Genomic DNA, 230,686 nt, shown 5'->3' on the forward strand with positions numbered 1-230,686 from the left:
ACGCTGACGCTCGGCCCGCAACACGCCTTCACGCTCATCCCAATCCAGTTGATCGACGCAGCGCACCTGTTCGGCCAGCACTGAATCGAACAGCGCCGGATCGAAATCCGCCGCCAGATAAATGCGTTCTTCACGCTGGCCCTGACGACTGCCGAGATCGGCGATCACCAGCCACGGTTGCTTCATCAAACTGTCGGCTTCGGCGAACAGCGCAGCACGACCGTTGGCCAAACGATATTCCGCGCCACCGGCACGACGCTGCTGGGCAACGCGGTCGGGATAGGCCAACGCCAGTAGTGCGCCGAGCCAGCGCGGATGATCCGGATCGCCGACCGGCTCCGACGCCTTGCCCCGCAGATAACCGCGATACTGCCGCGCCAGTTGCCGGGCTCGTTGAACGCCACCTTGAGCACCGCGTGCGGCCCGTTCTTCGCCGGACAACAGCACCAATCGACTGTGCAGATCCGCTCCGGCGCCACGCAAAATATCTCGCTCGCCGAGCAAGGCCGCGACATCGCAGGCCATGTCGGCCAAGCCGAGCGCCTGACCGCGCAACAGCAAATGCGCGATGCGCGGATGGGCCGGCAGTTCGGCCATGGCCTGACCGTGGCGGCTCAACGCTTCGCCGTCCAATGCGCCCAAGCGCTCAAGCAAGTCCTGAGCCTGCGCATAAGCGGCCGCTGGCGGCACGTCGAGCCACACCAATTGCCCCGGCGTCACACCCCAGCGACCGAGCTGCAACGCTAATCCGGCAAGATCCGCCGAGAGAATTTCCGCGCTGGCGTAGGCCGCCAGTTGCTCGTGCTGATCTTGCGACCACAACCGATAACACACACCCGGTTCCAACCGCCCGGCCCGGCCCGCACGCTGAGTGGCGCTGGCTTTGGAAATACGTTGGGTGTCGAGGCGGGCCATGCCGCTGCCCGGATCAAAACGCGGCACCCGCGCCAGCCCGGCATCGATGACCACGCGCACGCCGTCGATGGTCAGGCTGGTCTCGGCGATGTTGGTCGCCAGCACCACTTTGCGTTTGCCGGAGGGGGCCGGATCGATCGCGGCGCGTTGGGCGGCGAGGTCCAGTTCACCGTGCAACGGGCAGAGTAGAACTTGCGTGTTCTCGCCCAGCGCATCAGCCAACTGTTGATGCACGCGACGGATTTCCGCCTGCCCCGGCAGGAACACCAATACGCTGCCGGTTTCATCGTTCAAGGCTTCGAGGATGGTCTGCACCAACCGTGGCTCGATGAATTCACCGGGCTGGAATGGCCGGCCCCAGCGCATCGCCACCGGGTACATGCGGCCTTCGCTGCGCAGGATCGGCGCGTCATCGAGCAACCCGGCCAAGCGCTCGCCTTCCAGCGTTGCCGACATCAACAGGATTTTCAGCGGTTGATCGTCACGAAACAGCTCGCGGCCATTCAGGCTCAGGGCCAACGCCAGATCGGCGTCGAGACTGCGTTCGTGGAATTCGTCGAAAATCAGCAAACCCACGCCTTCGAGCGCCGGATCGTCCTGCAAGCGTCGAGTCAGAATCCCTTCGGTGACCACTTCAATGCGGGTGTTGGGGCCGACTTTGCTGTCGAGACGAATGCGATAACCGACGGTTTCACCGACCTTCTCGCCCAGCTCACTGGCCAGACGCTCCGCTGCCGCGCGAGCGGCCAACCGCCGCGGTTCAAGCATCAGAATGGTCTGCCCGGCCAACCAGGGCTCGTTGAGCAAGGCCAGTGGCACGCGGGTGGTTTTACCGGCGCCGGGCGGTGCTTCGAGCACGGCTTCATGGCGTGTAGCCAAGGCTTCACGCAGGGCGGGTAAAACTTCATCAATCGGCAAAGAAATCATGCTGGCTCCCAAACAGAGGCGCGAGTATAACGGCGAACTGCCTGGCGTTCGTCGTGGTCCTAATTCATATCGACGACGCTTCGTTTTCCAGATGACCCAGGAGATTTCATATGCGTGTTCCCTTTCGCTTGATTGGCGGTGTATTGGTCGCGACGTTGCTGACCCAGGTGACCGCTTGCGGATCGATTTTCTACCCTGACCGTCGCGGTCAGATTGACGGCAAGATCGACCCGGCCATCGCCGCGCTGGATGCCGTGGGCTTGCTGTTCTACATCATCCCCGGCCTGATCGCGTTTGCCGTGGACTTCGCCACCGGCGCGATTTACTTCGAGCCCGGCAAGACCGCCCAGGTGGCCCCGGAAAAACTCAAGGAAGCCATCGGCACCGACGGCAAGGTCGATAACCACAAGCTGCAGACTATTCTCGAAACAGAACTGGGCCGCAGCTTCCCGCTGGATGACCCGCGCCTGATCCAGCACAAGGGCAGCGCCCAGCAACTGGCCATGTTCGGCCTGCAACCCGCCGCGTAACCCGTGCATAAGAAGGAACGACAGCACCTATGATCTCCAGCTCCGAACACGCCCGCCTGCTGCGGCTGGCGACCCGTGCCTCGATGGCGGTGGCATGCACGCTGATCGTCGCCAAAGCCATTGCCTGGTGGTTGAGCGGTTCAGTGAGCATGCTCGCCGGGTTGACCGACTCGACCCTCGACGGCGTCACCTCGCTGCTCAACCTGCTCGCGGTGCATTACGCCTTGCGCCCGGCCGACGATGATCATCGGTACGGACACGGCAAGGCCGAGTCGCTGGCGGGCATGGCTCAGGCGTTATTCATTGGTGGCAGTGCGGTGCTGATTGCCTTGCAGGCGATTGATCGACTGAAACACCCGGAACCGGTGGGGGCGCCGTGGATCAGTATTGGGGTGATTGTGTTTTCCCTGGTCCTGACCCTGGCCCTGCTGAAGTTGCAACATCGGGTCGTCAAGGCGACCGGCTCCAACGCGGTGCGCGCCGACTCCCTGCATTACCGCTCGGACATGCTGCTCAACGGCAGCATCCTGGTGGCGCTGGTGCTCGCCGGGTTTGGCTGGCATCAGGTCGACCCTTGGTTCGGATTGGGGATCGCTGCCTACATTCTATGGAGCGCGATTCAGATCGCCCGGGAAAGTTTTACGGTGCTGATGGATGAAGAACTGCCGTCGGACGTCAGCCAGCACATGCTCGAACTGGCCTGCAGCGTACCGGGAGTCTTGGGGGCGCACGACCTGCGTACGCGGGTTTCCGGCAACCAGTGGTTCGTGCAGTTGCACCTGGAATTGCCGGGGGATTTGACCCTGTCAGTCGCTCACGGCATCAGCGACCAAGCCGCCGATGCGATTCACGCGGCTTATCCGCGAGCCGAAGTGCTGGTGCACGCCGACCCGCAAGAAGTGGTGCTGGCAGGCAGGACTCAGAAAGAAACCTGATAACCGCGACTGCTCAGGCAGTTGCCCTGGGCCTGTCGGTAGGCTTGCACCACCGACGGGTCCGGCTGGTAGGTGGCCGTTCGCGGATCAAAGCCGCTCTGCTGCACCGCGTATTGATAGCACTCGTAACCGTCCTGGTTGACCTGCTCTGGCGACTGACCGTTGGCCGGATACGCCACCACGTCAAAACTATTGCTGACCGGTTGCGGCTGCGGTTGCACGGGCGGCTCGACCACAACGTAATCCTGAGTGCTTTCCTGATAGGCGTAATAGGAACCGGCCGCCAGGAACAACAGCGCACCGCCGATCCACACTTCGCGCGCGTAATCGGGCAAGTAGCTGACGCGAATCCCGCGTGGCGGCTGCACCACCACATAACGCGGGCCGAGCGGACGATACCAGTAGCCGCCGGAGTAGAAGTAATCCTGACCGCGATAAGGCACGCGGTAATCACGGTCGGGGAAACGATCGATCACATGACCGGGACGGTACTGCGGGCCTGCGCCCCAGCCATTACCGTGCCCGTCCGGGCGACCGGCCCAGCGATGGTCATCGGGACGCGGACCGTTGTTCTGCCAATGCTGGTTGTTATCGTTGCGCCGCGGCACGTCCTGGTAGTAACCACGCTGTGGCTGCTGGGTCTGGCGCACGGTGTCGGGCCGGCCCTGAATCGGCAGGTCATTGGCCGGTAGCTGCGGCGGTGGCGGCGGTGATCGAACCGGACTGTTGTAGTCGTGCGGCGCACGCGGCTGGTTCTGCTGCGGGTTGTTCTGCGGGCGCGGCTGATTATTGCCGCCATGCCCCTGATTATTGCCCTGATGCCCGTCCGAGCCGCCTTGCCCGCCATCGGGGCCACGGTTTTGCGGCTCATCGGCCAGCGATTGCGCAGTGACACTTATACACAGCAAACCAACACCGGCCAAACGCCAGATGCGCGACTTCATGCTTTTCCTCACTGCGGGTTAGGGCCTGTACGTAAGACTGGGAAAGCACAGGCCGGTTCTGCAACAGGTTATCAGTCGCGCAACTTATTTATTGAGGGACACTTTCTAAAGGCATGAAAAATCGCGGGCAAAAGAAAAGGGAGACCCGTCGGCCTCCCTTTAGAGAACTTCGTCCGTGCTCGACGCTTATGACGTCGGCTCACCTCACGCCGTCTTCTGGACAGTGTGTAGCTCGGGGGCCGGCTCATCCCCAGTGGGGGTGGCGACCGCAGCTGGCCTGATTGGGCGAGCCGCTGTGGACTGTTTGTCCGAGCAGTGATTCTGGTGATAAGAATAGGCTCGCGACGCCGGCAGAGGATTGCGAAGATTGCTCAAATAAACATCACTTGCGCAATTTTTAACCCTGGATAGATAATCCACCGCAATAGTTATGACAAAGGCCTGATTGATGAGCAAACTCGACCGATACGACCTGAGCATTTTGGCGGAATTGCAGCGTGACGCGCGCATCTCCAACCAGGAGCTGGCCGAACGCATCGGCCTGTCCCCCTCGCCATGCTCGCGGCGGGTCAAGCAGCTGGAGGACGACGGCTACATCTCCCGCCAGGTGGCCCTGCTGGACCGCAAGATGCTCGGTTTGAGCCTGACGGCTTACGTGTTGATCGGTATGGACCGGCATACGCCAGAGCGGTTCGAAAACTTCGAAGCGGCGATTCGTACGTTGCCGCAGGTGCTGGAGTGCAGTTTGGTGACGGGGATGGATGCGGACTATCAGCTCAAGGTGGTGGTGCCGGATATGGATCACTATCAGAAATTGCTGCTGGGGCATCTGACCCGGATTGAAGGGGTGACGAGTGTGCGGTCGAGTTTTGTGCTTAATCAGGTGCTCAATAGCACGGAGTTGCCGCTGACTCATCTGCGTGGCTGAGACCTGCTTCTGTAGGAGCTGTCGAGTGAAACGAGGCTGCGATCTTTTGACTTTGATTTTTAAGAACAAGATCAAAAGATCGCAGCCTCGTTTCACTCGACAGCTCCTACACGCTCCTACAAGTGCGAGCCGGGCGACGAATGACTGCGGCACACCGACGCAGGTCAACCCACTGCCATTCTTCCTTGCCGTATACTCGCCCCGCCCTTTTAGCCTCGCCCGCGCTGGAGATGTTCGATGGATCCTGCAGTATTCGAAGAGTGGATGATGACCGGTCTGGTCAGCATTCTGATCATTTTCATGGGTTTCATCGTCTGGGATCTGGCGAAAAAATCCAAGGCCGGGCGCTTTGGCTCGTTCATCCTGTTCTTCGTACTCGGCCTGGGCGTGGCCGCGTTCGTGATCAAAAGCGTGGTCATCGGCCTGATCGAATCCGGCACGTTATAAACGCGCCGGCACTTCCTTCCACTGGCCCTGATCGAGCCCTTCGATCGACCAATCGCCTATTTTGACCCGAACCAGGCGCAACGTCGGCAAGCCGACCGCCGCGGTCATGCGCCGTACCTGACGGTTACGCCCTTCGCGAATCACCAATTCCAGCCAGCTCGTCGGCACGCTTTTGCGAAAGCGTACGGGCGGGTTGCGTGGCCACAACTGCGGCTCATCCAGTTGCCGCGCCTCGGCCGGCAAGGTCATGCCATCGTTCAGCTCCACGCCATCGCGTAAACGCTGCAATTGCTCTGCGCTCGGCTCGCCTTCCACCTGCACCCAATACGTCTTCGCCAGTTTGTGTTTCGGGTCGGCAATCCGCGCCTGAAGCTGGCCATCGTTGGTCAGCAGCAGCAAACCTTCACTGTCGCGGTCCAGTCGTCCTGCCGGGTAAATCCCGGGAATCTCGATGTAATCCTTGAGCGTCGCCCGCCCTTCTCCGTCGCTGAATTGCGTCAGCACATCGAACGGCTTGTTGAACAGAATCAGCTTCGGCTCGGCCGGCGGCGCTTTGGCGACACGGCGCGGGGCTGAGGACGATGGCGCAGGCTTCACGCCAGGGCGGCGGGAAACGGGACGTTGAGGACGAGACATGGGAAAAGGAACATCTAACGGTCAGGGCTGCTAATGCTAGTGCCCTGACCGCTAAATGACCATCTCGCAATCAGCGGAACGGCGGCTCGTCGAAGCTGCGCAGTTTGCGCGAGTGCAGCGAGTTGAGTTCGGTGCGCAACAGATCCACCGCCTCGATACCGATCTTCAAATGCTGGCTGACCGCACGCTCATAGAAGGCGTTGGCCGAACCCGGCAGTTTGATTTCGCTGTGCAACGGTTTGTCCGAGACACAGAGCAACGTGCCGTACGGGACCCGCAAGCGATAACCTTGCGCCGCGATGGTGCCGCTCTCCATGTCCACCGCTACAGCGCGAGACAGGTTGATCAGCGGACGCTCCTGAGCCCAGCGCAACTCCCAGTTACGGTCGTCGTAGGTCAGTACGGTGCCGGTGCGCAGGCGTTTTTTCAATTCGTCGCCCTTCTCACCGGTGATATTGGCCGCTGCTTGCTGCAACGCCATCTGCACTTCGGCCAGGGCCGGAATCGGAATGTTTGGCGGCACCACCCGGTCGAGAATCCCGTCGCGGCGCATGTAAGCGTGCGCCAGCACGTAATCGCCAATGGTCTGCGACTGACGCAAGCCGCCACAGTGGCCGATCATCAGCCAGCAATGCGGACGCAGCACCGCCAGGTGGTCGGTGATGTTCTTGGCGTTGGACGGGCCGACGCCGATGTTGACCAGGGTCACGCCATGGCCGTCGCTGGCGATCAGGTGATAGGCCGGCATCTGATAGCGGTGCCAAACCACACCGGCGGCAATCGCCGAGGCTTCGCCGTGGTCCATGCTCTTTTCGATGATCACGTTGCCCGGCAAGACCATGCGCACGAAACGCGGATCGCTGCGCAACTGTTCCAGGCCATGGACGATGAACTGGTCAACGTAGCGGTGGTAGTTGGTCAGCAGAATCCATGGCTGCACATGACGCCAGTCGCTGCCGGTGTAATGCACCAGACGGCGCAGGGAGAAATCCACCCGCGCGGCGTCGAACAACGCCAGCGGCAACGGATCGGTGTTTTCCCAGTCATACAAACCATCGGCGATCCCGTCGGTGGCAGCGGACAGGTCGGTACTCGGGAACACCCGCGCCAGCGTGGCAGCGGTGACGCCGGAACCGGCCAGCTCATCGCCCTGCTCGACCACGTACGGATAAGGAATATTTTGCTGGCTGATACCGACTTCCACCGTGACGGTGAAGTCGTGCATCAACGGCACCAGCTGTTCCAGCAAGTATTTACGGAAGGCCGCCGGATGAGTGACGGTGACGCTGTAGGTCCCTGGCAACTGAACCTTGGCGTAGGCGCGAGTAGTCTGTGGGACTTCGCCCTGGCAGAGGTAGGTCAGACGCAGTTCAGGATAACGAAACATCGCACGCTGTTCGGCGTCCGGTTCGACTCGATCCTTGAGGTAACGCTTGAGCGCCTGGTTCAGCGCGGTGGTTGCACGATTGTGCAAGAGCGCAAGCCGGTCCACGGCTTGCTCGGCGGTTTGAACGACAATAAAAGCTTCGGTCACGATCAGCATCCTGTGTTCTGACTTGCAGGCCTTCATCTTGCCTGCATCGTCGCTTCACGGGAACAGCGGAGTGTTGGCTACACACTAATGGCAATGCACAGAGGTCATTGTGGGAGCGAGCTTGCTCGCGATAGCGGTACATCAGTCAATATCAATGTTGAATGTTATTCCGTCATCGCGAGCAAGCTCGCTCCCACAGGGTTCAGTGTCGACTGAAAGTCAGAAGCCCTGTGGTGTCGACCGGGCGACAATCGCTTCCACATCCAGTCCACGTGGCAACGCGCCATACACCCGACCGGCCGAACCGAGGCGGCTGGCGATGAAAGCATCACTGACGGCGGCGTTGCCAGCTTCCAGTAACAGCTTGGCCTGAAGGCCCAAGGCAATGTCTTCGGTCAACTGCCGCGCACGATATTGAATGTCGCTGGTGTCCTTGAACGCTGTCTGCAACTGAGTGATGTGTGCGGCCAGGCGTTTGTCGCCATGACCATCGCCCAATTCGCTGAACAGGACGTCGAGCACGCCAGGCTCCTTGGACAACGCTCGCAGCACGTCGAGGCATTGCACGTTGCCGGAGCCTTCCCACGTTGAGTTGACCGGTGCCTCACGGTACAACCGCGGCAGGATGCTGTCTTCGACATAACCGGCACCGCCCATGCATTCGGCGGCTTCGTTGATCATTGCGGGCGCGCGTTTGCAGATCCAGTACTTGCCCACCGCCGTAACGAGCCGAGCGAATTTGGCTTCATGGTCGTCATCCAGATGATCCAGTGCCTGGCCCATGCGCAGGCTCAAGGCCAGGGCGGCTTCGCTTTCCAGGGCCAGGTCGGCCAGTACGTTCTGCATCAAGGGTTGTTCGCTGAGCAATTTGCCACCGACCTTGCGGTGAGCGCAGTGATGGCTGGCCTGGGTCAGGGCCTGGCGCATCAGCGAACTGGAGCCGACCATGCAATCGAAGCGGGTCATGGCGACCATTTCGATGATGGTCGGAACGCCCCGTCCCTCCTCGCCGACCATCCACGCCAGCGCACCACGGAACTCCACTTCGCTGGACGCGTTGGAGCAATTGCCGAGTTTGTTCTTCAGGCGCTGTATGTAGAACTGATTGCGCGTGTCGTCCGGGCGATGGCGCGGCAGCAGGAAACAGGTCAACCCCTTGTCCGTCTGGGCCAGGGTCAGGAAGGCATCGCACATCGGTGCCGAACAGAACCACTTGTGACCCACCAGTTCATACGCCTGGCCCGGTCCACTGGCGCCGACCGGAAAAGCCTTGGTGGTGTTGGCCCGCACGTCGGTGCCGCCCTGTTTCTCGGTCATCGCCATGCCAATGGTGACCCCGGCCTTGTGGGCCATGCCGACGTTGCGCGGGTCGTATTCGGTAGAGAGGATTTTCGGCAGCCATTGCTCCGCCAGATCCGCTTGCAGGCGCATCGCCGGGACGCTGGCGAAGGTCATGGTCAACGGGCAACCACTACCGGCTTCGGCCTGGCTGTGCAGGTAGGTCATGGAGGCGCGGGCGACGTGGGCGCCGGACTGCGGATGCGCCCAGGGCAATGAGGTCAGACCGTGCTCGACCGCCGTGCGCATCAACTCGTGATAGGCCGGGTGAAACTCCACCAGGTCGATGCGATGGCCGTAACGGTCATGGCTGCTGAAAACCGGCTTGTTCTGATTGGCCAGGAACCCCGCTTCCATCAGCGGCCCGCCGGCCAGTGCGCCGTAAGCGTCGATCCGCGACTCGGCCCACCCGGCCCCGAAACGCCGCGACCACTCCTGCAACGGCAGGTCGATGCGATACAGGTTGGCGCCGTCCAGCGACGGTGGCTGGTTGGTGACTTCGTGGGTTTCGGCGAACTGATGCAGGTTCATGACGGGGCTCCTTTGGTCAGCCAAGGGACTTCAGTTAAGCACCGCCCCTTGACCGAACAAAGTGTCATATCTGCCTAACTGTCGGCGCTTTCGCCTTGCCTTGGACACAGCACCCGACGATAGAGCGCTGCCTGCAGGTCCTCGAATTTCACCGGTTTGCTCAGGTAATCGATCAAGGCACCGGTCGGGCAGCGTTCCCGATCAATGCTCAAGGCAATCACGAATACCGGCAGTTCGGTGCAGCCCGGCAACGCACGGATCTGGCAACAGAGCGACGCGCCATCCTGCGGTGGAAGCTGGCAGTCGAGCAATACCGCATCGAAGGTTTCGCGCTGCAAGTGATCGAGCGCGGCAGCCCCGTTGTCGACGGTGCGCACCCGGAACCCAAGCTTGAGCAACATGCCGCGCATCACCAACTGATTGATGCTGTTGTCATCAACCAGCAGAACGGTGCAGTCCTGAGGCAGCCGCAGGCGAGGAAATTCGCGGGTCATCAAGGGCACTGACGGCCGCTCCACCACGGGCAGTTCGAACTCGACGTCGAGCTGAAAGCGGCTGCCACGACCAGGCTCGGAGCGGTGGGTCAGTTTTCCACCGAGCAGTTCGACCAGCTGCCGACAGATCGCCAGGCCAACGCCCAGACCGCCGTATTCTCGGGTCATCGAGCCGTCGAGTTGGAAGAAACGCTGATACAGTGTCGCCTCCCCCAGATCGGTGAAGCCGATGCCGGTGTCGATCACCGCAAAGGACAGCGCCAGTCGGTCGGGCGCCACGGTTTTACCCGTCACCCGTAGCGCCAGTCCGCCGACCCGAGTGAACTTGATCGCGTTATCCAGCAGGCATTCCAGGCATTGCGCCAACTTGGCGCTGTCGCCGTGCAAGCGATCCGGCAGGCCCGGCGTGACCTCGACTTTGAAGTCCAGCGACTTGCTCAACGCGTTGCCCTCGAACTGCAGGCGCAAAGCCTCGACCACGCCGCGCAAACTGAAAACGGCCGGATAGGTCTTGAGCTTGCCGGCCTGCAACTCGGTCAGGGTGAGGATGCCGTTGACCATGCGCATCATGTCTCGCGCGGAACCGGCGGCCGTTTGCTGATACTGCTCCAGCTCAGGGTCCATCTCGACGGTCTGCATCAGTTCCAGCGAACCGATCACGCCATTCATGGGTGTGCGCAGTTCGTGGGTCAGGGTGGCGAGGAATTCGTCCTTGAGCTTGTTACTGCGAGCCAGTTGCTGGTTCAGCACTTCAAGCGTTTGACCGGCATCGAACAAGGTCTGCGCCTGTTGCTCGCGCATGGCGTTAATGCGATCGGCCAGCGCCAGGGACAGCAGCGCCACTTCAATCGCCGAGCCGATCTGGCTGGAATACATGGTCAGGAACACGTTTGGCAGGTAACCCAGCACCATCAGGGTGTTGACGATGCCGCCGAGTAAAAACGCCGACCAGGCAATAATGAAATAACGCGCCACTCGCAGGCCACGCAGCCAGGCGAAAATCCCTGCGGCAAAAATCACTACGGTGAAAGTCAGTGCCAGCGCCGTCGCCAGGCGCAGGGCCAGGGCGTAACTGGTCATCAACGACAACCCGACAACCACCGCGCTAAACGCAATCAACGCCAACAGCAAGCGGTCGAGCCAACGACTGTGGGTCGCCGTCTGCAAGAAGCTGCGCGCGAACTGGCTGCCGAACAGGCCCGCACAACCGATGAAAAACGGCGTCGCGGCGTTGGCCCACCAGGGATTGTTCGGCCAGAAATACTCCACGGCCGCGCCGTTCACTGACAACTGATACAAGCCGAACGAGGCGATATAGAAGATGTAATAGAGGTAGCTGGTATCGCGCACGCTGAGATAGATGAACAGGTTGTACACCAGCATCCCCAGCAATACGCCGTAAATCAGCCCCAGCACATAGAGTCGGACCGGTTGCTCTTCCAGGTAGGCAGTGCTCGACCATAGGGTGACCGGCGCCTGGATCGACCCTTCACTCTGCAGGCGCAGGTACAGGGGTTGCGCTTGATCAGGGGTGAAGTTCAGATCGAACAGGTAATTGTTCTGGCGGATCTCGCGACTGTCGAACGGCAAGGCATCACCGGTCTGGCGTGCCAGTTGATAGCCACCGGCCGCATCGGGCAAGTACAGATCAAGGTGATCGAGGGGCGGATAGGCCAGTTCCAGCAACCAGGTGCGTTGCACCGCGGGGTTGCTCGGGCGGTAATGCAGGTCGATTTTCAGCCAGAACACTGAACGCGAGTAACCGGCGTTGAGGGTGGCTTTGTCGTGGGGTTTGAAGTTTCCGGCCGCGGCTTGTGCACGGACATCGGCGATGGTCGCCTGACCGCCCGCGTCTTCGAACACTTGCAGTGTTCGGCCCAGGGGAAGGCTTTGAGTGAATTCGTCGAATTCGACCGCACTCGCCATGAGGGGCAAGCACAACAGCAACATCAGCAAATAGCGCATTTAAGCCCCAGCGTGGCCTGTCCGGTTATCTCAGGAAGCCCCTCATTCCTTTTGAGTAGACGTAAAACCGGTATTACCTGTTATTGGTTTGGATCCACTCTAGCATAGCCGTTGGTGGCCATTGAACACCATTGAAATTTTTCCTACAAAGGCTCTAGCACGGGCGTTCCAGCTCAACGCATTGGGCTAGAGCTGTTTGTCCAGTCAGGTTGTAGCAATGCCGAACTTCTGTGGCGAGGGAGCTTGCTCCCTCGCCACAATGTATCGGCAAACCTGGCAGCCACTGCACCCGAAAAAAGATGTTTGGTGGTAAGCTCGCGCACCATGAATATCTACAGCTCTCGCCCCGTTGTCCTCTGTCTCTCCGGCCACGACCCAAGTGGTGGCGCCGGCTTGCAGGCAGATATCGAAGCCCTGCTCGCTCAGGGTTGTCATGCGGCCCCGGCCGTCACAGCCCTGACCGTGCAAGACACGGTCAACGTCACTGACTTTCGCGTTCTCGACCGCGAGTGGGTGTTGGCCCAGGCCAATGCCGTGCTCAACGACTCCGAAGTCGCGGCCGTGAAACTGGGCATGCTCGGTTCCCTGGAAATGGTCGACACCGTGGTCGAACTGTTGTCGGAGCACCCGCATTTGCCGGTGGTCTGCGACCCGGTGCTGCGCGCCGGTGGCGGCGGACGACTGGGCAAGGACGAAGTCGGCTACGCCATGCGCGAACGCCTGCTGCCCCTGTCGATCATCGCCACCCCTAACCTTCCCGAAGCCCGCATCCTCGCCGAACTGCCTGAAGGCACCGCGGACGAGTGCGCTGAAAAACTCCTGCCATTCGTCAAACACCTGCTGATCACCGGCGGCCATGGCGATGAACACGAAATCCACAATCGTCTGTACAGCCGCGACGGTCACCGCGAAACCTTCACCTGCCAGCGCTTGCCCGGCAGTTATCACGGCTCCGGTTGCACGCTGGCCAGCGCCCTCGCCGGTCGTCTGGCCCTCGGCGAAAATCTCGCCAGTGCCGTGCAGACCGCGCTTAACTACACGTGGCGCACCCTGCGTGATGCGGAGCAGTTGGGCAAAGGCCAGTTCGTGCCGCGCCGCCTGCCGCTGGATTTCTGTTCGTAACTGTCCATGCGTAAAGCAAAAAGGATTGCCCGATGAAGCTACGTGGCCTGTACGCCATTACCGATAGCCAGCTGCTGGCCGGTAAATTTCTTTCGTACGTGGAGGCGGCGCTGGAAGGCGGCGTCACCCTGCTGCAATACCGCGACAAGAGCAGCGACGAGGCCCGCCGTCTGCGCGAGGCCGAAGCCTTGCGCGATCTGTGTGAACGCTACAAGACCCAGCTGATCATCAACGACGATGCCGAACTCGCTGCACGCCTGAACGTCGGCGTGCACCTGGGCCAGACCGATGGCCCACTGATGCCGGTTCGGGCACTGCTCGGTCGCCAGGCGATCATCGGTTCGACCTGCCACGCGCAACTCGAACTCGCCGAGCAAGCAGCGAAGGAAGGCGCCAGTTACGTTGCTTTCGGTCGTTTCTTCAACTCCAACACCAAACCCGGTGCACCGACTTGCAGCCTCGAATTGCTCGACCAGGCCCGCAGTAAACTGCACCTGCCGATCTGCGCGATTGGCGGCATCACCCTGGAAAACGCTGCGCCACTGGTGGCCCACGGGGTCGATCTGCTGGCAGTGGTCCATGGCCTGTTTGGCGCCGAGAGCACGGCTGAAGTGACACGCCGCGCCCGCGCATTTAACGAACTGCTACGTAATTAAATAGCTAAATCTGATTTGAGAGCCCCATCATGTCTCGTTCCGAAACCCTGTTTGCCAATGCCCAGAAACACATTCCCGGTGGCGTGAACTCGCCTGTTCGCGCATTCAAAAGCGTGGGTGGCACGCCGTTGTTCTTCAAACACGCCGAAGGCGCCTACGTCACCGACGAAGACAACAAGCGTTATGTGGATTACGTCGGTTCCTGGGGGCCGATGATTCTCGGCCACAGCCACCCGGACGTGCTGGACGCCGTGCGCAAACAGCTTGAGCACGGATTGTCCTACGGCGCGCCGACCGAGATGGAAACCCAGATGGCTGATCTGGTCTGCTCGATCGTGCCGTCGATGGAAATGGTGCGCATGGTCAGCTCCGGCACCGAAGCCACCATGAGTGCTATCCGTCTGGCCCGTGGTTTCACCGGCCGCGACAGCATCATCAAGTTCGAAGGCTGCTACCACGGTCACTCCGACAGTTTGCTGGTCAAGGCCGGCTCCGGCGCCCTGACCCAAGGCGTGCCGAGCTCGGCCGGTGTGCCGGCGGCCTTCGCCAAGCACACCCTGACCCTGCCGTTCAACGACATCGACGCCGTAGAAACCCTGCTCGCCGAAGTCGGCCAGGAGGTGGCGTGCATCATCGTCGAGCCAGTGGCCGGCAACATGAACTGCGTACCGCCGGCGCCAGGTTTCCTCGAAGGCCTGCGCACCCTGTGCGACAAGCATGGCGTGGTACTGATTTTCGATGAAGTGATGACCGGTTTCCGTGTCGCCCTTGGCGGTGCACAAGCCCACTACGGCGTGACGCCAGACTTGACCACCTTCGGCAAAATCATCGGTGGCGGCATGCCGGTTGGCTGCTTCGGCGGCAAGCGCGAAATCATGTCGCACATCGCGCCACTGGGCCCGGTCTATCAGGCGGGCACCTTGTCGGGTAACCCGTTGGCCATGGCTGCCGGCCTGACGACCCTGCGCCTGATCAGCCGCCCGGGCTTCCACGCCGAGTTGACTGACTACACCAGTCGCCTGCTCGATGGCCTGCAACAACGTGCGGATGCCGCGGGCATTCCGTTCGTGACCACACAGGCCGGCGGCATGTTCGGTCTGTACTTCAGCGGCGCCGACGACATCGTGACCTTCGATGACGTGATGGCCAGCGACGCCGCCCTGTTCGGGCGCTTCTTCCACCTGATGCTCGAAGGCAGCGTGTACCTGGCGCCGAGCGCCTTCGAAGCCGGCTTCACCTCGATCGCCCACGGCGAAACCGAGCTGAAACTGACACTGGATGCCGCCGAGCGCGCATTTGCTGCATTAAAATAACGCTGTGCCGCTGACGTTGGCCGTTGCCGGCGTCAGCTTTCACCTGCATTCCCGCCCTTATTCCTACGCTTCTGCTCAAAATCCCCAGCAAAGTGGGCGATATATTCCCCGCGCAGCAGAAAAACGAGTAAAGACTTTGTAAGGTTGGCCCTGCTTATTTCATAATGCGCGCTTATTGGATCCCTCGATGGGTCCGCGCGCCCTTCAGAGGTAAGTCGATTCCCATGAACCGCACCGGCCGCGCCCTTGCATTGGGCTGCCTGTTGCTCCTTCAGCCCCTGCTCGCGCTCGCACAAGCAGGCGGCAACTCGTTGTTAATCCCAGCGATGGGTCGTTGCACCCTCAATACTCAGCCGCAAGACCTGGCACAGGCTCTCGCCGCCTGCCAGAAAGCGTCGGATGAAGGGGATGCGCAAGCGCAATATGAGTTGGGTGAGTTCTACTACGACGGCAAAAATACGCCGCGCGACCTCAAAAAAGCCCTGAGCTACTTCGAAAAGGCCTCGTTGCAAGGCCATGCTCAGGCGCAATTCAAACTCGGCACCATGTTCTTCCACGGCGAAGGCGTACCGGCCAATAACGTTCAGGCGTATATCGTGCTGAAAATGGCTGCGGTCAATGGCGCTGAAGAAGCATTGGACACCGCCGACGAAGTGGCCGAGAAAATGCCCCGCGAAGAACTGGAAGTAGCTACCCAGGTACTGGGGCAAATCTTCCGCAAATACCTGATGGAATTGCAAAGCGCCGATGGGCGTACGCCTTTTTCGCCCCTTCCCTGACTGTGGCGAGGGGATTTATCCCCGTTCGGCTGCGCAGCAGTCGTAAAGTCAGCGAATGCGATCCAATTGAGCGAATGGGATGCCTGAATGCAGGGCTGCTTCGCAGCCGAACGGGGATAAATCCCCTCGCCACAATAAATCCCCTGACCACAATGACTCTCTAGCCACAGAAGAGAGCCCTGTCAGCTTCAAGATTGCTATTTACTTCTCAGGCATCGGCATCGGAAACGGCATGACATTGCCGACCGCGCCGCGGGCTTCGCTGATTTTCGGCGTACCGAGGCGCTCGACTTCGTCGATCCGCACGATCGAATGCATCGGCACAAAGCTGCGCACAACGCCTTCGAACTGAGCCTTGAGCTTCTCTTCGCTCGGATCGACGACCACTTGCGTGCGCTCGCCAAAGACGAACTCTTCCACTTCCAGGAAGCCCCACAGATCACTTTGATAGATCTGCTTGGCATACATTTCGTACACCTGGCCCTGGTTGAGGAAAATCACCTTGTAGATTGGAGCTTCACGTTTGGTCATGGTGGGCGAGCAACACATCGGGGATAAAAATGAGGGCGCGAACTATAGCATAGCCGCCGGACGCACAGCGGTAGGAACCTTGGGACATGTTCCCTATAATGCGCGGTTCTTTGAATCACGTGATGACTCTGTCCATGGCCAAGAAGCTTTACATCGAAACCCACGGTTGCCAGATGAACGAGTACGACAGCTCGCGCATGGTGGATCTGCTGGGCGAACATCAGGCCCTGGAAGTCACCGCTCGCGCTGAAGATGCCGACGTGATCCTGCTCAATACCTGCTCGATCCGAGAACGCGCCCAGGACCGGGTGTATTCCCAGCTCGGCCGCTGGCGCGAACTGAAACTGGCCAACCCGGACATGGTCATCGCCGTTGGCGGTTGCGTAGCCAGCCAGGAAGGCGCTGCAATTCGCGACCGCGCCCCTTACGTGGACGTGGTCTTCGGTCCGCAGACCCTGCACCGCCTGCCGGAAATGATCGACGCCGCCCGCGCTACCAAGCTGCCGCAAGTCGACGTCTCGTTTCCGGAAATCGAAAAGTTCGACCACTTGCCCGAGCCGCGCATCGATGGCCCAAGCGCCTACGTGTCGGTCATGGAAGGCTGCAGCAAGTACTGCACGTTCTGCGTGGTGCCTTACACCCGCGGTGAAGAAGTCAGCCGACCTTTCGATGACGTGATCGCCGAGATCATCCACCTGGCCGAAAACGGCGTGCGCGAAGTGACCCTGCTGGGGCAGAACGTCAATGGCTATCGCGGGACCACTCATGACGGTCGTTTGGCTGACCTGGCCGAACTGATCCGCGTCGTCGCCGCCGTCGATGGCATCGACCGCATCCGCTACACCACCTCACACCCGTTGGAGTTCTCCGACAGCCTGATCCAGGCCCACGCCGACGTACCGGAACTGGTCAAACACCTGCATTTGCCGGTGCAATCGGGCTCGGACCGAATCCTGGCGGCAATGAAGCGCAACCACACCGCGTTGGAATACAAATCCAAACTGCGCAAGCTGCGTGCTGCCGTGCCGGGGATTTGCATCAGCTCGGACTTCATCGTTGGCTTCCCGGGCGAGACCGAAAAAGACTTCGAACAGACCATGAAGCTGATCGAAGACGTCGGTTTCGACTTCTCCTACTCGTTCGTCTATAGCCAGCGCCCAGGCACTCCAGCTGCCGATCTGGCCGACGAAACGCCGGAAGCGCTGAAAAAAGAACGCCTGAACGCCCTGCAACATCGCCTGAACCAGCAAGGCTTCGAGATCAGCCGACAAATGGTCGGTTCGATCCAGCGGATCCTGGTGACCGATTATTCGAAAAAGGACCCCGGCGAACTGCAAGGCCGGACCGAGAATAACCGCATCGTTAATTTCCGCTGCGACAATCCGACGTTGATTGGGCAGTTCGCCGACGTGCACATCGACGCCGCACAACCGCACTCGCTGCGGGGCTCGTTGATCCAATAACACCGCATACCCCTGTGGGTGCGGGCTTTTGTGGCGAGGGGATTTATCCCCGTTGGACTGCGCAGCAGTCCCATTTTTGGGGGCCGCTTCGCAGCCCAACGGGGATAAATCCCCTCGCCACAGTTCAGAAGCAAAATTTCCGCACCCGATTTAAGACCTTTCGCACCCAGGCCACTGGCGTTATCCTTGATTTCATCTTAATTGCCCCAGGGCGGCTAAATACGACCTTGAACGCACCCATAGAACTACATCGTTTTATCCTCGAGCCCTTTGAGGCCCGTCGCTTCGCCAATCTGTGCGGGATGTTCGACGAGCATCTGCGCTTGATCGAGCAACGCCTGACCATCGAGATCCGCAACCGCGGAAACCAGTTCGAGCTGATCGGCGACCCCAAACACACCACCTCCGCGGAAAACCTCCTGCGCCGCCTGTACCGGGAAACCAAGGGTACCGAGCTGTCGCCGGACGTGGTTCACCTGTTCCTGCAGGAATCGGCCGTCGAAGAGATGGACAACATCTCCCCCTCCGAACCCTCCGTCGCCCTGCGCACCAAAAAAGGCATGATTCGCCCTCGCGGCTTGAATCAGTTGCGCTATGTGAAGGAAATCCTCGGTAACGATATCAACTTCGGCATCGGCCCGGCCGGTACCGGCAAGACCTATCTGGCCGTTGCCTGCGCGGTAGACGCGCTGGAACGCGAGCAGATTCGCCGCATCCTGCTGGTGCGTCCGGCGGTTGAAGCGGGCGAAAAGCTCGGCTTCCTGCCTGGCGACCTGTCGCAGAAGATCGACCCGTACCTGCGCCCGCTCTACGACGCACTCTACGAAATGCTCGGCTTCGAACACGTCGCCAAGCTGATCGAGCGTCAGGTGATCGAAGTTGCACCGCTGGCCTACATGCGCGGTCGCACCTTGAACAACAGTTTCATCATCCTCGACGAAAGCCAGAACACCACCGTCGAACAGATGAAGATGTTCCTGACCCGTATCGGCTTCGGCTCCACGGCGGTCATCACCGGTGACATCACCCAGGTCGACCTGCCGAAAGGCACCAAGTCCGGGCTGCACCATGTGATTGAAGTGCTCAAAGACGTACCGGGTATCAGCTTCACCCATTTCGAGTCCAAGGACGTTGTGCGCCATCCACTGGTGCAACGCATCGTCGAAGCCTACGAGCGCTTCGAGAATCGCGTGACCGATGAAGCCCCAAAGGATAGCCGCCGCGATGCTTGAGCTTGATCTGCAACTGGCTACCGACGCGCCTGCCCCAAGCGAAGCCGAGTTCCGCCAATGGTGCGAACTGGCCCTGCGCCAGCGCACCGCCGACTCCGAAATGACCATCCGTTTGGTCGATGAAGAGGAAGGTCGCGAGCTGAACCACACCTGGCGGCAAAAGGATTACGCCACTAACGTCTTGTCGTTTCCTGCCGATGTGCCCGACGAGTTTCTGGATATCCCGCTGCTGGGCGATCTGGTGATCTGTGTGGCGGTGGTCGAGCGCGAAGCTGCCGAACAAGGCAAGGAGCTCAAGGCCCATTGGGCTCATCTGGTCATTCACGGCTGCTTGCATCTGCTGGGTTACGACCACATAGATGACGAGGAAGCCGAAGAAATGGAAGCACTGGAACGAACGTTGCTTGCAGAGTTGGGCTATCCCGACCCGTATGCGGACGACGAAACAGTCACATCCCCTATCGTTACAACAAAGGATTCAGAGTAATCGCTATGAGCGAAGATCGATCGAGCAACGGGCAAAAGTCATGGCTGGGTAAGCTCACCCAGGCTTTTGCCCACGAGCCGAAGAACCGCCAGGAGCTGCTGGAGCTGCTGCGCGACGCACACCAAAACAAGTTGTTGGACAGCGAAGCGCTGGCCATCGTCGAAGGCGCCATCCAGGTTGCTGACCTGCAAGTACGGGACATCATGGTCCCGCGCTCGCAGATGATCAGCATCAAGGCGACCCAGACACCCCGCGAGTTCCTGCCTGCCGTGGTCGACTCGGCCCACTCCCGTTACCCGGTGATCGGCGAAAGCCACGATGACGTGATGGGTGTATTGCTGGCCAAGGACTTGCTGCCGCTGATCCTCAAGGAGAACGGCGACAGCTTCAACATCAAGGACCTGCTGCGCCCGGCCACTTTCGTGCCTGAGTCCAAGCGTCTGAATGTGCTGCTGCGCGAGTTCCGCGCCAACCACAACCACATGGCCATCGTCATTGACGAATACGGCGGTGTGGCGGGCCTGGTGACCATCGAAGACGTGCTGGAACAGATCGTCGGCGACATCGAAGACGAGCATGACGTCGAAGAAGACAGCTACATCAAGCCGCTGCCCAGCGGTGACTTCCTGATCAAGGCCCTGACGCCGATCGAGAACTTCAACGAGTTCTTCGACAGCCAATTCTCCGATGACGAATTCGACACTGTCGGCGGCCTGGTGATGAGCGCGTTCGGGCACCTGCCAAAACGCAACGAAATCACTGAAATCGGCCCTTATCGCTTCCGCATTTTGAACGCTGACAGCCGTCGGATTCATCTGCTGCGCTTAACACCTATTGCCCGTTAAGGATTGACATGCTCCGCGTAACCCGCCCCGGCTGGCCCGGTAACCTGCTGGCCGTGGCGGCCGGTGCACTCACCACCCTGGCCCTGGCGCCGTTCGATATCTGGCCGTTGGCGTTGCTGGCGGTTGGTTTCTTCTATGCCGGCTTACGCGAGCTGAACCCACGTCAGGCCCTGGGCCGTGGCTGGTGTTTCGGTTTCGGCATGTTTGGCGCCGGCACCAGTTGGATCTACTACAGCATTCACCACTTCGGCGGCGCGTCGGTGCTGCTGGCCGGTTTCCTGATGCTGATCTTCACGGCGGCGATTGCCTGGTTCTTCGCCCTGCCCGCCTGGATCTGGGCGCGCTGGCTGCGGCGTAACGAAGCGCCGCTGGCTGATGCCCTGGCGTTTGCGGCATTGTGGGTCGGCCAGGAAGCCTTTCGCGGATGGTTCCTGACCGGTTTCCCCTGGCTTTATTCCGGCTACAGTCAGCTCGACGGCCCGTTGGCCGGGCTCGCGCCACTCGGTGGGATGTGGCTGATTTCCTTCACTCTGGCCCTGACGGCCGCGCTGATCTACAACGCGTTGCGTCTGGTGCGCACTGGCCGCAAAGCCTTTATCGCCGCTGGTGTGTTGCTGCTGGCCGGCCCTTGGGTGGTCGGCATGGCGCTCAAGGAACACGCCTGGACAACCCCGGCGGGCGCTCCGCTGAGTGTCGCGGCGATTCAGGGCAACATCGAACAGAGCATGAAGTGGGACCCGGCGCAGCTCAACGCGCAGTTGGCGCTGTACCGCGACATGAGCTTCAGCTCGAAACCGGTCGACTTGCTGATCTGGCCGGAAACAGCCATCCCGGTGCTCAAGGAGTCCGCCGAGGGCTACCTGAACATGATGGGAAGCTTTGCAGCAGAGCGTAAGTCTGCGCTGATTACCGGTGTACCGATCCGCGAGGAAGTCCATCACGAAAGGCGTTTCTACAATGGCATCACCGTCGCGGGTGAAGGGGATGGCACTTACCTCAAACAGAAGCTGGTGCCGTTTGGCGAATACGTTCCGTTGCAGGACGTGCTGCGCGGGCTGATCGCTTTCTTCGACCTGCCGATGTCGGACTTTGCCCGCGGTCCCGCCGATCAGGCGATGCTGCAAGCCAAGGGCTATCAGATTGCGCCGTTCATCTGCTACGAAGTGGTTTACCCGGAATTCGCCGCCAGCCTCGCGGCGCGAAGCGATCTGCTGCTGACCATCAGCAACGACACCTGGTTCGGCACGTCCATCGGCCCGCTGCAACATTTACAAATGGCGCAGATGCGCGCGCTGGAGGCTGGTCGCTGGATGATCCGCGCCACCAACAACGGCGTGACCGGTTTGATCAACCCGTTCGGTCAGATCACCGTGCAGATCCCTCAGTTTGAACGTGGCATTTTGTACGGTGAAGTGGTGCCCATGCACAACCTGACGCCTTATCTGGAATGGCGTTCGTGGCCGCTGATCATTGTTTGCGTGCTGTTGTTTGGCTGGGCGCTGGTGGCTAGCCGGATGGCCAAGACTGTTTAGGTATTGCGGCGCCAGTAAAAGATCGCAGCCTCGTTTCACTCGACAGCTCCTACACAGCTCCTACAGAGTACGCAATCCCCTGTAGGAGCTGTCGAGTGAAACGAGGCTGCGATCTTTTGATTTTAACGGTAGAACAACGAATACCCGACCTGCCCCACCGCCTCATTCATCAACTGCCCGCTCTGCCAGATCGACTTGAATTCCGGCATCCAGCCACCCAGTGGCCGGGCGTTGTCCACGCCTAAAAACCCCACCGGCGCTGGCACCACTTCAAAACCTGCCTTTTTGAAACTCCAGACCGCTCGCGGCATGTGCCAGGCCTGAGTCACGACGACCACGCGTTTGATCCCTTGCGGCAACAACACCTCGGCGCTGAACTGCGCGTTCTCCCGGGTCGTGCGGCTGCGCCCTTCCTGCCAACGCACGGCCACGCCGAAATCATCGCGCAACGAGTCCGCCATCAACTTCGCTTCGGTCGGCGGGGTGCCGTAATGCAGGCCTCCACTGGTCAGAATCGGCAAACCAGAAGCCTTGGCCAGGCGCGCCGCATAGCGCTCGCGCTCCAGGCCCACGCCCGTTGGCTGGTCAGCGCCCCATGCCAGATCGCCCCGCTCACGCCCCGAACCGAGTACCACGATCGCATCGGCGCGCTGACCCAGCGTTGCCCATTCATCGCGAGCCAGCGGCGCTTCACGCTCCAGCGCCTTGGCGCCCCACTGCACCACCACCGGCAGACTCATCAGCCAGAAGCCGCCCACGCCCAGCGCAAAGCACAACCCGGCAAGGCGCGGCCTTGAGCGACGCAACCACCAGGCAAGCACCAACAGCAGCAAAAGAATGCCGGGCGGCAACAGGAGTTGTTTAACGAAATATCGAAAAGGCATCGAGCATCTCCAAAAAGATGCCCGAAGCCTAAGTGGGTTGACGCAATGCGACAACAAATACGGAAGGACTATGCTTCACAAATACATCAGACATTACTTCCAGTGTCCTTACTTGAATTGCAAAGACCGGACCTTTACCGCGTCCTTGCCGGGAACCTTGTCCTTGAGCCAGATGATCTTGGCCGAACGTGGTGCGTCGAGTTGCTTCACTGCTTCTGACAAGCATCCGTGTGTCTCACGTTCACTGCGATCGAGATACGCCTTGACCAGTGCAAACTCTGCGGGGCTCAAGCCACGCAATTCCAGTTCCAGCGGACGCTCATCGCGTAACCGGCCAGCGGTTTTTGCCGCGTCCAGGGCCATTCCCAGACGATCGATCAGTCTTTCGTACAGCTCCGGTTTTGTAACTTTTTGCCGTGACTCAACCATCCCTCACCTCATTGAAGATAAGACTCACTCCCCATTTAGAGCTTAGCTTCCATGAACAAACCGGCTGAATGCTGCGACCAACGGCCCTCGCAGCGGTTTTTGGGCGACCCGCAGCAGTAATCAGGGTTTCCCTCGGTAGAGCGCGGTCATGTATGCTACGGCGCTTCCTGTAACTCCACTTCCAGCTCGTCTGGGCACCGAAACGCCGATTTGGCGTGTTCACCGTCCAGCGTTGCATTGAAGAGGATTAGGCCACCCCTATTCAGTTCAAAAGTAGCCATGCACGAACAATATCAGCCCCGTGAAATCGAAGCCGCCGCCCAGTCGTTCTGGGACGAGCAAAAGTCCTTTGAAGTCAGTGAACAGCCAGGCAAGGAGACTTTCTACTGCCTGTCGATGTTCCCTTACCCCAGCGGCAAGCTACACATGGGGCACGTGCGCAACTACACCATCGGCGACGTGATCTCCCGCTACCAGCGCATGCAAGGCAAGAACGTCCTGCAACCCATGGGTTGGGACGCCTTCGGCATGCCGGCGGAAAACGCCGCGATGAAGAACAACGTAGCGCCCGCCAAGTGGACCTACGAAAACATCGCCTACATGAAAACCCAGCTGCGCAGCCTGGGCCTCGCGGTGGACTGGTCCCGCGAAGTCACCACCTGCAAGCCTGATTACTACCGCTGGGAACAATGGCTGTTCACTCGCCTGTTCGAAAAAGGCGTGATCTACAAAAAAAGCGGCACCGTGAACTGGGACCCGGTCGATCAGACCGTTCTGGCCAACGAACAGGTGATTGACGGTCGCGGCTGGCGTTCCGGCGCGCTGATCGAAAAGCGCGAAATTCCGATGTACTACTTCAAGATCACCGCCTACGCGGATGAGTTGCTGTCGAGCCTCGACGATCTGCCGGGCTGGCCTGAACAGGTCAAGACCATGCAGCGCAACTGGATCGGCAAGTCCCGCGGCATGGAAGTGCAGTTCCCGTACAACGTCGATTCCATCGGCGAAAGCGGTGTACTGAAAGTCTTCACCACCCGTCCGGACACCCTGATGGGCGCGACTTACGTTGCCGTAGCCGCCGAGCACCACTTGGCCGCCCTGGCCGCGCAGAACAACCCCGAGCTGCAAGCGTTCATCGCTGAATGCAAGGGCGGCAGCGTCGCTGAAGCCGACGTCGCCACCCAAGAGAAAAAAGGCCTGCCGACCTCGCTGTTCGTCGAGCACCCACTGACCGGTGAGAAACTCCCGGTGTGGGTCGCCAACTACGTGCTGATGCACTACGGCGACGGCGCGGTGATGGCGGTTCCGGCGCACGACGAGCGTGATTTCGAGTTCGCCACCAAGTACAGCCTGCCAATCAAATCGGTAGTGCGCACCAGCTCCGGCGACACCAACCCGTCCCCGTGGCAAGACGCCTACGGCGAGCACGGCACGCTGATCAATTCCGGCGAGTTCGACGGCCTCGACTTCGAAGGCGCCTTCGATGCCATAGAAGTCGCGCTGATCAAGAAAGAACTCGGTGCCTCGCGCACCCAGTTCCGCCTGCGCGACTGGGGCATCAGCCGCCAGCGCTACTGGGGCTGCCCGATCCCGATCATCCACTGCAACACCTGCGGTGATGTGCCGGTCCCGGAAGATCAGTTGCCAGTCATATTGCCTGAAGACGTCGTGCCGGACGGCGCTGGTTCGCCATTGGCGCGCATGCCTGAGTTCTACGAGTGCAGCTGCCCGAAATGCGGCGCACCGGCCAAGCGTGAAACCGACACCATGGACACCTTCGTCGAGTCGTCGTGGTACTACGCCCGTTACGCCTCCCCGCACTATGAAGGCGGTCTGGTGGAAAAAGCGGCGGCCGACCATTGGTTGCCGGTTGATCAGTACATCGGCGGTATCGAACACGCCATTCTCCACCTGCTCTACGCGCGCTTCTTCCACAAGCTGATGCGCGACGAAGGCCTGGTGAGTTCCAATGAGCCGTTCAAGAACCTGCTGACCCAGGGCATGGTGATCGCCGAGACTTACTATCGTCGCGAAGCCAACGGTGCCTATACGTGGTTCAACCCGGCAGACGTCGAACTCGAACGCGACAGCAAGGCCAAGGTAATCAGCGCCAAGCTGATCGCGGACGGCCTGCCGGTGGAAATCGGCGGCACCGAGAAAATGGCCAAGTCAAAGAACAACGGCGTCGACCCACAGTCGATGATTGACCAGTTCGGCGCAGACACCTGCCGCCTGTTCATGATGTTCGCCTCGCCACCCGACATGAGCGCGGAATGGTCCGACTCCGGAGTGGAAGGTTCGCACCGCTTCCTCAAGCGCGTCTGGCGCCTGGCTCAAGCCCAAGTCACTCAGGGCCTGCCGGGGAAACTGGACGTCGCCAGCCTGAATGACGAGCAGAAAGCCATTCGCCGTTCGATCCATCAGGCCATCAAGCAGGCCAGCCACGACGTCGGCCAGAACCACAAATTCAACACCGCCATCGCCCAGGTGATGACGCTGATGAACGTGCTGGAAAAAGCCCCGCAAGGCACCGGGCAGGATCGCGCACTGATTCACGAAGGTCTGGAAACCGTAACGCTGCTGCTGGCGCCGATCACCCCGCACATCAGCCACGAGCTGTGGCATCGCCTGGGTCACGCCGATCCGGTGATCGACGCCGCTTGGCCGGTGCTGGACGAAAGCGCGTTGGTGCAGGACAGCCTGCAACTGGTCATCCAGGTCAACGGCAAGCTGCGCGGCCACATCGAAATGCCCGCCAGCGCCAGCCGCGAAGAAGTCGAAGCCGCCGCACGGGCCAACGAGAACGTGCTGCGCTTTGTTGACGGTCTGACCATTCGTAAAGTGATCGTAGTGCCCGGGAAACTGGTCAATATCGTCGCCAGCTAATTGGATCAGGCGCCAGGTCATGCCTGGCGCCGAGTAAAACCTTTCGGGCCGCAAGATCGGCCCACATGGTTTCAAGGGGAGCAACAAGATGATCAAACGCAATTTGCTGGTGATGGGCCTTGCGGTCCTGTTGAGCGCCTGCGGTTTCCAGCTGCGCGGCACCGGCACCACCGAACTGGCGATCAAGGAACTCGACCTGAGCGCCCGCAACGCCTACGGCGAAACCGTGATGCAATTGCGTCAGGTGCTGGAAAGCAGCGGCGTCAAGGTCTACAGCGGCGCACCTTACAAGCTGGTGCTGACCGATGAGCAGGAAAACCAGCGCATCCTCAGCTACGCAGGTGCCGGTCGCACCGGCGAGTATCAGGTGACTACGGTGCTGAACTACGATATCCGTGGTGGGCGCGACCTGTCGCTGCTGAGCGACAAGCTCGAAGTGCAGAAGGTCTTCATGCACGACGGCAACAACCTGGTGGGTTCCGACCAGGAAGCCTCAACGGCCCGAGCAGAAACCCGTCGCGAGCTGGTACAACGCATGATGCTGCGCCTGCAACAGCTCACTCCGGCCCAGCTGGATCAACTGCAACAGACCGCCGAAGCCAGAGCCAAGGCTGAAGCCGATGCACTGGAAGCGGCGCAGAAGGCTGAAGCGCAGACTCCGCGTCAGTCGCCAATCGAACTGCCGCAGCAGTAAGACTTACGGGGCGCCCAGGCGCCCCGTTCGCCCTCTCTTATGAAACTCGCCCCCGCCCAACTCGCCAAACACCTGCAAGGTGCCCTCGCGCCGGTCTACATCATCAGTGGCGATGACCCACTGCTGTGCCAGGAAGCCGCCGACGCCATTCGTGCCGCCGCCCGCCAACAGGGATTCGACGAGCGCCAGGTCTTCGCCGCCGACGCCAGCTTCGACTGGGGAACGTTGCTGCAAGCCGGCGCGAGCATGTCGCTGTTCGCCGAAAAACGCCTGCTGGAACTGCGTCTGCCGTCCGGCAAACCCGGTGACAAAGGCGCGGCCGCGTTCATCGAGTATTGCTCGCGACCGGCCGAAGACACGCTGTTGCTGATCAGCCTGCCGAAACTTGATGGCAGTGCGCAGAAAACCAAGTGGGGCAAGGCGCTGGTCGAAGGTCAGCAGACTCAGTTCGTGCAGATCTGGCCGATAGAGGCCAACCAGTTGCCGAGCTGGATCCGTCAACGGTTGTCCCAGGCCGGGCTTTCCGCCAGCCAGGACGCCGTCGAACTGATCGCCGCACGGGTCGAAGGCAACCTGCTCGCGGCTGCCCAGGAAATCGAAAAGCTCAAACTGATGGCCGAAGGTGGTCAGATCACCGTCGAAACCGTGCAAGCGGCGGTGGCCGACAGTGCGCGCTTCGATGTCTTTGGCCTGACCGATGCGATTCTCAATGGTGAAGCAGCTCATGCCCTGCGCATGCTCGAAGGGCTGCGCGGTGAAGGCGTCGAACCGCCGGTGATTCTCTGGGCGCTGGCCCGGGAGCTGCGTCTGTTGGCCAACCTGTCGCTGCAATATAGCCAGGGCGTGCCACTGGACAAAGCCTTCAGCTCTGCCCGACCACCGGTCTGGGACAAACGCAAACCCCTGATGAGCAAAGCCTTGCAACGCTACTCGGCGCAACGCTGGGCGCAGCTATTGCTGGAAGCTCAGCGCATCGACGCACAGATCAAAGGCCAGGCGGCCGGTTCGCCGTGGATGAGCTTGAGTCGGTTGTCGTTGTTGATGGCCGGGCAGAGATTGTCGTTGCCCGCTGAATAAGATCAGAAGATCGCAGCCTCGTTGCACTCGACAGCTCCTACAGGGGGACGCATTCCAATGTAGGAGCTGTCGAGTGAAACGAGGCTGCGATCTTTTGATCTTGCTTCCTACAAATCAAATCTGAATTTCCCCTCTAGACAGCCCCCCAACTTCGGCAGATTATTTCCCCCGCAAAACCCACCTGTCCGAGAGACTCATCATGAGCAAAAAGCCATCTAAAAATGGCCCCAACAAGGCCAAATCCATCATCGCCCAGCCTCTGTTCCGCAGCCGTCAGGAACCAGCCGGCAAGGGCAAAGGCAGCTACCGCCGCGAAGCCTTCCAGTCTAATAGCTGGGAGGCTTCTTACTTTCTGGCGGCCTGAAAGGCAAGCGCTCGCTCAACATGTTAAGGTCTGCACCTGATTCGTACTCCCTGGACCCGTGCATGCCCCTTTGTATTTCCCGTCGTTGGCCCCTGCGCCAACTGATCGCTGCCTCCAGCCTCATTTTGCTTGTTGCCTGCGCGGAAAAACCGACCGCAGCCGACGCCAAGCCGCTTCAGACCCTTCCCGTCGCGACAGCTCCTGCGGTCATTCCGCCCGTGGTTCCGACCGGTGAAAACCTCGACATCCAGCCCACCCAGACCTTCGCCGAATGGCAGGCGGGTTTCCGCAAGGACGCTCTGGCCGCTGGGATCCGTGCCGACCTGTTCGACCGCGCCTTCGCCAATGTCAGCCTCGACACCAGCGTGATCCGCGCCGACCGCAGCCAGCCGGAATTCTCCCGCCCGGTGTGGGAATACCTCGACGGCGCCCTTTCGCCGTTGCGGGTACGCAAAGGCGAGGCGCTGGTCAGCCAATATGCCGACATCCTGCAAAGCATCGAGCAGCGCTATGGCGTCGATCGTCAGGCACTGGTCTCGGTGTGGGGCATGGAAAGTAACTTCGGGCAGTTTCAGGGCAACAAGTCGGTGATTAATTCCCTGGCGACCCTGGCGTATGAAGGTCGGCGTCCCGGGTTTGCCCACGCGCAACTGATCGCCGCCCTGCAGATCCTGCAACAGGGTGATATCGAGCCTGAGAAAATGCTCGGTTCCTGGGCTGGCGCCATGGGCCAGACCCAATTCATCCCAACCACCTACAACACCCACGCTGTGGACTTCGATGGCGATGGTCGCCGCGACATCTGGGGCAGCCCGGCCGACGCGCTGGCCTCGACGGCGCACTACCTGCAGAGCTCGGGCTGGCAGAAAGGCCAGCCGTGGGGCTTTGAAGTGCAGCTACCGGGCAGTTTCAACTACGTCCTGGCCGATGGCACGATTCGCAAAAGCGTCGCCGAGTGGCTGCAACTGGGCGTCACCCTGCCCAATGGCGGCCAGGTTCCGGCAGGCTCCGAACACCTGTCAGCCGCCCTGCTGCTGCCGGCCGGTTACCGTGGCCCGGCGTTCCTGGTCCTCGACAACTTCCGCGCGATCCTCAAGTACAACAACTCGTCGTCCTACGCATTGGCCGTGAGCCTGTTGTCCGAGCGTTTCAACGGCGCCGGCCTGATCAACGGCACATGGCCGAAAGATGATTTGCCGCTGAGCCGTACCGAGCGGATCGAACTGCAAAGCCTGCTGAGCGCGCAGAACTATGACGCAGGCAACGCCGACGGCATTATCGGCGCCAACACCCGCAAGGCGATCCGCAGCGCCCAGCAGTCGTTTGGCTGGCCGGCGGATGGGTATCCGACGCACAAGTTGCTGGAAGGCCTGCGCAGCCGCTAAAAGCAAAAGATCGCAGTCTTCGGCAGCTCCTACAGGTGTTCACATTCCACTGTAGGAGCTGCCGAAGGCTGCGATCTTTTTTGCATCACCTGGTTACCTGATTACAACATCCTGCTCCAACACCAACTCCTTGTTCCCCGCATCCAGCCTCACCAGCGCGCCCATCGGCAACGTCAGGTTCGGATCGCAATGCCCGCTGCGCCACCCTGCCAACACCGGTATCCGCAAAGGTGCAAAGGTCTGCTTGAGCAAGCGCTCCAACGCAACCGTATCAACCCCCGCCACATCCCCCACCAAAACCCCGCGCAGCTTGTGCAGCGTGCCGGCAAGACGCAGATGGGTCAGCAGCCGGTCGATGCGATACAGCAGCTCGTTAATGTCCTCGATGAACAGGATGACGCCCTCGGCATCCAACTCATACGGCGTGCCCATGGTCGCAGCGATCAGCGACAGATTGCCCCCCAGCAAGCGCCCGTGAGCGATACCAGGCTCGATTGTGGTCAACGGGTAGGCCACCGGGTGCGTCAACACGCTACCGGCCTTCACCTGCCCTCTGAGCATGTTGAAGAATGAAGACTCGGTAGGTTTTTGCTTGTCACCCAGCATGTCGGCGTTGAGCATCGGGCCATGAAAGGTCACGAAGCCCGCATAACGGCTGATCGCCAAGTGCAGCGCAGTGATGTCGCTGTAGCCGATGAACGGCTTGGCATTGTTGCGCAGCAGTTCAAAGTCGATGCGATCGAGCAACCGCGGCGTACCGTAACCCCCCCGCAAGCAAATGATGGCGTCGACCTCACTGTCGGCGAACGCGGCGTGCAGGTCATTGAGGCGTACATCATCACTGCCGGCCAGGTAATCGTCTTTCTCGTACACACCGGGGAAAACCCGCAGTGAGTATCCGCGAGCGCGCATCCAGGCGATCGCTTTATCGGTGTCCAGCGCTGCGGGGCCGGCGGGCGCGATGACGCCAATCATCCCTTCCGACGGCAAGGCCGGAACGGGTGAGTGAGGAAACAGCGTGTGAGTCGGTCGTACGGTCATCCATGAATCTCCCTGCGCAAAAAAGCTTCAGCACACAGTAGTCAGGAACGGGGGCAAACAGAAGAGGATCAGTCGCCCCGCAGGTTGCAGGAAAAGACTGTAGTGGCCGTAGACACGGCCAACAAAAACGCCCGCAAGGCTGAAAAGCCTTGCGGGCGCTTTGTTACAAGGACGACATCAATTCAGCTTTAACCAGTTTCGCCTGCTCGTCGGCGTGGTACGAAGAACGTACCAGCGGGCCGGAAGCGACGTTCTTGAAGCCCATTTTGTAACCTTCCTCGGCGAACCAGGCGAAGGTATCCGGGTGCACAAAACGCTCCACCGGCAAGTGGCTGCGGGACGGTTGCAGGTACTGGCCCAGGGTCAGCATGTCGATGTCGTGTTCGCGCATGCGCTTCATGACTTCGATCACTTCTTCGTCGGTCTCGCCCAGACCCAGCATCAGGCCGGACTTGGTCGGAATGTGCGGCATCATCTGCTTGAAGCGTTGCAGCAGGGTCAGCGACCACTGGTAATCCGAACCCGGACGCGCGGCCTTGTACAGGCGCGGCACGGTTTCCAGGTTGTGGTTGAACACATCAGGCGGCTCGGCAGCGGTGATTTCCAGCGCAACGTCCATACGGCCACGGTAGTCCGGAACCAGGGTTTCGAGCTGCACATTCGGCGACAGTTTGCGAATCTCGCGGATGCAGTCGGCAAAGTGCTGGGCACCGCCGTCACGCAGGTCATCGCGGTCAACCGAGGTGATCACCACGTACTTGAGTTTCAGGTCGGCGATGGCGATGGCCAGGCTTTCCGGCTCGTTGACGTCCAGTGGCTTCGGACGACCGTGGCCAACGTCGCAGAACGGGCAGCGACGGGTGCAGATGTCGCCCATGATCATGAAGGTCGCGGTGCCGCCGGAGAAGCATTCGCCCAGGTTCGGGCAGGACGCCTCTTCGCAGACACTGTGCAGCTTGTGTTTGCGCAGCAGGGCCTTGATGCGGTCGACTTCCGGGGAAACCGGGATACGCACACGAATCCAATCAGGTTTCTTCGGCAGTTCGGTGGTCGGAATGATCTTCACCGGGATACGTGCAACCTTCTCGGCGCCGCGCAGCTTGACGCCGGCTTCAACCTTGGCACGCGGGGCCGGACGCTCGGTGACATCCAGCGTCGGGATCATGGTTTGCACTGCATCAGTAGTCATATCAGTCGATTCCGCCCGTTAGGGTCGTCTGCTCAGCATAGTCGAGGTGTTTGACGAGCTGCGCGCGCAGCCGGGCACTTACCTCGGCAAATTCAATCGATCCTGCGTGATCGCTCAGCTGGGTCATCGCCAGCCCGGCGTAGCCGCAGGGATTAATCCGTCGAAACGGTTCCAGGTTCATGTCCACGTTCAGGGCCAGGCCATGAAAGGAGCAACCGTGGCGGATCCGCAGACCCAGAGAAGCGATTTTCGCCCCATTGACGTAGACACCCGGAGCATCCGGCTTGGCCACGGCAGTGACGCCGTAGCTGGCCAGCAACTCGATCAGGCATTGTTCCATGCGGCTGACCAGGTCACGCACGCCGAAACCCAGCTTGCGTACGTCGAGCAACAGGTAGGCCACCAACTGGCCGGGACCGTGATAAGTCACTTGACCACCGCGATCAACCTTTACTACCGGAATATCTCCCGGGAGCAACACGTGCTCGGCCTTGCCGGCCTGCCCCTGAGTAAACACCGGTGGGTGCTCGACCAGCCAGATCTCGTCCGCGGCATCGCTGCCGCGTTCGTTGGTGAAGCGTTGCATGGCATGCCAGACCGGCTCGTAAGCCATCTGGCCGAGCTCGCGAAAGCCCAGCGTGCCAGACATCACAGCACCATGTGCACGAAACCGGTAGCCCGCAACTCGCTGTTGATGTCGTACAGCTGTTCTTGACCGGTGGCGATGATGTGCAGCTGGATGGTCGTGTACTTGCCGTTGGTGCTCTGGCGCTCGGCCAGGGTCTTGTGGTCAACGGTCGCGTGTTTCTCAAGGATCGCGATGATCTTGTCCTTGAAGCCCACGCCGGTATCGCCGATCACCTTGATAGGGTAATCCGCGCAGGGGAATTCGATTTTTGGCGCCTTTACTTCGTTGTCTGTCATGGCGTAACGGCCTCGTAAGCCGTGGCAACGGACATGGCCCCGTTCCGGATTGGAACAGGGCCATGCAAGTCCACACTAATTCAGTTGAACAAGCCGTAGAAGAATAGACGGATGCTATCCCACATGCGGCGGAAGATACCACCCTCGTCGACCGCGTCCAGAGCGATCAGGTCAGCGCTATGCACGACTTTGTCGTCCAGCTTCACTTCGACTTTACCGATTACGTCGCCCTTGGCGATTGGCGCAATCAGTTGCGGGTTCATGGTCATGCTGGCGGCGAGCTTTTTCAGCTGGCCTTTTGGCAGGGTCATGGTCAGGTCTTGGGCCAGGCCGGCCTTGACTTGATTGGTGGTGCCTTTCCAGACAGGAGCCTGAGCCAGCTCGGCGCCTTTCTGATAGAACGTCTGGGTTTCGAAGAAGCGGAAACCGTAGGTCAACAGCTTCTGGGTTTCGGAGGCGCGAGCCACTTCACTGTTGGTGCCGAACACCACAGCGATCAGGCGCATGCCATCACGTACTGCCGAAGACACCATGCAGTAGCCGGCTTCGTCGGTGTGGCCGGTTTTCAGGCCGTCGACCGTCTTGTCGCGCCACAGCAGCAGGTTACGGTTAGGTTGCTTGATGCCGTTCCAGAAAAACTCTTTCTGCGAGTAGATCGCGTAGTGAGCCGGGTCTTCGTGGATGATCGCGCGAGCCAGCACCGCCATGTCGTGAGCCGACGAGTAGTGCTCCGGGTTCGGCAGACCGGTCGGGTTCATGAAGTGGCTGTTGGTCATGCCCAGATCGGCCACGGTTTTGTTCATCATGTCAGCGAAGGCGTCTTCGCTGCCGGCGATGTGCTCGGAGAGCGCAACGCTGGCGTCGTTACCCGACTGAATGATGATGCCGTGCAGCAGGTCGCTGACAGTGACTTGCGAGCCGACCTTGATGAACATCCGCGAACCGCCGGTACGCCAGGCGTTTTCGCTGACGGTCACCGGGTCGTTTTCGCCGATCTGGCCACGACGGATTTCCAGGGTCGCGATGTACGCGGTCATCAGCTTGGTCAGGCTGGCCGGAGGCAGACGCTGGTCACCGTTGTTCTCCACCAGCACGTTGCCGCTGCTGGCATCCATGAGTACATAGGCTTTGGCGGCCAGTTGCGGTGGCGACGGCATCATCTCGACCGCGAAAGCGGCAGGCGAGAGGAGCAGCGGGACTAGCAGGCACAGGCGTTTGGCAAAGGTGGTGATGTTCATCCGTCTCTCGAAATCGCTAATGGAAACTGCCCTAAGGGGCAAAACTAATCAGACAGCTTTCTAACGAGCTGTCGCGTGTTCAGTTGTTCACTCAGAACCCTTGCCGGGCTTTTGTTCTTCAACGAGCCAACAACCAGGTCCACCCCCCAAACCGCAAGCGAACCTTCAATCAAGTACTACGTATTACTCGGCAGTGACCAGGCTCGGCGAACCGAGATTGGCCAGGCGCACACTGTTCTGCACTTGCTGGATTTCACCCGGCGAGCCGATCGGCCCCAGGCGCACCCGATGCAGCGTCTGTTGATTGCGCACGATCGAACTGATGAACACCGGAGCGCTCACCATCCCGCTGAGCTTCGATCTCAGGAGTTCTGCAGCGTCCGGGTTGGCGAACGCGCCCACCTGCAGATACTGGCCAGAGGCTGGTACAGAAGCGTTTTTTTTTGCATCGATCGGCACGGGCACGACAGCCGCGGCGTGCTGCTGCGGCGGTGGCGTCCATTGTTCGACGGTGCCGGCCGACGCCGTAATCGTCGGGGCGCTATTTTGCGCGACTTGCGGCTCGTTAAGCATCAAAGGCGCCGGACGGCCCTTGGCTGCCCACCATTGCTGCGGGTCGATGCCTTCGACCTTGACCCGCGCGGTGCCGGTTTCGGCATAGCCGAGTTTCTTGGCCGCTGCGTAGGACAAGTCGATGATTCGGTCCGAGTAGAACGGCCCGCGGTCGTTGACCCGCAGGACGACGCTCTTGTTGTTGTCCAGGTTAGTCACCCGAACGTAACTCGGCAGTGGCAAGGTCTTGTGAGCAGCACTCATGCCGTACAGGTCGTAAACCTCGCCATTGGCGGTGTTCTGACCGTGGAACTTGGTGCCATACCAGGACGCAGTGCCCGAGGCCACGTAGGTCTTGGATTCCTGCAACGGGAAATAAGTCTTGCCCAGCACGGTGTATGGGTTGGCTTTATAAGGACCTGTATGCAGGGTCGGCGTGGCATCCGGGATGCGCGATACATCGACGTCCCACCACGGCGCGCCATCTTTGTGCGCACGGTTGATGTCCAGGCCTGGCGCTGCGCGCACGGCGGTGGAAGACTTTTGGGTTGGCGCGCGGCTGGTCGAACAACTGGCGACCAGCACCGCCAACGCGGCGAATGCCATCAGCTTCAGGGGTTTATTCATAGGCAATGCCCGCATTACTTGACGCCCCGTGCTTGGACCAGCTGTTCAGACAGTTGATGTACGGCCATGGCGTACATCACGCTGCGGTTATAACGCGTGATCGCGTAAAAATTCGTCAGGCCCATCCAGTATTCGGGGCCATTGTCACCTTCCAGGCGGAAAGCCGTGACCGGCATATCATCGCGCAGCGCATCATGACTTGACCACCCCAGCGCCCGCAACTCCCCGACGGTTTTAGTCGGTTCGATGCCCGTGGTCAAACCTTCGTCCACCTGATCGCCACGCACATCGGCGCGGCTGACCACCGGTTCGCCGGCTACCCAGCCGTGACGCTTGAAATAACTGGCGACGCTGCCAATGGCATCGTCCGGATTGGTCCAGATATTAATGTGGCCGTCACCGTCAAAGTCCACCGCATAGGCACGAAAGCTGCTCGGCATGAACTGCGGCAAACCCATGGCGCCAGCGTAAGAGCCTTTGAGAGTCAGCGGATCGACCTGCTCTTCCCGGGCCAGCAACAGGAACTCACGCAATTCTTTGCGGAAAAATTCGGCACGGGGAGGATAGTCGAAACCCAGGGTCGACAAGGCGTCGATTACCCGAAAATTGCCGGTATTACGTCCGAAAAAGGTCTCAACGCCGATGATCGAAACAATAACCTGCGCCGGCACGCCGTATTCCTGCTCGGCACGGGTCAGTACAGCCTCGTGCTGACGCCAGAAGTCCACACCACGGGCGATGCGCGCGTCGGTGATGAACATCGGGCGATACTCGTTCCACTGCTTGACCCGCTCGGCCGGTTTCGAGATCGCGTCCAGAATCGACTGCTTGCGCTCGGCTTCGCGGAACACGCCCATCAGCTGTTCACCGGCAAAACCGTAGTCGCGGGTCATTTCACCGACGAATTCGGCCACCTGCGGTGAGCCTTCGTAATCGCCGGCCAACGCTTCCTGCGCTGTGCCAAGGATGCTTACCAGGCCGACCCATGGCGCGTATCGAGTCGCCCAGCCACGCATTACTTGCATTGAAATCTTCACCTTATTCAAACCTGAGCGATCCACTTACGATGGGTATGGATCGACATCAAAACCCCAAACGCTGACAGCAGCGTCACCAGCGAAGTTCCTCCGTAGCTAATGAACGGCAACGGCACCCCCACAACCGGCAACAGGCCACTGACCATACCGATGTTGACGAAAACGTAAACAAAAAACGTCATGGTCAGGCTGCCCGCGAGCAATTTGCCGAACAATGTCTGGGCCTGGGCGGTAATCACCAGTCCGCGACCGATCAACAGCAGGTAAATCAGCAGCAGTGCGCAGATACCCACCAGGCCGAATTCTTCGCCCATGACCGCAATAATGAAGTCGGTGTGGCTTTCCGGCAGGAAGTCCAGGTGCGACTGGGTGCCGAGCAACCAGCCCTTGCCGAACACACCGCCGGAACCGATGGCGGCTTTCGATTGAATGATGTTCCAGCCAGTGCCCAGCGGATCGCTCTCGGGATCGAGGAAGGTCAGGATTCGCTGCTTCTGGTAGTCGTGCATGATGAAGTACCACATGCCGACCGCCACCGGCACAGCCGCGGCAATCACGCTGAGAATCCAGCGCCAGCGCAGGCCGCCCATGAACAGAACGAACGCGCCACCGGCGAGGATCAGCAGCGAAGTGCCGAGGTCGGGCTGACGCACAATCAGAATAAACGGCAAGCCGATCAGAAACAGACTGACGCCCACATGCTTGAGCTGCGGCGGCAAGGTGCGCTTGGACAAGTACCAGGCGATGGTCGCCGGCATCAGAATCTTCATGAATTCCGAGGGCTGGAAGCGGATCACCCCGGGAATGTTGATCCAGCGCGTGGCGCCCATGGCGTTGTGGCCCATGACGTCCACCACTACCAGCAACAGCACGCCGAGCACATAACCGACCGGCACCCAACGGGCCATGAAACGCGGCTCGAATTGGGCGATGACGATCATCGACACCAGGCCGATGCCGAACGAGGTGGCTTGCTTGGCCAGCAGATCCCAGCTCTTGCCGCTGGCCGAATACAGCACGAACAGGCTGCCGGCGGCGAGGGTCAGCAGCAGGATCAGCAACGGGCCGTCGATGTGCATGCGTTGCAACAGCGTCGCGCGGCGACGCATCACATCCTCACTGGAGAGGATGCGATCGAAATTACTCTTCACGGGCCGTAGCCTCCGCACTGATAGGGCTGGCGTATTCGGCCTTCAACCGACCGTCCTGGTCCAGAAGCCAGGCGTCCATGATTTGACGCACCACGGGCGCTGCGACGCCAGAACCGGACTCGCCGTTCTCAACCATCACCGACACCACGATTTGCGGGTTGTCGGCGGGTGCGAAGCCGACGAACAAGGCGTGGTCGCGATGGCGTTCCTGAACCTTGGAGCGGTCGTACTTCTCACCCTGCTTGATCGCGACCACCTGAGCCGTACCACTTTTGCCCGCGATGCGGTATTGCGCACCGATCGCCGCTTTGCGCGCCGTACCCCGGGCACCGTGCATCACCTGTTGCATGCCGTGGTTGACCTTGGTCCAGTCGGACGGGTCACGCAGGATGATGTCCGGCATCGGGTTTTCATCCTTCGGCCGCTCACCTTCGACGGTCTTGGCCAGGTGCGGACGGTTCCAGACACCCTTGTTCGCGACCAGCGCCGTGGCCTGGGCCAGTTGCAATGGCGTTGATTGCATGTAGCCCTGACCGATCCCGAGAATCAGTGTTTCGCCGGGGAACCAGGCCTGACGCCGGGTTGCACGCTTCCACTCACGTGTAGGCATCAGCCCCGGCGACTCTTCGAACATGTCCAGCGAGACCTTCTGACCGATGCCGAACTTGCTCATGTACGCCGACAAGCGATCGATTCCCAGTTTGTGGGCCAGGTCGTAGAAGTAGGTGTCGTTGGACCGCATGATCGCCGTGTCCAGATCGACGTAGCCGTCACCGGTACGGTTCCAGTTACGGTATTTGTGATCGTAGTTGGGCAACTGGTAATAGCCGGGGTCATACACCCGACTCGACGCGGTCACAACGCCAGAATCCAGGCCGGCAATTGCCACGGCCGGTTTAATGGTCGAGCCCGGCGGGTACAGACCGCGCAGCACGCGGTTGAACAGTGGCCGGTCAATGGAATCGCGCAGCTCGGAATAGGCCTTGAAACTGATGCCGGTGACGAACAGGTTCGGGTCAAAACTCGGCTGACTGACCATCGCCAGGACTTCGCCGGTTTTCGGGTCCAGCGCCACCACTGCGCCACGGCGACCGCCGAGTGCAGCTTCAGCGGCCTCCTGCAATTTGATGTCCAGGCTCAGGACGATGTCCTTGCCGGAAATCGGTTCGGTACGTTTGAGTACCCGCAGCACGCGGCCACGGGCGTTGGTCTCGACTTCTTCGTAACCGACCTGACCGTGCAATTCCGGCTCGTAGAAGCGCTCGATGCCGGTTTTGCCAATTTGATGGGTGCCGCTGTAACTCACCGGGTCCAGAGACTTGAGCTCTTTCTCGTTGATCCGCCCCATGTAACCCACCGAGTGCGCAAAGTGCGCGCCCTGCGGGTAATGACGCACCAACTGCGCGACCACTTCCACACCCGGCAGACGGAACTGGTTCACCGCGATGCGGGCGATCTGCTCTTCGGTCAGCTCGAACAGGATCGGCACCGGCTCGAACGGCCGACGCCCCTGACGCATGCGTTTCTCGAAGATCACCCGATCCTCGGGCGTCAGTTCCAGCACTTCGACGATCACGTCGAGCACTTGCTGCCATTCGCCGGAGCGCTCACGGGTCATGCTCAAGCTGAAGCTGGGCCGGTTATCCGCCACCACCACGCCATTGCGATCGAAGATCAAGCCCCGAGTCGGCGGAATCGGCTGCACATGGACGCGGTTGTTTTCCGACAGGGTCGAGTGGTACTCGTACTGGATCACCTGAAGGAAATACAGCCGCGCGATCAGCACACCGATCAACGTCACGACCGCAATTGCCCCGAACACGACGCGGCCACGCACCAGACGGGCGTCTTTTTCGTGGTCCTTGATGCGGATCGGCTGGGGCATGAGGGCAGAACTACTTGTGGTAAGGGTGGCCGGACAGGACTGTCCAGGCACGATACAGCTGTTCGCCGATCAGGATTCGCACCAGCGGGTGCGGCAACGTCAACGGCGAGAGCGACCAGCGCTGATCGGCCCGGGCACAGACTTCCGGCGCCAGCCCTTCGGGGCCGCCGACCATGAAATTCACCGTGCGCGAGTCCAGCCGCCAGCGATCGAGCTCGACTGCCAGCTGCTCGGTGCTCCAGGGCTTGCCGTGGACTTCGAGGGTCACAACACGCTCGTTCGGCCCGACCTTGGCCAGCATGGCTTCGCCTTCCTGACGGATGAAGCGCGCCACGTCGGCGTTCTTGCCACGGGTATTGAGCGGTATTTCCACCAGTTCCAGCGCCAGCTCGGACGGAAGACGCTTGGCATATTCATGCCAGCCTTCTTCCACCCACTTGGGCATGCGTGAACCGACGGCGATCAGTCGCAGTCGCACAGCGGTCCCTTATTGCTGGTCTTTGTTGAGCTTGACGAAGTGCTCATGGGTGTTTTCCGGGCTGTGGTGAGCCGCGTTCAGAGCACGGCTCTGTTCTGCACCGGACCACAGACGCTCAAGGTCGTAAAACTGACGAGCCGAAGCGGTCATCATGTGCACGATGACATCATCCATATCCAGCAGGACCCAGTCGCTGTCGCCCTTGCCTTCTTCACCCAGCGGCTTGACGCCCAGGGCTTTGACCGCCTCGCGGACCTTATCCAGCATCGCGCCGATCTGGCGGTTGGAGGTACCGGTAGCGATGATCATGAAGTCAGTGATGCTCTGCTTTTCACGAACGTCGATCACCTGAATGTCCTGGCCCTTGACGTCTTCCAGGGCCGCTACGGCAACCTTGACCAGCTCTTCGCCGCGCAGCTCAGGGCCGGTTGGGACCTCTACTGGCAGCGGGGCGCTCTTGAACGTGCCTTTGCGCTTTACTTTAGTTACGTCTTTGTTCGTCATATAAAACTCGTTTTGCTCGTATGTTCGGGCGCTTCGTTACACGTGATCACGTGCCTTGAAGCGCGCCTTTTTTTCAGTTCGACGCACGGTAGAGACCGTGCGCATCGATGTAGGCCAGGACCGCGTCGGGCACCAGGAAACGTACCGACTTACCGCTGGCCAGCAGTTGACGGATCTGGGTGGCGGATACCGCGAGCGGCGTCTGCCAGACGAATGCAATCTGTCCGCTCGGCCCTTTAAGGGCCAGCGGGTCGCTCACCGAGCGTGCCGCCAACAGATTGCGCAAGGCATCCGGCGGTTCGCTGTCGGCATCCGGGCGTTGCAGCACCAGGATGTGGCAATGCTGGAGCAACTCTTCCCAGCGGTGCCAAGTGGGCAGGCCGCAAAATGCGTCCCAGCCCAAAAGTAGAAAAACCTGGTCTTCAGCGGCCAGTTCGGCGCGCATCAGTTCCAGGGTGTCAATGGTGTAGGACGGTTTGTCCCGCTGCAATTCGCGGGCGTCCACCACCAGCGGCGCCACACCGGCCACCGCGCACTCGACCATCGCCAGACGGTCTTTCGCCGATACCTGCGGCGTACCGCGATGAGGCGGTCTGGCACTGGGTGTCAGACGCAGCTCATCGAGCGCCAGCGATTCGGCGACTTCCAGCGCACTGCGCAAATGGCCGATGTGCACCGGATCGAAGGTCCCGCCCAGCATGCCGATGCGTCGAGGCGCAGGCTCGCTGGCGGTTACCGGGGCTGACAGGTCGAGGTCGCCCAAGTCAGTCCGACGCCTGGCCGCGCAACTGGCCATCACCGACCACGATGTACTTCTCGCAGGTCAGACCTTCGAGACCCACCGGGCCGCGGGCGTGCAGCTTATCAGTAGAAATGCCAATCTCGGCACCCAATCCGTATTCGAAGCCATCGGCGAAGCACGTCGGGGTGTTGATCATTACCGACGACGAATCGACTTCCGCGACGAAACGCCGGGTGTCAGCAAGGTTTTCGCTGACGATCGAATCGGTGTGATGGGAGCCGTATTTATTAATGTGTTCGATGGCCTGGTCCAGCCCGTCGACCACGCGGATCGAAAGAATCGGCGCCAGGTACTCGGTGTTCCAGTCTTCTTCAGTGGCCGCCACCGCATCGATGATCGCCCGGGTGCGTTCGCAGCCGCGCAGCTCGACGCCTTTTTCGCGGAACTGTGCAGCCATCGATGGCAAGAAATCCTTGGCGACCGATTGGTCCACCAGCAGGGTTTCCATGGCACCGCAGATACCATAGCGGTAAGTCTTGGCGTTGAACGCGATGCGCTGGGCTTTCGGCAGGTCGGCATGAGCACTGACGTAAACGTGACAGATACCGTCCAGGTGCTTGATGACTGGTACACGGGCGTCACGGCTAACGCGTTCGATCAGGCCACGGCCACCACGGGGCACGATGACGTCGACGTATTCTGGCATGGTGATCAGCGCACCCACCGCGGCACGATCGGTGGTTTCAACGACTTGCACCACTGCAGCCGGCAGATAGGCTTCGGCCAGACCGCGCTGGATGCAGGCGGCAATGGCACGATTGGAATGAATCGCCTCGGAACCGCCACGCAGGATGGTCGCGTTGCCGGACTTCAGGCACAGGCTGGCGGCATCGATGGTCACGTTTGGCCGGGATTCATAGATGATCCCGATCACGCCCAACGGCACGCGCATCTTGCCGACCTGAATGCCCGACGGGCGAAAGCTCATGTCGCGGATCGCGCCAACCGGGTCCGGTAGAGCCGCCACCTGACGCAAACCGACGATCATGCCGTCGATGCGTTCCGGGGTCAGCGCCAGACGCTCAAGCAATGCCGGTTCAAGACCATTGGCACGGCCAGCGACCAAATCCAGTTCATTGGCAGCCGTCAGCTCGGCGCGTGCGGCGTCCAACGCATTGGCAGCAGCCTGCAAGGCGCGGTTTTTCTGCGCGGTGCTGGCACGGCCGATGACGCGAGAAGCTTCGCGGGCAGCGCGACCCAGGCGGGTCATGTAGTCAAGAACGGACTCAGTCATTGTCTGCTGTGGTCTTGGCAAAGAGGAAAGCGGCAGATTATAGCTGTCGCGTCCCGGGACTAACAGCGGTGACGGGCGGATGGTCGAAATGGAGGGCAATTTGCCGACGTTCAGCCGTGATTAAGCTGCAAATTGTTATCATCGCGACTCAATCAGCCCTGATAAACGCCGTTCATCATGACCAACCTGACTGTTCGCACGTCCGCGACGAGCCTGCCCAAGGGGCTCGCGGATGCATTTTTCGACAGAGACGCCCAAACGCTGGCCCGGGATTTACTCGGCAAAGTCATTCGTCACCGGGTCGGCGACCTGTGGCTCAGCGCCCGGATTATCGAGACTGAAGCCTATTACTTCGAAGAAAAAGGCAGCCACGCCTCCCTCGGCTACACAGAAAAACGTAAGGCTTTGTTTCTGGATGGCGGCCACATCTATATGTACTACGCCCGGGGCGGCGATTCCCTGAACTTCAGCGCCCAGGGTCCGGGCAATGCAGTGTTGATCAAATCCGCCTATCCGTGGGTCGATGACTTGAGCGGGCCGGCGAGCCTGGCGCAGATGCTGTTGAACAATCCCGACGCCCAGGGTCGCCCTCGCCCCTCGCAAAAGCTTTGCGCCGGACAAACTTTGCTCTGCAAGGCGCTGGGCCTGAAGGTGCCGGTCTGGGACGCCAAGCGCTTCGACCATGAAGTGCTGCTGGTGGAAGATGTCGGCCCCGCGCCTGTTCACATCATACAAACCACGCGTTTGGGCATTCCCCACGGCCGCGATGAGCATTTGATGTACCGTTTCGTCGATGCGACTTACGCGCCGTATTGCACGCGCAACCCGCTGCGACGGGGGCAGATCGAAGGTCGCGATTATTTTTTGCTGTGAACACAGTTCCCTGTAGGAGCTGCCGCAGGCTGCGATCTTTTGCCCTTAAAGGATCAAGATCAAAAGATCGCAGCCTGCGGCAGCTCCTACGCCGGGGGTCAACTAATAAGAGGGAGTTGTTTTTATGGGCCCATGGCTCGATAGCGTGACCGGTTGGTTGACGGTCAACCCGCAATGGCTGGCTGCGGCGGTGTTCATAGTGGCCTGTGTGGAATGCCTGGCGATTGCCGGGCTGATCGTGCCCGGCACGGTGCTTCTGTTTGCCGTGGCGGTACTGGCCGGCAGCGGTGCGCTGTCGCTGGGCGAAACGCTGTTGCTGGGGTTCCTCGGCGGCGTGCTGGGCGACATCATTTCGTACTTCCTCGGGCGACATTTCCATCAGAACATCCGGCGCCTGCCAGGGTTGCGCCATCATCCGGAATGGATCGCCGGGGCCGAGGCGTATTTCCAGCGTTACGGCATCGCCAGCCTGTTAGTCGGGCGTTTTATCGGCCCGCTTCGGCCGATGTTGCCGATGGTCGCCGGGATGTTCGACATGCCCTTCCCGCGCTTCGCCGCCGTCAGTCTGCTGGCTGCCGCTGGTTGGAGCGTCGCGTATTTGCTGCCCGGCTGGGCCACTGGAGCGGCGATTCGCCTGCCGTTGCCAGAGGGCTTCTGGCCCGAGGCCGGCATCGTCGCTGGCAGCATCGTCGTCATGGTGGGCTTGAGCGCCACCAGCAGTCTGCGCCGTCATCGCAAAGCGACGGTGCTGATTACCGGAATGAGCTTCCTGATTTTGGCCGGACTGTTTATCGGCTATCCGCACCTGACCGCCCTCGATCAGGGCGTGATGACCCTGGTGCAGGAGCACCGCAGCCCACTGCTCGATGAAGTGGCGGTGACGTTCACGCTGATTGGCGAGTTTCGTAACATGCTGTTGCTCAGCGCCCTGCTGACGGGTTTGCTGCTGCTCACCCGGCAATGGCGCCAGGCGATTTTCGCCGGTAGCACCCTGCTGTGCACCGCGCTGGGCAACACTGTGACCAAACACTTTTTCGCCCGCGTACGCCCGGAAGTGTTGAGCGATCCGCTGACCAGCTACAGCATGCCCAGCGGCCATGCCTCGGGCTCTTTTGCGCTGTTTCTGACGCTGGCCGTGCTGGCCGGCCGCGGACAACCACCGCGGATGCGCCTGACCTGGCTGCTATTGGGTTGCTTGCCCGCGCTGGCGATTGCCCTGTCGCGGGTGTACTTGGGCGCGCACTGGCCAACGGATGTGCTGGCCGGCGCGATGCTGGCAGCGTGCGTGTGTGCCGCGAGTTTGTGGCTGAATCAGCGCCCGGCGCCGCTAAACGCCATGCCACCGAAGGTCTGGTGGCTGGTGCTTCCGGCGATGGTAGCGCTGTTCGGTTTTTTTGCGTTGCGGCACTTACCGCATGCGATGTTGCGGTATGCCTACTAAAGATCAAAAGATCGCAGCCTGCGGCAGCTCCTACATAGGTAAGGCGTACACCTGTAGGAGCTGCCGCAGGCTGCGATCTTTTAGCGGGTGTCAGGCAAACAACTCACCCTGCAACTCATCCAGCAGCGCCTGAATCGCATCCAGTCGCTGCTGCGGATCATCGAGTTGCAGCAGGTCGATCTTGTCCACTTCGGCAAACGGCAACAGATACGCCAACTGATTGGCCAACGACTGTTGCCCGGTCGCTTCGGTGCCCATGTTCAACGCTTCGACCATCGGGTGTTCGGCCAGGGCTTTGAGCAGTGCAACCAGGTCGGCGTCCTCGTCCTGCAGCGGTTGCTCAGGTTCGTCCTCCAGCCACTCGACCTCGGCGACGGTCAGCTGATCGCGCTGAATCTCGGTGCGCAACACGTGGAAACGCCGTCCGCCCTGCACCCGAATGCCCAGCAAGCCATTGTCCTGCTGTTTGAAATCGGTAATCAGCGCCTCGCATCCGACCAGCGCGTAGCCCGCCGGGGCGATGCCGACTTCTTCGCCGTCGAGGATGCACACCACGCCGAAGCCGCCGCCCTGTTTCATGCAGCGACTGATCATGTCCAGGTAGCGCGCCTCGAATATCTGCAAATCGAGGATGCAGCCAGGAAACAACACCGTATTCAGCGGAAAAAGCGGCAAGCTCATAGACATTTCCTTACACCACCATCGACACCGCCAACGGCAGGAAAACTGCCGTGGCCACGCCCATCAGACTCATCGCCAGCGCCGCGAAGGCGCCGCATTCTTCATTTTCCTGCATCGCCACCGCAGTGCCTACCGCGTGTGCCGTCATGCCCAGTGCCATACCGCGCGCCTCAGGGCTGTGCACACCCAGCCTGGTCAAAAGACTCGGCCCGAAGATCGCCCCGATCACCCCAGTAATCAACACGAACACCGCCGCCAGCGCCGCAACGCCACCGATCTGCTCTGCCACCAGCATGGCAATCGGCGACGTCACCGACTTCGGCGCCATGGTCATCAGGATCATGTGTTCGGCACCAAACGACCAGCCCAGCAATACGCCCATGCCGGTGGCGACGACGCCACCTATCACCAGCGTAGTAAATATCGGCCAGAACAACTGCCGAATGCGTCGCAGATTGAGGTACAGCGGCACAGCCAGCGCAACGGTCGCAGGCCCGAGCAGGATGCTGAGGATCTCGGTGCTCTTACGGTACTCGGCATAGGTCAGGCCGCAACCCACCAATACGCCAATCACCAGCAGCATCGAGACCAGCACCGGCTGCAGAAAGATCCAGCGGGTTTTCTCGAACGCCGCCAGCACCAGCTGATAAGCCCCCAGCGTAATACCGATGCCGAACAACGGATGATGAATCACCGACGTCCAGGCGCCGTGCCAGTCGAAGATCATTGGCTGTCCTCACGATGAGCGTGACGCTTGACCATGCGCTGCATCAGCACGCCAGCGAAGGCCAGGGACAGCAACAGTGACAACACCAGCGCGCCGACGATGGCCCAGAAATCTGCGGCAATGTCTTTGGCGTAAACCATCACACCCACGGCGGGCGGCACCAGCAACAACGGCAGGTAACGCAGCAGACTGCTGGCCGCGAGGTTCAGCGGTTCGCCGACCTGGCCGCGGCTGATCAGGAACACCAGCAGCAACAGCAGGCCGACAATCGGCCCCGGCAGCACCGGTAAAAACAAGTGGTTGATGGCTGTGCCCAGCAATTGGAACAGCACCAGCCAGGTCAGGCCACGTAACAACATTCGTCATCTCCCGCCAATATCATCCCGCACAAGCGGGCCGAGCATTATAAGCACGCCAACGCTATAGACCGGCATTCGCCAAAATCATGTTCAGTTGACCGGAGCCATTTGCCATGTTGATCTAAAGTGGTAATCCGGGAGGTCAAATCCCCCCACCTCAAAACTATAAAACCGATGAACCCAAGGAGAGTCTCAATGCCCTATGTTCCAGTTGCAGAGCTCAAAGATTATGTCGGCAAGGAACTCGGACGTTCCGAATGGCTCACCATCGATCAGGAGCGCATCAACCTGTTCGCCGAAGCCACAGGGGACTATCAGTTCATCCACGTCGACCCGGTCAAAGCCGCGCAAACGCCATTTGGCAGCACCATTGCACACGGTTTCCTGTCGCTGTCGCTGATCCCCAAGCTGATGGAAGACATCCTGATCCTCCCTGAAGGGGCGAAGATGGTGGTCAACTACGGCCTGGATACCGTGCGTTTCATCCAGCCAGTGAAGGTCAATTCCAGGGTACGACTCAAGGTCGACATGAACGAAGTCATCGAGAAGAAACCCGGCCAATGGCTGCTCAAGGCCACCGCCACGCTTGAGATCGAAGGCTCGGACAAACCGGCCTACATCGCCGAGCCACTGTCCCTCTGCTTCGTGTAACCCATCCCGGATGCGAAGCAGCTCACGCTGTTTCGCGCCCTCTTCTGTTTCCTGGCTATATAAGGTCAAACAGCTGCGGCATACTCGGTCGCCTAATTGCCCGGATCCCGCTATGCGCCCACTTGCACTCCTCGCTCTGACCCTATTGCTCACCGCTTGCGGCGACGGCGAATCGCTGTTGCCCCCCGACGCCCGGTTGCCGGACGGCGGACGCTATCGCGGTGAACTGGTCAACGGATTGCTGCAAGGCCAGGGCCGTATCGATTACCCGAACGGCAGCTGGTACGCCGGCGATTTCGACAAGGGCCAATGGCATGGCCAGGGCGAATGGCACGGCAATAACGGCGAAGTCTATCGCGGGGGATTCAATCTAGGGCTGTTCGACGGCAAGGGCTCACTGACCACCAGCGGCAGCAGCTTCACCGGCAGTTTCAAAGCCGGTCGACGGGACGGCGAAGGCACCCTCAAAGAAAACGGTATGACCTACCGCGGTGAATTCAAGGCCGATCAATATTCAGGGCTCGGTCGTCTCGAACTCGAAGACGGCAGCTCGTATCAGGGCCAGTTCGCCCACGGCAAACCCAACGGCGAAGGCCAACGGGGCGACGCCAGCGGCAATCAGTTCACCGGGCATTTCGTCGACGGTCAGCTCGAAGGCAACGGGACGTTCAACAGCGCCGATGGCGATATCTATATCGGGGGCTTCAAGAACAACCAACTGCACGGCAAGGGCCGCTACGAGAACGCCGACGGTGATGTCTGGCTCGGTCAATTCAAGGAAGGATCGCTGAACGGCAAGGGCGAGTTGATCGGCGCCGACGGCAGCCATTACATCGGCCAGTTCAGCGACTGGCGCTTCACCGGCCAAGGTCGATTGAACCTGTCAGACGGCAGCTTCTACATTGGTCAATTCGACGGTGACAGTTACTCGGGGCACGGCACCCTGGTGCTGACTGACGGCACGGTGCAAAGCGGTACGTGGATCAATGGCCAGCGTGTTCGCGATGCCGATGGCAAGCTGCTGCCCGACAGCCTGGAACTCGGTTTGCTGGCACAGGGTCGTTTGCTCGACGATGCACTGTCCAACGTGCCGGCTTCAACCCCGGCGGTCGAGTTGTACACCCTGACACTCGGCGGTGACGGCAAGCAAAGCGTGTTCCTGCGCGAATCCGATTACGTCAGCAACATGCTCAGCAGCCGCTTTGGTGCGTTTGGCCAGATCCGCCTGGTGAACCATCGCGACCACCTCGTCGACCGGCCGATGGCCACCCGGGAAAACCTGCGCCGCGCCGCCGCCACCCTGGCCGAACGCAGTGGCCCGGAAGACTTGATTTTCATCTACATGACCAGCCACGGCACCAGCGAACACGAACTGGTGCTCGACCAGCCGCGCATGGAACTGTCCGATCTGCCGGCCGACGAACTCGCCGCGGTTCTCTCACCGCTGAAAAACCGCGACAAGATCATCGTGATTTCGTCCTGCTACTCCGGTGGCTTCATTCCGGCTCTCAAGGATGAACGCACCCTGATCATGACCGCCTCGCGCGCTGACCGCGTGTCCTTCGGCTGCTCGGAAGAAGCCAACTTCACCTACTTCGGCGATGCGCTGTTCGCCCAGGCACTGAACCAGACCGACGACCTGGAGCAAGCCTTCAAACTGGCCAGGGCTACCGTCGCCGAACGTGAACTGGCGGACAGCTTCGAAGCCTCTGAACCGCAGATCTGGGCGCCGAAAACCGTTCTCTCTCACTGGCAGCTGTTACGCAAACAGCAGGCACGAAAAGCACTACAAAGTGTCTCTATCAGCAGCAAGGATGCAAAGAGCAACTAAGCTGAATAGTATCAAGGGGGAAACACTATGTACTTGACGCCTCAGCACGTACTGCTTGCCGGAGCTACCGGTTTGACCGGTGAACATCTTCTTGACCGTCTGCTCAATGAGCCAACGATTTCACGGGTATTGGCACCCTCACGCCGGCCACTGGCCGAGCATCCCCATCTGGAAAACCCGGTCGGCGACCCTGCGGTGTTTCTGCCGCAATTGAATGGTCGCGTCGACATCGCCTACTGCTGCCTGGGCACCACAATCAAGCAAGCCGGCTCGGAAAAGGCGTTTCGCGCGGTGGACCTGGACATGGTGGTGGCGTTCGCCAAACGTGCACGGGAGATGGGCGCACGGCACCTGATCGTGATCAGTGCCCTGGGGGCCGATCGCAGGTCTTCTGTTTTCTACAACCGGGTCAAAGGCGAGATGGAATATGCATTGCGCGCACAGGACTGGCCGCAACTGACCATTTGCCGCCCTTCGCTGCTGCTGGGCGATCGCCTTGAGCCGCGTCCGGCCGAGCAATTCGCTGGGCCGTTGTCCCGTTTGATCCCCGGCAAATACCGCGGCATCGAAGCCTGCCAACTGGCCCGCGCCATGTGGCGACTGGCGCTGGAAGAGCAGGATGGGGTGCGGATTGTGGAGTCGGATGAGTTGCGCAAGTTAGGCAAGTAAAATCAAAAGATCGCAGCCTTCGGCAGCTCCTACAGGAGTACACATTCCACTGTAGGAGCTGCCGAAGGCTGCGATCTTTTGCTTTTTACAATCCGCCCGTCGCCTGAAAACTGACCCCGATCACCGTGAGCACCGACAGCGGCAACAGCAGCGTGTCAAGCAACGCACTGGCCGGCAGGTCGACGCCGGGGTAGCTCGGCGCTTCGGCGCCGAAGCGGTCCATGGCGCAGCAGCCGCCGTTCATGGCATACAAATCCAGACGTGTCCCCGAATACACCACTGGCGCCCCTGGCTTGGCGGCATCAAGCGTTCGCGCCGTGGCGCAGCCAGCCAATTGCAGCGCCAGCACTACCGCCAGCAGCTTATTCATCGCTGGTCAGATGGTGTTCGCCCCAACGCGGCAGCATGTCCTGGGGAATGTTCAGCAGATTGAGAATTCGCGCCACGACGAAATCGATCAAGTCGTCGATGGTTTGCGGCTGATGATAGAAACCGGGCGACGCCGGCAAAATCGTCACGCCCATGTTCGACAACTTGAGCATGTTCTCCAGATGAATGCTCGAATACGGCGCCTCACGCGGCACCAGAATCAGCTGACGGCGCTCCTTCAAGGTGACGTCGGCGGCACGTTCGATCAGGTTGTTGCAGGCTCCCATCGCGATGGCCGACAAGGTCCCGGTGGAACACGGCACCACCACCATCGCCGCTGGCGCGCCGGAGCCCGAGGCCACCGGCGACATCCAGTCTTCCTTGCCATACACCCGAATCTGTCCGGCGGCAGCGCCGGTGTATTCGGTAAGGAAGGCCTGCATCATCTGGGGTTTCGGTGGTAACGAAACGTCAGTCTCGGTGGCCATCACCAGTTGCGCAGCCTTGGAGATCATGAAGTGCACCTCGCGGTCTTCACGAATCAGGCAGTCAAGCAGGCGCAAACCATATTGGGCGCCCGAAGCACCGGTCATCGCCAGCGTGATGCGTTCCGGGCCGTTGTTCATTGCAGCGCCTCGGCGAGTTTGCCGTGCAGGCCGCCGAAGCCGCCGTTGCTCATGATCACCACGTGAGTGCCGGGCTGGGCCTGGCTCTTCACGCGATCGATGATGCCTTCCAGCGAATCGCTGACGATCGACGGCACCGTGCACAACGCAGCAGTAGCCCCCAGATCCCAACCGAGGTTGGCCGGCGCATACCAGATCACCTGATCGGCATCGACCACGCTTTCCGGCAAGCCGTCGCGGTGAGCACCGAGTTTCATGGAGTTGGAGCGCGGCTCGATGATCGCAATCAACGGTGCATCGCCGATGCGCTTGCGAAGGCCGTCGAGGGTCGTCGCAATAGCCGTCGGATGGTGAGCGAAGTCGTCATAGATGGTAATGCCACGGACCTCCGCGACTTTCTCCATCCGGCGCTTGACGCTTTTGAATGCGCTCAGAGCAGCGATGCCCATGGACGGCACAACACCGACGTGGCGCGCCGCAGCCAACGTGGCCAGCGCGTTGGCGACGTTGTGTTGGCCGGTCATGTCCCACTCGACCACGCCTTGGGCAACACCTTCGAACATCACTTCAAATTTAGAGCCGTCTTCGCTGAGCAGTTTGACCTGCCACTGACCGCCGGCACCGGTGGTTTGCACTGGGGTCCAGCAGCCCATCTCGATCACACGTTGCAACGCAGGCTCGGTGGTCGGATGAATCACCAGGCCTTCGCTCGGAATGGTCCGCACCAAATGGTGGAATTGCCGCTCGATGGCCGGCAGATCGGGGAAGATGTCGGCGTGATCGTATTCAAGGTTGTTCAGGATCGCCGTACGTGGGCGGTAGTGAACGAACTTGGAGCGCTTGTCGAAGAACGCGCTGTCGTACTCGTCGGCTTCGATCACGAAGAACGGTGTGTCACCCAAGCGAGCGGACACCGAGAAGTTTTGCGGCACGCCGCCGATCAGGAAACCTGGGCTCATGCCCGCGTGTTCCAGCACCCAGGCGAGCATGCTGCTGGTGGTGGTTTTGCCGTGGGTACCGGCGACGGCCAGCACCCAGCGACCTTGCAGCACGTGATCCGCCAGCCATTGCGGGCCGGAAACGTAGGGCAGGCCTTTGTTCAGCACGTATTCGACAGCCGGGTTGCCGCGGGACATGGCATTGCCGATCACGACCAGATCCGGTGCCGGATCGAGCTGCGCCGGGTCGTAGCCTTGGGTCAACTCAATGCCCTGAGCCTCAAGCTGAGTGCTCATCGGCGGATAGACGTTGGCATCGGAGCCCGTCACGTGATGGCCCAGCTCTTTGGCCAGAACCGCCATCGAACCCATGAAAGTGCCGCAGATACCAAGAATATGAATGTGCATTAGTCGACCTCGTAAAACATGGCCGCAGGTTAGCTTAGGGTGGGAAAATTCGCACTCTTTAGGTGATGGGGTGGTTTGGGGGTGATATCAGGGATGTGGGTCTGACTCTGAATCCACCCCTCACCCCAGCCCTCTCCCCAAGGGGAGAAGGGGAAAGGGGCCCGATCGTTGTTGTTTTCAAATCCTGAGTTCGACTTGTTATTTCAGGTCGATGTACCTCCAAGAACACCTCGGACAGTCCCCTCTCCCTCTGGGAGAGGGTTAGGGTGAGGGCGGATCTTACTGACTACCGCTCAATCCCGTGTTTACGCAGTTTTCTATAGAGGGTATTGCGACTAACACCCAGCTGTTCAGCGGTGTGAGTCATATGCCAACGCGTCTGTTCAAGCGCATTCAGCAACGCCAGCCGCTCGGCATCATCCAGCGGATGCTCGGAAGGTTCCTCAACCGCCAAGACAACCGCTGGCCTGGCCTGTCGAATCATCGCCGGCAAATCTTCCAGCCCGATACGCCCTTCCTCACACAACGCCGCTAACGTGCGCAGCACATTGCGCAACTGCCGCACGTTCCCCGGCCAGGCGAAGGCCAGCAACGCCTGGCGTGCCGGACCGTCGATCAATACGGTTTCCCCGCCCGCCTCTTCGGCCAGTAAAAAGTCGAGCAACTGAGACTTATCACTGCGATCACGCAGCGCCGGCAGTGCAACTTCCAGCCCGTTGAGCCGGTAATACAAATCCTCGCGGAAGCTGCCATCCTGCACCCGTTCCAGCAAATTACGGTGAGTGGCGCTGATGATCCGCACATTGACCGATTCCGGCTCGCCGCCGATCGGCACCACCTGACGATCTTCCAGCACCCTTAATAGCCGGGTCTGCAAAGCCAGGGGCATGTCGCCGATTTCATCGAGGAACAAGGTCCCGCCATCGGCCTGCTGCAACTTGCCGCGCATGCCTTCCTTACGCGCACCGGTAAAGCTGCCACCGCGATAGCCAAACAGTTCGCTCTCGATCAGGCTTTCGGGGATGGCTGCGCAGTTGAGGGCGACGAAGGCTTTTTCTGCTCGCTGGCTGGCCTGATGAACGGCTTTGGCAAACGCTTCTTTGCCGGATCCGGTTTCGCCGTTGATCAGTAGCGGTACGTCCCGCTCGAACACGCGCAAGGATTTGCGGAAGTCTTCCTGCAACCCCGTGTCGCCCAGACAAATGCCCGATAAGCGCGAAGGTTCGGCGATCACTGCACTTTGCACCACCGGCACCGGAATGCTGCGTGGCTGCCCGCGCAACACCGCAAACAGACTCCGCCCGTCGCGCGTGCGCAACGGCCAACTGGCGCTGGCATTGACGCTGGCGCGGCCGAGCAACTCATCCAGCGAGCAATCGAAAAACGCCTCCACCGGTTTGCCCAGCAACCCACCGCGAATATGCCCCAGCAGGTTCAGCGCACTCTGGTTGACCGCGCTGATCCGCCCTTCCCCGTCAAACGCCAGCAATCCTTCGCTGAACAGCCCGACGGATTCGGCCTGAAGGTGAAAACGCAGCAACCACTGATTGTCGAAATAGCGCAGGAAATAGCAGCTCTCGATCATCTTCGCCGAAAGATTGACCAGGGCCATGGTGTGGAATTGGCTCTGACGCGAGACCTCGTGACGCGCCGAGGACACGTCGAGCACCGCCAGCAGTTCGCCATGCGGGTCGAACACCGGGCTCGCCGAGCAGGTCAGGCCGGTGTGACGGCCGCGAAAATGCTCGTCCTGATGGATGGTCAGTGACTGACGCTCCACCAGACAGGTGCCTATACCGTTGGTGCCTTCGCAGGCTTCACTCCAGTCAGCACCGAGCCAGAGGCCGGCGCGCTCGAAAATCTTCCGCTCGGCAGGCGCGGTGACGCAATTGAGGATCACGCCGCGGGCGTCGGTCAGCAGGACCGCGTGGCCGGCGCCGGAGAGTTGCTGATGAAGGCTGGTCATTTCGCTGCCGGCGATGTGCAGCACCTGCTGCAAGCGCTCGCGGCTTTCCAGGACGCGGCCATGTTCCAGCACCGTCGGCGCCATGGTCAGGGCCGGGTCGAGGTGATAATCCTCAAGACAGCGCAGCCAGGAACGGGCTATCGACGGATCGCTACCGGGGCCGTGCAGGTGGGATTTTCCCTGAGTGACGGTCAGGACCTGCTGGGCATGGCGACTCAAATGGTTGTCGTGCATTTCTTATTGTTCTCCCCGAAAGGTGTACACGGCCCTGTAGGAGCTGCCGAAGGCTGCGATCTTTTGACTTTGATGGTTCGAGATCAAAAGATCGCAGCCTTCGGCAGCTCCTACGGTCCATCACAGGCACCGAGCATCCTCCAGCCATCCATGCTTTGCAATGCTGGCAAGACCGCCCGGTCACAGGTTGTGCCGAAGACGGTACAAAGTGTCACGACGACCGTACCGAAAGCGTCACAGGCAGCGTCCGTCGGTCCGACAAAAACTGCGTAAGGCCTTGATTTGCCTGACCTGCAAGGCGGTGGCCCGGCCTTTGCTCTACGCTTATAACAAGCGCACATGCGCATCTCTTATAAGTACAAAAGCCAAGGAGAAAACATCATGCGTTACGCTCACCCCGGTACTGAAGGCGCTATCGTTTCGTTCAAGAGCAAATACGGTAACTACATCGGCGGCGAGTTCGTCGCGCCTGTTAAAGGTCAGTACTTCACCAATACCTCGCCAGTGAATGGCCAACCCATTGCCGAATTCCCACGCTCCACGGCCGAAGACATCGACAAAGCCCTGGACGCTGCCCACGCAGCCGCCGATGCCTGGGGCGCCACGTCCGTCCAGGCTCGCTCGCTGGTGCTGCTGAAAATCGCCGACCGCATCGAACAGAACCTCGAAGTCCTGGCAATCACCGAATCCTGGGACAACGGCAAAGCCGTGCGTGAAACCCTCAACGCCGACATCCCGCTGGCGGCGGACCATTTCCGTTACTTCGCCGGTTGCATCCGCGCCCAGGAAGGCAGCGCTGCCGAGATCGACGGCAACACCGTGGCCTATCACATCCATGAACCGCTGGGCGTGGTCGGGCAGATCATTCCGTGGAACTTCCCGATCCTGATGGCCGCGTGGAAACTCGCCCCGGCCCTGGCCGCCGGTAACTGCGTGGTGCTCAAGCCTGCCGAGCAAACGCCACTGGGCATTACCGTGCTGATGGAGCTGATCGGCGACCTGCTGCCGCCGGGCGTGCTGAACGTCGTGCAAGGCTTCGGCAAAGAAGCCGGCGAAGCGCTGGCCACCAGCAAACGCATTGCCAAGATCGCCTTCACCGGCTCGACCCCGGTCGGCTCGCACATCATGAAATGCGCCGCCGAAAACATCATTCCGTCCACCGTGGAGCTGGGTGGCAAGTCGCCGAACATCTTCTTCGCCGACATCATGCAAGCCGAAGAAACCTTCATCGAAAAAGCCGCCGAAGGCCTGGTGCTGGCGTTCTTCAACCAGGGCGAAGTCTGCACCTGCCCTTCCCGCGCCTTGGTGCAAGAGTCGATCTACGACGACTTCATGAAAGTCGTGATGAAAAAAGTCCTGTCGATCAAACGTGGCGACCCGCTGGACACCGACACCATGGTCGGCGCCCAGGCGTCCGAGCAGCAATTCGACAAAATCCTTTCGTACCTGGAAATCGCCAAGGGCGAAGGCGCCGAGTTGCTGACCGGAGGCAAGATCGAAAAACTCGAGGGCAATCTGGCGACCGGGTATTACATCCAGCCGACCCTGCTCAAGGGCACCAACAAAATGCGTGTGTTCCAGGAAGAAATCTTTGGCCCGGTGGTGAGCATCACCACCTTCAAGGACGAAGCCGAAGCCCTGGCCATCGCCAACGACACCGAGTTCGGCCTGGGTGCCGGCCTCTGGACCCGCGACATCAACCGCGCCTATCGCATGGGCCGCGCCATCAAGGCCGGTCGCGTTTGGACCAACTGCTACCACCTGTACCCGGCGCATGCCGCGTTCGGCGGTTACAAAAAATCCGGCGTCGGTCGTGAAACCCACAAGATGATGCTCGATCACTATCAGCAAACCAAAAACCTGCTGGTGAGCTACGACATCAACCCGTTGGGCTTCTTCTAAAAACAGGGGGCGATACAGGTAATCCTGTGTCGCCCTTCAGATGGCCATCGCGAGCAGGCTCGCTCCCACATTTGCACCGCGCTCCCCCTGTGGGAGCGAGCCTGCTCGCGAAGGCGCCCTCAATGACACACAGACATCGACTTGCCGCTCTGGCACGGGCTTTGCGTGCCCGCTTTACACGAAAATGTCGTACACGAAAGTCCAACAAATCAAAAAATAAAAAAGACAGCGAGGACTTATGACTTCTACTACACAGCTCAAACCCACACTCGGCACCCTGCATTTATGGGGCATTGCCGTCGGTCTGGTGATTTCCGGCGAGTATTTCGGCTGGAGTTACGGCTGGGGCACCGCAGGGACCCTGGGTTTCCTCGTCACCGCACTGATGGTGGCGACGATGTACACCTGTTTCATCTTCAGCTTCACCGAATTGACTACCGCGATTCCCCACGCCGGCGGGCCGTTTGCCTACAGCCGGCGAGCCTTTGGTGAGAAAGGCGGACTGATCGCCGGCATCGCCACCCTGATTGAGTTCGTCTTTGCGCCCCCGGCGATTGCCATGGCCATTGGCGCCTACCTCAACGTGCAATACCCGGAACTAGACCCCAAGATCGCCGCCGTTGGCGCCTATTTCGTGTTCATGGGCTTGAATATCCTCGGCGTCAGCATCGCCGCCACCTTCGAACTGGTGGTCACCGTGCTGGCAGTCGCCGAGTTGCTGGTGTTCATGGGCGTCGTTGCGCCGGGCTTCAGCTTCAGTAATTTCGCGCTTAACGGCTGGTCGGGCGCCAACGAGTTCACCATGGGCTCGATTCCCGGCATCTTTGCGGCGATCCCCTTCGCGATCTGGTTTTTCCTTGCGATTGAAGGCGCGGCGATGGCGGCTGAAGAAGCCAAGGACCCGAAACGCACAATTCCCAGGGCTTATGTCAGTGGCATTCTGACCCTGGTGTTCCTGGCCATCGGCGTGATGGTGATGGCGGGCGGCGTTGGCGACTGGCGTCAACTGTCGAACATCAACGATCCGTTGCCTCAGGCAATGAAAGCCGTGGTCGGCAACAATTCGACCTGGATGCACATGCTGGTGTGGATCGGCCTGTTCGGTCTGGTGGCGAGTTTCCACGGCATCATTCTTGGCTACTCGCGGCAGTTCTTTGCGCTGGCCCGGGCCGGTTACCTGCCTCGCGGCCTGGCCAAGCTCTCGCGCTTCCAGACTCCGCACCGGGCGATCCTGGCCGGCGGCGTGATCGGCATCGCGGCGATCTACAGCGACGGCCTGGTCAACCTGCAAGGCATGACCCTGACGGCAGCAATGATCACCATGTCGGTATTCGGCGCCATCGTGATGTACATCATCAGTATGCTGAGCCTGTTCAAACTGCGTAAAACCGAGCCCAACCTTGAACGCACCTTCCGCGCGCCGGGTTATCCGATCGTGCCGGGAATTGCGCTGTTTCTGGCAGTGGTGTGCCTGGTGGCGATGGCCTGGTTCAACACTCTGATCGGGTGTGTGTTCCTCGGGTTTATGGCTGTCGGTTACTTGTATTTCCAATTGACCGCCAAGCAGCGCTTCGATGCGCCGGCGGATGCGATGCTCGAAGGCGTCTGAGTTGCACCGGCGCCGGGCTGATTCCCGGCGCCTGCCATATTGAAGTGCACACCGAACCCCTGTAGGAGCTGCCGAAGGCTGCGATCTTTTTATCTTGCCTATTAAAGATCAAAAGATCGCAGCCTTCGGCAGCTCCTACACAGGTTCGGTGGTGTGTTTGAGTTATCTACAGAATCAGGAGGACCCCGTCCCATGGCTGCATTTGCCCATTCAGTCGGCGCCCAGACCTATCGCTTCGAGAGTCTCAAGGACGTCATGGCCAAGGCCAGTCCGGCGCGTTCCGGGGACTTTCTGGCCGGCGTCGCCGCCCTCAACGATGGCGAGCGTGTGGCCGCGCAGATGACCCTCGCCAACATCCCGCTCAGCCACTTCCTGCAAGAAGTACTCATTCCTTACGAGACCGATGAAGTCACCCGACTGATCATCGACACTCACGACAAACAAGCATTCGCCGCCGTCAGCCACCTCACCGTCGGCGGCTTTCGCGACTGGCTACTCAGCGATGCCGCTGACGAACAGAGCCTGCGCGCCCTCGCGCCAGGCCTGACCCCGGAAATGGCCGCCGCCGTGTCGAAGATCATGCGCGTGCAGGATCTGGTGCTGGTAGCGCAGAAAATCCGCGTGGTCACCCAGTTCCGCGGCACGATGGGCCTGCGCGGTCGGCTATCCACCCGCCTGCAACCCAACCACCCCACCGACGAACCGGCCGGTATCGCCGCGAGCATTCTCGACGGCCTGCTGTACGGTAACGGCGACGCGATGATCGGCATCAACCCGGCCACCGACAGCATCGCCTCAATCTGCGCCATGCTGGAAATGCTCGACGCGATCATCCAGCGCTATGAGATTCCGACCCAGGCCTGCGTGCTGACTCATGTCACCACGTCCATCGAGGCCATAAATCGCGGTGTTCCGCTGGACCTGGTGTTTCAGTCGATCGCCGGCACCGAAGCGGCGAACGCCAGTTTTGGTATCAACCTGAACGTGTTGCAGGAAGGTTACGACGCCGGATTGAGCCTGAATCGCGGCACGTTGGGGCAGAATCTGATGTATTTCGAAACCGGCCAAGGCAGCGCCCTGTCAGCCAACGCCCACCACGGCATCGATCAACAGACCTGCGAAACCCGCGCCTACGCCGTTGCGCGACATTTCAAACCGTTCCTGGTGAACACCGTTGTAGGATTCATCGGCCCGGAATACCTCTACAACGGTAAACAGATCATTCGCGCCGGCCTCGAAGACCACTTCTGCGGCAAGCTCCTGGGCGTGCCCATGGGTTGTGACATCTGTTACACCAACCACGCCGAAGCCGACCAGGACGATATGGACACCCTGCTGACCCTGTTGGGCGTGGCCGGGATCAACTTCATCATGGGCATCCCCGGCTCCGACGACATCATGCTCAACTACCAGACCACTTCGTTCCACGACGCGCTTTACGCCCGTCAGACGCTGGGCCTGAAACCTGCGCCGGAATTCGAACAATGGCTGGCGAGAATGGGCATTTTCACCCAGGCAGACGGCAAGATTCACTTCGGCGACAGCCTGCCGCCGGCTTTCCGCCAAGCGATGGGGCAACTGGGATGAGTGTTGAAATGGACAAACCACCTGCTGATCCAGAGAACCCGTTGCTGGAACTGCGCCGCCTGACACCGGCGCGGATCGCCTTGGGTAGAACCGGCACCAGCATGCCGACCAGCGCGCAGCTGGATTTCCAGTACGCCCACGCTCAGGCACGGGATGCGGTGCACTTGCCGTTCGACCATGCGGGGCTCAGCTCACAACTGGCTGAGCGCGGGCGGGCCAGTTTGCTGCTACACAGCGCCGCTACGGACCGGAACAGTTATTTGCAACGCCCCGATTTGGGGCGAAAGCTGAGTGATGAGTCGGCTCAGACACTGCGCGATTACGCATTGGCCAATCCCGGCGGTGTCGATCTGGCAATTGTCGTTGCCGATGGGTTGTCGGCGCTGGCTGTTCATCGCCATACCCTGCCGTTTCTGGCGCGGATGGAAGATCAGATTGTGAGTGACGGCTGGTCCGTCTCACCGGTCATTCTGGTGGAACAGGGTCGGGTCGCCGTAGCCGACGAGATCGGCGAACTGCTGGGTGCGAAAATGGTGGTAATCCTGATCGGCGAGCGCCCTGGCCTCAGTTCCCCGGACAGCCTGGGGCTGTATTTCACCTACAATCCAAAGGTCGGGCTGACGGATGCCTATCGCAACTGCATCTCCAACGTCCGACTCGAAGGCCTGAGTTACGGCATGGCGGCACACCGTTTGCTGTATTTGATGCGCGAAGCCTGCCGACGGCAGTTGTCAGGGGTCAATCTGAAGGACGAAGCCCAGGTTCTGACACTGGAGTCGGACGCAGGAGCGGACATGAAAGGTAATTTCCTACTGAGTCTGCCGGATGCCTGAACCGTTTCCGCATTGCATTTCTGATTCAGTTTCAGGCAGGATCGAAACACGGCTGCCCGAGTGAGAACCGTTCGCCGTCACAGTACGTGAAGACAGCCACTTGAAGACGAGACCTACCATGCGGATTATTCAAGCGACCCTCGAACACCTGGACCTGTTGACCCCGTTGTTCGTCAAATATCGCGAGTTTTATGGCTCCCTGGCTTATCCGGACTCGTCCCGGGCGTTCCTTGAAAAGCGCCTGCGTCGCAAGGAGTCGGTGATCTACCTGGCCCTGGCCGATGACGACAGCAACAAACTGATGGGTTTCTGTCAGTTGTATCCGAGCTTTTCGTCCCTTTCGCTGAAGCGCGTGTGGATCCTCAACGACATCTACGTCGCCGAAGAGGCCCGCCGCCAGCTGGTGGCCGACAACCTCATCCGCACCGCAAAGAAAATGGCCAAGGAAACCAACGCTGTACGCATGCGCGTTTCCACCAGCAGCAACAACGAAGTCGCGCAGAAAACCTACGAATCCATCGGATTCAAGGAAGACACCGAGTTCAAGAACTACGTGTTGCCGATCAGCGACGAGCTCTGATCCGCATCAATACCTGTGGGAGCGGGCTTGCTCGCGAAGGCGGACTGTCAGTCGACATCAATGGTGAATGTCCGTCCGCCTTCGCGAGCAAGCCCGCTCCCACAGTGGTCCACACCAACCGTTGATCCTGTCGACATCCCCCGCTACAAACTCCACGCGCTTTTCACCTCTCAGCCCGTATAATGCCGACCTTTCCGGCTTGTAAGAAAAACTACACCCGTCTGTAGCCTTTCGCGAAGTCATCCGCACAGGCCTGCCGAGTCGGGCCGTCACCTCAGGTGCTCTCCATGGATTTCAACCCGCTCGACCTTATCCTGCATCTCGATGTTTACCTCGATTTGCTGGTAAACAACTACGGGCCATGGATTTACGCCATTCTGTTCCTGGTGATCTTCTGCGAAACCGGTCTGGTGGTGATGCCGTTCCTGCCGGGCGATTCCCTGCTGTTCATCGCGGGTGCCGTTGCGGCCGGTGGCGGCATGGACCCGGTGCTGCTGGGCGGACTGCTGATGCTGGCGGCGATCCTTGGCGACAGCACCAACTATGTGATCGGACGAACGGCGGGTGAGCGTTTGTTCAGCAACCCGAACTCGAAAATCTTCCGCCGCGACTACCTGCAGCAAACCCACGACTTCTACGACAAACACGGCGGCAAAACCGTAACCCTGGCGCGCTTCCTGCCAATCATCCGCACCTTTGCACCGTTCGTCGCCGGCGTGGCGAAAATGCCGTATCCGCGGTTCTTTGCTTTCAGCATCCTCGGCACCATCCTGTGGGTGGGTGGCCTGGTGACCCTCGGTTACTTCTTCGGCAACGTACCGTTCATCAAGCAAAACCTGTCGCTGCTGGTCGTGGGCATCATCCTGCTGTCGTTGGTACCGATGATCATCGGCATCATCCGCAGCCGCTTCGGCAACGCCGCGTCCAAAACCCAATCGCGCTGATTCACCATGTGGTCCCTTAGCGCCTGGCGTCGCCGGCGCATCCTGGCCAAGCATCCGATTGCCGACGACATGTGGCAGCGGGTGCGTCATCACTTGAGTTTTCTCGATGGCATCAGCGCCGCCGAAGACCAGTGGCTGCGCGAAGCCAGCGTGCTGTTCCTCCAGGACAAACACCTGACCGCCCTGCCCGGCGTCGAACTCCTCCAGGAGCAACGCCTGCTGCTTGCCGCCCAGGCGCAATTGCCGCTGCTGCACCTGGGCGATCTGAACTGGTATCAGGGTTTCCACGAGATCGTCCTCTATCCCGACGACTTTCTCAGCCCCCAACGCCATCGCGACGCCAGCGGCGTCGAGCACGAATGGGACGGCGAACACAGCGGCGAAGCCTGGCAGCAAGGCCCGATCATCCTCGCGTGGCCCGGCGTGATGGCCAGTGGTGGCTGGGAAGGCTACAACCTTGTGATCCATGAACTCGCGCATAAACTCGACATGCTCAACGGCGACGCCAACGGCCTGCCGCCGCTGCACGCCGACATGCGGGTCAGCGACTGGGCCAAGGTCATGCAAGAGGCCTACGACGACCTTGATCGGCAACTGGACCGCAATCCCGACGCTGACACCGCCATCGACCCGTACGCTGCGGAAAACCCCGCCGAGTTCTTCGCGGTCACCAGCGAATACTTCTTCAGTGCCCCGGATTTACTGCACGAGGCGTATCCTCAGGTCTATGAGCAACTGAAGCTGTTTTATCGTCAGGACCCTCTGGCCCGGCTGCGGCAACTTCTGGCCGAAGACCCGGTCTATCAGGCACGCGACTAAGGTCTCTACGACCCTTGGATCGTGGCATCGGCGGCGGAATATGCCTATAATCGCCGCCACTTTTTGGTCAATCCGGCCAAGTGTTTTTGGTCAACTAACGGGGGCACCGCCCAATGAGCTACAGCAAGATTCCGGCTGGCAAAGACCTGCCGAACGACATCTACGTCGCGATCGAGATTCCGGCCAACCACGCCCCGATCAAATACGAAATCGACAAAGACAGCGATTGCCTGTTCGTTGACCGTTTCATGGCCACCCCGATGTTCTACCCGGCCAACTACGGTTTCATCCCGAACACCCTGGCTGACGACGGTGACCCCCTCGACGTGCTGGTCGTGACCCCTTACCCGGTTACTCCAGGTTCGGTCATCCGCGCCCGTCCGGTCGGCATCCTGCACATGACCGACGACGGCGGCGGCGATGCCAAAGTCATCGCAGTCCCACACGACAAGCTGTCCCAGCTGTACGTCGACGTGAAGGAATACACCGATCTGCCACCGCTGCTGCTGGAACAGATCAAGCACTTCTTCGAGAACTACAAAGATCTCGAAAAAGGCAAATGGGTGAAGATCGAAGGTTGGGGCGACGCAGAAGCCGCTCGCACAGAGATCATGAAGTCGGTTGCTGCCTATAAAGGCTGATAGCCGGCTCTCACGAGCGGCTATAACGAAGAACCCCGGTTGATCCGGGGTTTTTTGTGGGCGTTTGAATATCATGTTCAACAGCACATTTAACTGGCGGGCAAACCGGTTTTTTCTTGTTTAATTTTTACAAAAGACGTCTTACATCAGGACTTAAATTTCACGCCAGATTTGAACGTTTTGTTGAATCAAAGCCTTATGCCGCACGGCTAGACTCGTGTTTATGAAAAAGAACAAATCCTGCGGCCCACGATTCAGAGTGCTCCTGAAAGAGCTACAAATCACGACAACGAGATTTGCCGAATTCCTGGGTATTTCCGACCCTCAAACTGTCCATAACTGGTATACCCGCGGAGTTCCTGACTACCGCATGGAAGATGTCGCCAGAAGACTGTCCGTGAACACTGAATGGCTGAAAACCGGCGAAGGACCGCAAGACGCCAGGGAATTGCATCTGATCGACGCCTCCGGCAACACCTTCGACGCCCAGTCAATCCGGGGCACCTATCGGGTCATCGACCCCGTCGATATCGAACTACCCTTTTACAAAGAAGCGGCCACTGCCCCCGGCTCCGACAAAACCCATGTCATCAAAGACCCCAGCGAATCAATCCGCCTGCCGCGCAGCGATCTTGACTCCCTGGAAATCAACCACGCCGATGCCATCTGCGCCCGCATGGTTGGCAACAGCATGGCCGAAAAAATTGAAGATAGCTCCATCGTCGCCATCGACCGCGGACTCACGCAAATTGTCGACGGAGAGATTTACGCAATCGAGCACGACGGCATGTTGCGCATCAAATACCTGAGCCGGGTACCAGGCAACGCGATTCGCATGCGCAGCCACAACAGCTCCGAATACCCGGATGAAGTCTTCAGACCTCCGCAAATCGAAGAACAAAACATAAGGGTTCTGGGATGGGTGTTCTGGTGGTCGACCCTGAACAAACGCAGGCCACCCATACCTTTTCTGTAAACACATAACGGTGTAGCAGCTGGCGAAGCTGTGGCGAGGGGATTTATCCCCGTTCGGCGGCGAAGCCGTCGTAATTCATTGGACGCGGTGTGGCTGGAAAAACAGGGGCCGCTTCGCAGCCCGACGGGGCGGTGCGACGCTTCGCTAAATCCCCTCGCCACAGCTTCGCCAGCGGCTACAAGTCCCGGGATAGCTCTAGGTCGCACACCACGCTGGGAATTCCCCCAAAAAATCAGTATGCTGCGCCCCACATTTGCGCATCGACCCGCCCCGCGGCTCAGATCGCACCGACAAGGCAGATGATTTTCTCGCCAAGTCCCACAGCCGGACGCAAGATCCGGGTGTACGTTTTGAAGGCTGGCGCGGTTTACCAAAAATGAACCAAGCCAGTCCCCGAGAAGCCGGCCACAAGCCGGCTTTTTAATTGTCCAAAATAATCCTATCCCATCCAAGAATCTTCCTGATAGCTTAGCTATTCCGGGGGTTTCAGGCATTCCCCTGTCCGATGGTGTTCAACGCCATTTGACCTCATCCGACGATGAAGTGGGGGGACAGATGGGGGGACAAAAGGACAGTAAGGGGAAATCAATGAGTAAACTGAATCCGAAACAAGTCGAGAACCTGACCGAGCCTGGCACTTACGAAGATGGTGATGGCCTCCGTTTGGTCGTCAAACCTACCGGACGTAAATCCTGGCTACTTCGCTTTCAATTGGGGGGGCGTCGTAGGGAGATGGGATTGGGCTCATTCCCTGAAGTCAGCCTCAAGAAAGCCAGACAAGCAGCCAGCGCCAAACGCAGTCAATTGAACGATGGCATTGATCCCCTGGCAGCCAGAGACGTAGAGCGTGCAGCTCAACGGGAAGCCCAGCGTGCAAGTGAAGCCAAGCAATTAAAATTCGAGACGCTCGCAACGCAATACCGTGATGCTCACGGCGCGGCGTGGTCGGAAAAGTGGCGTAAAGGGTGGCTGCGGAAACTGGAGCTGTATGCGTTTGATCACATAGGCAAGCTGTCAGCCGAAGACATTGGCACTCCCGAGGTGCTGAAGGTGCTGCAACCCATTTGGGCCACCAAGACCAGAACCGCTGACGAGGTGCGCGGGCAAATAGAACAAGTCCTGGACGCAGCCAAGGCACGCAACCTGCGACAAGGTGAGAACCCTGCTCGCTGGCGCGGGCACTTAGACAATCTGTTGAGCCGCTCTGAAAAGAGGAAAGCTCGGAAGCGTGAGCACTTTGAAGCTTTGCGCTGGCAGGAAGTGCCTGAGCTGATGATGAAGCTCAGGGCGAACTCCACACCTCCATCATGGGCCGCTCAACTGCTGATCATGACCAGCGCACGCGCCCACATGGTCAGGTTCGCTCGTTGGGATGAGTTTGATCTAGAAGCTAGGACTTGGTCGCTGCCAGATGATCGAATGAAGATGCGAGTAGCTTTCGTAATTCCGCTTGCCGAAGAAGTCGTAAAGCTGGTGAAGAGCATTCCACAAGATGAGGGAAGCGCCTTTCTGTTTCCAGGCCAGGGCAAGACGGGGGTCATGCACGCCAACGCAGTACGAACGCTCCTGCACGGCATGGAGTACGAACATGTAACACGGCACGGCTTTCGATCCTCGTTTCGTGACTGGGCCGGTGAGTGTACTCACTACCCACGGGAGGTTTGCGAGATGGCTCTGGCGCATGACGAACGCGACCAGACTGAAGGAGCGTACTCTCGCTCGGACTTTCTCGATAAACGTCGCTTGCTAATGAACGACTGGGCATCCTTTCTCACTTCAAAAAACGGATAAACAAATGAAAAAGATAATATTTGGAAACGAAGCCGAAGTTGATTCCGATTTTGAAGAAAACACAGGATTCATGTACAACTCAATAAAAAGCCTCTCCACCAGAGGCCTATCAGACGCAATTAATACAAACCTAGCAATACTCAGCATGAAGATAGGGCACACAGACATTACCCAAACACTAGAAGCGCTAGAGACTGAAATCAGAGCCGACCTAGACAAAGAGTATACATCTCCAGACAAGCTGGAAAAACTATGGCGCGGACAATTCTTCCGCAAAGAAAGCCCTTACAACTATCTATTCCATTGCTCTATATTTTTAACTATAACAGCAAAAATCATGCTAGAAGAAGGAGAAACTGAAACAGGATGGTCTTTTATTGCCGCCGCCTTTAAGTACACAGGCAGTTTCGAAGCCGAAGAACTTATTGAGTTTAGAATAGAAAAATCTAAAAGCCGATCTATTACTGCTTCAAAGGGAGGAAAGGCAAGTGCAGCGAGATACGAAGCCACTAAAGAGAAAGCCAAAGTACTGCTAATAGAAAAAATGAAAACAAACACACCTCAAAACGCACATCAGGCAGCAAAGCTGATCCAAGATGACTTAAGCAAGCTTGAAGGGGTCACTTTAACCGAAACCCACATCACTAGAACATTAAGAGATTGGATTGCAACCGATGAGCTTTTCGAAGAGTTTGGATTGGACTCACCATGCGATTAAAGCACAAAGCCAAGTCGAGCAATCGACTTGGCTTTGTGCTTTAGATATGCGCTCTCATTCTAGGTCTACCATTTTTTCTAGATGCTCCCTGAGGTATCACACCTTTACCTAACGACCGCCCACCACCTGGAAGAACCATACGCAAATAATAATCCGGCTTAGTTAAGTATGACGCAGCCAACAGCAAATTATCGCGTTTTTCCTTGTCATGATACTCAACTGTCCCTATGCCACAAAGCTTGTAGTCACTCTTGTTTTTATTACAATTAAAGTAAACCCCTTCTCCGCCAGTCACCTCGCCCACCCAGATCTCGCCGATCATTTTCCCCCAACTTATATCCTCTTGTACCTGAGCCCCATCAAAAAATAAAAGCAAGTGATAGTGATACGTTTTTTCTAGGCCGTACTCCAGCTTCCAGACAAACCCCACCAGTTTTTTACCGGACTTTTTACGAATGCGCTTGAAAAGCTCCACCCTATCTTTAAATACGCGTTCGTATTCAACTCTTTGTCCAGATTCAGCGTCGTTAAGCGCTTTACGATACCCGACATCGAGCCGCACAACCATCAACCTAGAATAGATCCGAAACATCTCATCAATGTACTGTTTCACTCCAAATAGATTTTTATCAGCAGAGCGCCTGAAATTCCGTAGCTTATTTTTGAATTCGCAACCTTGCCCCATTCGCCTAAACTCCTCTATACCAAACTGTAAAGTTGCCAATGCCACAGAAAAATTATCAACTTGTTCGTCTGACAAACTGACCGCGAGCCTATCTAGATCTAAACGGTAAACAATATCCACATACAGAGATATGTAAGGGTTGAATTCGTAATACGCATAATTATCGAATATCAGACCCAAGTCCCCTTGCAGCAAGTCAATAAACTCCTGTCCAAGCGCCGTTGCGCGAAGAACAGAGCGCTTAAATCGCCCTACTTGAACGACGCTGAATAGCTTCGCCTTAGTTGAAAACAGCTTTTTCAGCATAGACTCAACTCGGCGAATGTAATCTGCAACATCCCACTCATCAGCTACAACACAGTTATTTAATTCTCCGGTCTCCTCATCCCATCCCTTGCGCCTCATACACCACGCAAGCAATGCAGTTTCGTTCTTGACAGACACACTCCTCCTCCAGTCAGACTGACACCTGACAACCTTGAAAAAGATCACTATTTGGATTTAATACAAGTCAATGGCTAGTTAATTATAAACATACCAAAAGCGTCTCAAGCTCGCCCCCCAGCAATAACTAACTTATTTCGACAATCCACCCTACTTTACAGAGGTTCTTGAATAGTTTCCTCAGTGATAGTTAGTGACAAAATCAATCGAGCCAGGTCGGCACTCATGATTTTAAATCTGACATGACGAACTCTCAGCAACTCGGACGGTTCTCAATCCAATCATTGAGCGATGCTTCAATCCAACCAACCGCACAGAGCCCAATTCTTACAGGCTTTGGGAACGTTGCGTCATAACGAGGCGAATGCTCGTTCATTCGGTCGTAAATCGTCGAACGTGAAAGGCCTAACCGCTCACGAACCTGCTTCATTCTGAGAATTTTTGGAGCCGTTTGATCGCTTACGGGCATTGTGCTATCCCCCCTCTGCGTGTGCGTTTTCATTGGCCTCGAATGTACACGTCAAACAAACAGCGATGTGGTCGTTCTCTCGCCGGTAAAAAAATACACAGCGTCACAGCCATGCGTTCAACAGCTGACGGCAAGTCACTGCACCCAACAGAACGTTAGCTCCCGCTGACTCAGAAAGTTAGTTCGCACCCCCGTTCTTTATGGCCGTTGACCACTGCGCGTCCACAGCTGCAACGATCATCAAAACGACCGAGAGCCTGCTCAACTGAGCGTACTCATCCCAAAATTATTCGGCGATACATTACGGAATGGCATCTCGGAACTACCGCAACCACAACCGTAGACCTTTAACGCCGGAGCACCACCATGCCAATCAATTGCCCTTCATGTGGATCTCTCACTGCAACGCCTAAAGCGCTGGCGAAGACCGTTTTCTCGTTAGCAGGAGCATTTGCGGGCGCCGCCCTTTATGCCGCATCCAGAAGAAATGGCATCTCAATCGGGAAGCCGAAAGGCAGATCAATCACCGGGATCGCTGACGCAGTCTTTCGCATAGCGACGAGCAGCGCGACTGGTTGCATCACTGGAGCAAGGCTAGGTGATGAGATCGATCTACAGGTACTAGGCAACTACAAGTGCGGTGGTTGTGGCACCTCTTTCAGCTGTCCGCAAGGTTAATCCCCCGCCCATACCCTTATCCGCAATGGTAAAAAAAACCTCATCCAAGCCTCTCAGCAGAGCAATGGCTTTATTTGCGTAACCTTCAAAAAGGAACCACCAATGGCTCACCTGATCGAACAAATGGCCTACGTCGGCACCGCTCCTTGGCATGGCCTGGGCTCTGCGCTTTCACCGAAACAACCTTTGGAAATATGGCAGCGCGAAGCCGGCATGGACTGGCAGATTCAGGAAAGCCCGGTCCACTTCAAAGCCGATGCTATCGGCCACCTGGGCAGCATTCACTCTTTCCCAGAGCAAAAGGTACTGTACCGTTCCGATACCAAAGCCGCCCTATCGGTGGTCTCTAACCGTTATCAGGTAGTACAGCCTCGCGAGGTGCTGGAGTTTTACCGAGATCTGACAGAGGTATCTGGTTACGAGCTGGAAACCGCTGGCGTGCTGAAGGGCGGTAAGAAGTTCTGGGCGTTGGCGCGTACCGGGCAATCGGCTGAGCTTAAAGACAAAGACCTGGTTAACGGCTACCTGCTGCTGGCCACCTCCTGCGACGGCACGTTGGCCACCACGGCGACACCGACCACAGTGAGAGTGGTGTGCAACAACACCCTTTCCATCTCCCTGAACGGTGCTACTCACGCCATCAAGGTTCCACACAGCACGCGCTTTGATCCGCAAGCGGTGAAGAAACAGCTAGGTATCGCCGTCTCGCAATGGGAAGAATTCATGTATCGGATGCGCGAACTCGCCGAGCGTAAGGTTCAATGGCCCGAGGCCATGAGCTTCTTTATGAGTGTGATGTGCGATACCCAAGTCGATGACCCAGTCCCTGACGTAATACGCAACAAGCGAGCGCTAGAGAGGATTCAAAACCTATACGAAGGCAAAGGTCGAGGATCTGAATTGGAGTCCGCTCGCGGCACCGCATGGGGCCTGTTAAACGCCGTGACTGAGTATGTGGATCACGAGCGCCGAGCCAGGAGTTCAGAGTATCGGGTTGACTCCGCTTGGTTCGGGCAGGGAGCGCAGATCAAACAGCGCGCACTCAACTCAGCTCTACGATTGGTAGCCTAACGTCGATCTCGACCATTACGCATGGGCGGTCGTCGCTCATGCATCTCTCAGCCTGAAGGAAAACGCGATGAATTTCATACGCTTTATCGGTCTGCTTTTTATGTTTTTCGGCATTTTGGCCAGCTGCCTGTTAGCGGTGGTACTGGCGATCCTCATGGCACGTTCCTGGCCAATCCTGATTGCAGTGCTGCTAGCTGGTTTGTTATTCGAGCTAATCACTACAGAAGCCGGGATCGAATTATCTGCAAGTACCCAATCCTGATCTTAAACAAGCTACTTCTGCTTCATGTACGCAACCAACTGCTCAACCATGCTCATGATAAGCAACCGTTCAGCGTGGTCGAGATCACTGATCAAATCAGCCATGCGACTGGCCTGATCCGTAGAGCGGGTACTGGTTTCTGTCAGCAACTCCGCTGTCTCGCAGTCAAAAATCGCGGCGAGCTGCATCAGTCGCGCAATGCCAGGCATGACGATACCGCGTTCCGTACGCGACACAACGTCGAAGCTCACCCCCAATTTTTCCGCGACCTCATTTTGAGTTAAGCCGCAGCGTTTGCGTTGCTTGGCAATGGCCCGTCCCACGACCACTGCCAGTTGTCTTTCTTCAGTGCCCGACATACCGCCCTCCAATTGGAGCGGAATGGTTGGGCATTGCCCACTGGACAGGAATAGCGTCACATGTCGATACTCGACATAATACGCCTACATCCAGCTATTTATGCCGAAACAAGGAGCTCACCGTGCATGACAGCCCAGCCTCGCAGAAGAAAACCGTGTTCCACAGCCCCCACGCTGCACCACCGAACAGCATATCGCCGGCCCTACCAGTCCGAACACTGCCCTAAAGCGTAGTTTTTGGGCGCTATGCAAACCCAACCCCCAATCAGAAAACCGAGCATTAAGATGAACATTAAAACCTCACTAATTAACGCAATGCTAATAGTCGTTTTACAGGCAGGTATAGCTATCACAGCCGCTGCGGATGTGGACGTTCGTGTATGCGATAAGACACCGACCCCCGCCCCGATATTATCGATCAAACATATCAACTGCTCTCTTCCAAACTCAGTCTACCAATCGGTGAACCGGCCTTACGTGGATCAAAATGGAAATCGCTTCATTAAAGCTGTTCCCGGATTTCGACTTACCAGTTGCGATAGCGCAGGAACATGCGCACATCAAGGCGAGTTTATGGGAAATGCACCCGCTGGACTCTACGGCGTTACTACTGGATGGTACTTGGGCACGGATACGTCAGGCGGTGTAGTGGCTTACAAAGAGGGTACCGGTCCAGGCTACGGAGGAAAGCGTTACGAACCACAGGCAGCGGAAAAACCATCATCAAGCCGGGTAGACGTAAGCAAACTTGACGTTGTGTGCATGACTACAGCGGTTTTTAACTGTTCGATCAATGGGCAAGACATCGAAGATCAGGATTTACCTAAATATCTTCCGCTGGTGGATAAAAAGGATGTAAAGAAAAAAGGTGGAAATTGCGACTCAGTCCCACTTTGCTACGACAAAAACATGATGCTTCTAGGTATAAACAAAGAGCTATTTTAAATAGCACCATCTTTCAATGGAGGATATATGGATATTGGAGTTTACTCAGCAGGTAGTATTTCGAACGAGGAAATTTCCTCAATGATCTCTGATAAGCGATCTTTTAAAATAAAAGAAATCGAACCTGAGTTTTTTGGTGATACGGTAGAAACCATTGAAAAGCTAATTGAATGCCAAGGACTGACGTGCAGGATATATACAGCAGGTCGTATAACAGCCCTAGGAATTAGCGCGCTCAGCATTGTTGGAGGGTTAGCTGCCGGCCTTACGATAGCAACCCACAATATCGTTACTTACAATCCAGATTACGAAATAGCTAAGCTATACCCGAAAAAAACACTAGCTATAACTTATAAAAAGCAAGCTCCTCGATAGACTCACTCTCCTAATAGCATTCGCAAACATCGAGCGCGAATGCTATTAGTACATAGAGAATTAACAACGTTAACAAAAACCAAAATAATGAGTCACCATTTAGCAACGCATCAGAACTAACTGCAATAAATCACTCCCCAGCAAACCCTTCCCAAATGCTTATTCCTGCTTGACTCACACCCAACTCTTGCAAATAACGGCCAATCATCCGATAAACATTAGAATAGAGCACTGCACTGGACTCATCTGAAAAGCCGATGCATGTTTTAATAAAGTCAGCCCATGTGGTATACACAATCAACTTACACCCCATGTCCCGCGAGCGAATGGTCTCAACCCTAAAATCAGCTTGAGTCTGACGAGGAGAAATAGCCAAATAAATCACTGTCCCAACACCAAACTTTAACGCTTTTTCTACAGAGGACAAAACTTCCGCTGTCCCTACAGGCTTGTCCTTAACTTCCACAGCAACAGACAACCGCCTATCATCCCCCTCAGCGTAATAAATTCCAATATCAAGAGGGAAATTTCTATCAGGATCATTAATGTGACCGACTTCTAGATCACTAGTCGATGAATTAGAGGCTAAAAGTCCTGCCGCAACCGCTTGGGCGCAGCGTCCATCTTCACTATCAACAGTGATTAACGCTCGAATCGCCGACTCGAGCGTAGGTAGCACAAGATAATCACCCGCAGTCTCGCCAGCAAAAAAGGTTGTAATAAAATCCCTTTTCCTCGCGATAATGAAACCACGTAGAGCCAAACGAGCTTGAGCTGTCGTGGTGTAACTTTCTAACTCGCGAAGACAATCATTCAGATAATTAAACCCAGCAGCATTCCTGACATTTTCAATTTCATCTATGCGCGCTTTACCAATAAATGGCGTATTATTCAGTGGATTAGGACCGTTAGCGCCCAAATCAATACCTAATAGTGCTCGATGTTTAGCCCAAACATTATCCGCCAAGGATCTCGCAGAATAAGAATTTTCACCACCATCGCGGTCTAGCAAACAATAAACATCCACTGCGGGCTCAATAGCCTTTGCTAGTAGAGCGGTACCAATTGCAGCGATGAATGTTGCGCTCTTCCTCGGAGGGCACAGTTCAGAAAGATGATTTATTTTGCCTAACCACTCTTCAGAAAACACATCCAAAGGAGCGCTGGAAGAATTTTCAACCTCTAAATAGAGAACTTCTTTTGCAATACGATGATCGATTCTAATAGTCATGTCAGTTGGCCGTAGGATCGGTCGTTTGCTTAAACTCAAGCAAGTCTCCAACACTGCACATCAGACAAGAGCAGAGAGCGTCAATTGTCGAAAGCGTTGCATTGTAATCTGGCCGCGAACCCAGAGCCTCCAGTGTGGCTTTGGACAGCCCAGAACGCTCAGCAAGCTGCTGGTAGGTAATTTTTTGGCCTGTTCTCTCTGCATAGGCTGACATCACAGCTCTCAATTTGACCTCAATCACTTGTACCACCAATACAATTATGTTAGATTTTCTCTGCGGAGCACTGTACGATGCTCCCCCTAGGCCCAAAATCCTTCAAGGTAAGGCAATACCCTCCCATGCTCAAGACAATTAGCCTCTACACCGGGGCCGGCGGCTTAGATCTAGGTCTTGAAGCTGCCGGCTTCGAAACATCCGTTGCGATAGAATTTGATAAATGGGCATGCACAACCCTTCGCCATAACCGGCCGCAATGGAATGTCGTACATGACGATATTCACCTTGTGAGTAGTGACCAAATACGATCCACAGGTGGCTTTCTAAAATCTGACGCTGATTTATTAATCGGCGGCCCGCCGTGTCAACCATTTTCAAAAGCTGCATATTGGTCTAAAGGTGATACAAAGCGTCTGGATGATCCTCGGGCAGATACCCTTACAGCATACCTTCGGGTTTTGAGAGACTTAAAGCCCAAAGCCTTCCTTATGGAGAATGTCTTCGGCATTACTTACAAAGGCAAAGATGAAGCAATTTCTCTGTTAAAAAACATAATTAAGAATATCAATTCTGAGGAAGGAACCAACTACAACTTTAATCTCGGCGTGATAAACGCAGCGGATTTCGGTGTACCACAAGTTCGTGAGCGGGTGTTCATTATAGGCTCCCGGGACGGGCAACCATTTAATTTCCCTGCACCTACACATAGAGATCCTGAGGCGCAGGACCTAGACTTATTCCCCAGAGAAGTATGGCGTACCGCCTGGGATGCAATAGGCGACCTTGAGCATCTATCTCACCCTGATCTAGCCGCGACCGGAAAATGGGGCGATCTGCTGTGTAGTGTACCGGAAGGGAAGAACTATCTTCACCACACAAACAGAGGAGAAGGATTGCCGTTATTTGGATGGAGAACACGTTACTGGAGCTTCCTGTTGAAGTTAGCTAAAGACAAGCCGTCATGGACAATCCAAGCTCAACCCGGTAGCGCTATAGGCCCTTTTCACTGGAAGAATAGGCGTCTTTCATCTCGAGAGATGTGTAGGCTACAGACGTTCCCTGATGATTACGAAATTCTAGGAGGACGAACTGAGGTTCAGCGCCAAATAGGTAACGCCGTGCCAAGCTTAATTGGAGAAATTCTTGGACGTGAAATTCGACGGCAGTTTTTCAAGCAACCTATTGTCACAGCACCAAAACTACTTCAATGCGTAAATAAAAAGCCTTACTCAGCGTACCCTATCGGCCCGGTGGACCAGAAATACTTGGATCTCATAGGAGAGTATCAAGATCATCCGGGAACAGGCAAAGGCCCCATGTCATTACTTGCATCAAGCAACTGACACATGAAAACTATAAAAATTAAGCATATATCTTCTCTGCGTTACTGGCACCACTAGTTGATAATGCAGCTAAGAAAACACGTAACAGTTAAACCTTCTAAAAATGTAATGGAGCGATGGCTGTTTCTATCGCACGTGGAACAAGCTATAAAGAAAAAGGGCCTTAAAAAGGCCCTTTTTTGTTCAACATAATTAAGCACCCGCCCCTGGATCAATCACTTTATTCGGAATGCGCTCTGCCATAGAGCGAAAAACCAAGGGTGCGGTGACTCCAACATTCAGAGCTAGTAAAGGAGTTAACGTAGTATTGGACTCTATATAGACGTAGGCTAAGAAACCACCTATCAAAGGCAAAACCAAGAAAGGAACCCAATACACAAACTCTTTTAAATTTGGGCGTTGAGTCACTGGCAACTTGTGAATTTCGGCCAGCTCTAATGATTTAACCGCTAGCGCCCCTACAAAAGCACAAACAACGGGAAAAGATACAAAATCCATTTAGTCCGCCCTATTACGTAGTGCCGACCCTAAGCGAGACAAAGTGCTTGAGTTTTTTCTACGTTTTTCCCTAGTAGAATACAGCGCTTCCCCTGCCGGACTAAACGAAGATGACTGCACAATCTCCGATGCATTTTTTTCTATAATACTTAGCACCTTTGATGCATCTAATCCAGTAGCTGTACTTAGCCCCTTTATAGTCCGCCACTCATAATGACTATCGTTAAGAGCGCCGATGACTTTTTCTTCTTCTCTATTCATTTTTCGACCTCAAAATCAGACGCCAAGCGCAATCGGGATTTCAATTTTAGGCTGAATCGCTACTAGACTACTAAGATACTTCGCTTGAACCTTTTCGTACAAATCAGGAATACGGTTTGACTTGACGGTAACAACCAAGGCGTAGGACAACTTTCCTGCGCGTACAGGAGTTACGCTATTTCCTGGTTCTCTCGCAATATAGTGAATATCAAAAACTGGATCAACAAGAGAGCTACCCCTCTTTTTCACCGTATTACTACGAACAGTATCCCACTTATGCGCATCAGTTCTCAGTTCCTGCTCATTACTTTTTTCGTGACGGCCAAAAAAAGAAGCCGTATCGGGATAAAGCTTATCTTTCTTAAACTTATTTTTGTTCGGTCTGAATTTAACATCCAAACCGGCCCTGGTATACTCGCCAGGCATATGTGGATCTGTAGAGCAACTATAACAAAAAGTAGCCTTTATAGTAAAATCTCCTGCAAGGACCTCGTCTGGCATTGGTATAGGCGCCCTCAAAACTTTACCGGGCTCTAACTTGCCAGTATAAAGGACTTTAATTTCTCCATCCTCACAAGTAACAATGCTTCGGATATCTGGATTAACAATTCCCCAGCCTACTTCCTCACGGGCATGACCATTGTCATCTGCGGAATGAATTAATAGTGCCCTGATAGCAGGCGTGGTCAGAGCATTTCCAAAATAAGCTCTAAGCCCAGCAGCAATACGCATGACAGCCGGAGTGGCGAAACTAGTGCCACGATCTTCAGCAATCACTGGACCGGGGAACAAAAACTTAAACTTATTACTATCAACGCCGCCAAAAGCCAACATGTCGGGCTTTATCAAGCCAGGGCTTCTTCCTGGTCCAATCGAACTATAAGGTGCTCTACACCACCCATCATGAAATCCATCGCTGGCCCCAATGGCTAGGGCATTAACTGAGTCACTCGGCACCTGAATTCTAGATTCCGGCCACCCCCTGTCACCGTCATTCCCAACAGCCACAGCTGCCAAGATATCGCCTTCTCCTAAGTGATCATCAAGCATTGAAGTCCATGCAGTAACCTCATCATCACCGGCGACTTGATATGGACCAATGCTAAAAGAAACTAACGGATAGTTAGTTTGAGAGAGCACATTATCTACATACAGCATTACGTCATAAAGACTATCATCCGCAATTAAGTCACCCAACACCCTGTAATGATCAACTTCAGCATACGGCCGTTCCAATGCTCCGGGCTGAACGTTACCAAACAAAAGCGCGGACGTAACTGCTTGACCATGATCTTGCAGCTCAGGGATTGCGTCGCCAATATTAAAACTTGAAGATGGCTCTATATTCTTTGCCCAGCGACCAAAGGGATGATCATCCGGCAAGCCCCCATCAAAAATAGCAACTTTAAAACTTTCATCCAGAGCCTTTTCGACCGGAATTGTAATTCTAGCCACACCACTTGACCGTACCAACTTAGGCTGACTAATTGTTCTTAGCTTAGGCATTTTCCTTATAGCGCGCACAAAGGAAAATTTAGCCAACTCTTTTACGGACTCTTCATCACCTTTCGCTGCTAAAAATAATAATCCGCGAGTTTGGTAAGAACGAGACATATCTAGTGAAATGTGACTTTTTTCAGCAAATTTTACAAAGTCAGATTCCCAGTCGAGATCGACGGCACTATCAAAATGGACTACAACTTCTAAATTATTTTCTTCCTTGTCAAATTCGCCTAGAAGCCTATCCTCTGCCCTAAAAACCTCTAAACGTTCTACCTTCACTATTTCTTTTGAAAGTTTTGAACCTTCCTCTATACCAGAAAGACTTTTCCTAAGCTTGGAAAAAGACTTGAACTCTCCCGCAACGTACAAAGTTGTCGATGCGACGCCCTCTTCCTTATCGCTACCACGTCCTGCATCAGGTTTGCTCTTCTGAGGCTTGCTACCAACAAGGCGAAGCGAAAAGGCGTTTAAAAGGTATTCAGGAAATCCAGACCTAGCAACATATTTAGGATGAAGAGTAAGTGCTGCGACAGCGTTACCATCCGCCAAGGCATCTTTAGGTATCTCTTTAAAATCCTTTTCCAATGTTTCGAGCATTGAATCCAAGCGTTCAACTTGCTCAGAGAGGCTATAGGGAGGCAATGAATTATCGAATCCCCCTTTATACGGAACGTGATCAGCTAACTTTTCTCCGCGCCCAAATAGAAACCGCTCTTTACCTTCCATGTTAAGCTCCCGCAGTCATTGCTGCTCGTAATGTATCACGTGAAACGCCAGTTATCTTACTTGCCGTCCTCTGCGATGCTTTCCCTTTAGTCACTAGAAGCAACGCTAAACTTTTTCTTCTAGCACGATCTTCCGCTGGACATTGGCGCTCTAGAAGGAAGCGCAAATACTCTAACCCGCCACTTTCCCCTTCGAGAACGAGCGCTTTACGTAAGTTATTTATCTCACGTTGAAAATCACTAAACGACGTCCCGTCCATCAAGGAAGCAATAAAATATATCCAAGCTTTTGGAACATCACCACTGGAACTCAGCCCCAAGCCAACTCTCACCAAGTCGTCTATCCCAGGACGTTTAAACTCAATCACTTGGTCAAAACGCCTCTGCACCGCAGGATCTAACAAGTGATAGTGATTCGTGGCGGCTATCAATAGATTACTACCTTGCCATTGATCTAACTCTTGTAGCATCACAGTAACCAACCGTTTGACTTCACCTATGTCAGATGAGTCATCTCTCTTTTTTGCGATAGCATCCATTTCATCCAAAAGCAAAACACAGGGTCTACTTCTGGCGTAAGAGAGAGCTTTCCTTAAATTATTACCTGTTCTACCAAGATAGCTGCTAACGACTGTAGCCAAATCCAATGTCAGCAACGGGACCTTGAGTTTCTGAGCTAAATATTTCGCACATACTGTTTTACCAACTCCAGGAGGACCTGTGAATAGTATTTTGCTAGTTGGACTTATTCCAGCATCCAACAACCTCTTCGCATTTTTACTCTCAGACAAGACAAGATTCAAAGGTCCTTTAATCTCATCTGAACTAACAAAACCATTTGGTAGTTTTATTGGATCCTCGACCGATAGCAATTCGCTGTTTGACTCCGAATCGGTCGGAACAGGCGAAGATATTCCAGCATCCTTAACTCTTCGGATGCTAGATGCGCTGCCCTCATCGAACTTCTGTGAAAAGACCTCTTTATGTATCAGGTCTGCAAGAGGATCCCCAGACTCCCTCAAAGCTCGAATAAGTCGGAGGGTCTGTATGCGAACCTTCTCACCGTCGCCGACCGCTCCAACCTTCGTGATCTGGACTAATTTCTCTATAAGCGCTCTAGAATCGTCCATTGCACACGTAACCTATTGATTTTTAATAAATTTAAAGTGGACTAGGCGCATTATCCCACTTGACGTAGAAAGCGGCAAGGTATAAGCAGAAAGCAGCCGACGAAAGGCTGTATAAAAAAACAGTATCAGAAAATTCCGTGGCAATTGCCTCGATTCAGTCTGCATAACCATGTAGGCACAATCCGCCTGCCTCGGACGATCACCATGAATGGGGACATGCTTGCCGCCCAAAACAGATACCCATTTCAGTCACAGTGGATGGCTGACATGCAGGGGCATGTGATGACAGTTGGCTAAGACAGGCTAGGCTGGGACTGAACCACAACGAACTAGGAAGTCACCACAATGACTGAGTCAATCGATGGATTGCTCGATGCGGGCCCGCTAGAAAACTCTAAATTCCCCTCTGATTTTTCTGGGCAACCGCTATTTATCCGGGGAGATGATTGGCATAACAACGCAATGCTGGGTTGGACCCACTTTCCCTTGGACCTATACGCAGCGGGTTACAAAGACGCGGCTGATGGACTGCTGTTTGCTCTAGCAGAGCGGAAAGTCAGCCTAGACAGCGTCATCTATCCGTTGGTTTTTTTGTATCGGCAAGGCATTGAGCTTGAACTCAAATTGATGGTTCCCCTAGCCCGTCGGCTAGCAGAAAAACCAGAAAAACTCGATCACAGCCATGGCTTGATGCCACTCTGGGGTGAGCTACGGGAACTCCTTGAAAAACTCGATCCACGCAAAGATGACAAAGAACTGCCGGCGATGGAGAGCTTCATCCAGCAGCTGGATGAAATCGATCCGGCCTCTTATGCTTTCCGCTATCCGACGACAAAAAAGGGAGCGGCGTCGCTACCGGATCTGCAATACGTGAACGTGCGCCACCTCAGCGAGATCATGAATAGCGTTTTCAAAATGTTGTCGGGAATTCACTCATTGCTGGGGGAAATGGAACAACATGACAATTACTGAGCGAGTAAGCAGTTCGCTCATTGCTTACCAGGGTGCCCCCCAGGCTAATCCTACGATAGGTTAATGATTGTGAAATCTCTAATGGACTCGGCATCCGAACAGGAGCCAAAGACTCACGAACATTAAAAATGGGGGGACAAATGGGGGGTCAGCTGTAAATCCACTAATAGAACCCAGCAAAATAAGGCAAAAACCAAAAAATGAAGCCGCCCACAAGCCGGCTTTTTAATTCAATATCCAACTGAAATATAAGACATTTTTTATCGCCTGTCCGATCAGCCCATACCTCAGCCCATACGCGCATTGAAGCAACAGATTTTGTAGCAAAGACGCTTGCTGATATCTGAAGCAAAGCTGCTTGCCGCAAAAGGGCAGTCGAGAGGAGATAGGAGTGCGGCTCGATAGTCTGTAGCGCCTTTCGGTTGCGAAGAGTTACTCGGCACCGAGAAGCTAGGAGAGGTGTCGCTGCGCAGAGATTAGCTAGCTTCTACTTCAATCCCTTTGTAGCTGAAGCTGCAATCCCAGCGACCTTGAGGCGACACCGCGAAGCAATCTGAACCGAGCTTAAGTTCGAGATTTTTGAATATATGCCAATCTTTTTTATTTGAAGATTTTGGTGTCCCGTAAAGAACACCGTAGGTAAATACCACTTGCGACAGATGTACCCGACACCTATAAAGCGGATCCACGGTGTACTGTCGCTTAACTCCTAAGTTAAGCGACATTTCCGTGTTGATTTAATATCATTGAATTAACCCGATTTTACCGGAGTGATGAGATTACTTCACAAAATCCCCGACTAGGCTTGTCGTGACAAGGATCTGAACGGAGTCCCTGTCAATCCGATACGCACCACGCTCGAACATGCGCCAGTAAAATGAGTTGAACCATGTCCACAACCAGTAAATGATAACAGTGCTTCGTCAACCCCATCAGAACCCACGGTTTACCGAAGAGCTCCTTGCTTTCCAAGTCAAACCATTTCTGGGAGGTATAACGCTGCGCAGGAAACTCTGGTTTGATTATGAGAGAACCTGTGCATAAAGGATGGAGTCATAATAGTAAAAGTAATGGTGACGCAAACGCAGTTGGTATTCAGGCTCCATGTCCAACACCAAATCTACAATATCAAGCAAGTCATCGGCGAAGTGATACCCCGTGACAGCCAAACGCGGCTTGTGGCTCTGAATCAGTTTGCGTGCACCTCGCAATACGCTGGTCTCGTGCCCTTCAACATCCATTTTGATAAAGGTTGCATAATCGACCACTTCATCGAGCGGTAACGCTTGAATATGAGTGTTACCGTCTGAATCCAATCGGCTACCCATCGTGCCTGTTTGGGAGAAACGCATGGTGGAGCGTGCATCGGATAGTGCGATATTGTGCGCTTGGAAGTTTGGCAGCTTCGCGGAATAATTTTTTTCGAGGGCAGCATAATTTTCAATATCAGGCTCGAAGGCGTGGATGGCGGCATACTGCCAGCGCGTGGCAGAAATGAACTTGCGGACTGTCGTTCCGACATGAGCTCCAATGTCACACAACACTTCCTGCTCACCTAGTTTAAAGGTGTCGGTGCTGCCGCCAGGGTAGGACGCGAAGTACTCGTCTTCAGGACTGCACAATACGGGCAATAAGGCATTGCGATCAAAGTTCAATCTCAACGTCAACATGGCCAGTAAGGTCTTGATACTGAGCGGGTCTGCCAAACGTCGCGCCAGTTTACGATAGTCATCGGCTCGGGCAATAGTTTGAGCGCGCATAGTGCTGGCGGTTTGGTAAACTACCGGCACCTCGAACACGTCCATAACCGGAATCATATCCAGTTCCGCCATCTGTGCACGCGCTGAAACCTGAGAGAAGTAACCATGTACAAACGGCGCACTCGACATATTGACAGAAACAGCCGCATTCTGACCGTATGCTTGGGAAACGAACGCGTCTGAGCTCAGCACGGGCCATTCTTGCCAGTGATCGCCCTGCGCTGCGTAGTGATCATCGACAAGAAAAACCCGCTTACCCTGCTCGGTCAGACGGCGAGCCAGGATCGGCGCGTAGATCACGCCCATAATAGAGCTAGGGGCAAGCAGATAAACATGGTCGGCAGACGCCAGCAGCGTTTGCGCACGCGAGGGAGGTGCAGAAGCCAGCAAAGCGCTGAAGTCATGTTCGAATTGAAGAAGGGTAGAGTCGAGATTCATATTATTTATTTACACCCAAGAGAAAGTTTGCATCAGATTCGGTCGGCCAATTGTTCCACACGTCTGCATCCCCACAATAAAAAGTCTTTCTACAGAAATATTTACTTCCTGTCGCCTAAAATGAACGACGCGCTAATACTGGATTTTCCAGGATATCAGCCAGTTTTTTCTTGAATTGCTGCCGGATGGTATCGCCCAGCTTTTGCCATTCCTTCAGCGCACGCTGATCAAACTCAAGGCTATAGGTCATTCAGCGTTACCTTAACGCGCGGAGGTGGCTTTCCAGTTGTAAATGGACACTCTGGCTGCCTCATCTGTGATCGCGATGTGTCGACGTAACACCTCGACGTTAACTTCCATACTTTCATCCGTGGAGCACAGGGACTCGATCGCGCCGGTTAAGCTGCCAAAGGCAATTGGTTGCAAAGCAAATAGGCTCTGCCGACGATGCCAGTGCTGCTGCTGAGCGAAAAAACGCGCCAGCGAGCCATAGAAGTATTTTGGGTAGGTCGCCCCATGCCGCATGTTTAGCTCTGCCTGGATCACCGATGGGTCGACGGGTTTGCTGTGGTGCAGCAATACCGCGTTGATGGCCTGGCGCATGGCATCCAGATCGACGTTTTCGTAGCCAAGCTCCGGTGTGGTGTAGAGCATTCGGTCAATTTGCACGAGCTGGTTGGTGAGGGTCAATTCGTTGATGTAAAGCTTAGCGTGACGCAGGCTGCGGCTTTTCAACAGTTGCGCCAGCTCGTTCGTGGTCATGGGCGCCCGCCCGCGCTGCAGCGCTTGCAGAATCACACTTTTCTGCGAGTACAACTCGAACTCAGGGTTTAGGCTGATCGAGTCAGTTTGCGATTTGCCGTTGAAGTAGATGCCATGAGCTTCGCCATGCATCTTTACCATGCAATCGGGCAGCAAGCTGCTGCCCGATTTAATAGTCGCAGCACTGCTACGACGATTCGCCCTCACGGATAACTAAACCCCTTAACCAACGTCAACTCCCCCACCGCCCGCATCGGCACCAGGAACGTCTCCATCTTCTCGTTCGGCGTCCCCTCCTCTGTAATCACCGTCACCTGCGCCGTCGTCAGCGGCTGAACCGCCTCCTCCTGCCCCTCATCATCACTGCGATACCCGCCCCCAAAGTAGTTCACATAGATGAGGTATTGGCCTTTGATCGGCGCCGGCATAGCAAAGATTTCCGGCCCATATCCTGTCGTCACGTCAACATCGAGCGCAGCACCATTGGGAACAACGCGATCGCCGTACCAGATGTGGGCGCCGTCGGGGGTGATGAGGTGCAAGTCGAGATCGGTGCCGTCGCTGTCCCAGGCCAGCAGCACCCGCAATTTCGCCGGCGTTGCCCCGCCGCTGGCGTTCAGGAACTGCGTGCGATGCCGTTGCTGGCCATCGGGGCTGCGGACTTCGACGCTGTTGCTGCCGTTGGGGAATGAGAACGGGCGATCAAAGCGCCCGGCTGGGTCGATTTTCAGTGGCATGCTGACGCCGTTGACGATCAATCTGCCGGGTTCGTTGCTCTTGGGTGTGGCGTTGATCTGACCGGTGATGCGTGCAGTGTTGGCCTGCCCCACCGGGGTGTTCACCGAGGAGGCCGGGTAGTTGACGATCTGGCGAAAGTTTTCGCCTTCGCCTTCAGGCGCGCCAGTGCGCCAGCCGCCAACGGGTGTGTCGAGTTTGGCGGCGCTTTCGGCGGCGAACGTCGTCGGCCATACGCAAAAGGAGCAGAGGAACAGGAAGACCTGTGGATAACGGAGTTTCATGGCCTATTCCAGCAAGAGGTGGCGGGCGAGCCCTTCGATGTAGGTTTCATCCTGGCCGTTAGGGTGTGCTTCGAAGGCCAGGTGCAGGTATTCGTGGGTCAGGTCGAGGCGGTCTTGCAGCGACAACACGCCGCGCACGTAGATGCGCTGGCGTTCGCGGTCGACATAGGGGCGGCCGAAGGCCAGGCGGCAGACGGCGAAGGTGCTGACTTCGTTGTAGCCAACCTCGTTTTCCAACCGCGGACGCCAGCCGCGGCGTTGGTTCAGCAGCCAGTCTTGCGCGGCGGGGAGCGCTTCGCAGGAAGCGACTGGATTGTCCCAGCGGCTGAGGCTCGCGCGGGGGTAGGCGTGGAGCAGGATGGCGTCGTAGCGTTGGCCGGCGTTGGCTTGTTCGACGGCTTGCTGCCAGGAGAGCTTGTCCGGGCCGGGCTGGTCGGAGTGGTAGGTGACGGTGCTGCCGGCGAGGACCAGGTCGCTGGTCCAGGCGGCGATGTGGCGTGATTCGGCGGTGGCTGGACGTGGGGCGACGCGTTGCCGGCTGCTGCTGTCGTCGATGCTCAGGCAGTCGCCGTTGCGGGTGGCGTTTTGCAGCAGATACGTGCGGATGGCGATGGCCAAAGCTTTGGCGGCTTCGGCGGGTTCGGGTCTGGCTTCGCGTTGCAGGACGCGGGCGACGTATTCTTCGCGGTCCAGACGGGCGATCAGTGTGTCTTTCAGCAAAAACAGTTCGCCGTCGCTGTGGATATCGAGTTGGTTGCCGTTGGTGAATTCGACGCGGTAATCGCCCAGCAAGGGCCCGGACTCAACAACACGATCCCCCGCCAGAACGCGCCCGATGGGATAGCGTGAAAACAGCCCCACCTCGACACACCGTCCCGCATCCAAAGGCCAATCCACCGGCAACACCGAAGCCAACGCCCCACCGTAGTGACGCAAGACCATTTGACTGGTCCCACGCCCACCCGCCCAAACCGGCGTGCCATCCACTGTCCACCCGGCAAAACCACCCTGACGCGACGAAGGGTCCTTATCCCCCAACCAGCTCCAGGTTTTCACCCGCAACCGGCCACCGAGTTCGCCCACGACATTGCCGTCAGCCGCATTCAACACCACATCCAGCAACACCCGCCGCGCTTGATCCTGCGCCGGCATCACGGCCAGCATTCGCAGCAACTCAGTCACTGAAACTCGCGTGGAAGGCTGCAACGAAGCCACATCCAGCAACCACTCCGGTGCCTGCCGCGCCTGCCAATACGTGCGCCAGTCAGCGCCAGCAATGCCCAACCGCTGCGGCGCAAAGTACAACCCGCACGACTTCACCAAGGCCTGATCGCGCTCAATCTTGCCGCCCGCCGTGCAGCAGTAAACTTCGTCTTTCGATTGACCGCGACATTCGTAAGCCGGCTCATGGGCATTGGTATCCAACAGCCAGCCGTACACAAACAACTTCCACACACTGCCCAACGGCGTCTGCACATCAGCAGGCAACGGCTCGCGCGCGATCACCTGAGTCCGGCTCAAGGACAGTAACTCACCTTTAAAAGCCAGCCGCAGCGGCTCCTCCTGCGCTGTCGCCAGCGCAGGGATCAAGCACAGCAGCCACCAGACCAGAGGTCGGGTCATGTCAGTTGACCGTGACCTGGCCGAGGGCCGGTTTTTGCTCTTGCGCCTGATGTTGTGGCGCATAGACCTGAGTGAAACGCACCGGAGGCAGGTTGAACTGGCCCTTCTGCGAGAAGCGCACCAAATGACGCAGACGCAATTCACCACTCAAGGCATCAACCGGAATCGCGTAAGCCATTTGCCCCGGCTCGAAACGCGCTTTCTCCAACGCGGACGGTTCGGTGCCAGTCTTGCCCATGAGCTTGATGCCCCACGTGGTGCGCTCGACATCGGCGCCCGGAGGTAGCGGCACTTCGAGCATGCCGTAGCGCAGCGGTTTGGCGGCTTTGCTGGTGATGATCACTTCGTCCAGATACAGGCTGTCGCTGGACAACGGCTTGGTACCGACCGCCTCCAGTTTGAAAGTGAAGGCTTCGTCGCCCGGCACCAGACGCGACAGGCGACGGGTGATGGTCACGGCCATCGGATCAACCAGCGGTTGTTTGGTCTGGAAGCTCAAAGCCGCTCGCAACGGACGCTCTTGCGCACCGGTCAGCGACAGCACCGCAGGCACTGGCGCAGCACCCTGCCACGTCCAATAAGTCTCACCGGTATCACCATATTTTTTCTTCCAGCCTTCACCCGGAGCCAGTAAGAGGGTGGGCGATGCCTGCTCGATGCTGCGTTGCAACCAGGTCAGCGCCAGCGCACGTTCCAGGGTCGATTGCTGTGGCAGCAGACGTTGCAACAACGCTTGCGCGTGAGCCTGATCGAAGGCTTGCAACGACAGGTTCAAGGCTTCGGCAAACGGCTGCGAACTGACTGCCAATCGTTGTTGCGCGTCTGGCAATTGACGATTGAATGCGTCCGGCAGAGTCACCTTCGATTGCTTCGCCAAAGAGGCCGTCAACACACGCGCCGCCGCCAGACCCAACGCCGAATCCGGATCGCTCATGACGATGCTGTCTTCGCCATCGTCCATCAGGTTCGCCGCATTGCCCTCACCCGCTTTCGACAGATCATCCATCAAACCGCTGAGCAAGGTGTTCACCGGCAATTGCATCTGCTTGGCGAACGACAGAATCAGCGCTCTCTGCAACAGCGGCGTGTTTTTGGCCTGCTTCGAATAGACCTCCAGCACCCGCTGCCAATGCTCCGGCGGCAGGCTCAGTTCCAAGGCTTTGCTGGCGTGCCAGTCGGCGTAATACGCGTAAGCCGTGAGGAATGCATCCGGCTCGCCGTCCATGCCCCACCAGGTGAAGCTCGCCGAAGGCCCGGCCATTTGCACCAGCCGCAAACGGCTGTTTTGCATGATCAGGCGCAAGCGATCGCGGATTTGCGGATTCGACGACAAGGTCGGATACGCGATGCTCAGCGGCAGCAAACGACTGGCCGTTTGTTCGACGCCGCCGTACGGATAACCCAACAGATCGTCGAGTGCCGAGCGGAACAGCGCTTGCGGACTGTCATCCAGACGCAGGCGAATATCCGTCGCGTCCGCTGGCAAGGTCAGCGGCGTATCACCGCTGGCCACGTCCAGGCTTTGACTTTGGGTCACTTGCCAGCCTTCGCCGGTCGCGGTCAGTCGCACAGCCAAGGCATCAGCCGTTTTACCGTCCTGCACCAGCTCAGCCGTCCACTCGCCACTGGCCAACGCGAACGCTGGCAGCGCGATGTAGTTGATGCCGTTATTCAGCGTCACGGGGACGCGTTGTTCGGTACCGCCGAAATGAATCACCAACTCAGCCTTGACCGGTTTCTCGGCCTGGCTGAAAGCGAACACGCCGAGATCCGGTTTGTCGCCTGTGCGGAATTTGGTCGGGCCGCTCCACTTCAGGTACAGCGGCTTTTCCGAGCGCACGAATTGCTTTTTCTGCCCGACCTGACCGTCATCGGCGATGGCCCGGGCGGTGATGCGCCAGCGGGTCAGAGAGTCCGGCATCTTGAAGGTGAAACGGGTTTTGCCGTTGGCGTCGGTGATCAATTCCGGTTGCCATGCGGCGGTGTCGATATCTTCACGACGCGGCCGCTCCAGCACTTTCACTCCCCGCTCGCTGCGATTGGCTTTGCCCGGCGCGCCTGGGCTGCCCGGCAATGCCACGTCGTAGCTGATGAACGACAGACTGGCGCTGGTGCGCACGTTGTTGCGGCGCGGGTGGTAGAAAAACTGGTCGATGGTCGGCGCGACTTCCGGTTGCAGCGCATAGACCATTTCGTCGACCACGCTGACCGTCAGGTGCGCTGGAATTGGCTTGCCCGCGAACTGCGTGGTCAGGTCCACCGACACGGTATCGCCCGGCTGATACGCCTCTTTGTCCGTGGCAATCGCCACGTCGATCTGCGGCGCAACCACCTTGATGCCGGCGTTCTGGAAGCTGTACTGACCGCCCTTGGTGTAAAGCACCGAGAAGGTCAGGTTCGGCGCGAAATTATCCTTCACCGCAATCCGCGCGCGGTATTGGGTCTCGCTGAGTTTTTCCATCTTCAGCCAGTCGCCGCCCTTGGACAGCAGCGCTGTGGCCTCGACCTTGTCGCGCTCGAGCGACAGCAGTGCATCGATGATCGGCTCAGGGAACGTAATCAATGCGAGGGCTTCGTCACCGGCCTTGTATTCGGTTTTATCGAGGACGATTTCCACGGTGCCCGGCACGGCTTTGACACCGTCGCCAGTGACCGAATGACCGCTGGCACCCACCACGCGGCCATGGTCATCCTTCAACGTCAGGTTGTAAGTACCCGGACGGTCGAAGGCCAAGGTGAAGCCTTTGTCTTTCGCGGCGAGTTTGCCTTCGCCGGTGCTCTGGTCTTCCAGACGCACCCAGCTGTAGCTGCTCGGCGTGACCGCTTTGCTTTGTTCGCTGCCGCCTTCGTTCAAGTAGCTGAACGCAACCTTGTCGCCCACCGCGCTAAAACGCTGAGGCGCGCGCAGGCTGAAACTCGCCGCGCCGCGGTCGATGAGGATTTCCTTGGTGGTCTTGACCCGATACGCCGCGCCATCGCTGGCGAATACGGTGAGCATGTAGCGACTCGGCTTCTCGGCAGCCGGCAGATCCAGCGTCGCGTTGCCCTTAGAGTCGGTGGTCAGTTCGGTGCTGGTCAGTTCCACCGGGAATTGCCCGAGGTATTGCAGTTCGTTGTCGACCATCGACAGCTGTTGGGCGCGCAGGCTCAGGCTCAACTTGGCGTTGGCCACCGGTTTACCGTCCGGGTACAGCAGCACGAGGCTGCCCTTTACGGGTTCGCCGGTGCGGTAATCCTGCTTGGCCAGGTTCAGGGAAATCTCGAAGTGCGGCTTGATGTATTCGGCGACACGGAAGGCGCTGCTGTAGGCCTGATCCTTGTAGCTGAAACGCAGCTCATAACCGCCCGCGACCGCGTTGTCCGGCAACTGGAAACGGCCTTGAGTGCCCGCCTTGGAATCGAGTTTCAGCGCCAGCGATTGCAGCGCCGTGCCGGTGGCATCGAGCACGGTCACGTTGACGTCGGCTGCAGTCGGCAGCACAGAGTCGCGGGCGTTCTTGAACTCGCGACCGACGATCTTCAGCGACACCCAATCCCCCGGCCGATACAGCGGCCGGTCGGTGAAGGCATAGAGTTTGGTGTCGTAGATTTCGCTGTCGTAATAGAAGTTCTCGGAGACAAACACCCCGCCCTCTTCGTCCTCGCCGATCACGAACGAACGCTCCGGGCTGACGTGCTTCAGACGCAGCAAACCATCGGCATCGGTGGCGCCGCTGCTCATCACGCCGAGGCCATCGGTCCACAGCACATTCACCTTCGGCACCGAACTGCCTTCGTGTTTGCGCGCGGCCCACACCAGCAATTCATCACCGGCAATCTTGCTCACGGCGACGGTGTTGGAGACGAAGACCATGGTGGTCGCGCGGTACTTGCCGATCAGCGCTTCCACCAGGTACAGACCCGGTTTCAGATTGCCCAACGGGATGTACACGTTACCCGGTGCAACGCTGACGAACTCACTGGAAGATCCGGCCAGGTTCACGCCTTCAGGCGGCTGGATCGGTTTGGCTTGCCACAGCGGATAGCGGAATTGGCTGACCACCGGCAGACCCGGAATCAGCGCGAATTGCGGCTGAGCATCGTAGGGCGTTGGCGCGGCGATGGCGGCGCCCATCTTCAGTTCCGGCACTTCCTCGGTGACTTGCTTACGCGATTCGTAGGAGAACGCTCGCTGCATCACGCGACGGGATTTGCGGTACCAGTTGTCCCACAGGTACGCGAGGGTGTTCGACAGTCCTTCACCCTTGAATTGGCCATCGCTGACCACGCGGTGCAGGTTCTTCTGGCGCTTGAGGAAATCCAGCGGCTTGTCGATGCGGTACACGCGAATGTCGGCGCCGCCGTAAGGCTCCATGCGGAACCGACGATAATCGCGACCTGGCGCTTCGAGGCGAACCATCGCCTGTTCGTCGCTGGCAAAACTGCTGTCGGCCAGCAGGAAAAAGCTTTCACCGGCAACCGGCGTGTAGCCACTCGGCTCGACGGTGTCTTCGGCGTTGACCGCCGAAAAAGGCAGCACCAGGACCAACAGCAGAGGCAGAAAACGCAACATGCGGGCACCGATCATTGGGAGAGAAAATTCAGTCGATAGACGCCGATGAAGTTGGGGTTGGCTGCGTCGGGTATCCATCGGGTGTCCTTCCATGTCATGAGTTGCTGCAGGCTTGCGGAGCGCATGCCGTTGTCAGTCGGGGTGGTGGTGCCGGTGTGATAGGCGATGTAGCGGCCCATCCAGATCATCAGGTGCTGGTCGTCGCCCTGATCGAAAAACATCAAGTCGCCGGGCCGGGCCTGCGACACGTCGCGGCCCACCAGATGACTGTTGAACTGAATCAGTTTGATCGCGTTGACGTACGGCCCGACCTTGCCGCCGCCCTGCTGCCATTGCTGGGCCAGGCCGCGTTGCGCCTCGCTCAGTTGCAGCTCTGGCGGCAGGTAGCGGTTGGACAGGCCATTGCTGCGCAGCCATTTGTCGTCGTGGACTTTCAGCGCTTCGTTGGCGGCGAAACGGACCAGGCCCGCGCAGTCCTGCTGATACCAGCGCGGGCTCGGGCCTTGGGTCAGTTGTTCCTGGGCGATGCGCACGAACCAGGCGCGAAACACCTGGGATTGCTGCGGATCCAGCGGTGCGGCTTCAATGGCAAATGCGCGACTGCCCAGCAACATCGCCAGCAGGCCGAGGCCTCGGATAAGTGCGGTCACAGCGCTTTCCATTCCAGCGGCAGCCACTGCCAGTGGCCGTCGGGCTCGCTGCCTTCCGGCAAGGTCAGGGCGTATTTGCCGTAGCCGCCGAGCTTGCGCAGTTTCGGGATCAGGTAAGTCTGCGCGGCGTTGTAGAACACCGGCTCCATGTCCTGCGGCAGGCTGTCGAGGGTTTCCTGTCGCATCAATTGCGCCATGGAATCCGGGCCGAAGTAGACCGGCATCAGCAGGTCTTTCGGCACCACGTCGGCCATCGGCGGGAAGCGTTTGTCGAGGGTGCCGAGGGCTTTGTCCACGAGCTTGTCGTCGAGGGAAAACAGCAGCGTCGATCCGTGGCGCGCCAGACTGACTTTCATGAACGCCTTGCCGGTGATCGCGTCCGGTTGCTCGGCATCTTTGGCCTTGTAAGGGCCGAAGTTGGAGCTGACCTGACGCTGCCATTGGTGGGTTTGGCCTTCCTGTTTTTCTACGACCGGGAACGCGTGTTCTTCGACGTTGCCTTCGTAGGCACCGACCATTGATCCGAATAGATTGCCCAGGTCGCCGTCGAGTTTGGCGCTGTCGTCATCGTTCAGGCTGGCCACCAGCAACGGCGTGTACAACCGCGAATCGGCGTACCAGCACAGGCCAGCGGCACCGGCCATGTGTTCGGTCAGGGCCTGGGCCACCGACTCTTCGGCACCGAGTTTCACTAGTAGTGGTTTTTGTTGTTCGGCGGCGAGCGGCAAGGCGACACAGGCACTGGCGCCCATCGGCATGGCTTGCCAGATCGGTTTGAAATCGAAGTCGGGTTGGTCGTCCAGTTCGTCCATGGCCAAGAAGCTGTGCCAACCCTTGTCGTCCATGTCGAAACGCAGCCCGGCGAAGTTCGGGATGAAACGCTGATACCCCATGGCCAGGACGCTGGAATTCACCGAGAGGCGTTGTTTCACCTCGGGGGCACGCGGTGACAGGCCGAAAGCTTCGGGGAACAGTTTGTCGCCGTTAAGCAACGCGGCGATGGATTTGGTTGAGACGCTGCCCGGTTCTTCCGAAGGGCCACTTTCCGCGTCATAGAGTTTGGCCGGATTGGACAGCACCACCAGTTTGTCGCCATGGGAGGCGAACACCATTGCCTTGCTGGCGTTGTAGGTCAGTTGATAAAGCGCCACATCGTCGGCGCCGACTTTCACTGTGCCGACTGTGGTGAGCTGTGAATCATCCAACGCCACTTTCGCCAGCGGCTCCAGCACCTTGGCCAGACCACCGCGATCCATCACCAACAAAAAGTCTTTCAGGCGGCCATCCGCCCCACGCCACAGCGCCACATCCGCCGGTTGATCGAAGAGCTGTTCAATCAGGCTGTCCTGCAACTTCAGGTCATGTTCGTAAATGATCCGCCGCAGACTGCCGATCAAACCGAGACGATCCGCATGCGCTTCGTAATAGAAGACGAAATCTTCAGTCAGGGTTTCCTTGAGGAACGGCACCGCCAGCAAATCCTTGGGCAACTGGCTCAAGGAGTGGGTTTCGAGCAGACCGTCCGGCCGGCTCATGCCCAGTTTGTCGCTGGCCAATTCCGCCGGCGGCGCCTTGGGTTTGTGCATAAACCAGCCCAAACCGCCCGCCACGCCGGCCACCAGGCACAGCCCGACCAGCAGCGCCGGCCAGCGGCGAGGAGTTTTGGCTGCTGGCGTTTCGGCGGCCGGAGAAACAGTGTTATCGCTCATGTTCACAAAACCCGATGTCATCCGTGGAGCGGGATGCTTAATAGTTGAAAGTCTTGACCAGCAGCAGGTCACCGATGGCCCGCAGGGGCACGATGAAGGTCTCGCGTTTTTCGTCGACGGTGTTTTCGTTGAGCACCAGGTTGATCTGCGAGGTGATCACCTCATTCTGGTTGCTGGTCTCATCGAAGTTATAGCCGCCACTGCCGAAGTTGCCCCAATAGTTCACGTAAACCAGATAGGTGCCATGCATCGGTGCGGTCATGGTGAACATTTCCGGGCCGGGGCCATCGACGCCGTCCGGGTCCAGACCACCGCCGTTGCTCATCGCCGGGCGAGCCCAGAACGCATGCTGGCCGTCGGGGGTAATGATGTGCAGATCGAGTTCGGCTTTCGGGTCATCCCAACCCAGCACCACGCGAATCCGCGCCGGGGTACGCAGGTTGTTGGCTTCATAGAATTGAACGCGCTTGAGCGACTGGCCTTCGGCGCTGCGCACTTCGACGCTGTTGGAGCCGGCTCCGAACGCATACGGCCGGGCGAAACGCCCCTGATCGTCGGTGTACAGATTAAGAGGATTACCGTTGACGGCCAGGGTGTGCGGCCCTCGCTGAGTGCCGATGGCCTTGAGTTGGCCCTGGATCATGGTGCGATTGCGCTGCACACCGCGATCGATCGGTGGCGTGGGATAGGCGACTTGAGGATTTTCACTGCGGTCCAGCAGGCCGGAATAACGCCAGCCACCCACGGGTTCCGACACCTCGGCCGAAGGCTCGGCCAACGCCGCGGTCGCGCAGATGAGCCCCGTCAGCAATAGAAGAAATGAACGCATGTGACGCCTCCTGCCATGCATAACGAAACCTTGCGCCCGATCCTCGGCGCGTTACAGATCCAAAAACTGCGTTTCGTCAGAAAGACCCATGACTATCGGGTCGTAGAAGGCGCGAAGATTAGCCATTCGGCGGTTTTTTAACAATCGGATACCTCTATTTTTGCGGTGGGATTCACGCTGGCAGGTGGACGGTGAGCCGAATAGGCGTCATATTCGGCTCACCATATGAGCCGAATAACATTTCTATTCGGCTCACCCACTCCAAGAGCACCGAGTTCATGGCACCTCACTGGATCTGGCAGCAGCCCGATTGGCCGAATTTCAACTGGCAAGCAGAGCGGTTGGGGCCGTTTTTGCGCGAGTGTGTCCAAGCACAAGGGCGATTGATGGGCATGGCCAGCTCAGTGGGCAGTTCGCTGAGCGCTCAGAGCGAACTGGATGCGCTGCTGCAGAACATCGTGACCTCCTCCGCCATTGAGGGTGAGCAGTTGAATGCTGGCTCGGTTCGCTCTTCGTTGGCGCGGCGGCTGGGCCTGGAGCTGGTCGATGGCAATAATGTCAGCCAGCGCAGTGAAGGGTTGGCGCAATTGATGCTCGACGCCACTCAGCATTTCGCTGAACCGCTGACGCTGGAGCGATTACTCGATTGGCACGAATGGCTTTTTCCCGAGCAAGAGACCGATCTCGCCAGCCGGTCGATCCGTGTCGGCGCGTTACGTGGCGATGATCCGATGCAAGTGGTGTCCGGCCGGCTCGACAGACCAACCGTTCACTTCGAAGCCCCGCCTCGCCAGGGCCTTGAGCGACAGCTCGACACCTTCCTCACCTGGTTTACCGCCAGCCGAAATCAGGCGGGACTCGATCCATTGCTGCGGGCCGGCATCGCGCACTTCTGGTTTGTCACATTGCACCCTTTCGACGATGGCAACGGTCGCCTGACGCGAACGATCACCGATCTGGCATTGGCTCAGGGTGAAGACCAAGCCATCCGCTTCTATGCCATGTCCGCGAGCATTCTCGAGGATCGGTCCGGCTATTATCGAGTGCTCGAAACCTGCCAGAAAGCCACACTGGATATCACCGAGTGGCTGGAATGGTTTCTGCAGACCCTGCTGCGCAGCTTGCAACAAGCCATGGCGCGGATCGAAAGCGTGCTGGGCAAGGCGCGTTTCTGGCAGGCGCACCGGGAATCAGAGATTTCAACCGAGCAAACCAAGGTGCTGAACCGCTTGCTCGATGGTGGGGAACGAGGTTTCTCGGAGGGCATCAGTGCGGCGCAGTATCAGGCCGTGGCGAAGGTATCCAAAGCTACCGCAACCCGTCATTTAGCCGAGTTGTTGGAGAAAGGTTTCCTCATACGTCTGCCCGGTGGCGGGCGCAGTACTCGATACCAGATCAACTACTCCGATGTCTCACCACTTTAATTGAACCAAACCGCGATCTGTAGCAGCTGGCGAAGCCTGCGTCCGACTGCGCAGCAGTCGTAAAACCAGAACTCGCGGTACATCAGGCATACCGTGCACGCAGGATTGACGACTGCTGCGCAGCCGGACGCAGGCTTCGCCAGCTGCTACACAAAGTGTGTTGCGGCTGAAGCCAGTGGCCGAAACGCGGCCCTCATTTGCCCATAACCCCCATGTCTGCTAGTGTCGCGCCGGTTTAACGTCAACCGGAAATAGCCGCCATGGCCCGCAAAAAAGCTGCACTGGATTTCGAACAATCTCTCGCTGACCTGCAAACGCTGGTGGAGCGCCTGGAGAACGGCGAATTGTCGCTGGAAGACTCGCTGACGGCTTTCGAACAGGGCATCGGTCTGACCCGCGATTGCCAGGCGGCGCTGGCCCAGGCCGAGCAAAAGGTTCAGGTGCTGCTCGAGCGTGATGGCGAGCTGGCCGAGGAACCCTTCGACGCGGATCAGCCAGAATGATTGCAGCGTATTCGGCGACCAGCCAGGCCCGCGTCAATGCTGCACTGGAAACCCTGTTCAACGCGCCGAGCCCTGAGCTCGCGCGTCTGTACGAAGCCATGCGCTACAGCGTGATGAATGGCGGCAAACGGGTCCGCCCGCTGCTGGCCTACGCCGCGTGCGAAGCGCTGGGCGGCAAGGCTGAGCACGCCAACGGCGCAGCGTGCGCGGTGGAGCTGATTCACGCTTATTCCCTGGTGCATGACGATTTGCCGGCCATGGACGACGACGATTTGCGTCGCGGCCAGCCGACCACTCACAAAAAATTTGATGAAGCCTGCGCGATTCTGGCCGGTGACGGCTTGCAGAGCCTGGCCTTCAGCGCCCTGCTTGATCCGCGTCTGAGCACCTCGGACGCTGAAATCCGCCTGCAAATGGTCAGCGCTCTCGCATTGGCCGCGGGCCCGGCAGGCATGGTCGGCGGTCAAGCCATCGACCTCGGCTCGGTCGGTCTGAAACTCGATCAAAAAGCCCTCGAATACATGCACCGACACAAGACCGGCGCGCTGATCGAGGCCAGCGTCAAACTCGGTGCCCTGGCCAGTGGTCGCGCCGAAAAGGACGAACTCAAGTCCTTGCAGACTTATGCACAGGCCATCGGCCTGGCGTTCCAGGTGCAGGACGACATTCTCGACGTCGAAAGCGATACCGAAACCCTCGGCAAACGCCAGGGCGCCGACATCGCGCGCGACAAGCCGACCTATCCGGCCCTGCTCGGCCTCGACGCCGCAAAGGCCTACGCCCTGGAACTGCGCGATCAAGCCCTGCATGCGCTGCGACCGTTTGACGCGGCAGCCGAGCCATTGCGCGATCTGGCCCGTTATATCGTCGATCGGCGCAGCTGACGGCGTATCCGCCAAAAAATACCAACGCGTGGGCAGGGGGCGATGCATCAGGTAAACTGCCGCATCTTTTATACCTATAACGATTCGCCTGATGCCCACGACGTTTCATGAGATTCCCCGCAAGCGCCCGACCACGCCCCTGCTCGACCGTGCCAACACGCCGGACGGCCTGCGCCGGTTAGGCGAAGCCGAGCTGGAAACCCTGGCCGATGAGTTGCGCCTGGAATTGCTCTACACGGTCGGTCAGACCGGCGGGCATTTCGGTGCCGGCCTGGGCGTCATCGAGCTGACCATCGCGCTGCATTACGTGTTCGACACCCCGGACGACCGGCTGGTGTGGGACGTGGGTCATCAGGCCTATCCGCACAAAATACTCACCGGCCGTCGCGAGCGCATGGGCACCCTGCGCCAGAAGGACGGCGTCGCAGCCTTCCCGCGTCGTTCCGAGAGCGAGTACGACACCTTTGGCGTCGGCCACTCCAGCACGTCGATCAGCGCAGCGCTGGGCATGGCCATTGCCGCCCGCCTGCAGAACAGTGATCGCAAGGCGATCGCCGTGATCGGCGATGGCGCACTGACCGCCGGCATGGCCTTCGAGGCGCTGAACCATGCGCCGGAAGTGAACGCCAACATGCTGGTGATCCTCAACGACAACGACATGTCGATCTCGCGCAACGTTGGCGGGCTGTCGAACTATCTGGCGAAAATCCTTTCCAGCCGCACTTACGCGAGCATGCGCGAAGGCAGCAAAAAGGTCCTGTCGCGCCTGCCCGGCGCCTGGGAAATCGCCCGCCGCACCGAAGAATACGCAAAAGGCATGCTGGTCCCCGGCACGCTGTTTGAAGAGCTGGGCTGGAATTACATCGGCCCGATCGATGGCCACGACCTGCCTACCCTGATCGCCACCCTGCGCAACATGCGCGATCTGAAAGGCCCGCAGTTCCTGCACGTCGTCACCAAGAAAGGCAAAGGCTTCGCCCCGGCAGAAGTCGACCCGATCGGCTACCACGCGATTACCAAACTCGAACCGCTGAACGCTCCGGCCGCCGCGCCGAAGAAAGCCGGCGGGCCGAAGTATTCCGGCGTATTTGGTGAATGGCTATGCGACATGGCCGCGTCTGATCCGCGTTTGGTGGGCATTACCCCGGCGATGAAGGAAGGCTCCGATCTGGTGGCCTTCAGCGAGCGTTTCCCGCTGCGCTATTTCGATGTGGCGATTGCCGAGCAACACGCTGTGACCCTCGCTGCCGGCATGGCCTGCGAAGGCGCGAAACCGGTGGTGGCGATTTATTCGACGTTCCTGCAACGCGGTTACGACCAACTGATTCATGACGTCGCGGTGCAAAACCTCGACGTCCTGTTCGCCATCGACCGCGCAGGTCTGGTCGGCGAAGACGGCCCGACTCATGCGGGCAGCTTCGACCTGTCGTTCCTGCGCTGCATCCCCGGCATGCTGGTGATGACCCCGAGCGACGAGAACGAACTGCGCAAAATGCTCACCACTGGCCACCTGTTCAACGGGCCGGCGGCGGTGCGTTATCCGCGCGGCTCTGGCCCGAACGCGACGATCGAGAAAGACCTCGAACCGATCGAAATCGGCAAGGGTGTGGTTCGTCGTCAGGGCAGCAAAGTCGCTCTGCTGGTGTTCGGCGTGCAACTGGCCGAGGCGCTGAAAGTCGCCGAGACGCTGGATGCAACCGTGGTCGACATGCGTTTCGTCAAACCGCTTGATGAAGCACTGGTTCGCGATATCGCCAGCAGCCACGAGCTGCTGGTGACCATCGAAGAGAACGCGATCATGGGCGGTGCCGGTGGCGCGGTCAGCGAGTTTCTTGCTCGCGAAAACATCCTCAAGTCGATGCTGCATCTGGGCCTGCCGGACAGTTACGTCGAGCACGCCAAGCCTGCGCAAATGCTGGCCGAATGCGGGCTGGATGAGGCCGGGATCGAAGCGTCGGTGCGTGAGCGCTTGCAACTGCTCAACATCTAAAGACACATACAAAACCCTGTGGGAGCGAGCTTGCTCGCGATAGCGGTCTGACAGTCGACATATTCGTTGACTGACACACCGTCATCGCGAGCAAGCTCGCTCCCACATTGGTTTTCATGCCTTTCAAAACTGTACTCGCTCCAAAGCCAATGGACTTCCGATGAAACTCTCCCCCCTCGCCCTGACGCTGACCCTGCTGCCGGCCGGCCAACTGCTGGCCGACACCTTCGAACGCGATCAAGCCCTGAAGCTTCCCGACGTGCTGATCAGCGCCAATCGTCAGGTCGAAGCGCGCAATGACAGCAGCGCCGCCAACACCGTGTTCACCCGCGAAGATATTGATCGCCTGCAACCGAGCAGCGTCACTGACTTGCTGCGTCGTGTGCCGGGTGTGCAGGTCGGGCAAACCGGCGGGCGCGGGAGTCTGCCGGGGATTTACATTCGCGGTACCAAGTCGGCCCAAAGCCTGGTGCTGGTCGACGGCCAGCGCATCGGCAACTCCACCTCCGGCGACAGCAACCTGCAACACATCAACATTGAACAGGTCGAGCGCGTGGAAGTGCTGCGCGGTTCCCGCTCGGTGATTTATGGCAGCGATGCGATTGGCGGGGTGATCCAGATCTTTACTCGTCGCGGCGGCGAGCAAGGCCTGCAACCGCGAATGCACGTGGGCTTTGGCAGCAATCAGACCTGGGAACGCAGCCTCGGGCTGTCCGGCGGCGACGAGCAGACCCGATTCAATCTCGGCGCCAGCCTCGATGAAACCGCCGGAATCAATCGCACCCGCGAGTCGTACCCCAGCGATGGCGATCATGACGAATACCGCAACAAATCGATGAGCTTGAGCCTGAGTCACGCCCTCACCGATGACCTCGAAATCGGCGCCAACCTGCTGGATAACCGTGGAAAAAGTGAGTTCGATAATCCATTCGGTCGCTTCGACATGGACACGTTCGAGTCAGTTCAGCAACAGCCCTACAGCGACTTCGCGGTGAGCAGCGTCAGCAGTTACGTCGATGCGCGTATCAGTGACCTGTGGAAAACCCGCGTCGAGTTCGGCCACAGTGAAAACCGCGAGAAGACGCTCGACAAGCTCAGTGACGAACGCAGTGTTTTCAACACGTATCGCGACTCGGTGAACTGGCAGAACGACCTGACCCTCGACGAGCGCAACAGCCTGATCCTCGGCGGCGACTGGTACGAGGACCGGATCAACAGCAGCACGCCATTCGACGAGGACAGCCGCTGGAACCATGCGGCGTTCATTCAGCATCACTACCAGGCGGATAGCTTCTCCACCGAGCTGGGTCTGCGCCGGGATCAGAACCAGCAGTTCGGCGGCCAGAACAGCTGGAGTGGCACTTTCACCCTGCCGCTGAATCCGGACAACGATGTGCTGCTGACCTACAGCGAAGGCTTCCGCGCGCCGACGTTCAATGATCTGTATTACCCCGACTTCAGTAATCCGGATCTGAAACCCGAGACGTCGAAAAGCTATGAGCTGCAATGGCGCAGTCAACTGACAGACACCGCTCGCCTGGAAGCTTCTCTGTACCGTACGGACCTGGAAGACGCGATTATTTTCGGTAGCAACTCACGGCCGCAGAACGTCGCCTCGGCACGTATCAATGGTTTCGAAGCGGCTTTGAAACAGGAACTGTTCGGCTGGCAGAGCAACCTCGGTGTGGCGATCATCGACCCGCGGGATCGCGACAGCGGTCACACCCTGGCTCGTCGCGCGCGGCGGACCTTGAGCCTGGATCTGGATCGGCAGTTCGACCGGCTAGGGCTCGGCGCCAGTTGGCAGGCCGTGAGCAGTAGCTACGACGATGAGAACAATCAGCAGCCGTTGGGCGGGTATGCGCTGCTGGGGTTGCGCAGCAGCTGGGAGTTGAACCGTGAGATCAAGCTTGAGCTTAAGGTCGACAACCTGCTGGACAAGGGTTATAGCCGGGCGCTGTACAGCCATGATGGCAGCCAGTATGGGTATCGTGAGGAAGGTCGGGCGTGGATGTTTGGGGTGACCTGGACACCGGAGCTCTAAAGAGCCACGCGGTCATTTGTGGCGAGGGGATTTATCCCCGTCGGGCTGCGAAGCGGCCCCCAACGCCTGCACGCGCGGCGTATCAGGTACAACCCATGCAATGTTTACGACTGCTTCGCAGCCGAACGGGGATAAATCCCCTCGCCACAGGTCAGCGGTCGGGCGCGATCAATTGACAGAGTTTGGCAGTCGCTTCGATCATCTGCCCACTCGGCCGCTCCAGCCCTTTATCCGTTACCAACAGCAACCGTCCCTGCGCCACCGCAGCCACCTGCGGCCATGCTTTCCACGCATCGAGCTGCGCCTGATCACTGGCCAGAATTACGTCTGGATTACGCTGCAATACCGCCTCAATACTGACCTGCGGCGCCGGCAGGGTCAGGTCGGCAAACACATTGCGCGCCCCGCACACTTCAAGCGCATCACTGATGATCTGCCCGCCACCAACGGTGTACAGCGGCCGATCCCAGACCTGATAAAACACCCGCAATGGCACATCCCGACGATAACGCTGGCGCAGCGAATCCAGTTGCTGACGCAACTTTTCAGCCAATGAAACGCCACGCTCCGAACGGCCGAGCTGTGAGGCAATCGCCTCGATCTGTGAAGTGAGTTGTTCAAGGTTGTGAGGTTCGGCAATGTAGGTGGGAATGCTCAACCGCTTGAGCTGTTCACGCTGGGCCGGGCCAACGCTGCCGGGCCAGAGCAACAACAGATCAGGTTTGAGACTGAGCAGCTGTTCCATGTCCAGCTGGCCATAGCGGCCAACCGAAGGAAGGTTTTTGAGCTCGGCAGGACGCTCACCGGCATCCAGCACACCCACCAGCAGGTCGGCTGAACCCAGCTCAACAACGATTTCAGAGAGCGATGGCGCGAGGCTGACAACGCGTTCGACCGCAGCCGCCGGACCATTGACGGCCAGCAGCAAAACCGCCAGCCAGATGAGCCGCATCAGCCGAGTTGACGCGGAATACGGTAGAGGTAAAACAACACCAGGGTCGACAGCGCCAGCAGCATCAACGGCACGGCTTCGAGGCCGACGAATACCGCCAGCGCGCCGATCCAGGCTGGCAGGCCGGCAGCCAGGAATGCCGTGCGACGCTTGGCAGCCAGGGCGATCCAGGCAGCAGGTTCTTCAGGGGTGTCGAGGGCTTTTTGAGTGGCGATCAGCGCGTGCTTATAGCCGCCAAAGAATTTCAGGCTGACAAACATCGACGCCACACCGGCGATGAACAACGGCATCGCCAGCACCGGCAGGATCGCCTCGCTCTGGCCAAAAACGCCGTTGATCACGAACAGCGGTACCAAGGCCAGCGCCAGGTATTGCCACCAGTTGACGGACAGTCGCCGCCGAACCTGACCGCGGGTCACGCCCGGTCTGCCTCACCCTGATGCTCGTTGCCCATCATGTGGTCGAGCTTGCTGGCCTTGGTGGCCAGGTAGAGTTTGTTGTGCGGATTGTGGCCGGTGTGCAGCGGCACGCGCTCGGCGACCACGATGCCCATGTCGGTCAAGGCTTTGACCTTGCGTGGGTTATTGGTCATCAGACGCAGGGATTTCACGCCCAGGTGCTCCAGCATCGGCAGGCACATGGCGTAGTCACGTTGGTCGGCGGCAAAGCCCAGACGCTCGTTGGCTTCAACGGTATCGGCGCCGCCATCCTGCAATTCATAGGCGCGGATCTTGTTCAGCAGGCCAATGCCTCGGCCCTCTTGACGCAAGTACAGCAACACGCCACGGCCTTCACGGGCGATGGCCTGCAAGGCGGCCTCGAGTTGCGAGCCGCAGTCGCAACGCTGGCTGAACAAGGCATCGCCAGTCAGGCATTCGGAGTGCAACCGGCCGAGTACCGGGGCACCGTCGGCGAACTCACCCAGGCTCAGCACAACGTGCTCGCGCCCGTTTTCTTCATCGAGAAAGCCGTGCATGGTGAATTGCGCAAAAGGCGTTGGCAGCTTGGAAGCGGCGACAAAAACGACAGGCACCGGTGTGCTCCTGATCAATAAGTACTGGAGATTCGCAGAGGCGGCATTGTAACAGCACGTTCCGACAGACGCTTAGGCTGAATTATGGGGCATAACAATCAAAAAGTTAGATCTCAGGTCCCCTGCGATCAATGTAGGAGCTGCCGAAGGCTGCGATCTTTTGATTTTGATGTGCGGTGCCTTTGAAGGCACAAAGATCAAAAGATCGCAGCCTTCGGCAGCTCCTACATTGACCGTGTTCAGTTTGAGTCGAATGGATAGGGTTGTTTCCAGCGTTCGAAGATCGGTTTCAGCTGGCCGTTTTTCACCAGTTGCTCCATGCGCTGATCAAACAGCGCCATCAGTATCCGGGCCTTAGGGGTCTTGGCAAAGCACAGATACAGCGGCAATTCCGCGATGTGGGTGCGACGGAACTGCGACGGATCCTTGGCCCACTTGAGGACATAGTCGACCTCGGTCAGCGCGTCGATGTAAAAGTCGGCGCGGTTGCGGGTCAACATCGACAAAATCCCGGTACGCCGCATGACTTCGTTATAGCGGCGCACGTTGGGCAGGTAATCCTGGTAGTCGTAGCCGCGGACCCAGGCCAGTCGATAGTTGCCCAGGGTTTCCGGGGTCGGTGCGGGGTTGCTGGCCAGGCCCAAGGCATAGATGTGATCGGTATCGAAATTCCAGCGCGGATAGAGCAGATCGCTGGACTCATCAAAATAGGAGCCGACACAGGCATCCACTTCGCCGCGCTGGGCCAGGCCCATGGAGCGGACGTAGGGTTCGCTGCGGATGTCCAGTTTGACACCTGCCGGTTCGAAGACTTCCCGCAACACGTCCCAGCCCAGACCGTGGCCATCGGCGGCGGTGTAGTCTTCCCAGTCTTCGCTGGCCAGATGAATCACCGACGGCGTTGTGCCCCCGTCACTCGCCTGGGCGAGCGAGCAAAACATCGCGAAAACCATCACAGCCAACCAGCGTCGAGCCATCCCTAGTCCCCTGTTTTGCCCGTCAGGCAAAAATCCATACCAGCCCCTGCATCGCCAACCACGCAAATACCCCGGCCAATACATCATCGAGCATGATCCCGACGCCGCCATGCACATGCCGGTCGATCCAGTGAATCGGCCACGGCTTGAGGATGTCGAAGAAGCGGAACATCAAAAAACCCGCCAGCAACCAGTACCAACCTTCCGGCACCAGCCACAAGGTGATCCACATCCCAACCATTTCGTCCCAGACGATGCCTTCGTGGTCGTGCACCCGCAAATCGTCGGCTACTTTGCCGCACAGCCAGAAGCCGAACAGCATGGTGATGCCGAGCATCAGCCAGTAGCCCCAATCGGGCAGCATCTGCCACAACGGGATAAAGGGTAGCGCAACTAACGAACCCCAGGTGCCCGGTGCTTTTGGCAAGGTGCCCGAACCGAAGCCGAACGCCAGGAAGTGCCACGGATTGCGCCAGACCGACGGCGGTACGAATTCCGCCGGGACCTGTTTGGGATGATCTGTCACGGTGTCTCCCGAAAATGTTGATAACCCCGGGTTTGCGGGGTGATGTCTTGACCGTCGGCGTTTAGCAGCATCACGCCCTGCCCCGTCACAACACGGCCGACCACATGGATCGGCCAGCCATCGGCCACCAATTTCGGCAAGTCGACGGACGGTAAGGTAAAGGCCAGCACGTAATCATCACCGCCGCTCAGGGCCGCGACTTCTGCACCCGATTGACCGAGGAAGGCCACTAAAGCTTTCGACAATGGCAACGTGTCCCGTTCAACCTGAATGCCGACCTTTGACGCGAGGGCAATATGCCCGCAGTCCGCGAGCAGGCCGTCGGAGATGTCCAGCGCCGAGGTGGCTTTACCACGCAGCGCCTGGCCCAACGCAAGTTGCGGCTGCGGCGACCAGTAATGTGCCAGCAGCGGATCGGCGATAGTGGCTTCAGCCGTCCGCTGACCGAGCACCAGCGGCAATGCCCCCGCCGCGTTGCCAAGCTCACCGCCAACGCACAGCAAATCGCCTGGCTGCGCACCGCTGCGGGTCAACGCCAAACCTGTCGGCACACGACCGAACACGGTCATGGTCAGGCTTAATGGCCCACGGGTGGTATCGCCGCCCACCAGCGCCACGCCACAGCTTTGCGCCATGAGGTTCAAACCACGGGCGTAGGCGTCCAGCCAATCGGCGGTCACCGTCGGCAAGGTCAGGGCAAGGGTAAAGGCAATGGGGGTGGCGCCCATGGCAGCCAGGTCGCTGACGGCCACGGCCAGCGAGCGCTGACCGAGCAGAAACGGGTCGCAAGGATCTGCGAAATGCACGCCGGCAACCAGCGTGTCGGTGGAAATGGCCAACTGCTCCCCGGGGGGAACAGCCAGCAAGGCGCAGTCATCGCCGATCCCGAGGGCAACGCCTTCGCCGCCCTGCGCACAAGGCGCGGCGGCGAAGAAATTGCGGATCAGCTCAAACTCGCCCATGGCAGCCATTCAAGCGCGAATCAGCGCTTGAACGCCTTCACTTCAGCTTCACGCAGACGCGGGGCCAGCTTGTCGAGTACACCGTTGACGAACTTGTGGCCGTCGGTGGAACCGAAGACTTTCGCCAGCTCGATACCTTCGTTGATCACAACGCGGTACGGCACGTCGACGCGCTTGAGCAGTTCCCAGGTCGACAGGCGCAGAACGGCCAGTTCAACCGGGTCCAGCTCTTCGATGGTGATGTCCAGGCACGGCGTCAGTGCAGCGTCGATCTCAGGCTTGTGAGCCGGAACGCCGTGCAGGATGTCGTGGAAGTAAGCGGCATCGACATCGCTGAAATCGTTATCGACCCGAAACTGCGCTTCGATCTCGTTCAAAGATTGCTTGGCCATGTGCCATTGGTACAGCGCCTGAGTCGCGAGCTGACGGGCTTCGCGACGCTTGACGCTTTTCGATGGCTTGCCGGCATCCGCAGGCTTTGGATCGCGCGGGTTGAAACGATCGCTTTCGTCGCTAATCACTTGGCCTCCAACTGCGCCAGCAGGCTGACCATTTCCAGAGCGGACAGGGCAGCTTCAGCACCTTTGTTACCGGCCTTGGTGCCGGAACGTTCGATGGCTTGCTCGATGGAATCAACGGTCAGCACGCCAAATGCGACTGGAACGCCGAACTCCATGGACACCTGGGACAGGCCCTTGGTGCATTCGCCCGCCACGTATTCGAAGTGCGGAGTACCGCCACGAATGACCGCGCCCAGGGCGATGATTGCCGCGTACTCGCCCTTCTGAGCGACTTTCTGCGCAACCAGCGGGATTTCGAAGGCGCCAGGTGCGCGGATGATGGTGATGTCGCTTTCGCTCACGCCGTGGCGAACCAGGGCATCAACTGCACCGCTGACCAGACTTTCAACGACGAAGCTGTTGAAACGGCCTACTACCAAAGCGTAGCGGCCTTTAGGGGCGATGAAGGTACCTTCGATGGTCTTCAGGGTCATTCGTTAGATCTCTTAAAGAGCCGGGACGCGTTTTCTACGCGTCCCTCAGTGATGTGTTAACCGCGAATCAAGGACTGGAAACAACCGGTCATTATTCGGAGGGCACGTATTCTACAACTTCCAGATCGAAACCGGATATCGCATTAAATTTCATCGGAGCACTCATCAGGCGCATTTTGCGCACGCCCAGGTCCCGAAGGATCTGCGAACCGGCACCCACGATGCTGTAGGTGGTCGGTTTTTTCGCCGGAACGTGCTCCGCGGTTTCACGGATATGCGCCAGCAACACGTCGCCATCGAGCGGGTGACCGAGCAACAGCACCACACCACTTCCAGCCTCGGCAACCGCGGCCATCGCCGCGCGCAGGCTCCAGCGGCCCGGTTGCTTGACCATCAACAGGTCGCGCAGCGGGTCCATGTTGTGCACCCGAACCAGGGTCGGCTCTTCAGCGCACACGGTGCCCAGAGTGAGGGCCATGTGCACGTCGCCTTCCACGGAATCACGATAGGTCACCAGGTTGAATTGGCCCAGTTCGCTGTCCAGCGGCTGCTCGGCAATCCGCTGAACGGTACGTTCGTGGATCATCCGGTAGTGAATCAGGTCGGCGATGGTGCCGATCTTGATGTTGTGTTCGGCAGCAAACGCTTCCAGTTCCGCGCGGCGGGACATGGTGCCGTCGTCGTTCATCACTTCGCAGATCACGCCGCTCGGCTCGAAACCGGCCATACGCGCCAGGTCGCATGCCGCTTCGGTGTGGCCGGCGCGAGCGAGGGTGCCGCCAGCCTGGGCCATCAGCGGGAAGATGTGGCCGGGGCTGACGATGTCTTCAGCCTTGGCGTCTTTTGCGGCAGCGGCCTGCACGGTGCGCGCACGGTCGGCGGCAGAAATGCCGGTGGTCACGCCGGTGGCTGCTTCGATGGACACGGTGAACTTGGTGCCGAAGCCGGAACCGTTGCGCGGCGCCATCAAGGGCAGCTTCAGCAGTTCGCAGCGCTCGCGGCTCATCGGCATGCAGATCAGGCCACGGGCGTGCTTGGCCATGAAGTTGATGTGTTCAGGCTGGCAGCACTCGGCGGCCATGATCAGGTCGCCTTCGTTCTCGCGGTCTTCGTCATCCATGAGGATGACCATCTTGCCTTGGCGGATGTCTTCAACCAGTTCTTCGATGCTATTGAGCGCCACAAGGCACCCCCTTGAGTCAGGATTTGAGGTAGCCGTTGGCGGCCAGAAAGCTTTCGGTGATGTTACTGGACGTTGGCTCTGCGGCTTTATCGCCTAACAGCAGGCGCTCCAGATAACGGGCAAGCAAGTCAACTTCGAGGTTCACCCGGCGACCTGGCTGATAAGACGCCATGATGGTTTCGCTCAAGGTGTGCGGAATGATCGTCAGCAAGAACTCGGCGCCATCGACTGCGTTCACGGTCAGGCTGGTGCCGTCGACGGTGATCGAGCCTTTATGGGCGATGTACTTGGCCAGTTCTTTCGGTGCACGGATGCGGAATTCCACCGCGCGAGCATTCTCGGTACGGGCAACCACTTCACCCACGCCATCGACATGGCCGCTGACCAGATGCCCGCCGAGGCGAGTGGTCGGGGTCAGGGCTTTTTCCAGGTTCACCGGGCTGCCGCTTTTCAGATCATTCATGGCGGTGCAGTCGAGGGTTTCGCGACTGACGTCCGCCGCAAAGCCGTTGCCTGGTAACTCAACCGCAGTCAGGCACACGCCGTTGACCGCGATGCTGTCACCCAGTTTGACGTCGCTCAGATCGAGCTTGCCGGTTTCTACGTGTACCCGCACATCTCCGCCTTTTGGGGTCAATGCACGAATACTGCCGATGGATTCGATGATGCCGGTAAACATGGAGTCCTCCTCGAGAACAGGGCCGTCGCGTGGCGCAGGCCCGGAATTATACGCTCGCCGCTGGCGAAGGAATGGCGATGACTCGCCAGTCATCGCCAACCGCGCGAATTTCGGTGATTTTGAGTTCAGGCGCATCCTTCATTTGCGCGAGCGGCCAATCCAGCAACGGGCGCGCAGACGAACCTAAAAACTTGCCTGCGATGAAAATCTGGAATTCGTCGACCAGCCCTTGTTGAGCGAAAGCCCCGGCCAGGCGCGGACCCGCTTCGACCAACACTTCGTTGACCCCGCGATTGGCCAGTTCGACCAGCAGTTTGCGCAGGTCGACCAAGCCATCCTCGCCCGCCACGATCAGGCATTCCGGACCGTTGGCGTATTGCTCTTCGATCGCCATGCACGTGGCGACCAGCGCCGGGCCAGCCTTGAAGAACGGTGCATCCAGCGGCACTCGCAGACGACCGTCGATCAGCACGCGAAGCGGCGGACGGCTCATGGCCAAAGCGGTTTGCTCGGCGTCCAGCCCCAGCTCGTCAGCGCGTACGGTCAAACGGGCGTTGTCTGCCAGCACCGTGTCGGCGCCGGTCAGCACTACGCTGGCCTGAGCACGCAGTCGTTGTACCGCCGAACGCGCCGCAGGACCGGTGATCCATTGGCTTTCGCCGCTTTCCATCGCCGTGCGACCGTCAAGGCTCATGGCCAACTTGACCCGCACGAACGGCAAGCCGTGTTCCATGCGCTTTAGGAAACCTTCGTTGAGCTTGCGCGCTTCGCCTTCCAACACACCGCTTTCGGTAGCAATACCGGCCTGGGCCAGGCGCTGCATGCCACGACCGGCAACCGACGGATTCGGGTCTTGCATCGCCGCGACGACCCGAGCCACACCCGCATGTACCAGCGCATCCGCACAAGGCGGCGTACGCCCGTGGTGGCTGCAAGGTTCGAGGGTCACGTAAGCGGTGGCGCCTCGAGCCTTATCGCCGGCGGCGCGCAGGGCGTGGACTTCGGCGTGGGGTTCGCCGGTGCGCACGTGCCAGCCTTCACCGACAATTTGCCCGTCCCGCACGATCACGCAGCCAACCCGCGGGTTGGGGTGCGTCGTGTAATGACCTTTGCGCGCCAGTTCCAGGGCACGGGCCATGTAATGGGCGTCGAGGCTGGCTTGTTCGGAAGAGGTGGTCATTCTTTAACCGGCTCTCTGGCCAGGCGATCGATCTCTTCGCGGAACTCGTTGAGGTCCTGAAAGCGCCGATACACGGAGGCGAAACGAATGTAGGCGACTTCGTCGAGCTTTTGCAGCTCGGCCATCACCAGTTCACCGACGACAAGGGATTTTACCTCTCGCTCACCGGTGGCGCGCAGTTTGTGTTTGATGTGCACCAACGACGACTCCAGGCGTTCGACACTCACCGGGCGCTTCTCCAGCGCACGCTGCATGCCGGCGCGGAGTTTTTCTTCGTCGAACGGCTGGCGGCTGCCGTCGGTTTTGATCAGGCGCGGCAACACCAGTTCGGCCGTCTCGAACGTCGTGAAACGCTCGCCGCAGGCCAGGCATTCACGCCGGCGGCGTACCTGTTCGCCCTCGGCGACCAGACGCGAGTCGATGACCTTGGTGTCGTTGGCACCGCAGAAGGGACAGTGCATGGTGGCAGGCAACAAAAAAAGGGAGGGCCATGGTAGCGCATCCCCGTGGCAAGACAAGCCATAGGGTTTGCGGTATACAGACGGGCTATAGAGCTAGATCCATGGATTTCACCTTGCTGGAGCCGAAAATGTCCCTAAGACCGCTCGTTTTGCTCAGTCTTTTCAGCCTGCTGGTGGCCTGCAGCAGCGATGCGCCCAAGCCCCAGCCGCCGACGCCAGGGCCAGCCCCACAGGCGGCGCAGAAAAAAGCCAAAGAGTCCGCCAACCTGGGCCCGCTCCCCGCGTATCAGCGTGAATTGAGCGGCACCCTACAAGGCGTGCCGGCGGGTGCCGAAGTCGAACTGGCGCTGCTGGTGATCGACGACAAGGACCGCCCGCAGCAATTGCTCGCCAGTTCCAGCCTGATCGGCACCAATCAGGCTCTGCCGTTTCACCTGCGTTTCAACCCGGAATCCTTCCCGGTCGGTGCCCGCGTTGAACTGCGGGGCCGCGCCAGCCAGTCCGGTCAGCTGATTTTGCATCTGCCGTCGCAAGTCATTAGCCAGCCAACGACGCAAGTGCTGGGTCAGCTGCAATTCGTCAAAGCGCCATGATTGCACCGCTCGACCTGCAACAGGCGCTGGGTGAATTGCTCGGTGACGCACAACTGGTTGCCTGTGAATTGCCGGACACCGATCTGAAGCTTTGGCTGATCGACGGCGACAACATGGACCGCGCGTTCAGCCCGGAAGAAACCCGGCGGATTCTCCATGAGCCGCCTTATTGGAGTTTTTGCTGGGCCAGTGGGCTGGCGGTCGCCCGTTATCTCGCCGAATTCCCTGAGTGGGTCAAAGGCAAGCGGGTGCTGGATTTCGGTGCTGGTTCCGGGGTGGCGGGGATCGCGGCAGTGAAGGCCGGAGCGCTGGAAGTGGTGGCCTGCGACCTCGACCCGCTGGCGATTGCGGCGTGCCGGGCGAATGCCGAACTCAATGACGTACACCTCAACTACTCGACGGATTTTTTCGCCGAAGCGGATCGGTTTGATCTGATTCTGGTGGCCGACGTGCTGTACGACCGGGCGAATCTGCCGTTGCTCGATGAATTCCTGAGTCGCGGCCAGCAAGCGTTGGTAGCGGATTCCCGAGTGAGGGATTTCAGGCACCCGCTCTATCAGCGCATCGAGATGCTGGAAGCGATGACCCTGCCCGATCTGGCCGAACCCGAAGAGTTTCGGCATGTGAGCCTCTACCACGCGCGTCGCGTTTGAAGCCGCTAAAAGATCGTCCGAACGCGGCCCGAACCTTCGGCAGCTCCCACAGGATTGGGTTCGCACTCGGTCAATGTAGGAGCTGCCGAAGGCTGCGATCTTTTGCGCCAGCCCTTATAGTGAGCAGATTCACGCTTCCAAGAGATCCCCCATGAGTCAGGAAACGCCGTACATCTTCGACGCCACGACTGCCGATTTCGAGCAGTCGGTGATCGAGAACTCTTTCCACAAACCGGTGCTGGTGGATTTCTGGGCCGAATGGTGTGCGCCGTGCAAGGCCTTGATGCCGATGCTGCAAACCATCGCGGAGAGCTATCAGGGCGAGTTGCTGCTGGCCAAGGTCAACTGCGACGTCGAGCCGGACATCGTTTCGCGCTTCGGCATTCGCAGCCTGCCGACGGTGGTGCTGTTCAAGGACGGTCAGCCGGTGGATGGTTTCGCCGGTGCACAGCCTGAATCTGCGGTACGCGCAATGCTCGAACCTCACGTGCAAATGCCGCCGCCGGCGGCTGCCGACCCGTTCGAACAGGCTCAGGCCCTGTTTGATGACAACCGCTTCGCCGACGCCGAAGCCACACTGAAAGTGCTGCTGGGCGAAAACAACACCAATGCCAAGGCGCTGATTCTCTACGCCCGCTGCCTCACCGAACGTGGCGAGCTGGGTGAAGCGCAAACCGTGCTCGACGCAGTCAAGAGCGATGAGCACAAGGCAGCCCTCGCCGGCGCCAAGGCGCAGATCCAGTTCCTCGGTCAGGCCAAGGACCTGCCGGATGCGGCAGAGCTGAAAGCGCGCCTGGCAAAGAATCCGCAGGACGATGAAGCGGTTTATCAGCTGGCGATCCAGCAACTGGCCCGTCAGCAGTACGATGCGGCGCTGGATGCGTTGCTCAAGCTGTTCGTGCGCAATCGCAGCTACAACGAAGGCCTGCCGCACAAGACCTTGCTGCAGGTGTTCGAACTGCTGGGCAACGATCACCCGCTGGTGACCACGTACCGCCGCAAGTTGTTTGCTGCGTTGTATTAACCCGTAGGAGCTGCGGCGCGCTGCGATCTTTTGATCTTGCTTTTGGGTCGCTGAATGGCCGGAAGATCAAAAGATCGCAGCCTGCGGCAGCTCCTACGCTGGCTCTTGCCAGCTGTAGAGCGGCGTATCCCCGCCGCTCGTCACCTTCACATCAGAGCAGTGGCGCAAACGCACCAGCAACCGCTTGCCCGACGCCGCGCTGCCGGTCAGTCCTTCCAACTGATCCAGCAAATCCGGTCCGCTCAATTGCCCGGCCTTGCGCAGCAAATCCTTGGCGATCTGCCACAGCGCATCATCCTGATTGATCGGTTTTGCCGGTGCAGCACTGGCCTCCGGTTTCACCACCTGTAACTGCGCACCGAGCCGCGCCCAGTCGCCGTCATCCATCTCCAACGTCAAATCCACCGGCCAGTCGCCGATGCTTCCGCGTATACGCAACATAAGTCTGCTCCTGCACATTTCTGACTTGCATGCTCCCATGGGACTTGTGCAACGCCAAGCAGGCGGTCAAACTCTCGGCACTTACGTTATAAGATTACATAACAAACTCTTCATTTTACTTTTCGGAGACCCGCCATGCGCCGTCTGCTTCTCGCTCTGCCGTTTGCCCTGTTGCCGCTGGCCGTCGCCCACGCTGGCGATGAACATGATCATGAGCACGGCAGCCTCGGCACCCACGAGCATGGTGTCGGTCGCCTGAACGCAGCATTGGATGGTCAAACCCTGGAGCTGGAACTGGAAAGCCCGGCGATGAACCTGGTGGGTTTCGAACACGCCGCTGCCACCGACGCCGACAAGGCCAAAGTCGCCGCCGTTCGTGCGCTGCTTGAGAAACCGCTGGTGCTGTTCAAGCTGCCGAAAGCCGCTGGTTGCGTGGTCGCGACTCAGGAACTGGAAAGTCCGTTGTTCGGCGACAAGCCCGATGCCGACGAAGAGGCCAAGGGCGAACATCACCACGACCACAGCGAAATCCACGCCCATTACCAATTCAGCTGCTCGGCACCGGGTGCGCTGAAAGACCTGGACCTGGCGAACATCTTCAACACCTTCCCGGCGACCCAGAAGATTCAGGTACAACTGATCAGCCCGAGCGGGCAGCAAGGGGTTGAAGTGACGGCCAAGGCTGCCGCCCTGAAATTCTAAATTCACCCCGATCCCCTGTAGGAGCTGTCGAGTGCAACGAGGCTGCGATCTTTTGATCTTGATCTTTAAAGTCAAAAGATCGCAGCCTCGTTGCACTCGACAGCTCCTACAGGTCATCAGCACTCATGAAACCGGTTAAATGACCCAAGCACTCATCGAACTGTCCGACCTGGGCTTCAGCTGGCCCGGTCATCCGTTGCTGCTGGACATCCCGGCGTTTCGCCTTATGCCTGGCGAAACCCTGTTCCTCAAAGGCCCCAGCGGCAGCGGCAAGACCACCCTGCTCGGCCTGCTCGGCGGTGTGCAGAAGCCTGATCGCGGCAGCATCCGATTGCTGGGCCAGGAGCTGACCGAACTCTCGGCCGGTGCCCGCGACCGCTTCCGGGTCGATCACACCGGCTACATCTTCCAGCAGTTCAACTTGCTGCCGTTTCTCTCGGTGCGCGAGAACGTTGAGTTGCCCTGCCACTTCTCCAAACTGCGCGCTGAACGGGCGACCCAGCGTCAAGGCAGCGTCGATCAGGCGGCGGCCACCCTCCTCGCCCACCTGGGTCTGAAGGATGAAAGCATCCTCAGTCGCCGCGCCGATTCGCTGTCCATCGGCCAACAGCAACGGGTGGCCGCTGCGCGCGCGTTGATCGGTCAGCCTGAGTTGGTGATCGCCGACGAACCGACCTCGGCCCTGGATTACGACGCCCGCGAGAACTTCATTCGCTTGCTGTTCGCCGAATGCCGCGAAGCCGGGTCGAGCCTGCTGTTCGTCAGCCATGACCAGAGCCTGGCACCGCTGTTCGATCGCCATCTGTCGCTGGCCGATCTCAATCGCGCCGCCACCCCGTCCGAGGTCTGAGATGTATTTGTTTCGTCTAGCCATGGCCAGCCTGGCTAACCGCCGCTTCACCGCGATCCTCACCGCGTTCGCCATTGCCCTGTCGGTCTGCCTGCTGCTCGCGGTGGAACGGGTGCGCACCGAAGCCAAGGCCAGTTTCGCCAGCACCATCAGCGGTACCGACCTGATCGTCGGCGCCCGTTCCGGCTCGGTAAACCTGTTGCTGTACTCGGTGTTCCGCATCGGCAACGCCACCAACAACATCCGCTGGGACAGCTTCGAGCACTTCGCCAACAACCCGAAAGTGAAGTGGGCAATCCCTATGTCCCTGGGCGATTCCCATCGCGGTTACCGGGTGATGGGCACCACCGAGGCGTACTTCGAGCATTACCAGTACGGTCATCAGCAACACCTGGAACTGGCCGACGGCCGCGCCTTCGCCACCGACCCGTTCGAAGTGGTACTCGGTGCCGAAGTGGCGGATGCGCTGCATTACAAACTCGGTGACAAACTGGTGCTGGCCCACGGCGTGGCAGTGATCAGCCTGGTCAAGCACGACGACAAACCGTTCACCGTGGTCGGCATTCTCAAACGCACCGGCACCCCGGTGGACCGCACGTTGCACATCAGCCTTGGCGGCATGGAAGCGATTCACATCGACTGGCACAACGGCGTGCCGGCGCGCGGCAACGGTCGGATCAGTGCCGATCAGGCACGCAACATGGACCTGACACCGCAAGCGATCACCGCGTTCATGCTCGGCCTCAACAGCAAGATTTCGACCTTCGCGCTGCAGCGTGAGATCAACGAATTCCGGGGTGAACCGATGCTGGCGATCCTGCCGGGCGTGGCGCTGCAAGAGCTGTGGAGTTTGATGAGCACGGCGGAAAAAGCCTTGTTCGTGGTCTCACTGTTCGTGGTGCTGACCGGGCTGATCGGCATGCTCACGGCAATCCTCACCAGCCTCAACGAACGCCGTCGGGAGATGGCGATTCTGCGTTCGGTGGGTGCCCGACCGTGGCACATCGCGACCTTGCTGGTGCTGGAGGCGTTTGCCTTGGCACTGTCGGGCGTGATTGCCGGGGTATGTCTTTTGTATGTGGGCATCGCCTTGGCTCAAGGTTATGTGCAAGCCAATTACGGCTTGTACCTGCCGCTGGCCTGGCCGAGCGAATATGAATGGACGCTGCTCGGTGGCATCCTGATCGCCGCGTTGCTGATGGGCAGCGTGCCGGCCTGGCGCGCGTATCGCCAATCCCTGGCCGATGGCCTGTCGATCCGTTTATGAGGACGTTGAACATGCCCCGCGCTGTGCTTGCGCTGTTGATGCTGGTCGCCTTGCCCCTGTGGGCGGCCGAGCCGAAAGACCTGACCTGGTCGGAAATGATCCCACCGGACGCCGCACCGGAAGTGCCGAACATGACGCCGCTGCACGACCTTTCGCAGATGGGCAACGCGTTGGCCGCCGAATCGGCGCCCGCGGCCAAGCAAGACATGCCCAATGCACCGGTGGTGGAAAGCCTCGACGGTCAGAACATTCGGTTGCCGGGCTACATCGTGCCGCTGGAAGTGAGTGAAGAAGGTCGCACCACGGAGTTTCTGCTGGTGCCTTATTTCGGCGCCTGCATCCACGTGCCGCCACCGCCGTCGAATCAGATCGTGCACGTCAAAAGCGAGGTGGGTGTGAAGCTCGACGAGTTGTATCAGCCGTACTGGATCGAGGGTGCGTTGCAGGTCAAGGCATCCAGCAGTGAATTGGCCGATGCGGGGTATCAGATGGAGGCGGACAAGATTTATGTGTATGAATTGCCGGAGTGAATCCGGTCATTTTTCTTACCGTTGATATCGCCAAGATCGCAGCCTTCGGCAGCTTCTACAGGATCGGGTTTGCACGCGGTCAATGTAGGAGCTGCCGAAGGCTGCGATCTTTTGGGGCCATCACTGTTTCATTGAGCTGAGTCAAAAGACCGTATCAGACGGCTCCGTACCATTGGACATCGAATATTTTTAACGTCCTTTGGAGCCCTCCATGCACAAGTCCTTGCTCAGCGCTTCGCTGTTTGCCCTCGTGCTCGCAGCACCGTTAGCCTATGCCCACGACGCCGGCGATATCATCGTTCGTGCCGGTGCAATCACCGTCAACCCGAAAGCCGATAGCTCCAGCGTCAAGGTTGATCAAGGTCCGCTGAAGGGTGCCGATCTGGGTGGCAAGGCCACCATGAGCAGCGACACACAATTGGGTTTGAACTTCGCTTACATGCTCAACAGCCACTGGGGGATCGAGCTGCTGGCGGCCTCGCCGTTCGAGCATGACGTGAAGATCAAAGGCACCGCCCTGGGCGCAGCCAACGGCAAACTCGGTACGCTGAAACACCTGCCACCGACGCTGAGCATTGTGTACTACCCACTGGACTCGAAGTCCGCGTTCCAGCCGTATGTCGGCGCGGGTATCAACTACACCTGGATCTACGACGAGCACGTCGGCAGCGAAGCCAGCGCCAACGGCTTCAGCAATTTCAAGGCGGATAACTCCTGGGGCATGGCGTTCCAGGTCGGCGCCGACTACATGCTGACCGACAACATCATGATCAACGCCCAGGTGCGCTACATCGACATCGACACCACCGCGACGGTGCAAAATAACGCAGTGGCGCAGGGCACTCGCGCCAAGGTCGATGTGGACGTAGACCCGTTCATCTACATGGTTGGCCTGGGTTACAAGTTCTAAACCCAGCACACAAAAAAAGGCGCCTCGAAAGGCGCCTTTTTCATGCCCGCGGAAACCTCAGCGCCCCAACAACCGCGCCAGGCCGACACGCATCGGTGTCTGCTCCGGGTAGGTAAAGCGCTCCAGCAAACGCTGATTGTTCGCTCGCGAGTGGCGGATGTCACCGGAGCGCGCCGGGCCATAGCTCACCGGCGGCAATTGACCGACCACCGCTTCAAGGGCTTCAAGCATTTGCTTGAGGGTCGTGGCCTGGTTCCAGCCGACGTTGACCGCGCCGACTTCGACCTGCGGTTTCTCGATGGCTTGCACCAGCAAGTCGACCAGGTCTTCGACGTAGACGAAATCGCGAGTCTGCTCACCATCGCCGAACACCGTGATCGGCAGGCCCTTCTGCGCGCGCTCGCTGAAAATGCTGATCACCCCGGAGTACGGCGAGGACGGATCCTGGCGCGGGCCGAAGATGTTGAAGAAGCGGAAAATCACCGGCTCCAGACCATGCTGGCGACGGTAAAAATCGAAGTAATGCTCGCTCGCCAATTTGTCCGAAGCGTAGGGCGTCAACGGCGCCTTGGGCGTGTCTTCGTCGATCGACTCGCCTTCGCCATTGTTGCCGTAGACCGCTGCGCTGGACGCGTACAGCACGCGCTTGACGCCGGTCTGGCGCATGGCTTCGCAGACATTCAGCGAGCCAATGAAATTGCTCTGGTGGGTCTTCACGGGATCATCCACCGACGCCTGCACCGACGCCACTGCGGCCAGGTGCGCCACTGCGCTGCATCCGACCATCGCCCGCGCGACCAGCGCGGCATCGGCGACATCGCCCACGATCAGTTCGACGCCGGGGTTGTCCAGCGGCAAGTTGCTGCGTTTGCCGGTGGAGAGGTCATCGAGAATGCGCACCGAATGGCCCTTGGCGAGTAAGGCATCGGTGAGGTGCGAGCCGATGAAACCGGCGCCGCCGGTGATTAAAACAGGGCCGTCAGCCATGGCGATAAAACCTATCCAGTAAGCCCGGGAGTGCCGCACGCCAGGCGCGGGGCTTGATCCCGAAAGTGTGCAGAATTTTCTTGCAGGCCAGCACCGCGTGTTGCGGCTCTTCGGCGGCGTCGGGCCGGGCGGCGTGAGCCTGGGCGGTCGGCGCTTCGATGGCCAGCGGATGCAGCGCGCGTGCTTCGGTGAGGATCGCCTGCCCAAGCGCCAGCGGCGTGGTCGCCTCATGCCCGGCGTAATGGTAGGTGCCCCACAGCGGCGCCGAGCAATCGAGTTGCTTGAGGACCGAGATGATCACCCGGGCAGCGTCATCCACCGGCGTCGGATTGCCCCGGCGGTCATCGGCCATCAGCAATTCTTCAGGCAGTTCGGCGCGGCCGAGGAAACGCCCGAGGGTGCCGTCGGGGCTGTCATCCAGCAGCCAGCCGAATCGTAGCAACACGTGTTGCGGGCAGGTGGCGCGGACGCTTTGCTCGATCCGCCACAATGCCTGACCGCGCAGGCCCAAGGGCACCGGTTCGTCTTTTTCGCTGTAGGCCGTCGCCCGGGAGCCATCGAACACGCGATAGCTCGACGGTTGCAGCAGCACGATGTTGTGATGCTGGCACAGTTCGGCGAGGCGCTCGATCGCCCGCTCCTGCCCGGCCAGACGCTGTTCACTGACCGTCTCTGCCTGAAACCAGTCGAAATAATAGGCGAGGTTGATCAACGCGTCCGGACGGGTGTCGTCGAGCAGTTGCGTCAGGGTCGCGGCGTCCCAGCCGTCTTGCGGTGGGCGGGGGGCGAGGAAGCCGATGTCTTCCTCCGCACCGAGGCGAATCAGCGCCTGCCCAAGGGCATTTCCGCCGCCCAGTAACATAAGGCGCATTCGCATAGAGTCAGCAGGCCCAGTCTGATTGAAACAATGGCTTTATCGACACCGCTCGCGGGCGATGCCGTCGATAGTTGCCGGAATCGTTGCATTTTGCGGGTTTAGTGCGCAACCGTCATCCGTAAAGTGTAGATCTCAGGGATTTGTGGTGCTGCTACTGGCCTCTTCGCGAGCAGGCTCGCTCCCACATTAGATCCAGGGCGCACACAAATCCCCTGTGGGAGCGAGCCTGCTCGCGAAGGGGCCATAAGGATCGACGCAGATCCCGAGCGGTACTTGCAACTTCCCCGACTCGCCCGCATAAATCAGGACATGAATCTGCCAATCCCGACGGACAGCGCCCTGGCAGGCTTCCACCCCGCCGTCAGCGCCTGGTTCAGCAGCACCTTCCCGACGGTCACCGCCGCCCAGGCCCGGGCGTGGCCGTTGATCCGCCAGCACCGTTCGACCCTGGTCGCCGCACCCACAGGCTCCGGCAAGACCCTCACCGCGTTCCTCGCGGTTATCGACGATCTGGTCCACCGCGCAATGGCCAACGGCGGCCATCTGCCGGATGAAACCCTGGTGGTCTACGTTTCGCCGCTAAAGGCCCTGTCCAACGACATCCAGATCAACCTGCAAGACCCGCTGGCCGGCATCACCGAGCAGTTACGCGCGATGGGCCTGCCGCAATTGCAGATCAACACCGCCGTGCGCACCGGCGATACACCGCAAAAAGACCGCTCGGCGATGCGCAAGACCGCGCCGCATATCCTGGTCACCACCCCGGAATCCCTTTACGTGCTGCTCGGCTCCGACTCCGGTCGGCAAATGCTCAGTACCACCCGCACGGTGATCGTCGACGAAATTCACGCGATCGCCGCCAGCAAGCGCGGCAGTCACCTGGCCCTGAGCCTCGAGCGACTGCAAGCGCTGTGTCCGCAACCGCTGATGCGGATTGGCCTGTCTGCCACGCAAAAACCCATCGAAGCCGTCTCGCAGTTTCTGGTTGGCCGTGATCGCGAGTGCGAAATCATCGACATCGGCCACGCCCGCCCACGGGATCTGGACATCGAAGTGCCGCCCGTGCCGTTGTCGGCGGTGATGGCCAACGACATCTGGGAACTGGTCTACGACCGCCTCGCCGCCCTCGCCCGCGAACACCGCACCACGCTGATTTTCGTCAACACCCGACGCCTCGCCGAACGCCTGAGCCGGCACTTGAGCGAACGCCTCGGCAAGGATGCAGTGGCCGCCCACCACGGCAGCCTGGCCAAGGAGTTTCGTCTCGACGCCGAACAGCGCCTCAAGCGCGGCGAGCTGCAAGTATTGATTGCCACGGCGTCCCTGGAACTGGGGATCGATATCGGCGATGTCGACCTGGTCTGCCAGATTGCCTCGCCGCGTTCGATCGCCGGTTTTCTGCAACGGGTCGGCCGCTCCGGGCACCAGGTCGGCGGCACGCCCAAGGGCCGTTTGTTCGCCACCACCCGCGACGACCTGATCGAATGCGCCGCCCTGCTCGACTGCGTGCGGCGTGGCGAACTCGACACCTTGCTGATCCCCAAGGCACCGCTGGACGTGCTGGCCCAGCAGATCATCGCTGAGGTCAGTTGCCAGGAATGGCAGGAGCAGGCGCTGCTGGAGATGTTCCGCAACGCCTCGCCCTACAGCGAGCTCGACGAAAAACATTATCAAGCGCTGCTGCAGATGCTCGCCGAAGGCTACAACAGTCGCCTGGGCATCCGCAGCGCTTACCTGCACCGCGACGCCGTGACCCGCACCCTGCGCGGTCGCCGGGGCGCCAAGCTGACGGCCGTGACCAGCGGCGGGACGATCCCGGACAACGCCGACTACAGCGTTTTACTCGAACCCCAAGGGCTGAACATCGGCAGCGTCAACGAAGACTTTGCGGTGGAAAGCATCGCCGGGGATGTCTTCCAATTGGGCAACACCTCCTACCGGATTCTGCGGGTCGAAACCGGCAAGGTCCGGGTCGAAGACGCTCAGGGCCAACCGCCGACCATTCCCTTCTGGCTCGGCGAAGCGCCGGGGCGCAGCGCTGAACTGTCATTCGCCGTGGCCCGCCTGCAAGCGCAACTCGATGAGCTGCTCGGCGCCACCCCCGGTCACTTGCAGCCTGCGATCGACTGGCTGACCGACACCCTCGGTCTGAACCTGGCCAGCGCCGAACAATTGGTCGATTACCTGGCCCGTGCTCGCCTGACATTGGGCGCCCTGCCGTCACAAGACACGCTGCTGATGGAGCGGTTTTTCGACGAGTCCGGCGGCACGCAATTGATCATTCACACGCCGTTCGGTAGCCGCATCAACCGTGCCTGGGGCTTGGCCCTGCGCAAGCGCTTCTGCCGCACCTTCAACTTCGAATTGCAGGCCGCCGCCAGCGAAGACGCCATCGTTCTGTCGCTGTCCACCAGCCACAGTTTTGAACTCGAAGATGTCTGGCGCTATTTGCACAGCAACAGCGCCGAGCACACCCTGATTCAAGCCGTGCTCGATGCGCCGCTGTTCGGTGTGCGCTGGCGCTGGAATGCCGGGGTCGCTCTGGCGCTGCCGCGCTACAGTGGCGGACGCAAAGTCCCGCCGCAGATCCAGCGGATGAAAAGCGAAGACCTGATCGCCAGCGTGTTTCCCGACCAGATGGCCTGCGTGGAAAACCTCGCCGGTGAACGGGAAATCCCTGACCATCCACTGGTGGAACAAACCCTCGACGACTGCCTGCACGAGGCCATGGACAGCGAAGGCTGGCTGGCGTTGTTGCGGCGCATGGAGCGCGGCGACATCCGTCTGATCAGCCGCGATTTACCAGCGCCCTCGCCGCTGGCAGCGGAAATTCTCAGTGCCCGGCCCTACACCTTTCTCGACGATGCGCCGCTGGAAGAGCGCCGCACTCAAGCGGTACTCAACCGCCGCTGGAGCGATCCGCAGTCCACCGACGACCTCGGTGCGCTGGATGCAGACGCGATTCAAGCTGTGCGCGAGGAAGCCTGGCCAACGCCGACTGGTGTCGATGAAATGCATGAAGCGTTAATGAGCCTCGCGTGCATCTCCGACGCCGAGGCCCTGGCTAATCCAGACTGGCTCGAATGGCTGACCGCTCTGGCCGACAGCGGTCGCGCCAGCCGCTTGCAAGTCAATGCCGGGCAAGCGCTGTGGTTGGCACTGGAGCGGCTGACTTGCCTGAACGCGATTTATCCACAAGCTATTTTGCAGCCACCGTTGGAGGCGTTGCCCGGGTTCGATGACGTCTGGGCGCCGGACGAAGCGGTGCTGGAAGTGATTCGTGCGCGGCTCAGCGCGTTCGGTCCGTTGCCGCTGAGCTCGATTGCCGAACCGCTCGGACTACCGGCAACTCAAGTCACCCAGGCGTTGGCGCAACTGGAACGCGAAGGCTATGTGCTGCGCGGTCAATTCACGCCCGGCACGGCGGAGGAAGAATGGTGCGAGCGGCACCTGCTGGCGCGAATTCACCGCTACACCGTCAAGCGTCTGCGCCGGGAAATCGAGCCCGTGGCGTTGCAGGATTTCATGCGCTTCCTGTTCGACTGGCAGCACCTGTCCGCCGCAACCCAGGGTCAGGGCAGCGCAGTGTTGCCCGCGATTGTCGGTCAGTTTGAAGGCTACCCCGCCGCTGCTTCAGCCTGGGACAGCGATATTTTGCCGGCGCGGATCAAAGGCTATTCAGCGAGTTGGCTGGATGACCTTTGTCGCAGCGGCAAACTGGTGTGGACACGGCTGACCGCGCGCAACAAGAGCGCCAGCACGGCGCTGCGCAGCACACCGATTCTGCTATTGCCACGCAGTCAGGTCGGGTTGTGGAGCGGGTTGACCGAGCAGACGCCGGCCAGCGAACTGTCGCCCAAGACACAAAAAGTTTATGAAGCGCTTAGCCAACACGGCGCGCTGTTTTTCGATGAGCTGACTCACGAAGCCCACCTGCTGCGCTCGGAACTGGAAATCGCCTTGCAGGAACTCGTAGGCGCCGGGCTGGTGAACGCCGACAGCTTCGCCGGTCTGCGAGCACTGATTACGCCGGCCAGCAAACGCCAGAATCGCAGCAGCCGACGCGGGCGCGGAGCGTTTGTCGGCGGGATGGACGATGCCGGGCGCTGGGCCTTGCTGCGACGCGGCGCGCCTGCGCCGGTTGTAGATAACAAACGTCCGGCACCGACGCCGAGCGACACCCTTGAACATATCGCCATGACCTTGCTCCGGCGCTACGGCGTGGTGTTCTGGCGCTTGCTGGAACGTGAAGCGGATTGGTTGCCGAGCTGGCGGGAATTGCTGCGCACGTTCCATCGGCTGGAAGCTCGGGGCGAGATTCGCGGCGGGCGGTTTGTCAGTGGCTTGGCCGGTGAACAGTTTGCGTTGCCAGAGGCGATACCGTTGCTGCGCGAGGTGCGGCGTCGGCCGCATGACGGGAGTTTGATTGCCGTGTGCGGAGTTGATCCGCTGAACCTCGCCGGGACGCTTTTACCCGGCGCGAAGGTGCCGGCGTTAGCGAGTAATCGGCTGGTGTATCGCGATGGATTGCCCGCCGCTGCCGAGATTGCTGGCAAGCAGATTTTCTGGTTGGAGTTGGATCAGCAGGACAGTACTGAGGTCCGTAGCAAATTGATCCAACACCGATAACCAAACACCACAACCCTGTGGCGAGGGAGCAAGCTCCCTCGCCACAGGTATCCGCATGTTTACTGGGTTCTCGGCTGATCCGGCAGGAACACCGATGAATGCTCCGATGCAAGCCCATCGCTTTGCAGCGGCTCAACAGCCTGTCTGGGCATCAAGACCTGCTGTGGATAAGTCTGCGCGAAATGCACCCGCGGGCTGTTGTCCACAAGCTTTTTCAAACGCTGGTTGAACGCACGACTCACTGCGTATTGCCCACCCGACACGGTGCGGAACTGTGCCGTCAGCACCACGCCGTTAAGGTCCATCTTGTCGACACCAAACACATCCAGCGGCCCTTGCAGGTTGTACTTGAGGAACGCATCGTCGCGGATGGAATCCCCGGCCTCGCGGATCAACTCGATAGCCTTGTCGACATCGGTGTCGTAAGTGAATTGCACCGAAAAGAACGCATAGGCGAATTGCCGCGATTGATTGGTCACGGCCTTGATCTGACCGAACGGCACCGAGTGCACAAACCCCTTGCCGTCGCGCAGACGCAAGGTGCGGATGGTCAGGCCTTCGACAGTGCCGGCGTGGCCAGAGTCGAGCACCACCCAATCGCCAATCGACAACGTGTCTTCGATGATGATGAACAACCCGGTGATCACGTCCTGCACCAATTGTTGGGAACCGAAACCGATGGCCAGCCCCACAACACCGGCACCGGCCAAAAACGGTGCAACGTTGATCCCCAGGTTAGCCATGGTGGTGATGGCGCAGATCACCACCAGGATAATTTTGATCGCGTTGCGCAGCAGCGGCAGGATGGTTTTGGTTCGGGTACTGGGTTGGCGCGCCGAACGTTTGTTGACGGGTGGTTTCAGGGCTTCCTGAATCGCCGTGTCCAACACCACCCAGCCCATCCAGGTCACCAGGAAAATCAAACCGATACGACTCAGCGAATCGCTGATCGCCCGGCCGACCGAATTGCTCACCGCAAACTCAAACAGCGACACGCCCCAGATGCGCCCCAGGACATCGATGAACACAATCGCCAGGGCGATCCGCAGCAACGCATGGGAAAGGCTGAGAAATCGCTCTTTGTAGGCACTGCTGCGGCGCGCGGACAACTCACTGCGCGACTTGAACAGGTGATGAAGCGACGTGCTGAGAAACACCGTCGCAATCAATAACACCGTGGTAAACAGCGCACAGCGCAGTACTTTCTGGTTGTCATCGCCAATGCCGATCAGGTTGATCACCGACACCAGCACCATCAACAGAATCGGCCAGTACCAGAGCCCGGAAAAGATTCGCAGCATTTCACGCAAGGCCGGCTGGCTGAGGCGCTGGGCCAACGGCAAAATGCGGATCAGATGGGCGACCGGACGGCGCATCTTGATCACCAAAAAGCCAAAGATAATCGAGGCCGCCACCCCAGTGAACACCGCGACACTGCTGGTGAGATTGCCGCCGAGCAGGCGGGCGATCTGCGGACTGGTCAAGCCGTCGCTCAGGGCCACGAGGAAGCCCATCAAAAAGAGCGGGCGTGGGCTGTACTGACGAATAATCTGCACCGCTCGGCGCTTGTGGCCGGCGTTGAACAGCACTACCAGCGACAACAGCAACGACGCGGCGAAAATGCCGCTGCTGGTGGCATAGGCGAAACACAATGCCAGCGCCCGGCCGGCGGACACTTGCAAGAAGTGGCTGACATACAGCGTCAGCGGCAGGCTGATCAGCGCCGGAACCGTGTAGGGCAACACATAACCCAGTAAGGCCTGACCGCGCTCGCGAGTGAGCAGCAGGCGGTTCTGGCACAGACGTTTGGTGAGTAGCCCTCCCAGCAGCCAGAGCAGTGCAAAGACGCCCATCCACACACCGGACAACAGCAGGAAATCCCCCGCCACGCTCCAGCTCGAACGGGCCGAAGGACGATTGACCAGTTGATCCACCTCAACCGCCGCCCGGTCTGCACGCAGACGCCAGGCGTCCAGCAGGTCCTCGTTGAGATCGAGTTTTCCCTGGACTTGATCAATGCTCGAACTGATGGCACCCAGCAAACCACCCTGTACCAGCGGTTCGGGGTGGGCCAGTGGTGTCGCGGCGGTGGCCGGCGCCGGCACACCCGGTAGTGTGGCAGCCTCCAGCTCGTTGCTGCCCAGAATCAGCAATGCCCCCAGTAGTATCGCGGTCTTGAACTTGAACAAACACGGCGCTCCTGCAAAAGGGTCTGTAAGGAACTGATCGGGGAATTGTAGGCAAGTTCGGTTATTGGGTGAAATCAAGGGCCACCCCTCACCCCAGCCCTCCCGAAACGTCGGACCGCCCCAGAGGGGAGAGGGAGCCTACCGAGGTGTTCCTGGAGCTACGTCGACCTGAAATATCGAGTCGAACTCAGGTTTTGAAAACAACACAAATCTGCTCCCTTTCCCCCTTGGGGGAGAGGGCTGGGGTGAGGGGGTAGCTTTTGATCTTTGCGCACAACGCAAATTTCAAATGCCCATCCCTGTATTTTTCCGCATACCCCAAACCCGGACACTGCGCTCCATCAATCAATCCACCGGAGTTGCAGCCATGCCCATTGCCTTGCTCGCGCTGACCCTCAGCGCCTTCGCCATCGGGACGACCGAGTTCGTCATCGTTGGCCTGTTACCCACCATCGGCGCCGACCTCGGCGTCAGCCTGCCGTCCGCCGGCCTGCTGGTCAGCCTTTACGCATTGGGCGTTGCCATTGGCGCACCGGTGCTGACCGCCCTCACCGGCAAAGTCCCGCGCAAAATGCTGCTGTTGTCGCTGATGGTGCTGTTCACCCTCGGCAACCTGCTGGCCTGGAAAGCGCCGAGCTACGAATCGCTGATCATCGCGCGGATCGTCACTGGCCTGGCCCATGGGGTGTTTTTCTCGATTGGCTCGACCATCGCCACCAGCCTCGTGCCGAAGGAAAAAGCCGCCAGCGCGATCGCCATCATGTTCACCGGTCTGACCGTGGCACTGGTTACCGGCGTGCCGCTGGGGACCTTTATCGGTCAGCATTTCGGCTGGCGTGAAACCTTTCTCGCGGTGTCTGCACTGGGTGTGATCGCGTTCATCGGCAGTCTGCTTTACGTGCCGAAAAACATTGCCCACAGCAAACCGGCTTCACTGTTGCAGCAATTGCAGGTGCTCAAGCAACCCCGTCTGCTGCTGGTGTACGCCATGACCGCGGTCGGTTACGGCGGCTCGTTCATCGCGTTCACCTTCCTGGCACCGATTCTTCAGGACATTTCCGGCTTCAGCGCCAGCACCGTCAGCCTGGTGTTGCTGGTCTATGGCATCTCGGTGGCCGTCGGTAACATCTGGGGCGGCAAACTGGCGGACAAACGCGGCCCGATCAGCGCCCTGAAAATCATCTTTGCCCTGCTCGCCGCAGTGTTGTTCGTACTGACCTTTACCGCCGGCAACCCATGGCTGGCCCTGGCCACCGTGCTGGTCTGGGGTGCGGTTGCGTTCGGCAACGTGCCGGGCCTGCAGGTTTACGTGGTGCGTCAGGCCGAACATCACACGCCGCATGCGGTGGATGTGGCATCCGGTCTGAACATTGCCGCGTTCAACCTCGGCATCGCCGGTGGCGCATGGGGTGGTGGCTTGATCGTTGCTCACATGGGCTTGATCCACACCGCTTGGATTGGCGGTCTGGTGGTGTTGGTCGCGTTGGCACTGACCGCGTGGAGCGGTCGTCTTGATCGACTGGGTCCGGTGTATGCCGAACCTGCTGAAGGCTCGACCCGCATCGTCGCCGGGCATTGATAGATCAAAAGAGATAGATCAAAAGATCGCAGCCTTCGGCAGCTCCTACGGGTGTTCGCGTGCCCCTGTAGGAGCTGCCGCAGGCTGCGATATTTGCTTTAACCGTCCGTAGTCCCGTCGAAACTTTCTCGCCCGCCCCGCAGTCATCAAAAGACAGGGCAGTCCGAGAACCATTAGACGGGAGGCGACATGGCGGCGATCCACATCGGTATTTCAGGCTGGCGCTACACGCCCTGGCGGGGGGATTTCTACCCGAAGGGGCTGACCCACAAGCGCGAATTGCAATTCGCCTCACGGGCGGTCAACAGCATCGAAATCAATGGATCGTTTTACGCCCTGCAACGGCCCGAACGTTATGCCCAGTGGTACGCCGAAACCCCGAGGGGCTTCGTTTTCAGCGTCAAAGCCCCGCGTTTCATCACCCACATCAGGCGACTGCGGGACGTCCATAAACCCTTGGCGAATTTCTTTGCGTCCGGGGTGCTGGAACTCAAAGAAAAACTCGGCCCGATCCTCTGGCAATTCCCGCCCAACTTCAAATTCGATGCCGAGTTGTTCGAGACCTTTCTGGAGCAGTTGCCGCACAACACCGAAGAGGCCGCCGCCCTCGCCCGCCAGCATGATGCGCACGTGAACGGTCACGCCAGCATGAAGGCCTACGGAAAAAAGCCTTTGCGCCATGCCGTAGAAATCAGAAACGAGAGCTTCGTCGACCCCGCCTTCATCCGCCTGCTCAAACGCTATAACGCGGCCCTCGTCATCGCCGACACCGCCGGTAAATGGCCGTACCGGGAAGACCTCACCAGCGACTTCGTTTACCTGCGCCTGCACGGTGCCGAAGAACTTTATGCCAGCGGTTACACCCCCGAGGCGCTGAAACGCTGGGGCGACCGGATCGAGGCTTGGCACCACGGCCAGCAACCGCCCGACCCACAGCTGATCGCACCCCGGCAAAAGCCCAAGGCGCGCAAGTCCCGTGAGGTGTTTTGCTACTTCGACAACGACATCAAAGTCCGCGCGCCCTTCGATGCCCGCCGCTTGCTGGAGCGCTTTCATCTGGATAAAGACCTCGCCACCCGTCCCGGTGAACTGGCCGCCGAAGGAGTGCTGTCATGAGCATTTCCGAACCGGTCGGCACCACCGACGAACAGCAACCCATCATCACCTCCGTGCGCCGCTTTACCGTGCTGACGGTCAACACGCACAAGGGGTTCACCGCACTCAACCGGCGCTTCATCCTGCCGGAATTGCGCGAAGCGGTGCGCAGCGTGTCCGCCGACGTGGTGTTTTTGCAGGAAGTCCACGGCACCCACGAGCATCACCCCCAGCGCTACAGCAATTGGCCGGCGATGCCGCAATACGAATTCCTCGCCGACACCCTGTGGCCGCAGTTTGCCTATGGGCGCAATGCGGTCTATCCGGCGGGCGATCATGGCAATGCACTGCTGTCGAAATTCCAGATCATTCGCCACGACAACCTCGACGTCTCCATCAGCGGTCACGAGAACCGCGGCATCTTGCATTGCGTGCTGCGCCTGCCCGGTGACGGCCAGGAAGTGCATGCCATTTGTGTGCATCTGGGCCTTCGCGAAACCCACCGGACTGAACAGCTCAAGTTGCTGGCCCAGCGTCTCGAAGAACTGCCCAGCGATGCCCCGGTGATCGTTGCCGGAGACTTCAACGACTGGCGCCAGCGTGCCGACGCGCTGCTCAAACCCTGTGGTTTACGGGAAGTTTTCGCCGAGTTCCACGGCAAACCGGCGCGCAGTTTTCCAGCGCGCTTGCCGGCGTTGCGCCTTGACCGCATCTACGTGCGCAACCTCAAGGCCAGTCAGCCGCAAGTGCTGGCCGCACGGCCCTGGTCACACCTTTCCGACCATGCACCGCTATCGGTGGAGATCGAGCTATGAGCAGCTCATCGATGGATAAAACCCAAGTGGAGCACTTATCCACCACCCCGCCGGCCCGTGAGCCGGGAGTGGTCGACGTCCAATATGGCTGGCAAGGCAACAACCGCGTAGAGCTGCTGGAAAACGGCGAAGCGTATTTTCCTCGGGTGTTCGAAGCCATGCGTCAGGCGACGACTGAAATCCTGCTGGAAACCTTCATTGTGTTTGAGGACAAGGTCGGTGATGAGCTGCAGGAAGTACTGATCGCCGCCGCTCAACGCGGCGTGCGGATCACCGCCAGTCTCGATGGCTTTGGCTGCGGCGAACTGAGCACGGGATACCTCACCGCCCTGAGTGAGGCCGGCGTGCGCATCCAGATTTTCGACCCTGCGCCCAAACATCTGGGCATACGCACCAACTGGTTCCGCCGCCTGCACCGCAAGATCGTGGTGGTCGATGGCACGATTGCGTTCATCGGCGGCATCAACTTTTCGGCCGACCATCTGGCTGACTTCGGCCCTGAGGCCAAGCAGGATTATTCCGTTGAAGTGCAAGGCCCGGCGGTGGCCGACATTCATCACTTCGCCCTGCTCCAAAGCGGTCGCCCGGCTCGCGCCAAATACTGGTGGCAACGCCGCAGGCAACGGCGCTCGGAACTGGCGTTCAGCGATCACGACGGCCAGGTTCGCCTGGTGTACCGCGACAACGGCGAGCATCCGACTGACATCGAAGAGGTTTACCGACAGGTGCTGCGCAGTGCCCAGCGCCGGGTGGTGATCGCCAATGCCTATTTTTTTCCGGGCTATCGCCTGCTGCGCGAGATCCGCAACGCGGCGCGCCGTGGCGTCGATGTACGACTGATCCTGCAAGGTCAGCCCGATATGCTGGCGGCCAAACTCGCCGCGCGCATGACCTATGACTACCTGCTCAAATCCGGCGTGCAGATTTACGAATATTGCGACCGTCCGCTGCACGGCAAAGTCGCGCTGGTGGATGAGGATTGGAGCACGGTCGGTTCGAGCAACCTCGACCCGTTGAGCCTGTCCTTGAACCTGGAAGCCAATGTGTTGATCCGCGATCGCGCCTTCAACCGCAACCTGTTCGAGCGCCTCGAAGACCTGAGTAACAACCATTGCAAGGCGATGTCCACCGACAAAGCCCCGCGCGGACGGATCTGGCACATGACCGTCGGCTTTCTGGTGTTCCACTTTCTGCGGCACTTCCCGGCCTGGGCCGGTTGGCTGCCGGCGCATAAACCGCGCCTGAAACCTTTTTCCCATTCCGCCGGGAGTGACACCTGATGAGCCACTCTGATACACAACCGGCGACCCACGCCGACAACCCGACCAAATCCCGCTGGAGCCGCTGGAAACGGCCGCTGACAATGCTGTTTTTCCTGGCGTTGATCGTACTGTTCACGATGCTTGCCCAGCGCATTGAATGGGATGAAGTGTTCGACAACCTCGCAGATTTCAAGGTGCGCACGCTGATCATCGCGTCCGGTCTGACCTTGGTGAGTTTTCTGGTCTACGCCTGCTTCGACCTGATCGGCCGTACCTACATTCGCCAGGACCTGACGTGGAAGCAGATCTTGCCGGTGGGGATTATCAGCTATGCCTTCAACCTCAACCTGAGTGCCTGGGTCGGCGGTATTGCCATGCGTTATCGGCTGTATTCGCGACTCGGGGTGAGCAAGGGCAACATCGCGAAAATTCTCGGGTTGAGCCTCGCGACCAACTGGTTCGGGTACATGGTGATTGCCGGTGCAGTGTTCAGCAGCGGACTGGTGCGAATGCCGCCAGGCTGGAAGTTGAGCACCGGTGCCTTGCAAGGTGTGGGCGTGTTGTTGCTACTGGTGAGCGCGGGGTACCTGGCAGCGTGTCAGTTTTCCAAGCGGCGGGAGTGGGCGATACGCGGGGTGGAAATCGACCTGCCGTCCCTGCGCATGGCGGTGCTGCAACTGGCCCTCGGGGCGCTGAACTGGTCGCTGATGGCGGCGGTGATTTTCACCTTGCTGCCGAGCAAGCTGGATTACCCGCTGGTGCTTGGGGTGTTGTTGATCAGCGCGATTGCCGGGGTCATTACGCACATCCCGGCAGGGCTCGGCGTGCTTGAAGCGGTGTTCGTGGCGCTGCTGCAACATGAAGCGTCCCGAGGCAGCCTGGTGGCCGGATTGCTGGCCTATCGGGCGATCTATTTCATCCTGCCGCTACTGATTACCCTGGTGATGTACCTGATCGTGGAAGCCAAAGCCAAGTCGTTGCGGATCGAGAAGAAACCCAAGTGATCTGGTGTTTGTGAAGACATCATCGCGAGCAAGCTCGCTCCCACATAGTCCTGCGAACACAGGTCGAGTGTGGGAGCGAGCTTGCTCGCGATTGATCTAAAGAACACCGCAAATTCAGCTGGATTGAATAATGCTCAACCGCTCGCCCACCACCATCTCGGTGATCCAGCCCACCAGGATCGAGGTGTACGCCTGTTGCGAAACAGGTTCGCTCAAGGCGTGATCGGCGCCGTCGATAATCCGGTGGGTCAGCGAATGCGTCTGTTGACAGGCCGCGCGGTAACTCATGATGGTTGCGTGGGGCACATGGTCGTCGGTCTCGGACTCCACCAGCAGCACATCCCCGGTGAATTGCGAACAGGCATGCAGCGCACGATTGCTGTCGGCGCGCACTAACGTGCTGCGGTAATCACGTAAATCGAGCTTGTCCAGGTCACGTTTGGGCGTGTGCCATTGATCATCGCGATACAGCGCTGGCACCCGCAGCGCCAGCCAGCGCACCGGACGCAATGACGTCAGGATCGAAGCCAGGTAACCGCCATAACTGGTGCCGACCACGGCAATCGCCGATGTATCGAGCGCCGGGTGCGCGAGCAGGCGGTCATACGCCGCCAGCAGGTCGCGCAGGTTGTCTTCGCGCGTGACTCGATTCAGCGCAATTCCGGCCCCGCCGGTATGTCCGCGCAAGTCGAACGTCAGGCACACGCAACCCAGACCGGCGATGCCTTTCGCCCGCTCCAGGTCCCGCTCCTGACTGCCACCCCAACCGTGCACAAAGAGCACGCCGGGCACTTTCGATTTGGGACTGAGAAAGGTCCCAATCATCTGTTCTTCGTCGATGTCGATTTGAATGGTTTCGCTTCTAGCCGTCATAGGATTTAACCGTTACGTACTTGAGAAGAAAGTCACTGTTTTGCGCCGGCCCGCGATACACCTCGATGGCGTCCGCCGGCAGCGGCTGGTCGATGTAAGTCTCGACCGAAGACACGCGAATCGCACGCATCCCGGGGTCGTTGACGAAGCTTTGCAAGGCGGCAACTTCGGCGCTGCTGGCACCGCCCATCCGCCAGGACTGCTCGAGCACACCGCTGCGCTGCTTGCCATTACTGTCGACACCTTGGGCGATGTCGTAGTTGCGCCGCGAGGCGTAGAAACCGGGATAAGCCTCATCCGCAGCACGGTCAAACACTTGCGCCTGCCGGATCGCCAGCTGAATATCGTCCGGCAGTTCCAGCGCGAGCAGATCGTCGTAGTGACCCCGCACAACCAGCAGGTTGGACCCACCATAAACCTGCTCGCCCTGACCGTCTTCGGTCAAGTATTGATCACCGCAATAACTCAGCACCTGGTCGCCGATAAAGCTCTGACCGACGCTGTGGGTGATCACTTGGTCCAGGTCCTGCTCCAGCACCACGCCTTCAGTGAATAGCGCTTTGGCATCGGGTCTCGCGAGGATGGCATCGAACTGGTCGAGGCTTTTGATCACTTCCTGACCGCGTCCGGCGCAGGCATGAATAGGCTTGATGCGGATCGGGCCGGTGTAGAGCAGATGTTCCGCCGCTGGGCGCGCATCCTCCACGGAAAACACGCTGAGGCCGTCGAGCACCACGCTGCGCACCCGTTCGGAAAACAACGGTGACCAGCCTTCCGGAGCGTGAGCATTTTTGTTGCGTAACCCGTGGCTTATGGCTTTGGTGCAGATGAAATCATGCTCGACATAACCGCCCCACAAATCCTCCGGTCCCTTGACGCCCAATTGCCGGGCGGCAGCGACGCCAACAAGCGTCTGGGTCGGCAACAGATAAAGGTCTCGACCGGTGTGCAGTGCCGGGTCGTAACTGCCGCCGTACTTAAGCCCCAGGATCTGCGCCAGCCAACGGGCCAGCGCACGATTGGTTTCCACTTCGTGCAACGGTGCCTCGGGGCGCACGGAGTGGGCGACCACCACTTTCTTGCGGCTTGCTGGGGTCATGCGTCCCCCTTCAATCTGCGCTTGATGAATGTAGTAGAAGGGGTGCAGAGATCAGGCCAAGGGGGGCTGAAAGGAAACGGTTTTCAAATCAGCCAGTTGCGAAAAACGTGATGGCACCCTGCCTGTTTGATTCTGCACGACAAGGGTTTCAACTCTGGCATTTTGCACGACTGACGCTCATCCCTGACTCGCTCCCACCCCAAACCGTGTCCGGTAATCACTTGGCGCCAACCCGGTAATCTTCTTGAACGTCGCCCGGAAGGCACTCGGATCCTGATAACCCACCGTCCAGGCAATGTGATCGATGGTGCCGTTGGTGAACTCGAGCATCTCCCGGGCCTTGCCGACCCGCAGGTGCTGGCAGTACTCGGTGGGTTTGAGTCCGGTTGCCGCGCGAAATCGACGCAGGAACGTGCGCTCTTCCAGCCCTGCCCGCTCGGCCATCGTCGCCAGCGACACATCGGTCGCTCCGGTGCTCTGCAGCCAATGCTGGACTTTGAGAATCGAAGCATCTCCATGGCTAAGAATGGGCGAAAAATTGCTGCCGCATTCACTCGCGCTGTCGCTATGTTCCACCACCAGAAACCGCGCGGTACTGGTGGCGATGCTTGGCCCCAGCAGGCGGTTGACCAGACGCAAACCCAGTTCGGACCAGGCCATCAGCCCGGCGGTCGTAATCAGGTCGCCGTCGTCAACGATGGGGGTGTCGGCCTTGAGCTTGATCGCCGGGTAACGCTCGGCGAAGGCTTTGGCCGAGGTCCAGTGGGTGGTGGCGCTGCGACCGTCGAGCAGGCCACTTTCTGCCAACAGAATCGACCCCACACAAACCCCGCCGAGTGTCGCGCCATTCGCATGTTGCTGACGCAACCAGCGAATCAGCCCCTGCGGTGCCTGACCTTCGGAAAAACCGGCGATCGACGGCGGGATCAACACCGCTACCAACGCGCTGTCCGGAGCGGGATGGCTGTCGTAGACCCGCTCGGGCGTCTGTTCGCCATCAACCTGCCAATGGCTGACCCGCAGCAACGGTAACTGCGCCGCCTGATGCTCGGCGGCAATCCGGTTCGCCACCCCGAACAAGTCCGTCAACCCATGCACCGCCGCCATCTGCGCGCCGGGATAGATCAGCACACCCAGCTCGGCGATTGGCCTTTCTGCGTCCATTGTCAGTTTTCCCCCTTCTATTGTCGGTGCAGCCAATCCTCGGACGGCCTGCCGGACCCGATACTTCATTCCACACCAACAAGCACTTCGAGGAAACAGTCATGGCCAAGCAAGCACTCATCGTAGTCGATATCCAAAACGACTACTTCCCCCAAGGCAAGTGGCCGCTGGTCGGCGCCGATGCCGCGGCGGACAATGCCGTTCGTCTGCTCAAAGCCTTCCGCGATGCGGGTGATTCGGTGGTGCACATCCGCCACGAGTTCACTTCCGACGCCGCGCCATTTTTCACCCCGGGTTCCGAAGGCGCGAAGCTGCACCCTAAGGTCCTCAACCGCGCCGACGAACCGGTCGTGCTCAAACACTTCGTCAACTCGTTCCGCGAAACCGAACTACAGTCAATCCTCGACGAGCAAGGCATCAAGGAACTGGTCGTCGTCGGCAGCATGAGCCACATGTGTGTCGACGGCATCACCCGCGCCGCCGCCGATCTTGGCTACACCGTCACGGTGATTCATGACGCCTGTGCTACCCGTGATCTGGAGTTCAACGGCGTCACCGTTCCGGCAGCCCACGTGCACGCAGCCTTTATGTCGGCCCTGGGCTTCGCCTATGCAAGCGTAGTGTCCACTGACGAGCTCCTGGCGGCGCATCACTGATCAACGCTTCTGCGTCAGGTGCTGCAATCCGACGTTCCCGAAACAAAGAAGGCCAGTCGCGTGCGCACGTGACTGGCCTTTTTTCTGAGACTTACGGCCGAAAAGCCGGATAATGGCGACCAAATCGTCTAGCCCGTTATTCTGGTAATCCCCCATGGAAATCAAGGTCAACTTTCTCGACAACCTTCGACTTGAAGCCAAGTTCGATGACTTCACGGTGGTGGCCGATCAACCTATCCGATACAAGGGCGATGGCTCGGCACCGGGTCCGTTCGACTACTTCCTGGCTTCGTCGGCGTTGTGTGCAGCGTATTTTGTGAAGTTATACTGCAGCACGCGCAACATCCCCACGGAAAACATCCGCCTGTCGCAGAACAATATTGTTGACCCGGAAAACCGTTACAACCAGATTTTCAAGATCCAGGTCGAGTTGCCGGCGGACATCTCCGACAAGGACCGCCAGGGCATCCTGCGCTCCATCGACCGTTGCACTGTGAAAAAAGTGGTGCAAGCCGGGCCTGAGTTTGTGATCGAAGAGGTGGACAACCTCGACGCCGATGCCCAGGCGTTGCTGATGCCTGCTTCCAGTTCAGAGGCGAGCACTTACATTGCCGGCAAGGATCTGCCGCTGGAGCAAACCATCGCCAATATGTCGGCCATCCTGGCGGACCTGGGCATGAAGATTGAGATCGCCTCGTGGCGCAATATCGTGCCCAATGTGTGGTCGCTGCATATCCGCGATGCGCACTCGCCGATGTGCTTTACCAACGGCAAAGGGGCTACCAAGGAAGGCGCGCTGGCGTCGGCGTTGGGCGAGTTTATCGAGCGGCTCAACTGCAACTTCTTCTACAACGACCAGTTCTGGGGCGAAGACATCGCCAACGCTGCGTTTGTGCACTACCCGGACGAACGCTGGTTCAAGCCTGGCCGTAAAGATGAGCTGCCGGCCGAAATTCTCGACGAGTACTGCCTGAAGATTTACAACCGCGACGGCGAGCTGCGCGGCTCCCATCTGATCGATACCAACTCGGGCAATGAAGAACGCGGCATCTGCTCGCTGCCGTACGTGCGCCAGTCAGACGGCGAGGTGGTGTATTTCCCGTCGAACCTGATCGAAAACCTGTTCCTGAGCAACGGCATGAGTGCCGGTAACACGCTGGCCGAAGCCCAGGTGCAATGCCTGTCGGAGATCTTCGAGCGCGCGGTAAAACGCGAAATCATCGAAGGCGAATTTGCCCTGCCGGATGTGCCGGCCGATGTGCTGGCGAAGTACCCCGGGATACTGGCCGGTATTCAGGCACTGGAAGAGCAAGGGTTCCCGGTGTTGGTGAAAGATGCGTCTCTGGGCGGTGAATTCCCGGTGATGTGCGTCACGTTGATGAACCCGCGTACCGGCGGTGTGTTCGCCTCGTTCGGCGCGCACCCAAGCCTGGAAGTGGCGCTGGAACGCAGCCTGACCGAATTGCTGCAGGGCCGCAGTTTCGAAGGCCTCAACGATTTGCCCCAGCCGACGTTTGAAGGTCATGCGGTGACCGAGCCGAATAACTTCGTCGAGCACTTTATCGACTCCAGCGGCGTTGTGTCGTGGCGCTTCTTCAGTGCCAAATCGGATTACGAATTCGTGGAGTGGGACTTCTCCGGCCAGGGTGAAAACTCGAATACCGACGAAGCCGCGACCTTGTTCGGCATTCTCGAAGGCATGGGCAAAGAAGTGTATATGGCGGTGTATGAGCACATTGGTGCAACGGCGTGCCGCATCCTGGTGCCGGACTATTCGGAAATCTATCCGGTAGACGATCTGATCTGGGATAACACCAACAAAGCACTGTTCTTCCGCGCCGATATCCTGAATCTGCATCGCCTGGACGAAGACGAACTGCGAGCGTTGGTTGAGCGTCTGGTGGAAAGTGAGCTGGATGACTACACCGACATCACTTCCTTGATAGGCATCGAATTTGACGACAATACGGCCTGGGGTCAGCTGACGATCCTGGAGTTGAAACTGCTGATCTATCTCGCCTTGCAGCAATTTGAAGAGGCGAAAGAGGCGGTGGAGATGTTCCTGCAGTACAACGACAACACCGTTGAGCGTGGCTTGTTCTACCAAGCCGTCAACGCGGTGCTGGAGATGAAGCTGGACGAAGACCTGGAGCTGGAAGACTACGAGGCCAACTTCCGCCGGATGTTTGGCAACGAGCGGATGGATGCAGTGATCGGCTCGGTGGACGGCAGTGTGCGCTTCCATGGTTTGACGCCGACCAGCATCAAACTGGAGGGGCTCGACCGGCACCTGCGATTGATCGACAGCTACAAAAAACTGCACATGGCGCGGGCCAACGTGACGACGTTATCCAGTTAATAGCGCCAACAAAAAAGCGAAGCCAGATGGCTTCGCTTTTTTTGTTACTGACTGGATAGCTGCTTTTTAGAACGGGATATCGTCATCAAAGCTGTCGAAATCCGGAGCCGGTTGCGGAGCAGCCTGCTGTGGAGCCGGAGCCTGACGCGACTGTTGCGGTGCTGCCGACTGCTGCGGACGCGGAGCCTGTTGGCGTGGGGCCGGAGCGGACTGCTGGTAGTTATTGCCCCCGCCTTGTTGGTCGCCCTGCTGTGGACGGCCGCCCAGCAGTTGCATGGTGCCTTGCATGTCGACCACGATTTCAGTGGTGTAACGCTTGATACCGTCTTTTTCCCACTCGCGGGTCTGCAGCTTGCCTTCGATGTAAACCTGCGAACCTTTACGCAGGTACTCGCCGGCGATTTCGGCGACTTTGCCGAACATCGACACACGGTGCCATTCGGTCTTCTCGACCTTCTGACCGGTTTGCTTGTCGGTCCACTGTTCGCTGGTCGCCAGACTCAGGTTGGTCACGGCGTTACCGTTAGGCAAGTAGCGAACTTCGGGATCCTGGCCGCAAGTGCCGACCAATATGACTTTGTTAACCCCACGGGCCATAACGTTCTCCTAGGCTACGCACGCTGCCCCGGCCGGGTTGTTCACCAGGCGCTCAAGGGTGGTGCGATCCAATAGTTCTGTGTCCAATTTGATGTAAATCGCCGCTTCATCTTCGACGATCACTGCATCTGTTACCCCTACGACGGCCTTCAGGCGCTCGACCAGACCCGCTTCGCGGATCGCCTCGGGCGACAACGGCAAGCGCAGGCTCGTCACGTAGGGTGGTTCGCGCATGGTAACAGCAAAGGCCAGCCAGAGGGCAGCCAGACCGGCGCATCCAAGGAACACAACCGACAGACCGCCATGCTGGAACAACCAGCCGCCGAGGATGCCGCCCAGTGCCGAACCGAGGAACTGGCTGGTGGAATAAACCCCCATCGCCGTGCCCTTGCCACCTGCCGGTGAAACCTTGCTGATCAGCGATGGCAATGAAGCTTCCAGCAAGTTGAACGCGGTAAAGAACACCACCGTCCCGATCACCAGAGCCCGCAAGCTGTCGCCGAACTGCCAGAAGAATAGCTCAGTGAGCATCAGCGTCGCGACGGCGCCGAGTAAAACTCGTTTCATTTTGCGTTTCTTCTCGCCGTAGATAATGAACGGGATCATGGCGAAGAAGGAAATCAGCAGCGCTGTGAGGTAGACCCACCAGTGCTGTTCTTTGGGCAGCCCGGCTTTTTCGACCAGCGCCAAAGGCAACGCGACGAAGCTCGACATCAACATCGCGTGCAACACAAAAATGCCCAGGTCCAGACGCAACAGGTCCGGGTGCTTGAGCGTCGGTATCAGCGCCTGGCGCGCCACGCCGGACTCACGGTGCTGCAACGGCCCGGTCGAGCGCGGCACCATGAACATGACGATCACGATGCCGAACAACGCCATGCCGCCCGTGGCGAGGAACAACCCGGACAGACCGAAGGCACGGGTGAGCAACGGTCCTACAACCATGGCGACAGCGAACGACAGACCGATCGTCATGCCGATCATGGCCATGGCTTTGGTCCGATGCTGTTCGCGGGTCAGGTCTGACAGCAACGCCATCACCGCCGCGGAAATCGCCCCGGCGCCTTGCAGGATTCGTCCGGCGATCACGCCCCAGATCGAGTCGGCATTAGCCGCCAGCACACTACCGAGGGCGAAGACGATCAGCCCCAGGTAAATCACCGGACGACGGCCGATACGGTCGGAAATGAAGCCGAAAGGAATTTGGAAGATCGCCTGGGTCAGGCCGTAAGCGCCAATCGCCAGCCCGATGAGGGCCGGGGTCGCTCCTGCCAGATCCATCCCATAGGTCGCCAGTACCGGCAACACCATGAACATGCCAAGCATACGGAAGGCGAACACCAGGGCCAGACCGCTTGCCGCGCGTGTCTCGCTGCCACTCATGCGTTCGCTGTGGGGATCGTGCATGGAAAAACCTCATGTGAACCGGCGGCGATTCTACCAGTCCCATCGATTGACGGGGTATATCGCGACGCTTTGACGCGCTCTGCTGACAGACTCTTCATGTAAGACACCCATCCGCTCGTTTGATAGTGTGCATCCATCCAGTATTTGGCCGTATACTCCTACGTTTTCGACGCCCGCCAAGCGAGGCCACTTTGGACAAGATCCTGATTCGTGGGGCCCGAACCCACAACCTGAAGAACATCGACCTGACCCTGCCACGGGACAAACTGATCGTCATCACCGGCCTGTCCGGATCCGGCAAATCGTCCCTGGCGTTTGACACGCTGTATGCCGAAGGCCAACGCCGCTACGTCGAATCGCTGTCAGCCTATGCCCGGCAGTTCCTGTCGATGATGGAAAAGCCTGACGTCGACACCATCGAAGGATTGTCGCCAGCCATTTCCATCGAACAGAAGTCGACCTCGCACAACCCGCGCTCGACGGTCGGCACCATCACCGAAATCTACGATTACCTGCGCCTGCTTTACGCTCGCGTGGGTATTCCGCGTTGCCCGGATCACGACATTCCGCTGGAAGCGCAGACCGTCAGCCAAATGGTCGACCTGGTTCTCGCCCAACCGGAGGGCAGCAAACTGATGCTGCTGGCCCCGGTGATCCGCGAGCGTAAAGGCGAACACCTTTCGGTCTTCGAAGAGCTGCGCGCCCAGGGCTTTGTGCGGGCTCGGGTCAACGGCCGGCTCTGTGAGCTGGACGAATTGCCGAAGCTGGATAAGCAGAAGAAGCACTCGATAGATGTGGTGGTCGACCGCTTCAAGGTGCGCGCCGACCTGCAACAGCGTCTGGCCGAGTCGTTCGAGACCGCGCTGAAGCTGGCAGACGGCATCGCCCTGGTCGCGCCGATGGACGACGAGCCCGGCGAAGAGATCATCTTCTCCGCGCGCTTCGCCTGCCCGATCTGCGGCCATGCCATCAGCGAGCTGGAACCCAAGCTGTTCTCCTTCAACAACCCGGCCGGTGCTTGTCCGACGTGTGATGGCCTGGGTGTTAAGCAGTTCTTCGACATCAAGCGATTGGTCAATGGCGAACTGACGCTCGCGGAAGGCGCGATTCGTGGCTGGGACCGGCGCAACGTCTATTACTTCCAGATGCTTGGTTCGTTAGCGTCCCACTACAAGTTCAGCCTGGAAGTGCCGTTCAACGAACTGTCGGCCGACCAGCAGAAGTTCATCCTGCACGGCAGCGGTTCGCAGAACGTTGACTTCAAGTACCTGAACGACCGCGGCGACATCGTCAAACGTTCGCACCCATTCGAAGGCATCGTGCCGAATCTGGAACGTCGCTACCGTGAAACCGAGTCCGCCTCGGTGCGTGAAGAGCTGGCCAAGTTCCTCAGCACCCAGCCTTGCCCGGATTGCCGTGGCACTCGCCTGCGTCGTGAGGCGCGGCATGTGTGGGTTGGCGAGAAGACGCTGCCGGCGGTGACCAATCTGCCGATTGGCGATGCCTGTGAATATTTCGGCGTGCTGAAACTCACCGGCCGCCGTGGTGAAATTGCCGACAAGATTCTCAAGGAAATTCGCGAGCGACTGCAGTTCCTGGTCAACGTTGGCCTGGACTATTTGTCGCTGGATCGCAGTGCCGACACGTTGTCCGGTGGTGAAGCGCAGCGTATCCGTCTGGCCAGCCAGATCGGCGCAGGCCTGGTTGGCGTTCTGTACATTCTCGACGAACCGTCAATTGGTTTGCACCAGCGGGACAACGATCGGCTGCTTGGCACCCTCAAGCACCTGCGGGATATCGGCAACACGGTGATCGTGGTCGAGCACGACGAAGATGCGATTCGCCTGGCTGACTACGTGGTGGATATCGGTCCGGGCGCGGGTGTACACGGCGGGCATATCGTCGCCGAAGGTACGCCGGCCGAGGTCATGGCTCATCCAGATTCATTGACCGGCAAGTACTTGTCGGGCCGGGTGAAGATTGCAGTCCCGGCCAAACGCACGCCGCGCAACAAGAAGTTGTCGCTGTCCCTCAAAGGCGCTCGTGGCAACAACTTGCGCGATGTCGATCTGGACATTCCGATCGGCCTGCTGACCTGCGTGACCGGTGTGTCCGGCTCGGGCAAGTCGACGTTGATCAACAACACCTTGTTCCCGCTTAGCGCTACGGCGTTGAACGGAGCGACGACGCTCGAAGCGGCCGCTCACGACAGCATCAAAGGTCTGGAGCATCTGGATAAGGTTGTCGACATCGACCAGAGCCCGATCGGTCGAACGCCACGCTCCAACCCGGCGACCTACACCGGATTGTTCACACCGATTCGCGAACTGTTCGCCGGTGTGCCGGAGTCCCGCTCCCGCGGTTATGGTCCTGGACGCTTCTCCTTCAACGTGAAGGGCGGACGTTGCGAAGCTTGCCAGGGCGATGGCCTGATCAAGGTGGAAATGCACTTCCTGCCGGACATCTATGTCCCATGTGACGTCTGCAAGAGCAAGCGCTATAACCGCGAAACCCTGGAGATCAAGTACAAGGGCAAGAGCATCCACGAAACCCTCGAGATGACGATCGAGGAAGCGCGAGTGTTCTTCGATGCGGTTCCGGCCCTGGCGCGCAAGCTTCAGACGCTGATGGATGTCGGCCTGTCGTACATCAAGCTCGGGCAATCAGCGACCACGCTGTCGGGTGGTGAAGCCCAGCGGGTGAAGCTGTCTCGTGAACTGTCCAAGCGCGATACCGGCAAGACGCTGTACATCCTCGATGAGCCAACGACCGGCCTGCACTTCGCGGATATCCAGCAATTGCTCGACGTGCTGCATCGATTGCGCGACCACGGCAACACTGTGGTGGTGATCGAGCACAATCTGGATGTGATCAAGACGGCCGACTGGCTGGTGGACTTGGGGCCGGAAGGCGGTTCCAAGGGCGGACAGATCATTGCTGTCGGTACGCCGGAAGAAGTGTCGGAGATGAAGCAGTCTCACACGGGCTTCTACCTCAAGCCGCTGCTGGCTCGCGACAAAGCCTGAATCAGGCCCACGAAAAAGCCCCTGTCACTTCATCGGTGACAGGGGCTTTTTTGTAGGCGGCGGATTCAGAACTGCGATTGCAGGTAATTCTCCATACCGATCAACTTGATCAGACCCAGCTGCTTCTCGAGCCAGTAGGTGTGATCTTCTTCGGTGTCGTGCAGCTGAATACGCAGCATCTCGCGACTGACGTAGTCTTTGTGAAGCTCGCAAAGCTTGATGCCCTTGCAGAGTGCGGCGCGGACTTTGTATTCCAGACGCAGGTCAGCGGCGAGCATGTCAGGCACTGTGGTGCCAACATCCAGGTCGTCCGGACGCATGCGCGGAGTGCCCTCGAGCATGAGAATCCGGCGCATCAGGGCGTCAGCGTGCTGCGCCTCTTCTTCCATCTCGTGGTTGATACGTTCGTAGAGCTCGGTGAAACCCCAGTCCTCGTACATCCGCGAATGGATGAAATATTGATCACGCGCCGCCAGCTCGCCGGTCAGCAACGTGTTGAGGTAATCGATTACGTCTGGGTGGCCTTGCATCGCCCCACATCTCCCTGCTTGAAAGTCTGTAGTTTGAACCAAGCAGACTGTTTGGTCACTCTGCTTGCGCGATAAAAGCGAAGATATTCTGAGAAAAGTGGTTTAAATAACGCAAAAACCGCCCAAATGCGGGCGGTTCTGCTTCTCGTTTAGACTTCGTTAAGCTGTACGCCCAAAGCCGTTGCAATTGCTTCTCCATACGCCGGGTCGGCCCTGAAGAAATGCTGTAACTGACGATCAATCACGTCGCCGGAAACCCCAGCCATCGCGCCGGCAATGTTGTTGATCAGCAGCGTTTTCTGCGCATCGCTCATCAGACGGAACAGCGCACCGGCGTGGCTGTAATAGTCGGTATCTTCGCGATGATCGTAACGATCAGCTGCACCACTCAGCGCCAGCGCTGGCTCTGTATAACGAGGCGCTTGTTTCGGCGATTCGATGTAGCTGTTCGGCTCATAGTTAGGTGTCGTACCGCCATTGTTGCCAAACGCCATCGAACCGTCGCGCTGATAGCTGTTCACTGGGCTGCGAGGCGCGTTCACCGGCAATTGCTGGTGGTTGGTGCCAATACGGTAGCGGTGAGCGTCGGCGTAAGCGAACACTCGCCCCTGCAACATGCGGTCAGGCGACAAACCGACACCCGGCACCATGTTGCTCGGACCGAACGCCGCTTGCTCGACTTCAGCAAAGTAGTTCTGTGGGTTGCGGTTAAGTTCCAGTTCGCCCACTTCGATCAGCGGAAACTCTTTCTGCGACCAGGTCTTGGTCACGTCAAACGGGTTCTCGTAGTGCGCTGCGGCCTGAGCCTCAGTCATGATCTGGATGCACACGCGCCATTTCGGGAAATCACCGCGCTCGATCGCGCCGAACAGATCACGTTGCGCGTAATCCGGGTCGGTACCGGCCAGGCGCGCCGCTTCTGCTGGCGCCAGGTTTTTTATCCCTTGCTGGGTCTTGTAGTGCCATTTCACCCAGTGACGTTCACCATTGGCGTTGATCAGGCTGTAGGTGTGGCTGCCGAAGCCGTGCATGTGACGGTAGCCATCGGGGATGCCGCGGTCCGAGAACAGAATGGTGACCTGGTGCAACGCCTCAGGCGAATGCGACCAGAAGTCCCACATCATTTGCGCGCTTTTCAAATTGCTTTGTGGCAGACGTTTTTGGGTGTGAATAAAGTCCGGGAATTTCAAAGGATCGCGGATGAAGAACACTGGCGTGTTGTTGCCGACGATGTCCCAGTTACCTTCTTCGGTGTAGAACTTCAGCGCGAAACCACGTGGATCGCGCTCGGTATCAGCAGAACCGCGCTCGCCGCCCACGGTGGAAAACCGCAGAAAGGTTGGAGTTTGCTTGCCGACAGATTCAAACAGTTTGGCGCTGGTGTACTCGGTGATGTCCCGAGTTACGGTGAACGTACCGTAAGCACCCGAACCTTTGGCGTGTACGCGGCGCTCAGGGATATTTTCACGGTTGAAGTGGGCAAGCTTCTCGATCAGGTGAAAGTCGTCGAGCAGCAGCGGGCCACGAGGGCCGGCGGAACGGGAATTCTGGTTATCAGCGACAGGAGCGCCACTGGCGGTGGTAAGTGTTTTATTTTGGCTCATGCGATGTCTTCCTCTGTCAGTCTTTCCTACTGCCGGCTAATCGGCTGAGAGGGAGTATTGACCATCAACATGGCACCATCAAATTCATTAAATTGTGAGAATCGATAGATAAATACTAATGAAGCTGTATCGCCTAAGCCACTCGATACTTTTCGAGCGCGCACAAAAAACCGGGCACTAGGCCCGGTTCTTCGTTTCAGACTGACGTCTTACTCAGCGGATACAGCTTCACCACCGGCAGGACGATCAACCAACTCGACGTACGCCATAGGCGCGTTGTCGCCAGTGCGGAAACCGCACTTGAGGATGCGCAGGTAGCCACCCTCACGGGTAGCGTAACGCTTGCCCAGGTCGTTGAAGAGCTTACCAACGATAGCTTTCGAACGAGTACGGTCGAAAGCCAGACGGCGGTTAGCCAGGCTGTCTGTCTTGGCCAAAGTGATCAGCGGCTCAGCAACGCGACGCAGTTCTTTAGCTTTCGGCAGTGTAGTTTTGATCAGCTCGTGCTCGAACAGCGACACTGCCATGTTTTGAAACATGGCCTTGCGGTGCGAGCTAGTGCGGCTCAGGTGACGACCACTTTTACGATGACGCATGGTTCATTCCTTACCAAACACAACGTTCGGTGATTACGACGATCAGGCAGTCGCCTTGTCGTCCTTCTTAAGACTTGCAGGCGGCCAGTTGTCGAGGCGCATGCCGAGGGACAGACCGCGGGAGGCCAGAACGTCCTTGATTTCAGTCAAGGATTTCTTGCCAAGGTTCGGAGTCTTCAACAGCTCTACTTCGGTACGCTGAATCAGGTCACCGATGTAGTAGATGTTTTCCGCCTTAAGGCAGTTAGCCGAACGTACAGTCAGTTCCAGATCGTCAACCGGGCGAAGCAGGATCGGATCGATCTCGTCTTCCTGCTCGACAACCACTGGCTCACTGTCACCTTTGAGGTCGACGAACGCAGCCAACTGCTGTTGCAGAATGGTTGCAGCGCGGCGAATAGCCTCTTCAGGATCCAGAGTACCGTTGGTTTCCAGATCAATAACCAGCTTGTCCAGGTTAGTACGCTGCTCGACACGGGCGTTTTCCACCACGTATGCGATACGGCGAACCGGGCTGAACGAAGAGTCAAGCTGCAAGCGACCGATGCTGCGGCTTTCGTCTTCATCGCTCTGACGCGAGTCTGCCGGTTCATAACCACGACCACGAGCTACGGTGAGCTTCATGTTCAGGGCGCCGTTAGACGCCAGGTTAGCGATTACGTGATCGGGGTTAACGATCTCGACATCATGATCCAGCTGAATATCGGCAGCGGTAACCACCCCCGAACCCTTCTTCGACAAGGTCAGCGTAACTTCGTCACGGCCGTGCAGCTTGATAGCCAGACCTTTAAGGTTCAACAGGATTTCAATTACGTCTTCCTGTACACCTTCGATGGCGCTGTACTCATGGAGCACACCGTCAATCTCGGCCTCGACTACTGCGCAGCCGGGCATTGAGGACAACAGGATGCGGCGCAGCGCGTTGCCCAGGGTGTGGCCAAAACCACGCTCGAGAGGCTCGAGAGTGATCTTGGCGCGGGTTGGACTGACAACCTGCACATCAATATGGCGGGGTGTCAGGAACTCATTTACCGAAATCTGCATGGATGCACCTATTTTCTAGCCCTTACTTGGAGTAGAGCTCGACAATCAGGCTTTCGTTGATGTCGGCGGACAGATCACTGCGAGCTGGAACGTTCTTGAAAACGCCCGACTTCTTCTCAGTGTCTACTTCTACCCATTCTACGCGGCCACGTTGGGCACACAGATCGAGAGCTTGGACAATGCGAAGTTGGTTCTTTGCTTTCTCGCGAATCGCGACCACGTCACCAGCACGAACCTGGTACGACGGCACGTTTACGGTCTGACCGTTAACGCTTACGGATTTGTGCGATACCAGCTGACGGGATTCGGCACGAGTAGAGCCAAAACCCATACGGTATACAACGTTGTCCAGACGGCATTCGAGCAGTTGCAACAGGTTTTCGCCAGTTGCACCTTTCTTGCCAGCAGCTTCTTTGTAGTAGCCGCTGAATTGACGCTCGAGAACGCCGTAGATACGACGGACCTTCTGCTTTTCACGCAGTTGGGTGCCGTAATCGGACTGGCGACCGCGGCGTTGGCCGTGGATACCAGGTGCTGCTTCAATGTTGCACTTCGATTCGATCGCGCGCACGCCGCTCTTCAAGAAGAGATCGGTGCCTTCGCGACGAGCGAGTTTGCATTTTGGACCAATGTAACGAGCCATTCTTTACAATCTCCTGGATTACACGCGGCGCTTCTTCGGCGGACGGCACCCGTTGTGCGGGATTGGCGTCACGTCGGTGATGCTGGCGATCTTGTAGCCACAGCCGTTCAAAGCGCGGACTGCAGATTCACGACCTGGGCCTGGACCTTTGACGTTGACGTCGAGGTTTTTCAGGCCGTATTCCAGCGCAGCTTGACCAGCACGTTCAGCAGCTACTTGAGCAGCAAACGGGGTGGACTTGCGGGAACCGCGGAAACCCGAACCACCGGAGGTAGCCCAGGAAAGAGCGTTACCTTGACGGTCGGTGATGGTCACGATTGTGTTGTTAAAAGACGCGTGGATGTGGGCGATGCCATCAACCACTGTCTTTTTGACTTTTTTACGAGGACGAGCAGCAGGTTTAGCCATGATTAATTTCCTGTCGATTCGCTGGGGCGATTACTTGCGGATCGGCTTACGCGGACCTTTACGGGTACGCGCGTTAGTCTTGGTGCGCTGACCGCGCACTGGAAGACCACGACGATGACGCAGACCGCGATAGCAACCGAGGTCCATCAAACGCTTGATTTTCATGTTGATTTCGCGACGCAGGTCACCTTCAGTGGTGAACTTCGCCACTTCGCCACGCAGCTGTTCAATCTGCTCGTCGCTCAGATCTTTGATCTTTGCGGCTGGGTTTACCCCAGTCACTGCACAGATCTTCTGTGCAGTAGTGCGACCAACACCATAGATGTAGGTCAGCGAGATAACAGTATGCTTGTTATCTGGAATGTTAACGCCTGCAATACGGGCCATTCAGTGGGACTCCAATTGACAGCTACCTACGCCCCGGAAGCCAAGAAATAGGGCGCGAGATAATATCGCTGTAATAACAAATAATCAACCCGGTAGCGCACTAGCTACCGGGCTTGAAGCACAATCACACTCAGCCTTGGCGCTGTTTGTGACGCGGTTCCGCGCTGCAAATTACTCGAACAACACCTTCGCGGCGAATAATCTTGCAGTTACGGCACAGCTTTTTCACCGATGCACGAACTTTCATCACCAACTCCTCGAACCTTATGGGTACTCAGCGCAACATGCCGCTGCCGTAACCCTTCAGGTTGGCTTTCTTCATCAGGGATTCGTACTGGTGCGAAACGAGGTGCGATTGTACTTGGGACATGAAGTCCATCACAACCACGACGACGATCAGCAACGAGGTCCCGCCAAGGTAGAACGGTACGTTTGCTGCAACCACCAGGAACTGGGGCAGCAGGCACACGGCCGTCATGTAAAGAGCACCGAACATGGTCAAGCGAGTCAGAACGCCATCAATGTAGCGCGCAGACTGCTCACCTGGACGGATGCCCGGAATAAAGGCACCGGACTTCTTCAGGTTTTCCGCTACGTCTTTCGGATTGAACATCAACGCCGTATAGAAGAAGCAGAAGAAAATAATCCCTGCACTAAACAGCAGAATATTCAACGGCTGACCAGGAGCGATCGACTGCGAGATGTCCTGCAACCAGCCCATACCTTCAGACTGACCGAACCAGGCACCCAACGAAGCCGGGAACAGCAAAATGCTGCTCGCGAAAATGGCCGGAATAACACCGGCCATGTTCACCTTCAGCGGCAAGTGGCTAGTCTGCGCAGCGAAGACCTTGCGGCCCTGCTGACGCTTGGCGTAGTGAACAGCAATACGACGCTGACCACGCTCAATGAACACCACGAAACCGATAATCGCTACTGCCAGCAAACCGATGGCAACCAGGGCGAAGATGTTGATATCACCCTGTCGCGCAGACTCGAAAGACTGCCCGATCGCTCTCGGAAGACCGGCGACGATACCCGAAAAAATCAACATCGAGATACCGTTGCCAACACCACGCTCAGTAATCTGCTCACCCAGCCACATCATGAACATCGCACCAGCCACAAAAGTGGATACCGCGACGAAATGGAAGCCAAAGTCACCAGTGAACGCAACGCCCTGCCCCGCCAGACCAATGGACATGCCAATTGCCTGAACGAGAGCGAGGACGACAGTGCCGTAGCGGGTGTACTGGCTGATCTTGCGACGGCCAGCTTCACCTTCCTTCTTCAACTGCTCCAGCTGCGGGCTGACGGCGGTCATCAGTTGCATGATGATCGATGCCGAAATGTACGGCATGATCCCCAGTGCAAAGATGCTCATCCGCTCCAGCGCGCCGCCGGAAAACATGTTGAACAAGCTAAGAATGGTCCCCTCATTCTGTCGAAACAGGTCCGCGAGTCGGTCCGGGTTGATACCTGGAACCGGGATGTGTGCGCCTATTCGATAGACGATAATCGCCAAGAATAGAAAACGCAGACGAGCCCAGAGTTCAGACATACCGCCTTTGCCGAGCGCAGAGAGAGCACCTTGCTTAGCCATTTATTCCTCGAACTTGCCGCCAGCTGCTTCGATAGCCGCACGCGCACCTTTGGTGGCGCCGATTCCCTTTCCGATGGTAACAGCGCGAGTAACTTCGCCGGACAGCATGATTTTCACACGCTGTACGTTGACGTTGATCACGTTGGCATCTTTCAGGGACTGCACGGTGACGATGTCGCCTTCCACTTTAGCCAGCTCGGACAGACGCACTTCTGCGCGGTCCATGGCTTTCAGGGAAACGAAACCGAACTTCGGCAGGCGACGATGCAGCGGCTGTTGACCGCCTTCAAAGCCTGGAGCAATGGTGCCACCGGAGCGAGAGGACTGACCTTTGTGGCCACGGCCACCGGTCTTGCCCAAACCACTACCGATACCACGGCCCGGACGATGCTTTTCGCGACGGGAACCCGGCGCTGGACTCAGATCATTGAGTTTCATCGATTAACCCTCGACACGCAGCATGTAGTAAGCCTTGTTGATCATCCCGCGATTCTCGGGAGTATCAAGTACTTCTACAGTGTGACCGATGCGACGCAGACCCAGACCCTTAACGCACAGTTTGTGGTTAGGGATGCGGCCGGTCATGCTTTTGATCAGCGTAACTTTAACGGTAGCCATGATCAGAAGATCTCCTTGACGCTTTTGCCACGCTTGGCGGCAATGGACTCAGGAGACTGCATAGCTTTCAAACCTTTGAAAGTGGCGTGAACCACGTTTACCGGGTTAGTCGAGCCGTAGCACTTGGCCAGAACGTTCTGAACGCCAGCAACTTCGAGGACAGCACGCATAGCGCCGCCAGCGATGATACCGGTACCTTCAGAAGCAGGCTGCATGTACACCTTCGAAGCGCCGTGACCGGACTTCATTGCGTACTGCAGAGTGGTGCCGTTCAGATCAACTTGGATCATGTTGCGGCGAGCAGCTTCCATTGCCTTCTGGATCGCAGCAGGCACTTCACGTGACTTGCCACGGCCGAAGCCAACACGCCCTTTACCATCACCAACCACGGTCAACGCGGTGAAAGTGAAGATACGGCCGCCTTTTACGGTTTTGGCTACGCGGTTAACTTGAACCAGCTTCTCAATGTAGCCTTCGTCGCGCTTTTGGTCGTTATTTGACATAACTTAGAACTCCAGCCCAGCTTCACGAGCAGCATCAGCCAGCGCCTTGACGCGGCCGTGGTACTTGAAGCCAGAGCGGTCGAAAGCCACCTGCGAGACGCCAGCGGCTTTAGCACGCGTAGCGACCAGCTGGCCAACCTTAGTGGCCGCGTCGATGTTGCCAGTGGCGCCATCACGCAGTTCTTTATCCAAAGTCGAGGCAGATGCCAGGACTTTGTTGCCGTCGGCCGAAATGACCTGGGCGTAGATGTGCTGCGACGAGCGGAACACGCAGAGACGCACGACTTCGAGTTCGTGCATTTTCAGGCGTGCTTTGCGAGCGCGACGCAGTCGAGTAACTTTTTTGTCGGTCATTTGCTATGCCCTACTTCTTCTTGGCTTCTTTACGACGGACGACTTCGTCCGCGTAGCGCACACCTTTGCCTTTGTACGGCTCTGGTGGACGGAAGTCGCGGATCTCGGCGGCCACTTGACCTACCAGCTGCTTATCGATGCCCTTGATCAGGATATCGGTCTGGCTAGGAGTCTCAGCGGTGATGCCTTCCGGCAGTTCATAATCCACTGGGTGCGAGAAGCCAAGAGCCAGGTTCAGCACTGTGCCTTTTGCTTGCGCTTTGTAACCAACACCGACCAGCTGGAGCTTGCGCTCGAAGCCTTGGCTTACGCCTTGGACCATGTTGTTTACCAACGCACGAGTGGTACCAGCCATTGCGCGAGTTTGTTGATCGCCATTGCGAGCAGCGAAACGCAGCTCACCAGCTTCTTCAACGATCTCAACGGACGAATGGATGTTCAGTTCGAGAGTGCCCTTGGCACCCTTCACCGAAAGCTGTTGGCCTGCGAATTTGACTTCGACACCGGCTGGCAGCTTAACGGGGTTCTTAGCGACGCGTGACATGCTTATCCCCCCTTAGAACACAGTGCAAAGAACTTCGCCGCCGACACCGGCAGCGCGCGCAGCACGATCCGTCATCACACCTTTGTTGGTGGAGACGATAGAGACACCGAGACCGCCACGAACTTTTGGCAGATCATCGACGGACTTGTACTGACGCAGGCCTGGACGGCTAACGCGCTTCACTTCTTCGATAACCGGACGGCCTTCGAAGTACTTCAGCTCGATAGACAGCAGTGGTTTGATTTCGCTGCTGATCTGATAACCCGCAATGTAGCCTTCGTCTTTCAGGACTTTGGCAACAGCTACCTTCAAAGTAGAAGATGGCATGCTTACGACGGACTTTTCAGCCATCTGGGCATTACGGATTCGAGTTAGCATGTCCGCTAACGGGTCCTGCATACTCATGGGCTAGACGCTCCTAATACAAAAAAATTAGCCTTGCGGCTACATATGTCACCGAGAATCTCCGAGCATAAAACACACGGGCTCAGGCGAGCCGCGTATTTTAGACATACTCCGGAAATGAAACAAGCCCCAAAAGGGGCTTGTTCCAGATTCAAGGCCACCGGCGGTCAGTATCTTGCGATCCTGACCACCGAGACTTCGAAAGTACTTACCAGCTGGCTTTAACCAGACCAGGTACGTCACCACGCATTGCAGCTTCACGCAATTTGTTACGGCCGAGGCCGAACTTGCGGTAAACGCCGTGTGGACGACCGGTCAGGCGGCAGCGGTTACGCATGCGCGAGGCGCTTGCGTCACGTGGCTGCTTCTGCAGAGCTACTGTAGCTTCCCAACGCGCTTCTGGACTTGCGTTCAGATCAACGATGATAGCTTTCAGTGCTGCACGCTTTTTGGCGTACTTGGCAACCGTGAGCTGACGCTTCAGCTCGCGGTTTTTCATGCTCATCTTGGCCATTTTCCTACTCCAATCAGTTGCGGAACGGGAATTTGAAAGCACGCAGCAGCGCGCGACCTTCATCATCGTTCTTGGCAGTGGTGGTCAGGGTAATGTCCAGACCGCGGAGAGCATCGATCTTGTCGTAGTCGATTTCCGGGAAGATGATCTGCTCTTTAACGCCCATGCTGTAGTTACCACGACCATCGAAGGACTTGGCATTCAGGCCGCGGAAGTCGCGGACCCGAGGCAGGGAGATCGACAGCAGACGATCCAGGAATTCGTACATACGCTCACGGCGCAGGGTCACTTTGACGCCGATCGGCCAACCTTCACGGACTTTAAAGCCAGCGATGGATTTCCGAGCGTAAGTCACAACAACTTTCTGACCGGTGATCTTTTCCAGGTCGGCAACAGCGTGCTCGATGACTTTTTTGTCACCGACCGCTTCGCCCAGACCCATGTTCAGGGTGATTTTGGTAACGCGTGGAACTTCCATCACGTTCGAAAGCTTAAGTTCTTCCTTAAGCTTCGGTGCGATTTCCTTCCAGTAAATCTCTTTTAGTCGTGCCATGGTCTTCTACCTAGCAGTGTTCAAGCATCAACCGCTTTTTGGGTCGACTTGAAGACACGAATTTTCTTGCCGTCTTCTACTTTGAAACCAACGCGGTCAGCCTTGTTGGTTTCGCCGTTGAAAATGGCGACGTTAGAAGCGTCCAGTGGAGCTTCTTTTTCGACGATACCGCCTTGTACGCCCGACGCCGGGTTAGGCTTGGTATGACGCTTAACCAGGTTCAGACCACCAATAACCAGACGGTTATTAGCGAGAACCTTAAGCACCTTACCGCGCTTACCTTTGTCTTTGCCGGCGATCACGATGATCTCGTCGTCACGACGAATCTTTTGCATGTCGGATCTCCTTACAGCACTTCTGGGGCGAGCGAGACGATCTTCATGAACTTCTCAGTACGAAGCTCACGAGTCACTGGCCCAAAGATACGGGTGCCGATCGGCTCTTGCTTGTTGTTCAGAAGAACAGCAGCGTTGCCATCAAAGCGGATAATGGAGCCATCAGCACGACGTACGCCGTGACGAGTGCGGACTACAACAGCAGTCATCACTTGGCCTTTTTTCACTTTACCGCGAGGAATTGCTTCCTTCACGGTAACTTTGATGATGTCACCGATACCAGCGTAACGACGATGGGAGCCACCCAGCACCTTGATGCACATAACACGGCGAGCGCCGCTGTTATCGGCCACATCGAGCATGGATTGAGTCTGAATCATATAATTTCTCCGACCCCTAGTCCTTAGACTTCCACAGCGCGTTCGAGAACATCAACCAGCGCCCAAGACTTGGTCTTGGCCAAAGGACGAGTTTCACGAATAGTGACTTTGTCGCCGATGTGGCACTGATTGGTTTCGTCGTGCGCGTGCAGCTTAGTCGAACGCTTAACGTATTTACCGTAGATCGGGTGCTTAACGCGACGCTCGATCAGAACGGTGATGGTCTTGTCCATTTTGTCGCTGACAACACGGCCAGTCAGCGTACGGACGGTTTTTTCGGCTTCAGCCATGATTACTTACCTGCCTGCTGTTTGAGCACAGTCTTCACGCGAGCGATGTCACGCTTAACTTGCCGGAGCAGGTGAGACTGCCCCAACTGGCCAGTTGCTTTCTGCATGCGCAGATTGAACTGGTCGCGCAGCAGGCCGAGCAGTTGCTCGTTAAGCTGCGGCGCGTCTTTTTCACGAAGTTCGTTCGCTTTCATCACATCACCGTCCGTTTAACGAAGGCAGTGGCGAGCGGCAGCTTTGCAGCAGCCAAGGCAAAAGCCTCACGCGCCAGCTCTTCAGTAACACCCTCGATTTCATACAGGACTTTGCCTGGCTGAATCTGGGCAACCCAGTACTCCACACTACCCTTACCTTTACCCATCCGAACTTCGAGTGGCTTTTTGGAAATAGGCTTGTCCGGGAATACACGGATCCAGATCTTGCCACCACGTTTAACGTGGCGGGTCAGAGCACGACGCGCTGACTCGATCTGACGAGCGGTGAGACGACCACGAGCTACAGACTTCAGCGCGAACTCGCCGAAGCTGACTTTGCTACCGCGCTGAGCCAGACCACGGTTGTGGCCTGTCATCTGCTTGCGGAACTTCGTACGCTTTGGTTGCAACATTTGGCGTACCCCTTACTTAGCAGCTTTTTTACGAGGCGCTGGTGCTTGTGGCTTCAGCTCTTCTTGGCGACCACCAATTACTTCGCCTTTGAAGATCCAAACCTTTACACCGATCACACCATAAGTGGTGTGAGCTTCGTAGTTGGCATAGTCGATGTCGGCACGCAGGGTGTGCAGTGGCACACGACCTTCGCGATACCATTCAGTACGTGCGATTTCAGCACCGCCGAGACGACCGCTCACTTGGATTTTGATGCCTTTGGCACCAATGCGCATGGCGTTCTGTACAGCGCGCTTCATAGCGCGACGGAACATTACGCGACGCTCCAGCTGCTGAGCTACGCTCTGCGCAACCAACATACCGTCGAGCTCCGGCTTGCGGATTTCTTCGATATTGATGTGCACAGGCACACCCATTTGTTTGGTCAGGTCCTGACGCAGTTTCTCAACATCTTCACCTTTCTTCCCGATAACGATACCCGGACGAGCAGTGTGGATGGTGATACGTGCAGTTTGAGCCGGACGATGGATATCGATACGGCTTACGGACGCGCTTTTTAGTTTGTCTTGGAGATACTCACGCACCTTCAGATCAGCGAACAAATAGTCCGCATAAGTCCGACCGTCTGCGTACCAGACGGAGGTGTGCTCCTTGACGATTCCCAGGCGAATGCCAATGGGATGTACTTTCTGACCCATCTCTTCGACTCCGTTACTTGTCAGCAACCTTGACAGTGATATGGCAAGACCGCTTGACGATGCGATCAGCACGGCCTTTGGCACGTGGCATGATTCGCTTCAGCGAACGCCCTTCGTTGACGAAAACGGTGCTGACTTTAAGGTCATCAACGTCTGCGCCTTCGTTATGCTCGGCGTTGGCTACGGCCGACTCCAGCACTTTCTTCATGATCTCGGCGGCTTTCTTACTGCTGAAAGCCAACAGGTTGAGCGCTTCGCCCACCTTCTTCCCGCGGATCTGGTCGGCGACCAAGCGGGCTTTCTGGGCGGAGATTCGAGCGCCCGACAACTTAGCGGCTACTTCCATCGTTCCTTACCCCTTAACGCTTGGCTTTCTTGTCTGCCACGTGCCCACGATATGTGCGGGTACCGGCAAACTCGCCCAGTTTGTGGCCGACCATGTCTTCGTTCACGAGAACTGGAACATGTTGACGACCGTTATGCACTGCAATGGTCAAACCGACCATTTGTGGCAGGATCATCGAACGACGCGACCAGGTTTTAACTGGTTTGCGATCGTTCTTTTCCGCCGCCACTTCGATCTTCTTCAGTAGGTGAAGATCAATAAAAGGACCTTTTTTCAGAGAACGTGGCACTGTCGTATCCCTCTATTTACTTGCGACGACGGACGATCATTTTGTCGGTACGCTTATTACCACGAGTCTTCGCGCCCTTAGTCGGGAAGCCCCATGGCGATACCGGATGACGACCACCAGAGGTACGACCTTCACCACCACCATGTGGGTGGTCAACCGGGTTCATGGCAACACCACGAACGGTTGGGCGAACGCCACGCCAGCGTTTGGCACCAGCTTTACCCAGCGAACGCAGGCTGTGCTCGGAATTCGAGACTTCACCCAGGGTCGCGCGGCATTCAGCCAGCACTTTACGCATCTCACCAGAACGCAGACGCAGGGTCACGTAGACACCTTCACGAGCGATCAGCTGAGCCGAAGCACCAGCGGAACGAGCGATTTGCGCGCCTTTACCTGGCTTCAATTCGATGCCGTGTACGGTGCTACCAACTGGAATGTTACGCAGTTGCAGAGCGTTGCCCGGCTTGATCGGTGCCAGAGCACCTGCGATCAGCTGGTCGCCAGCACTCACGCCTTTAGGGGCGATGATGTAGCGACGCTCGCCATCTGCGTACAGCAGCAGAGCGATGTGAGCAGTACGGTTTGGATCGTATTCAATACGCTCGACAGTGGCAGAGATGCCATCTTTGTCGTTGCGACGGAAATCGACCAGACGATAATGCTGCTTATGGCCACCACCGATGTGACGAGTGGTAATGCGACCATTGTTGTTACGACCACCAGTCTTCGATTTTTTCTCGAGCAGCGGTGCGTGAGGAGCGCCTTTATGCAGCTCCTGGTTGACCACCTTGACCACAAAACGGCGGCCAGGGGAAGTCGGTTTGCATTTAACGATTGCCATGATGCACCCCTTCCTTACTCAGCACTGCTGCTGAAATCGAGATCTTGGCCTGGCTGAAGGGAGATAACTGCCTTCTTCCAGTCATTACGCTTGCCCAGACCGCGAGCAGTGCGCTTGCTCTTACCCAGAACATTCAGGGTAGTAACACGCTCTACTTTCACGCTGAACAGGCTTTCGACGGCCTTCTTGATTTCCAGCTTGGTTGCGTCAGTTGCAACCTTGAAAACGAACTGGCCTTTCTTGTCAGCCAGAACCGTAGCCTTCTCGGAAACGTGCGGGCCAAGCAGAACTTTAAATACGCGTTCCTGGTTCATCCCAGCAGCTCCTCGAATTTCTTCACGGCCGACACGGTGATCAACACCTTGTCGTATGCGATCAGACTAACTGGATCGGAACCTTGCACGTCACGTACATCAACGTGTGGCAGGTTACGAGCAGCCAGGTACAGGTTCTGATCAACCACTTCAGACACGATCAAGACGTCAGTCAGGCCCATGCCAGTCAGTTTGCTCAGCAGATCTTTGGTCTTCGGTGCATCAACAGCGAAGTCCTGAACCACAACCAGACGATCAGTACGCACCAGCTCAGCAAGGATGGAACGCATTGCTGCGCGATACATCTTCTTGTTCAGCTTCTGGGTGTGATCCTGAGGACGAGCTGCGAAAGTGGTACCGCCGCCACGCCAGATTGGGCTACGGATAGTACCGGCACGAGCACGGCCAGTACCTTTCTGACGCCATGGGCGCTTACCGCCACCACGAACGTCGGAACGGGTCTTTTGCTGCTTGCTACCTTGACGGCCGCCGGCCATGTAGGCCACGACTGCTTGGTGAACCAGCGTCTCGTTGAATTCGCCGCCAAATGTCAGTTCGGAAACTTCGATCGCTTGAGCGTCATTTACATTTAATTGCATGTCAGCTTCCCCTTAACCGCGAGCCTTGGCTGCTGGACGTACAACCAAGTTGCCGCCAGTAGCGCCAGGAACAGCGCCCTTGACCAACAACAGATTGCGTTCAGCGTCCACGCGCACTACTTCGAGGGACTGCACGGTCACGCGCTCAGCGCCCATATGACCGGACATTTTTTTGCCCTTGAATACACGACCAGGAGTCTGGCACTGGCCGATAGAGCCTGGAACGCGGTGGGATACGGAGTTACCGTGGGTATTATCTTGCCCGCGGAAATTCCAACGCTTGATCGTACCCTGGAAGCCTTTACCTTTGGACTGACCGGTTACATCAACCAGTTGACCAGCGGCGAAGATTTCAGCGTTGATCAGATCGCCGGCCTGGTACTCGCCTTCTTCAAGACGGAATTCCATTACGGTACGACCAGCGGCAACGTTCGCTTTAGCGAAGTGGCCAGCTTGAGCAGCTGTAACACGCGAAGCACGACGCTCGCCTACAGTGACTTGCACTGCACGATAGCCATCGGTCTCTTCAGTTTTGAACTGGGTGACGCGATTCGGTTCGATCTCAATGACCGTGACCGGAATGGAGACACCTTCTTCGGTGAAAATACGGGTCATACCGCATTTACGACCGACTACACCAATAGTCATGTTGTAAACCTCATGAGTGTACGGGGCTTTCACCCGCTATGGCCGCCCATTTCAGAGCGTTACACGACTAAGACCGAGTCTTAGCCGAGGCTGATCTGCACTTCCACACCGGCCGCAAGATCAAGCTTCATAAGAGCATCAACGGTTTTATCCGTTGGCTGGACGATGTCCAGAACGCGCTTATGAGTACGGATCTCATACTGGTCACGCGCGTCTTTGTTGACGTGCGGGGAGACCAGAACGGTGAACCGCTCTTTACGGGTAGGCAGTGGAATTGGACCACGCACTTGAGCACCAGTACGTTTCGCGGTTTCCACGATTTCCTGGGTGGATTGGTCGATCAGGCGATGGTCAAAAGCCTTCAACCTGATACGGATTTGCTGATTTTGCATTGGATTTCAGACTCCGGCTGCTATTCCCAGCGAGCGCAATACGCCCGTTAAAAGGAGGCGCAATTCTATAGACGGGCTACTACAGTGTCAACCCAATAAAAAAGCCCCCGCTAGGCGGGGGCTTTTTCAAGTCATCACTTATTAAGCGATGATTTTGGCTACGACGCCAGCGCCGACGGTACGACCGCCTTCACGAATAGCGAAACGCAGACCATCTTCCATTGCGATGGTTTTGATCAGGGTGACAACCATTTTGATGTTGTCGCCTGGCATTACCATTTCAACGCCTTCCGGCAGTTCGCAGTTACCGGTCACGTCAGTGGTCCGGAAGTAGAACTGTGGACGGTAGCCTTTGAAGAACGGAGTGTGGCGACCGCCTTCTTCTTTGCTCAACACGTACACTTCAGCTTCGAAGGTAGTGTGCGGCTTAACCGAACCTGGCTTGACCAGAACCTGGCCACGCTCAACGTCGTCACGCTTGGTGCCGCGCAGCAGCACGCCGCAGTTCTCGCCAGCACGACCTTCGTCGAGCAGCTTACGGAACATTTCAACACCGGTGCAGGTGGTGACAGTAGTGTCACGCAGACCAACGATTTCCAGTGGATCCTGAACCTTGACGATACCGCGCTCGATACGGCCAGTTACAACAGTACCGCGACCGGAGATCGAGAATACGTCTTCGATTGGCATCAGGAACGGCTTGTCGATAACACGAACTGGATCTGGGATGTAGCTGTCCAGAGTCTCTACCAGGCGCTTAACAGCGGTGGTACCCATTTCGTTGTCGTCTTGGCCGTTCAGAGCCATCAGAGCCGAACCGATGATGATCGGAGTGTCGTCACCTGGGAAGTCGTAAGTGCTCAGCAGATCGCGCACTTCCATCTCAACCAGTTCCAGCAGCTCAGCGTCGTCAACCATGTCAGCCTTGTTCAGGAAGACAACGATGTACGGAACGCCAACCTGACGGGACAGCAGGATGTGCTCACGGGTTTGTGGCATCGGACCATCAGCGGCCGAGCAAACCAGAATAGCGCCGTCCATTTGAGCAGCACCGGTGATCATGTTCTTCACATAGTCAGCGTGACCTGGGCAGTCAACGTGAGCGTAGTGACGGATCAGCGAGTTGTATTCAACGTGTGCGGTGTTGATGGTGATACCACGAGCCTTTTCTTCCGGAGCGCTGTCGATTTTGTCGAAAGCAACAACGGCCGAACCGAAAATTTCGGAGCAGACGCGAGTCAGAGCAGCGGTCAGTGTGGTTTTACCGTGGTCGACGTGACCAATGGTGCCAACGTTGACGTGCGGGAGGGTACGGTCAAATTTTTCTTTAGCCACGACAATTAACTCCTAGCCTAAAGGGGCTGAATCAGCCTTGTTTTTTGGTAACAGTTTCGACGATATGCGACGGAGCTGTATTGTATTTTTTGAATTCCATAGAGTAGCTTGCGCGACCTTGGGACATGGAACGAACGTCGGTTGCGTAACCGAACATCTCACCCAACGGAACCTCGGCGCGAATCACTTTGCCGGAAACCGTGTCTTCCATACCCAGGATCATGCCGCGACGACGGTTAAGGTCGCCCATCACGTCACCCATATAGTCTTCAGGCGTAACAACCTCTACCGCCATGATCGGCTCAAGCAACTCACCACCGCCCTTCTGGGCCAGTTGCTTGGTCGCCATGGAAGCAGCCACTTTAAACGCCATCTCGTTGGAGTCGACGTCGTGGTAGGAACCATCAAACACGGTAGCCTTCAGGCCGATCAGCGGATAGCCGGCAACAACGCCGTTCTTCATCTGCTCTTCGATACCCTTCTGGATAGCCGGGATGTATTCCTTAGGAACCACACCACCCACTACTTCGTTCAGGAATTGCAGACCTTCCTGACCTTCGTCAGCAGGAGCAAAACGAATCCAGCAGTGACCGAACTGGCCACGACCGCCGGACTGGCGAACGAACTTGCCTTCAATTTCGCAGCTCTTCGTGATGCGCTCACGGTACGAAACTTGAGGCTTACCGATGTTGGCTTCGACGTTGAACTCACGGCGCATCCGGTCAACCAGGATGTCCAGGTGCAACTCGCCCATGCCGGAGATGATCGTTTGACCAGTCTCTTCATCAGTCTTGACGCGGAAAGATGGATCTTCCTGAGCAAGCTTGCCCAGAGCGATACCCATTTTTTCCTGGTCGTCCTTGGTCTTAGGCTCTACGGCAACCGAAATAACCGGCTCCGGGAAGTCCATGCGAACCAGGATAATTGGCTTGTCAGCGTTGCACAAAGTTTCACCAGTGGTGACGTCCTTCATGCCGATCAAGGCCGCGATGTCACCAGCGCGCACTTCCTTGATTTCTTCACGGGCGTTTGCGTGCATTTGCACCATACGACCCACGCGCTCTTTCTTGCCTTTAACCGAGTTGATCACGCCGTCGCCGGAGGCCAACACGCCCGAGTAAACTCGAACAAAGGTCAATGTACCCACGAATGGGTCGGTAGCGATCTTGAACGCCAGAGCCGAGAACGGCTCGCTGTCGTCTGCGTGACGCTCCATTTCCTGAGTCTCGTCATCCGGGTCAGTACCCTTGATGGCAGGAATGTCGCTTGGAGCAGGCAGGTAGTCGATAACGGCGTCGAGAACCAGGGGAACACCCTTGTTCTTGAAGGAAGAACCGCAAACAGCCAGAACGATCTCACCAGCGATAGTACGCTGACGCAGAGCGGCCTTGATTTCCTCGTTGGTGAGTTCTTCACCTTCGAGGTACTTGTTCATCAGCTCTTCGCTGGCTTCGGCCGCAGCCTCAACCATGTTGCCGCGCCACTCGTCAGCCAGTTCCTGCAGTTCAGCAGGGATAGGCTTGCGAACTGGAACCATGCCTTTGTCAGCGTCATTCCAGTAAACAGCTTCCATGGCCATCAGATCAATCTGACCTTGGAAGTTGTCTTCGGAACCGATAGCCAACTGGATTGGAACCGGGGTGTGACCCAGACGCTGCTTGATCTGACCGATCACGCGCAGGAAGTTGGCACCAGCACGGTCCATCTTGTTTACGTAAACAAGACGTGGAACGCCGTACTTGTTGGCTTGACGCCATACGGTTTCCGACTGAGGCTCAACACCCGAGGTGCCGCAGAACACAACGACCGCACCATCGAGTACACGCAGGGAACGCTCAACTTCAATAGTGAAGTCAACGTGGCCCGGGGTATCAATAACGTTGAAGCGGTATTGGTCTTTGTGCTGCTTCTCGGAACCCTGCCAGAAGGCGGTAATAGCAGCAGAAGTAATGGTAATACCACGCTCCTGCTCCTGCACCATCCAGTCTGTGGTCGCGGCGCCGTCATGCACCTCGCCCATCTTGTGACTTTTGCCAGTGTAAAAAAGGACGCGCTCGGTGGTGGTGGTTTTACCAGCATCCACGTGAGCAACGATACCAATGTTACGGTAGCGATTAATCGGTGTAGTACGAGCCATAAAGCCCTCGCAAAATTAGTGACGCTAAAATTAGAAGCGGTAGTGCGAGAAAGCCTTGTTGGCTTCAGCCATACGGTGCACGTCTTCACGCTTCTTAACTGCAGCACCTTTACCTTCGGCAGCGTCCAACAGTTCGCCAGCCAAACGCAGAGCCATAGACTTCTCGCCGCGCTTGCGGGCGAAGTCTACCAACCAGCGCATTGCCAGGGCGTTACGACGGGACGGACGAACTTCAACCGGAACCTGGTAAGTAGCACCGCCTACACGGCGCGACTTTACTTCGACCAGCGGAGCGATGGCGTCGAGAGCTTTCTCGAAGATTTCCAGGGGGTCGCTGTTCTTGCGTTCTTTAACCTTCTCCAGCGCGCCATAAACGATACGCTCGGCAACGGCTTTCTTGCCGCTTTCCATTACGTGGTTCATGAACTTGGCCAGGATTTGGCTTCCGTATTTTGGATCGTCAAGCACTTCGCGCTTGGCTGCTACGCGTCTTCTTGGCATGGATAAGCCCTCAAACGGTCTTCAGGTTCGCTCGGAATCGGTGCCCTTTCGGGACGCCTCCGACCTTACTCTTATCGACTCAGAAAAATAGAAAATCAGTTTTTACAAAAAGCCGCTACTACTTAGGCTTCTTGGTACCGTACTTCGAACGACCCTGGTTACGACCTTTAACGCCGGAAGTATCCAAAGAACCGCGCACGGTGTGGTAACGAACACCTGGCAAGTCTTTTACACGACCGCCGCGGATCAGTACCACGCTGTGCTCTTGCAGGTTGTGGCCTTCACCGCCGATGTACGAGGAAACCTCGAAACCGTTGGTCAGACGCACACGGCATACTTTACGTAGTGCCGAGTTAGGTTTTTTCGGCGTGGTGGTATACACACGGGTGCATACGCCACGACGTTGCGGGCAGTTCTGCAGCGCAGGCACGTCGGATTTCTCGACGATACGCTTACGCGGCTGACGTACCAGCTGGTTGATAGTTGCCATCTACTAGCTCCACTGTTGTCTTGCGACGCTATTGTCTTGCAAGAAAAGCAAAATGGCAGGAACGAATTCCCGCCAAATTTAGGGGTACAAGAGTCTAAAGAGGATCTTGCCCCCAGTCAAGGCAAGGCCCCGACCTCCCCACTCATCCAACCTCGACAAATTGTCTCGATTCGATGAACGGAATGGCCAGGGCCTTACGCTCATTTACCGCAGAACTCAGTTACCGCTCGAGTTCAGCGCTTCGGTCAGTGCAGCTTCCACTTCACTGGCGCTTACGCGCAACGGTTTGTCAGCATCACGGCGGCGCTTGCGCTCGCTGTGATAAGCCAGACCGGTACCCGCCGGGATCAGACGACCCACGACCACGTTTTCTTTCAGGCCGCGCAGGTAATCGCGCTTGCCGGTTACCGCCGCTTCGGTCAGTACGCGAGTGGTTTCCTGGAAGGAAGCCGCCGAGATGAACGATTCGGTGGACAACGACGCCTTGGTGATACCCAGCAGCACGCGAGTGAACTTGGAAACGAATTTCTCGTCGCCAGCCAGACGCTCGTTCTCTACCAGAACGTGAGTCAACTCCATCTGGTCGCCCTTGATGAAAGTCGAATCGCCAGACTCAGCGATTTCGACCTTACGCAACATCTGACGCAGGATGGTCTCGATGTGCTTGTCGTTGATCTTCACGCCTTGCAGACGATAAACGTCCTGGATCTCGTTCACGATGTACTTGGCCAGCGCACTCACACCCAGCAGACGCAGGATGTCGTGTGGATCGCTCGGGCCGTCGGAGATAACTTCGCCGCGGTTTACCTGTTCGCCTTCGAAGACGTTCAGGTGACGCCACTTCGGAATCAGCTCTTCGTACGGATCGGTACCGTCGTTCGGGGTGATAACCAGACGGCGCTTGCCTTTGGTCTCTTTACCGAACGCGATGGTGCCGCTGACTTCCGCCAGAATCGAAGCTTCTTTCGGACGACGGGCTTCGAACAAGTCGGCAACACGCGGCAGACCACCGGTGATGTCACGGGTCTTCGAAGTCTCTTGCGGAATACGAGCGATAACATCACCGATCGCGATTTTCGCACCGTCCGCTACACCGACCAGGGCGTTAGCAGGCAGGAAGTACTGAGCAATTACGTCGGTACCCGGCAGCAAGAGATCCTTGCCGTTGTCATCAACCATCTTCACAGCAGGGCGGATATCTTTACCGGCAGCTGGACGGTCTTTGGCGTCGAGTACTTCAATGTTGGTCATACCGGTCAATTCGTCAGTCTGACGCTTGATCGTGATGCCTTCTTCCATGCCCACGTAGGTCACGGTACCTTTCATTTCGGTAACGATTGGGTGAGTGTGCGGATCCCACTTGGCCACGATTGCGCCAGCGTCGACCTTGTCACCTTCTTTAACCGAAATCACAGCACCGTACGGCAGCTTGTAACGCTCGCGCTCACGACCGAAGTCATCAGCGATCGCCAGCTCACCGGAACGGGACACAGCAACCAGGCAACCATCCACTCGCTCAACGTGCTTCAGGTTGTGCAGACGGACGGTACCGCCATTCTTCACCTGAACGCTGTCGGCTGCGGAGGTCCGGCTTGCCGCACCACCGATGTGGAACGTACGCATGGTCAGCTGGGTACCCGGCTCACCGATGGACTGGGCAGCGATAACGCCGACCGCTTCACCGATGTTCACCTGGTGACCACGAGCCAAGTCACGGCCGTAGCACTTGGCGCAAATGCCGTAGCGGGTTTCGCAGCTGATCGGCGAACGCACGATCACTTCGTCGATGCTGTTCAGCTCGATGAACTCGACCCACTTCTCGTCTACCAGTGTACCGGCAGGAACGATGATTTCTTCGGTACCTGGCTTGAACACGTCACGGGCAATAACACGACCCAATACGCGCTCACCCAGCGGCTCGACAACGTCACCGCCTTCAATGTGCGGAGTCATTACCAAGCCATGTTCGGTGCCGCAATCGATCTCGGTCACAACCAGATCCTGCGCCACGTCTACCAGACGACGAGTCAGGTAACCGGAGTTCGCAGTTTTCAACGCGGTATCCGCCAAACCTTTACGAGCACCGTGAGTGGAGATGAAGTACTGAAGTACGCTCAAACCTTCACGGAAGTTCGCAGTAATCGGCGTTTCGATGATGGAACCGTCCGGCTTGGCCATCAGGCCACGCATACCGGCGAGCTGACGGATCTGCGCAGCAGAACCCCGTGCGCCCGAGTCGGCCATCATGTACATCGAGTTGAAAGACTCTTGGTCGACTTCGACGCCATGGCGGTCGATGACTTTCTCTTTCGAGAGGTTGGCCATCATTGCCTTGGAAACTTCGTCGTTCGCCTTGGACCAAAGGTCGATCACTTTGTTGTACTTCTCGCCCTGGGTTACCAGGCCGGAGGCGTACTGACTTTCGATCTCTTTCACTTCATCAGTAGCAGCATTGATGATGCGGGCTTTTTCGTCCGGGATAACGAAGTCGTTAACACCGATGGAAACGCCGGAGATGGTCGAATAAGCAAAACCGGTGTACATCAACTGGTCAGCGAAGATCACGGTCTCTTTCAAACCAACCACGCGGTAGCACTGGTTGATCAGCTTGGAGATCGCCTTTTTCTTCATCGGCTGGTTGACGACGTCGTACGACAGGCCAGGTGGAACAACCTGGAACAACAGCGCACGACCGACAGTGGTGTCGACGATACGGGTGTTTTTGACGCTGCCACCATCACGATCGTTGACAGTTTCGTTGATCCGCACTTTGACCTTGGCGTGCAGTGCGGCTTCGCCGGCACGGAACACACGGTCAACTTCTTGCAGATCCGCGAACACACGACCTTCGCCTTTGGCGTTGATCGCTTCACGAGTCATGTAGTACAGACCCAATACAACGTCCTGCGACGGAACGATGATTGGCTCACCGTTGGCTGGCGACAGAATGTTGTTGGTCGACATCATCAACGCACGCGCTTCCAACTGGGCTTCCAGTGTCAGCGGTACGTGCACGGCCATTTGGTCGCCGTCGAAGTCGGCGTTGTACGCAGCACAGACCAACGGGTGCAGCTGGATAGCCTTACCTTCGATCAGTACCGGTTCAAACGCCTGGATACCCAGACGGTGAAGGGTCGGTGCACGGTTGAGAAGAACCGGGTGTTCACGGATCACTTCAGCGAGAACGTCCCAAACCTCAGGCAGTTCGCGCTCGACCATCTTCTTGGCAGCTTTAATGGTGGTAGCGAGACCACGCATTTCCAGCTTGCCGAAAATGAACGGCTTGAACAGCTCGAGAGCCATTTTCTTCGGCAGACCGCACTGGTGCAGACGCAGGGTCGGACCTACGGTAATTACCGAACGACCGGAGTAGTCAACACGCTTACCGAGCAAGTTCTGACGGAAACGACCTTGTTTACCCTTGATCATGTCAGCCAGGGATTTCAGAGGACGCTTGTTGGAACCGGTGATAGCGCGGCCACGACGACCGTTATCGAGCAGTGCGTCGACAGCTTCCTGCAACATACGCTTTTCGTTGCGCACGATGATGTCCGGAGCGGACAGATCAAGCAGGCGCTTCAAGCGGTTGTTACGGTTGATCACTCGACGATACAGATCGTTGAGGTCGGAAGTCGCGAAGCGACCGCCATCCAGCGGGACCAGTGGACGCAGATCTGGCGGCAGAACCGGCAGAACGGTCAGCACCATCCATTCTGGAAGGTTGCCGGAACCCTGGAAGGCTTCCATCAACTTCAGACGCTTGGACAGCTTCTTGATTTTGGTTTCGGAGTTGGTTTGCGGAATTTCTTCACGCAGACGGCCAATCTCGTGTTCCAGATCGATAGCGTGCAACAGTTCACGGACAGCTTCGGCACCCATGCGGGCATCGAAATCGTCGCCGAACTCTTCCAGCGCTTCGAAGTACTGCTCGTCGTTGAGCAGCTGACCTTTTTCAAGGGTGGTCATGCCTGGATCGATAACGACATAGCTCTCGAAGTAGAGAACGCGTTCGATATCACGCAGGGTCATGTCCATCAGCAAGCCGATACGGGACGGCAGCGATTTCAGGAACCAGATGTGGGCAACTGGGGAAGCCAGTTCGATGTGCGCCATGCGCTCACGACGAACTTTAGCCAGCGCGACTTCAACGCCGCACTTCTCGCAGATCACACCACGGTGCTTCAAGCGCTTGTACTTACCGCACAGGCACTCGTAATCCTTTACCGGGCCAAAGATCTTGGCGCAGAACAGGCCGTCACGCTCAGGTTTGAACGTACGGTAGTTAATGGTTTCCGGCTTTTTAACTTCACCGAACGACCACGAACGGATCATCTCAGGCGATGCCAATCCAATACGGATGGCGTCGAACTCTTCGACTTGACCCTGGTTTTTCAGCAAATTCAGTAGGTCTTTCAAGGCCTTTCCTCCTGGCGGAGCAGAGAGCGGGCAATCCTGCCCCGCTCTCGATTCGCGTCACGTGTTATTCGGTTTCCAGATCGATATCGATGCCGAGGGAACGAATTTCCTTGATCAACACGTTGAAAGACTCGGGCATGCCCGGCTCCATACGGTGATCGCCATCCACGATGTTTTTGTACATCTTGGTACGGCCGTTCACATCGTCCGACTTCACTGTGAGCATTTCTTGCAGAGTGTAAGCAGCACCGTATGCTTCCAGTGCCCAGACCTCCATCTCCCCGAAACGCTGACCACCGAACTGCGCCTTACCACCCAGCGGCTGCTGAGTAACCAGGCTGTACGAACCGGTAGAACGAGCGTGCATCTTGTCGTCTACCAAGTGGTTCAGCTTCAGCATGTACATGTAGCCAACAGTAACCGGGCGCTCGAACTTGTTGCCGGTACGGCCGTCGGTCAGCTGCATCTGGCCGCTTTCTGGCAGGTCTGCCAATTTCAGCATGGCCTTGATTTCGCTTTCCTTGGCGCCGTCGAACACTGGAGTGGCCATTGGAACGCCGCCACGCAGATTCTTCGCCAGATCCAGGATTTCCTGGTCAGAGAAGCTATCCAGATCTTCGTTACGACCGCCGATCTGGTTGTAGATCTCGTCCAGGAATTTACGAAGCTCAGCGACTTTGCGCTGCTCTTCGATCATCCGGTTGATCTTCTCGCCCAGACCTTTAGCCGCGAGGCCCAGGTGGGTTTCAAGGATCTGACCAACGTTCATACGCGAAGGTACGCCCAACGGGTTGAGGACGACGTCGACCGGGGTGCCATTGGCATCGTGCGGCATGTCTTCAACCGGCATGATCACGGAGACCACACCTTTGTTACCGTGACGACCGGCCATCTTGTCGCCCGGCTGGATGCGACGACGGATTGCCAGGTAAACCTTGACGATTTTCAGCACGCCTGGAGCCAGGTCATCGCCCTGCTGCAGTTTGCGCTTCTTGTCTTCGAACTTGTCGTCCAGCAGACGGCGGCGATCAACGATGTAGGCCTGAGCCTTCTCGAGCTGCTCGTTCAGAGCATCTTCAGCCATGCGCAGTTTGAACCACTGACCATGCTCAAGACCGTCGAGAACTTCGTCGGTGATGTCCTGACCTTTCTTCAGACCGGCGCCGCCTTCGGCTTTGTGGCCGACCAGAGCGGAACGCAGACGTTCGAAAGTTGCGCCTTCAACGATACGGAACTCTTCGTTCAGGTCCTTGCGGATCTCGTCGAGTTGAGTCTTCTCGATCGACAGCGCACGAGCATCACGCTCAACGCCGTCGCGGGTGAAGACCTGTACGTCGATGACGGTACCCTTGGTGCCGGTAGGCACGCGCAGGGAGGTGTCTTTAACGTCGCTGGCTTTTTCACCGAAGATGGCACGCAACAGCTTCTCTTCCGGAGTCAGTTGAGTCTCGCCTTTCGGAGTGACCTTACCAACCAGGATGTCGCCTGCGCCAACTTCAGCACCTACGTAAACGATACCGGCTTCGTCCAGTTTGTTCAGTGCAGCTTCACCCACGTTCGGGATGTCTGCAGTGATTTCCTCTGGCCCAAGCTTGGTGTCACGTGCCACACAGGTCAGTTCCTGAATGTGGATCGTGGTAAAGCGGTCTTCTTGAACAACTCGTTCCGACAGGCAGATGGAGTCTTCGAAGTTGTAACCGTTCCAGGCCATGAACGCGATGCGCATGTTCTGACCCAGCGCCAGTTCACCCATGTCGGTGGACGGGCCGTCAGCCATGATGTCGCTACGCTGAACCCGATCACCTTTACGCACCAGCGGACGCTGGTTGATGCAGGTGTTCTGGTTGGAGCGGGTGTATTTGGTCAGGTTGTAGATGTCGACACCAGCTTCACCGGTTTCAACTTCATCATCAGCAACACGAACCACGATACGGCTGGCGTCGACGGAATCGATAACGCCACCACGACGAGCCACGACGCAAACGCCGGAGTCACGAGCTACGTTACGCTCCATGCCAGTACCGACCAGCGGCTTGTCAGCGCGCAGGGTTGGTACAGCTTGACGCTGCATGTTCGAACCCATCAACGCACGGTTGGCGTCATCGTGCTCGAGGAACGGGATCAGCGACGCTGCAACCGAAACTACCTGCTTCGGCGATACGTCCATCAAGGTGACGTCTTCCGGCGCCTTGACGGTGAACTCGTTCAAGTGACGAACAGCTACCAGCTCGTCGATCAGCATTTTCTTGTCGTTCATCGTGGCCGAAGCCTGAGCGATCACGTGATCAGCTTCTTCGATGGCGGACAGGAACACGATCTCGTCGGTGACCAGAGCGTCTTTCACCACACGGTACGGGCTTTCGAGGAAGCCGTACTGGTTGGTGCGCGCATAAGCAGCCAGGGAGTTGATCAGACCGATGTTCGGACCTTCCGGCGTTTCAATCGGGCATACACGACCGTAGTGAGTCGGGTGTACGTCACGAACTTCAAAGCCAGCACGTTCACGAGTCAAACCGCCAGGGCCGAGTGCAGACACACGACGCTTGTGGGTGATCTCGGACAGCGGGTTGTTCTGGTCCATGAACTGGGAAAGCTGGCTGGAACCGAAGAACTCTTTCACCGCCGCAGCCACTGGCTTGGCATTGATCAGGTCTTGCGGCATCAGGCCTTCGCTTTCAGCCATCGACAGACGCTCTTTGACCGCACGCTCAACACGTACCAGGCCAACGCGGAACTGGTTCTCGGCCATTTCGCCTACGCAGCGAACACGACGGTTACCCAGGTGGTCGATGTCATCGACGATGCCTTTACCGTTACGGATGTCGACCAGAGTCTTCAGTACCGCGACGATGTCTTCTTTGCACAACACGCCCGAACCTTCGATCTCGGTACGACCGATACGACGGTTGAACTTCATCCGGCCGACCGCAGACAGGTCATAGCGCTCAGGGCTGAAGAACAGGTTGTTGAACAGGGTCTCGGCAGCGTCTTTGGTTGGCGGCTCGCCTGGACGCATCATGCGATAGATCTCGACCAGCGCTTCCAATTGGTTGCTGGTGGAGTCGATCTTCAGAGTGTCGGAGACGAACGGACCGCAGTCGATATCGTTGGTGTACAGCGTTTCGATGCGAACAACCTGGGCCTTGGCAATTTTTGCCAGGATCTCGGTGTTCAGCTCGGTGTTGCACTCTGCCAGGATTTCGCCGGTTGCCGGATGCACGATGGCCTTGGCGGTAGTGCGACCCAGGACGTAGTCCAGAGGCACTTCCAGGGTCTTGAGACCGGCTTTTTCGATCTGGTTGATGTGGCGCGCAGTAATACGGCGACCAGCCTCAACGATGACCTTGCCCTTCTCGTCCTGAATATCAAGTACAGCGATTTCACCACGCAGACGCGAAGCAATCAGTTCCAGACTGAGGGTTTCGCCGCTCAGGTGGAAAACGTTGGTGGTGTAGAACGCGTCGAGCACTTCTTCAGTGGTATAGCCGAGCGCGCGCAGCAGTACCGATGCAGGCAGCTTGCGACGACGGTCGATACGCACGAATACGCAGTCTTTCGGGTCGAACTCGAAGTCCAACCACGAACCGCGGTAAGGAATGATACGTGCCGAGTACAACAGTTTGCCGGAGCTGTGCGTCTTGCCACGGTCGTGGTCGAAGAACACGCCCGGGGAACGGTGCAGCTGGGAAACGATTACACGCTCGGTACCGTTGATTACAAAGGTACCGTTCTCAGTCATCAGGGGGATTTCACCCATGTAGACTTCTTGCTCTTTGATGTCCTTGATCGCTTTGTTCGACGATTCTTTGTCGAAAATGATCAGGCGCACTTTTACCCGCAAAGGTACGGCGTAAGTTACACCGCGCAATACGCATTCTTTGACATCAAATGCCGGTTCGCCCAGGCGATAACCGACGTACTCCAGCGCAGCATTGCCGGAGTAGCTGATGATCGGGAAAACGGATTTGAAGGCCGCATGCAGGCCCACGTCGCGGAACTGATCTTTAGTCGCTCCCGCTTGCAAGAATTCACGATACGAATCCAGCTGGATGGCCAGGAGGTACGGCACATCCATGACGTCCGGCAACTTGCTAAAGTCCTTGCGGATACGTTTTTTCTCAGTATATGAGTAAGCCATCAGCGTTCCCCAGCTTGGTCACCTGCTTGTTTGGCCCCTCCCGACGGGAGCAGCCAGAAAATCGTGCAAACCCCATGGTTTGCGCCACCGCATCGGGTGGTTACAACTCGCTATCAGCACCGACCCAGTCGGCTGCCAATAACGGAAAAAGGCCGGTGGCAAGAGCCACCAGCCATCAGCCTTTCGCTTAACGCTCGGGCTGGAGACGCAAAGTCGATGCTTATTTCAGCTCGACTTTAGCGCCTGCTTCTTCCAGAGTGGCTTTTGCTTTGTCAGCTGCGTCTTTCGAAACAGCTTCCAGAACGACGCCAGGAGCGCCGTCAACTACAGCCTTGGCTTCTTTCAGGCCCAGACCGGTCAGTTCACGTACTGCCTTGATCACGTTAACTTTCTTCTCGCCAGCTTCCAGCAGCATGACGTTGAATTCAGTTTGTTCTTCAACAACGGCAGCGACAGCAGCTGGACCAGCGGAAGCAGCGGCAGCGGAAACGCCGAACTTCTCTTCCATGGCCTTGATCAGCTCAACGATTTCCAGAACGGATTTTTCGCCGATTGCTTCGATGATTTGGTCGTTAGTCAGAGACATGACTATAAATTCCTGTATTGGGGTGACAGCCTACGCGGCCATCGAAATAAACAATAAACGCTGAAAGGAGTCGCTCAGCCTTAGGCTGCGGCAGCTTCTTTCTGGTCGCGAAGAGCCGCCAGAGTACGAGCCAATTTGCTGGTTGCGCCTTGAATCACGCTCATCAGCTGAGAAATTGCTTCGTCACGGGTCGGCAGGCTTGCCAGTACGTCGATCTGATTAGCTGCGAGGAACTTGCCCTCGAACGCAGCTGCCTTGATCTCGAACTTATCCTGACCTTTTGCGAACTCTTTGAAGATACGAGCAGCAGCGCCCGGATGTTCTTTGGAGAATGCAATCAAGGTCGGGCCAGTGAACACGTCGTTGAGCACGTCATATTGAGTGCCAGCAACGGCGCGCTTGAGCAGGGTGTTACGTACAACACGTACGTAAACGCCAGCTTCACGAGCCTCTTTACGGAGTCCGGTCATAGCGCCTACTGTTACGCCACGGGCATCAGCCACGACAGCGGACAGAGCAACTTGGGCAGCCTTGTTGACTTCAGCGACGATGGCCTTCTTGTCTTCAAGTTTAATTGCCACGGGAAAAACTCCTGCTTGTTACCGTTTCATCCAACCGAGGCCAGATGTCGTTTTGGTGTCTGATTCGGTAAGGAACCGGGAGCACCATCTGCGTAGGCTTGAGGTTTAAGACTTGCGTCGCCTACGGTCTTGGATAGCCCCCGCCAGGCAGGGACCCCAATCTTTCAATTGGCGCAATCGCTTGCGCCAACCTGTGTCTTACGCGTCGAGCGAGCCTTGGTCGATGACCAGGCCTGGACCCATGGTGGTGCTCAGGGTAACGCGCTTGACGTAAATACCTTTCGAGGAAGCTGGCTTGATACGCTTCAGATCAGCGATCAGGGCTTCAACGTTTTCCTTCAGCTTGACGGCGTCGAAGCCAACCTTGCCAACGGAGGTGTGGATGATGCCGTTTTTGTCGGTGCGATAACGAACCTGACCAGCCTTGGCGTTCTTAACCGCGGTAGCTACGTCTGGCGTTACGGTGCCGACTTTAGGGTTAGGCATCAGGCCACGTGGGCCCAGGATCTGGCCCAACTGACCAACAACGCGCATTGCATCCGGGGATGCGATAACTACGTCATAGTTCAGGTCGCCGCCTTTCATTTCGGCAGCCAGATCGTCCATACCTACACGGTCAGCGCCGGCAGCCAAAGCGGCCTCAGCAGCTGGACCTTGGGTGAACACAGCAACGCGAACGGTCTTGCCAGTGCCGTGTGGCAGCACAGTAGCGCTACGAACGACCTGGTCGGATTTACGCGGGTCAACACCCAAATTTACAGCAACGTCAAACGACTCGCTGAACTTGACGGTCGACAGCTCAGCCAGCAGAGCAGCAGCGTCTACAAAGTTGTAGGACTTGCCTGCTTCGATTTTGCCGGCGATAGCCTTTTGACGCTTGGTCAACTTAGCCATTACACACCCTCCACGTTAAGGCCCATGCTACGAGCAGAACCGGCGATAGTACGCACGGCCGCGTCCATATCAGCTGCAGTCAGATCCGCGTTTTTGGTTTTCGCGATTTCTTCCAGCTGAGCACGGGTAACGGTGCCAACCTTAACGGTGTTCGGACGAGCGGAACCGCTAGTCAGACCAGCAGCTTTCTTCAGCAGAACCGAAGCAGGTGTGGATTTGGTTTCGAAAGTGAAACTACGGTCGCTGTAGACAGTGATGATCACTGGAGTCGGCAGACCTGGCTCAATACCCTGAGTACGGGCGTTGAAAGCCTTGCAGAACTCCATGATGTTCACGCCGTGCTGACCCAGAGCAGGACCAACAGGTGGGCTTGGGTTAGCCTGAGCGGCCTTCACTTGCAGCTTGATGTAAGCGGTAATCTTCTTGGCCATGAGGCACTCCAATTACGGGTTCGAACGCCTCGAAAGGCTCCCCGGTTACTTGCGCGTTTATCCCAGTGACGACAAAACCCCACAGCCTAGGGCTGCGGGGTTGGGATGCTTGCTCAGCTAGACTTTTTCGACCTGGCTGAACTCTAGCTCTACCGGAGTAGAGCGACCGAAAATGAGCACTGCCACTTGGATCCGGCTCTTCTCGTAGTTAACTTCTTCGACCGTGCCAGTAAAGTCGGCAAACGGACCGTCATTGACACGTACCGACTCACCTGGCTCGAACAACGTCTTCGGCTTCGGCTTGTCGCTACCATCAGCAACGCGACGCAGAATCGCTTCTGCCTCTTTATCTGTGATAGGTGCAGGCTTATCAGCAGTACCGCCGATAAACCCCATCACCCGAGGAGTATCCTTGACCAAGTGCCAAGTACCCTCATTCATGTCCATCTGAACCAGCACATAACCCGGGAAGAACTTGCGCTCGCTTTTGCGTTTCTGGCCATTACGCATTTCAACCACTTCTTCAGTGGGAACCAGAATTTCGCCAAAGCCATCTTCCATGCCAGCCAGCTTTACGCGCTCTACCAACGAGCGCATGACATGCTTCTCGTAACCGGAGTAAGCATGCACAACGTACCAACGCTTAGCCACGGGACACCCTTAGCCGACAATCAAGGAAACAAGCCAGCCGAGCAGGGAATCAAGCCCCCACAACAGCAACGCCATAACCAGTACAACAGCCACAACGATCAACGTGGTCTGCGTGGTTTCTTGGCGAGTTGGCCATACGACTTTACGAATCTCGGTGCGAGCTTCCTTAACCAGTACAAAGAAAGACTTGCCCTTGACTGTTTGCAGGCCTACAAAGGCAGCTACAGCAGCAATGGCGAGCAAAGCTAGTACGCGGTACAGGATCGGCGAAGCAGAGTAATACTGATTGCCAACAACGCCAACAACCACCAAAGCGACTACTACTAGCCACTTGAGGAGATCGAAGCGAGAGCCTTGAGCTTCAGCTTTAGGAGTCATCTATGAAGATCCTGTGAAAAGAAAGCCAGACACACCAAGTGAATCTGGCAGGTCAGGAGGGAATCGAACCCCCAACCTACGGTTTTGGAGACCGTCGCTCTGCCAATTGAGCTACTGACCTAAAACAAAATCAGGCCGACCATTATGCCGGCCCGAAAAAGACATTACAACAATTTACTCGATAACCTTAGCAACGACACCAGCGCCGACGGTACGACCGCCTTCACGAATGGCGAAACGCAGACCATCTTCCATTGCGATGGTTTTGATCAGAGTGACCGTCATTTGGACGTTATCACCTGGCATCACCATTTCAACGCCTTCCGGCAGTTCGCAGTTACCGGTCACGTCAGTGGTCCGGAAGTAGAACTGTGGACGGTAGCCTTTGAAGAATGGCGTATGACGACCACCCTCTTCCTTGCTCAGAACGTAAACTTCAGCGGTGAACTTGGTATGCGGCTTGACGGTGCCCGGCTTGACCAGAACCTGGCCACGCTCAACATCATCACGCTTGGTACCACGCAGCAACACACCACAGTTCTCGCCAGCACGACCTTCGTCGAGCAGCTTGCGGAACATCTCAACACCAGTGCAAGTAGTTTTGACAGTGTCACGAAGACCAACAATCTCAACTTCCTCCTGAATGCGGACAATGCCACGCTCAACACGACCAGTCACAACAGTACCGCGACCGGAGATCGAGAAAACATCCTCGATCGGCATCAGGAACGGCTTATCAATAGCACGCTCAGGCTGCGGAATATAACTATCCAGAGTCTCAACCAACTTCTTGACGGCAGTAGTGCCCATCTCGTTGTCGTCTTGACCATTCAGCGCCATCAGCGCCGAACCAATGATGATCGGAGTGTCATCACCTGGGAAATCGTAAGTGCTCAGCAAGTCGCGCACTTCCATCTCAACCAGCTCCAGCAGCTCAGCGTCGTCAACCATGTCAGCCTTGTTCAGGAAGACAACGATGTACGGAACGCCAACCTGGCGGGACAGAAGGATGTGCTCACGGGTTTGCGGCATCGGACCATCAGCGGCCGAGCAAACCAGAATCGCACCATCCATCTGAGCAGCACCGGTAATCATGTTTTTTACGTAGTCAGCGTGACCTGGACAGTCAACGTGTGCGTAGTGACGCACGGCCGAATCGTATTCAACGTGAGCGGTGTTGATGGTAATACCACGAGCTTTTTCTTCAGGGGCGCTATCGATCTTGTCGAAGTCAACCTTTGCCGAACCGAAAACTTCGGAGCAGACGCGGGTCAAAGCAGCAGTCAGAGTAGTCTTACCATGATCGACGTGACCAATGGTTCCAACGTTGACGTGCGGCTTATTACGTTCGAACTTTTCCTTAGCCATCAAAATCACCCCTAGGAGAAGAATTGAGCGGGTCAAACTAGCCATTAAAACAAAGGCAGATATTTTCATATCTGCCTTGTTATATGGAGCTCTTGAGCGGATTTGAACCGCTGACCTCACCCTTACCAAGGGTGTGCTCTACCAACTGAGCTACAAGAGCGTAACGCTATGCAGGATCTGCAAACTTGGAGCGGGTAGCGGGAATCGAACCCGCATCATCAGCTTGGAAGGCTGAGGTTCTACCACTAAACTATACCCGCGAGCTTGCAGCTCTCGCTAAAAATGGTGGAGGGGGAAGGATTCGAACCTTCGAAGTCGTAGACGTCAGATTTACAGTCTGATCCCTTTGGCCGCTCGGGAACCCCTCCTAAGCGAGCCGGCATTCTATATCATGCCAGCCTTCTGTCAAGCATTTTCTCATTAAAAACCTGAGGTTAGCTGCGTTGACATCACTTCGCGGTGTTAACCATCAAAGGTCTTCACTGCGAAGCGGGCGCCATTCTATGCAAACTATTCGGCGGGTGCAACCCCCTCACACGGCATTATTTTATGTTTTAACTCATTGAATTCTCTAGAAAGGTTTTTCAGCTGTGAGTCATCCAGCCAACGCCGGCTTTCTGGTGCCACACGCACCCAGTAACCATCAGACTCGGCAGGAGGCCTCAGCAAGGACTCGAACTTGATTTCCATGCCACTCAATCGCCGCTCAACCGCCTGAGCAGCCTCCTGACGAGTAAAACCGCCCAGATAGAGGCATCCATCGTCCGCCTGGGCAGGCTTTCCTTTATCACGAGCCGCATCAGTCGTTTCACTCAACAAGCGAATATCCTGCTGCGACCCCCTATATAAATTCAAAGGGGTTACATCCTTCGCACGCAGAGGAGCCTCCTGTTGGTGCCAGATGTAATAGAACACATTGAGAACAAGCAGCAGCAGAAACAACCAACGCATAAAAACCTCACGACAAGGGACACGCCATAGCCAAACCTACAAACACCAGATCAGGAACCACCCTGGCCTCAGGCACGATCTCGGAAACCAGGTCTGCATCTCCTCCAGTGAGGAATACAGCAAAATCATCCCCCCAATAGCTACGCGCCAACTCTAGCTGCGTCAGGACAAAGCCTCTCAGCATCAACGAGCAACCCCGCTCGACCGCTTCGACAGTTGTCCGACCAGGAGCGAGACTTTCCAGAGCACGCTCGGCTGCTAAATCGCCATAACGAATTCTACGGGTATGGGTACGCAATTGGTTTCGCATCAGAGGCATTCCCGGGCATATAAATCCTCCGAGGTGCTCTCCATCCCTAGAGATGAAGTCCGCAGTAACAGCCGTACCAAAATCAAGCACAAGGCACGCACCCGAAGCCAGCTGGAATCCCCCAAGCATCGCCAGCCAACGGTCGAGCCCTAACCGCTCGAACTCCTCATAACCATTACGGACCCCGGACATTTCGCGGGACGGCGCGGCACATACCACCGAAACACCAAAAGCTTCTGTCAGCAGAGAAATGAGTGCACTGGTTTCTTCGGCGGTCCTGACACTGACCAACCGACAAAACTTGAGAGCGAGGCCCTTGAGCGCTTTCAAGCTCTCCAACAAAGCGAGATCCGAATCAACGACGCCCTCGCCAACCACCCGCCGAACATCCGCGTCGAGCACACGCCACTTGATAAAACTGTTTCCGCAGTCGAGCTCAAGAATCATCACGCAACCTCAGACTGAGCTCACCACCACTAAAGACTTTTTCCACACCACCCACCTTCAAGCGCAGAGCACCCTGACTATCAATACCCAGCACCTCGCCATCTATATGGTTAACACCTGCGATCAACGACACGGCGCGCCCCTGCCAGAGATGATTTTGCTCCCACTCTGCCTGGATAGCTGAAAATCCGTCGACTTGATGACGAGACAGGTATGCCTGGAGCGTCGCACCCAACTCCCCGACCAACTGATTTCGATCAAACACCTTGCCCGACTCTAGCCGCATGGACGTCCACTGCTGATCTACCTCATCGGTAATCTGCATGTTCACATTAATTCCCACACCCAGCACAACGTGACACACATCAGCAGGATCCCCCACCAGCTCGAGCAATATCCCGGCGATCTTCTTCTGACCAACCAGAACATCGTTGGGCCACTTCAATCCAGCCCCCGAAATACCAAGCTCACGCAGGGCCTGCATGACGGCTAGCCCAACAACAAGACTCAAGCCTTCCAGCTGACGCATTCCACCTTCAATACGTAGCACGAGGCTGTAATAGATGTTTTCCGCGAATGGACTTGCCCATTTACGCCCACGACGCCCACGACCTGCAGTTTGCCGTTCGGCAAGCACTAGAAAGGGTGCCGCCTGCCCCCGCTCTATAGCGCGCAAAGCCTCGGCATTAGTGGAGTCAATTGAATCGAAAACCAGGATGGGCCAATCACAAGAAGGCGCCTGCTCTCTTATCTCGACAGGATCAAGCAGCGTCAATGGCGCAGCCAGTTGATAGCCGCGACCCCGCACCTTATGAATGGATAATCCCAGCTCAGCTTCTAAATGCTGAAGCTGCTTCCAAACGGCACTACGACTGACACCCAAGGCGACGCCCAAGGCCTGACCCGAATGGAATCGGCCATCTTTAAGAAGCTTTAACAATGTCAGCATGCAAGTCCCGCCTCACAATGAGGCCCGCATGATAGCCATGCCCCGCGCCATTGCATAGAAAACCTACAGGTCAGTTTTCCTGCGGACAAAACAAAACCCCTACCTGCATACGCAGATAGGGGTTTCGGAATTTAATCTTGACGATGACCTACTCTCACATGGGGAAACCCCACACTACCATCGGCGATGCATCGTTTCACTGCTGAGTTCGGGATGGGATCAGGTGGTTCCAATGCTCTATGGTCGTCAAGAAATTCGGTAGCCAGGTCGTTCTCCTTACGGATCACGCTCCAGCGAATGGGTATGCGATAGTTTGGTGTTTTGTGAGTATCTCGAACTTTCGGCTCGTTTCGTCTTCACACACCGCAATCTGGCCTCTTTCGAGTTCACAAATTGCTTGGGTGTTATATGGTCAAGCCTCACGGGCAATTAGTATTGGTTAGCTCAACGCCTCACAGCGCTTACACACCCAACCTATCAACGTCGTAGTCTTCGACGGCCCTTCAGGGGACTCAAGGTCCCAGTGAGATCTCATCTTGAGGCTAGTTTCCCGCTTAGATGCTTTCAGCGGTTATCTATTCCGAACATAGCTACCCGGCAATGCCACTGGCGTGACAACCGGAACACCAGAGGTTCGTCCACTCCGGTCCTCTCGTACTAGGAGCAGCCCCTCTCAAATCTCAAACGTCCACGGCAGATAGGGACCGAACTGTCTCACGACGTTCTAAACCCAGCTCGCGTACCACTTTAAATGGCGAACAGCCATACCCTTGGGACCGGCTTCAGCCCCAGGATGTGATGAGCCGACATCGAGGTGCCAAACACCGCCGTCGATATGAACTCTTGGGCGGTATCAGCCTGTTATCCCCGGAGTACCTTTTATCCGTTGAGCGATGGCCCTTCCATACAGAACCACCGGATCACTAAGACCTACTTTCGTACCTGCTCGACGTGTCTGTCTCGCAGTCAAGCGCGCTTTTGCCTTTATACTCTACGACCGATTTCCGACCGGTCTGAGCGCACCTTCGTACTCCTCCGTTACTCTTTAGGAGGAGACCGCCCCAGTCAAACTACCCACCATACACTGTCCTCGATCCGGATAACGGACCTGAGTTAGAACCTCAAAGTTGCCAGGGTGGTATTTCAAGGTTGGCTCCACGCGAACTGGCGTCCACGCTTCAAAGCCTCCCACCTATCCTACACAAGCAAATTCAAAGTCCAGTGCAAAGCTATAGTAAAGGTTCACGGGGTCTTTCCGTCTAGCCGCGGATACACTGCATCTTCACAGCGATTTCAATTTCACTGAGTCTCGGGTGGAGACAGCGCCGCCATCGTTACGCCATTCGTGCAGGTCGGAACTTACCCGACAAGGAATTTCGCTACCTTAGGACCGTTATAGTTACGGCCGCCGTTTACCGGGGCTTCGATCAAGAGCTTCGCGTTAGCTAACCCCATCAATTAACCTTCCGGCACCGGGCAGGCGTCACACCCTATACGTCCACTTTCGTGTTTGCAGAGTGCTGTGTTTTTAATAAACAGTCGCAGCGGCCTGGTATCTTCGACCGGCATGGGCTTACGCAGTAAATGCTTCACCCTCACCGGCGCACCTTCTCCCGAAGTTACGGTGCCATTTTGCCTAGTTCCTTCACCCGAGTTCTCTCAAGCGCCTTGGTATTCTCTACCCAACCACCTGTGTCGGTTTGGGGTACGGTTCCTGGTTACCTGAAGCTTAGAAGCTTTTCTTGGAAGCATGGCATCAACCACTTCGTCACCCAAAGGGTAACTCGTCATCAGCTCTCGGCCTTAGAATCCCGGATTTACCTAAGATTCCAGCCTACCACCTTAAACTTGGACAACCAACGCCAAGCTGGCCTAGCCTTCTCCGTCCCTCCATCGCAATAACCAGAAGTACAGGAATATTAACCTGTTTTCCATCGACTACGCTTTTCAGCCTCGCCTTAGGGACCGACTAACCCTGCGTCGATTAACGTTGCGCAGGAAACCTTGGTCTTTCGGCGTGGGTGTTTTTCACACCCATTGTCGTTACTCATGTCAGCATTCGCACTTCTGATACCTCCAGCAAGCTTCTCAACTCACCTTCACAGGCTTACAGAACGCTCCTCTACCGCATCACCTAAGTGATACCCGTAGCTTCGGTGTATGGTTTGAGCCCCGTTACATCTTCCGCGCAGGCCGACTCGACTAGTGAGCTATTACGCTTTCTTTAAAGGGTGGCTGCTTCTAAGCCAACCTCCTAGCTGTCTAAGCCTTCCCACATCGTTTCCCACTTAACCATAACTTTGGGACCTTAGCTGACGGTCTGGGTTGTTTCCCTTTTCACGACGGACGTTAGCACCCGCCGTGTGTCTCCCATGCTCGGCACTTGTAGGTATTCGGAGTTTGCATCGGTTTGGTAAGTCGGGATGACCCCCTAGCCGAAACAGTGCTCTACCCCCTACAGTGATACATGAGGCGCTACCTAAATAGCTTTCGAGGAGAACCAGCTATCTCCGAGCTTGATTAGCCTTTCACTCCGATCCACAGGTCATCCGCTAACTTTTCAACGGTAGTCGGTTCGGTCCTCCAGTTAGTGTTACCCAACCTTCAACCTGCCCATGGATAGATCGCCCGGTTTCGGGTCTATTCCCAGCGACTAGACGCCCTATTAAGACTCGCTTTCGCTACGCCTCCCCTATTCGGTTAAGCTCGCCACTGAAAATAAGTCGCTGACCCATTATACAAAAGGTACGCAGTCACCCAACAAAGTGGGCTCCCACTGCTTGTACGCATACGGTTTCAGGATCTATTTCACTCCCCTCTCCGGGGTTCTTTTCGCCTTTCCCTCACGGTACTAGTTCACTATCGGTCAGTCAGTAGTATTTAGCCTTGGAGGATGGTCCCCCCATATTCAGACAAAGTTTCTCGTGCTCCGTCCTACTCGATTTCATGACTAAGAGATTTTCGCGTACAGGGCTATCACCCACTATGGCCGTACTTTCCAGAACGTTCCGCTAATCTCAAAGCCACTTAAGGGCTAGTCCCCGTTCGCTCGCCACTACTAAGGGAATCTCGGTTGATTTCTTTTCCTCAGGGTACTTAGATGTTTCAGTTCCCCTGGTTCGCCTCTTAAGCCTATGTATTCAGCTTAAGATAACCATCTTATGATGGCTGGGTTCCCCCATTCAGACATCTCCGGATCAAAGTCTGTTTGCCGACTCCCCGAAGCTTTTCGCAGGCTACCACGTCTTTCATCGCCTCTGACTGCCAAGGCATCCACCGTATGCGCTTCTTCACTTGACCATATAACCCCAAGCAATCTGGTTATACTGTGAAGACGACATTCGCCGAAAATTCGATGCTTGCTCATAAAGAGCAACTCACAAATTTTACCTTAGCCTGATCCGTTACCAGTGAAAGTAACGTTCAGTCTATCTTTCTATCACATACCCAAATTTTTAAAGAACGATCTAGCCAAAGACTAGAAATCAACATTCACCATCACCAGGATGGAATGCTCATTTCTAAGCTTTCAACAACAGAAGCAGTTAGTGGTGGAGCCAAACGGGATCGAACCGTTGACCTCCTGCGTGCAAGGCAGGCGCTCTCCCAGCTGAGCTATGGCCCCGTATTTCTACAGGTTCCCACACAAAATTGGTGGGTCTGGGCAGATTCGAACTGCCGACCTCACCCTTATCAGGGGTGCGCTCTAACCAACTGAGCTACAGACCCAATTTCGAGCTTTAAGGCCGACCTCACCCTGCTCTTTACCACAAAGCATGGGGTGCGCTCTAACCAACTAAGCTACAACCTGTTAAGGCTGCTTCTTATCGTCTTCTTCAATGAATCAAGCAATTCGTGTGGGAGCTTATGGAGCAGCTGATGTCGTCGATTAAGGAGGTGATCCAGCCGCAGGTTCCCCTACGGCTACCTTGTTACGACTTCACCCCAGTCATGAATCACACCGTGGTAACCGTCCTCCCGAAGGTTAGACTAGCTACTTCTGGTGCAACCCACTCCCATGGTGTGACGGGCGGTGTGTACAAGGCCCGGGAACGTATTCACCGCGACATTCTGATTCGCGATTACTAGCGATTCCGACTTCACGCAGTCGAGTTGCAGACTGCGATCCGGACTACGATCGGTTTTCTGGGATTAGCTCCACCTCGCGGCTTGGCAACCCTCTGTACCGACCATTGTAGCACGTGTGTAGCCCAGGCCGTAAGGGCCATGATGACTTGACGTCATCCCCACCTTCCTCCGGTTTGTCACCGGCAGTCTCCTTAGAGTGCCCACCATTACGTGCTGGTAACTAAGGACAAGGGTTGCGCTCGTTACGGGACTTAACCCAACATCTCACGACACGAGCTGACGACAGCCATGCAGCACCTGTCTCAATGTTCCCGAAGGCACCAATCCATCTCTGGAAAGTTCATTGGATGTCAAGGCCTGGTAAGGTTCTTCGCGTTGCTTCGAATTAAACCACATGCTCCACCGCTTGTGCGGGCCCCCGTCAATTCATTTGAGTTTTAACCTTGCGGCCGTACTCCCCAGGCGGTCAACTTAATGCGTTAGCTGCGCCACTAAGAGCTCAAGGCTCCCAACGGCTAGTTGACATCGTTTACGGCGTGGACTACCAGGGTATCTAATCCTGTTTGCTCCCCACGCTTTCGCACCTCAGTGTCAGTATCAGTCCAGGTGGTCGCCTTCGCCACTGGTGTTCCTTCCTATATCTACGCATTTCACCGCTACACAGGAAATTCCACCACCCTCTACCATACTCTAGCTCGACAGTTTTGAATGCAGTTCCCAGGTTGAGCCCGGGGATTTCACATCCAACTTAACGAACCACCTACGCGCGCTTTACGCCCAGTAATTCCGATTAACGCTTGCACCCTCTGTATTACCGCGGCTGCTGGCACAGAGTTAGCCGGTGCTTATTCTGTCGGTAACGTCAAAACACTTACGTATTAGGTAAATGCCCTTCCTCCCAACTTAAAGTGCTTTACAATCCGAAGACCTTCTTCACACACGCGGCATGGCTGGATCAGGCTTTCGCCCATTGTCCAATATTCCCCACTGCTGCCTCCCGTAGGAGTCTGGACCGTGTCTCAGTTCCAGTGTGACTGATCATCCTCTCAGACCAGTTACGGATCGTCGCCTTGGTGAGCCATTACCTCACCAACTAGCTAATCCGACCTAGGCTCATCTGATAGCGCAAGGCCCGAAGGTCCCCTGCTTTCTCCCGTAGGACGTATGCGGTATTAGCGTCCGTTTCCGAGCGTTATCCCCCACTACCAGGCAGATTCCTAGGCATTACTCACCCGTCCGCCGCTCGCCACCAGGTACAAGTACCCGTGCTGCCGCTCGACTTGCATGTGTTAGGCCTGCCGCCAGCGTTCAATCTGAGCCATGATCAAACTCTTCAGTTCAAACATCTTTGGGTTTTTAAGAAACCCTAAACTTGGCTCAGCAATCGTTGGTTACATCTTTGATTTCTCGCGGAGTAACTTGTGATGCTGATAATCTTGTTGACTATCAGTCTGACTCCACAAGCACCCACACGAATTGCTTGATTCAGTTGTTAAAGAGCGGTTGGTTAAGATCTTTCGTCTCAACCGAGGCGCGCATTCTACAGCAGCCTCTGTTGCTGTCAAGCGGTTATTTTTCGAAGTTTTCAAAGTTTCCTTTGCAACTTCAACCACTTGCGCTTCCGATCTCTCGTTAGCGGGAGGCGAATTCTACAGCGTTACTCGCTGCTGTCAACACCTCTTTTACACCGCTTTCGACCGAGAAGATCGAATCGTTAAAAGAGCCAAACAACCCCGCTCTTTCAACTCCTTCTGGGCTTCGATGACCTGAAGCAACTCGCTGTCGAAAACTGCGTAACTCATTGTTTACCAAGGAGTTTTCCGTTTCGACTGCGCCGGAAGTGGGGCGAATTATAGACTTCCAGAATCTGCCGTCAACCCTTAATTTCAGCTTTATTCGGATTTGAGCGTAATACGCGCAAATGCCTTCTTCCCGGCCTGGCAAACATGGGTCGCACCCAGTACGTATATAAAGGTGCGATCGACAACCTCGCCATCTATACGCACACCACCAGAACCCAGAAGATCCCGCGCGACAGCCGAGTTCTTGACCAGGCCTGCCTTATTAAGGACAGCAGCGATCGGCATGTCTTCGCCAGCAGTCAATTCGATCTCCGGCAGATCGTCCGGCAGCTCACCTTCCTTCATACGGTTACCCGCCGCACGATGAGCATTGGCCGCAGCCTCTTCACCATGGAAACGCGCAACGATCTCTTCGGCCAGCTTGATCTTGATATCACGCGGATTGGCACCCGCCTCGACATCAGCACGGAATGCATTGATCTCATCCATGGAGCGGAAACTGAGCAATTCGAAATAGCGCCACATCAGCGCATCCGGAATGGAAACCAGTTTGCCGTACATCACACCCGGCGCTTCCTGAATACCCACGTAGTTGCCCAAGGACTTGGACATCTTCTTCACACCATCCAGACCTTCGAGCAGCGGCATGGTCAGAATGCACTGAGCTTCTTGACCATATCCACGCTGCAGTTCACGTCCCATCAACAGGTTGAACTTCTGATCAGTACCACCCAGCTCGACGTCCGCGCGCAAAGCAACCGAGTCATAACCCTGAACCAGCGGATAGAGGAACTCGTGAATGGCAATTGGCTGATTGGTTGTGTAGCGCTTGTCGAAGTCGTCGCGTTCGAGCATGCGAGCTACGGTGTACTGAGAAGTCAGGCGAATGAAATCGGCCGGCCCCATCTGATCCATCCAGGTGGAGTTGAACGCAACTTCGGTTTTCGCCGGATCAAGAATCTTGAAAACCTGGGTCTTATAGGTCTCGGCATTCTCGAGAACCTGCTCGCGGGTAAGAGGAGGACGTGTCGCACTCTTGCCACTCGGATCGCCGATCATCCCGGTGAAGTCACCTATAAGGAAGATCACCTGATGCCCCAGCTCCTGGAACTGGCGCAGCTTATTAATAAGCACGGTATGACCCAGGTGCAAATCCGGCGCGGTCGGATCGAAGCCTGCCTTAATACGTAGCGGCTGGCCACGCTTGAGCTTTTCGATCAGCTCGGACTCGACCAACAGTTCTTCCGCACCACGTTTAATCAGCGCTAGCTGCTCTTCAACCGACTTCATAACAGACCCGCAAGGCTCGAATTCAAAGGGAACCAACCATACAAGATCGCGCGTCAAATACAAGTTTTGCCCGGCGCACGGACGCCAATCCACGGACACAGCGTTCGCGGACTTGCTTCAGAGATGATTTGGTTATATTTTATACAGTTATTTCATCTTCATCATGTCATTCATCTTTTCCAATTCATCTTTTTTCAAAGTCAAAAATTACCTATGACCAAAGAATCGTCTAAAGCGCCGCCGCTTTACCCGAAGACCCACCTGCTCGCAGCAAGTGGCATCGCCGCCCTTCTGAGCCTGGCGCTTCTGGTATTTCCTTCCAGTGATGTTGAAGCCAAAAAGACGACCCTGAGTCTTGAACTGGAAAGCCCTGCTGAACAACTGACACAAGATCAAGACGCTGCCGAAGCGGTCCAAGCCACAAATGAGCCAGCAGCGTCCCCTTTTGCGCAGATCGAAAACAGCGCCGAAGAACCCCAGGAAACCGCTCAGGCCGCACCCGCGCCAGCACCAGTGATCGAAGAAAAAAAGTCTCCAAACCACAGGGAAGTGATCGTCTCTAAAGGCGATACGCTCTCCACCCTGTTTGAAAAAGTCGGCCTTCCAGCAGCTTCGGTGCATGAAGTGCTGGCTAGTGACAAGCAGGCCAAGCAGTTCAGCCAACTCAAACACGGCCAGAAACTTGAATTCGAACTGAGCCCCGATGGCCAGCTGACCAACCTTCACAGCAAGGTCAGCGACGTCGAAAGCATCACCTTGACCAAGAATGACAAGGGTTATGCATTCAACCGCATTACCGCCAAGCCGACCGTGCGCTCGGCCTATATTCATGGCGTGATCAACAGCTCGCTGTCGCAGTCCGCTGCACGCGCCGGTTTGTCCCACAGCCTGACCATGGACATGGCCAGCGTGTTTGGCTATGACGTCGATTTCGCCCAGGATATTCGCCAGGGTGACGAGTTCGATGTCATCTACGAACAGAAAGTCGTCAACGGCAAGGCTGTCGGCAATGGCCCGATCCTTTCCGCTCGCTTCACTAACCGAGGCAAGACCTACACCGCCGTGCGTTACACCAATAAACAAGGCAACAGCAGCTACTACACTGCTGACGGCAACAGCATGCGCAAGGCGTTTATCCGTACCCCGGTGGACTTCGCCCGCATCAGCTCGAAATTCTCAATGGGCCGCAAGCACCCGATCCTGAACAAGATCCGCGCTCACAAAGGCGTCGACTATGCAGCGCCGCGTGGCACTCCAATCAAGGCAGCCGGTGACGGCAAAGTGTTGTTGGCCGGTCGCCGCGGTGGCTACGGCAACACCGTGATCATCCAGCACGGCAATACCTACCGCACGCTGTACGGCCACATGCAGGGCTTTGCCAAAGGTGTGCAGACTGGCAGTAGCGTCAAACAAGGCCAGGTAATCGGCTACATCGGCACCACCGGACTTTCCACCGGACCGCATTTGCATTACGAGTTCCAGGTCAATGGCGTGCACGTCGACCCACTAGGCCAGAAAGTGGCGATGGCCGATCCAATCTCCAAAGCTGAACGCGCACGTTTCCTCGCGCAGAGCCAACCGCTGATGTCGCGTATGGATCAAGAGAAATCCACGCAACTGGCTTCGAGCAAGCGCTAAGCCATGACGCTTTATATAGGTGTGATGTCCGGGACCAGCCTCGATGGCCTGGACATTGCGTTGATCGAGCTGACTCCGACGATCAACCTGATTGCCACGCACTACACCCCAATGCCTGACGGCCTGCGCGCCGAGCTGCTTGGCTTGTGCGCCAGCGGCCCGGACGAGATAGCCCGCTCCGCCCTCGCTCAACAAAACTGGGTGAAGCTGGCGGCACAGGGTATTCACACCCTCCTCGACCAACAAAAACTGAAACCCGAAGACATTCGCGCGATTGGCAGCCACGGCCAGACCATTCGCCACGAACCGGCGCGCGGTTTCACCGTGCAGATCGGCAACCCCGCCCTTCTGACCGAGTTGACCGGCATCCCCGTGGTCAGCGACTTCCGCAGCCGCGATGTTGCGGCTGGCGGACAAGGCGCCCCACTGGTTCCAGCCTTTCACGAAGCGTTGTTTGAAGAGCGCGCAGGCAATCGCGCGGTATTGAACGTTGGCGGTTTCAGCAACCTCAGCCTAATCGAGCCCGGCAAACCGGTAGCCGGTTTCGACTGTGGCCCGGGCAATGTTCTGCTGGATGCCTGGATTCACCAGCAACGCGGCGACAACTTTGATCGTGACGGTCAATGGGCTGCCAGCGGCAAGGTCCAACCGGTTCTGCTGAACGAACTGCTGAGTGATCCATTTTTCGTGACCAAAGGCCCCAAGAGCACCGGCCGCGAAGTGTTCAACCTGCCATGGCTGACACAGCATCTATCGAAACTGTCGACCTTCGCCGCCGAAGACGTGCAGGCAACCCTGCTCGAACTGACCGCCCTGACCATCGTCGAGTCACTGCAAAGCGCTCAATCAGATACCCAGGAACTGTTGGTCTGCGGCGGCGGCGCGCACAACGCCACGCTGATGAACCGCTTGGCCAGCTTGCTGCCGAACACCAAGGTCAGCAGCACCGCGGCTTATGGTGTAGACCCGGACTGGGTCGAAGCCATGGCCTTCGCCTGGCTGGCCCATTGCTGCCTTGAAGGCATCGCTGCCAATCGCCCGAGCGTCACCGGCGCAAGCGGCCTGCGCGTACTCGGCGCCATCTACCCTGCCTGACTATCCATACCGAATCCCGGACAGCAAAACGCCGCAGAACCCTGAGGCCATGCGGCGCTTGGTGATGCGGTGATTGCGATCAGATCGAGAACGAAGAGCCGCAGCCGCACGTGGTGCTGGCGTTCGGATTCTTGATCACGAAGCGTGAACCTTCCAGACCTTCCTGATAATCCACCTCGGCACCTGCCAGGTACTGGAAGCTCATCGGATCAACGACCAGACTCACCCCTTCGCGCTCGACAATGGTGTCGTCATCGGCCACTTCTTCATCGAAGGTGAAGCCGTACTGAAAACCTGAACAACCGCCGCCCGTAACGAATACGCGCAGCTTCAAGCGATCATTCCCCTCTTCATCGACCAGGCTCTTCACCTTGTGCGCGGCACCGTGGGTGAATTGCAAAGCCGTGGGGGTGAAGGATTCGACGCTCATGCTAACTATCTCCCGGCGTTACGCCGCCATAATGCGTGATGACGCGCATTATCCGCTTCTCCTAGAAAATTGGTCAACTATTGTTACGGTATATCAATCAACCCAATCGTAAGCCCGGAATGCAAAAAGGCCCGTCAGACGGGCCTTTTTGCTGAGCAGGATAAAGCCTTACGGCAGCATGCCTGCGTGGGACAGACCCAGGCGCTCATCCAGACCAAACAGGATGTTCAGGTTCTGCACCGCCTGCCCCGACGCGCCTTTGACCAGGTTGTCGATCACCGACAACACCACCACCAGATCACCATCCTGCGGACGATGCACCGCAATACGGCAAACGTTGGCACCGCGCACGCTGCGGGTTTCTGGATGGCTACCGGCCGGCATGACATCGACGAACGGTTCGTTGGCATAACGCTTTTCAAACAGCGCCTGCAGATCAACCGAGCGATCCACGACCGTCGCGTAGAGCGTCGAGTGGATGCCTCGAATCATTGGCGTCAGGTGCGGAACGAACGTCAGACCGACGTCCTTGCCCGCGGCACGACGCAGACCCTGGCGGATTTCCGGCAGGTGACGGTGACCTTTGACGGCGTAAGCCTTCATGCTTTCCGACGTCTCGGAGTACAGCGAACCTACAGACGCGCCACGACCGGCGCCACTGACGCCGGATTTGCAGTCAGCGATCAAGCGGGTGGTATCAGCCAGACCGGCTTCAAGCAATGGCAGGAAACCCAATTGCGTAGCAGTCGGGTAGCAACCCGGCACAGCGATCAGGCGAGCCTGCTTGATCTGCTCGCGATTGACTTCAGGCAAGCCATAGACAGCCTCTTCCAAAAGTTCTGGTGCGCCGTGCGGCTGACCGTACCACTTGGCCCACTCATCGGCGTCTTGCAGACGGAAGTCCGCCGACAGGTCGATGACTTTGGTCCCGGCAGCCAGCAACTCGCCAGCCAGGGCATGAGCCACACCGTGAGGCGTGGCGAAGAACACCACGTCGCAAGCGCCCAGCGTCTTGACGTCCGGAACGCTGAACGCCAGGCCATCGTAATGACCGCGCAGGTTCGGATACATATCAGCCACGGCCAGACCGGCCTCGGATCGGGAAGTGATGACGACCACTTCTGCTTGCGGATGCTGTGCCAACAGACGCAGCAGTTCGACACCGGTGTAACCCGTGCCGCCGACGATACCGACCTTGACCATAAACCTGCCCTCAACGAACCCACTGGAAAGTCGTCGATAATAGGGCCCGTATCGTCCTGCGACAACCGGCAAGGTGACGTGCGGAGCCTCAAGCCTCTACTATCCGGGCTACCGTGAACCTGGGAATAACTAAAAATGCTTTATCTGTGGCTCAAAGCGCTTCACATCGTCAGCATGGTCTGCTGGTTTGCCGCCCTGTTTTACTTGCCGCGTCTGTTCGTCTACCACGCCCAAAGCGAAGACACTGTCAGCAAAGAACGTTTCAGCATCATGGAACGCAAGCTGTACCGCGGCATCATGGGCCCGGCGATGATCGCCACCCTGATTTTCGGCATTGCACTGATCGCCTTGAACCCCAGCATATTTAGTCAAGGCGCCTGGATTCACGCCAAGTTGACCCTGGTGGTGATCCTGATCGGCTACCACCACATGTGCGGCGCCCAGGTGAAACGTTTTGCCCGTGGCGAAAACACCCGCAGCCATGTCTTTTATCGCTGGTTCAATGAAGTGCCGGTTCTGATATTGCTGGCCATTGTAATTCTGGTCGTCGTTCGGCCGTTCTAACTCCAATAAGCACAACTCACCGGGGTACTTCCAATGTCGCTGCCCGCTCTGCTCGAACAACGTTTGCGTCTGCCTGTGGTGGCAGCGCCGATGTTCCTGATTTCCAACCCACAACTGGTGCTCGCCTGCTGCCGCAATGGCGTGGTGGGCAGCTTCCCCGCACTGAACCAGCGCGAGAGCAGCGGCTTCAAGGCCTGGCTGGAAGAGATCGAAGCAGGGTTGGCGACATTGGAGAATCCGGCGCCTTATGCGGTGAACCTGATCGTCCACAACAGCAACCCGCGGCTGCAAGCGGACCTGAAGATCTGCATCGAGCACAAAGTGCCGATCGTGATCACCAGCCTCGGCGCCGTGAAAGAACTGGTCGATGCCGTGCACAGCTATGGCGGTCTGGTGTTCCATGACGTGACGACTCGTCGCCATGCAGAGAAAGCCGCCGAGGCCGGGGTCGACGGTTTGATCGCCGTGGCAGCGGGCGCCGGTGGACACGCCGGAACCTGGAGCCCGTTCTCGCTGATTGCCGAGATCCGCCAATTCTTCGACAAGACCCTGCTGCTGGCCGGTTGCCTGAACCACGGTCACGAGATTCTCGCGGCACAATTGCTCGGTGCGGATCTGGCCTACTTCGGTACGCGATTTATCGGCACCACCGAAAGTCATGCGCCTGACGCCTATAAAGAGATGCTGCTGACTTCCAGAGCCGCGGACATCGTCCATACTCCAGCGGTGTCGGGAGTACCGGCGAGCTTTATGCGTCAGAGCCTTGAGGCAGCAGGTTTCGACATGGCCGCGCTGCAAGGCAAGGGTGAGGTGGACTTCGGCTCCAAACTCAAGCCCATAAGCGATGAAGCCAAAGCCTGGAAAACCGTCTGGTCCGCAGGCCAGGGTGTCGGCGAGATCGATGACCTGCCGAGTGTTGATCAATTGGTCGCTCGCCTCGATGCCGAGTACCGAAAAGCACTGGAGCTGGCGGCAGCGCTGCCCAAGCGCTGGCCACGCTGACAGGAAAACCTGGCCAGTCCATTCCGGCTGGCTTTACACGACAAGGATGCCTCGCAATGAGCGAAAACCGTTTCAAGATCGTGTTCGACGGCGCTCTGCTGCCAGGTGTTGACGTCACCACCGCCAAGCTCAATCTCGCCGAGTTGTTCAAAAGCGATGTGGCTGCCATCGAGCGGCTGTTCAGTGGCAAGCCGGTTGCACTCAAACGCGACCTGTCCCAGGCCGATGCACAGACTTATCTCCAGGCGCTGACCAAAACCGGTATCGATGCCCGGATCGAATCCGAACCCTCGATCGAGCTGAACCTGGCTGACGTTCATGAACACGCCCCTGCCGTCGCGGCAGATCCCGAATCCCCTTACGCACCACCCCAGGCTAGCGTTGGCGAAGCCTTGCCTGCGTTTTCCACACTCAAGCCGTTCAGCTTCGAGGGTCGGATCGGTCGCTTGCGTTATCTGGCCTGGACGATGTCGCTGACGCTGGTGACCCTTAGCGCTGGCTCTTTGCTGGCTGTTTTCGCCTTGGCCCTCATCAACACGGACTCGACCATCGCCCTCATTCTCGGAGGCCTGCTGGCCTTGATTGGCTTCGTGGCGCTCGGCCTCGTCAGCATCCAGTTCAGTGTCCAGCGCCTGCATGATGTTGGCTGGTCTGGCTGGCTCTGGCTGCTGACCCTCGTACCGTTCGTGGGCAGCATCTTTCCGTTCGTGATGGTGATTGTGCCGGGTAATAACACCGCCAATCGATACGGTGCGCCACCACCGCCCAACAGCACCGCGGTCAAGGTCCTCTCTTCACTATGGCTGGTGTTTATCGCGATCCTGTTCATTGGCGGACTGACCGGTGGCCTTACAACCATTCAAAGCGAATACGAAAGCGCCACCCAGGGCAGCTATGAAAGTGACTCCGTGACCACCGAAGAGATCGAAGATCAAACCGCCGTGGAAGCAGAGCCCGCGCCAAATTCAGCCGACGATGCAGCCGAAGAAGCCCAGCCCCCTGTAGACTCTGCGAAAGAATGAACAGCGCTCCCCGCCCGTGACACCTGCGTCGCCGGCGCGGAGCTGTTGCGATGGAGAAATGCATGACCCGTTACGCTCTGATCACTGGCGCTTCCAGCGGCATCGGCCTGGCGATGGCCGAAGCGCTGGCCCGGCGCGGCCGCAGCCTGATTCTGGTGGCCCGTCAGCGTGATCAGCTGGAAAGTATTGCGATTGAACTGACTCAACGTTTTGGCGTGGAAGTGCTGTTTCGAGCCTGTGACCTCGGCGAGCCGCTACGGTTGTCCGGTTTTCTGCTGGAGCTGGAGGAAGGTGATCGACAGATCGATTTGCTGGTCAACTGCGCCGGCATCGGCACCTGCGGTCCTTTCCTGGCTCAAGACTGGATGACCGAGCAGGACCTGATCGAGGTGAACATCCTTGCGCTCACTCGCCTGTGTCACGCGATCGGCAACAGTATGGCGCTGCAGGGCGGCGGGCAGATTTTGAATGTCGCCTCGGTGGCGGCGTTCCATCCCGGCCCGTGGATGAGTACTTATTACGCCAGCAAGGCTTATGTGCTGCACTTTTCCGAAGGGTTGCGCGTCGAACTGAAAAAATGCGCGGTCAAGGTGTCGGTGCTCTGCCCCGGCCCTACCCGCACGGCGTTTTTCCGCACCGCGCAATTGGACGCTGGCAAACTGATCGACAGCAAAATGCTGATGAGCCCCGAGGAAGTCGCGCTCTATACCGTGCGCGCTCTGGAGAAAAATCGCGCCATCATTATTCCGGGTCGACGCAACCGCTGGCGCGCCTTCCTGCCGCGACTCGGCTCGCGCTGGCTGACCCGGACAATCGCCGGCATGGTCAACAAGGCTTACTGCCCGCGCTGATCACACCCTCAAGGTAAAAGGCTGGGCTCGGGCATAACCCATGGTTACACTCAGGCCAGCCCAAACAACGGAGAAAAAAGCTGTGGATACTCTGTTCACCAAGATCATCAACCGGGAAATCCCGGCGAAGATCATTTACGAGGACGACCAGGTACTGGCCTTCCACGACATCGCCCCACAGGCACCCGTGCATTTTCTGGTGATTCCGAAAAAAGCGGTGCGCACACTTAACGACCTGACCGAGGACGACAAGGCATTGGCTGGGCATATTCTGTTCACCGCCCAGCGTCTGGCCCTGGAACTGGGTTGCGAAGAGGGCTTCCGCGTGGTCATGAATTGCAATCCACTGGGTGGGCAGACCGTCTATCACATTCATATGCATGTATTGGGTCAGCGCCAGATGCATTGGCCGCCGGGCTGATTGCAGTAAGCCTTGTGGGGGCGGGCAATCCCGCCCCCACAAGCACCTGCGTCACAATGACCCAGCGCAAACCTTCCCCGGCCGATTGGGTTAAACTGGCCGCCGAGATTCTTCCCGGAGGTCAGCATGACTACCCAACGTCACTACTCGCCGATTGACCGTCTTCTGCTACAAGCCGATGCCGCGATGCGTACCTTGCTGCCCTTCAGTGGTCAGCCGTACCGTCCTTCGCCCGCTATCGTGCAGCCGGACGCGCAAATGAGTGACGAAGACACCCGGCACGTCGCCGGTCTGATGCGCATCAACCATACCGGCGAAGTCTGTGCCCAGGCGCTGTATCAAGGTCAGGCCCTGACCGCCAAGCTGCCGCAAGTGCGCGCCGCCATGGAGCATGCCGCCGAAGAAGAAATCGACCACCTGGTCTGGTGCGAACAACGCATAAAACAGTTGGGCAGCCACACCAGCATTCTCAATCCACTGTTCTACGGCATGTCGTTCGGGATTGGCGCGGTGGCCGGGTTGATCAGCGATAAAGTCAGCCTGGGTTTCGTTGCCGCGACCGAACATCAGGTCTGCAAACACCTCAACGAACACCTTGAGCAACTGCCACCCGAGGACGAAAAGTCCCGGGCGATCCTCGAGCAGATGCGCATTGATGAAGAACACCACGCCGAAAGCGCGCTGGAGGCTGGGGGGTTCCGCTTCCCGGCGCCGGTGAAGTTCGGCATGAGCCTGATGGCCAAGGTCATGACCAAGAGTACTTATCGGATCTGATCCCAAACACTGGGCACAAAAAAGGGCGCTTTTCAGCGTCCTTTCTTTTTGCTCGCAGAAAATCAGTTCGGCATGTTGCGCGCGTAGAAGATTTCCAGCATTTCGTGTTTCACACGCTCCGTCACCTGAGCACGCTGCTCAGAAGACAGGTTGCTGGTAGCGTCGCCGAACAGGTAGTTATCGAGTTCGAAGTTCTTCAGCAGCATTTTGGTGTGGAACAGGTTTTCCTGGTACACGTTCACGTCGGTCATCTGGTACGCGTCGCGGGTGTCTTCGGAAAGGTAGTTCTGAATCGAGTTGATCTCGTGGTCGATGAAGTGCTTTTTGCCTTCCACGTCACGGGTGAAACCGCGCACACGATAATCCACGGTCACGATATCCGAATCGAACTGGTGGATCAGGAAGTTGAGCGCCTTAAGCGGTGAAATGACGCCACAGGTCGACACATCAATGTCCACACGGAATGTCGCGATGCCATCGTCCGGATGGATTTCCGGGTAGGTGTGCACCGTGATGTGGCTCTTGTCGAGGTGGGCCAGGATAATTTCAGGCAGCGGGCCCGGAGACTCTTCGATCTGACTGTCGGTAGGGGTCACCGGCTCTTCAGAGATCAGAATCGTGACGCTGGCGCCTTGGGGCTCATAATCCTGACTGGCAATGTTCAGGATGTTGGCACCAATGATATCGACAACTTCTGTGAGGATCTGCGTCAGGCGCTTGGCGTTGTACTCTTTATTGATGTATTCGACGTAAGCCTGTTGGTCTTGCGGAGTTTCCGCGTAGCAGATGTCATAGATGTTGAAGCTCAAGGTCTTTGTCAGGTTATTGAACCCGTGGAGCTTGAGTTTGCTTTTCACCGTTAAAAACTCTCTATGTATTGCGGCCCGGCCGCATGATCAAGCATGCCCGTCAGATGCGAACGACGCAGCTGCGTAGGACGGTTAACACCTCTTCGCAATGGCGATTTTGGTTGTCTGTTCGGGTGCGCGGCCTGTCGGCGGACGGGCCACTACCCTGAAAAAAGTGGCGCATTGTGCAGACGTCAGCTTGGGATCGCCACAGTCTGCACTGCCTTTATGATAGTTGAATGTCGATTCAACCGAGCTCGATGATCTCGTAGTCATGGGTAATTGCCACGCCAGCCGCACCAAGCATGATCGACGCCGAGCAATACTTCTCGGCAGACAGCTCGATGGCGCGTTTGACCTGGGCTTCTTTCAAGCCTCGGCCCTTGACCACGAAGTGCATGTGGATCTTGGTGAATACCTTCGGATCTTCGGTGGCACGCTCGGCTTCGAGGAAGGCTTCGCAGCTTTCAACGGCCTGACGGGACTTCTTGAGGATGCTGACCACGTCGAAATTGCTGCAACCGCCAACACCCAGCAGGAGCATTTCCATCGGCCGGACACCCAGGTTGCGACCGCCGGCATCGGGCGGACCGTCCATGACCACGACATGACCGCTGCCGGATTCGCCGAGGAACATGGCTTCGCCAGCCCATTGGATGCGTGCCTTCATCGCCAAGACTCCACTGTATAAAAAAGGGTCGCCAGCTTAGCACAGGGTCCTTGATGGACGGTGTCCCGCCTTCCTAAGACGCAAGCCTCTGCGCTGTAGGTAAATTCTCGAATATTGCAGGAAGTGTCTGTTAAGCTGGCGCCAATTCACTGGCGCATAGCCAGCTCTGTAGCAACCTCAGCGACTCATAAGAAAACCAAACACACCGTGAAGTCTTTTCGGGATACAACCATGGTTGCTATTACCCCAACACCCAAAATCAAGAACCTCGACAAGCTGTTGATGCACTGCCAGCGCCGTCGTTATGCGGCCAAAAGCAACATCATTTGTGCCGGCGACCGCTCGGACACGCTGTTCTTCATCATCAAGGGTTCAGTCACCATCCTGATCGAGGATGACGATGGCCGCGAAATGATCATCGCCTACCTGAACTCCGGAGACTTTTTCGGCGAGTTGGGCCTGTTCGAACAGGCCGGCCTGGAACAGGAACGCAGCGCCTGGGTGCGCGCCAAGATCGAATGTGAAGTCGCGGAGATCAGCTACGCGAAATTCCGCGAGCTGTCCCAACAGGATCCAGACATTCTTTACGTGCTCAGCGGACAAATCGCACAGCGCCTGCGCAACACCACCCGCAAAGTGGGTGACCTTGCATTCTTCGACGTTACCGGCCGCGTCGCACGCTGCCTCTTGGAACTGTGCAAGCAGCCAGACGCAATGACCCATCCCGATGGCATGCAGATCAAGGTGACCCGTCAGGAGATCGGGCGGATTGTCGGTTGTTCACGTGAGATGGTCGGACGCGTACTCAAGGACCTGGAAGAACGCAATCTGGTGGACGTCAAAGGCAAGACCATGGTGGTCTTCGGTACGCGCTAAACCCTGAACATGTCTGCCAGCAACTCGCGGTACAACGTGTCGAGTCGCCCCAACGCATCAGGTGCTGCATATTTTTCATGAAGAGCAATGTGGCTCTCGGCGCGAACTCGCTGCTCCAGGCCACAGGCTTCATTGAAACGATTAACCGCCGCAACCATCGACTCACGCTCGTTATCGAGCAACAAAGCACCGTGCACCAACCCTACCGGACGCGTACCGCCCTTGCTCTGGCGCCAGCGTTGAGCCGTGCCGACCATCTTGCGCCCATCAAGGTTGACGTTGAAACGCCCATCACAGAACGCACCCTCTATTTCGCCCAAAGACGAAACGCCGCCCAGTTCATCGAGTAACTGACAAATCGGATCGCAAAGCCGACGATAACCGGTTTCGATGCGGTTCTGGTCACCCTCGCTACGCGGTGGCGCGTAGACCAGTGCGATGTTGATCGTTGAGGCCGATTGCGGTACCGGTTCACCGCCGGTTTCACGCAGCAACACCGGCCAACCTGCCGCAGCCGACACTTCGCACGCGACCTCGAACCCAGGCAGACGATTCAATCGTCGCGGCATGACCAGCGCCTTATCACTGGGTTGCCAGAACAGCAGGACAAACTCCGAATCGCCGGTGCACACATGGGCCAACAGATCCTGTTCGGCGAGCAGGCCGGCTTCGACGGTCAAGGCGATGGGCTGGGTCATGGCAGTAGACATCCTTTGTTTGGGGTATAAAAAAGCCGGCATCGCCGGCTTCTTCATTAAGTCACGTTCAGTCGAGTGTAGAACCGCTCACCGCGATACCACGCTCAGGAAAGAACAGGCGCTGCAGCTCGGTGCCCGGGCTTTCGGCGCGCATGAACGCTTCGCCAACCAGGAACGCGTACACGTCGCTGATTTCCATCAGCTCGACATCGGCCCGGTTGAGAATGCCACTTTCGGTGATCACCAAGCGATCACGCGGGATACGCGGCAACAGATCGAGGGTGGTTTCCAGATTGACTTCGAAGGTGTGCAGGTTGCGGTTGTTGACGCCGACCAACGGAGTGTCGAGGGTTTTCAAGGCCCGCTCCAGCTCGTCGCCATCGTGAACTTCCACCAGCACATCGAGGCCGACACTTTTGGCGACGGCAGCCAACTCGGCCATTTTCACGTCATCCAGTGCGGAGACGATCAGCAGCACGCAGTCGGCGCCCAACGCTCGGGCTTCAATGATCTGGTACGGATCAATCATGAAGTCCTTGCGGATCACCGGCAGTTTGCACGCCGCCCGCGCCTGTTGCAGATACACGTCGGCGCCCTGGAAGTAATCGATATCGGTGAGCACTGACAGGCAGGTCGCGCCGCCCTTCTCGTAACTCTTGGCGATGTCGGCGGGAACGAAGTTCTCGCGGATAACGCCTTTGCTCGGTGAAGCCTTCTTGATTTCTGCAATGACCGCTGGCTGCTTGAGCTTGGCCTGAGCCAACAATGCCTGGGCAAAACCACGGGGTGCATCGGCCGCCTTGGCCAGACTTTCCAGCTCCGCCAGGCTTACGCGAGCGCTACGCTCGGCGACCTCCTGGACTTTGCGGGCCAGAATGTTTTCCAGAACCGTCGGTACACTCATCCCTCATTCTCCACTTTGAATACCGCGGTAAATGCACCCAACTCCTCCAGTTTTTCCCGAGCGAGGCCTGTGTGCAGCGCATCGTGCGCCAGGGCAACACCTTCTTTCAAACTGCTGGCATGGTCGGCGGCGTACAGCGCGGCACCGGCATTGAGCATAATCATTTCCGCAGCTTTCTGACCGTTCTCGGTCTTGCGCTTGCCCAGGGCATCGCGAATCAGCTCCAGCGAGGCCGCCGGGCTATCCACTGCCAGACCGTGCAGGCTCTGGCTCTTCATGCCCAGGTCTTCTGGCTCGACCCAATACTCGGTGATCTGGTCATCCTTCAATTCCGCCACAAAGGTCGGCGCCGCCAGACTGAACTCGTCCAAGCCATCCTTCGAGTGAACCACCAGCACGTGCTTGCTGCCCAGACGCTGCAATACTTCGGCCAACGGCCGGCACAACGCCTGATTGAATACGCCCACCACCTGATGCTTCACGCCGGCCGGATTCGTAAGCGGGCCGAGCATGTTGAACAGCGTGCGCAAGCCCAGCTCCCGGCGCGGGCCGGCGGCGTGCTTCATGGCGCTGTGATGGGTCTGGGCGAACATGAAACCGATGCCGACGTTGTCGATGCAGCGTGCTACCTGAACCGGCGTCAGGTTCAAGTAGATACCCGCCGCCTCAAGCAAATCGGCGCTGCCGCTTTTGCCCGAGACCGCACGGTTGCCGTGTTTGGCCACAGTGCAACCGGCCGCCGCGACCACGAATGAGGAAGCGGTCGAGACGTTAAAAATGTTCGCGCCATCGCCACCGGTACCCACCACATCAACGACGCCATCGAGGGTCTTGAGTTCGACCTTGTCCGCCAGCTCGCGCATGACCGACACGGCGCCGACGATCTCGTCGATGCTTTCACTCTTCATGCGCATGGCCATCATGAACGCGCCGATCTGCGCATCCGTGCATTGACCGGTCATGATTTCGCGCATGACATCGCGCATCTCGTCGGTGCTGAGGTCGAGCTGCTCGACGATACGGCTCAGGGCTGTCTTGATATTCATGAAAAGTCCTTAGCGCGTGCCGCCGGTTTGTTTGAGGAAATTGGCGAACAGCTCGTGGCCCTGTTCGGTGAGGATCGACTCAGGGTGAAACTGGACGCCCTCGATGTTCAGTGTCTTGTGGCGCAGACCCATGATCTCGTCGACCGAACCGTCTTCAAGCTGGGTCCAGGCGGTCAGCTCCAGGCAATCGGGCAGGGTTTCGCGTTTGACGATCAGTGAATGATAGCGGGTGACCGTCAGCGGATGGTTCAGGCCTTCAAATACGCCTTTGTCCTCGTGGAACACCGGGCTGGTTTTGCCGTGCATGACCTGACGGGCGCGCACAACATCGCCACCAAAGGCCTGGCCGATGGACTGATGCCCCAGGCAGACGCCGAGAATCGGCAATTTACCGCCAAAATGTTTGATCACATCAATCGACACGCCTGCTTCGTTCGGCGTGCAAGGGCCAGGTGAAACGACGATCCGCTCAGGGTTGAGGGCTTCGATTTCGGCAATGGTGAGTTCATCGTTGCGCACGACTTTGACCTGGGAGCCGAGCTCACCGAGGTATTGCACAACGTTGTAGGTAAAAGAGTCGTAGTTATCGATCATCAGCAACATGGCTTAAGAACCTCTTGAATTCACTGACTTTAAATACTGCCTTCGAATGATTGACCCGCAGCGTCCAGCGCCTTGTCAGTCAAAGCGACATGTCATACGGGTAACGTTCTTCGGTCAGCTTTCCGGGGTTTGTTCAGCCAGGGCTACGGCGCGGAACATCGCGCGGCGCTTGTTCAGGGTTTCTTCCCATTCCAGCGCCGGCACCGAGTCGGCAACGATGCCGCCACCGGCCTGCACGTGCAGTTCGCCGTTCTTGATCACCGCGGTGCGGATCGCGATCGCGGTGTCCATGTTGCCGTTCCAGGCGAAGTAGCCGACCGCGCCGCCGTAGACACCACGCTTGACCGGTTCCAGTTCGTCGATGATTTCCATCGCGCGAATCTTCGGTGCGCCAGACAAGGTGCCCGCCGGCAGAATCGCCCGCAGTGCGTCCATCGCTGTCAGGCCGGCCTTCAATTGACCGGTGACGTTGGAAACGATGTGCATCACGTTGGAATAACGCTCGATCACCATCTTCTCGGTGAGTTTCACCGAACCGATTTCCGAGACCCGACCGGTGTCGTTACGACCCAGGTCGATCAGCATCAAGTGCTCGGCAATTTCCTTGTCATCGGACAGCAGGTCTTTTTCCAGTGCCAGGTCGGCCTCTTCGTTGGCGCCGCGCGGACGGGTGCCGGCGATCGGGCGCACGGTGATCAGGTTGTCTTCGACCCGCACCAGCACTTCCGGCGAACTGCCGACGACGTGGAAGTCGCCGAAGTTGAAGAAGTACATATAAGGCGTCGGGTTGAAGCAACGCAGCGCCCGGTACAGATCAATCGGCGCGGCCTTGAAGTCGATCGACATGCGCTGGGACGGCACGACCTGCATGCAGTCACCGGCCAGGATGTATTCCTTGATGGTGTCGACGGCTTTTTCGTAATCGTCCTGGGTGAAGCTCGAACGAAACACCGGATCAGCAGACTGTTGCTTGCTGAAATCCAGACCACGGCGTGGGGTAATCGGCTGACGGAGTTTTTCCAGCAGCTCTTCCAGACGCGCCTGACCTTGCTCGAAAGCATCGTCTTGCGAGGGATCGGCCAGGACAATCGCATGCATCTTGCCGGCGAGGTTGTCGAATACCACTACCGCGTCGGAAACCATCAGCAGAATGTCCGGCACACCCAGCGGATCCGGGTTCGGGCACTTGCCCAGACGCTTCTCCACATAGCGCACGCAGTCGTAACCGAAGTAACCGACCAAGCCGCCATTGAAGCGCGGCAGGCCAGGGATGGTCGGTACGTTGTAGCGAGCTTTGAATTCCTCGACGAAGGCCAGTGGATCTTCGGCTTCGTGGCTTTCGATCTCGATCCCGTCGTGGGTCACGCTGACGTGATGGTCGTGAACCCGCAGCACGGTGCGGCACGGCAGGCCGATGATCGAGTAACGCCCCCACTTCTCCCCGCCCTGCACCGATTCCAGCAGGTAGGAGTTGGGCTCGTCGGCCAGTTTCAGGTAGATCGACAGCGGTGTGTCGAAGTCGGCCAGGGTTTCGCAGGCAAGCGGGATGCGGTTATAGCCGGCAGCGGCCAAACGCAGGAATTCTTCGCGGATCATGGGGTAGCCTCGTGGCTTGAGGGTCTAACAGTCAGGTATGCAAACGCGCCGGTATACCGGCCAGGAACAAGTCAGGCGCGCCAACGCCAGCGGGCCAGGGCCTTGATGACTTTCATCCAGAGTTTGCGAGTGACCACCACGATGGCGTTTCCAGAAGGGGGTTGAACAGCGTCGGGCAACGTTATCTCAGCGGCCGGATCCAGGCAACCGGGAATTAACTTGCGCAGATCGTCGATCACCAGCGCCGGCGACTCTTCGGCAATCGGCCGGCCATGGTTATAGCCATAGCTGAGCGCCACACATTTGACTCCCGCCGCTTTCGCCGCCAGCACATCGCTGCGTGAATCGCCGACGAACAAGGATTGCGACGCCGGGATGTTGGTCATTTTCATCACGAAAAACAGCGCTGCCGGGTCCGGCTTTTTCTGGGGCAGGGTGTCGCCGCCGATGATCAAGCGAAAGTAACGACCGATTTTCATCTGATCCAGCAGCGGCGCGACGAAGCGCTCCGGTTTGTTGGTGATCAGCGCCATCTCGACACCCTGCTTGTGCAGCCATTTCAGGGTGTCGCGCACGCCGGGGTAAACCACCGTCAGCTCGTGACCGTCCTCATAAAAGCCGTTGAACAGCTCCAGCGCATGCTCGGCCTCGACCTCATCGACACCCTCGGCGTCGATGTGGTTGGCCAAGGCCCGGCGTACCAGCGTGTGCACACCGTTGCCTACCCAATCACGCACCGATTCGATGCCGACAGGTTGACGCCCGAGTTTGAGCAGCATGTTATCCACAGCCGCTGCGAGGTCGGGGACCGAATCGACCAGCGTGCCATCCAGATCGAACATCACCAGCCGTGGCAGAGACCCCGGGAACAACTGCTCAAAGCCACTCATGGGCGGGCCAGCGCCAGTTCGGAACGCATCTTTTCAATCACCTCTTGGTAGTTCGGTGCATTGAAGATCGCCGAGCCGGCGACGAAGGTGTCAGCGCCAGCAGCGGCGATTTCACGAATGTTGTTCACGTTCACGCCGCCGTCGATTTCCAGGCGGATGTCACGGCCGGAAGCATCGATCAGCGCCCGCGCTTCACGCAGCTTGTCGAGGGTGCCGGGGATGAACTTCTGCCCGCCGAAGCCCGGGTTGACGCTCATCAGCAGGATCATGTCGACCTTGTCCATCACGTACTTGAGCACGTCCAGCGGGGTCGCCGGGTTGAACACCAGGCCCGACTTGCAGCCACCTTCGCGGATCAGTTGCAGGGAGCGGTCGACGTGCTGCGAGGCTTCCGGGTGAAAAGTGATGTAGGTCGCGCCGGCTTCGATGAAGTCACCGACAATGCGGTCCACCGGGCTGACCATCAGGTGCGCGTCGATCGGCGCGGTCACGCCGTACTTGCGCAGCGCGGCACACACCATCGGGCCGATGGTCAGGTTCGGCACGTAGTGGTTGTCCATGACGTCGAAGTGCACGAAGTCGGCGCCAGCGGCCAGGACGTTGTCCACTTCTTCACCCAGGCGGGCGAAGTCGGCGGAGAGAATCGACGGAGCAATTACGAAGGGCTGCATGACGCACCTTTTTTGAGCAGAATCACGATGGCGCGCATTGTATACCTCATGCTTTGACCCGCGCACCGTGGCCGCGATGATCAGTACGCCGCTCGGTAGATCTTCTCGATATCGACGGCACTCAATTTGCGCGGATTGTTGCGCATCAGGCGCTCAATTCCCGCTGCCTCCACCGCCATGGCCGGGATGGCGTCTTCGGGAACGCCGAAGCTGCGCAGGCCCGGCGGGATTTCCACCGCAGCGCACAACTCGGTCATCGCCTCTACGGCCTTGTCCGCCGCGTCGTTGGCGCTCAGATGAGCGGTCTTCACCCCCATGGCCTCGGCGATATCTTGCATGCGCTCCACGCAGGCCATTTTGTTCCAGGTCATGACATACGGCAGCAGCAAGGCGTTGCTGACGCCATGGGCAATGTTGTAACGGCCTCCCAGCGGATACGCCAGCGCGTGCACCGCGCCGACCCCGGCATTACCAAACGCCATACCGGCCATCAGGCTGGCGGTGGCCATATCTTCGCGGGCCTGGAGGTTGGACGGATTGGCGTAAGCCTTCGGCAGCGCCTTGGCGATGAGTTTGATAGCGCCGATGGCCAGCGCGTCGGTAATCGGTGAGGCGTTCAACGACAGGTAGGATTCGATGGCGTGCACCAGTGCATCGACGCCACTGGCGGCAGTGACACTGCGCGGGCAGGTCAGGGTCATTTGCGGGCTGACCAGCGCCACGTCCGGTAATAGATAGTCGCTGACGATGCCTTTCTTCAGCTGCGCGACCTTGTCGGAGAGGATCGCCACGTTGGTGACTTCCGAGCCTGTGCCGGCGGTGGTCGGAATGGCGATCAGCGGCGGGCCTTTGCGCGGCACCTGATCGATGCCGAACAGATCCTCCAGCGCCCCGTGATAACCGGCATAGGCCGCAACACTTTTAGCGATGTCGATGGCACTGCCGCCGCCCAGGCCGATCAGTCCGTCGTGCCCGCCCTCGCGGTAGACCCGCATGCAGTCTTCGACGATGGCAATTTCCGGGTCTGGCAATACTCGGTCGAAAATTTCGTAGGTTCGGTCGCCCAGCTGCGCCAGCGCCAGCTCGACCGTGCCGGACTTGACCAGTGCGGCATCGGTGACGATCAACGGGTTGTCGATGTCCAGGCGTGTCAGTTCAGCCGCCAGTTGCTCGATGGCACCTGCGCCGGTGATCAGTTTGTGAGCGATTTTGAAAGAGGAAATACTCATGTGCGCAGCCTCTTATAGATAGGGGAGCTGGGCACAAGAGTAGCTGGGGATTGGGGTTTGTCTGCTATTCAGGCCGTGAATGACCCGCGCCCCCGAAAACCACACAAAACCCTGTAGGAGCTGTCGAGTGAAACGAGGCTGCGATCTTTTGATCTTGTTTCTAAAAAGCAAAATCAAAAGATCGCAGCCTCGTTTCACTCGACAGCTCCTACAGAGACCGTGTCAGACCTGGGCGGTACGCAGTTTTTCGCTACGGCCGCGCAGCCATTCCAGGGTCAGCAGCAGGATCACCGAGAAGGCAATCAGCAACGTCGCCGCCGCCGCGATGGTCGGGCTGAGGTTTTCGCGGATACCGCTGAACATCTGCCGTGGCAGGGTCGCTTGTTCAGGGCCGGCGAGGAACAGCGTCACCACCACTTCATCGAACGAAGTCGCGAAGGCAAACAGCGCACCGGAAATCACGCCAGGCGCAATCAGCGGCAACGTCACCCGCCGAAACGCCGTCAGCGGTGAAGCACCCAGGCTCGCAGCAGCACGCACCAGGTTTTGGTTAAACCCCTGCAAGGTCGCCGATACCGTGATGATCACAAACGGCACGCCCAACACCGCATGCACAACGATCAGCGAGAAGAAGCTGTTACCCAGCCCCAGTGGCGCGAAGAACAGATAGCTCGCCACACCGATGATCACCACCGGTACCACCATCGGCGAAATCACCAGTGCCATCACCAGCGGCTTGCCGGGGAAGTCGCCCCGCGTCAGGCCGATGGCCGCCAGCGTACCGAAGATCATCGCCAACACAGTCGCCGCCGGAGCGACGATGATGCTGTTCTTCAGCGAACGCATCCACTCGGCCGAAGCAAAGAAGTCCTGGTACCAGTGCAGCGAAAAGCCTTGCAACGGGTACACCAGAAAACTCCCGGAGTTGAACGACAACGGGATGATCACCAGCACCGGCAGAATCAGGAACAACAAAATCAAGCCGCAGAGAATCCGCAAGCTGTAGAACCACACCCGCTCAATGGGCGACATATAAGGACTCAGCATTTCGTTCTCCCCTTAGCTCAGGCGCAGGCGACTGGCGCCCACCAGCCAGTTGTAAATCAGATAAAGCACCACGGTCGCCAACAGCAGCAGCCCACCGAGTGCGGTCGCCATGCCCCAGTTGATGCTGGTGTTGGTGTAGAAGGCGACGAAGTAACTGACCATCTGATCGTTCGGGCTGCCCAGCAACGCCGGGGTGATGTAGTAGCCGATGGCAAGGATGAAGACCAACAGGCAACCGGCGCCAACACCGGCGTAGGTCTGCGGGAAGTACACCCGCCAGAAACTGGCGAACGGGTGGCAGCCGAGGGAAATCGCGGCGCGCATGTAGGTGGGCGAAATGCCTTTCATCACGCTGTAGATCGGCAGAATCATGAACGGCAGCAGGATGTGCACCATGGAGATGTAAACCCCGGTGCGGTTGAACACCAGCTCCAGCGGTTTATCGATGATGCCCATCGCCATCAGGCCGCTGTTGATCAAGCCACCCGATTGCAGCAACACGATCCACGCGGCGACCCGCACCAGGATCGAAGTCCAGAACGGCAGCAGCACCAGAATCATCAGCAGGTTGCTTTGCCGCGATGGCAGGTTCGCCAACAGGTAGGCCAACGGATAAGCCAGCAGCAGGCAGATCACGGTGATGATCAGCCCCATCCAGAAGGTCCGGGCGAAGATGTCGAGGTAGATCGCCTGATCGGGCGTGGCCGGGGCGATTTCACCGAGGTCGTCGATACGGTGATCGACCGCCGCCAGCAAGTAATAAGGCGTGATGCTGCTGGTGTTGCGGCGCACTGCTTGCCAATAGGCCGGGTCGCCCCAGCGCTCGTCGAGACCTTCCAGCGCTTCTTTATAAGAGGCAGGTTCGGTGGCGAACGGTAAGGCACGTGCAGTTTTGGTCAGCAGGCTGCGGTAGCCGGCCAACTCCATGTTCAAGCGCTTGGACAGATCGCCCAAGGTCTGATTCTTGCGGGCTTCAGCCAGGTCTTCGCTGGCGGCCTTGTAAACCGGCTCAGCGGGCAGGCCTCGGCCATCCCAACTGGCGATAGCCGCCACGGTGCGCGGCATGCCGCCGACCACTTCCGGGTTACCAACGCTTTTGTAGAGCAGCGCCACGATGGGCACCAGGAACACCAGCAACAGAAACAGCACCAGGGGCGCGATCAAGGCCTGGGCCTTCCAGCGGTTGATCCGCTCGGCGTGCTTGAGCCGCTGCTTCAAGGTGGGGTCGGTGCCCGCGTTCAGGGGAATGGCGGTGGCCATGGCGTACTCCGGAAATCTTTGGATGGGCGGCATCACATAGCGTGATGCCGCATTGCATCAACTCTTGAAGCAAACACCAGCCCTGTAGGAGCTGGCGCAACCTGCGATCTTTTGGCGGCTTTGAGACCGCTGAAGATCAAGATCAAAAGATCGCAGCCTTCGGCAGCTCCTACTTCGCAGCCCAGGAATTGAAGCGCTGTTCCAGTTGCTCGCCGTTGTCAGCCCAGAAGCTGACGTCGATCTGCACCTGGTTGGCGATGTTTTCCGGGGTGGTCGGCATGTCTTTCAGGACATCCTTGGCCAGCAACGGTACGGCTTGAATGTTGGCCGGGCCGTAGGCGATGTTTTCCGAGTAGGTCTTCTGCTGCTGCGGCTGCACCGAGAACGCGATGAATTTCTTCGCCGCCTCAGCGCGTGCCTTATCCAGACCTTTCGGGATGGCCCATGCGTCGAAGTCGTAGATACCGCCGTTCCACACCACTTTCAGGTTGCTTTCTTTCTGCACGGCAGCAATCCGGCCGTTGTAGGCCGAGCTCATGACCACGTCGCCGGAAGCGAGGTACTGCGGCGGTTGCGCGCCGGCTTCCCACCACTGGATGCTTGGTTTCAGCTCATCAAGCTTCTTGAACGCGCGGTCCTGACCATCCTTGCCGGCCAGTACTTTGTAGACGTCTTTCGGCGCAACGCCGTCGGCCATCAGAGCGAATTCCAGGGTGTACTTGGCGCCTTTGCGCAGGCCACGTTTGCCCGGGAATTTCTTGGTGTCCCAGAAATCCACCCAACTGGTCGGTGCGGAAGCCAGTTTGTCGGCGTTGTAGGCCAGCACGGTCGACCACACGAAGAAGCCCACGCCACATGGCTGGATGGCGCCTTTGACGTAGTCTTCGGACTTGCCGAACAACTTTGGATCAAGCTGCTCGAACATGTCTTCGTCGCAACCACGGGACAGTTCTGGCGATTCAACTTCTACCAGGTCCCAGGACACGCTCTTGGTGTCGACCATGGCTTTGACCTTGGCCATCTCACCGTTGTACTCGCCCGCCACGATCTTGCCGTTGCCTGCCGCTTCCCACGGTGCGTAGAAGGCTTTGACCTGCGCTGCCTTGTTCGCCCCGCCAAAGGACACCACGGTCAGGTCCGGGCCCGCCGCCATTGCGTGCGCCGCACCGATCATGCCCATGACCAAAGCGGTGAATTTCAGGGATCTCAACATTTATTGTTCTCTCCACGTGCAGGGTTGGTGTTGTTGAAGCAGGGGGCGATCAATGCGCCTCTAGAAGTGGGTCGAGCGCGCGAACGTGTTCGACCTGCCAGCCAAGCGGTACTACGTCGCCGACGGCCAGCGCGGGATCGAGCTCGGCAATCGGTTGTTTCACAAAGAAATCGGTCTTGCCGCAGACTTCCAGGCGAACCCGGACGTGGTCGCCCAGATAGATGAATTCCTCCACCCTCCCTGAGAAGCGGTTGACGCATTGATCGCTGGCGCCGTTGAGGCTAATGCGCTCGGGACGAATCGACAGCGTGACGGGTTCGCCGGTCTTGCCGACGTTGACCGCCAGGGCCTCAACCTTTTCACCGCGCGCCAACTCAACCACGCAGCGGTCGCCGGTGTGGCTGTGCAAGCGGCCGTTGAGGCGGTTGTTCTCGCCGATGAAGTTGGCGACGAAGGTGTTTTTCGGCTCTTCGTAGAGGGTGCGCGGCGGCGCGATCTGCTGAATCTCGCCCTGGTGGAACACGGCCACGCGATCGGACATGGTCAGGGCTTCGCCCTGGTCGTGGGTCACGTAGACCACGGTCACGCCGAGGCGCTGATGCAGGTGCTTGATTTCCATCTGCATGTGTTCGCGCAATTGTTTGTCGAGTGCACCGAGGGGTTCGTCCATCAGCACCAGTTGCGGTTCGAACACCAACGCCCGGGCCAGGGCCACACGCTGCTGCTGACCGCCGGACAGTTGTGCCGGATAACGCTGGGCGAAGGTGTCGAGCTGAACCATGCTCAGGACTTTTTTGACCTTGTCGCTGACATCGCTCTTGTTCAAGCCGCGTACGGTCAGCGGGAACGCCAGGTTCTCGGCAACGGTCATGTGCGGGAACAATGCGTAGTTCTGGAACACCATGCCGATGTCGCGCTTGTGTGGCGGCACGTTGTTGATGGAACGCCCGGCCAGCTGGATTTCGCCAGCGGTCGGCGTTTCGAAACCGGCGAGCATCATCAGGCTGGTGGTCTTGCCGGAGCCGGACGGGCCGAGCAAGGTGAGGAATTCGCCTTTGCGAATCTCCAGGTTGAGGTCTTTGACGATCAGGTTCTCGCCGTCGTAGCTTTTTTGTACTCCACGAAAGCTGACCAGAATATCGCTGGCCCCTGCGTTTGAATCGACCTGGCTCATACCCACACCTTTGTTGTGATGACTGCTGTGGACTAAGCCTAGTGGACGCTGCCGACCACGCAAATCGGGGCGCAGGAGAGAATGGCCTCAGCGGGATGGAAGGTTGGGGGTAGGGATTGCCCTACAAGGATGGCGGGATTGGATAGGGGCAGTGGCGAGCTTGAAGCTGCAAGGCACAAGAACGGGCAAAAGCGGCTTTAAAGGTATGTCGCAAATGGATACGCGGACGCGGTCATGTAGGAGCTGCCGAAGGCTGCGATCTTTTGGCGCCCTCACTTTCACTGAAGATCACGATCAAAAGATCGCAGCCTTCGGCAACTCCTACACGGGATCGCGTGCAGCATCAGAGCAGTTTGTGCTCCATGGCGTACTTCACCAGTTCCGCCAGGGAGGTGATGTTGAGTTTCTGCATCAGCCGCGCCTTGTGGGTGCTGATGGTTTTACTGCTCAAGGCCAGTTGCTGGGCGATGTCGTTGACGTTGGCGCCTTGGGCCAGACGTTCGAACACCGAGAACTCGCGCTCGGACAGCAACGAGTGCAACGGTCGCGAATCGGTCAGGCCGACTTCGAAGACCATACGGTCGGCCAGGTCCGGGTCGATGTAACGCCCGCCCGCCGCGACCTTGCGGATCGCCGTCAGCAGCAGCGCCGGATCGCTATCCTTGGTCGCATAACCGGCGGCGCCGACCTTCAACGCGCGCGCGGCCATTTGTGCTTCGTCGTGCATCGACAACACCAGAATCGCCGGCGGATTGTTCAGCGCGCGAATCCGCGGAATCGCCTCCAGCCCGTTAACCCCGGGCATGGAGATGTCCAGCAAGACCACTTCGCAGGGAACATGACGCAAGGTCTCGAGCAACTGCTCGCCATTGCTCGCCTCCCCCACCACCAGCAAATCCTTGGCCAGGCCGATCAATTGCTTGATGCCTTCGCGGACGATGGTGTGGTCTTCGGCTACCAGTACACGGATCACTTACTTCTCCTCATCCAGCGGCACTCGCACGCTCAGGGTCGTGCCTTCACCCGGTTCACTCTCAAGCGACAATTGCCCGCCCATGATCAACACTCGCTCGCGCATGCCGACCACCCCGAAGGAGGTTGACCTACCGGTGGCAGGGACAAATCCTACGCCATCATCGCTGACGGTCAGACACAACTCGTCGCCTTCCAGCGCCAATGTCAGTTCGACAGTATGCGCCTGGGCATGGCGCATGACATTGGTCAGCGCTTCCTGAAGGATCCGGAACAGGCCAATCGCCTTGGCATCACTGAGCACCGGCAGATTCTCCGGCACCTGCACCAGACACGGAATCTGCGTGCGCGCCTCGAATCGGCGGGCCTGCCACTCGATGGCCGAGGCAATCCCGGCGTCGAGAATCGGCGGCCGCAGCGCCGTGGCTACATCGCGAACCAGTTGGAACAGCTGAGCGATCAAGCGCTTCATGCTGTTCAAGCGTTCATTCAGACCGGGATCGAGCTGGGCGTAGGCCAGTTCACACATGGATGTTTCCAGCTTCAGCACGGTGAGCATCTGACCCAGCTCGTCGTGAACTTCCCGGGCGATGCGGGCCTTTTCCTCTTCCCGCACGCTCTCCAGGTGCGCGGACAACTCACGCAACTGCTCGCGAGAGCTGGCCAGTTCCAGTTCGATGCGCTTGCTCTCGCTGATGTCCCAGACGATCCCGTCCCAGACATAGGCGCCGTCTTCGAGTCGGCGGGTGATGGCCTTGATTTCGGCCCAGCGCTGTTCGCCCGAACGGGTGAGAATCCGTCCCTGCCACAACCAGTCACTGTCGGTATCCAGCGCATGGTCCTGGGTTTGGTGATAACTGACCTTGTCGTCCGGGTGCACCAGGCTGCGCAGACCTTTGTCGCGATGGGCCAGGGTGGCCGGTGAGTAACCCACCAGGCTCTCGCTGCCTTCACTGATGTAGGCAAAGTCGATCTGCCCCGTCACCGGTGCCCGCTCCAGACGAAAGACCAGTCCTGGAACGTTGGCGGCGATCCCTTGCAGACGCGCCTCGCTTTCCTGCAACGCAGCCAATGCACGGCGGCGCTCGGTGACGTCATTGAGGTAGACCACCAGGTATTCGCTGTCGCGAAATCGCAAAAAGCTCAGCGAAACATCCACCGGCAAATTGCTGCCATCCGCCCGTACGCAGTTGGTTTCGAAACTTTGCGGGCCTTCCTCGCTGGCCCGGGCGCGTTTCCACAGGTTCAGCCAGCGGTCCATATGCAAGCCGGGGTCGAAGTCGATCAGCGGCCGATCAATGATCCCGCCCGCCGGATAACCCAGCATGGTTTCGGCCGCGCGATTGGCGTAGCGCACATGGCTGTCCCAGTTGACCCAAAGGATGCCGACAGTGCTCTGGTCGATGGAAAACTGGGTGAGGCGCAAGGCTTCTTCGCTGGCGGCACGCAGGGCAATGTCTTCGCGCGCTGCCCGCAAACGATGCTCAAGACTGTGCTGCTGCCGACGCTGCCAGAACACGATGGCCATGCTGCTCAGCATCAACACCGCCAACAGCAGGCAGAGGTTTTGCCAGAACCCCGGAGACTCGGTCAGCCTCGGGTATTTGGGTTGGAGCCATTGGTTGTGCAGTTGCTCCAGGTCCTTGGCCGGGATCGCCCGCAGCGCGCTTTCGACGATGCCGGCCAGTTCTGGCCAATCCCGGCGCGTGGCCACCCGCAACAGTTGCGGCAAGCCGATATCACCGACCACCACCAGCCCGGCGAACTCAGGTTCGGCGGACAAACGCCCCAGCTGCGCTTCGTCGACCACGGCGTAACTGGCCTGCTGACTCAGCAACAGTTGCAGTGCCTGGCGCTCGATCGGTACGCCTTGAAGGTTCAGGTGCGGGTAATTGCTGCGCAGGTAATCGGCGTTGGCGCCGGGCATGCGCACGGCGACGCGGGTCTGGCTGTCGAGTTTTTCCAGCTCTACCACGCCGGTGCTTTTCTGGTCGCTGACCACCAGTTGCGGCACCCGCATATACGGGTCGGAAAACTGCCAGAGCCGCAGGCCACCGGGGGTTTGGGTCAGCCCTGGAGCGATGTCGATTTCACCCTCGCGCGCGGCGGCTTCCAGTTGCGCCAGGTCGGGAAAGTTGCGCCAGCTCAGCTCGACTTTGAGCGCCTTGGCCAGCCACTTCATCAGTTCGACATTGACCCCGGACAAACGCTGCAAGCGGCGATCGTATTGGGCGTAGGGCACTTGCAACACCAGCCCCACTCGCAATTCGCCATGTTGCGCCAGCCATTGCTGCTGGCCCGCGGACAATTGCGCGACGTGCACCGGTGGCGTGGGAGCCGCCCAGCCCATCAAGGGAAACCACAAACAGCCGATAACCCACAGGCAGCGAAAACGCATCATCGAAGTCTCACACACTGACAAATACTGACCAACCCATTAGGCTGCCGGAATAACTTCTGGCCTGGAATATCCGATGCCCCCTGTCTACCGCCTGGCACTGCCAGCATTGTGCCTGTCGCTGATCCTGCCTTGTGCCTTTTCCGTCGAGGCCGCCGACCCGGCGCCTGCCACTACGGGAACACCCGCCGAAGAAAAACCGGTCGAGCGCCAGCCGCTGCGTGAGCGTAGTCAGGAAGAAGCGAGCGCACTTGAGCGACAGATCCCGGCTCAGGAACAGCAGCAACTGCAAGCGGGCAGCGACACGTTTCTGGCCTTGTGGAAACCGGCCAACACCGCCGACCCCAAAGGCGCGGTGATTATCATCCCGGGCGCCGGCGAAACCGTTGACTGGCCGCAAGCAATCGGTCCATTGCGACGTAAATTGCCGGACGCCGAATGGAGCAGCCTGAGTATCACCTTGCCGGACCTGCAAAGCGATGCCATTGCGCCGCGTATTGTAGAAGTGGCACCCACACCAAAAGCCCCTGACACCGGCAGCAAAGACTCGACCACCGCCGCGCCCATCGAACAAGCGGCGGGCGGCGAAGCGGAGGTGGCGGACAAAGCGATCACCGAATTCACCGAGGAACAGGCCAAAGCCGATGCCGAACGAATTTTTGCCCGCATCGACGCCGCCATTGCCTACGCCGAACAGCAAAGCGCTCGCCGCATTGTCGTGCTGGGGCATGGCACTGGCGCTTACTGGGCCGCGCGCTACCTGAGCGAGAAGCAGCCCCCGCAAGTGGAGAAGTTTGTGATGGTCGCCGCTCAGATGCCGGCGAAAGCCAAACCAGAGCTGGTCGAACTGACACCGACCCTGAAGCTGCCCACCGCAGACATCTTCTATATGGACAAGCCGCTGGATCGCAACCTGGCGCTGGAACGCTTGCAAGCCAGCAAACGTTTGAAGACTTCGGGGTTCAGTCAGGTTTCGCTCAAGGCTTTGCCGGGTAATTCCAAGGCTGAGCAAGAGCAGCTTTTCCGTCGGGTGCGGGGCTGGTTGAATCCACAGAACGCGAATTAAGCAAAAGCAAAAGCAAAAGATCGCAGCCTGCGGCAGCTCCTACACCGGGTTATACGTACACCTGTAGGAGCTGCCGCAGGCTGCGATCTTTTGATCTTCCGGGGCCACTACCGAAAATCCCGCCGCTCGCGAATCAATGTGTAGGCGCTATGCAGTTCGCGAGTCTTGTCAGTGGCTTCGCGCACCTGCAGCGCCGTCGCACCGCTGCCGGCGATCTTGTCCGGGTGATGGCGACTCAGCAGGCGTCGATAAGCACGCTTGATCTGCGCCGGCTCGGTAGTCGCCGAAACGCCCAAAAGCCGCAGAGCGTCTTGATAGGTCAGCGCGCTGCTGGCCTGTGCAAACTTGTGCTGCTCGTAATCGGCCGACAGCGCCTGCACCTGTCGTGACGTCCAGCCCAGCCATTTACCCCACTGCCTGATCAGCTCTCGTTCAGCACTGCCGGCGCGGCCATCCGCCCAGATCATCCGCCAACAGGCGCGCAAGACGCCTTCGGCCGCATGGGGCTGAGCGCTCAAGCGGCGCAAATAACCGCGCAACCGGTCATCTCCCGACTTGCCGCGATTGAACGCGGCAATGGCCCGACGCTGGGCCGACTCGGTCATATCCAGCGAACGCATTTCCTGACGGGCCTGCTGGATGTGGCCTTCCACCACCCGTCCATCGCACTTGGCCAGCCGCCCCAACAACACAAACAGCAGTTCATCATTGCGCAGCACCGAGCGGCCACCGAGCTTTTCTCGCAAATGCGCCCAGCTCTGTATGTGCAAGTGCCGATCCAGCACCTGCCCCAACAAGGCGCCCAGCATGGCCCCCGGAATGCTGGCGATGTAAAAGCCCGCTCCGGCTCCAATCAGAGTCGCTGGCCACAGCATGTCAGCGTCTCGCTTCTAACAGGGTTTCGACTTCAGCCAGACGTTCGTGAGTGCCAACATCCACCCAATGTCCATTCAAGTGCTCGCCGGTGACGTGCCCATCGGCCATAGCCTTGCGCAGCAGCGGTGCAAGCTTGAAGGCGCCGGCGGAGCAACCGTCGAACAGCTGCGGGTGCAGGACCGCGATGCCGCTGTAGGTCAGGGTTGCAGTGTCCGGTTGACCGTCGCGTACTTGCCCGTCGATCAGGCTGAAATCGCCGGTCGGATGATGGGCAGGGTTGTCCGCCAACACCAAATGCGCCAGCCCGGTGATGGGTTGGTGCAACACGCTGAAGTCGTAGTCGGTCCAGATGTCACCGTTGACCACCATAAAGGCCTCGTCACCCAGCAACGGCAGCGCGCGGAAAATCCCGCCTCCGGTTTCCAGTGGCTCACCTTCCGGCGAGTACTGAATACGTACGCCGTATTGCGAGCCATCACCCAGGTAGTTTTCGATCAGCTGGCCGAGCCAGGCATGGTTGATCACCACCTCGGTAAACCCCGCCACCGCCAAGGCTTTCAAGTGATACTCGATCAACGGTATACCGCCAGCGCGAACCAGCGGTTTCGGCGTGGTCAGGGTCAGCGGGCGCATGCGCTCGCCTTTGCCTGCCGCCAGAATCATTGCCTTCATGCATTCGCTCCAGCACGCAGACTCATCAGCAACACATCCAGCTCGGCCAGTTCAGGACGGCGGGCGATGACGGCGTCTATATAAGCAAAGAAGCGCGGTACATCGCCGAGATAGCGCGGCTTGCCGTCGCGGTGGCAGATGCGGGCAAAGATGCCGATCACTTTCAGGTGCCGCTGCACGCCCATCAGGTCACTGGCACGCAGGAAATCCTCGAAGTCGGGCTGAACCGGGATCCCGAGATCGCCCGCTTGCTGCCAGTAAGCTTCCAGCCAGCCGCGTACACGCTCCTCGGGCCAGCTGAGGAACGCATCCTTGAACAGGCAGGTCACGTCGTAGGTCACGGGACCATAGACTGCGTCCTGGAAATCCAGCACGCCGGGATTTGGCTCGCTGAGCATCAGGTTGCGCGGCATGTAATCGCGGTGCACCAGCACTTTAGGCTGGGCCAGTGCGCTGTCGATCAATAGCTCAGTCACGTTCTGCCAGAGCATTTTCTGCGCCGAGTCGAACTCGATGCCCAACTCGCGCTTCACGTACCACTCAGGGAACAATTCCAGCTCGCGTCGCAGCAGCGCCACGTCATAACTTGGCAACGGTGCAACCATCGGCAACTGCTGAAAAGCCAGCAGCGCTTGCAGGGCATCCTTGAACAAATCGTCGGCATTTTCGCTGTCGATCACGTCCAGGTAAGTCTTGTTGCCCAGGTCATTGAGCAAAAGAAAACCACGTTCGAGGTCTTCGGCATAAATTTTCGGAACATTTATTCCGGATTTCGCCAGCAAAAAAGCGATATCCACGAAGGGTTTACAGTTTTCCTGGGGCGGTGGCGCGTCCATCACGACGAAGCTTCTGCCCTCGCCTTCCCAGCGGAAATAACGTCGAAAACTCGCATCGCTACTGGCCGCGGTCAACGTGGCCGGGGGTACGGCACCCCAACCCTGTTCTGCAAAGAGGACAGCCAATTGCTCATCGAGCCAAACTTTCAGGTGTTGCAAACGTACATCTTGGTCAGGCATTGCAAGGGTCTCCGACGGCGCTAGCCGTCAAGCGGGTCATGCTTTATTATCCAGCATCTTTTTCAGACCATCGAGAGGCGTGCGGCCCACACCGCGGGCAGATGGCACGCAGGAAGCCCGGACTAATAAGATGGCATTGAAATCCCCCGCGTTTCGTAAAAAATTTCCGTTGTTGGTTACCGGCAGTCTGCTGGCCCTGCAACCTCTAGCCACTTCGTTCGTGGTTGCCGCGGAACAGTATGACTGCTCAGTCTCTGCTTCGGGTGCCTGGAACTGTGCGCCAAAATCTCCAGCAGCTGCGCTGCCACCTCGCCCCGTCCATGACGGCAGCGCGGCGGTAAGCACGAGCGGCGAGACTCCGGCTGACAGCGGTTTAAGTCAAGACACCGGCGCCAAGCCTGTGCTCGTGACCGATTCCAAGGGCCGCGGCCTGAAGTCGCGTAGCGAAGACTACAGTCACCTCGATTGGGTTCCGCGCGAGAAGCTCACTGCAGCGCAATTGGCCGAAACCGGTCCTTACTGCGCTGGTTCCTATATCGAACCGATTCGTCCTGGCATGAATGACAAGACGAATAAAAGTGACGCTCCGACCTTTCTCGGCGCCAAAGCCTCTCGCTATAAGCAGGATGAGCAGGTCGCGACCCTGGCGGGTGACGTGGTCATGCGTCAGGGCAGCATGCAGGTCGAAGCCGACGAAGCGAACCTCTACCAGGCCGAGAGCCGTGGCGAACTGAGCGGCAACGTCCGTGTTCGCGACAACGGCGCACTGATCGTGGGCGACCACGCCGACGTGCAGCTCGACACTGGTGAAGCCAAGGTCGACAACGCCGAATACGTGATGCACAAATCCCGTATCCGCGGTAATGCGCTGTACGCCAAACGTGCCGAGAACGCGATCATCCGCCTCAAGGATGGTACGTACACCACGTGCGAACCGGACAGTAACGCCTGGCAGCTCAAGGGCAACAACATCACCTTGAACCCGGCCACCGGTTTCGGTACCGCGACCAACGTGACGCTGCGGGTCAAGGACATTCCGGTCCTGTACACGCCATACATCTATTTCCCGATCGACGACCGTCGCCAGTCCGGCTTCCTGCCGCCGACCATCGGCACCGGCACCGATACCGGCTTCATGCTGGTCACACCGTATTACTTCAACCTGGCACCGAACTACGATGCCACGTTGTACCCGCGCTACATGAGCAAGCACGGGTTGTTGATGGAAGGCGAATTCCGTTACCTGACCCCGTCCAGCGAAGGTCAGTTCGGCGCCGCGTACCTCAACGACGAAGACACCGATCGCAGTGGTCAGACCGATTACCAAAAAAACCGCTACATGTATAACTGGCAGCACAAGGGCGGTCTCGACTCGCGCGTTCTGACACAAGTCGATTACACCAAGATCAGCGATCCGTATTACTTCCAGGATCTGGAAACCGATCAGATCGGGGTAAAAAGCTCTGACTTCGTGAACCAGCAGGGTTCTGTCACCTATCGTGGCGACAGCTACACCGCTCGCTTGAATGCACAGGCTTATCAGCTTGCGACGGTTTCGGACATCACGCCGTATGACCGCTTGCCGCAGATCACTTTCAATGGTCAGCTGCCGACTCACCCTGGTGGCCTGAATTTCGACTACGAGACAGAAGTCGTACGGTTTGACCGTGATTTGAAGGACGGTAACTTCGTAAACGAAGATGGCACCGTCGAACCGCGTCTTGATAACAACGTTACAGGACTGGCACGTGCCAACGGCGACCGTTTGAATCTCAAACCGGGTGTCAGCCTGCCGTTGGACTGGACTTATGGCTTCGTGAAGCCATCGCTCAAGTACCAGTACACCCAGTACCAACTGGATCTGGACGGTACCGGCAAAAGCCAGATTGACGCGCAAACCGCGGAGCAGCAAAAGCTCAACGGTACCTTCAGCAGCAGCCAGAACCGTGGCGTGCCGATTGCAAGCATCGACAGCGGCCTGTACTTCGATCGCAACACCCAATGGTTCGGCAAGAACTATCGCCAGACCCTCGAACCGCGCCTGTTCTACCTGTACGTCCCTGAAACGGATCAGGAAGACATTCCGGTATTCGACACCAGCGAATACACCTTCAACTACGCGTCGCTATTCCGTGACAACCGCTTCTCCGGCACCGACCGCGTCGGCGACGAGAACAAACTGTCTCTGGGCGTAACCAACCGCTGGATCGAAGACAATGGCTTCGAACGTCAACGCATCAGCGTCGGCCAGGCCTTGTACTTCAAGGACCGCGAAGTCCAGTTGCCGGGTATCGATGCAAAAACCCGCGACGACGCGCATGCCAACGTTTCACCGTATGCGCTGGAATACGAATATCGCTGGAACCGCGATTGGCGCACCACGGCCGATTACAACTGGGACCCGGACAGCCGCAGCCCTCGCTCCGGCAGCGCGATGTTCCACTACCAGCCTGAAGACAACCCGAACAAGGTCATCAACGCCGGCTATCGCTATCGCAATGACCAGGTCCGTTACGACCAGAACACCGGTAAGTGGCAAGTGGGCGGTGGTGACTACGGCACCCCAGGCCAACCTGGCTACGTGAAGGACTACTACAAGATTCAGCAGCACGATTTCTCGGTGATCTGGCCGATCGTGCCGCAATGGAACGCCATCAGCCGCTGGCAGTATGACTACAACCGTAACCGTACCCTGGAAGCTTTCGGTGGTTTCGAGTACGACAACTGCTGCTGGAAACTGCGCCTGATCAACCGTTACTGGGTCAGCTATGACGAGTTCAGTCAGAACGCCCCGGAAAACGAAAAAGGCGACCACGGCATCTTCCTACAAATTGTTCTGAAGGGACTCGGCGGCCTCACCGGCGCCAAAGTAGAGAGCTTCCTCGACAAAGGCATCCAAGGTTATCGTGAACGTGAAGACCAAGCTTTCTGATTGTCTGCGCCCGCTGATGCTGGGCGCGCTGTTCCTGGGTACCGCGGCGAACGCCGCGGTGCAGTCCATCGATAAAGTGGTGGCCATTGTTGACAACGACGTGGTCATGCAGAGCCAACTGGACCAACGGGTTCATGAAGTTCAGCAAACCATCGCCAAACGCGGTGCAGCCGCACCGCCGGCCGGCGTGCTGGATCAGCAGGTGCTCGAACGTCTGATCGTCGAAAACCTGCAACTGCAGATCGGCGAACGCTCCGGCATCCGCATTACCGATGAAGAGCTGAACCAGGCTGTCGGCACCATTGCCCAGCGCAATAACATGTCGATTGAACAATTCCGCACCGCCCTGACTCGCGACGGTCTGTCTTACGACGACGCCCGTGACCAGATTCGCCGCGAGATGGTCATCAGCCGTGTGCGTCAGCGTCGTGTGGCCGAACGCATCCAGGTTTCCGAGCAGGAAGTGAAGAACTTCCTCGCTTCCGACCTTGGCAAAATGCAGCTGTCCGAAGAATTCCGCCTGGCCAACATCCTGATTCCTACGCCGGAAAGTGCCAACTCCGACGCGATTCAGAATGCAGCCAAACAGGCAGACGCGGTTTACCAGCAGCTCAAGCAAGGCGCTGACTTCGGTCAGTTGGCAATCGCCAAATCCGCCAGTGAAACCGCACTGGAAGGTGGCGACATGGGCTGGCGTAAAGCCGGTCAACTGCCACCTCCGTTCGATCGCATGCTGAGCACCATGGCTGTCGGCGACATTACCCAGCCAATGCGCACACCGGGCGGCTTCATCATCCTGAAGATCCTCGACAAGCGTGGCGGCGAGACCCAGACACGCGATGAAGTGCACGTGCGTCATATCCTGGTCAAACCGAGTCCGATCCGCGACGAAGCAAAAACCAAAGCCCTCGCTGAGTCCCTCTACACCCGAATCGAAGCGGGCGAAGATTTCGGTGAACTGGCGAAAAGCTTCTCGGAAGATCCGGGTTCCGCCCTCAACGGTGGTGACCTGAACTGGATCGACCCAAATGCATTGGTGCCTGAATTCCGCGAAGTGATGGCCAAGACCCAACAAGGTCAGCTGTCCAAGCCGTTCCAGACCCAATATGGCTGGCACGTTCTGGAAGTCCTTGGCCGTCGTGCCACTGACAGCACCACCCAGGCCCGCGAGCAGCAAGCAATGACCGTATTGCGTAACCGCAAATATGACGAAGAGCTGCAAACCTGGCTGCGTCAGATCCGTGACGAAGCGTACGTAGAGATCAAACTCCCTGGTGCAGACCAGGCAGCGCAGTGAAACCCAAACGTTTCGCGCTGACACCCGGCGAACCGGCCGGCATAGGTCCCGACCTGTGCCTGCTGCTCGCCTCGCAAGCCCAGCCACATCCCCTGATTGCCATTACCAGCCGCGACCTGCTCCTTGAGCGGGCCGTGCAGCTGGGTGTGGTTGTCGATTTGCTGCCGGTAAACCCGGACAGCTGGCCGGATGTACCCGCGCCAGCCAACAGCCTGTATGTCTGGGATACACCGCTCAACGCCAAGGTCACTGCCGGGCAACTGGACAAGGCCAACGCGGCTTTTGTTCTCGAAACCCTGACTCGAGCTGGCCAAGGCTGCCTGGACGGGCATTTTGCCGGCATGATCACAGCCCCTGTACACAAGGGCGTGATCAATGAATCCGGGATCGCCTTTTCCGGGCACACAGAATTTCTCGCCGACCTGACCCATACCGCACAAGTGGTGATGATGCTCGCCACTCGCGGATTGCGCGTGGCGCTGGTCACCACTCACCTGCCTCTTCGTGAGATTGCCGATGCGATCACGCCGGAGCGTCTGGAACGGGTCTCGCGAATTCTGCACGCCGATCTACAAGAAAAATTCGGCATTGCCCAGCCACGCATCCTCGTGTGTGGGCTCAACCCCCATGCCGGCGAAGGCGGACACCTGGGCCATGAAGAAATCGACATTATCGAACCTACATTAGAGCGCCTGCGCGGCGAAGGAATGGACCTTCGTGGCCCCCTGCCCGCCGACACTCTGTTTACCCCCAAGTATCTGGAGCACTGCGATGCAGTGCTGGCGATGTACCACGACCAGGGCCTGCCTGTGCTGAAGTACAAAGGCTTCGGTGCGGCAGTCAACGTGACCCTCGGCTTGCCGATCATCCGCACATCGGTCGACCACGGCACTGCCCTGGACCTGGCCGGCAGCGGCAAAATCGATACCGGCAGCCTGCAAGTCGCCCTGGAAACCGCCTACCAGATGGCCGAGACCCGTTTATGACCGAGCATTACCAACACCGTGCGCGCAAGCGCTTCGGCCAGAACTTCCTGCACGATGCCGGCGTTATCGACCGCATCCTGCGCGCTATCCACGCCAAGCCCGAAGACCGTCTGCTGGAAATCGGCCCTGGCCAGGGTGCGCTGACTCAAGGCCTGCTTAACAGCGGCGCCCAGCTGGACGTGGTGGAACTGGACAAGGATCTGATCCCGATCCTCAACCAGCAGTTCGCCGGCAAGAGCAATTTCAACCTGCATCAGGGCGACGCGCTGAAGTTCGACTTCACCAGCCTGAACGCCGCGCCGAACAGCCTTCGGGTGGTCGGCAACCTGCCGTACAACATCTCTACGCCGCTGATTTTTCACCTCCTGCATAACGCCAGCCTGATTCGCGACATGCATTTCATGCTGCAAAAGGAAGTGGTCGAGCGCATGGCAGCAGGCCCTGGTGGTGGTGACTGGGGTCGCTTGTCGATCATGGTTCAGTATCACTGCCGGGTTGAACATCTGTTCAACGTTGGCCCGGGCGCGTTCAATCCGCCGCCCAAAGTCGATTCGGCCATCGTGCGCCTGGTGCCTCACGCGGTGCTGCCGCACCCGGCCAAGGATCACAAGCTGTTGGAGCGTGTCGTGCGCGAAGCCTTTAACCAGCGCCGCAAGACCCTGCGCAACACCCTCAAGCTGCTGCTGAGCAACGCTGAAATCGAAGCCGCCGGTGTTGATGGCAGCCTGCGCCCCGAACAGCTCGATCTGGCCGCCTTCGTGCGCCTGGCCGACAAGCTCAGCGAACAAGTCCTACAGACGCCCGACGCCGACTGACAGGCTATGAGCGTTATCGGGTAGGACACCAGCCTTCATGTCTGGTTTACTACCCGATACTTGGCCTAGACTGATCTCCATCAGCTACGCCCCGCGTTCCGCTTCGTTTAAGGCCTCTTGCATGTCCGATCCTCGTTACCAGGTCGACGTCAGCGTCGTCACCCGCTATCTGGCAGAACAATCGCAACCCGAGCAAAACCGCTTTGCCTTCGCCTATACCATCACCGTGCACAACAATGGCGAGCTACCGGCCAAACTGTTGTCGCGGCACTGGGTGATCACCGACGGTGACGGGCATGTCGAAGAGGTTCGCGGAGCCGGCGTTGTTGGCCAGCAACCGTTGATCGAGGTGGGCGAAAGCCACACCTACAGCAGCGGCACCGTCATGACCTCCAAGGTCGGCACGATGCAGGGCACTTATGAAATGGTTGCCGACGACGGCAAACACTTCGACGCCATCATCGCCCCATTCCGCCTGGCGGTGCCCGGAGCCCTGCACTGATGGCAACGTACGCCGTCGGCGATCTGCAAGGCTGCCTTCAAGCATTGCAATGCCTGCTCAAGCAGGTCGCCTTTGACCCGACACGGGATCGTCTGTGGCTGGTAGGCGATCTGGTCAACCGTGGCCCGCAGTCCCTGGACACCTTGCGCTTCCTCTATAGCATCCGCGAATCGCTGGTGTGCGTGCTCGGCAACCACGACCTGCACTTGCTGGCTGCCGGGAAAAACATCGAACGCTTGAAGAAGTCCGACACCCTGCTCGAGATTCTCGCAGCGCCCGATTGCGCGGAACTGCTGGAGTGGCTGCGTCAGCAAAAGCTCATGCATTACGACGAACAGCGTGATGTCGCCCTGGTACATGCTGGCATTCCGCCCCAGTGGTCACTGCGCAAGGCCTTGAAGTATGCCGCCGAAGTCGAGACTGCATTGCGCGATGACAACTTGTTGCCGCCCTACCTCGATGGCATGTACGGCAACGATCCGGCGAAATGGGACAACGACCTCAAAGGCGTGACACGCCTGCGGGTGATCACCAACTATTTCACCCGCATGCGGTTTTGTACCGCCGAGGGTAAGCTTGACCTCAAAAGCAAGGAAGGCCTCGACAATGCGCCACCGGGCTACAAACCCTGGTTTCAGCACAAAGAGCGCAAGACCAAGGGCCTGAAGATCATCTTCGGCCACTGGGCCGCTCTGGAAGGCCGATGCAATGAGCCGGGCATTTCGGCCCTCGACACCGGTTGTGTCTGGGGTGGCGCACTGACCCTCATGAATGTCGACAGCGGTGAACGCCTGTCTTGCAAATGCGACGAGCATGGCCTTGCCCTGCCGCCAGTCGCCGCACTGATCCCCGAACCATCGTCAGCCAGCGCCCCGCGCTAGACTGCGCTTTCAGCCGAGCCACAGGAGCCCGCCATGAGCGAATTCAAACGTATCCCCCCAGAACAGGCCCAGGCCCTGCGCGAACAAGGCGCGGTGGTGGTCGATGTTCGCGACCCAGCGACCTTTGCCGCACTGCACATTGCCGGCTCGAAGCATCTGGATAACCACTCCATCTCGGATTTCATCCGCGCTGCCGACCTCGACGCACCGACCGTAGTCGTCTGCTACCACGGCAATTCCAGTCAGAGCGCCGCTGCGTACCTCATTAGTCAGGGCTTCTCCGACGTCTACAGCATGGATGGCGGTTTTGAGCTGTGGCGTACGACTTATCCTTCGGAAACGGCGCAAGGCACTTCCGAATAATTTTTTTGTAACGCGCAAGCCCCGGCCCCCGCGGGCTCGCGCGGTGGCAGACGAACGGTCTGCCACAACTAATTACGTATCTCGCCTTTACCTCCCGAATTCCCAACTATCCTTAAGCGCAGGCCATCCAAAACAGGGGAGAGCCGGTACACCGGCGCGCGGGTCATCGGGAGTAGCTTTCGGGGTAGTAGCTCCGAAGGAGTTCTGGGGGGTAAACAGCGACTGCATATTCGGTCGCTGCCAGCATCGACTGAATGATCCGGCGTCGGCTCCACGTATCGAGCGAGGTGACGTCATGAGTATCTTTAGCCACTTCCAACAACGCTTCGAGTCCACACGCCAGGAAGAACTCTCGCTGCAAGAGTATCTTGAGCTGTGCAAAAGCGACCGCAGCGCCTACGCCTCCGCCGCCGAGCGTCTGTTACTAGCCATCGGTGAACCGGAGCTCCTCGACACCTCGGCCAACTCGAGGCTGTCGCGAATCTTTTCCAACAAGGTAATCCGCCGCTATCCGGCCTTTGAAGACTTCCACGGGATGGAAGAATGCATTGACCAGATCGTGTCGTATTTCCGCCATGCCGCTCAGGGCCTGGAAGAGAAGAAACAGATTCTCTATTTGCTCGGCCCTGTGGGTGGCGGTAAATCATCCCTGGCCGAGAAGCTGAAACAGCTGATCGAGAAAGTGCCCTTCTACGCGATCAAGGGCTCGCCGGTATTCGAATCACCTCTGGGTCTGTTCAACGCCACTGAAGATGGCGCGATCCTCGAGGAAGACTTCGGCATTCCACGGCGCTACCTCAACACCATCATGTCGCCATGGGCCACCAAGCGCCTGGCCGAGTTCGGCGGCGACATCAGCCAGTTCCGCGTGGTGAAGCTCTATCCGTCGATCCTAAACCAGATCGCCGTGGCCAAAACCGAGCCGGGAGATGAAAACAACCAGGACATCTCGGCACTGGTGGGCAAGGTCGATATCCGCAAACTCGAGGAATACCCGCAGAACGACGCCGACGCCTACAGCTACTCGGGCGCACTGTGCCGGGCCAACCAGGGCCTGATGGAGTTCGTCGAAATGTTCAAGGCGCCTATCAAGGTGCTGCACCCACTGCTGACCGCCACTCAGGAGGGCAACTACAACAGTACCGAAGGTCTGGGGGCAATTCCGTTTACCGGGATCCTGCTGGCCCACTCCAACGAATCGGAATGGCACACCTTCCGCAACAACAAGAACAACGAAGCCTTCATCGACCGGATCTACATCGTCAAAGTGCCGTACTGCCTGCGGGTCAGCGACGAAGTGAAGATCTACGACAAGCTCTTGTTCAACAGCTCCCTGGCCAAGGCTCACTGCGCGCCTGACACCCTGAAGATGCTTGCCCAGTTCACCGTACTTTCGCGACTAAAAGAGCCGGAAAACTCCAACATCTACTCCAAAATGCGCGTGTATGACGGCGAAAACCTCAAGGATACCGATCCGAAGGCCAAGTCGATCCAGGAATACCGCGACAACGCAGGTGTCGACGAAGGCATGAACGGCTTGTCGACCCGCTTCGCGTTCAAGATCCTGTCGAAAGTGTTCAACTTCGATCCGCACGAAATCGCCGCCAACCCGGTGCATCTGCTCTACGTGCTGGAACAACAGATCGAACAGGAACAATTCCAGGCCGAGACCCGTGAACGCTATCTGCGCTTCCTCAAGGAGTACCTGGCACCGCGCTATATCGAGTTCATCGGCAAGGAAATCCAGACCGCCTACCTCGAGTCTTACAGCGAGTACGGCCAGAACATCTTCGATCGCTATGTGCTGTACGCCGACTTCTGGATCCAGGACCAGGAATACCGCGACCCGGAAACCGGCGAGATCCTCAACCGCGTAGCGCTGAACGAAGAATTGGAGAAAATCGAAAAACCGGCTGGCATCAGCAATCCGAAGGATTTCCGCAACGAAATCGTCAACTTCGTGCTGCGCGCCCGGGCCAACAACAACGGCAAGAACCCGACCTGGCTCAGCTACGAAAAACTGCGGGTGGTCATCGAGAAAAAAATGTTCTCCAACACCGAGGACCTCCTGCCAGTCATCAGCTTCAACGCCAAGGCCAGCAAAGAGGACCAGCAGAAGCACAACGACTTCGTCACACGGATGGTCGAGCGGGGCTACACCGACAAACAGGTACGACTGCTGTCCGAGTGGTACCTGCGGGTCAGAAAATCACAATAACCCGCTGCCGGTCAGACCGGTTGTCGTCAGCCAGAGGCCTGTGTACGCATTTTCTGTTACACAGACCTCTGGAAGGTGTTCGAAAGTCGGTAGCGAGGTTCAGGCAGCGTCCAAAAGCGCTTGGGGGAGCGTGAACATCCCTTGGCACCGTCGATGCTGCATAACCGCTCGCCCCTTTCAGGACAGCTTCTAAGGAGCAGTCATGAGCTATGTGATCGACCGACGTCTCAATGGCAAGAACAAGAGCACGGTGAACCGTCAGCGGTTTCTGCGGCGTTACCGTGATCACATCAAAAAGGCTGTCGAAGAGGCGGTCAGCCGGCGCTCCATTACCGATATGGAACACGGCGAACAGATCAGCATCCCCGGCCGCGACATTGACGAGCCGGTGCTTCACCACGGTCGCGGTGGCAAGCAGACCGTCGTGCACCCGGGCAACAAGGAGTTCACCAGCGGCGAGCACATTGCCCGCCCGCCCGGAGGTGGCGGTGGCAGAGGCCCCGGCAAGGCTGGCAACTCGGGCGAAGGGATGGACGAATTCGTCTTCCAGATCACCCAGGAGGAATTCCTCGAATTCATGTTCGAGGACCTTGAGCTACCGAACCTGGTCAAGCGCAACCTGACCGGCACCGACACCTTCAAGACCGTTCGTGCAGGGATAAGTAACGAGGGCAATCCGTCGCGGATCAACATCATCCGCACCTTGCGATCGGCCCATGCACGGCGAATCGCCCTGTCTGGCAGCAGCCGGGCAAAATTGCGCGAAGCCAAAGAAGAACTGCTGCGACTCAAGCGTGATGAGCCAGACAACTTCGGCGATATTCAGGAAGTCGAAGCAGAAATCGAAAAACTCAGTGCGCGCATTCATCGCGTACCGTTCCTCGATACCTTCGACCTCAAGTACAACCTGCTCATCAAGCAACCCAACCCCAGTTCCAAAGCGGTGATGTTCTGCCTGATGGACGTGTCCGGCTCCATGACCCAAGCGACCAAGGACATCGCCAAGCGTTTCTTTATCCTGCTGTACCTGTTTCTCAAGCGTAACTACGACAAGATCGACGTCGTGTTCATCCGCCACCACACCAGTGCCAGGGAAGTGGATGAAGAGGAGTTTTTCTATTCTCGCGAAACCGGCGGCACCATCGTTTCCAGCGCCTTGAAACTGATGCAGGAGATCATGGCCGAACGCTATCCGAGCAATGAGTGGAACATCTATGCCGCCCAGGCCTCCGACGGCGATAACTGGAACGACGACTCGCCAATCTGCCGCGACATTCTGATCAACCAGATCATGCCGTTCGTGCAGTACTACACTTACGTTGAGATCACCCCGCGCGAACATCAGGCCTTGTGGTTCGAGTACGAACGCATCGCCGAAGCCTTCTCTGACACTTTTGCCCAGCAACAACTGGTCTCGGCCGGGGATATCTATCCGGTCTTCCGTGAACTCTTCCAGCGCAGGTTAGTGACATGACCGCCAAAGAGCAGAAGCGCCAACCCATTTCCACCGGCTCCGAATGGACGTTCGAGCTGATCCAGGCCTACGACAAAGAAATCAGTCGTCTGGCGGCTCGCTACGCGCTCGATACTTACCCTAACCAGATCGAAGTGATCACCGCCGAGCAGATGATGGACGCCTATGCCTCCGTCGGCATGCCGCTGGGTTATCACCATTGGTCCTACGGCAAACACTTCCTCAGCACAGAGAAATCCTACAGTCGCGGCCAGATGGGGCTGGCGTACGAGATCGTGATCAACTCAGACCCGTGCATCGCCTATTTGATGGAAGAAAACACCATCTGTATGCAGGCGTTGGTTGTCGCCCATGCGTGCTACGGGCACAACAGCTTTTTCAAAGGCAACTACCTGTTCCGCACCTGGACTGACGCCAGTTCGATCATCGATTACCTGGTCTTCGCCAAGCAGTACATCATGCAATGCGAAGAGCGCCACGGTATCGACGCGGTCGAGGACCTGCTGGATTCCTGCCACGCCCTGATGAACTATGGAGTCGATCGTTACAAACGCCCGTATCCGATTTCCGCCGAAGAAGAACGTCGTCGGCAAAAGGACCGGGAAGAGCATTTGCAGAAACAGATCAACGACCTGTGGCGGACCATTCCAAAAGGTGCAGACAAGTACAGCGACAAGGACAACGCGCGCTTCCCCGCCGAACCTCAGGAAAATATTCTCTACTTCATCGAAAAACATGCACCGCTGCTGGAGCCATGGCAACGGGAAATCGTGCGGATCGTGCGCAAGATAGCTCAGTATTTCTACCCGCAACGTCAGACTCAGGTGATGAACGAAGGCTGGGCCACGTTCTGGCATTACACCCTGATGAACGACCTGTATGACGAAGGCCTGGTGACCGACGGCTTCATGATGGAGTTTTTGACGTCCCACACCAGCGTGGTCTATCAACCCGGCTTCGACAGCCCCTATTACAACGGCATCAACCCCTACACCCTGGGTTTTGCCATGTACCGGGACATTCGCCGCATGTGTGAACACCCTACCGAAGAGGATTACCGCTGGTTCCCCGAGATTGCCGGCACCGACTGGCTGTCGAGCATCAAGTTCGCCATGAGCAGCTTCAAGGATGAAAGCTTCATCCTGCAGTACCTGTCACCCCAGGTGATCCGTGACCTGAAGTTGTTCAGCATTCTTGATGACGATCAGAAGGACGATCTGCTGGTCCCGGCCATTCATGACGAAGGTGGCTACCGCATCATCCGTGAAACCCTGGCGGCGCAGTACAACCTCGGCAATCGTGAACCCAACGTGCAGATTTACAGCATCGACCGACGTGGTGACCGCTCCCTGACCTTGCGTCACCAGCAACACGACCGCAAACCGCTGGGCGAGTCCACCGAGGAAGTGCTCAAACACCTGCACCGCCTCTGGGGCTTTGATATTCATCTGGAAACCCTGCAAGGCGACCAGGTGATGAAAACCCATCATGTTCCGCCCAGAGGTGAGCACAGCGAAGGGGATTACGGCCGACTGGACCTGGCTGTTATCCATCTTTGATCCTGTTTCCGCCTCCGGAGGTTCGACGCAAAGGTTATTCTGTCGGGCTAACGGAGGTTTTTTATGCAGATTTATAAAGTCGGCGGCGCGGTACGTGATCGCCTGCTGGGCAAGCCTGTCACCGACATCGATTGGGTTGTGGTTGGCGCCACCACTGAAGAAATGCTCGCCAAGGGCTTTCGCCCGGTGGGTGCGGATTTCCCGGTATTTCTTCATCCGAAAAGTGGTGAGGAATACGCCCTCGCCCGGACCGAGCGCAAAAGCGGACGCGGTTACGGCGGCTTTACCTTTCACGCCAGCCCCGAAGTCACCCTCGAAGAAGACCTGATTCGCCGTGACCTGACCATCAATGCCATGGCCGAAGACGATCAGCAGAACCTGACCGATCCCTACCACGGCCAGCGCGATCTCGAGGCGCGCTTGCTTCGTCACGTTTCCCCCGCGTTCGCCGAAGATCCGCTCAGGGTTCTGCGTGTTGCCCGCTTCGCTGCTCGTTATTCGGGGCTCGGTTTCACCGTCGCGCCGGAGACACTGGAACTGATGCACCAACTCAGCGAATCAGGCGAACTGGAAGCCTTGACCGCCGAACGCAGTTGGAAGGAAATTTCCCGCGCCCTGATGGAAGATCAGCCACAGGTGTTCATCGAAGTGCTGCGCGAGTGTCGCGCTCTCAAGGTATTGATGCCGGAAGTCGATGCCCTGTTCGGCGTACCGCAACCGGAAGCCCACCACCCGGAAATCGACACGGGCGTGCACACCCTGAGCGTGCTGGAGCAAGCGGCAAAGCATGAACAACCACTCACCGTACGCTGGGCCTGCCTACTGCACGACCTCGGCAAAGGACTGACGCCCGAGGAAGAATGGCCCCGACACATTGCCCATGAGCACAAGGGCTTGAAGCTGATCAAAGCGGTCAACGAACGCTTCAAGGTGCCGAAGGACTGTCAGGAGCTGGCACTGCTGGTGGGCGAATATCACACCCACGGCCATCGCGCGCTGGAGCTGAAGCCGTCGACGTTGCTGGAGTTGCTGCAGAGTTTTGACGTTTACCGTCGGCCGCAGCGGTTCGAGGAATTTATCGCGGCGTGCGAGATGGACGCGCGTGGACGCAAAGGATTGGAGCAGCGAAGTTATCCACAGGCGGATTATATGCGGGGGGCGGCGAATGCTGCTCGGACCGTGGCGGTTCAGCCGTTGCTGGAGAAGGGATTCAAAGGACCGGAGCTGGGTGAGGCGATCAAGCGCGAACGATTCAAGGCATTGAAGGCCTACAAAGAAAAAGCCTAAGCAAGAGCAAAAGATCGCAGCCTTCGGCAGCTCCTACAGGGCGCGCATCAATCCATGTAGGCGCTGCCGAAGGCTGCGATCTTTTGCTTTACAGCAAATCTGAGGACGTCAGCGGCTCACCGCGCCATTCGAACGCCACCGGCGCCAACACCTGATCAATCTGCGCCTCGCGCCACAACGTCGCAAAGCTCTTGCCTACACCCGGATGCACGCGATCCGGCGCAATCAGCGACAACGGCCACAGCACGAAGGCATTTTTCAGAATCTCTGCCCGCGGCAGGATCAAACCATCGAAGTTGCCCACCAGATCGCCGAATAGCAAAACGTCG

Annotated in this window: 218 protein-coding genes, 6 tRNA genes, 3 rRNA genes and 1 pseudogene (2 of these 228 only partly in view); 83 read left to right on the forward strand and 145 right to left on the reverse strand. The window is 58.0% G+C overall.

All coding sequences use genetic code 11. The features are described 5' to 3' along the window. Positions 1-1,842 carry the 5' portion of an ATP-dependent helicase HrpB gene (gene hrpB / locus ACA059_RS27795; RefSeq protein WP_497631725.1) on the reverse strand. Its footprint begins 678 nt before the window's first position, so only the first 1,842 of its 2,520 coding nucleotides appear in the window; it begins with the start codon at positions 1,840-1,842; its stop codon lies beyond the left edge, outside the window. A 110-nt stretch (positions 1,843-1,952) separates the two neighbouring features. On the opposite strand from hrpB, the gene pmcY reads away from it, so the two are divergent. Both pmcY and ACA059_RS27805 read left to right on the forward strand, forming a co-directional pair. Then, positions 1,953-2,372, forward strand: coding sequence for a periplasmic Zn2+ metallochaperone PmcY (gene pmcY, locus ACA059_RS27800; protein WP_497631726.1), 420 nt, complete (start codon positions 1,953-1,955; stop codon positions 2,370-2,372). A gap of 29 nt (positions 2,373-2,401) precedes the next feature. Next, positions 2,402-3,307, forward strand: coding sequence for a cation diffusion facilitator family transporter (locus ACA059_RS27805; RefSeq protein ID WP_497631727.1), 906 nt, complete (start codon positions 2,402-2,404; stop codon positions 3,305-3,307). Here the strand turns inward: ACA059_RS27805 and ACA059_RS27810 are convergent. Then, complete coding sequence (locus ACA059_RS27810) at positions 3,292-4,251, reverse strand: DUF6515 family protein (RefSeq protein ID WP_497631728.1); 960 nt, start codon at positions 4,249-4,251, stop codon at positions 3,292-3,294. The genes ACA059_RS27805 and ACA059_RS27810 overlap by 16 nt on opposite strands. Positions 4,252-4,699: 448 nt before the next feature. Between ACA059_RS27810 and ACA059_RS27815 the strand changes: the two genes are divergently transcribed. Next, positions 4,700-5,179 carry an Lrp/AsnC family transcriptional regulator gene (locus ACA059_RS27815; protein ID WP_054052470.1) on the forward strand — a complete coding sequence of 160 codons (480 nt, stop codon included), beginning with the start codon at positions 4,700-4,702 and terminating at the stop codon, positions 5,177-5,179. Positions 5,180-5,416: 237 nt separating this feature from the next. Then, entirely contained in the window at positions 5,417-5,626 is a 210-nt protein-coding gene (locus ACA059_RS27820) for a DUF2788 domain-containing protein (protein ID WP_007937369.1), read from the forward strand. Here the strand turns inward: ACA059_RS27820 and ACA059_RS27825 are convergent. The 4 genes from ACA059_RS27825 to ACA059_RS27840 all read right to left on the reverse strand — a co-directional run bounded on the left by ACA059_RS27825 (position 5,621) and on the right by ACA059_RS27840 (position 12,124). After that, a complete protein-coding gene (locus ACA059_RS27825; RefSeq protein ID WP_497631729.1) occupies positions 5,621-6,262 on the reverse strand; it encodes a pseudouridine synthase in 642 nt (213 codons plus the stop codon). The two genes, ACA059_RS27820 and ACA059_RS27825, sit on opposite strands and share 6 nt — an antisense overlap. 70 nt (positions 6,263-6,332) lie before the next feature. Next, positions 6,333-7,832: an AMP nucleosidase gene (amn, locus tag ACA059_RS27830; RefSeq protein WP_347805717.1), complete on the reverse strand. Its 1,500-nt coding sequence runs from the start codon at positions 7,830-7,832 to the stop codon at positions 6,333-6,335. Between the two features lie 183 nt (positions 7,833-8,015). Further along, positions 8,016-9,665, reverse strand: a complete 1,650-nt coding sequence (locus ACA059_RS27835) for an acyl-CoA dehydrogenase family protein (protein ID WP_497631730.1) — start codon at positions 9,663-9,665, stop codon at positions 8,016-8,018. Positions 9,666-9,739: 74 nt separating this feature from the next. Next, on the reverse strand, positions 9,740-12,124 hold the full coding sequence (locus ACA059_RS27840; RefSeq protein ID WP_497631731.1) for a 7TM diverse intracellular signaling domain-containing protein: 2,385 nt from the start codon (positions 12,122-12,124) through the stop codon (positions 9,740-9,742). 324 nt (positions 12,125-12,448) lie between these two features. On the opposite strand from ACA059_RS27840, the gene ACA059_RS27845 reads away from it, so the two are divergent. The 4 genes from ACA059_RS27845 (at position 12,449) to ACA059_RS27860 (ending at position 15,994) form a co-directional block, all read left to right on the forward strand. Further along, positions 12,449-13,246 (forward strand): hydroxymethylpyrimidine/phosphomethylpyrimidine kinase, encoded by a 798-nt coding sequence (locus tag ACA059_RS27845; protein WP_497631732.1) that lies wholly within the window; start codon positions 12,449-12,451, stop codon positions 13,244-13,246. Positions 13,247-13,278: 32 nt separating this feature from the next. After that, positions 13,279-13,902, forward strand: coding sequence for a thiamine phosphate synthase (gene thiE, locus ACA059_RS27850; RefSeq protein WP_347805720.1), 624 nt, complete (start codon positions 13,279-13,281; stop codon positions 13,900-13,902). A 29-nt stretch (positions 13,903-13,931) separates the two neighbouring features. Next, a complete protein-coding gene (gene hemL / locus ACA059_RS27855; protein WP_497631733.1) occupies positions 13,932-15,215 on the forward strand; it encodes a glutamate-1-semialdehyde 2,1-aminomutase in 1,284 nt (427 codons plus the stop codon). A 224-nt stretch (positions 15,216-15,439) separates the two neighbouring features. After that, a complete protein-coding gene (locus ACA059_RS27860; RefSeq protein WP_111451157.1) occupies positions 15,440-15,994 on the forward strand; it encodes a tetratricopeptide repeat protein in 555 nt (184 codons plus the stop codon). A gap of 201 nt (positions 15,995-16,195) precedes the next feature. Here the strand turns inward: ACA059_RS27860 and ACA059_RS27865 are convergent, their stop codons facing one another. Continuing rightward, entirely contained in the window at positions 16,196-16,525 is a 330-nt protein-coding gene (locus ACA059_RS27865) for a DUF1820 family protein (protein ID WP_007894425.1), read from the reverse strand. Positions 16,526-16,659: 134 nt separating this feature from the next. Here ACA059_RS27865 and miaB point away from each other — a divergent pair, with 134 nt between their 5' ends. The 5 genes from miaB to lnt all read left to right on the forward strand — a co-directional run bounded on the left by miaB (position 16,660) and on the right by lnt (position 22,084). Further along, complete coding sequence (miaB, locus tag ACA059_RS27870) at positions 16,660-17,988, forward strand: tRNA (N6-isopentenyl adenosine(37)-C2)-methylthiotransferase MiaB (RefSeq protein ID WP_033053447.1); 1,329 nt, start codon at positions 16,660-16,662, stop codon at positions 17,986-17,988. Positions 17,989-18,215: 227 nt separating this feature from the next. Then, positions 18,216-19,220, forward strand: a complete 1,005-nt coding sequence (locus ACA059_RS27875; protein WP_497631734.1) for a PhoH family protein — start codon at positions 18,216-18,218, stop codon at positions 19,218-19,220. After that, positions 19,213-19,707, forward strand: coding sequence for an rRNA maturation RNase YbeY (ybeY, locus tag ACA059_RS27880; protein ID WP_497631735.1), 495 nt, complete (start codon positions 19,213-19,215; stop codon positions 19,705-19,707). The genes ACA059_RS27875 and ybeY overlap by 8 nt, the downstream gene beginning before the upstream one ends. A 5-nt stretch (positions 19,708-19,712) precedes the next feature. Then, entirely contained in the window at positions 19,713-20,552 is an 840-nt protein-coding gene (locus ACA059_RS27885; protein ID WP_008152854.1) for a CorC family transporter, read from the forward strand. 8 nt (positions 20,553-20,560) lie between these two features. Further along, a complete protein-coding gene (gene lnt, locus ACA059_RS27890) occupies positions 20,561-22,084 on the forward strand; it encodes an apolipoprotein N-acyltransferase (RefSeq protein ID WP_497631736.1) in 1,524 nt (507 codons plus the stop codon). A gap of 122 nt (positions 22,085-22,206) precedes the next feature. Here lnt and ACA059_RS27895 read toward each other — a convergent pair whose 3' ends face one another. Both ACA059_RS27895 and ACA059_RS27900 read right to left on the reverse strand, forming a co-directional pair. Next, the gene (locus ACA059_RS27895; protein WP_497631737.1) at positions 22,207-22,968 is read right to left on the reverse strand and encodes a YdcF family protein; all 762 of its coding nucleotides are present in this window, start codon (positions 22,966-22,968) and stop codon (positions 22,207-22,209) included. A gap of 108 nt (positions 22,969-23,076) precedes the next feature. Continuing rightward, positions 23,077-23,397, reverse strand: coding sequence for a hypothetical protein (locus tag ACA059_RS27900; protein ID WP_497631738.1), 321 nt, complete (start codon positions 23,395-23,397; stop codon positions 23,077-23,079). A gap of 279 nt (positions 23,398-23,676) precedes the next feature. Between ACA059_RS27900 and leuS the strand changes: the two genes are divergently transcribed. From leuS to ACA059_RS27925, 5 genes are all read left to right on the forward strand, one after another. Then, on the forward strand, positions 23,677-26,283 hold the full coding sequence (gene leuS / locus ACA059_RS27905) for a leucine--tRNA ligase (protein ID WP_497631739.1): 2,607 nt from the start codon (positions 23,677-23,679) through the stop codon (positions 26,281-26,283). Between the two features lie 88 nt (positions 26,284-26,371). Then, entirely contained in the window at positions 26,372-26,977 is a 606-nt protein-coding gene (locus tag ACA059_RS27910; RefSeq protein WP_497631740.1) for an LPS-assembly lipoprotein LptE, read from the forward strand. A 39-nt stretch (positions 26,978-27,016) separates the two neighbouring features. Beyond that, positions 27,017-28,054 carry a DNA polymerase III subunit delta gene (gene holA, locus ACA059_RS27915; RefSeq protein WP_497631741.1) on the forward strand — a complete coding sequence of 346 codons (1,038 nt, stop codon included), beginning with the start codon at positions 27,017-27,019 and terminating at the stop codon, positions 28,052-28,054. A gap of 199 nt (positions 28,055-28,253) precedes the next feature. Then, positions 28,254-28,418 carry an alternative ribosome rescue factor ArfA gene (gene arfA, locus ACA059_RS27920; RefSeq protein ID WP_008152840.1) on the forward strand — a complete coding sequence of 55 codons (165 nt, stop codon included), beginning with the start codon at positions 28,254-28,256 and terminating at the stop codon, positions 28,416-28,418. 62 nt (positions 28,419-28,480) lie between these two features. Then, the gene (locus ACA059_RS27925; protein ID WP_497631742.1) at positions 28,481-29,803 is read left to right on the forward strand and encodes a lytic murein transglycosylase; all 1,323 of its coding nucleotides are present in this window, start codon (positions 28,481-28,483) and stop codon (positions 29,801-29,803) included. Positions 29,804-29,896: 93 nt separating this feature from the next. On the opposite strand, the gene ACA059_RS27930 is transcribed toward ACA059_RS27925, so the two are convergent. From ACA059_RS27930 to ACA059_RS27990, 13 genes are all read right to left on the reverse strand, one after another. After that, on the reverse strand, positions 29,897-30,844 hold the full coding sequence (locus ACA059_RS27930) for a S66 peptidase family protein (protein WP_497631743.1): 948 nt from the start codon (positions 30,842-30,844) through the stop codon (positions 29,897-29,899). Positions 30,845-31,007: 163 nt separating this feature from the next. Next, positions 31,008-32,033: a lipoyl synthase gene (gene lipA / locus ACA059_RS27935; RefSeq protein ID WP_010467371.1), complete on the reverse strand. Its 1,026-nt coding sequence runs from the start codon at positions 32,031-32,033 to the stop codon at positions 31,008-31,010. Position 32,034: 1 nt separating this feature from the next. Continuing rightward, a complete protein-coding gene (gene lipB, locus ACA059_RS27940; RefSeq protein WP_095130754.1) occupies positions 32,035-32,682 on the reverse strand; it encodes a lipoyl(octanoyl) transferase LipB in 648 nt (215 codons plus the stop codon). Then, positions 32,682-32,957 (reverse strand): DUF493 domain-containing protein, encoded by a 276-nt coding sequence (locus tag ACA059_RS27945; RefSeq protein WP_129440902.1) that lies wholly within the window; start codon positions 32,955-32,957, stop codon positions 32,682-32,684. The genes lipB and ACA059_RS27945 overlap by 1 nt, the downstream gene beginning before the upstream one ends. 80 nt (positions 32,958-33,037) lie before the next feature. Continuing rightward, complete coding sequence (locus ACA059_RS27950) at positions 33,038-34,195, reverse strand: D-alanyl-D-alanine carboxypeptidase family protein (protein ID WP_283181799.1); 1,158 nt, start codon at positions 34,193-34,195, stop codon at positions 33,038-33,040. A 183-nt stretch (positions 34,196-34,378) separates the two neighbouring features. Continuing rightward, entirely contained in the window at positions 34,379-35,389 is a 1,011-nt protein-coding gene (locus ACA059_RS27955; RefSeq protein WP_497631744.1) for a septal ring lytic transglycosylase RlpA family protein, read from the reverse strand. After that, positions 35,389-36,399, reverse strand: coding sequence for a lytic murein transglycosylase B (gene mltB, locus ACA059_RS27960; protein WP_497631745.1), 1,011 nt, complete (start codon positions 36,397-36,399; stop codon positions 35,389-35,391). The genes ACA059_RS27955 and mltB overlap by 1 nt, the downstream gene beginning before the upstream one ends. A gap of 17 nt (positions 36,400-36,416) precedes the next feature. Further along, positions 36,417-37,520: a rod shape-determining protein RodA gene (gene rodA / locus ACA059_RS27965; RefSeq protein ID WP_283184636.1), complete on the reverse strand. Its 1,104-nt coding sequence runs from the start codon at positions 37,518-37,520 to the stop codon at positions 36,417-36,419. A gap of 31 nt (positions 37,521-37,551) precedes the next feature. Continuing rightward, positions 37,552-39,447 carry a penicillin-binding protein 2 gene (mrdA, locus tag ACA059_RS27970; RefSeq protein WP_497631746.1) on the reverse strand — a complete coding sequence of 632 codons (1,896 nt, stop codon included), beginning with the start codon at positions 39,445-39,447 and terminating at the stop codon, positions 37,552-37,554. A 10-nt stretch (positions 39,448-39,457) separates the two neighbouring features. Further along, positions 39,458-39,925, reverse strand: coding sequence for a 23S rRNA (pseudouridine(1915)-N(3))-methyltransferase RlmH (gene rlmH, locus ACA059_RS27975; protein ID WP_007937439.1), 468 nt, complete (start codon positions 39,923-39,925; stop codon positions 39,458-39,460). 9 nt (positions 39,926-39,934) lie between these two features. Continuing rightward, complete coding sequence (gene rsfS, locus ACA059_RS27980; RefSeq protein ID WP_033054148.1) at positions 39,935-40,429, reverse strand: ribosome silencing factor; 495 nt, start codon at positions 40,427-40,429, stop codon at positions 39,935-39,937. A 73-nt stretch (positions 40,430-40,502) separates the two neighbouring features. Continuing rightward, complete coding sequence (gene nadD / locus ACA059_RS27985) at positions 40,503-41,192, reverse strand: nicotinate-nucleotide adenylyltransferase (RefSeq protein ID WP_259696405.1); 690 nt, start codon at positions 41,190-41,192, stop codon at positions 40,503-40,505. 1 nt (position 41,193) lies between these two features. Continuing rightward, the gene (locus ACA059_RS27990; protein ID WP_497631747.1) at positions 41,194-42,465 is read right to left on the reverse strand and encodes a glutamate-5-semialdehyde dehydrogenase; all 1,272 of its coding nucleotides are present in this window, start codon (positions 42,463-42,465) and stop codon (positions 41,194-41,196) included. A gap of 177 nt (positions 42,466-42,642) precedes the next feature. Here ACA059_RS27990 and ACA059_RS27995 point away from each other — a divergent pair, with 177 nt between their 5' ends. Together ACA059_RS27995 and ACA059_RS28000 are read left to right on the forward strand one after the other, a co-directional pair. Beyond that, positions 42,643-43,338 (forward strand): DNA-3-methyladenine glycosylase, encoded by a 696-nt coding sequence (locus ACA059_RS27995; RefSeq protein ID WP_497631748.1) that lies wholly within the window; start codon positions 42,643-42,645, stop codon positions 43,336-43,338. A gap of 124 nt (positions 43,339-43,462) precedes the next feature. Beyond that, a complete protein-coding gene (locus ACA059_RS28000) occupies positions 43,463-44,779 on the forward strand; it encodes a bifunctional DedA family/phosphatase PAP2 family protein (protein WP_497631749.1) in 1,317 nt (438 codons plus the stop codon). Positions 44,780-44,869: 90 nt separating this feature from the next. Here ACA059_RS28000 and ACA059_RS28005 read toward each other — a convergent pair whose 3' ends face one another. Genes ACA059_RS28005 through ACA059_RS28015 form a run of 3 tightly spaced genes read right to left on the reverse strand, consistent with a single transcriptional unit; the run spans position 44,870 to position 46,546 of the window. Continuing rightward, a complete protein-coding gene (locus ACA059_RS28005; protein ID WP_008152802.1) occupies positions 44,870-45,460 on the reverse strand; it encodes an LON peptidase substrate-binding domain-containing protein in 591 nt (196 codons plus the stop codon). Positions 45,461-45,470: 10 nt separating this feature from the next. After that, complete coding sequence (locus ACA059_RS28010) at positions 45,471-46,187, reverse strand: LrgB family protein (protein ID WP_056744547.1); 717 nt, start codon at positions 46,185-46,187, stop codon at positions 45,471-45,473. Beyond that, complete coding sequence (locus ACA059_RS28015) at positions 46,184-46,546, reverse strand: CidA/LrgA family protein (protein ID WP_095130776.1); 363 nt, start codon at positions 46,544-46,546, stop codon at positions 46,184-46,186. Before ACA059_RS28015 ends, ACA059_RS28010 begins: the two co-directional genes overlap by 4 nt. Positions 46,547-46,741: 195 nt before the next feature. Here ACA059_RS28015 and ACA059_RS28020 point away from each other — a divergent pair, with 195 nt between their 5' ends. The 3 genes from ACA059_RS28020 to ACA059_RS28030 all read left to right on the forward strand — a co-directional run bounded on the left by ACA059_RS28020 (position 46,742) and on the right by ACA059_RS28030 (position 49,697). Next, entirely contained in the window at positions 46,742-47,197 is a 456-nt protein-coding gene (locus tag ACA059_RS28020) for a MaoC family dehydratase (protein WP_123367685.1), read from the forward strand. 112 nt (positions 47,198-47,309) lie between these two features. After that, entirely contained in the window at positions 47,310-49,028 is a 1,719-nt protein-coding gene (locus tag ACA059_RS28025) for a C13 family peptidase (RefSeq protein ID WP_497631750.1), read from the forward strand. 27 nt (positions 49,029-49,055) lie between these two features. Further along, entirely contained in the window at positions 49,056-49,697 is a 642-nt protein-coding gene (locus ACA059_RS28030) for an oxidoreductase (protein ID WP_497631751.1), read from the forward strand. 85 nt (positions 49,698-49,782) lie between these two features. Here ACA059_RS28030 and ACA059_RS28035 read toward each other — a convergent pair whose 3' ends face one another. The 4 genes from ACA059_RS28035 to ACA059_RS28050 form a co-directional block, all read right to left on the reverse strand. Continuing rightward, a complete protein-coding gene (locus ACA059_RS28035; protein ID WP_497631752.1) occupies positions 49,783-50,067 on the reverse strand; it encodes a YceK/YidQ family lipoprotein in 285 nt (94 codons plus the stop codon). Beyond that, positions 50,060-50,692 carry a flavin prenyltransferase UbiX gene (gene ubiX, locus ACA059_RS28040; protein WP_497631753.1) on the reverse strand — a complete coding sequence of 211 codons (633 nt, stop codon included), beginning with the start codon at positions 50,690-50,692 and terminating at the stop codon, positions 50,060-50,062. The genes ACA059_RS28035 and ubiX overlap by 8 nt, the downstream gene beginning before the upstream one ends. Continuing rightward, on the reverse strand, positions 50,689-52,038 hold the full coding sequence (mpl, locus tag ACA059_RS28045) for a UDP-N-acetylmuramate:L-alanyl-gamma-D-glutamyl-meso-diaminopimelate ligase (RefSeq protein WP_497631754.1): 1,350 nt from the start codon (positions 52,036-52,038) through the stop codon (positions 50,689-50,691). Before mpl ends, ubiX begins: the two co-directional genes overlap by 4 nt. 286 nt (positions 52,039-52,324) lie before the next feature. Beyond that, the gene (locus ACA059_RS28050; RefSeq protein ID WP_497631755.1) at positions 52,325-54,238 is read right to left on the reverse strand and encodes a sigma-54-dependent Fis family transcriptional regulator; all 1,914 of its coding nucleotides are present in this window, start codon (positions 54,236-54,238) and stop codon (positions 52,325-52,327) included. Positions 54,239-54,619: 381 nt separating this feature from the next. Here ACA059_RS28050 and exaC point away from each other — a divergent pair, with 381 nt between their 5' ends. The 11 genes from exaC (at position 54,620) to ACA059_RS28105 (ending at position 66,638) form a co-directional block, all read left to right on the forward strand. Then, entirely contained in the window at positions 54,620-56,140 is a 1,521-nt protein-coding gene (gene exaC / locus ACA059_RS28055) for an acetaldehyde dehydrogenase ExaC (protein ID WP_497631756.1), read from the forward strand. 238 nt (positions 56,141-56,378) lie between these two features. Beyond that, entirely contained in the window at positions 56,379-57,749 is a 1,371-nt protein-coding gene (gene eat / locus ACA059_RS28060) for an ethanolamine permease (protein WP_497631757.1), read from the forward strand. A 192-nt stretch (positions 57,750-57,941) separates the two neighbouring features. Continuing rightward, complete coding sequence (locus tag ACA059_RS28065) at positions 57,942-59,336, forward strand: ethanolamine ammonia-lyase subunit EutB (protein ID WP_497631758.1); 1,395 nt, start codon at positions 57,942-57,944, stop codon at positions 59,334-59,336. An 8-nt stretch (positions 59,337-59,344) separates the two neighbouring features. Beyond that, a complete protein-coding gene (gene eutC / locus ACA059_RS28070; protein ID WP_497631759.1) occupies positions 59,345-60,169 on the forward strand; it encodes an ethanolamine ammonia-lyase subunit EutC in 825 nt (274 codons plus the stop codon). A gap of 118 nt (positions 60,170-60,287) precedes the next feature. After that, complete coding sequence (locus ACA059_RS28075) at positions 60,288-60,749, forward strand: GNAT family N-acetyltransferase (protein WP_095130795.1); 462 nt, start codon at positions 60,288-60,290, stop codon at positions 60,747-60,749. Positions 60,750-61,036: 287 nt separating this feature from the next. Beyond that, positions 61,037-61,693, forward strand: coding sequence for a DedA family protein (locus ACA059_RS28080; protein ID WP_497631760.1), 657 nt, complete (start codon positions 61,037-61,039; stop codon positions 61,691-61,693). A gap of 6 nt (positions 61,694-61,699) precedes the next feature. After that, on the forward strand, positions 61,700-62,512 hold the full coding sequence (locus tag ACA059_RS28085; protein ID WP_497631761.1) for a M90 family metallopeptidase: 813 nt from the start codon (positions 61,700-61,702) through the stop codon (positions 62,510-62,512). A gap of 113 nt (positions 62,513-62,625) precedes the next feature. Beyond that, positions 62,626-63,153, forward strand: coding sequence for an inorganic diphosphatase (gene ppa / locus ACA059_RS28090; RefSeq protein ID WP_282379152.1), 528 nt, complete (start codon positions 62,626-62,628; stop codon positions 63,151-63,153). A gap of 223 nt (positions 63,154-63,376) precedes the next feature. Continuing rightward, positions 63,377-64,129 carry a S24 family peptidase gene (locus ACA059_RS28095; protein WP_497631762.1) on the forward strand — a complete coding sequence of 251 codons (753 nt, stop codon included), beginning with the start codon at positions 63,377-63,379 and terminating at the stop codon, positions 64,127-64,129. A gap of 588 nt (positions 64,130-64,717) precedes the next feature. Further along, positions 64,718-65,920, forward strand: coding sequence for a tyrosine-type recombinase/integrase (locus ACA059_RS28100; protein ID WP_497631763.1), 1,203 nt, complete (start codon positions 64,718-64,720; stop codon positions 65,918-65,920). Between the two features lie 4 nt (positions 65,921-65,924). Next, positions 65,925-66,638 (forward strand): hypothetical protein, encoded by a 714-nt coding sequence (locus ACA059_RS28105; protein ID WP_497631764.1) that lies wholly within the window; start codon positions 65,925-65,927, stop codon positions 66,636-66,638. A 40-nt stretch (positions 66,639-66,678) separates the two neighbouring features. Here ACA059_RS28105 and ACA059_RS28110 read toward each other — a convergent pair whose 3' ends face one another. Continuing rightward, the gene (locus tag ACA059_RS28110) at positions 66,679-67,767 is read right to left on the reverse strand and encodes a YagK/YfjJ domain-containing protein (RefSeq protein WP_497631765.1); all 1,089 of its coding nucleotides are present in this window, start codon (positions 67,765-67,767) and stop codon (positions 66,679-66,681) included. Positions 67,768-68,020: 253 nt separating this feature from the next. Further along, a complete protein-coding gene (locus tag ACA059_RS28115) occupies positions 68,021-68,269 on the reverse strand; it encodes a helix-turn-helix transcriptional regulator (protein WP_497631766.1) in 249 nt (82 codons plus the stop codon). A gap of 747 nt (positions 68,270-69,016) precedes the next feature. On the opposite strand from ACA059_RS28115, the gene ACA059_RS28120 reads away from it, so the two are divergent. Then, a complete protein-coding gene (locus ACA059_RS28120) occupies positions 69,017-69,985 on the forward strand; it encodes a DUF932 domain-containing protein (protein ID WP_497631767.1) in 969 nt (322 codons plus the stop codon). Positions 69,986-70,052: 67 nt separating this feature from the next. Further along, complete coding sequence (locus ACA059_RS28125) at positions 70,053-70,247, forward strand: hypothetical protein (RefSeq protein WP_497631768.1); 195 nt, start codon at positions 70,053-70,055, stop codon at positions 70,245-70,247. 11 nt (positions 70,248-70,258) lie between these two features. Here the strand turns inward: ACA059_RS28125 and ACA059_RS28130 are convergent, their stop codons facing one another. Continuing rightward, the gene (locus ACA059_RS28130) at positions 70,259-70,606 is read right to left on the reverse strand and encodes a helix-turn-helix domain-containing protein (RefSeq protein WP_497631769.1); all 348 of its coding nucleotides are present in this window, start codon (positions 70,604-70,606) and stop codon (positions 70,259-70,261) included. Positions 70,607-70,891: 285 nt separating this feature from the next. Here ACA059_RS28130 and ACA059_RS28135 point away from each other — a divergent pair, with 285 nt between their 5' ends. Both ACA059_RS28135 and ACA059_RS28140 read left to right on the forward strand, forming a co-directional pair. Then, entirely contained in the window at positions 70,892-71,551 is a 660-nt protein-coding gene (locus ACA059_RS28135; RefSeq protein ID WP_497631770.1) for a hypothetical protein, read from the forward strand. A gap of 27 nt (positions 71,552-71,578) precedes the next feature. Continuing rightward, positions 71,579-71,926: a hypothetical protein gene (locus ACA059_RS28140; protein WP_497631771.1), complete on the forward strand. Its 348-nt coding sequence runs from the start codon at positions 71,579-71,581 to the stop codon at positions 71,924-71,926. A 130-nt stretch (positions 71,927-72,056) separates the two neighbouring features. Here ACA059_RS28140 and ACA059_RS28145 read toward each other — a convergent pair whose 3' ends face one another. Together ACA059_RS28145 and ACA059_RS28150 are read right to left on the reverse strand one after the other, a co-directional pair. Further along, positions 72,057-73,157 (reverse strand): restriction endonuclease, SacI family, encoded by a 1,101-nt coding sequence (locus ACA059_RS28145; RefSeq protein WP_497631772.1) that lies wholly within the window; start codon positions 73,155-73,157, stop codon positions 72,057-72,059. Between the two features lies 1 nt (position 73,158). Continuing rightward, complete coding sequence (locus ACA059_RS28150) at positions 73,159-73,371, reverse strand: helix-turn-helix domain-containing protein (RefSeq protein WP_497634742.1); 213 nt, start codon at positions 73,369-73,371, stop codon at positions 73,159-73,161. Positions 73,372-73,496: 125 nt separating this feature from the next. On the opposite strand from ACA059_RS28150, the gene ACA059_RS28155 reads away from it, so the two are divergent. Next, on the forward strand, positions 73,497-74,717 hold the full coding sequence (locus tag ACA059_RS28155; RefSeq protein WP_497631773.1) for a DNA cytosine methyltransferase: 1,221 nt from the start codon (positions 73,497-73,499) through the stop codon (positions 74,715-74,717). 192 nt (positions 74,718-74,909) lie between these two features. On the opposite strand, the gene ACA059_RS28160 is transcribed toward ACA059_RS28155, so the two are convergent. The 3 genes from ACA059_RS28160 to ACA059_RS28170 form a co-directional block, all read right to left on the reverse strand. Next, entirely contained in the window at positions 74,910-75,215 is a 306-nt protein-coding gene (locus tag ACA059_RS28160; protein WP_448210300.1) for a hypothetical protein, read from the reverse strand. A gap of 276 nt (positions 75,216-75,491) precedes the next feature. After that, complete coding sequence (locus ACA059_RS28165) at positions 75,492-77,705, reverse strand: S8 family peptidase (protein ID WP_497631774.1); 2,214 nt, start codon at positions 77,703-77,705, stop codon at positions 75,492-75,494. Position 77,706: 1 nt separating this feature from the next. Further along, positions 77,707-78,834: an AAA family ATPase gene (locus tag ACA059_RS28170; protein ID WP_448210302.1), complete on the reverse strand. Its 1,128-nt coding sequence runs from the start codon at positions 78,832-78,834 to the stop codon at positions 77,707-77,709. Between the two features lie 345 nt (positions 78,835-79,179). Between ACA059_RS28170 and ACA059_RS28175 the strand changes: the two genes are divergently transcribed. Continuing rightward, a complete protein-coding gene (locus ACA059_RS28175) occupies positions 79,180-79,806 on the forward strand; it encodes a hypothetical protein (RefSeq protein WP_497631775.1) in 627 nt (208 codons plus the stop codon). A 1,022-nt stretch (positions 79,807-80,828) separates the two neighbouring features. Here the strand turns inward: ACA059_RS28175 and ACA059_RS28180 are convergent. From ACA059_RS28180 to ACA059_RS28220, 9 genes and pseudogenes are all read right to left on the reverse strand, one after another. Next, positions 80,829-82,004: an FkbM family methyltransferase gene (locus ACA059_RS28180; protein ID WP_497631776.1), complete on the reverse strand. Its 1,176-nt coding sequence runs from the start codon at positions 82,002-82,004 to the stop codon at positions 80,829-80,831. Between the two features lie 139 nt (positions 82,005-82,143). Then, positions 82,144-82,254, reverse strand: a pseudogene (locus ACA059_RS28185) (type II toxin-antitoxin system RelE family toxin); the annotation flags it as partial. Positions 82,255-82,265: 11 nt separating this feature from the next. After that, a complete protein-coding gene (locus tag ACA059_RS28190) occupies positions 82,266-82,973 on the reverse strand; it encodes a hypothetical protein (RefSeq protein WP_497631777.1) in 708 nt (235 codons plus the stop codon). Continuing rightward, the gene (locus ACA059_RS28195; protein ID WP_497631778.1) at positions 82,970-83,785 is read right to left on the reverse strand and encodes a YfaP family protein; all 816 of its coding nucleotides are present in this window, start codon (positions 83,783-83,785) and stop codon (positions 82,970-82,972) included. Before ACA059_RS28195 ends, ACA059_RS28190 begins: the two co-directional genes overlap by 4 nt. A 3-nt stretch (positions 83,786-83,788) precedes the next feature. Then, positions 83,789-85,408 carry a DUF2300 domain-containing protein gene (locus ACA059_RS28200; RefSeq protein ID WP_497631779.1) on the reverse strand — a complete coding sequence of 540 codons (1,620 nt, stop codon included), beginning with the start codon at positions 85,406-85,408 and terminating at the stop codon, positions 83,789-83,791. 1 nt (position 85,409) lies between these two features. Next, positions 85,410-89,975 (reverse strand): alpha-2-macroglobulin family protein, encoded by a 4,566-nt coding sequence (locus ACA059_RS28205; RefSeq protein WP_497634743.1) that lies wholly within the window; start codon positions 89,973-89,975, stop codon positions 85,410-85,412. Continuing rightward, on the reverse strand, positions 89,972-90,622 hold the full coding sequence (locus ACA059_RS28210) for a DUF1175 domain-containing protein (RefSeq protein WP_497631780.1): 651 nt from the start codon (positions 90,620-90,622) through the stop codon (positions 89,972-89,974). Before ACA059_RS28210 ends, ACA059_RS28205 begins: the two co-directional genes overlap by 4 nt. Then, the gene (locus tag ACA059_RS28215) at positions 90,607-92,319 is read right to left on the reverse strand and encodes a DUF2138 domain-containing protein (RefSeq protein WP_497631781.1); all 1,713 of its coding nucleotides are present in this window, start codon (positions 92,317-92,319) and stop codon (positions 90,607-90,609) included. The genes ACA059_RS28210 and ACA059_RS28215 overlap by 16 nt, the downstream gene beginning before the upstream one ends. A gap of 37 nt (positions 92,320-92,356) precedes the next feature. After that, positions 92,357-93,148 (reverse strand): YfaP family protein, encoded by a 792-nt coding sequence (locus ACA059_RS28220; RefSeq protein WP_497631782.1) that lies wholly within the window; start codon positions 93,146-93,148, stop codon positions 92,357-92,359. A 278-nt stretch (positions 93,149-93,426) separates the two neighbouring features. Between ACA059_RS28220 and ACA059_RS28225 the strand changes: the two genes are divergently transcribed. The 5 genes from ACA059_RS28225 to ACA059_RS28245 all read left to right on the forward strand — a co-directional run bounded on the left by ACA059_RS28225 (position 93,427) and on the right by ACA059_RS28245 (position 99,993). Next, positions 93,427-94,572: a Fic family protein gene (locus ACA059_RS28225; RefSeq protein WP_497631783.1), complete on the forward strand. Its 1,146-nt coding sequence runs from the start codon at positions 93,427-93,429 to the stop codon at positions 94,570-94,572. Positions 94,573-94,832: 260 nt separating this feature from the next. Continuing rightward, on the forward strand, positions 94,833-95,075 hold the full coding sequence (locus ACA059_RS28230) for an exodeoxyribonuclease VII small subunit (RefSeq protein ID WP_007894317.1): 243 nt from the start codon (positions 94,833-94,835) through the stop codon (positions 95,073-95,075). Then, positions 95,072-95,959, forward strand: a complete 888-nt coding sequence (gene ispA / locus ACA059_RS28235; protein ID WP_497631784.1) for a (2E,6E)-farnesyl diphosphate synthase — start codon at positions 95,072-95,074, stop codon at positions 95,957-95,959. Before ACA059_RS28230 ends, ispA begins: the two co-directional genes overlap by 4 nt. 91 nt (positions 95,960-96,050) lie before the next feature. Then, entirely contained in the window at positions 96,051-97,949 is a 1,899-nt protein-coding gene (dxs, locus tag ACA059_RS28240) for a 1-deoxy-D-xylulose-5-phosphate synthase (RefSeq protein WP_497631785.1), read from the forward strand. Between the two features lie 160 nt (positions 97,950-98,109). Further along, positions 98,110-99,993 carry a TonB-dependent receptor domain-containing protein gene (locus ACA059_RS28245; RefSeq protein ID WP_497631786.1) on the forward strand — a complete coding sequence of 628 codons (1,884 nt, stop codon included), beginning with the start codon at positions 98,110-98,112 and terminating at the stop codon, positions 99,991-99,993. A gap of 151 nt (positions 99,994-100,144) precedes the next feature. Here ACA059_RS28245 and ACA059_RS28250 read toward each other — a convergent pair whose 3' ends face one another. The 12 genes from ACA059_RS28250 to nrdR form a co-directional block, all read right to left on the reverse strand. Further along, on the reverse strand, positions 100,145-100,945 hold the full coding sequence (locus tag ACA059_RS28250) for a cobalamin-binding protein (RefSeq protein WP_497631787.1): 801 nt from the start codon (positions 100,943-100,945) through the stop codon (positions 100,145-100,147). Further along, positions 100,945-101,364, reverse strand: a complete 420-nt coding sequence (locus ACA059_RS28255; RefSeq protein ID WP_033059418.1) for a hypothetical protein — start codon at positions 101,362-101,364, stop codon at positions 100,945-100,947. Before ACA059_RS28255 ends, ACA059_RS28250 begins: the two co-directional genes overlap by 1 nt. After that, positions 101,361-101,978 (reverse strand): GTP cyclohydrolase II, encoded by a 618-nt coding sequence (gene ribA / locus ACA059_RS28260; RefSeq protein ID WP_027924335.1) that lies wholly within the window; start codon positions 101,976-101,978, stop codon positions 101,361-101,363. The genes ACA059_RS28255 and ribA overlap by 4 nt, the downstream gene beginning before the upstream one ends. 239 nt (positions 101,979-102,217) lie before the next feature. Next, positions 102,218-102,955, reverse strand: coding sequence for a substrate-binding periplasmic protein (locus ACA059_RS28265; protein WP_497631788.1), 738 nt, complete (start codon positions 102,953-102,955; stop codon positions 102,218-102,220). Positions 102,956-102,977: 22 nt separating this feature from the next. Then, positions 102,978-103,481, reverse strand: a complete 504-nt coding sequence (locus ACA059_RS28270; RefSeq protein ID WP_150782649.1) for a phosphatidylglycerophosphatase A family protein — start codon at positions 103,479-103,481, stop codon at positions 102,978-102,980. Beyond that, a complete protein-coding gene (gene thiL / locus ACA059_RS28275; RefSeq protein ID WP_497631789.1) occupies positions 103,478-104,443 on the reverse strand; it encodes a thiamine-phosphate kinase in 966 nt (321 codons plus the stop codon). The genes ACA059_RS28270 and thiL overlap by 4 nt, the downstream gene beginning before the upstream one ends. Before the next feature lie 20 nt (positions 104,444-104,463). Continuing rightward, the gene (gene nusB, locus ACA059_RS28280; RefSeq protein ID WP_008153530.1) at positions 104,464-104,964 is read right to left on the reverse strand and encodes a transcription antitermination factor NusB; all 501 of its coding nucleotides are present in this window, start codon (positions 104,962-104,964) and stop codon (positions 104,464-104,466) included. Further along, positions 104,961-105,437 (reverse strand): 6,7-dimethyl-8-ribityllumazine synthase, encoded by a 477-nt coding sequence (gene ribH, locus ACA059_RS28285; RefSeq protein ID WP_074871273.1) that lies wholly within the window; start codon positions 105,435-105,437, stop codon positions 104,961-104,963. Before ribH ends, nusB begins: the two co-directional genes overlap by 4 nt. A gap of 91 nt (positions 105,438-105,528) precedes the next feature. Continuing rightward, the gene (ribBA, locus tag ACA059_RS28290; protein WP_033059428.1) at positions 105,529-106,620 is read right to left on the reverse strand and encodes a bifunctional 3,4-dihydroxy-2-butanone-4-phosphate synthase/GTP cyclohydrolase II; all 1,092 of its coding nucleotides are present in this window, start codon (positions 106,618-106,620) and stop codon (positions 105,529-105,531) included. 16 nt (positions 106,621-106,636) lie between these two features. Continuing rightward, entirely contained in the window at positions 106,637-107,299 is a 663-nt protein-coding gene (locus tag ACA059_RS28295) for a riboflavin synthase (protein ID WP_008033746.1), read from the reverse strand. A gap of 46 nt (positions 107,300-107,345) precedes the next feature. Next, the gene (gene ribD / locus ACA059_RS28300) at positions 107,346-108,479 is read right to left on the reverse strand and encodes a bifunctional diaminohydroxyphosphoribosylaminopyrimidine deaminase/5-amino-6-(5-phosphoribosylamino)uracil reductase RibD (RefSeq protein ID WP_497631790.1); all 1,134 of its coding nucleotides are present in this window, start codon (positions 108,477-108,479) and stop codon (positions 107,346-107,348) included. Next, positions 108,476-108,940 (reverse strand): transcriptional regulator NrdR, encoded by a 465-nt coding sequence (gene nrdR / locus ACA059_RS28305; RefSeq protein ID WP_003228656.1) that lies wholly within the window; start codon positions 108,938-108,940, stop codon positions 108,476-108,478. The genes ribD and nrdR overlap by 4 nt, the downstream gene beginning before the upstream one ends. 128 nt (positions 108,941-109,068) lie before the next feature. Here nrdR and ACA059_RS28310 point away from each other — a divergent pair, with 128 nt between their 5' ends. The 3 genes from ACA059_RS28310 (at position 109,069) to trxA (ending at position 111,210) form a co-directional block, all read left to right on the forward strand. After that, positions 109,069-109,533 carry a hypothetical protein gene (locus ACA059_RS28310; protein WP_497631791.1) on the forward strand — a complete coding sequence of 155 codons (465 nt, stop codon included), beginning with the start codon at positions 109,069-109,071 and terminating at the stop codon, positions 109,531-109,533. Then, positions 109,530-110,186 carry a class I SAM-dependent methyltransferase gene (locus tag ACA059_RS28315; protein ID WP_497631792.1) on the forward strand — a complete coding sequence of 219 codons (657 nt, stop codon included), beginning with the start codon at positions 109,530-109,532 and terminating at the stop codon, positions 110,184-110,186. Before ACA059_RS28310 ends, ACA059_RS28315 begins: the two co-directional genes overlap by 4 nt. 151 nt (positions 110,187-110,337) lie before the next feature. Beyond that, the gene (trxA, locus tag ACA059_RS28320) at positions 110,338-111,210 is read left to right on the forward strand and encodes a thioredoxin (RefSeq protein WP_497631793.1); all 873 of its coding nucleotides are present in this window, start codon (positions 110,338-110,340) and stop codon (positions 111,208-111,210) included. A 93-nt stretch (positions 111,211-111,303) separates the two neighbouring features. On the opposite strand, the gene ACA059_RS28325 is transcribed toward trxA, so the two are convergent. Then, a complete protein-coding gene (locus ACA059_RS28325) occupies positions 111,304-111,651 on the reverse strand; it encodes a hypothetical protein (RefSeq protein WP_497631794.1) in 348 nt (115 codons plus the stop codon). A 135-nt stretch (positions 111,652-111,786) separates the two neighbouring features. On the opposite strand from ACA059_RS28325, the gene ACA059_RS28330 reads away from it, so the two are divergent. The 5 genes from ACA059_RS28330 to ACA059_RS28350 all read left to right on the forward strand — a co-directional run bounded on the left by ACA059_RS28330 (position 111,787) and on the right by ACA059_RS28350 (position 115,910). Beyond that, positions 111,787-112,353 carry a DUF2796 domain-containing protein gene (locus ACA059_RS28330; protein ID WP_497631795.1) on the forward strand — a complete coding sequence of 189 codons (567 nt, stop codon included), beginning with the start codon at positions 111,787-111,789 and terminating at the stop codon, positions 112,351-112,353. 139 nt (positions 112,354-112,492) lie between these two features. Next, positions 112,493-113,203, forward strand: coding sequence for an ABC transporter ATP-binding protein (locus ACA059_RS28335; RefSeq protein ID WP_497631796.1), 711 nt, complete (start codon positions 112,493-112,495; stop codon positions 113,201-113,203). 1 nt (position 113,204) lies between these two features. Beyond that, a complete protein-coding gene (locus tag ACA059_RS28340) occupies positions 113,205-114,470 on the forward strand; it encodes an ABC transporter permease (protein WP_347806350.1) in 1,266 nt (421 codons plus the stop codon). 11 nt (positions 114,471-114,481) lie between these two features. Further along, on the forward strand, positions 114,482-115,000 hold the full coding sequence (locus tag ACA059_RS28345) for a DUF3299 domain-containing protein (protein WP_497631797.1): 519 nt from the start codon (positions 114,482-114,484) through the stop codon (positions 114,998-115,000). A 211-nt stretch (positions 115,001-115,211) separates the two neighbouring features. Then, a complete protein-coding gene (locus ACA059_RS28350) occupies positions 115,212-115,910 on the forward strand; it encodes an OmpW/AlkL family protein (RefSeq protein WP_497631798.1) in 699 nt (232 codons plus the stop codon). Between the two features lie 57 nt (positions 115,911-115,967). Here ACA059_RS28350 and pgnE read toward each other — a convergent pair whose 3' ends face one another. After that, positions 115,968-116,897: a UDP-N-acetylglucosamine epimerase PgnE gene (pgnE, locus tag ACA059_RS28355; protein WP_497631799.1), complete on the reverse strand. Its 930-nt coding sequence runs from the start codon at positions 116,895-116,897 to the stop codon at positions 115,968-115,970. Further along, complete coding sequence (locus ACA059_RS28360) at positions 116,890-117,774, reverse strand: sugar nucleotide-binding protein (RefSeq protein ID WP_046053235.1); 885 nt, start codon at positions 117,772-117,774, stop codon at positions 116,890-116,892. Before ACA059_RS28360 ends, pgnE begins: the two co-directional genes overlap by 8 nt. Positions 117,775-118,083: 309 nt before the next feature. Between ACA059_RS28360 and ACA059_RS28365 the strand changes: the two genes are divergently transcribed. Then, on the forward strand, positions 118,084-122,403 hold the full coding sequence (locus tag ACA059_RS28365; protein ID WP_497631800.1) for a DNA glycosylase AlkZ-like family protein: 4,320 nt from the start codon (positions 118,084-118,086) through the stop codon (positions 122,401-122,403). Between the two features lie 59 nt (positions 122,404-122,462). Here ACA059_RS28365 and ACA059_RS28370 read toward each other — a convergent pair whose 3' ends face one another. Continuing rightward, entirely contained in the window at positions 122,463-124,592 is a 2,130-nt protein-coding gene (locus ACA059_RS28370; RefSeq protein WP_497631801.1) for a mechanosensitive ion channel family protein, read from the reverse strand. Positions 124,593-124,959: 367 nt separating this feature from the next. On the opposite strand from ACA059_RS28370, the gene ACA059_RS28375 reads away from it, so the two are divergent. The 5 genes from ACA059_RS28375 (at position 124,960) to ACA059_RS28395 (ending at position 130,347) form a co-directional block, all read left to right on the forward strand. Then, positions 124,960-126,171 carry an MFS transporter gene (locus tag ACA059_RS28375; protein ID WP_497631802.1) on the forward strand — a complete coding sequence of 404 codons (1,212 nt, stop codon included), beginning with the start codon at positions 124,960-124,962 and terminating at the stop codon, positions 126,169-126,171. 189 nt (positions 126,172-126,360) lie between these two features. Continuing rightward, complete coding sequence (locus ACA059_RS28380) at positions 126,361-127,287, forward strand: DUF72 domain-containing protein (RefSeq protein WP_497631803.1); 927 nt, start codon at positions 126,361-126,363, stop codon at positions 127,285-127,287. Then, positions 127,284-128,081, forward strand: coding sequence for an endonuclease/exonuclease/phosphatase family protein (locus ACA059_RS28385; protein WP_497631804.1), 798 nt, complete (start codon positions 127,284-127,286; stop codon positions 128,079-128,081). Before ACA059_RS28380 ends, ACA059_RS28385 begins: the two co-directional genes overlap by 4 nt. Then, the gene (gene clsB, locus ACA059_RS28390) at positions 128,078-129,361 is read left to right on the forward strand and encodes a cardiolipin synthase ClsB (RefSeq protein WP_497631805.1); all 1,284 of its coding nucleotides are present in this window, start codon (positions 128,078-128,080) and stop codon (positions 129,359-129,361) included. The genes ACA059_RS28385 and clsB overlap by 4 nt, the downstream gene beginning before the upstream one ends. Further along, entirely contained in the window at positions 129,361-130,347 is a 987-nt protein-coding gene (locus ACA059_RS28395) for a lysylphosphatidylglycerol synthase domain-containing protein (RefSeq protein ID WP_497631806.1), read from the forward strand. Before clsB ends, ACA059_RS28395 begins: the two co-directional genes overlap by 1 nt. A 114-nt stretch (positions 130,348-130,461) precedes the next feature. Here the strand turns inward: ACA059_RS28395 and ACA059_RS28400 are convergent, their stop codons facing one another. The 3 genes from ACA059_RS28400 to ACA059_RS28410 form a co-directional block, all read right to left on the reverse strand. After that, positions 130,462-131,220, reverse strand: a complete 759-nt coding sequence (locus tag ACA059_RS28400) for an alpha/beta hydrolase family protein (protein WP_497631807.1) — start codon at positions 131,218-131,220, stop codon at positions 130,462-130,464. Then, positions 131,210-132,319: a DUF3182 family protein gene (locus tag ACA059_RS28405; protein WP_497631808.1), complete on the reverse strand. Its 1,110-nt coding sequence runs from the start codon at positions 132,317-132,319 to the stop codon at positions 131,210-131,212. The genes ACA059_RS28400 and ACA059_RS28405 overlap by 11 nt, the downstream gene beginning before the upstream one ends. 177 nt (positions 132,320-132,496) lie before the next feature. Next, complete coding sequence (locus tag ACA059_RS28410) at positions 132,497-133,483, reverse strand: GlxA family transcriptional regulator (RefSeq protein WP_497631809.1); 987 nt, start codon at positions 133,481-133,483, stop codon at positions 132,497-132,499. 101 nt (positions 133,484-133,584) lie between these two features. Between ACA059_RS28410 and ACA059_RS28415 the strand changes: the two genes are divergently transcribed. Continuing rightward, a complete protein-coding gene (locus tag ACA059_RS28415) occupies positions 133,585-134,139 on the forward strand; it encodes a cysteine hydrolase family protein (RefSeq protein ID WP_497631810.1) in 555 nt (184 codons plus the stop codon). A gap of 154 nt (positions 134,140-134,293) precedes the next feature. After that, a complete protein-coding gene (locus ACA059_RS28420) occupies positions 134,294-136,498 on the forward strand; it encodes an OsmC domain/YcaO domain-containing protein (protein ID WP_497631811.1) in 2,205 nt (734 codons plus the stop codon). Between the two features lie 66 nt (positions 136,499-136,564). Here ACA059_RS28420 and ACA059_RS28425 read toward each other — a convergent pair whose 3' ends face one another. Next, a complete protein-coding gene (locus ACA059_RS28425) occupies positions 136,565-137,095 on the reverse strand; it encodes a single-stranded DNA-binding protein (RefSeq protein WP_008145505.1) in 531 nt (176 codons plus the stop codon). Positions 137,096-137,104: 9 nt separating this feature from the next. Beyond that, a complete protein-coding gene (locus ACA059_RS28430; RefSeq protein WP_415771747.1) occupies positions 137,105-138,502 on the reverse strand; it encodes an MFS transporter in 1,398 nt (465 codons plus the stop codon). Between the two features lie 191 nt (positions 138,503-138,693). Between ACA059_RS28430 and uvrA the strand changes: the two genes are divergently transcribed. Next, the gene (uvrA, locus tag ACA059_RS28435) at positions 138,694-141,528 is read left to right on the forward strand and encodes an excinuclease ABC subunit UvrA (protein WP_497631812.1); all 2,835 of its coding nucleotides are present in this window, start codon (positions 138,694-138,696) and stop codon (positions 141,526-141,528) included. 65 nt (positions 141,529-141,593) lie between these two features. Here the strand turns inward: uvrA and bfr are convergent, their stop codons facing one another. From bfr to tyrS, 56 genes are all read right to left on the reverse strand, one after another. Beyond that, complete coding sequence (gene bfr, locus ACA059_RS28440; protein WP_497631813.1) at positions 141,594-142,058, reverse strand: bacterioferritin; 465 nt, start codon at positions 142,056-142,058, stop codon at positions 141,594-141,596. A gap of 149 nt (positions 142,059-142,207) precedes the next feature. After that, positions 142,208-143,662, reverse strand: a complete 1,455-nt coding sequence (locus ACA059_RS28445) for a catalase (protein WP_497631814.1) — start codon at positions 143,660-143,662, stop codon at positions 142,208-142,210. A 209-nt stretch (positions 143,663-143,871) separates the two neighbouring features. Next, positions 143,872-144,258 (reverse strand): 50S ribosomal protein L17, encoded by a 387-nt coding sequence (gene rplQ / locus ACA059_RS28450; RefSeq protein ID WP_008145500.1) that lies wholly within the window; start codon positions 144,256-144,258, stop codon positions 143,872-143,874. Between the two features lie 42 nt (positions 144,259-144,300). After that, entirely contained in the window at positions 144,301-145,302 is a 1,002-nt protein-coding gene (locus tag ACA059_RS28455) for a DNA-directed RNA polymerase subunit alpha (protein ID WP_003186012.1), read from the reverse strand. A 22-nt stretch (positions 145,303-145,324) separates the two neighbouring features. Next, positions 145,325-145,945, reverse strand: a complete 621-nt coding sequence (rpsD, locus tag ACA059_RS28460; protein ID WP_003210056.1) for a 30S ribosomal protein S4 — start codon at positions 145,943-145,945, stop codon at positions 145,325-145,327. Positions 145,946-145,963: 18 nt separating this feature from the next. Then, positions 145,964-146,353, reverse strand: a complete 390-nt coding sequence (gene rpsK / locus ACA059_RS28465) for a 30S ribosomal protein S11 (RefSeq protein WP_002555466.1) — start codon at positions 146,351-146,353, stop codon at positions 145,964-145,966. A 30-nt stretch (positions 146,354-146,383) separates the two neighbouring features. After that, a complete protein-coding gene (gene rpsM / locus ACA059_RS28470; RefSeq protein WP_003186020.1) occupies positions 146,384-146,740 on the reverse strand; it encodes a 30S ribosomal protein S13 in 357 nt (118 codons plus the stop codon). 130 nt (positions 146,741-146,870) lie between these two features. Continuing rightward, entirely contained in the window at positions 146,871-146,987 is a 117-nt protein-coding gene (gene rpmJ / locus ACA059_RS28475) for a 50S ribosomal protein L36 (RefSeq protein ID WP_002555468.1), read from the reverse strand. A 27-nt stretch (positions 146,988-147,014) separates the two neighbouring features. Beyond that, positions 147,015-148,343 (reverse strand): preprotein translocase subunit SecY, encoded by a 1,329-nt coding sequence (gene secY / locus ACA059_RS28480; protein WP_003228718.1) that lies wholly within the window; start codon positions 148,341-148,343, stop codon positions 147,015-147,017. After that, positions 148,344-148,781 (reverse strand): 50S ribosomal protein L15, encoded by a 438-nt coding sequence (rplO, locus tag ACA059_RS28485; protein WP_007896782.1) that lies wholly within the window; start codon positions 148,779-148,781, stop codon positions 148,344-148,346. A gap of 3 nt (positions 148,782-148,784) precedes the next feature. Further along, positions 148,785-148,961, reverse strand: a complete 177-nt coding sequence (gene rpmD / locus ACA059_RS28490; protein ID WP_003186033.1) for a 50S ribosomal protein L30 — start codon at positions 148,959-148,961, stop codon at positions 148,785-148,787. Positions 148,962-148,963: 2 nt separating this feature from the next. Continuing rightward, positions 148,964-149,464 (reverse strand): 30S ribosomal protein S5, encoded by a 501-nt coding sequence (rpsE, locus tag ACA059_RS28495; protein WP_007943782.1) that lies wholly within the window; start codon positions 149,462-149,464, stop codon positions 148,964-148,966. 3 nt (positions 149,465-149,467) lie between these two features. Next, positions 149,468-149,818, reverse strand: a complete 351-nt coding sequence (gene rplR, locus ACA059_RS28500) for a 50S ribosomal protein L18 (RefSeq protein ID WP_003186037.1) — start codon at positions 149,816-149,818, stop codon at positions 149,468-149,470. A gap of 10 nt (positions 149,819-149,828) precedes the next feature. Then, the gene (gene rplF, locus ACA059_RS28505; RefSeq protein ID WP_003176412.1) at positions 149,829-150,362 is read right to left on the reverse strand and encodes a 50S ribosomal protein L6; all 534 of its coding nucleotides are present in this window, start codon (positions 150,360-150,362) and stop codon (positions 149,829-149,831) included. Positions 150,363-150,374: 12 nt separating this feature from the next. Beyond that, positions 150,375-150,767 carry a 30S ribosomal protein S8 gene (gene rpsH, locus ACA059_RS28510; protein WP_003186040.1) on the reverse strand — a complete coding sequence of 131 codons (393 nt, stop codon included), beginning with the start codon at positions 150,765-150,767 and terminating at the stop codon, positions 150,375-150,377. A 208-nt stretch (positions 150,768-150,975) separates the two neighbouring features. Further along, positions 150,976-151,281, reverse strand: a complete 306-nt coding sequence (gene rpsN, locus ACA059_RS28515) for a 30S ribosomal protein S14 (protein ID WP_003176414.1) — start codon at positions 151,279-151,281, stop codon at positions 150,976-150,978. 13 nt (positions 151,282-151,294) lie between these two features. Further along, entirely contained in the window at positions 151,295-151,834 is a 540-nt protein-coding gene (gene rplE / locus ACA059_RS28520) for a 50S ribosomal protein L5 (protein ID WP_003176415.1), read from the reverse strand. Positions 151,835-151,854: 20 nt separating this feature from the next. After that, positions 151,855-152,169 carry a 50S ribosomal protein L24 gene (gene rplX / locus ACA059_RS28525; protein ID WP_008145498.1) on the reverse strand — a complete coding sequence of 105 codons (315 nt, stop codon included), beginning with the start codon at positions 152,167-152,169 and terminating at the stop codon, positions 151,855-151,857. Positions 152,170-152,180: 11 nt separating this feature from the next. Beyond that, entirely contained in the window at positions 152,181-152,549 is a 369-nt protein-coding gene (rplN, locus tag ACA059_RS28530; protein WP_002555479.1) for a 50S ribosomal protein L14, read from the reverse strand. A gap of 23 nt (positions 152,550-152,572) precedes the next feature. Beyond that, the gene (rpsQ, locus tag ACA059_RS28535) at positions 152,573-152,839 is read right to left on the reverse strand and encodes a 30S ribosomal protein S17 (protein WP_003176419.1); all 267 of its coding nucleotides are present in this window, start codon (positions 152,837-152,839) and stop codon (positions 152,573-152,575) included. Positions 152,840-152,841: 2 nt separating this feature from the next. Further along, a complete protein-coding gene (rpmC, locus tag ACA059_RS28540) occupies positions 152,842-153,033 on the reverse strand; it encodes a 50S ribosomal protein L29 (protein WP_008030901.1) in 192 nt (63 codons plus the stop codon). Then, a complete protein-coding gene (rplP, locus tag ACA059_RS28545) occupies positions 153,033-153,446 on the reverse strand; it encodes a 50S ribosomal protein L16 (RefSeq protein WP_008145497.1) in 414 nt (137 codons plus the stop codon). The genes rpmC and rplP overlap by 1 nt, the downstream gene beginning before the upstream one ends. 12 nt (positions 153,447-153,458) lie before the next feature. Further along, positions 153,459-154,145 carry a 30S ribosomal protein S3 gene (rpsC, locus tag ACA059_RS28550; RefSeq protein WP_003176422.1) on the reverse strand — a complete coding sequence of 229 codons (687 nt, stop codon included), beginning with the start codon at positions 154,143-154,145 and terminating at the stop codon, positions 153,459-153,461. Positions 154,146-154,158: 13 nt separating this feature from the next. Further along, a complete protein-coding gene (gene rplV / locus ACA059_RS28555) occupies positions 154,159-154,491 on the reverse strand; it encodes a 50S ribosomal protein L22 (RefSeq protein ID WP_003103908.1) in 333 nt (110 codons plus the stop codon). 13 nt (positions 154,492-154,504) lie between these two features. After that, positions 154,505-154,780, reverse strand: a complete 276-nt coding sequence (rpsS, locus tag ACA059_RS28560; RefSeq protein ID WP_002555486.1) for a 30S ribosomal protein S19 — start codon at positions 154,778-154,780, stop codon at positions 154,505-154,507. Positions 154,781-154,796: 16 nt separating this feature from the next. Next, on the reverse strand, positions 154,797-155,621 hold the full coding sequence (rplB, locus tag ACA059_RS28565; RefSeq protein ID WP_003176423.1) for a 50S ribosomal protein L2: 825 nt from the start codon (positions 155,619-155,621) through the stop codon (positions 154,797-154,799). A 14-nt stretch (positions 155,622-155,635) separates the two neighbouring features. Then, a complete protein-coding gene (gene rplW / locus ACA059_RS28570) occupies positions 155,636-155,935 on the reverse strand; it encodes a 50S ribosomal protein L23 (RefSeq protein ID WP_002555488.1) in 300 nt (99 codons plus the stop codon). Next, positions 155,932-156,534, reverse strand: a complete 603-nt coding sequence (rplD, locus tag ACA059_RS28575) for a 50S ribosomal protein L4 (RefSeq protein WP_095630591.1) — start codon at positions 156,532-156,534, stop codon at positions 155,932-155,934. Before rplD ends, rplW begins: the two co-directional genes overlap by 4 nt. Positions 156,535-156,546: 12 nt before the next feature. Next, complete coding sequence (gene rplC / locus ACA059_RS28580) at positions 156,547-157,182, reverse strand: 50S ribosomal protein L3 (protein ID WP_003186059.1); 636 nt, start codon at positions 157,180-157,182, stop codon at positions 156,547-156,549. 80 nt (positions 157,183-157,262) lie between these two features. Further along, positions 157,263-157,574: a 30S ribosomal protein S10 gene (rpsJ, locus tag ACA059_RS28585; RefSeq protein ID WP_003186070.1), complete on the reverse strand. Its 312-nt coding sequence runs from the start codon at positions 157,572-157,574 to the stop codon at positions 157,263-157,265. Positions 157,575-157,715: 141 nt separating this feature from the next. Further along, the gene (tuf, locus tag ACA059_RS28590) at positions 157,716-158,909 is read right to left on the reverse strand and encodes an elongation factor Tu (protein WP_046047317.1); all 1,194 of its coding nucleotides are present in this window, start codon (positions 158,907-158,909) and stop codon (positions 157,716-157,718) included. A gap of 31 nt (positions 158,910-158,940) precedes the next feature. Then, complete coding sequence (gene fusA / locus ACA059_RS28595) at positions 158,941-161,046, reverse strand: elongation factor G (RefSeq protein WP_056743438.1); 2,106 nt, start codon at positions 161,044-161,046, stop codon at positions 158,941-158,943. A 30-nt stretch (positions 161,047-161,076) separates the two neighbouring features. Continuing rightward, positions 161,077-161,547 (reverse strand): 30S ribosomal protein S7, encoded by a 471-nt coding sequence (rpsG, locus tag ACA059_RS28600; RefSeq protein WP_002555493.1) that lies wholly within the window; start codon positions 161,545-161,547, stop codon positions 161,077-161,079. A 118-nt stretch (positions 161,548-161,665) separates the two neighbouring features. Continuing rightward, the gene (gene rpsL, locus ACA059_RS28605; protein ID WP_002555494.1) at positions 161,666-162,037 is read right to left on the reverse strand and encodes a 30S ribosomal protein S12; all 372 of its coding nucleotides are present in this window, start codon (positions 162,035-162,037) and stop codon (positions 161,666-161,668) included. A gap of 216 nt (positions 162,038-162,253) precedes the next feature. Further along, the gene (gene rpoC / locus ACA059_RS28610; protein ID WP_008145492.1) at positions 162,254-166,453 is read right to left on the reverse strand and encodes a DNA-directed RNA polymerase subunit beta'; all 4,200 of its coding nucleotides are present in this window, start codon (positions 166,451-166,453) and stop codon (positions 162,254-162,256) included. Positions 166,454-166,517: 64 nt separating this feature from the next. Continuing rightward, on the reverse strand, positions 166,518-170,591 hold the full coding sequence (gene rpoB, locus ACA059_RS28615) for a DNA-directed RNA polymerase subunit beta (protein ID WP_219097508.1): 4,074 nt from the start codon (positions 170,589-170,591) through the stop codon (positions 166,518-166,520). Between the two features lie 220 nt (positions 170,592-170,811). Next, a complete protein-coding gene (rplL, locus tag ACA059_RS28620; RefSeq protein WP_008145490.1) occupies positions 170,812-171,177 on the reverse strand; it encodes a 50S ribosomal protein L7/L12 in 366 nt (121 codons plus the stop codon). Positions 171,178-171,257: 80 nt separating this feature from the next. After that, positions 171,258-171,758, reverse strand: a complete 501-nt coding sequence (gene rplJ / locus ACA059_RS28625) for a 50S ribosomal protein L10 (protein ID WP_010467255.1) — start codon at positions 171,756-171,758, stop codon at positions 171,258-171,260. 198 nt (positions 171,759-171,956) lie between these two features. Beyond that, entirely contained in the window at positions 171,957-172,652 is a 696-nt protein-coding gene (gene rplA / locus ACA059_RS28630) for a 50S ribosomal protein L1 (protein WP_007896626.1), read from the reverse strand. Beyond that, positions 172,652-173,083 carry a 50S ribosomal protein L11 gene (gene rplK, locus ACA059_RS28635; protein ID WP_003210097.1) on the reverse strand — a complete coding sequence of 144 codons (432 nt, stop codon included), beginning with the start codon at positions 173,081-173,083 and terminating at the stop codon, positions 172,652-172,654. Before rplK ends, rplA begins: the two co-directional genes overlap by 1 nt. A gap of 117 nt (positions 173,084-173,200) precedes the next feature. Next, positions 173,201-173,734 (reverse strand): transcription termination/antitermination protein NusG, encoded by a 534-nt coding sequence (nusG, locus tag ACA059_RS28640; RefSeq protein WP_007896622.1) that lies wholly within the window; start codon positions 173,732-173,734, stop codon positions 173,201-173,203. A 9-nt stretch (positions 173,735-173,743) separates the two neighbouring features. Next, positions 173,744-174,112, reverse strand: a complete 369-nt coding sequence (gene secE / locus ACA059_RS28645; protein WP_008145488.1) for a preprotein translocase subunit SecE — start codon at positions 174,110-174,112, stop codon at positions 173,744-173,746. Positions 174,113-174,157: 45 nt separating this feature from the next. After that, positions 174,158-174,233 (reverse strand) — tRNA-Trp (locus tag ACA059_RS28650). A 53-nt stretch (positions 174,234-174,286) separates the two neighbouring features. After that, positions 174,287-175,480 carry an elongation factor Tu gene (tuf, locus tag ACA059_RS28655; protein WP_007896619.1) on the reverse strand — a complete coding sequence of 398 codons (1,194 nt, stop codon included), beginning with the start codon at positions 175,478-175,480 and terminating at the stop codon, positions 174,287-174,289. A gap of 84 nt (positions 175,481-175,564) precedes the next feature. After that, positions 175,565-175,640: transfer RNA gene (locus tag ACA059_RS28660), tRNA-Thr, on the reverse strand. A gap of 26 nt (positions 175,641-175,666) precedes the next feature. Continuing rightward, positions 175,667-175,740 (reverse strand) — tRNA-Gly (locus tag ACA059_RS28665). Positions 175,741-175,763: 23 nt separating this feature from the next. Beyond that, a tRNA-Tyr gene (locus ACA059_RS28670) sits at positions 175,764-175,848 on the reverse strand. A gap of 142 nt (positions 175,849-175,990) precedes the next feature. Then, positions 175,991-176,431, reverse strand: a complete 441-nt coding sequence (locus ACA059_RS28675; protein ID WP_497631815.1) for a hypothetical protein — start codon at positions 176,429-176,431, stop codon at positions 175,991-175,993. 7 nt (positions 176,432-176,438) lie between these two features. After that, a complete protein-coding gene (locus tag ACA059_RS28680; RefSeq protein WP_497631816.1) occupies positions 176,439-177,188 on the reverse strand; it encodes a pantothenate kinase in 750 nt (249 codons plus the stop codon). Continuing rightward, a complete protein-coding gene (gene birA, locus ACA059_RS28685; protein ID WP_497631817.1) occupies positions 177,178-178,137 on the reverse strand; it encodes a bifunctional biotin--[acetyl-CoA-carboxylase] ligase/biotin operon repressor BirA in 960 nt (319 codons plus the stop codon). The genes ACA059_RS28680 and birA overlap by 11 nt, the downstream gene beginning before the upstream one ends. Before the next feature lie 135 nt (positions 178,138-178,272). Further along, positions 178,273-178,388, reverse strand: a 5S ribosomal RNA gene (gene rrf / locus ACA059_RS28690). Positions 178,389-178,545: 157 nt separating this feature from the next. After that, positions 178,546-181,437: ribosomal RNA gene (locus ACA059_RS28695) — 23S ribosomal RNA — on the reverse strand. Positions 181,438-181,686: 249 nt separating this feature from the next. Further along, positions 181,687-181,762: transfer RNA gene (locus tag ACA059_RS28700), tRNA-Ala, on the reverse strand. A 27-nt stretch (positions 181,763-181,789) separates the two neighbouring features. Further along, positions 181,790-181,866, reverse strand: a tRNA-Ile gene (locus tag ACA059_RS28705). A 161-nt stretch (positions 181,867-182,027) separates the two neighbouring features. Beyond that, positions 182,028-183,566: ribosomal RNA gene (locus ACA059_RS28710) — 16S ribosomal RNA — on the reverse strand. The 16S, 23S and 5S rRNA genes sit together here with 2 tRNA genes alongside, the layout of an rRNA operon. 552 nt (positions 183,567-184,118) lie before the next feature. Then, positions 184,119-185,318: a tyrosine--tRNA ligase gene (tyrS, locus tag ACA059_RS28715; protein WP_497631818.1), complete on the reverse strand. Its 1,200-nt coding sequence runs from the start codon at positions 185,316-185,318 to the stop codon at positions 184,119-184,121. Between the two features lie 213 nt (positions 185,319-185,531). On the opposite strand from tyrS, the gene ACA059_RS28720 reads away from it, so the two are divergent. Beyond that, a complete protein-coding gene (locus tag ACA059_RS28720) occupies positions 185,532-186,956 on the forward strand; it encodes a peptidoglycan DD-metalloendopeptidase family protein (RefSeq protein WP_497631819.1) in 1,425 nt (474 codons plus the stop codon). Positions 186,957-186,959: 3 nt separating this feature from the next. Beyond that, positions 186,960-188,051, forward strand: a complete 1,092-nt coding sequence (locus ACA059_RS28725; protein WP_497631820.1) for an anhydro-N-acetylmuramic acid kinase — start codon at positions 186,960-186,962, stop codon at positions 188,049-188,051. A gap of 79 nt (positions 188,052-188,130) precedes the next feature. Here the strand turns inward: ACA059_RS28725 and erpA are convergent, their stop codons facing one another. Next, positions 188,131-188,481, reverse strand: coding sequence for an iron-sulfur cluster insertion protein ErpA (erpA, locus tag ACA059_RS28730; RefSeq protein WP_007947969.1), 351 nt, complete (start codon positions 188,479-188,481; stop codon positions 188,131-188,133). Positions 188,482-188,649: 168 nt separating this feature from the next. Beyond that, on the reverse strand, positions 188,650-189,684 hold the full coding sequence (gene argC, locus ACA059_RS28735; protein ID WP_497631821.1) for an N-acetyl-gamma-glutamyl-phosphate reductase: 1,035 nt from the start codon (positions 189,682-189,684) through the stop codon (positions 188,650-188,652). A gap of 135 nt (positions 189,685-189,819) precedes the next feature. Here argC and hemJ point away from each other — a divergent pair, with 135 nt between their 5' ends. The 6 genes from hemJ to coq7 all read left to right on the forward strand — a co-directional run bounded on the left by hemJ (position 189,820) and on the right by coq7 (position 194,318). Next, positions 189,820-190,248, forward strand: coding sequence for a protoporphyrinogen oxidase HemJ (hemJ, locus tag ACA059_RS28740; RefSeq protein ID WP_497631822.1), 429 nt, complete (start codon positions 189,820-189,822; stop codon positions 190,246-190,248). A gap of 33 nt (positions 190,249-190,281) precedes the next feature. After that, on the forward strand, positions 190,282-191,250 hold the full coding sequence (locus tag ACA059_RS28745) for an NAD(P)H-dependent flavin oxidoreductase (protein WP_497631823.1): 969 nt from the start codon (positions 190,282-190,284) through the stop codon (positions 191,248-191,250). Positions 191,251-191,306: 56 nt separating this feature from the next. Next, entirely contained in the window at positions 191,307-192,272 is a 966-nt protein-coding gene (locus tag ACA059_RS28750; protein ID WP_497631824.1) for a DUF805 domain-containing protein, read from the forward strand. Positions 192,273-192,334: 62 nt separating this feature from the next. Then, on the forward strand, positions 192,335-193,123 hold the full coding sequence (locus tag ACA059_RS28755; protein ID WP_046045397.1) for an SDR family NAD(P)-dependent oxidoreductase: 789 nt from the start codon (positions 192,335-192,337) through the stop codon (positions 193,121-193,123). A gap of 82 nt (positions 193,124-193,205) precedes the next feature. Then, positions 193,206-193,544 (forward strand): histidine triad nucleotide-binding protein, encoded by a 339-nt coding sequence (locus tag ACA059_RS28760; RefSeq protein ID WP_008147240.1) that lies wholly within the window; start codon positions 193,206-193,208, stop codon positions 193,542-193,544. A 126-nt stretch (positions 193,545-193,670) separates the two neighbouring features. After that, positions 193,671-194,318 (forward strand): 2-polyprenyl-3-methyl-6-methoxy-1,4-benzoquinone monooxygenase, encoded by a 648-nt coding sequence (gene coq7 / locus ACA059_RS28765; RefSeq protein ID WP_497631825.1) that lies wholly within the window; start codon positions 193,671-193,673, stop codon positions 194,316-194,318. A gap of 62 nt (positions 194,319-194,380) precedes the next feature. Here coq7 and speD read toward each other — a convergent pair whose 3' ends face one another. Further along, positions 194,381-195,175, reverse strand: a complete 795-nt coding sequence (speD, locus tag ACA059_RS28770) for an adenosylmethionine decarboxylase (protein WP_095127236.1) — start codon at positions 195,173-195,175, stop codon at positions 194,381-194,383. Positions 195,176-195,413: 238 nt separating this feature from the next. After that, a complete protein-coding gene (locus ACA059_RS28775; protein WP_007941657.1) occupies positions 195,414-195,836 on the reverse strand; it encodes an OsmC family protein in 423 nt (140 codons plus the stop codon). A gap of 231 nt (positions 195,837-196,067) precedes the next feature. Between ACA059_RS28775 and crp the strand changes: the two genes are divergently transcribed. Then, entirely contained in the window at positions 196,068-196,712 is a 645-nt protein-coding gene (crp, locus tag ACA059_RS28780; RefSeq protein WP_008147233.1) for a cAMP-activated global transcriptional regulator CRP, read from the forward strand. Here the strand turns inward: crp and ACA059_RS28785 are convergent. From ACA059_RS28785 to ACA059_RS28850, 14 genes are all read right to left on the reverse strand, one after another. Next, a complete protein-coding gene (locus tag ACA059_RS28785) occupies positions 196,709-197,410 on the reverse strand; it encodes a lipoate--protein ligase family protein (protein ID WP_497631826.1) in 702 nt (233 codons plus the stop codon). The two genes, crp and ACA059_RS28785, sit on opposite strands and share 4 nt — an antisense overlap. A 67-nt stretch (positions 197,411-197,477) precedes the next feature. Beyond that, positions 197,478-198,314 (reverse strand): indole-3-glycerol phosphate synthase TrpC, encoded by an 837-nt coding sequence (gene trpC / locus ACA059_RS28790; RefSeq protein ID WP_497631827.1) that lies wholly within the window; start codon positions 198,312-198,314, stop codon positions 197,478-197,480. Then, the gene (gene trpD / locus ACA059_RS28795; RefSeq protein ID WP_462048244.1) at positions 198,311-199,360 is read right to left on the reverse strand and encodes an anthranilate phosphoribosyltransferase; all 1,050 of its coding nucleotides are present in this window, start codon (positions 199,358-199,360) and stop codon (positions 198,311-198,313) included. The genes trpC and trpD overlap by 4 nt, the downstream gene beginning before the upstream one ends. 9 nt (positions 199,361-199,369) lie before the next feature. After that, positions 199,370-199,963: an aminodeoxychorismate/anthranilate synthase component II gene (locus ACA059_RS28800; RefSeq protein WP_033056198.1), complete on the reverse strand. Its 594-nt coding sequence runs from the start codon at positions 199,961-199,963 to the stop codon at positions 199,370-199,372. Positions 199,964-200,077: 114 nt separating this feature from the next. Then, positions 200,078-201,559, reverse strand: coding sequence for an anthranilate synthase component I (gene trpE / locus ACA059_RS28805; RefSeq protein WP_489264445.1), 1,482 nt, complete (start codon positions 201,557-201,559; stop codon positions 200,078-200,080). A gap of 71 nt (positions 201,560-201,630) precedes the next feature. After that, positions 201,631-202,449, reverse strand: coding sequence for a phosphoglycolate phosphatase (locus ACA059_RS28810; RefSeq protein ID WP_497631828.1), 819 nt, complete (start codon positions 202,447-202,449; stop codon positions 201,631-201,633). Further along, positions 202,446-203,120: a ribulose-phosphate 3-epimerase gene (rpe, locus tag ACA059_RS28815; RefSeq protein WP_008027088.1), complete on the reverse strand. Its 675-nt coding sequence runs from the start codon at positions 203,118-203,120 to the stop codon at positions 202,446-202,448. The genes ACA059_RS28810 and rpe overlap by 4 nt, the downstream gene beginning before the upstream one ends. An 80-nt stretch (positions 203,121-203,200) precedes the next feature. Then, entirely contained in the window at positions 203,201-204,349 is a 1,149-nt protein-coding gene (locus ACA059_RS28820; protein ID WP_497631829.1) for an iron-containing alcohol dehydrogenase, read from the reverse strand. A gap of 222 nt (positions 204,350-204,571) precedes the next feature. Then, a complete protein-coding gene (locus tag ACA059_RS28825) occupies positions 204,572-205,396 on the reverse strand; it encodes an ABC transporter permease (RefSeq protein ID WP_497631830.1) in 825 nt (274 codons plus the stop codon). Between the two features lie 12 nt (positions 205,397-205,408). After that, positions 205,409-206,656, reverse strand: coding sequence for an ABC transporter permease (locus tag ACA059_RS28830; protein ID WP_497631831.1), 1,248 nt, complete (start codon positions 206,654-206,656; stop codon positions 205,409-205,411). A gap of 169 nt (positions 206,657-206,825) precedes the next feature. Continuing rightward, positions 206,826-207,869: an ABC transporter substrate-binding protein gene (locus tag ACA059_RS28835; RefSeq protein WP_282381942.1), complete on the reverse strand. Its 1,044-nt coding sequence runs from the start codon at positions 207,867-207,869 to the stop codon at positions 206,826-206,828. A gap of 49 nt (positions 207,870-207,918) precedes the next feature. Beyond that, positions 207,919-209,043, reverse strand: coding sequence for an ABC transporter ATP-binding protein (locus ACA059_RS28840; RefSeq protein ID WP_497631832.1), 1,125 nt, complete (start codon positions 209,041-209,043; stop codon positions 207,919-207,921). Between the two features lie 343 nt (positions 209,044-209,386). Next, positions 209,387-210,016, reverse strand: coding sequence for a response regulator (locus ACA059_RS28845; protein ID WP_003210977.1), 630 nt, complete (start codon positions 210,014-210,016; stop codon positions 209,387-209,389). After that, on the reverse strand, positions 210,017-212,416 hold the full coding sequence (locus tag ACA059_RS28850) for a PAS domain-containing sensor histidine kinase (RefSeq protein WP_497631833.1): 2,400 nt from the start codon (positions 212,414-212,416) through the stop codon (positions 210,017-210,019). Between the two features lie 73 nt (positions 212,417-212,489). Between ACA059_RS28850 and ACA059_RS28855 the strand changes: the two genes are divergently transcribed. Further along, positions 212,490-213,479, forward strand: a complete 990-nt coding sequence (locus ACA059_RS28855) for an alpha/beta hydrolase family protein (RefSeq protein ID WP_497631834.1) — start codon at positions 212,490-212,492, stop codon at positions 213,477-213,479. 107 nt (positions 213,480-213,586) lie between these two features. On the opposite strand, the gene ACA059_RS28860 is transcribed toward ACA059_RS28855, so the two are convergent. Genes ACA059_RS28860 through ACA059_RS28870 form a run of 3 tightly spaced genes read right to left on the reverse strand, consistent with a single transcriptional unit; the run spans position 213,587 to position 216,043 of the window. After that, complete coding sequence (locus tag ACA059_RS28860; protein WP_497631835.1) at positions 213,587-214,354, reverse strand: TerB family tellurite resistance protein; 768 nt, start codon at positions 214,352-214,354, stop codon at positions 213,587-213,589. Position 214,355: 1 nt separating this feature from the next. Continuing rightward, complete coding sequence (murU, locus tag ACA059_RS28865; RefSeq protein WP_046045378.1) at positions 214,356-215,027, reverse strand: N-acetylmuramate alpha-1-phosphate uridylyltransferase MurU; 672 nt, start codon at positions 215,025-215,027, stop codon at positions 214,356-214,358. Continuing rightward, positions 215,024-216,043, reverse strand: coding sequence for an aminoglycoside phosphotransferase family protein (locus ACA059_RS28870; protein ID WP_497631836.1), 1,020 nt, complete (start codon positions 216,041-216,043; stop codon positions 215,024-215,026). Before ACA059_RS28870 ends, murU begins: the two co-directional genes overlap by 4 nt. A gap of 130 nt (positions 216,044-216,173) precedes the next feature. Between ACA059_RS28870 and ACA059_RS28875 the strand changes: the two genes are divergently transcribed. The 11 genes from ACA059_RS28875 to ACA059_RS28925 all read left to right on the forward strand — a co-directional run bounded on the left by ACA059_RS28875 (position 216,174) and on the right by ACA059_RS28925 (position 230,357). After that, positions 216,174-218,975 (forward strand): LPS-assembly protein LptD, encoded by a 2,802-nt coding sequence (locus ACA059_RS28875; RefSeq protein WP_497631837.1) that lies wholly within the window; start codon positions 216,174-216,176, stop codon positions 218,973-218,975. Next, a complete protein-coding gene (surA, locus tag ACA059_RS28880; RefSeq protein WP_497631838.1) occupies positions 218,956-220,272 on the forward strand; it encodes a peptidylprolyl isomerase SurA in 1,317 nt (438 codons plus the stop codon). The genes ACA059_RS28875 and surA overlap by 20 nt, the downstream gene beginning before the upstream one ends. Beyond that, positions 220,269-221,258, forward strand: coding sequence for a 4-hydroxythreonine-4-phosphate dehydrogenase PdxA (gene pdxA, locus ACA059_RS28885; protein ID WP_497631839.1), 990 nt, complete (start codon positions 220,269-220,271; stop codon positions 221,256-221,258). Before surA ends, pdxA begins: the two co-directional genes overlap by 4 nt. After that, the gene (gene rsmA / locus ACA059_RS28890) at positions 221,255-222,073 is read left to right on the forward strand and encodes a 16S rRNA (adenine(1518)-N(6)/adenine(1519)-N(6))-dimethyltransferase RsmA (protein WP_497631840.1); all 819 of its coding nucleotides are present in this window, start codon (positions 221,255-221,257) and stop codon (positions 222,071-222,073) included. The genes pdxA and rsmA overlap by 4 nt, the downstream gene beginning before the upstream one ends. Before the next feature lie 121 nt (positions 222,074-222,194). Then, positions 222,195-222,575, forward strand: a complete 381-nt coding sequence (gene apaG, locus ACA059_RS28895) for a Co2+/Mg2+ efflux facilitator ApaG/CorD (protein WP_008147202.1) — start codon at positions 222,195-222,197, stop codon at positions 222,573-222,575. Next, positions 222,575-223,456, forward strand: a complete 882-nt coding sequence (locus ACA059_RS28900; RefSeq protein ID WP_497631841.1) for a symmetrical bis(5'-nucleosyl)-tetraphosphatase — start codon at positions 222,575-222,577, stop codon at positions 223,454-223,456. Before apaG ends, ACA059_RS28900 begins: the two co-directional genes overlap by 1 nt. A gap of 33 nt (positions 223,457-223,489) precedes the next feature. Further along, on the forward strand, positions 223,490-223,819 hold the full coding sequence (gene glpE, locus ACA059_RS28905; RefSeq protein ID WP_008147200.1) for a thiosulfate sulfurtransferase GlpE: 330 nt from the start codon (positions 223,490-223,492) through the stop codon (positions 223,817-223,819). A gap of 295 nt (positions 223,820-224,114) precedes the next feature. Next, positions 224,115-226,037 carry a PrkA family serine protein kinase gene (locus ACA059_RS28910; protein ID WP_008147199.1) on the forward strand — a complete coding sequence of 641 codons (1,923 nt, stop codon included), beginning with the start codon at positions 224,115-224,117 and terminating at the stop codon, positions 226,035-226,037. A 202-nt stretch (positions 226,038-226,239) separates the two neighbouring features. Next, positions 226,240-227,511, forward strand: a complete 1,272-nt coding sequence (locus tag ACA059_RS28915) for a YeaH/YhbH family protein (protein WP_033056219.1) — start codon at positions 226,240-226,242, stop codon at positions 227,509-227,511. Further along, the gene (locus ACA059_RS28920; protein ID WP_046045370.1) at positions 227,508-229,070 is read left to right on the forward strand and encodes a SpoVR family protein; all 1,563 of its coding nucleotides are present in this window, start codon (positions 227,508-227,510) and stop codon (positions 229,068-229,070) included. The genes ACA059_RS28915 and ACA059_RS28920 overlap by 4 nt, the downstream gene beginning before the upstream one ends. A 63-nt stretch (positions 229,071-229,133) precedes the next feature. Then, positions 229,134-230,357, forward strand: a complete 1,224-nt coding sequence (locus ACA059_RS28925) for a multifunctional CCA addition/repair protein (RefSeq protein ID WP_497631842.1) — start codon at positions 229,134-229,136, stop codon at positions 230,355-230,357. Positions 230,358-230,445: 88 nt separating this feature from the next. Here the strand turns inward: ACA059_RS28925 and folK are convergent, their stop codons facing one another. Then, positions 230,446-230,686: the end of a 2-amino-4-hydroxy-6-hydroxymethyldihydropteridine diphosphokinase gene (gene folK / locus ACA059_RS28930; protein ID WP_497631843.1), read on the reverse strand. Its footprint extends 278 nt past the window's final position; only the last 241 of its 519 coding nucleotides appear in the window; its start codon lies beyond the right edge, outside the window; its stop codon occupies positions 230,446-230,448.

Source organism: Pseudomonas sp. LBUM1647, from assembly GCF_059716175.1.

Excerpts from the sequence above, each read along its gene's own strand:
- ACA059_RS28175 (WP_497631775.1), top strand. The coding sequence starts at position 79,180 with ATGACTGAGTCAATCGATGGATTGCTCGATGCGGGCCCGCTAGAAAAC.
- ACA059_RS28380 (WP_497631803.1), top strand. The coding sequence starts at position 126,361 with ATGGCGGCGATCCACATCGGTATTTCAGGCTGGCGCTACACGCCCTGG.
- rsfS (WP_033054148.1), bottom strand. The coding sequence starts at position 40,429 with ATGACGAACAAAGACGTAACTAAAGTAAAGCGCAAAGGCACGTTCAAG.
- mpl (WP_497631754.1), bottom strand. The coding sequence starts at position 52,038 with ATGCACATTCATATTCTTGGTATCTGCGGCACTTTCATGGGTTCGATG.
- holA (WP_497631741.1), top strand. The coding sequence starts at position 27,017 with ATGAAACTCGCCCCCGCCCAACTCGCCAAACACCTGCAAGGTGCCCTC.
- ACA059_RS28410 (WP_497631809.1), bottom strand. The coding sequence starts at position 133,483 with ATGGACGCAGAAAGGCCAATCGCCGAGCTGGGTGTGCTGATCTATCCC.
- rpsQ (WP_003176419.1), bottom strand. The coding sequence starts at position 152,839 with ATGGCTGAAGCCGAAAAAACCGTCCGTACGCTGACTGGCCGTGTTGTC.
- rplN (WP_002555479.1), bottom strand. The coding sequence starts at position 152,549 with ATGATTCAGACTCAATCCATGCTCGATGTGGCCGATAACAGCGGCGCT.
- hemJ (WP_497631822.1), top strand. The coding sequence starts at position 189,820 with ATGCTTTATCTGTGGCTCAAAGCGCTTCACATCGTCAGCATGGTCTGC.
- nrdR (WP_003228656.1), bottom strand. The coding sequence starts at position 108,940 with ATGCACTGTCCCTTCTGCGGTGCCAACGACACCAAGGTCATCGACTCG.
- ACA059_RS28195 (WP_497631778.1), bottom strand. The coding sequence starts at position 83,785 with ATGAAACTCCGTTATCCACAGGTCTTCCTGTTCCTCTGCTCCTTTTGC.
- ACA059_RS28020 (WP_123367685.1), top strand. The coding sequence starts at position 46,742 with ATGCCCTATGTTCCAGTTGCAGAGCTCAAAGATTATGTCGGCAAGGAA.
- ACA059_RS28840 (WP_497631832.1), bottom strand. The coding sequence starts at position 209,043 with ATGAGCCAGGTCGATTCAAACGCAGGGGCCAGCGATATTCTGGTCAGC.
- ACA059_RS28130 (WP_497631769.1), bottom strand. The coding sequence starts at position 70,606 with ATGTCGGGCACTGAAGAAAGACAACTGGCAGTGGTCGTGGGACGGGCC.
- tyrS (WP_497631818.1), bottom strand. The coding sequence starts at position 185,318 with ATGAAGTCGGTTGAAGAGCAGCTAGCGCTGATTAAACGTGGTGCGGAA.
- ACA059_RS27900 (WP_497631738.1), bottom strand. The coding sequence starts at position 23,397 with ATGGTTGAGTCACGGCAAAAAGTTACAAAACCGGAGCTGTACGAAAGA.
- ACA059_RS28170 (WP_448210302.1), bottom strand. The coding sequence starts at position 78,834 with ATGGACGATTCTAGAGCGCTTATAGAGAAATTAGTCCAGATCACGAAG.
- ACA059_RS28810 (WP_497631828.1), bottom strand. The coding sequence starts at position 202,449 with ATGAGTGGCTTTGAGCAGTTGTTCCCGGGGTCTCTGCCACGGCTGGTG.
- ACA059_RS28325 (WP_497631794.1), bottom strand. The coding sequence starts at position 111,651 with ATGTTGCGTATACGCGGAAGCATCGGCGACTGGCCGGTGGATTTGACG.
- rplF (WP_003176412.1), bottom strand. The coding sequence starts at position 150,362 with ATGTCACGCGTCGCTAAGAACCCCGTTAAGCTGCCAGCCGGTGTCGAA.
- trpC (WP_497631827.1), bottom strand. The coding sequence starts at position 198,314 with ATGAGTGTACCGACGGTTCTGGAAAACATTCTGGCCCGCAAAGTCCAG.
- ACA059_RS28005 (WP_008152802.1), bottom strand. The coding sequence starts at position 45,460 with ATGAGCTTGCCGCTTTTTCCGCTGAATACGGTGTTGTTTCCTGGCTGC.
- secE (WP_008145488.1), bottom strand. The coding sequence starts at position 174,112 with ATGACTCCTAAAGCTGAAGCTCAAGGCTCTCGCTTCGATCTCCTCAAG.
- ACA059_RS27820 (WP_007937369.1), top strand. The coding sequence starts at position 5,417 with ATGGATCCTGCAGTATTCGAAGAGTGGATGATGACCGGTCTGGTCAGC.
- ACA059_RS27885 (WP_008152854.1), top strand. The coding sequence starts at position 19,713 with ATGAGCGAAGATCGATCGAGCAACGGGCAAAAGTCATGGCTGGGTAAG.
- ACA059_RS28165 (WP_497631774.1), bottom strand. The coding sequence starts at position 77,705 with ATGGAAGGTAAAGAGCGGTTTCTATTTGGGCGCGGAGAAAAGTTAGCT.
- ACA059_RS28220 (WP_497631782.1), bottom strand. The coding sequence starts at position 93,148 with ATGCGTTCATTTCTTCTATTGCTGACGGGGCTCATCTGCGCGACCGCG.
- bfr (WP_497631813.1), bottom strand. The coding sequence starts at position 142,058 with ATGCAAGGCCACCCAGACGTAATCGATTACCTCAACACGTTGCTGACC.
- ACA059_RS28120 (WP_497631767.1), top strand. The coding sequence starts at position 69,017 with ATGGCTCACCTGATCGAACAAATGGCCTACGTCGGCACCGCTCCTTGG.
- hemL (WP_497631733.1), top strand. The coding sequence starts at position 13,932 with ATGTCTCGTTCCGAAACCCTGTTTGCCAATGCCCAGAAACACATTCCC.
- ACA059_RS28415 (WP_497631810.1), top strand. The coding sequence starts at position 133,585 with ATGGCCAAGCAAGCACTCATCGTAGTCGATATCCAAAACGACTACTTC.
- ACA059_RS28345 (WP_497631797.1), top strand. The coding sequence starts at position 114,482 with ATGCCCCGCGCTGTGCTTGCGCTGTTGATGCTGGTCGCCTTGCCCCTG.
- miaB (WP_033053447.1), top strand. The coding sequence starts at position 16,660 with ATGGCCAAGAAGCTTTACATCGAAACCCACGGTTGCCAGATGAACGAG.
- rplC (WP_003186059.1), bottom strand. The coding sequence starts at position 157,182 with ATGACTATTGGTGTAGTCGGTCGTAAATGCGGTATGACCCGTATTTTC.
- ACA059_RS28250 (WP_497631787.1), bottom strand. The coding sequence starts at position 100,945 with ATGCGGCTCATCTGGCTGGCGGTTTTGCTGCTGGCCGTCAATGGTCCG.
- ACA059_RS28820 (WP_497631829.1), bottom strand. The coding sequence starts at position 204,349 with ATGAGTATTTCCTCTTTCAAAATCGCTCACAAACTGATCACCGGCGCA.
- ACA059_RS28330 (WP_497631795.1), top strand. The coding sequence starts at position 111,787 with ATGCGCCGTCTGCTTCTCGCTCTGCCGTTTGCCCTGTTGCCGCTGGCC.
- ACA059_RS28785 (WP_497631826.1), bottom strand. The coding sequence starts at position 197,410 with ATGACCCAGCCCATCGCCTTGACCGTCGAAGCCGGCCTGCTCGCCGAA.
- ACA059_RS28850 (WP_497631833.1), bottom strand. The coding sequence starts at position 212,416 with ATGATGCGTTTTCGCTGCCTGTGGGTTATCGGCTGTTTGTGGTTTCCC.
- ACA059_RS28725 (WP_497631820.1), top strand. The coding sequence starts at position 186,960 with ATGACGCTTTATATAGGTGTGATGTCCGGGACCAGCCTCGATGGCCTG.
- ACA059_RS28800 (WP_033056198.1), bottom strand. The coding sequence starts at position 199,963 with ATGTTGCTGATGATCGATAACTACGACTCTTTTACCTACAACGTTGTG.
- ACA059_RS28315 (WP_497631792.1), top strand. The coding sequence starts at position 109,530 with ATGATTGCACCGCTCGACCTGCAACAGGCGCTGGGTGAATTGCTCGGT.
- ribH (WP_074871273.1), bottom strand. The coding sequence starts at position 105,437 with ATGACCCTGAAGACCATCGAAGGTACCTTCATCGCCCCTAAAGGCCGC.
- ACA059_RS28430 (WP_415771747.1), bottom strand. The coding sequence starts at position 138,502 with ATGCACGATCCCCACAGCGAACGCATGAGTGGCAGCGAGACACGCGCG.
- ACA059_RS28295 (WP_008033746.1), bottom strand. The coding sequence starts at position 107,299 with ATGTTTACCGGCATCATCGAATCCATCGGCAGTATTCGTGCATTGACC.
- pmcY (WP_497631726.1), top strand. The coding sequence starts at position 1,953 with ATGCGTGTTCCCTTTCGCTTGATTGGCGGTGTATTGGTCGCGACGTTG.
- ACA059_RS28860 (WP_497631835.1), bottom strand. The coding sequence starts at position 214,354 with ATGCTGTGGCCAGCGACTCTGATTGGAGCCGGAGCGGGCTTTTACATC.
- ACA059_RS28385 (WP_497631804.1), top strand. The coding sequence starts at position 127,284 with ATGAGCATTTCCGAACCGGTCGGCACCACCGACGAACAGCAACCCATC.
- ACA059_RS28360 (WP_046053235.1), bottom strand. The coding sequence starts at position 117,774 with ATGCGAATGCGCCTTATGTTACTGGGCGGCGGAAATGCCCTTGGGCAG.
- ACA059_RS28675 (WP_497631815.1), bottom strand. The coding sequence starts at position 176,431 with ATGCGTTGGTTGTTTCTGCTGCTGCTTGTTCTCAATGTGTTCTATTAC.
- ACA059_RS27810 (WP_497631728.1), bottom strand. The coding sequence starts at position 4,251 with ATGAAGTCGCGCATCTGGCGTTTGGCCGGTGTTGGTTTGCTGTGTATA.
- apaG (WP_008147202.1), top strand. The coding sequence starts at position 222,195 with ATGTCCGATCCTCGTTACCAGGTCGACGTCAGCGTCGTCACCCGCTAT.
- clsB (WP_497631805.1), top strand. The coding sequence starts at position 128,078 with ATGAGCAGCTCATCGATGGATAAAACCCAAGTGGAGCACTTATCCACC.
- ACA059_RS28365 (WP_497631800.1), top strand. The coding sequence starts at position 118,084 with ATGAATCTGCCAATCCCGACGGACAGCGCCCTGGCAGGCTTCCACCCC.
- secY (WP_003228718.1), bottom strand. The coding sequence starts at position 148,343 with ATGGCTAAGCAAGGTGCTCTCTCTGCGCTCGGCAAAGGCGGTATGTCT.
- ACA059_RS28075 (WP_095130795.1), top strand. The coding sequence starts at position 60,288 with ATGCGGATTATTCAAGCGACCCTCGAACACCTGGACCTGTTGACCCCG.
- trxA (WP_497631793.1), top strand. The coding sequence starts at position 110,338 with ATGAGTCAGGAAACGCCGTACATCTTCGACGCCACGACTGCCGATTTC.
- ACA059_RS28100 (WP_497631763.1), top strand. The coding sequence starts at position 64,718 with ATGAGTAAACTGAATCCGAAACAAGTCGAGAACCTGACCGAGCCTGGC.
- dxs (WP_497631785.1), top strand. The coding sequence starts at position 96,051 with ATGCCCACGACGTTTCATGAGATTCCCCGCAAGCGCCCGACCACGCCC.
- ACA059_RS28035 (WP_497631752.1), bottom strand. The coding sequence starts at position 50,067 with ATGAATAAGCTGCTGGCGGTAGTGCTGGCGCTGCAATTGGCTGGCTGC.
- ACA059_RS27835 (WP_497631730.1), bottom strand. The coding sequence starts at position 9,665 with ATGAACCTGCATCAGTTCGCCGAAACCCACGAAGTCACCAACCAGCCA.
- glpE (WP_008147200.1), top strand. The coding sequence starts at position 223,490 with ATGAGCGAATTCAAACGTATCCCCCCAGAACAGGCCCAGGCCCTGCGC.
- ACA059_RS28680 (WP_497631816.1), bottom strand. The coding sequence starts at position 177,188 with ATGATTCTTGAGCTCGACTGCGGAAACAGTTTTATCAAGTGGCGTGTG.
- ACA059_RS28335 (WP_497631796.1), top strand. The coding sequence starts at position 112,493 with ATGACCCAAGCACTCATCGAACTGTCCGACCTGGGCTTCAGCTGGCCC.
- ACA059_RS28855 (WP_497631834.1), top strand. The coding sequence starts at position 212,490 with ATGCCCCCTGTCTACCGCCTGGCACTGCCAGCATTGTGCCTGTCGCTG.
- ACA059_RS27860 (WP_111451157.1), top strand. The coding sequence starts at position 15,440 with ATGAACCGCACCGGCCGCGCCCTTGCATTGGGCTGCCTGTTGCTCCTT.
- ACA059_RS28200 (WP_497631779.1), bottom strand. The coding sequence starts at position 85,408 with ATGACCCGACCTCTGGTCTGGTGGCTGCTGTGCTTGATCCCTGCGCTG.
- rpsK (WP_002555466.1), bottom strand. The coding sequence starts at position 146,353 with ATGGCTAAACCTGCTGCTCGTCCTCGTAAAAAAGTCAAAAAGACAGTG.
- ACA059_RS28115 (WP_497631766.1), bottom strand. The coding sequence starts at position 68,269 with ATGAAAACGCACACGCAGAGGGGGGATAGCACAATGCCCGTAAGCGAT.
- ACA059_RS27955 (WP_497631744.1), bottom strand. The coding sequence starts at position 35,389 with ATGCGGGCATTGCCTATGAATAAACCCCTGAAGCTGATGGCATTCGCC.
- eutC (WP_497631759.1), top strand. The coding sequence starts at position 59,345 with ATGGACAAACCACCTGCTGATCCAGAGAACCCGTTGCTGGAACTGCGC.
- trpE (WP_489264445.1), bottom strand. The coding sequence starts at position 201,559 with ATGATCCGCGAAGAATTCCTGCGTTTGGCCGCTGCCGGCTATAACCGC.
- mrdA (WP_497631746.1), bottom strand. The coding sequence starts at position 39,447 with ATGCCCCAGCCGATCCGCATCAAGGACCACGAAAAAGACGCCCGTCTG.
- ACA059_RS28745 (WP_497631823.1), top strand. The coding sequence starts at position 190,282 with ATGTCGCTGCCCGCTCTGCTCGAACAACGTTTGCGTCTGCCTGTGGTG.
- ACA059_RS28455 (WP_003186012.1), bottom strand. The coding sequence starts at position 145,302 with ATGCAGATTTCGGTAAATGAGTTCCTGACACCCCGCCATATTGATGTG.
- ACA059_RS28205 (WP_497634743.1), bottom strand. The coding sequence starts at position 89,975 with ATGATCGGTGCCCGCATGTTGCGTTTTCTGCCTCTGCTGTTGGTCCTG.
- murU (WP_046045378.1), bottom strand. The coding sequence starts at position 215,027 with ATGAAGGCAATGATTCTGGCGGCAGGCAAAGGCGAGCGCATGCGCCCG.
- ACA059_RS28065 (WP_497631758.1), top strand. The coding sequence starts at position 57,942 with ATGGCTGCATTTGCCCATTCAGTCGGCGCCCAGACCTATCGCTTCGAG.
- ACA059_RS27925 (WP_497631742.1), top strand. The coding sequence starts at position 28,481 with ATGCCCCTTTGTATTTCCCGTCGTTGGCCCCTGCGCCAACTGATCGCT.
- ACA059_RS27895 (WP_497631737.1), bottom strand. The coding sequence starts at position 22,968 with ATGCCTTTTCGATATTTCGTTAAACAACTCCTGTTGCCGCCCGGCATT.
- rpe (WP_008027088.1), bottom strand. The coding sequence starts at position 203,120 with ATGCAGCCCTTCGTAATTGCTCCGTCGATTCTCTCCGCCGACTTCGCC.
- ACA059_RS28875 (WP_497631837.1), top strand. The coding sequence starts at position 216,174 with ATGGCATTGAAATCCCCCGCGTTTCGTAAAAAATTTCCGTTGTTGGTT.
- ACA059_RS28050 (WP_497631755.1), bottom strand. The coding sequence starts at position 54,238 with ATGCACGACAACCATTTGAGTCGCCATGCCCAGCAGGTCCTGACCGTC.
- ACA059_RS27840 (WP_497631731.1), bottom strand. The coding sequence starts at position 12,124 with ATGCGCTATTTGCTGATGTTGCTGTTGTGCTTGCCCCTCATGGCGAGT.
- rpsN (WP_003176414.1), bottom strand. The coding sequence starts at position 151,281 with ATGGCCAAGATGAGCATGAAAAACCGCGAGCTGAAGCGTCAGCTCACG.
- erpA (WP_007947969.1), bottom strand. The coding sequence starts at position 188,481 with ATGAGCGTCGAATCCTTCACCCCCACGGCTTTGCAATTCACCCACGGT.
- ispA (WP_497631784.1), top strand. The coding sequence starts at position 95,072 with ATGATTGCAGCGTATTCGGCGACCAGCCAGGCCCGCGTCAATGCTGCA.
- ACA059_RS28350 (WP_497631798.1), top strand. The coding sequence starts at position 115,212 with ATGCACAAGTCCTTGCTCAGCGCTTCGCTGTTTGCCCTCGTGCTCGCA.
- rpmJ (WP_002555468.1), bottom strand. The coding sequence starts at position 146,987 with ATGAAAGTTCGTGCATCGGTGAAAAAGCTGTGCCGTAACTGCAAGATT.
- ACA059_RS28245 (WP_497631786.1), top strand. The coding sequence starts at position 98,110 with ATGAAACTCTCCCCCCTCGCCCTGACGCTGACCCTGCTGCCGGCCGGC.
- ACA059_RS28105 (WP_497631764.1), top strand. The coding sequence starts at position 65,925 with ATGAAAAAGATAATATTTGGAAACGAAGCCGAAGTTGATTCCGATTTT.
- ACA059_RS28395 (WP_497631806.1), top strand. The coding sequence starts at position 129,361 with ATGAGCCACTCTGATACACAACCGGCGACCCACGCCGACAACCCGACC.
- rpsJ (WP_003186070.1), bottom strand. The coding sequence starts at position 157,574 with ATGCAAAATCAGCAAATCCGTATCAGGTTGAAGGCTTTTGACCATCGC.
- ACA059_RS27990 (WP_497631747.1), bottom strand. The coding sequence starts at position 42,465 with ATGACTGAGTCCGTTCTTGACTACATGACCCGCCTGGGTCGCGCTGCC.
- ACA059_RS28210 (WP_497631780.1), bottom strand. The coding sequence starts at position 90,622 with ATGGAAAGCGCTGTGACCGCACTTATCCGAGGCCTCGGCCTGCTGGCG.
- rpmD (WP_003186033.1), bottom strand. The coding sequence starts at position 148,961 with ATGGCTACCGTTAAAGTTACGCTGATCAAAAGCATGACCGGCCGCATC.
- ACA059_RS28750 (WP_497631824.1), top strand. The coding sequence starts at position 191,307 with ATGAGCGAAAACCGTTTCAAGATCGTGTTCGACGGCGCTCTGCTGCCA.
- rplE (WP_003176415.1), bottom strand. The coding sequence starts at position 151,834 with ATGGCACGACTAAAAGAGATTTACTGGAAGGAAATCGCACCGAAGCTT.
- lipA (WP_010467371.1), bottom strand. The coding sequence starts at position 32,033 with ATGACTACTGATGCAGTGCAAACCATGATCCCGACGCTGGATGTCACC.
- ACA059_RS27945 (WP_129440902.1), bottom strand. The coding sequence starts at position 32,957 with ATGACAGACAACGAAGTAAAGGCGCCAAAAATCGAATTCCCCTGCGCG.
- ACA059_RS28125 (WP_497631768.1), top strand. The coding sequence starts at position 70,053 with ATGAATTTCATACGCTTTATCGGTCTGCTTTTTATGTTTTTCGGCATT.
- ACA059_RS28080 (WP_497631760.1), top strand. The coding sequence starts at position 61,037 with ATGGATTTCAACCCGCTCGACCTTATCCTGCATCTCGATGTTTACCTC.
- rplW (WP_002555488.1), bottom strand. The coding sequence starts at position 155,935 with ATGAACCAGGAACGCGTATTTAAAGTTCTGCTTGGCCCGCACGTTTCC.
- rpsC (WP_003176422.1), bottom strand. The coding sequence starts at position 154,145 with ATGGGTCAGAAAGTACATCCCATTGGCATTCGCCTGGGAATCGTCAAG.
- thiL (WP_497631789.1), bottom strand. The coding sequence starts at position 104,443 with ATGGGCGAGTTTGAGCTGATCCGCAATTTCTTCGCCGCCGCGCCTTGT.
- ACA059_RS28010 (WP_056744547.1), bottom strand. The coding sequence starts at position 46,187 with ATGATCTTCGACTGGCACGGCGCCTGGACGTCGGTGATTCATCATCCG.
- coq7 (WP_497631825.1), top strand. The coding sequence starts at position 193,671 with ATGACTACCCAACGTCACTACTCGCCGATTGACCGTCTTCTGCTACAA.
- ACA059_RS28920 (WP_046045370.1), top strand. The coding sequence starts at position 227,508 with ATGACCGCCAAAGAGCAGAAGCGCCAACCCATTTCCACCGGCTCCGAA.
- pgnE (WP_497631799.1), bottom strand. The coding sequence starts at position 116,897 with ATGGCTGACGGCCCTGTTTTAATCACCGGCGGCGCCGGTTTCATCGGC.
- rpoB (WP_219097508.1), bottom strand. The coding sequence starts at position 170,591 with ATGGCTTACTCATATACTGAGAAAAAACGTATCCGCAAGGACTTTAGC.
- ACA059_RS28405 (WP_497631808.1), bottom strand. The coding sequence starts at position 132,319 with ATGACCCCAGCAAGCCGCAAGAAAGTGGTGGTCGCCCACTCCGTGCGC.
- rplL (WP_008145490.1), bottom strand. The coding sequence starts at position 171,177 with ATGTCTCTGACTAACGACCAAATCATCGAAGCAATCGGCGAAAAATCC.
- ubiX (WP_497631753.1), bottom strand. The coding sequence starts at position 50,692 with ATGAACAACGGCCCGGAACGCATCACGCTGGCGATGACCGGTGCTTCG.
- lnt (WP_497631736.1), top strand. The coding sequence starts at position 20,561 with ATGCTCCGCGTAACCCGCCCCGGCTGGCCCGGTAACCTGCTGGCCGTG.
- ACA059_RS27950 (WP_283181799.1), bottom strand. The coding sequence starts at position 34,195 with ATGAACATCACCACCTTTGCCAAACGCCTGTGCCTGCTAGTCCCGCTG.
- ACA059_RS28230 (WP_007894317.1), top strand. The coding sequence starts at position 94,833 with ATGGCCCGCAAAAAAGCTGCACTGGATTTCGAACAATCTCTCGCTGAC.
- ACA059_RS28000 (WP_497631749.1), top strand. The coding sequence starts at position 43,463 with ATGGGCCCATGGCTCGATAGCGTGACCGGTTGGTTGACGGTCAACCCG.
- trpD (WP_462048244.1), bottom strand. The coding sequence starts at position 199,360 with ATGAATATCAAGACAGCCCTGAGCCGTATCGTCGAGCAGCTCGACCTC.
- eat (WP_497631757.1), top strand. The coding sequence starts at position 56,379 with ATGACTTCTACTACACAGCTCAAACCCACACTCGGCACCCTGCATTTA.
- ybeY (WP_497631735.1), top strand. The coding sequence starts at position 19,213 with ATGCTTGAGCTTGATCTGCAACTGGCTACCGACGCGCCTGCCCCAAGC.
- rpsD (WP_003210056.1), bottom strand. The coding sequence starts at position 145,945 with ATGGCTCGTTACATTGGTCCAAAATGCAAACTCGCTCGTCGCGAAGGC.
- amn (WP_347805717.1), bottom strand. The coding sequence starts at position 7,832 with ATGAAGGCCTGCAAGTCAGAACACAGGATGCTGATCGTGACCGAAGCT.
- ACA059_RS28400 (WP_497631807.1), bottom strand. The coding sequence starts at position 131,220 with ATGACGGCTAGAAGCGAAACCATTCAAATCGACATCGACGAAGAACAG.
- ribD (WP_497631790.1), bottom strand. The coding sequence starts at position 108,479 with ATGACCACCTCTTCCGAACAAGCCAGCCTCGACGCCCATTACATGGCC.
- ACA059_RS27995 (WP_497631748.1), top strand. The coding sequence starts at position 42,643 with ATGACCAACCTGACTGTTCGCACGTCCGCGACGAGCCTGCCCAAGGGG.
- ACA059_RS28095 (WP_497631762.1), top strand. The coding sequence starts at position 63,377 with ATGAAAAAGAACAAATCCTGCGGCCCACGATTCAGAGTGCTCCTGAAA.
- rplR (WP_003186037.1), bottom strand. The coding sequence starts at position 149,818 with ATGACCGACAAAAAAGTTACTCGACTGCGTCGCGCTCGCAAAGCACGC.
- ACA059_RS28755 (WP_046045397.1), top strand. The coding sequence starts at position 192,335 with ATGACCCGTTACGCTCTGATCACTGGCGCTTCCAGCGGCATCGGCCTG.
- ACA059_RS28025 (WP_497631750.1), top strand. The coding sequence starts at position 47,310 with ATGCGCCCACTTGCACTCCTCGCTCTGACCCTATTGCTCACCGCTTGC.
- ACA059_RS28085 (WP_497631761.1), top strand. The coding sequence starts at position 61,700 with ATGTGGTCCCTTAGCGCCTGGCGTCGCCGGCGCATCCTGGCCAAGCAT.
- tuf (WP_007896619.1), bottom strand. The coding sequence starts at position 175,480 with ATGGCTAAGGAAAAGTTCGAACGTAATAAGCCGCACGTCAACGTTGGA.
- rplD (WP_095630591.1), bottom strand. The coding sequence starts at position 156,534 with ATGCAATTAAATGTAAATGACGCTCAAGCGATCGAAGTTTCCGAACTG.
- rpsE (WP_007943782.1), bottom strand. The coding sequence starts at position 149,464 with ATGTCAAATAACGACCAAAAGCGCGACGAAGGCTACATTGAGAAGCTG.
- ACA059_RS28215 (WP_497631781.1), bottom strand. The coding sequence starts at position 92,319 with ATGAGCGATAACACTGTTTCTCCGGCCGCCGAAACGCCAGCAGCCAAA.
- ACA059_RS28445 (WP_497631814.1), bottom strand. The coding sequence starts at position 143,662 with ATGAGCCAAAATAAAACACTTACCACCGCCAGTGGCGCTCCTGTCGCT.
- rplQ (WP_008145500.1), bottom strand. The coding sequence starts at position 144,258 with ATGCGTCATCGTAAAAGTGGTCGTCACCTGAGCCGCACTAGCTCGCAC.
- ACA059_RS27825 (WP_497631729.1), bottom strand. The coding sequence starts at position 6,262 with ATGTCTCGTCCTCAACGTCCCGTTTCCCGCCGCCCTGGCGTGAAGCCT.
- ACA059_RS28830 (WP_497631831.1), bottom strand. The coding sequence starts at position 206,656 with ATGGCCACCGCCATTCCCCTGAACGCGGGCACCGACCCCACCTTGAAG.
- ACA059_RS28915 (WP_033056219.1), top strand. The coding sequence starts at position 226,240 with ATGAGCTATGTGATCGACCGACGTCTCAATGGCAAGAACAAGAGCACG.
- ACA059_RS28910 (WP_008147199.1), top strand. The coding sequence starts at position 224,115 with ATGAGTATCTTTAGCCACTTCCAACAACGCTTCGAGTCCACACGCCAG.
- ACA059_RS28375 (WP_497631802.1), top strand. The coding sequence starts at position 124,960 with ATGCCCATTGCCTTGCTCGCGCTGACCCTCAGCGCCTTCGCCATCGGG.
- rplP (WP_008145497.1), bottom strand. The coding sequence starts at position 153,446 with ATGTTGCAACCAAAGCGTACGAAGTTCCGCAAGCAGATGACAGGCCAC.
- ACA059_RS28225 (WP_497631783.1), top strand. The coding sequence starts at position 93,427 with ATGGCACCTCACTGGATCTGGCAGCAGCCCGATTGGCCGAATTTCAAC.
- ACA059_RS27845 (WP_497631732.1), top strand. The coding sequence starts at position 12,449 with ATGAATATCTACAGCTCTCGCCCCGTTGTCCTCTGTCTCTCCGGCCAC.
- ACA059_RS28160 (WP_448210300.1), bottom strand. The coding sequence starts at position 75,215 with ATGGATTTTGTATCTTTTCCCGTTGTTTGTGCTTTTGTAGGGGCGCTA.
- rplK (WP_003210097.1), bottom strand. The coding sequence starts at position 173,083 with ATGGCCAAGAAGATTACCGCTTACATCAAGCTGCAAGTGAAGGCCGCT.
- ACA059_RS28720 (WP_497631819.1), top strand. The coding sequence starts at position 185,532 with ATGACCAAAGAATCGTCTAAAGCGCCGCCGCTTTACCCGAAGACCCAC.
- rplX (WP_008145498.1), bottom strand. The coding sequence starts at position 152,169 with ATGCAAAAGATTCGTCGTGACGACGAGATCATCGTGATCGCCGGCAAA.
- birA (WP_497631817.1), bottom strand. The coding sequence starts at position 178,137 with ATGCTGACATTGTTAAAGCTTCTTAAAGATGGCCGATTCCATTCGGGT.
- rplA (WP_007896626.1), bottom strand. The coding sequence starts at position 172,652 with ATGGCTAAGTTGACCAAGCGTCAAAAGGCTATCGCCGGCAAAATCGAA.
- leuS (WP_497631739.1), top strand. The coding sequence starts at position 23,677 with ATGCACGAACAATATCAGCCCCGTGAAATCGAAGCCGCCGCCCAGTCG.
- rodA (WP_283184636.1), bottom strand. The coding sequence starts at position 37,520 with ATGCGTCGCCGCGCGACGCTGTTGCAACGCATGCACATCGACGGCCCG.
- ACA059_RS28870 (WP_497631836.1), bottom strand. The coding sequence starts at position 216,043 with ATGCCTGACCAAGATGTACGTTTGCAACACCTGAAAGTTTGGCTCGAT.
- ACA059_RS28310 (WP_497631791.1), top strand. The coding sequence starts at position 109,069 with ATGTCCCTAAGACCGCTCGTTTTGCTCAGTCTTTTCAGCCTGCTGGTG.
- rsmA (WP_497631840.1), top strand. The coding sequence starts at position 221,255 with ATGACCGAGCATTACCAACACCGTGCGCGCAAGCGCTTCGGCCAGAAC.
- ACA059_RS27805 (WP_497631727.1), top strand. The coding sequence starts at position 2,402 with ATGATCTCCAGCTCCGAACACGCCCGCCTGCTGCGGCTGGCGACCCGT.
- ACA059_RS28265 (WP_497631788.1), bottom strand. The coding sequence starts at position 102,955 with ATGGCTCGACGCTGGTTGGCTGTGATGGTTTTCGCGATGTTTTGCTCG.
- ACA059_RS27910 (WP_497631740.1), top strand. The coding sequence starts at position 26,372 with ATGATCAAACGCAATTTGCTGGTGATGGGCCTTGCGGTCCTGTTGAGC.
- ACA059_RS28775 (WP_007941657.1), bottom strand. The coding sequence starts at position 195,836 with ATGAAGGCACGCATCCAATGGGCTGGCGAAGCCATGTTCCTCGGCGAA.
- rpsL (WP_002555494.1), bottom strand. The coding sequence starts at position 162,037 with ATGGCAACTATCAACCAGCTGGTACGTCAGCCGCGTAAGCGTATCGTC.
- ACA059_RS28425 (WP_008145505.1), bottom strand. The coding sequence starts at position 137,095 with ATGGCCCGTGGGGTTAACAAAGTCATATTGGTCGGCACTTGCGGCCAG.
- ACA059_RS27815 (WP_054052470.1), top strand. The coding sequence starts at position 4,700 with ATGAGCAAACTCGACCGATACGACCTGAGCATTTTGGCGGAATTGCAG.
- ACA059_RS28420 (WP_497631811.1), top strand. The coding sequence starts at position 134,294 with ATGGAAATCAAGGTCAACTTTCTCGACAACCTTCGACTTGAAGCCAAG.
- rpsG (WP_002555493.1), bottom strand. The coding sequence starts at position 161,547 with ATGCCAAGAAGACGCGTAGCAGCCAAGCGCGAAGTGCTTGACGATCCA.
- ACA059_RS28015 (WP_095130776.1), bottom strand. The coding sequence starts at position 46,546 with ATGTTGTTACGTGGCCTGACCTGGCTGGTGCTGTTCCAATTGCTGGGC.
- arfA (WP_008152840.1), top strand. The coding sequence starts at position 28,254 with ATGAGCAAAAAGCCATCTAAAAATGGCCCCAACAAGGCCAAATCCATC.
- rplB (WP_003176423.1), bottom strand. The coding sequence starts at position 155,621 with ATGGCAATCGTTAAATGCAAACCGACTTCCCCTGGCCGCCGTTTTGTG.
- exaC (WP_497631756.1), top strand. The coding sequence starts at position 54,620 with ATGCGTTACGCTCACCCCGGTACTGAAGGCGCTATCGTTTCGTTCAAG.
- rpmC (WP_008030901.1), bottom strand. The coding sequence starts at position 153,033 with ATGAAAGCGAACGAACTTCGTGAAAAAGACGCGCCGCAGCTTAACGAG.
- rplO (WP_007896782.1), bottom strand. The coding sequence starts at position 148,781 with ATGAAACTCAATGATCTGAGTCCAGCGCCGGGTTCCCGTCGCGAAAAG.
- ACA059_RS28140 (WP_497631771.1), top strand. The coding sequence starts at position 71,579 with ATGGATATTGGAGTTTACTCAGCAGGTAGTATTTCGAACGAGGAAATT.
- thiE (WP_347805720.1), top strand. The coding sequence starts at position 13,279 with ATGAAGCTACGTGGCCTGTACGCCATTACCGATAGCCAGCTGCTGGCC.
- rplV (WP_003103908.1), bottom strand. The coding sequence starts at position 154,491 with ATGGAAGTAGCCGCTAAGTTGTCGGGCGCTCGAATCTCCGCCCAGAAA.
- ACA059_RS28180 (WP_497631776.1), bottom strand. The coding sequence starts at position 82,004 with ATGAATCTCGACTCTACCCTTCTTCAATTCGAACATGACTTCAGCGCT.
- ACA059_RS27865 (WP_007894425.1), bottom strand. The coding sequence starts at position 16,525 with ATGACCAAACGTGAAGCTCCAATCTACAAGGTGATTTTCCTCAACCAG.
- ppa (WP_282379152.1), top strand. The coding sequence starts at position 62,626 with ATGAGCTACAGCAAGATTCCGGCTGGCAAAGACCTGCCGAACGACATC.
- ACA059_RS28150 (WP_497634742.1), bottom strand. The coding sequence starts at position 73,371 with ATGTCAGCCTATGCAGAGAGAACAGGCCAAAAAATTACCTACCAGCAG.
- ACA059_RS28340 (WP_347806350.1), top strand. The coding sequence starts at position 113,205 with ATGTATTTGTTTCGTCTAGCCATGGCCAGCCTGGCTAACCGCCGCTTC.
- ACA059_RS28145 (WP_497631772.1), bottom strand. The coding sequence starts at position 73,157 with ATGACTATTAGAATCGATCATCGTATTGCAAAAGAAGTTCTCTATTTA.
- ACA059_RS28155 (WP_497631773.1), top strand. The coding sequence starts at position 73,497 with ATGCTCAAGACAATTAGCCTCTACACCGGGGCCGGCGGCTTAGATCTA.
- crp (WP_008147233.1), top strand. The coding sequence starts at position 196,068 with ATGGTTGCTATTACCCCAACACCCAAAATCAAGAACCTCGACAAGCTG.
- ACA059_RS28030 (WP_497631751.1), top strand. The coding sequence starts at position 49,056 with ATGTACTTGACGCCTCAGCACGTACTGCTTGCCGGAGCTACCGGTTTG.
- ACA059_RS28135 (WP_497631770.1), top strand. The coding sequence starts at position 70,892 with ATGAACATTAAAACCTCACTAATTAACGCAATGCTAATAGTCGTTTTA.
- rpsH (WP_003186040.1), bottom strand. The coding sequence starts at position 150,767 with ATGAGTATGCAGGACCCGTTAGCGGACATGCTAACTCGAATCCGTAAT.
- ACA059_RS28925 (WP_497631842.1), top strand. The coding sequence starts at position 229,134 with ATGCAGATTTATAAAGTCGGCGGCGCGGTACGTGATCGCCTGCTGGGC.
- ACA059_RS28835 (WP_282381942.1), bottom strand. The coding sequence starts at position 207,869 with ATGTTGAGATCCCTGAAATTCACCGCTTTGGTCATGGGCATGATCGGT.
- ACA059_RS27930 (WP_497631743.1), bottom strand. The coding sequence starts at position 30,844 with ATGACCGTACGACCGACTCACACGCTGTTTCCTCACTCACCCGTTCCG.
- argC (WP_497631821.1), bottom strand. The coding sequence starts at position 189,684 with ATGGTCAAGGTCGGTATCGTCGGCGGCACGGGTTACACCGGTGTCGAA.
- lipB (WP_095130754.1), bottom strand. The coding sequence starts at position 32,682 with ATGTCTGGCACGCTGGGCTTTCGCGAGCTCGGCCAGATGGCTTACGAG.
- fusA (WP_056743438.1), bottom strand. The coding sequence starts at position 161,046 with ATGGCTCGTACTACACCGATTAATCGCTACCGTAACATTGGTATCGTT.
- ACA059_RS28825 (WP_497631830.1), bottom strand. The coding sequence starts at position 205,396 with ATGCTGAGTCCTTATATGTCGCCCATTGAGCGGGTGTGGTTCTACAGC.
- ACA059_RS28900 (WP_497631841.1), top strand. The coding sequence starts at position 222,575 with ATGGCAACGTACGCCGTCGGCGATCTGCAAGGCTGCCTTCAAGCATTG.
- rpsM (WP_003186020.1), bottom strand. The coding sequence starts at position 146,740 with ATGGCCCGTATTGCAGGCGTTAACATTCCAGATAACAAGCATACTGTT.
- mltB (WP_497631745.1), bottom strand. The coding sequence starts at position 36,399 with ATGCAAGTAATGCGTGGCTGGGCGACTCGATACGCGCCATGGGTCGGC.